Origin of the sequence: Lederbergia graminis (assembly GCF_042655485.1) — a bacterium.
Taxonomy (GTDB): Bacteria; Bacillota; Bacilli; order Bacillales; family Bacillaceae_C; genus Lederbergia; species Lederbergia graminis.
In genome coordinates this window covers 230,687-461,372 of sequence record NZ_JBHSMC010000001.1, presented here as the reverse complement: position 1 = coordinate 461,372, position 230,686 = coordinate 230,687, and the positions used below count along the sequence as shown (strand labels likewise).

Here is a 230,686-nt window from a genome sequence, read left to right as displayed (position 1 = left end):
ACTCCATTATTAATTCGAATACATTATTGCTACCTTGCTCTGTAATTAATTCGTCTAAAGACATAATTCCATTTGTATTATTTGAAACTGTAACACTTAGGCGATTTAATACTTCCACTTGTTCATTAGTCAAATTATGCACCAGAATTACTCCTTAACGAAGGAACTACACAACGACCTCGTCCGAAAGGAATACAATGTGGAGTTCCAAATAGTGGATCCTTTGCAACTTGACATTCCATACCAAAAACGGAATGGACTAGTTCACATGTAATTATATCTTCGGGTTTTCCTTGCGCAAATACTTTTCCATCTTTAATTGCAACGATATTATGTGCATATCGGGAAGCTAAATTTAAATCATGAAGAACCATAACAATTGTCCGGTTTTTTTGTTCATTTAAATCAAATAATAAGTCTAAAATATCTATTTGATATGTCATATCTAAATAAGTTGTTGGTTCATCGAGCAAAATAATATCAGTATCTTGGGCTAATGTCATAGCAATCCATGCGCGTTGTCTCTGACCACCAGATAAAGTATCGACAGCTTGATGTCGTAAATCTGAGATACCAGTCGCTTCCATTGCTTCTTCGACTTTTAAGGTATCTTCCTCAGACCAACGTTTTACCCATGATTGGTGAGGATAACGACCTTGTTTCACTAAATCTAACACCGTAATACCTTCTGGAGATATCGGGGATTGAGGTAGTATTCCAAGTTTTTTTGCAACTTCTTTAGATGATAATCGGTGAACATCTTTACCATCTATTAGAACGTTACCTGAAGAAGGTTTCAATAGACGGGCGATTGATCGTAATAAAGTTGATTTTCCGCAACCATTGCTACCTACAAAAACTGTAATTTCTCCTTTAGGGATAGAAAGGTTCAGATCCTCAAATAGTAGTTTATTTGTATATCCAATGGATAAGCCATTTGTGTTAATTGCCGATTGCATATAATTGGCCTCCTTCGTGTTATTACAAGATAGGCGTTTTCAATAACCCTATCATACCATAATTATTTATTCATTGAGAATAATTTTCAATAAAGTTTAAAAAAGTTCTTTACAAACAAGTAGTATGCCCATAAACTAAAAGATGTAATTGAGAACGGTTATCAAAGAGAGAAATGGAGGTTTTGTAAGGATGAAAAGATCAATAAAAATATTACTTTTTGCTTTACTTAGCGTTATCTTAGCTGCATGTACAGCAGAGAATGATGATAAAAATGGAAGTTCAAGTAAAGAAGATCAAATTACAATACAAGGTACTAATGGTAAAGTAACATTAGATGGTCCAGCAAAAAAGGTTGTTGTACTTGAATGGACATATGCTGAAGATTTACTAGCTCTAGGTGTTCAGCCTGCAGGTATGGCAGATATTGAGGAATATCATAACTGGGTAAATATTGATGCGGAACTTAGTCCAGATGTAGTAAATGTCGGTGGACGTCAAGAACCAAGTTTAGAAGCAATTGCATCTATAGAGCCAGATTTAATTATTGGGGTAAGTTTTCGTCATGATGCAATGTTAAAAGACTTAGAATCAATAGCACCGACAGTTATTTTTAATCCTTATCCAGAAGACGAAAGTATTGATTTATATCAGGAAATGGTGACAACCTTTAATGAAATAGCAAAAGCTGTTGGTAAAACAGAAGAAGCTGAGACGGTTTTAGCCAATTTAGATAAAGTATATGAAGATGCTCAAGAAAAAATAGATAATGCGAACTTAAAAACAAAAGATGTATTACTAACATTAGCCTACACTGGTCCACAAGCACCAGAAATTCGTGTATTTACACCAAACTCTATGGCATCCATCATCCTAGAAAGAATTGGTCTACATAATGTCCATAAACCGGAGCAATTTGAAGTATTTGGTTCGAGTACTTATAATGTAGAAGGTATTACAAAATATGAGGATGCAAATTATTTATATATTGTCCAAGATAATGACAATATTTATGAGAAGCAATTAAAGGAAAACCCAGTGTGGAAGAACTTGAATTTTGTTAAAGAGAACCGCCTCTATGCACTTGGTGGTGACACATGGTTATATGGTGGACCTTTATCAGCTGAAACATTTGTAAACCGAATTCTACAAACGTTGGTGACTAATTAATGGTTAAGATTAGCAAGTTAAATAAGTCCTTTGTCACATTGACGGGGGGCTTTTTCCTTCTTTTTGTACTTTCCATCATCCATTTAACACAAGGGCAAGCAGAATTCACCGCTTCCCAGTTGTTAAAGGATGTGTGGGTAGAAGGGAGAATACAAGATATTGTAGTGTCTTTACGACTTCCACGGCTTGTCATTGGTATATTCGCGGGTGGAGCCTTGGCAGTATCAGGGGCAATTTTGCAAACGTTAACGAAAAATCCTCTAGCATCTCCAGGCACTTTGGGGATTAATGCAGGAGCATTTTTCTTCGTTGTTTTATCCATGATTTTCTTTCCGTCGTTATTAGGTAATTTTCCATTTCTAACAGCACTATTTGGAGCGGTACTTTCTGCAGTAATGGTCATTATTCTTTCAGGGAAGCAAATGGATCCTATTCGGGTAGCATTGACAGGGATGATTATCTCCTTATTATTTTCGTCAATTACTGGTACCCTACAATTATTATTTGAAAATCAAACAAACGGATTATTTTTATGGGGATCTGGCACACTCGTACAATTGAATTGGGATGGTGTTCGTTTTGCTGCACCTATTGTAGGTATTACATTTGTCTTTGCTTTAGTAATGGCAAAATCAATGGATATTTTATTGCTTGGTGATGATGTTGCTACTTCCTTAGGTCAAAATGTTATTGTTGTAAAGTTAGTCACTTGGGTAATCGCCATTGTTTTAGCCGCTTCAACTGTTAGTGTAGTTGGTCCAATTGGATTTATTGGATTAATGGCACCACATATCATTCGTATGATGGGGGTACGTGGTCATTTCCAAATTATACTACAATCATTCTTATGGGGCGGTGTCTTGTTAATTGGTGCTGATGTATTAGGTCGTTTAATACAGCCAGGACAAGAAATACCTGTAGGAGCTATGACTGCATTAGTTGGTGGACCTTGGTTACTTTATTTGGCATGGAAAACAGCTAAATCAACTAAGGGTGGAGACAGACAAATGGGTGGAGCTTTAAAACCTATTAAACTTCCTTATGCTATGATTGTTACCGTTATCCTTATTGTTTCCATCGTCCTAGTTGCGATTTCTTATAATGGAATGTCATGGTCCATGGAATGGATGAAACCTGTCATATGGAATTTCCGAATTCCACGTGTGTTAACTGCTTTTATTGTTGGGATAATGCTGGCAATTACAGGAGTATTGTTGCAAGGAGTATTACGAAATCCACTAGCTGATGCCAGTGTACTTGGGGTAACATCTATGGGTGGAGCAGGCGCTATGCTTCTATTAGTAATATTTCCTACAGTACCTGTTGAATTTTTACCGCTTGGAGCAATTGTTGGAGCAGCTTTAGCGTTAAGTATTATTTTAATTACTTCCTGGAATAATAATTTCCAACCAATGTTGGTGGCATTAATGGGTATTGCTATTTCTGCCTTTGGATCTGCCGCAACCCAAGTATTTGTAGTAAAGGCAAAACTCGCTGTGTCCGGTGCTCTCGTATGGTTATCCGGTAGTACATATGCAAAGGGATGGGATGATGTACAATTAGCTATTATATTATTTGTCTTATTCATAATACCGGCAATCTATGTTACGAGAGGTCTCGATACTTTAACATTTGGTGATGATATTGCAGCAGGATTAGGATTGAATGTAAGGTCAGTCAGGTTTGCTGCGCTCATTATAGGTGTTGCTATAAGTACAGCTGCAGTTTCATTGGTCGGAACAATTGGTTTTATTGGGTTAGTTGCACCACATATCGCGCGTCGATTAGTAGGTTTTCGTCACTTACCTTTATTATTATTATCTGGTCTGCTCGGTGGCTTATTATTAGTAGCTGCAGACTTCATTGGACGCGTATTCATTGCACCAAAAGAAATTCCTAGTGGATTGATCGTTGCCTTAATTGGAACACCTTACTTATTATATTTACTGAGAAAGTTGAAATAAACGAAGTGATAATTAGGAGGAATGGATATGAAAAGAATCGTTCCACATCTACGTATTAATAATTGTAAAGAAGCGGTTGAATATTATCAGCAAGTATTTGGAGGAGAAATTAAGAATACACAGCTAGCTGATGGAATTGAAATGTTTAAAGGGCATGAAGGTAAGTATATTCATGCTGAGTTACACATGAATGAAAATTGTATATTATATTTCGCTGATATTTTTGGTCATCAGCCGACTATCGGTAATAATATTATTCTTGGACCAGATTTTGATTCAGAAGAGGAAATTACCAAGGTATACACAGAATTAGCAAAAGAAGGTCAAGTTAAAATGGAATTGCAAGAAACTTTTTGGGCTGTAAAATATGCTACTGTTCAAGATAAGTACGGTGTTACATGGGAGTTAAATTTATCTAAATAAGGAAAAATTAATGAAATTGTGGATTACCTATTGCAGAACCAAGTTTTTCTATGGTATATTAAATAAACTTTGAAGAGGACGGAGGGTTACAAGTGGCTACAGTAATTTCTAATCAATATATGAACATTTTACAATTTAATAATGTGATAGCTCGCCAAACTGGTAGAGTGATTGGGAATAGTCTGTCCACTTTATAATAGTAACCTAAAGGTTTTTATATCGAAAGTTGTGGGAGGGCATTTTGCGCTCTCTTCTTTCGTTCTGTAAAAGATATATGTTTCTTTGAACACAGGCTAGCAACCTGTGTATTTCTTTTTGTGTATTTGGAAAAAAATGAGAGTGAGGGTGAAAAAATGACAGGAGATCAACGTAAAAAATTACTTATTTTAATGATTAATATGTTTATAGCAATTGGAAGTTTTGGGATTATTATTCCTATTTTACCCCAATACTTAGAGTCAATTAATCAAGGGGGAACTGCTGCTGGTCTGATGATTGCCATTTTTGCTGGTGCACAATTAGTCATGTCACCAATTGCTGGTAAATGGACAGATCAATATGGCCGTCGTAAAATGATTATTCTTGGTCTTGCAGGTCTAACTTTATCTAGTTTTATTTTCTATGCTACAGACTCCATTTGGGTACTGTATTTGTCTCGTGTAGTTGGTGGAGTTGGTTCTGCATTATTAGTTCCAGCAATTTTCGCTTATGTAGCGGATATTACAACATTTGAGCAACGAGCAAAAGGGAATAGTTTTATCTCTGCTGCAATGTCACTTGGAATCGTAATAGGTCCTGGAATAGGTGGATTTTTAGCAAAAACAAGCTTAAAAACACCACTATTAGTTTCAGCTATCATTTCATTAGTTGCTGTTCTATTCTCTGTTATTGTTTTAAAGGAAAGTAAACCTGAAACATCTTCTTCTGTTCAAAATGGAGCGGCTGTAGATTCAGAATCGATGATTGCTAAAATGATAAGATCAGTAAAAATGCCATATTTCGTCCCTTTATTGATCACATTAATTATGAGCTTCGGTTTAATGTCATATGAGTCAGTGTTAGGGTTATTTGTAGATAATGAGTTTGGAGCTACACCTCAAGAAATAGCATTTATGATAACTGCAACAGGAATTGTCAGTGTTATCGTTCAATTATTTATTGTTGATCGTATCGTCAATCGATTTGGGGAAGTTACTATTTTAAATATCTTTATCGCAGTTGTTACTGTAGGCTTCATTCTTGCATTATTAGCAAAAAGCTATACGTTGTTCTTCGGAATTACGTTACTAATATTCCTTGCAACATCGATCTTACGTCCAGTATTAAATACGTTAATTTCAAAAATGGCAGGGGAAGAACAAGGGTTCGCGATGGGTATGAATAATGCTTATATGAGTGTAGGTAATATTTTAGGACCAACGTTAGCCGGGATGCTTTATGATGTTAAAATCACATATCCATTTATAATGGGACTATTAATATTAGCAATCGCCATGGTTACAACATTTATGTGGCAAAAAAGACTGACAAAACAAAAACAACAATTAATATTAAGTAAATAAATAGTTGAAAGAACCGTTAATGCAAATTTAACGGTTCTTTTTTTATGTATGATAACTGGTTCTGCAAACATTGTGGTGCTCAATATTTATATAATCCACGTTCGATTTGATGTAATGTACAGTAAGTTTTATAGATGAATACATAAACTTACTGAGTATCGATTACACTAACGATATTTAGTGAGTTTTTTTTTGGGGCAAAACAATTAAGGAGAGATACAGTAATGGGATTTTTCACCAGAGCACAGAAAATGAAGATAACAAAACATCAAGCTAAAAAAATAAAACAAAAGGTATTACTCAAAGGGAATGGTGATATTCATCTTGCCAAGGAAATCATTAAAGAAGTGACAGGACACGAAAAAGTGACAACCGATACAGCAACCTTAATCATTAGTGCGATTCAGCAACCGGAAAAATACTCAAATACAGCAGAAAGATATGGAATCGAATTTGAATGACGTTAAATGCTTGTTTTCTATATAGAAGCAAGCTTTTTTATTCTCTCTTTTATTACGGATGGTGGAAAAAGAGGGAAGGGAGGAGCGGGTACAACAATAAATCAATTAGATGAGATAATCAAGAAAATGTGGGTGTAGTAAATTTATTTGTTGACATTATACCTATAGGGGTATATTATTACTTTAAGTGATACTCAAATTTTCCTTTCAGAAGGTTATGGAAATTTTACTGATTATAAAGATTGTTCATAAAGGATGAGTCTAAATACAACAGAACTAGTGAGGTAATAGTAATGGAATACAACGATCAAATGAAGAATAGAGTTAAGAGAATGGATGGCCAGCTTAGAGGGATTTTAAAAATGATGGAAGAGAATAAAGATTGTAAAGATATTATTACACAGCTATCAGCGGTTCGTACGGCAGTGGATCGAACAATTGGTGTAGTAGTAAGTTCAAATTTAGTTGAATGTGTTCAGAAAGCTGATAACGAAGAAGAAAAAACAAATGAGTTAATTAAAGAAGCTGTCAATTTACTGGTGAAAAGCAGATAAAAAAATTCATCAGTTGACATTCTTTTTTAATCCTGTTAATATACCCCTGTGGGTATTTACTGTTTGAAATCCACTCAACAGAGATAGAATATTTAATATATAGAAGATGAGGTTCTGGTTTTAATTAGATTTTTTTTAGCAATATATATACCCATGCTGGTATGGGTAATTTACTTGTGAGGAGGAATAACTATGGGAGAAAAGAAAACAACTAACATCATTTTATTTAGTGGAGATTATGATAAAGCAATGGCAGCGTATATCATTGCGAATGGAGCAGCGGCTTACGATCATGAGGTGACGATTTTTCACACTTTTTGGGGATTAAATGCTTTGCGTAAAGATGAACATATGCCCGTGAAAAAAGGGTTTTTAGAAAAAATGTTCGGTAAAATGATGCCTAGGGGATCAGATAAAATGGGACTCTCCAACCTAAACTATGCAGGCTTTGGTCCAAAGTTAATCAAAAATGTGATGAAGAAACATAATGTAATGCCTTTGCCAAAACTAATTGAAATGGCACAAGAACAAGACATAAATTTAGTAGCATGTACAATGACGATGGATTTGCTGGGTCTTCAAAAAGAAGAGCTCCTAGATAACATTGAATACGCCGGCGTTGCAGCCTATTTAGCTGAAGCTGAGGATGGCAAGGTCAATTTATTTATCTAATTAAGGGATTGTAATATATTTTTTTATATTTTCAAATACCCCGCACCGTATAATACACAGGAGGTTTCAATATGGAGAATATTAAAGTTAACGTAACATTGGATGCAAAAGGACTATCTTGTCCGATGCCAATTGTCAAAACAAAAAAGACCATGAATACTTTGGAAGCAGGTCAAGTCTTGGAAGTTCAGGCAACGGATAAGGGATCGAAAGCAGATATTCGAGCTTGGGCAAATAGCTCTGGTCATCAATACCTTGGAACAATTGAAGAAGGGGATGTACTAAAGCACTACCTAAGAAAATCATCAAATGATGGATCGATCGAAAAAAAACATCCCAATGCGATTAGCAATGATGAACTTAAAAAGAAGCTCAATGCTAATGAGAATATAGTGGTTCTTGATGTAAGAGAGGCTGCTGAATATGCATTTAATCATATTCCTAATGCTGTTTCGATTCCATTGGGAGAAATTGAAGAACGGCTAGGTGAATTAAACAAAGAGGATGAAATTTTTGTGCTATGCCGTACAGGAAACCGCAGTGATTTGGCTGCCCAGAAACTTGCGGAAAGAGGATTTTCGAATGTGATTAATGTTGTACCGGGCATGGGTGACTGGACAGGAAAAACAAATACTTTAAATAAATAATTAAGGAGAATGATGAAAATGAACACAGTTACAGTGTATACAACAACACGTTGTCCATATTGTGTAATGTTAAAAAACTTTTTAGAGTCTCAAAGTATTCCTTTTAAAGAGGTAAATGTTGAAACGAAACCCGAGCTGATGAAATATCTCGTAAATAAAACAGGTCAATTAGGAGTACCTCAAACAGAGATTAATGGTAAATGGGTTGTTGGGTTTGATCCAAATAATATTATGTTAGCACTAAGAAACTAGGAGGAACTTGCAATGAATAAAAAAGTAGCAATTATCGCAAGTAATGGCGGAATGTTTGATGCCTATAAAGTATTTAATATCGCGAATGCGGCAGCAGCCACAGACCAAGAAGTAGCCATCTTCTTTACTTTTGAAGGGTTAAACTTAATTCATAGAGATGCATACAAACAACTGCCGATGCCAGAAGGAAAAGAACATTTTGCTGAAGGATTTGCTAATGCTAATGTTCCAGCTATCCCGGAATTGGTTGCAATGGCACAAGAAATGGGTGTTAAATTTATTGGTTGTCAAATGACAATGGATGTTATGGGTCTTGGAATAGATTCATTTGTTGAGGGGATTGAAGTTGGTGGAGCAGTGACTTTCTTAGAATTCGCCAATGATGCAGATGTGACACTTACATTCTAAAATTTTTTAATTCGTAATATACCTAAGGGGGTAAAAAGAGTGCCTTTTAAAGCAATGAATCCAAAAGATGTAACCAAAAAAGTCTTTAATAAAGAAGATTTGTTTATTTTGGACGTACGTAATGAAACGGATTTTGAAGATTGGAAAATCGAGGGAGAAAACTTTCACTATTTAAATATCCCTTATTTCGACTTACTTGATGGAGTGGAAGGAATTTTAGATAAAATTCCTTCCTATAAGGAAGTATTGGTAGTTTGTGCGAAAGAAGGGTCATCTGTCATGGTGGCAGAGATGCTTTCGGAACAAGGTTTAACTGTTTCTTATTTACAGGGTGGAATGAAAGCATGGAGTGAACATTTGGAGCCTGTAAAAGTTGGAGATTTAAAGGATGGCGGCGAGATTTATCAGTTTGTACGTATTGGAAAAGGTTGTTTATCCTATATGGTGGTCTCTGATGGAGAGGCTGCCATCATTGATGCAACTAGAATGACGGATATTTATCTAGAGTTTGCATCAAATATCGGTGCTAACATCACTCATGTTTTTGATACACACTTACATGCTGATCACATTTCAGGTGGTAGGAAAATTGCTGAGACCACAAATGCAACCTACTGGTTACCTCCAAAAGATGCGAGGGAAGTTACATTCGAATACTCTCCATTAGAAGGTGGCAATGTGGTGACAATTGGTAATACGAATATTGATATTCATGCTTTATATTCACCAGGTCACACAATTGGTTCGACTTCATTTGTGATTGATAAAAGATATTTACTTTCAGGTGATATTTTGTTCATTGATTCTATTGGTAGACCAGATCTTGCAGGGTTAGCAGAAGATTGGGTTGGGGATTTAAGAGAAACGCTTTATAGCCGCTACAGAGAGCTTTCAGCCGAATTAATTGTACTGCCTGCTCACTTTATGATTATCGAGGAATTGAACGCAGATGGTAGTGTGGGTAAACCGTTAGGTACTTTATTCGCAGAAAATCATGGTTTGAATATTTCAGACGAAGTAAGATTCAGACAAATGGTAACTGAAAACTTACCTCCGCAGCCAAACTCATATCAAGAGATTCGGGAAACTAATATGGGAAAAATGACCCCAGATGATGACAAGCAACGTGAGATGGAAATTGGACCAAACCGTTGTGCAGTACGATAAGAAGAACAGAAAAAGAAACGTGAATAGGAGAGATAACATATGAATGCAGATAAATTATTGGATGCAAAGGGATTAGCTTGTCCCATGCCAATTGTTAAAACAAAGAAATCGATGGATGATTTGGCAACTGGTCAAGTACTAGAAATCCATGCAACAGATAATGGAGCCCAATCAGATCTAGCTGCTTGGTCTAGATCAGGTGGACACGAACTGCTACAATCTACTGAAGAAAATGGAATATTCAAGTTCTGGATTAAGAAGGGTTGATAAAGGAATTGGGAACCGTGATGAAGGTTCCCCTTCTTTAATAGGAGGTAATATATTGGAAATAACGTTTATTATTACCATTTTTTTAATTGGATTTATAGGTTCATACATTTCTGGAATGCTAGGAATTGGTGGCTCAATTATTAAGTATCCAATGCTTTTATTTATACCACCGTTGTTTGGATTAGCAGCATTTAGTGCACATGAGGTATCAGGAATAAGTGCTATACAGGTTCTGTTTGCTTCCATTGGAGGAGTATGGGCATATCGTAAAGGCGGTTACTTGAACAAAAAGCTGATTATATACATGGGAATCAGTGTGTTGATTGGTAGTATGATTGGGAGTTTTGGATCTCAATCAATGTCGGAAAACAGCATTAATATTGTTTATGGTTTTCTAGCATTAACAGCAGCTGTCATGATGTTTATACCGAAGAAGGGGATAGATGATATTCCTTTAAATCAAGTAACATTTAACAAGTGGATTGCTGCAATATTAGCATTCATAGTTGGAATAGGTTCTGGTATTGTTGGCGCAGCTGGTGGATTCCTATTAGTGCCCATTATGCTAGTCGTATTAAAAATTCCAACGAGGGTTACTATTGCATCTTCACTAGCCATAACCTTTATATCATCCATCGGTGCAACAGTGGGGAAAGTATCGACAGGACAAGTAGATTATTTATCCGCACTGATTATGGTAGTTGCAAGTTTAATAGCTGCCCCGCTTGGTGCGATGGCTGGGAAAAAAATAAACACCAAAATCCTTCAAGTAATTTTAGCATTATTAATTTTAGGTACAGCTATAAAAATTTGGATGGATATCTTACTTTAAATTGATAAAAAGATCCGTATGGAGCGATTGATGCAATCATTGCATTTTTACAAGAAAATGGTCCATTTGAAGCTAGGTCTGAAGCAAATATAATTAGTGTATAAGTTTATTGAACAACTACAGTAGAAATATAAAAACTATATAGTAAGGATGATTAAAAGAGATGAACGATTGGAATACCCGCTTTCAAACTGATAACTATGTTTATGGCAAGGAACCTGATGCTTTTTTGAAGGAATATCATAAGAAAGTAAAAATTTCTGGTGATGCTTTGGCTATAGCGGAAGGGGAAGGACGAAATGCCGTTTACTTAGCGGAGCAGGGTATGAATGTCACAGCATGGGATTACGCAGAATCGGGTCTAGCAAAGACAAATAAGCTCGCAGAAGAACGAGGTGTAACAGTCTCAACTGCACTGGTAGATTTAAACGAAGTAAACTGGAGTGAAACGAAGTGGGATGAAATTGTATGTATCTTTGGCCATTTCCCAACAGAACTTCGACAGAAAACACTCCAAGGTGTAAAGGTAGCTGTAAAACCAGGAGGTTATTTTCTGACAGAGGTATATTCACATTACCAAGTTCCATATAAGAGTGGTGGACCAAAAGATCTAAATTTTTTATATAGACCGGAAGAGTTTTTGAATACCTTCGCTGATTGGCACATCATACACTTTTTCATGGGTGAGGTAGTCCGTCGGGAAGGTAACCTCCACAATGGACTATCTCATGTGATTCAATTTGTAGGAAAAAAGCCATAGAAGTGAGGGATTGATTAGACATTTGTGAAGTCCAATAGGGCAAATAAAGAACGACTTTAATAAGAGTCGTTCTTTTTAGCTTAAATAATTTCTAACATTTAAATTAATCAATTATCTATTTTCATCAAATTTTAACAAACCTTTAGTAATATGGACATTAATTAACCTTTGTTAGGAAAGTATAAGTGTTGCAACAGTTAATAATATTGTCCGGCCATAATATATCTACGGAGACGACCATTTTTAAAACGATTTGAGTGAGTAATCAAAGTATATACACCTAGAAAAAAAACACTGGATTCACAGGAAGTATTCAGATCTAGTGAATATAGGGACAGAGGGGCTTATCATTACTACATTATACATATAACCGTTTAGTAGAAAGCATATAAAGAATATTAATTTTATAGAAAGGATGAATATATAAGTGGTAAGTCGAATAATAAAAACAATTTCGCTACTTCTTATGATGGGTGGTTTAATACTTCTTATTTATGTAGGTTACCAATTATATAGTACAAAAGAAAAAGAGAGTAAACGACTAGAGGAAGCTAGGACTATCATTTCAGACGAAGTGATTAAGGAAATTAGTAATGTAGGTGTATTTAATTATGATTCAATCAAAGAGGGTGATACGGTAGGCGTATTTTACATCCCAAGACTTGATCGTGAAATTCCAATTATTGAAGGGACGAGTGAAGAAGAATTATCTCAGGGCGTAGGACATTATATTAGTACCGGATACCCAGGTGAAAATAAACAGATTTTATTATCAGGACATCGTGATACTGTGTTTCGGCAATTCGGTGATTTAGAAGATGGAGATGAGCTTCATGTTAAAATGGAACACGGTACATTTATATATGAAATTCGCGATCATATCATCGTTGATGCAGATGACACAACTGTCATTGACCCTAATCGAGCAGAAGAAGTATTAACGGTATCAACTTGTTATCCATTCTCTTTCATTGGTGATGCCCCAGATCGTTACGTCATATTTGCTTATCCAAAATAAAGAGCGTTGTGTAAACAAACCACACAAAGGCTTGGAATATAAGTAAACAACCAAAAAAGGACGACTCGAAAATTCTACTCGAGTTGTCTTTTTGTATATAGTCATTGAACCATCTTAAAGTAGAATAGAATAATTCTTCCACTTTCATCAAACTTTCATAAACCTTTAGTAATGTAAGCATTGAGCATTTTTATCTGGAGGGTACAGCTATGCATCTATCTAGTATTCATTCGACCATTGCTATTATCATTTTTAGTTGGAGTATGGGATTTCTTACTTACTACATATTAAGTGATAGTACAAAAGCGGAAAAGAAAGCCAGTATGGAGGAAATTGCGGGGCAATTAATTCATTTTGTTATCTTTCTTTGGATTGGGAAAATTATCTTAAACTTAAATATCTTTATCATAGATCCATTAGCTATATTAGCTTACCCGAGTAACTCGTATGCTTTTTATTTTGCTATTTTGCTAAGTGGATTCACAATCGTAATTCAATATAAACGTAGAAAGATTGATGCACTACCATTTTCGATAGCTTTTACCTATATATTTTTGACTGCATCATTCGTATATGAATTCATGCAAGTAATTTGGAATAAAAATATTTATTCGACTGGTTATTTAAGTTTAATAGCATTATTAATTATTACATTTGTAGTTTTGCGCAATTTTGTACACCCGCACTGGTTAAATCTTTTAATCCTCCTTGGGTGGTCGATAGGGAGTTTAAGTTTGGCAATGATAAAGCCAATTCTAATAGTGTTTGGCTATTCAATAGCGCCATGGTTTTTAGTATTTATACTCATAATTTGTTGTGGTCTAATATTGTCTCAGAAAATGAAAGCAGGTGTTGTAAATGGGAGGAATTGAGACAGATACGATGTTAGTGATAGGGATTTTTTGGGCATTAGGTGCAGGGGCATTATCATTTTTATCGCCTTGTGTATTACCTATTTTTCCCGCGTACTTATCCTATATTACTGGAATCAGTGTCAAGGAATTGAAAGAAAATCAAGACGTGAAAATAAGGAAGAAATTATTAAGTCATTCTGTATTTTTCTTGTTAGGTGTGTCCCTTGTTTTTCTTAGCTTAGGGATTGGGGCTTCCTTTTTAGGGCAATTTATTCAAACTTTGTTAATAGGTAATACAGGGCTGTTTATTCAGCGTTTAGCTGGAATATTTATTATTTCTATGGGACTTTTTGTCGGAGGGTGGATTAATGTAACAGCACTTATGAAAGAGAGGCGTTTCCAATTTGCCAAAAAACCAGTAGGTTATTTAGGAACCTTTTTTGTAGGAACAGGTTTTGCAGCTGGTTGGACACCTTGTATTGGACCAATATTTGCTTCTATCTTATTTTTGGCAGCTAGTAACCCGGGTCAAGGATCCATATACACTGTAATGTATGTTGTGGGTTTTGGATTACCATTTCTTCTATTGACGTTTTTCCTTGGATCAACTAAGTGGATTACTCGATATAGCCAAATCATCATGAAAATAGGAGCTGTCATGATGATTATAATGGGACTTATCTTATTTACTGGTCAAATGCCGCGTATCACTGAATTTCTCTTAAAATTAGTAGAAGGTACATGGTTTGAAAAATTAGGATAAAGGAGTAATAAGAAATGAAAAATGCAGTTTTTATTGTAATAGTTATAGTGTTACTTGGTTGGACAACGTATGAGTTAATAGTTACTTCAAAAGAAAAAGAAGCACGGGAATATGGTAGTGCAATGTCAGATGAAATATATAATTCTGGTGATGCTAGTGATTATAGTAATTCAGGAATTCGTAAAGGAGAACTAGCTCCTGACTTTGAATTAACTACAATCGATGGGGAGAATATAAAGTTATCAGATTATAGGGGTACACGTGTGATGTTAAACTTTTGGGCAACATGGTGTCCGCCTTGTCGTGCTGAAATGCCTGATATGCAAAAGTTCCAAGATAATAAAGATGTACAAGTGTTGGCAGTGAATTTATCACAAACAGAATCGAGTCCCAAAAATGTTCCAAACTTTGTCGATGAATTAAATCTGTCATTAACGATTCCTTTAGATGAAGAATCTGCTGTCTCTAGGGAGTATCAAGTTTTAGCTTATCCTACAACATATATGATTGATTCGGAAGGGCGTATTCAATTTATCGTAAGGGGTGCAATGAATTACGATTTCATGGTTCAACAGTATGAAATGATGCAATAATCCTCTTCTATCATATAAAATGAGAATAGAGGTGGTTTATTTGAAGCAAATAATAATGGTTGTCGAAGATGATAAAATGATTCGAAATCTCATCCAATTGTATTTAAAGAAAAATGGATATGAAGTGGTGGAAGCAAGTGATGGAGAGGAAGCAAAAACTGTTTTTCTAGAACATCGACCTTGTTTAATTATCTTGGATTTGATGCTACCAAAGGTGAGTGGTGAAGAGTATTTTAGTTGGATTAGAGAGCAAAAGGATAATGATGTTTCGGTCATCATGCTTACAGCAAAAGTCCGTATTGAAGATAGAATTTCTGGTTTGAAATTAGGTGCAGATGCATATATGACAAAACCATTTGATCCTAATGAACTAGTCGCACAAGTAGAAGCAGTGCTTCGTCGTACGGAACAGTTATGTCAAAAAATTGTCTATGCTGGATTATGTATTATGCCGAGAAAAGGACAAGTTTTACTTTACGGAAAAAATATAAAACTGACAAAATATGAGTTTGATCTATTATATTATTTCATGCAAAATCCAGACATCGTATTATCACGAGAGCAACTAATAAGACAAATTCATCCTAACATGGATCGAAGTGTTTTAGATCGTACAATTGATGCGCATATAAAAAAACTTCGTGAAAAGATTGAAATACAACCATCGAAACCAAAGCGTATCCAAACTGTAAGGGGAATGGGGTATAAGTTTGTCTCGGTTATATAATATAATAGCTCGTATTACTCCAACTGGGTTCTTATGGCGTTTAACATTTTTGAATACTATAGTTGTTGTAATGGTAACTGTTATAAGTGGTGGGGCTATTTATAATACTGCTTGTTTTTTAGCGGAAAAAGTGGGAGATTTGAATATCTCTTAACAGCAGCGATTTAATCAAATCCTCTTAAATTATTTATGGATTTTAATGATTACCGTAGCCTTTACTGGAAGTATTCTTCATTTCTATTTGATTAAACGTTTTATAAAACCAATCCGCAGTTTAATTCAATCTACAGAAGAACTGAAGCTTGGGAATTATCCAAATCCCGTTAAAGTATATAAAAATGACGAAATCGGTCAGTTAACTCAACAATATAATGAATTAATCGCACAGTTAAAAACGAATGAACAACATCGCAATAGACTTGTTACTGACATTTCCCATGAATTAAGGACGCCCTTATCAAATTTAAATGGCTATCTTCTAGCATTAAAGGATGGGGATATAATTGGCGACCAAGCATTATTTGCATCGCTATACCAAGAATCAAAACGATTGTCTCAGTTGATTTATCAACTTGAGCAATTAAAGGAATGGGATTACTTAGCGGTTCAATCAATAGTCGATAAAGAAACTACAGACATTAAACCTGTACTGATTCAATGTGTAGCGATGTTTGAAAGGACCTTAAATCAAAAGAAAATTCCGATACTAATAGAAATAGAATCATGTATTCTAGATATCCATGTTGTTGGCATTCAACAGGTAATCAGTAATTTGTTGGAAAATGCCATTCGCTATTATAAGGGAGAAGGGCCAATTTTATTAGAGGGCGAGAAGCAAGGAGTGGACTACCGTATTATGGTTACAGGACCTAGCGAGCCGATACCAGAAATTGAAAGAGAAAATGTATTTCGACGATTTTACAGACTCGATTCTTCAAGAAGCCGCATGACTGGAGGTTCGGGGTTGGGACTTGCGATTTCAAAGGAAATTATCGAACGCCATCATCAAGGTGAAATTGGAATTAATACTACTACAAGTAATACTTTTTGGATAGTACTACCAGGATAATTGCCTTTCGATTTGAATGCCTAGATACTGATCTCAGCAATAGGTACAATTTATGAATGATAAAACGGTGGGGAGGGAGTCCAACTTATTCTTATATCCACCAGGAATGATTACTTTTATTTCACGTTCCGTATTACTGATACAGAGTGATGTGTTTCATTTTCTTGTAGAGATATTTTATACAGCTTGATAAATGGAGTAATCATAGGGGGAAGGGGAAGGAGAGTCGTTAATTTCTTTCCTTCCCAAAAGATAAAATTGTATCATTATTCAAACCAGTTATTTCCAGATTATAGTCTTTTTTCTCTATCTGTATATTCCTAAAAGTTTAAACAAGGTTTTGTTTTAAAGAGAGAGGACCTTCACATTTTTTATACTATAGATCAGTAAAATTGATGAACTCATGTATTTTTTGTTTTTTTGTGCAAGGATTCCTGTCATAAAAACATTTTATGTCATTTTTCCTATTAAACAAATCTGACAAATCGACTTTTGGATAGAAATTAATCGGTGCATAGTACTTGGGCTATTTGACGATGAATCACTTACGTATCTGCGCAGGATATTTTGGAAAAGTGTTGAATTCCATAGAAACTAACACCAAAATTTTAGATATAAATTATATTAAAATTTAAACGTACTAACTCGTTATGAGATTATAGGATTTACTTATTAAGAGAACTAAATATGGGGAATTAAAATTTCGGAATTTCTAATAATGTTATTGTGAGAAGTTCCGATAAATATGGAAAAATTGATTTTGTCTCACTATTAAAGGTATTCTTCAGTTATGAGACTGAAATAATCGTTTCTAATTAACTTCCGATAATTTATATTATGTCCGGGGCGTAGTTTTGTTAAGAGTAGAGTTTTATTCGTTACTCTACTCTATATCTATAATCACTGTCTTTTACATTATTATAATCTATAAATTGAGTGCTATATTCGATTACATCATTAATGAATAAATCATTTTCCTCAGCAAATTTTTTTATGCTTTCTAGTAGTTCTTTATCATAAGTAGTTTTATATTGTACTCGATCTTTCGGTCTGTTTTTTTTGTTAAAAGTTATGATGCCATGTTTTAATAGGTTTTCTAGACCACTTTCAAGCAAATAATTTACGTGAGTGTTATATTTTTCAGCTATCTCGGTAAGTTGATGTAATAATGATTTACTAATATTAGTTCTGAATTTGATTCTAGAACTATCTGTTACTTGTATTAACCTGCCATTTGACATTTTCCACATAATTATTCCTCCTTAACAAAGTTTTATAATTAATTAATTCTCTGAGACATATATTTTTCCTTATATGACTTATAATCAATATCATTATAATCGTAAATTAATTTAGCGAGTTTTGGTAGTTCATTTTTGCCTTTTACCCAAATCCGATAAATTTTCTTGTTTTGTTTAGTTAATTCAAATGTGATTACTGTATTTAACTTCCAGTCTAACAAAACTGAATGGATCCCGTATGCAAAGTTTTTACTACCAGAAGTTATATTCATTACATATCCTGTTTTTTGTACCCATCCATCCCCATCAATGACTCCTCTAATAAAAGAAGGTAGATATTCATTTGGAACATCAGGAAAAGGTACAGTTAGTGATTTATTTGCTGTTATTCCGATTTTTTCAAGATCTTGTTTTATTTCTTTAGAATTTATTAACAATGTTGGAGTTGTCTTTGTGGGTCCATATGGTGCTAAAACGTAGTCAGCATCCATATATTTTGCGATGATACGAAGTATTCTCTCGTCTTTTTGTGTAAATGAGATGGTATGAGTAGTGCTATGTACATGGCCATCAGTAATAAATAAACCTAACACCCACGCCATTTTATGATTCCAATGTTTAAAAAAATCTTCGTTTACTCTATGTTTGCGAGGTTGACCTGAATATTGTTTTCGATTCATTTCAATGCCATGTTTGTACATCACATTTCGGATTGCACGATCTGAAATACCTATAATAGGAACCATCTCTTTAAAAGTCATACCGCTTTTATACATTTCGATAATAACTTCATCAGTCATCCCTGGATTCCTAGCCAAATTTAATCCTCCTTGCTGTACCATACTTATTACTATTATAAGAACAAATGTTCTATAATGCAAGCGTTATACAAAATAAGACCTAACAATAAAATTGCTAGGTCAACATAGTGATGTGATTAATCAAGGCTCTTCTTTCTTTCGTGTCTCGTAACATAAAGCATTACAGGAAACAATATGATTGCTACGAAAATTAAGACGAAAGCCATGTTCTTCATATTTCCATCATTCATACCGGTCGCAAATGCAACGCCATATATGCTAGAAGCTAAAATGTTACCAAGAAATCTTGAAGTCATGAGTAGCCCAGACGCAATTCCACTTTCTGATTTATCGATGAAGGAATACAGTAAGTTTTGTAATCCGATATTTTGTACACCATTTGCAATACCAGAGACAGCTAACACAATGGCAACCCAATATAATGGAGATGTATGATTGATTGTTGCTAATAATATTACACCTATTAATACCATTGAAACACTACTTAATAATGGTATACGAAATCCAGCTCTTTCCATCCATCTTGTCGCTATTGGTGTTGTAACCATCGCAAAAATTGACAAAGACAGCATCGTGATACCAGTTACTCTTGAACTTGTTTCTAACACACCTTGTAGATACGTTGGCAAACTAAGTAAAATTGCAAAGAAGATAACGGTTGATAAAATATATTGACCGTAGATCAATGTAATATTCATATTTTTCTTAAAAAAATTCACATTGATAAATGGCTCTTCTCTTCTTTTTTCATAAACATAAAACAATATCGTGATTACTGCAGCTACAAATAAAGTTCCGATTTGAAATCCAGCTTCTAAAGAAAGTAAAAATACCATCCATATTGTAATGGTTAAACTAAATAGAAGTATCCCAACTCCATCCCATTTATATGTTGTAGCAGCTGTTTTCTTATCTTTTGGAATAAAAAACATAGTGAAAATAGCACTAATTAAAATAACCGGTAAATTCACATAGAATATTATTGGCCAACCACCAAACTGTATTAATAAACCACTAATTGTCGGTCCGAATGCAGCTGAAGTTGTGGCAAAAACAGATAAAGTACCGATTACACGATTTTGATTATGATGTATGTTATTACGAATGATCCCAATTCCTGCTGGATAAAGAGCTGAAGTACCGATAGCTTGAATACCTCTTGTGATAAGCAATAATGGCATATTTGGTGACAGTGGAGCTAGAATAGAAGAAACAATTACTAATCCTAACCCCATGATAAAAATATTTTTTCTACCATATGTATCACTTAATTTTCCTATCAATGGAGTAAAAATAGCGCTGATAATAAAATATGATGCGATAAGCCAAGAAATCTCAGTGGAATTTAAATGGAAGTCTTCTTGTATTGCAGGTAATGCTACAGTAATCATTGTTGTATTTAATGGGTTTAAAATTACCCCTAATGCAACGGCAATAATGATGAGTTTTTCATGTTGTTTGTTTTTAGCTAACATTCTGTTTTCTCCCTAGAAGCAATATTAATGCGATAAAACTTCATTACCGACTATCATTGATTGTATCAAAAAGTTTGTATGAATGTATGGTAATTAGCTTACAGCCTTTTTCAGTTATCAGATAGGCTTACTTTCCTCTCCAAAATTCGCATAAAGTTATCTCGATAACAATACATCATATATCCTAATGAAATAACAAGTAATATCGCTAGTAGCAGTAAAGAAGGATCAAGAAACAAATGTAGTAGGAAAATATTAGCTACAATTGGTGCTAATATAGCAATTGCTAATGGAATAAATTGATTGGTTAATAAAAGTATTCCACAAATTACTTCGATTGTTTTTTCAACGATTAAAAGATACTTAAACTCAAATAAGGCCATAGCTTCTGGGCTAGTTGCAATAAATGGTTCGAGTTCAAAAATGACAAAATAGCCGTTAATACCTGCGAGTAAAAAAACAATCCCTATAAATATTCTACTAGAGTGCAAAAAGATTTTTGACAAAAACACTCCCCCCTTTTTCTTCTAACAATTTATGAAAACACACAAATTTCTTAAGCAATTTATAATTCCTTGCATACATTCCAACGACATTATAGTATTTATATATGCTATTCATGATTGAAAAAACACTTTCTTTTAACTAGTTAAGTTAATCATCTTTATAAATCATATTTACTTGCAATTTCATTACACTTATTTTTAATTTTGATAGTAGAATTGTTCATAGTTTAAGGATTAATTCGCGAAGGATGTACAATTCTCCTGCAAAATATTGAACTTAGGAGGTTTCCATGAATAATAACGTTAGAACTCAAATATTTGATTTAATAGATGAAGATTATCAGAGGTTTGCTTCTTCTCATATACCGAATATCAATAATTTATTAGGAGTTCGTCTTCCCGAACTTAGGAAGATTGCAAAGCAAATTGCGAAAGATGATTGGGAATCTTATTTAAAGACGGCAGATGATGACTATTTCGAAGAAGTAATGCTTCAAGGAATGGTTATTGGCTATGTAAAGGCAGATATTGAAAAGGTACTGACTTATGTTGCAGCTTTTGTCCCTAAAATAAATAATTGGTCCGTATGTGATAGCTTTTGCAGTGGATTAAAAATAACAAAGCTGTACAAAAAAAGAGTATGGGATTTTCTACAACCCTATTTGTTATCCGATAAGGAATATGAGATTCGTTTTGGTGTTGTTATGTTACTTTGTTTTTACATCGATGAGGATTATATCGATCCAGTTTTAGAGCATTTGGATCGTATCAATCATGAGGCATATTACGTTAAAATGGCAGTTGCATGGGCTATATCTATTTGTTATATAAAAATGCCAGAACGGACGATGATTTATTTAAAAAACAACTCACTAGATAAATTTACGTATAATAAAGCATTACAAAAAATTACCGAATCTTTACGTATTGATAAAGAAACGAAAGAAATGATTCGTAGTATGAAAAGGAAATAGAAGTTGCTCCCTGCTCTGGATGGTAGGGAGCATTTGTTTTATTGCTCAATTTCTCTAATTATTCTCGCAGGATTTCCACCAACAATAACATTATCAGGCACATCTTTTGTTACAACAGAACCAGATGCAACTACAACATTATTACCAATCGTCACTCCTGGATTAATAATAGATCTTCCACCAATCCATACGCTATCACCAATTTTGACTGGTTTTCCATATTCTAAATTCGTATTTCTTTCTGCAGCTTTAATTGGATGTGTTGCAGTATAGATATGAACTCCAGGTGCTAAAAAAACATTACTCCCTATATGAATTTCACATACATCTAAAAAGACACAGTCGAAATTTGCATAAAAGTTTTCTCCGATGTGAATATTGTATCCATAATCACAACGAAACGGAGCTTCCAGATGATAATTTTCACCTGTAGTACCGAATAATTCTTTAATTATTTCTTTCCTTATATCCAATTCTGTTTCTAAGGATTCATTGAATAATCTAGCAAGTCTCCTCGCATTTACTCTGTCATTCATTAATTGAGGATCAGCACCATCATAAAGTTCCCCACTGATCATTTTTTCTTTTTCTGTTTTCATGATGTATCTCCTTTTTGTTGTTGTCTGTCATTATTTAGTGTACATTTCATTTAAGTAAGATACAAATGTAGTGACTGGTGCAAATTCCCTTCAGCATGCCCCGAGATAGAGTGTTAGATTAGTTCTTCTTCATAATCTATAAGATGATCATCATCATTTCCATACTTTTCTCTGAATTCATCATATGATAATAAAAAATCTTGTGGTAGTGTACCAAAAAGACATTTTAATTCGCCGTCTTCATATAAAACTAAGTAACTTTCTTCTTGTATTACATCATCTTTTTCAAATTCATCTCGATACTTTTGAATTTGTTCCTCTGTCGGCTTACTATTTAGCAAATACCTTTTTCCTTCAGGAGCTTTTTTTGTAAGAACAAAAACACCGTATCCTGGATTTTCTTCAATGTCAAAATCTAATTTATTATCTGGGGTAATTTTATTTAGACGAGTGTAATTATATCCGCAATGTGAGCAAAGAACATACTTATCTCCTACTTTATAATAGTAGTCTTCAATTGCAACTTTCTTACATTGGGGACATTCAATTTCAAAAAGAATCGATGCCAATTGGAATGCACTCCTTATCGTAGAGTAGTAATTTATTGATGGAAGTATTTTGTGGTAGTAGTGAAGAAAGAATAAACTCGGGGCAATTGGAGGGAAAAACATAATATTTAGTTTATTCTACATCTCCTTTCATTCTTAGAATATCTATATACTAACCTATTAATCCACAAATGTAAACGCTTTAATATATTTCATATGAAAGAGGATTTCTACATTGAAATCCCCTTTCATTAGTTAATCTATAATCGTCTTTTATTCTTCACCTTGGCATTAGGATCTACATGTATACTATCTGAATACTCTACTTGGTCAATTACACAATTTGGACCTATCGTAACATTACTACCTCTCACTGTCCCTACATGTGAATGTTCTAAATAAATTTCGTCACCTTCAATTATCTCTGCTCTCATTTTGTTATACTTCTTTTTAGAAAAACGTGAAAAAATGTTTTGTAACCATGAAGTTAATTTTGAACTTAGCCTTTGGGATACATGAATCTTTTCTCCACCTATCTCCTTCACAACACAAGTCCCATCCATTTTTATTTTGACTTGCTCTGCATTTAATAAACCTGAGATAGAGAATCCACCATTCGCATCAAATTCTTCCACCTCTACATCTTGTGCGACTTTCATATACCCTCGAAGCGTTAATGTATCACCTTTTATGCTATTTCCACAATGAAAAGAACCACTTATCGAAAGTTTAGATGCTTGAATGGAACCATCTACTTTAGCTGAACCAGCAACACTTATCGCTTCACTACGTAAATCCTTTTCAAAATGGCTAGAGCCATGTATGGAAATGTCATTAATATTAATATTTCCTTTCGCAGTCGCAGATCCTGCAATGGACAATGAGTTTGCTTCTACATCACCATCAATTCTCCCACTTCCCGCAATTTTTACTTGATCAAACCGTCCACCGGGAATAGTGCCACTTCCAGAAACCTTTGCATTACCTGTTAATGGATAATCCAGGTCTTATCCCTCCAATTTTAAATTAATTAACTTTGCTTGTTCAGCTAAGTGAAAAATACATAATTCTTCCGTATCCTTATCCAACAAAACTTTCCCATCGTCGTTTAAGAGGAAATAGAATAATGTTTCGGCTTTCTTGTAAATTAGAACATACTTATCAATGGATTTGCTTGAAGTACACCAAAATAAAACAGTCTGAATCCAATTATCCATTTCATGCTGAAATGAGATCTTCTTGTTGATTGAACATGTGATATGGATAAAGACAGCTTCTAAAAAAGTAAATTGTTTTTTGTTTGCTACTTTAATAAACTGATCTAGTATTGTATCAGGTATATCTAAACTTCTTTTTAATTCTTTATCGCTATAAACTCGATTTGTATTCCCCTCTGAGAAAAACTTTGCTAATTCATCGAGCGAATATTGATCTTTTAACTCAATAATGGTTTCAATCCTCTTTAAGATCTTATCTTTAGGAAAAAAGGTTTCCTGCCCAGTGAATACAGATTGTTTGATAAACCACGAGTCAGGAATAAGCTTTTGACGTTTCCAACGATAAAGTTGACCGTATGAAATACCAGTTAATTTTAATAAATCCTTTTTAGATATCATCTCTTCAGTATCCAATATCAGCCCTCCTAACGTAACAATGTTACGCTCGTTATTAATGTAACATAACATTGTTACACTGTAAAGAAGAATTTTATATAAATAATTATAAAATTCCAAATTAACACTTTTATTTTACGGATAATTTGTTATAATCAATGGTGATCCCCAGCTTGTCCCTCTTATCCCCTTTTAACAAAATCCAAAATGATAAAATGAAAGAAAGGTGAAGTATGAATGAAACGTCGATTTCCATGTGAATGTGGTAGTGGAAAGTATTATGATAGTTGTTGTTCCCCTCCAACTGAAGTGTGGTTTCGGCCAATGGAAGGGCCAGAAGAATATGAAGAAATGCTAAATAAGCTGATTGTAAGTAGAAAGTTTAATATGCGGTTTAGAGGATTACGACAATTTTATGGAGATGAATTAATTGCATATAAACTAAAAAATCCTTCAAGTTCATCTCGAAATATATTTCTAGAGATTATAGCCGAGTATTTTACAACGTATTTAGAGGACAAGTGTCCATCTTCATGGAATGAATGTGATCATGAATTCTGGGAAGAGTTTTTTTACTCCTTTTACCCATCTACTATTAAAATATCCCCAAAACAAAATGAAGTAAAAAGATTCCTTAATGAATGTAAGAAGTTTGTTCATTGGCTTGATAAGCATATTGGCACTTCCTTCTACTCCTATATTGAGGAGCTATGTGCAGAAGCAGCATCTGAATTACTAGAATGTGAAAAGCTAATAAATAAACTTTACCTCCATACTTTTCCAAACATCCATAAAAGAGATTTCGATATAATTGCAGAGTTAGACGCACATGAACAAAACTATAATTTTGTAGATGATAAGGTGGCTATCTTTGAAGTGCAAGATAAGAATGGTCCAATTACGATTGCTAGAGCACATGATGATAAGAGTAATTATCAAATTTTGGGATTGCCAATTGAAATAATTACTCCTGGAATGATTATTTGTGGGTTTATAGGAAAAGAAGAAAGTAGTTGGTTGTGGACTTGGGATCATCCGATATGTGTCTTTCCAAGAAAAGCAAAAAAGTTTTTGGAACATGTTCTTATTTGAGGATTTTGATTAAGATTAAGAAATGAGACGAACAATGAGCGAATAACTCTATATAGAAATATGTTATTCGCTTATAAAGTTATACAATTAAATTTCACCTGAAGGTAATTTGATTTTCGTTTCAGTAGATAGTGGAACTCCAAAATTAGGCGTATCATCGTCATTCCAACTAAAAGGCTGCATTCTTATATTACGATTGTAGCCCGCTCCTTTTTGCATTGCTGCATGATAAATCATCCAATCCTCTTTCCCATCAGGAGATTTCGTAAAGTTTCCATGACCAGGTGAATAAACATTATTCTCCATGTAAGTACCAAATAATGGCGTCGGATGCTTCACCCAATGATTTGGATTGAGTGGATCTGTTCCCGTGAAGGTTAACATACCAAGTTTATAACGATCAGAACCAGCATCATCAGCGGAAAATATAATCATTAGCTTACCATTTTTTCGTAAAATTTGAGGACCTTCAATTGTACTACCTTCCCAAGGTAAAGTAGTTTCTGAAAGTAATATTCTCTCACTAAGCAGTTTCCATGGCTCATTTCTATCTAAAGAAGCAATATATAATTTTTGTGGCCAGTCATTTTCTTTGAATCCAGACCAAATAAAATACAGCTCACCATTATCCATTTCTAGAACGGTTCCATCTATTGCCCATTTATCATTCGACTCTTCCACTACACCACGATCAATATAATGTCCTAAAGCATCATCCGTTTCACTCTCTAATACGAACATTCGATGATTATATACCTCTTCATCGTTTGTAACAGTATAGTAGATAAACCACTTGCCATTGATCCAATGTAATTCGGGAGCCCATATTTGTGTACTATTAGCTTTATTTGGTTGAGGTGTAAAAACTATTTTACGTTCTCCATTGGCAATTCCTGATAATGATTTTGATCTCCATATTGAAATATGTTTTACTTCTGTACAAACTAAGTAATAATATCCATCCTTATATGTAATAAACGGATCAGCGCCATCCATTATTGGATTTTGAAAAAAATTCATCTTTTCTCCACTCCCAAATAATTTTATGAATTTCTCGCAACAAATGTAATAGCATTTGTTTTAAGTATTACCTCTCTGCCATTTCGTGTAATTGTATATTGTAATGGTTTCACTAAAACTTCTAAATGTTCCCATTCGTTATATGCTCTTTTTAATTTATGTAGCATTTCATCTGTTGTTATATTAATTTCAATAAGAGCAGGTAACTTTTCATTTGTTTTCAAATCAATCTCTTCTATTTCCGAGTTTACAATGATGCAGTTAACTCCATTTATTTTCGTACCTAATACCATCTGTTCCAGAACATTTTCTAATTCTATTTCTGATTTCACATGTTCAATACTAGATACTGCAACAATAAAATCATATTCATTTCTTGAAATGTTGTACGAGCCAATGTCTGCCTTTATAGGATGAATAATATCCTGAACATCAAATTTTTCACTATATTTCAGCAAGTTTTGGATTGCTGAATCTAATAAATCCACACAATCTACCCTTCCACCCCTTTTTTTAATTGCTTGTGCAATGGGAATGCTATTTCTACCAACTCCCGATCCAAGATCCAAAACATGTAATGGTGCTACATTACTAAATAATTGCAGGAGATTTACCACTGTTTTTACCGGCCTATAAAGCCATGAACCTTCCACGAAAAGTTGATAATTATCATAGCAATAATCATGATATTCCTTCTCAGCTTTCCTTATTTTTTCAATTGTGTTCATTTCAAGCACCTCTTCTACTTTTAAAGAACTCTCTCATGTATTCGCGATAAACTACTAAAAACCTGCAATAATCTTGTTGAAAATAAAAAAAGCCCATTTTGGGCTTTTTTAACATCTGACATACTCCGTCTATATAAACAACAGAACAACCATTATCCAACTATTACTCTTTCTTTTGGATAATGATAAAAATCATCATTGTTTTCCCCTTTATCAAAAAGGAAAATGAACGTTAGAATACCTATTCTTCCTATGAACATAAGGATCATTAGAATGATTTTTCCAATCATAGTAAAATCAGGTGTAATGCCGGTAGATAATCCGGTTGTTCCGAAAGCAGAGCTTACCTCAAAGACAATCTCCATTAAAGAAAATGTTTCGGTACGTTTTAAAATAATTGTAGCTATAAAACAGAGCAATAAAGCCAAAAAAGTGACTACTACAGATTTCTTAATATCTTCCTCATGGATTTCCCGTTTAAAAACTCGAACGTCTTTTTTTCCTCTAGCGAATGATAATATTAATAATAAAAGAATTGCAAATGTAGTAGTTCTAATACCACCACCAACAGAACTAGGCGATGCACCTATAAACATAAAGAAACATAGGACTAATAAGGTAGAGTCACTAAAATAATTAATATCAATCGTTGCTAAGCCACCATTCCTAGTTGAACTGGAATGGAAAAATGCATAAAAAAATGCTTCATGCCAACTTTTATTTACAAAAAAGTGAGTAGATTCTATAAGTAATATTACAACGGTACCAAACAACATTAGAGAAAAAAATGTAACGGTTGTTAATTTAGTATATAAGGAAAAATGAAAAGGACGAGATTCTTTTCGCAGTTTTATATAATCCTTAACTTCAATCAATACTGGAAATCCGATAGCACCTAAAGTTAATAAAATGATATATATGGACTGAACAAAATAATCATGTGCAAACGGAATAAGTGACATACCTGTTAAATCAAACCCAGCATTCGTTGTTGCACTTATTGATGCAAATGTCCCTTGTAAATATGCTTGCTGCCAAGTTGGATAATATTGTAGAAAATAAGATCCTAAAATTGCTGCTCCAACCATTTCAATTAGGAAAATTATCAATACTATTTGTTTCATCACATTTACTAATCCAGATAATTGCGAGCGGTTATGATCAATACTAATAAGTTGTCGTTCTTTAATACCAATTTTCTTCCCTATCATGAGCCAAAAAAATGTTCCGAGGGTCATGATTCCAATACCGCCAAATTGAAGAATAAACATTAAGAAAAAGATTCCCGTAGTACTAAAAGTATCTACATAAGGAACAACAGCTAAGCCAGTGACACTAACCGCACTTACAGCTGTAAATAAAGCATCTAAAAAGCTCCAGTCAACACCAGGTTTTAATGCTACAGGCAAGCAAAAAAGTCCAGTAGCGATTAATATAGCAAACACATAAAAGATAACAATAATTTGTGCTGATTCGAAGCGATGACTTTTTAATGCTTTTAACATGTAAATAACTCCTTAAAGTTCAAATAAAAAAAGACCATACACTTAGAATGGTCTTTTAAGGCGTAAACTATTAGCGTTATTTGTCCTTACAATATGTAATAACATCTCGATAAGATAAGTCTCCACCAAATATATCAAGTGAACTTCCAATCGTAATATCTAACTTACCATTTGTAATACGATAAAAAGCTTCTAAATCATCTATCGAGCGTGCACCACCTGCATAAGTAGTTGGTATTGAGACCCAATCTGCCAATTGTTTCACTAGGTCTTCTTGGATACCACTTCGTTTTCCTTCTACATCCACAGCATGAATTAAAAATTCATCACAATATTTTTCCATTTCTTTGATCGAAGATTGAGTTATTTCAAAATTACTAAATTGTGTCCATTTATTCGTAACAACAAACCATTTATCGTCCTTTTTCTTACAGCTTAAATCAATTACTAATCTATCTTTTCCAACTTCTTGGACAATTTTTTGTAATCGTTCTTCATCTAACTCACCATTATGAAATATGTAGGATGTCACGATAACGTGTGATGCACCTTGTTCTAAATAAAAAGATGCATTTTCTGCAGTTATCCCTCCACCAATTTGTAATCCTTGTGGATACTCCTTTAAAGCTTGAACTGCTGCTTCTTGATTTCCATCCCCTAGCATAATTACATGTCCACCTGTTAGACGATCCTTTTTGAACATGGAAGCATAATAGGTGGAGTCATAGGTGGATACAAAATTTTCAATAACGTTTTCGTTGCGTTCGTTTAATGTTTCTCCAACAATTTGTTTCACTTTTCCTTGGTGTAAATCGATACATGGTCTAAAGTTCAAATTCTCCCTCTCCATCCTCATCTCTTTTATGGATATTATAATCTAAAATCGAATTATCTGAAAGATAGTTCACTTTTAAGTGTAAAAAGATGATAAAAGGGTAATTTAACATTACAACAAATTCTGGAGGTGTTCGACATGTATAGAACTGGTCATTTTACTGCAAACGATGGCGTAAAACTTTTTTTCCGTGCATGGATACCTCAAGAACCAAAAGGTTTTTTAATATTAATTCATGGAGCGGGAGAACATTCGGGACGTTATGCACATATTGGTGAAACTTGTATGAAAGAGAATATTGGAATAATTGCTCCTGATTTACGTGGGTTTGGAAAATCTGGCGGACCTCGTGGGCATGTAAATCATTTTTCAGACTATATCGATGACCTGGAAATATTAATTAATTTATTTAAAAAGAGATATGAATCTGCACCATTGTTTATTTTTGGACATAGTTTAGGTGGTTTAATAGCAATTCGCTATGGTCAACTATGCCCTCATAAAGCAAATGGATTTATTTTATCATCCCCTGCATTAGGAATTCGGATTCAACTTCCTATGTTACTAAAAAAAGTATTGCAATTCTGTTCCAGAGTAACGCCAAATCTGGCGATTGAACCTTTCAAATGGATGGGCAGATTGAAAAAAATTCGAACGTTCAATCATCTGATCCCAGAACCGGATAAAAACATTATCCAGGATCCATTATTTACATTACAATACACTCCCCGTTGGCTAATGGAATTAATTCAGAATGGCATTAGTGCCTTATTAGAGACACCTAAATTCCGTTTTCCATTTTTGTGTCTTTATGATCAACAAGATCCTATCATTCATCCTGATTCTATATCCTCTTTCTTGAACTCCGTTTCTACTGAAGATAAAAAGTTTGTGATGTTTGAGGAGGGTCTCCATCGACATTGGAATATTAATCAATGTGATAATGCATTGGAAAATGTTCTGACATGGATAAATCCACGCTTATAAAGTTTAGCCAAAATAACGCTCAACATGAAGCAACTATTCCTTTATGTTGAGCCGATTTAAAGATTCTCTTATTTTCCTCGAACTAATTCCTCATTAAATCGTTCAAGAAATCTTTTGGCTGTTTCAGAATTACTAGATGAAAGCTCTTTATACCACTTTATAGCATCTTCGCCAAACTCATCTTCCAAATCAGTTAACACGTTTTGGGTAAATAACATATTCTTATTTATGTCATCTACTATGTCATTCGTTTTTTCATTTTTATTAATTGCTTTTTCAAGATAATATACATCATCAACGATAGCTGGAAAAAGCGTATCCAACATAGGAAGCCCAGGGATATAGCTATACTCTTTTTGGTATGTATGTAGATGCCTTGTGTATTGTGCTAAAGATATTTTACCGTCTACTTGATGTAATGTTTCTTCCCAATCTATTGACGAGTAATGGCCTAATTTAAAAAGAGTATTTATAAAGTTGGAAGTTAACTATCAGAGAAATGATTAAAAGCAAGAGCGATAAATAAATGAATATATTCTTTTTCTTCATTTTCAAGTGATACCTCCTCATAAATTTTCGATAGATTTTAATACAGAGGTGTATCCGTTATTGATTTTATCTTTAATTAAGCTTGCACATTCATTTGGTGTTAATGAAGATGTGTCTACTTGTAAATCATAGATTCCTGGTGAATGGACAAGCTCTTGCCATAGCGCTACTGGTTTTGGAATAGAACCGTCATCATTATAGCCTGCTTTCCAAGTGCTAATTCGTCTTTCCATCACAATGTCAATTGGACAGCAGACACCTACAAAAAGGACAGGAAGACCACTTAATATTCGCGCGCATGTAGGGAGAATATTTCTAGAAACGGAATATCCATCATGATGGCCAACATCCACAACAACATTTAACCCTAACCGACTATGTGCGGCGATGGATTCATACATAGCAATATACATTTGAACAATGTAGGGTTCTAAATCAGGACGCTCACCTCCTGGGCGTAATCCTATACCAGGCTGAAAACGTTGCGGTATCATTTTCATGTAATGGTCTACACCAATATTCATCCACACCCCTTCAAATGATTCTTGAATTACATTTGCTATACTCGATTTCCCTGACCTAGGAGTTCCGTTAAGTATAATGATTTGACCAATATTATTCGTTTGCACCATTTTAAAAACCTCCGTATTAATGATTTACTTTTTCATATTCTCCTTATAGAAAGTTGATACCTTTATCTGTTAAGCAGTTTATTTTCATATATGAATAAGGAAACTTATAATTAATGTGGGTGATCTTAACAAAAAGGAGTGTTTTTGATTCATGGCAAAGTTATCAACTCCCTTTTCCATAAAAGGATTGGAATTAAAAAATAGAATTGTGATGGCACCGATGTGTCAATATTCAGTAGAAGCAAAAGATGGGATCCCGAATGATTGGCATTTTGTGCACTATGTTTCAAGAGCTGTTGGAGGTACAGGTTTAATAATTGTTGAAATGACCGATGTGGAACCAGATGGACGGATTACTGATTATGATCTCGGCTTATGGACAGATGAACAAATCCCAGCTTTTAAGCGAATTGTCGATGAAGTACATAAATATGGGACAAAGATTGGCATTCAAATAGCACATGCGGGTAGAAAAGCACAAGATGCCATACAACCTATTGGTGCATCAAATATACCAATTACTACAGATAGAAGAAAAGGAGATCCTCATCCACCAAGAGCACTAACAACAGCTGAAGTTAAAGAAATGGTAAACAAATTCAAAGATGCTGCTGAACGTGCGGTTAAAGCTGGTTTTGATACGATAGAACTTCATGGTGCTCACGGTTATTTACTGCACCAATTTCATTCTCCGGCAATTAATAACAGAGATGATGAATATGGCAAAGACTTATCTCGCTTTGGTGTGGAAGTAATTCGAGCAGTACGCAGTGTCATGCCGGATGATATGCCGCTTCTTTTCAGAATATCTGCAGTTGAATATATGGATGGCGGGTATGGATTAGAGCATTCGATTAATATAGCGAAAAAGTATCGAGATGCTGGTGTCGATATGTTTCATATTTCAAGTGGTGGAGAAGCTCCAGCTGGAAAAGTAAAACCAGCGAATCATCCAGGATATCAGATTCCATTCGCACGCGCATATAAAGAAGCTCTAAATGTTCCAGTTATTGCTGTTGGTATTTTAGAAGATCCTGCACTTGCTGAAGCGACTATCGCAAATGGTGATGCGGAACTAGTGGCGATTGGTCGCGGAATGCTCGTAAATCCATTTTGGGCACTCCATGCTATACAACAATTATCTGGACAGATTGAACCACCTGAACAGTATGTAAGAGGTTTTAAAAAGTAATGTTTTTTAGACAATAAAGAAGGCCGTTCCAATTAGGGAAAGGTCTTCTTTTTTACATTATATATTCTGCCTTTTACGTTTAATAATAATCTAGTAATTTAGCATCAATTTCATCGATATATCCTATCTTTTCCGTCTTATCCCAAAAGATGATTTCAGCAGCTTCATCGTTTTCCTCGAATGGTTGTAGAGTGGTAATCTCGCAACTAAAAAGTGCTCCAGATTCTAATCGATTATCTGGTTTTAGTTGAAATTTCATTAATCCTTTAAATGCTAGCGTCTCAACCTTTTGATTTGTCTCTTCGTAAAGTTCTCTGATTGCACATTCCCGAGCAGATTCATCTTTCTCCCTTACACCACCAGGAAGTTCCCAATATTTTTTCCATTTATCAAACATTAGTAGATATTTATTATTATATTTTGCAACAACTAGTGAATGAGTCAAAGGAGCGTCAATTGTATATTTATCAATATCGTCCTCGTTTATATAGAGAAAATCTAGAAATATATGTCCATTTTTATTTACTAATATAGCCATAATACTCCCCCCATTTTCCATTTAAAACGAACACAGTAGTATAAATTATCTAATTCACTGTATCAGAGCTCTTCATTAGATTTAAGGATTCCCATTCTTCTCGTAAAATTCCCATTCGAATAGAATCATAGTATTTCCCCTCATAGTATCTCACTTTGCGGATTCGTGCCTCTAATTGCATACCTAATTTCTCAGCAACTCGAATCATACGATAATTGCCGGACCAAGTAGTTAATCCAACTCGTACTTGTGGAAGAGTAGTAAATATATGATTCATCCAAAGTTTCAATGCTCGCGTTCCAATGCCTTTCCCCCAATTATGTGCTTCATGAAGGACGATTCCCATTTCTAACCATTTTGATTGATCAACTTCAAAATAATAGGAGATGATACCACAAACAGTGTCATTAATCGTAATAACCCAAAAGTCTTCCTGATTTATCCAGGAATCTGCTCCCTCTATAAACTCATCGTATGGCTTCGAGCTATGTGGAAAATAAGGTGCATCCCACTTTTTCCATTCAGGAGTATCATCTTTGTAAATCAATTCCCATAGTCGATACAAATCTTGTTCCTCGATGGGACGAATAGTTAAATCATTATCTCTATACATATAATGCCTCTTTTCTCTTACTAAACTAAATCTTTCTATAATTTTGAGTATACCTAATTATTATTGTTTCTTCCATGTGTAAAACCTGCAAAAAATCTTCCCCCATGTGCTGCTAGAACAGAATCAGTTAGGTCGATTACCTTAGTTTTATTATCATCCTTATAATAAGTATCGAATGCTTCGGCAAAAGATGAAGCGAAATGAGCATCAAATTGTTTTAATGCACGCATCATCCATTTGGAGGATCCTATCCATTTGCGATTCGTTCTTAACACAAATTCGTGAAGTAAGTTTGCTAACGTCCCCGCAATACAAATTCCTTCAGCCCGATCTCTATTTCCTATAAAATCTTCCAAAGTATCCGTCAAGAAGTAACGCTTTATTGTAATCGTTTCTTCTGTCCATTCTTCAGGTCCCTGCTCTAATATCTTTTTAGCTTCTAGTTTCAAATTAGCCAACACATTAGTATCTTTTAATACAATTCCTTCTAGAATCATTCGTTGCATCGATGGTCTAGCATTTTTATAGTCTAGGTCAAATATATATTTGTAAGATTTCAGGTTATGGATAAATGCCTCTATTGGCCAACCAAATTCAATAAAAGACTCCCTATAGGAAGTTTGAATACTATTATCAAATATAACAATATCGAGATCAGACGTTTCCGTTGCTTCTGCTCTGACAACACTTCCAGCAAGTAGCGCTGCTTGGCAGTCAGGGAAATATTGATTAACGAACTTTAACGCTGCATCCATAGGTGAAGGTTTCTGAATATCTTTATTCATTCTGAACCTCTTTAGAGTTTATTTTTTTATATCAAATGGTTTATTTTTTTATATCAAATGTTATATTGTCTGATTTAATTTCAGATCAAATTGGGGTTTTGTGGCATATTCCATATAATGTACTCTTCCATTAAAATCTAGATACTTTTGATATCTGCTACGAATTGCTGGTGCAGTAATTAGATCAAGTACTTTACTTTTTTCCACCCAACGAACTTCGGATGTTTCCTCTGAAGTGGTTAACTCGCCACTAATGGGATAACATATAAAATCTAATATTACTTTTGTTGGAACATCTGTCACATTATCGTACCATTTATAAATAGAAGTATTGGAAGAAACATTTAATAAGTTTGAAACTTCTACATCTATTCCGCTTTCTTCTTTAATTTCTTTTTTGAGTGCATCGATTAAATTTTCTCCAACTTCCACTTGTCCACCCGGAAAAACCCAGCCACCATGATGAGTTTTAACTAATAAAATGAATCCTTCATTATTTTCAATAATTCCACCGACAGCTACAATATGTGTTGGCATCTTCATTTTTGAATCCCCCTCTGAAATTAAAAAGACTATACTCTAACTATGGGAATATTGCTCATCACCTCATTGTTATTAACAAAAAATCTCATGTATATTTCCATCTGGATCAGCGAAGAAAGCAGTCGTTTGTCCCCAAGGCATTTGCGCGGGTGCTTTGATGGTTGTAGCACCTTTACCAATCAATCCTTTATATGTCTTCTCCACATCTTCAGGCGAATCACATGGAAAAGCAAGTTCGAATGATTGTCCTTTTTTTTCTTCAAGGAAAGAATAATGATTACCTGTAATTTCTGACATAATTTCTCTACTGCAAATTGCGAATCTAACTCCTTCACTTTCAAATTCAACATTGTTCGGAGATTCTCCTGATACAGTAAATCCAATAACATCACGGTAAAATTGAGTCATCCTTGTGATATCATTCGTTAAAATTGTAATTAAATTAATTTTTGCTTTCATAGACATTTCTCCTTATGGTAAGTAGTAAAAAAACAATACATCTTTTGTCTATTTCTACTAAGTATGAGATATCTCCTGTTAATATCAAAACTTTCACTCGTAAAATGGAGTCATATGTCCTTTTTTATAATTACTTGCAGATGGAAACTCTCGCTCCACTACGTTGTCTATGGAAGCGAGAGCTTATTACATTTAGACATACCACACTTAAAAAAAACTCACCAAAGATGGAACATAAATATACTTACACTAATACTCTACACTTCAACCCTCCCCTATCTTTTTCAGCAATAATAGTAAACTCCCAAGGTATATTTTCACCTTTCCAACCATGGTGCTCTTCAAACTTTTGTAATGTAAACCCTGCTGTAATGACACTATTTATAATTTCGCTTAAAGTATAGGATTTAATCAAAACATCTGGGAAATTATGATGTTCTTCTTCTGAGAAGAAATGTTTATATGCAACATCCCCGTTATGCAATTCATTATCAAAATAGTTAAATTGTACTCTATTAGCAGTTAGACATTTTCTAAGTGGATGAAAATCACTAAGAATCAATCTTCCACCGTTTTTTAGTAAGTTGTAAAGAATGTACAAGAATTTATTAATATCAGCAAAGTAATGAAGGATACCGCCTTCTAAATATAGAATATCAAACGCTTCTCCATACTTTTTTAAGTCGATATCGTATATATCTCCTACGATATAATCAATTGTTGTGTTAGCACATTTTGCTAGTTCAAGTGCATATTTTTTATTTTCTTCTGATATATCAAATACAGTGACATCTGCTCCAAGTAATGCTAATGGAACAGCTTTTCTTCCATTTGAACCACAAAGATTAGCAATCTTTTTATCCTTTATTTCAGTAAAATATTGTTGGTGTTTTTTTAAGAAAGCAAGAGGATTAGCTTTTATTTTTTCGGCTTTTTCTTGAGGTGTACCATCTCTTTTATGCCAAAATTCGTAAGCACGATATTCCCATGCTTTTTTGTTTTGGATACTTTGGAGATTCATAAATATTCACCCTTTCAATTGATAATAAAGCCAATTAATTAAAAAATGTATCTGCAATATCCTCCACATTATTAATTGTTGGGAGTTTTCCGTCTTCATCTCTAATAATCAAATAAGAACCAGTGTCTTGTTTTTTGGAGTTTTCTTTATGTCTAATGATTAACTCTATTCCATCTCCTTCATCTTTCTGTAATTGAAAATAGTAATTTAGTACACCTTCTTCTATATTTCTAGCTTTATTCTTATCATATGGGACATCTAAATCAATGTAGATAGTAAGCCATAAATCATTTTTTACATCTACTATTTCTTTGAAAAGTAGATTTATATCTTTGTTTACTCCATCTCGAAATCCTACATTTACATCGATTTTCTTTATATTATCAATATACTTATGTGCGTATCCCCATTTGTTTAAGACTTGCGTTCTCCATACTTCTTCCATATAAAAGTCAATAACATCGTTTTTGCGCTCCCAGGCATCAAATGTAATTCCATTGTCCGTTGTTAATGTAACACCATAACCCATATCCTTTGAATAATAACCCTCTTTTTTAGTAATCGTAATATCATATTTCTCTTCCATTTTTTCTTGTAAATTATTAGCTACTTCGTTTATTTTATCCTTTCGACTGTCTTGTGAATTTTTAAAACTAATTGCAACAATGATGATAATAACCATAAGCGAAATGATACTGATGATTAATACCCATTTCTTACTCATTACGCATCCTCCTTTTTTATAGATTACATCGCTTACATTAATAAGAAGATTCATTATAAAACACTAAAAAATAACCCACCCAAGTGGGTTATTTTAATTATTGTTGTATTTCTGTCGTTGAGTGAATAAGCCATTTATAATCATTATTGTTATTTTCATCTGCCCTTACAAGATGGTGAATAAATATTGTATGTGCCTCCAACTGATTAGTCCCGTCTGTACATGTAAGGAATTGCTCCAATTTTACATTTGCAGTATTCTCGTTAATTTCTAAAAATTCAATGTTTTGAAGCTCAACTTTTATATTATCATAATTTTGGAAGAAATCTGTAGTAATATCCACTGTTACTTGATAATTAGGTGTTTGAGGGTCAATCGTATTCATATACTCCTCTACACTTTCTATTTCCATTGCATCTGCATTTGCTTCTATTGTTCTAATGATTTCTTCTTCATCACTAACATCTTCTATATCAAGATTGGAATATAGTTCAATAATTTTATCCATATCGGGATGAGTGATATTTAATTCTTTAAAGTAATCAAAATCCTGTAATACGAAATCGGCAAATATTACTTGATCTGTTACTTGGTCATATTTATGTTGAGAGTAGAGCTGGAAAGCTTCCTCATAATTATTGGAGAATAAATATGCATGTGCTAGATTGACAATAAAAAGATTGGAAGTGGAATTAATATCAATGGCTTTTTGAGCAGATTCGACTGCTTCATTTGGCAATTCATTTAATATCTGGAGATAGGATAAATCCCCATATGAATCCCCTAATTCCTTAGGATTCTTTTGGAATATCGAATCTTTTGCTCGTAATTCCTCTAGCTGTACAACACTATTTTGGATATCTAATAAAGCATATGCATGATAACCTAGTGTTCGTTTCATTAGGGAAATGTTTCGATTTAGTACACCTATTGCATACTGTGCATCAAAATTCCCATCAAATTCATATAGAATATTGGCCATATCTCTTGCTTGTATATATAGACGTAAAGCACCTATATAATCCTTATCTTGATTTAGATTATACCCATTGTCCCAATATTCATATACGATATCTAGATGCTGTGATTTAACCGATTCTTCGTCGAATGGCAGTGCAATTCCCTTACTTACTTCAATATCAATAATTTCATTTTCATTTACGTTTTGCTCGGCCTGTAAGGATTGTTTTATGACGATTCCTTTATTTACGTACAAACTTTCAACATACGATATCATCCCTAAAATTAACCCTTTTTGCTCCAATAATGTAGTTGCTTCAGTTTCATTTAAATTAATAAGATTTGGAACCATTACTTCATTTATCACGATATCTTCTTCATCGTCAGGTTCATCATCATCTTTTTGAGGTTGTTGTTGCTTATCTTTTGGAGAATCATTTGTAGTAGTGGAATTGCTGTTATTTAAAATGAAATGATTCACAACAAATATGGCGCTGATACTTATAATGATTATTAATGAAGCACCTGCTCCAATCCCAATCCAAAGCCATTTTGCTGTTTTTTTCTTAGGTTGTGCTACTGCATCTTGCTTATATTCCACATTCATATTAGGAGTAATAACGAGAGATTTTTGATGAATTTGACTATCGTTGCGTTGTTTCTTCCATATCATGATTAGTATTATCCCTACCATCATAATCAGTAACGCAATACCTGCGATCACAATCACCCATATGAATGGAAAAGAATTTTCTTCTGAACTTGGATTTTTCGAGTTAGTTATACTTGAATCCACCTGCTCTTGATCATCTGCTGTCATATATTTTATTTTGAGAGAATCTAACATCGGAATTAGTTCATCCACTCGGACTGCACCATTAATTCCAGTTGCCGTCGTAACGGTAAACGTATTAATTCCTAACACATGACCATTATCATTGATTAGAGGACCACCTGAATTACCAGGATTAATGCTAACATCGATTTGAAAAATCCCTCTACCTTCTTGTGTTGTAATTTTACTAATTATCCCTTTTGTAATTGAAACATCATCTGGATCACCTGAAGGAGAATCATCAATAAGATCTGCATCCCCAGGAAAACCAAGTGCATATACTTCTTGACCAGGCTTAACACTTTCAACATTCCCAATTTCTAGTGGCTCTCTATTCGTTAATTCTTCGGTTAATTCGAGAATGGCTATGTCTTTTTCTTGATCATAGTCAATTACTTTTGCTTTCATTCGATTATTATCAGTAATCAAGATGTGAACATCTTCGAGATTTGGTTCAATTACGTGATAGTTTGTAACAATATGTTTTACAGGCTTATCTAAGCCAATTGCAAAGCCAGTACCTGTGTACATTCGACCAGTAACATCCATACATAAAATTCTTACAACACTGTTACGAAACTCATCAATTGATTTTGCTTCGGCGTTTTTCTGATTAGGAAGTAACAGGATGAAACTCATGAGTAATAACGTAATGAAAAAAAGAAAAAGGTACAGTCCTTTTACAGATCTCAATTTATCAATCATCCATCAATCCTCACTTTCATCACTAAGCAATTTTTAAAAAATTTATATGCTTAAAAAAGTCCTTAATCGTATATGTATGTCAATCGAGAAAGAAATTGCTTATCCATAAAGCTATTACATAAAATGAATTTTTAGGTTCCATATTATGTTAAATAACTTACTTGTAGGTAAAGTGAAATGGATAGATAATGTCGATATATTGAATTTTTTCAGTCTGAAAAATGAAACTTTAGGATCAACAAATAAAAATCCACCAGTCGTTACTTGGTGGATTTTTAGCATTTAACTATCAATTTTCCGCAATGATTTGGTTTAATGCTTTATCGATTGTGTCATACTGAAAGGAAAATCCATACTGTAATAATTTTTCTGGTATGACCCAGCGACTTTTTAAAATTAATTCTGTTTCTGTTCTAATTAAAATTGCCCCTAATTCAAGCATCCATTTTGCTGCAGGTAAACCGAACTTTCGATTAAATGCTACTCTTAGTTCTTTCATTAATGTTTCATTTGTGACTGGATTTGGGGTCGAACAATTAATTACTCCATTCATGTCTTCTCTATCTTTAATAAAGAGAAGAATATTATACAAATCCTCTACATGGATCCAGCTAAACATTTGCTCACCAGAGCCTTGTTTACCTCCAAGGCCAAATTTCACCAAATATTTGTATGGGGTCATGACACCTCCGCTTCCACCTAATACAATGGAAATTCTAAGAGCAACTTGACGAGTTTTTGGTAAAGTAAATGAAAAGAAAGTCTGCTCCCATTGTTTTGCAACATCTACTGAAAACCCACTGCCAATTTCTCCTTCCATTTCTGTCATTGCACGGTCCTCGGCATGTCTGTATATTGTTGCAGTACTTGAATTAATCCAAAGACCAGGTGGATTTTTACATTCAGATAGAGCATTTCCTAATATTTTAGTAGTTTTTATTCTTGAATTAAGAATTTCTGCTTTATTTTTATCATTATATCTGCAATTGACCGACTTTCCTGCTAGATTTATTAACATTTCAGCATTTTCTAATGCATCAACAATTTCATGTTTATTATCCCATGAAATATTTGGAGATTGTCTGGAGATAATTTTCACTTCATATCCTAAGGTTTTGAACTTATTTTCAAAATACTTACCTATAAAACCAGTACCTCCAGCAATCACGATTTTCTTCTTCATAGTTAACAACTCATTTCAAACTTATTTCTCTAATTTTGTAAAAAAATCTCTAAATATGGCATCTCTGTCTACATGATAGGCATAACGGATGAAATGCCTAGAAGCATCAACACTATATGTGCGCTGATCGGTCAAAACTGGACTATGGATAATTTGCGTTGGAATAAAATGATGATTGACTAGATATGCAATCGCCGCAAGATCCCAAATCACTTTGGAATACGCGTAGTGATTGTCATGGTATTCTTCAAAGCGCATTGTTAAGAAATCACCAATTTCTCCTTTTCCTTTTACGAATTGCTTCATTTCTGAAAGAGTTGTATGAAGATGTGAGGTAACACCCATACACGGAATTAATACTAACGGAACACCACAGTTTAATACGGTCTGGGCAGATACCACGTCTTGTTGTAAATTAAATTCACTTGTATTTGGCCAGTGTAAAGCATGACCACCTAACCATACCACTACAATTTTCTCGATAATTTTTGGTTCTATTAATATAGCAGACGCGATATTAGTGATTGCACCTATTGCAACGACATATAACAGTTCATCATCTGGTGTTTCCATTGCTCTTTTTACTAAATCATTAGCTGCTTCACTTTGTAAAGGTTCATTTACATTGTTTAAGAACGTATTTGATCCTTTATAAACAAAATTATCGTGAGACATATTAATTCTTTTTAAAATCCTTAAAATTTCTTCATAGCTTTTTTCCATTCCATCCAATGGACTTGTAGAACGATTATTAAGGAATGGAGCGGCATAGATTGCTTCTACTTGTAATTTTTCTTGAGAAAATAATGCATAAACAATTGCAAATTGATCATCAATCTCATTGAAGGTATCCGTATCCAGAATCATTCTAACCTTGGATGTTGGCGGAGTTAATTTTCTTAGTAACGTAACATCGTCCATCTTTTGAAACATATAGTCCTAGCCTCCATATTAAAGAGTCGTATACTAGATAGTTCTCCTAACAAGAGAAAAAATCCTTTAAAAGATTACTTCAATAAAATTGCAATTAGGGAAAGACTACAACCGATCGCAAAAAATATGATACCGAATTTAATACTTTTAGTTGAATCATCTACAAATTCATTGGAGATAACATTTCCGACATTTATATTTTTAAAGTTTCTCCAGAACTTAACATACTGAAATATGCTAATAGTCCAAAATATTATCGCCATTAGTACAAGAGTTAGGATTATCAACACTACCTCTCCCCTTTATTAACGGTTCACCTTTTTACGAATCAATGGAAGTAAAGGCTTCAATAATAACAAAAAAATCAACTCTTTTTTAGAGTTGATCATGTAGTGTTTTTTCTTCTGCCAATTAAATACATAATTAAACCAAATAAAAAACCTGCTATAAGCCATATCCAAACAGGTAAGGCTGTCTTTTCTGTTACCTTCACATTAGGATTAATTGCACCATTTTTCTCTATATATTCTTGGACATCTTTTTGTTTGATGGAAAATGTTTTACTATCCAATACTTCTATTCCGTTTATATTTACTTTGATTTCTAGGGTATACATACCATCTTCCATGACAGAATGGTTCCATGATATTGGAAAATTGATTTTTGATTTTGGAGCCATTTTAATGGATTGAAATTCTCCGCTAAATAATGTATTTTCTCTTTCATCACTCACAATATATGTCCCATTAATATCCTTTTGAATGTAATGGGCATTATTGATCATCTCCAAAAGAATTTCACCTTTATTTTCTGGCGAGAAGCTAGCACTTCCAAATGTGAAATCTGGCTTTGTCTCATTCGGGAGGGATAGTTGAATTGCAATCGCATGAACAGATTCAGTTTTTAAGATAAAATTAGCTGTTTCATTATTCTGTACCTTATCTTTTTTTGCATCTTCATTAATTGTTTTAAAACGTACCCCTCCTAAAATCGTAGCCGCATTCGTTTCAGGTACTTGAAGAGTGAGTGGTACGACTGTTTGAGAATAAGGTGGAATGATGACACTGTCTGTAACTGTAATATAATCCTTCAGTTGAATTGCATCTGAGAGTAAAGAGGTATGAGGTGAAGACATTTCCGCTTCATACATGATTCCACCTTTAGGATTCGTATACGCATTAGCCGCTTCAATATAAACTATTAACGTTTTATTTTGATTGTTTTTAATGCGTACGTTTAACGATTGGCTTGATTTTTCATCAACAATTAGATCAAAATATCCTTTCGTACTTTTAATCTGATTATCGGGATAAATCGGTTCCACAATGATTGGCGCTATATTCTCATCTGCATTGACTAGCAAAGAGGGGATAAGGAAAAATACTGTAACCAATGTTACGAACAAAGAATAAAAAAACTTCATTAACTAGACCTCCAATCTTTTCGTATTTTACCCAAGATGGAAAAATTTATAAAAAAAAGACCAAGTCTTTATGACTTAATCTCTAGAAATTATAGTTATTATGGGCCAGCATTAAAGTTAACTGTAATAGTGGAAGTATAAGTTCCAGCTTTTACATCTTTCGGGTTTAGGGTTAATACAAGCGCCTTTTCAGGGAATGAAATATCGAATTTACCCATTCCGCCATTTTGATTTGCTGATAAGATTTTATAACCACCAGTACCGTTGTCGATAGTACTTGAATCTGAAATTGTAAAAGTACTTATATCAGAAGATCCTGCTAGTGGAGTAACTTCCGCTTTCTTTAGAGTTAAGGAATTTAATGGAAGTGTTTTTGCTCCTTCTAATTCACCTGTAGTGAATTGAGTTGCTTCTACATAAATGTCCCAACCTTCACCACTTCCGCGTGCATCTGTTACGGTAAAGGTACCAAAATCTGCATCTGCTGTTTGGATAGTACCATCTAATGTAACAGCTGAAAAATTTCCAATAGTTGGCTCCGTTTTTTGTAATGTTCCACCTGTAATTGCTGTTGAACTAGCAAAGGATGAAGTTGCAAATGCACCTACGACAAACCCCATTGCGACTATCCGTAAAGCAAGTTCTTTAAATTTATTCATTAAAAATATCCCTCCAAAACAAATTTGTGTTTTTGCATCGGAAGAATTTCGAATTCCACAAAAAAAAGTCTGTTTCATTCTCCATTCTTCAGCAGCCCAGCCACCATAGCAAATCGCGTTAGGTCTGTTGGCTTTGCGTCATCGTTTTTCAAGCAACTTTGCCTTTATTAAGAATGAGATTAGAACAAAACTATGACTCTATTTATCTATGTCCTATTTTGTTGTTCTCTCTGAAACTAATAATATTAAAAACAACGAGAGTTGAATAGATATTGATTTTTACCAAAGTTGCTTATAATTTCCTGTGATATTTTGGACTCAGCTCACTCCAAACATCAAATTTATTACCATTTACATCATGAAAAACAAAATTTCTTCCAGCGTGTCCTCTGTCCTCTATATCTCCTACAATAACATCCTTCTTTATTAATTCTTTATGTATTTTTTCTAAAGCATCTATACCATTTACTTCGAATGTAAGCGAAAATTGTTCTTTTCCTTTATAATCAATAAAATTTGCAGTTTGTTTTTCATTCGCTTTCACAAGAAAAAAGCTTTGATCAGCAAGGTTAATTATTGCTTTATCATTGTCTTTATAACTTAATTCTGCATCTAATCTTGTAACATACCATTCAGTTGCAATATCTACATCTGTTACAGGAATATATGTTGTCCCTACTCTTATTAACTTTTGTCCCATCGAACTTTCCTCCAACCATTTTTTTCACCAAAAAAAAGTGATTACTAATATGCAGAAATCACTCTAATATTGGTTTTTCTATTAATTCAATTTTTTTCACCTTTGCAATACTTGGCTTTCCTTCTGTTATTTCACCGCCAATTGTCGCTTGAATTTTATCGCCTGCTTTGAATTTCTTCGTATTAATATCTTGTAACTCTAAAAAGTCATATAAATAAGCATCTAATGTACCATCTTGAATACCTTGTTGAATTTGCTTATATTCTAGTATGTTCAAATTTTCACCGATAACGAGTGAGTCTTCATTTACTTGGATAATATAACCTTGAACGATTAATTCAGAATGGTTATCATGCTTCTGTTTTGCTTGCTGGATGATATATTCAGCTATATTTGTTAATTCAATCGCAGCTCTACTGTGATCACAATTATTCCAATAGAATTCTCTTTCTCCCATTATAAATTTATAAGAATTAATATTATCTGCACTGCATGTAGTATAGAATTCACCTTCTGCTTCCAAGAGATTTTGAAAGATGAGCCTTTTCAATACTTCTTGTTTCACTTCAGTTGGCAGTGTTAAAGCTTGTATTTCATTATTTTCCGTAATGGTATTCGTCCATGTATTTATTTCATTAACAAGCTTTTCACCATACATTAATTGAAAATCAAATTGATACCGTTTCAAGTCAAAGTTTATTTCTAAAAGATCGGTTGTACCATTAGGATAATCTGGACAGCCAGTAGCGAAGAAGTTAATTCTTGTCTTATTTGTCTCTTTAATAATATTTTCACATGTAATGGTTGTAATACCTTCCGCTCCTATGTCACTTGCAATGTTATCTATAACTATCTCAATATCTTCTCCGTTGTAATTTAAATCAACTACATCCGTCCCAAAAACATTAAAAGTTAAAAGTCTTATTTTTGATGGCACCTCATTATTAGTATCCTCATAAAACGTTTCCATTTCATCGTAGCCATCAATGCCGAATGGTAGACTATAAACTTCAATATCCTCAATCCCTTTAACATACGGTTTCGGACTGTGTTTATAAGTTGTGGGAGGTTGTATTTCCGTATCAAATGTATTGATGATCGTCATCTTTGTATTACATGCGGTCAGAATAACTGCTAACATCAAAAATACAAAAAAATATCGACCTCTTTTCAATTATTTGCACTTCCCTTTGTAAAATAGTTGATTATAGAGATGATCTGCTGTCTGGGATTGTATTTGCAAGAATAATATAAAAAAGGAATGAAACGGGTACAATGATAAATAATAACCTTACGCCAAATGAAGACACCCCTAAATATTCAGCAATCCCACCGCAAACACCTGTTAATGATCGATCTGTCGCTGATCTACGTAATCTTTTTTTCATGAAATTCCTCCATTATTTAAGTTATTTATAATTGGGATTCCTTACATATACCTAAGAAAAAAGTGTTAATTGCCCAAATGTAATTCATCTATTAATACATACGTATTAAAATTCAATATGCTTCAAAATTACTTAAACTTATTGTTTATATTGTTACATCAATAATACCATTATCATAATTAACTAAAAAGTTTCGGATTTATTCACCCAAATCGCCTTAGTATAAGCTAATTTCATACCGGCTCTTTCCATATTATTTTGACTCACTGACCCATACTTTGCTTGACCTGTTATAAGTTCACAATTTTTCATTAATGCTTTATACATACGTTGCTTAATTAAAGCCGATTGAACTCCATTATTACGAAAGCTTGGAATTGTTGTAGCGGCAGAGAGTGTTGCGATTTGATTATTTATATGTAAGACTCCTAATCCTATCGGGGTACCTTGCAAAAACGCGAGATAAAAAGTCCATCCAGGGTGATCAAATAGTACAGCATTATTTTGGGCTACGGCCCCTTGTAGAAATGAGGGCATTCCAAAACCCTTAGTATATATTTCTGAAAAAATACTAAATTCCTCTTTCTTAATTTCTCGAATAGAAATATCATGGACCATTAATTGTTTATCCAATTCTAATTTTAAAGGCATGTAGAGGGATGAATGAAAGTCGATTTGATAAAATCCTTTTTTATTTAAATATGTAAGTAATTCTGATGAAGTATGAGCAGGAGTTAATTCAAAGCGTACAGGGATATTCTTATTATTGTAAAATTGGATTATTTCGTCTATGTAAGGTTGGTCTCCTTCTTTTAAACCTTTTACAGTATTAAATGCAGGACCAGGTATATTTTTTGCTGAAAATGCAGTTGCATTCCCAAACCTTTGAATGTCCACTTGCATTGGATTTCCATCGATTTCTTTAATAGCTGAAAGACGTGAGAATAAAGTGATTACTTCCGCATCCTCTAATCTTTCTCCTAACTCTTTCGTTAAAAATACCGACACGTTATCACTTCCCGAAAATAGTTTTCCTGAATTGTTCTACAACTGAAACTAATGTGAAAGCTGTTAGCAAACTAGTTTATGAAAAATGAATCAACTTTTTAATATAGTATCTGCAAAGGCAACTGTTTGGATAAGATTTGGAGCACTTTCTAATGTGGCACCATCTTCTACACACCAGCAAATACCCATTGCAGTTTCCACAAACAGACATTTCCTTATGATATCGTTTGGAATATGTAATCTTTTTTCTAGAAAGGTAATTACATTGTTTATCTTCATATATAAATCAGGAGTAATTTCATCTTCAAATTCATTTAGAATAAACCTTGGAATATCGAAAATAGGATCTCCGATTACCCCTTTAGGATCAATGATTTTATACACTCCGTCATGACCCAATAATATATTATCATGATGAAAATCACCATGAAGAAGCAACATTTTACTAAATTTAGTAGTTAGTGATAAGCAAATGTCCTCTGCCTTTTTCATATATAAGTACAATTCCTGAAAATCTTGTCTACGACTCATATATTCAGTAATTCTACTTACCCAATCCATATAGGTCGGATATATTGCTGCATTTTCTGGTTCAACATGTAATCCTTCATAAAGTGAACAGAATATAGAAAGTCGCTTTTCGAGGGACTCTTCGTTCCTTAAAGGAGTTCCCGGTTTAACATACTCTTCTAATATAACTCCGTTTTCAATATCTTCCTCAAAAACATGGATGAATCTTTGACCCCTGTACTCTTTTAAAGTATTGAATTCTGTCCGTATCTCTTTTGATGAGGGATTCCCTATTTTTAATACTACATTACCGAAGGTATCAGAATAACACTTGAAAACTATATTTGCTGAATAAGAAGGGATAAATTTTAGTTTAATTAAATTCCACCTGTTGGAATAGACTGCTACATCTCTTAAAACCTTTTGATAAAAACTCTTTCCAAAACGATTTTGAATACGATCAATCTCACTTTGTTTGAAGAGATTTGGCTCATTCATAAAATCTATCCACTCCTTTTTACTTATTAGCTCTGTTAAACTCTGTTATTGATTTTCGCTCCTGTACACTCGCTTTCCGCGGGCACGGCCTCAGCTAACTTGGCAAAGAAAACCGCTTTGCCAAGTGGATCTTCGGCTCGTGCTGTTCCCGCAGGAGTCTCGTGTACATCCGCTACAATCAACTAAGTTGTTAACAACAATGAACGTTAACAGACCCTACTTTTTAGCAACTATTAAAAAACGCTGTGAATTTGTTTGTATTCCTTTTTTTGTTTGATTATCTTTAATAAAATGTTTTAGCGTTTCAAAGTCCTGCTTATTTGCGCCGAAGTTTGGAATAATTGGTGTGTGTTTCAGTAAAAATATTAAATCCTCAGGACTTTGGTAATATTCAATAGCATTGTAATCATAACTTTGAATATTCATAAAGCCCGCTTCCATCAATTCCTTCATATACTTTTCTTTTAATGTCCCATCATTACTTTTAAGCGGGACATTAAATGCATTCTTTAAATTAAACTTGTCCCCTTCTCCTACCTGCTGTGTCAGAAAAAAACCACCAGCTTTTAAAACCTTGGCAACTTCTCTTGCAGAAAATGGAGCATGTCGGCACGTGATTACATCAAAAAACTCCTTTGGGAACTGTATATCTTCAGAAGACATTTGAAAAAGCCTAACGTTTGACTCTCTAGTTTTATTTAGATTTGATTGTGCTCTTTCCACCATTTCATGAGACAAATCAATTCCAATTAAAAGAAGGAAATAAGGAGCGATTTTTAATAAATTCTCTCCTCCACCTGTACCTATATCTAAAAGTACATCAGAAGTTTGAGATTTGCTTCTTACTTCTTCGTAAAAATCCCATTGAACTCCTTCTGCAAAGACCTTCAACTTACTAAAATCCCAACCATTTTCTTTGCCAACTTTATTATAAAAATTCTCATAATTTATTAGATTCATTTCGTCCACCTAATACATATTTAATTAGTTCGTACTTTTTTCATTTTAACGAATGATACAGCAATAACAGTTAACATTACGGCAGAAAAAGAAGCTATTATGATCGATACGATTACAAAACTATCAACAAAAATGCGAATACCATACCATGGGGTTATTAGTAAAATTACGTAAGGAATTGCCCAATCTGCATGAACTTCAGTAACATTAACATATCCCATATGGATAGAGAAAAATAATGTTAAAATCCAAAAAATAGTATATACAATTAGCGCCTTACCATTTTTTATTTTTACCGAGTTTATTAACACAAAGATCCAAATTGTGATATAAGCAAGTGTAGCAATTAAATTTAAAATAGTTGCAGGACTCCCCATCAAGAAATGATTAAAGTTCAAAATCAAGCAGCCGATACCTGTAAGAGTAATAATGATTGTCCCTTTATTTATCACTATGTGATCCTCCTAAGGATTCATTCAAAGTCAATTAATCTTCAACTTTCTCTATACTCTTTCGATGAAAATATCTAATTAGGATTACCGTAACAATCCATAGTATGAGTCCAAAGAAACTAATACTGAAACTGTCTACACGGAAAATAAAAACCTTTAATGGATCTATATCGAATACATAACCAATTAACAAGTAGATAAATAAAACTGCTAAAATTAATAACAAATCTTTCCTGTTCATATTAAACATGGAAAAATAACCTCCTTTCTCTCCTATACAAATAATTGTCATTCAAATTGAAAAACAAACTGGGCCTCACAAAATTTTGCCGGATTAATAATTGTAAAATCTAGAGCAAAAAAGTACTCTTTTTCGCCAAAATGATTCAAGTAATTAAGTTTCTTTATGTTTAAATTAAGCTTGTTTTTATCATAGTTAATTTTCAAAGTTCGTTTCCCGAGTAATGTAATTCCATATTCATGTTTAGATATTTCAAATATCGGAGTGATGAACCTTTCCACAATCGATTCTGGTTGATGATGAAAACTATATGTATCTTCTAACTTAAGAGTAGGCTTTACAGATTTTTCCCAAGTAAATGTACGCGTGAATTTGTTTAACTCTGTCAGTTTATAGGCTTTTGACATATCGAGTGAAAACTGGTCTACATCTTGTTCAATCTGAACATCCAAAATAGTTGCTGAAAACTTCTCCCCTGCTTTTTGATACTGACCATTAATAATTGGTACGGAATGACCTTGTGATCCATTTGTTACATATGAATAACGTCTTGCACCAAAATAATCTTTTGTGTACATACCTGATCCTAAGTCTTGTAAAAATACTTCATCGTCAGCTAGTAACATAAAGTGACCAACATCATTATGATTGTGTGGCTCCTCATTATTTCCACCTTTCGTAGCAAATGCATGACCATTTTTCCTCGATAGTATCCAAGCAGATTTTTCCATAAAAAAAGTGGTATCCTTCCATGGACTTCCTTTAGCCTCTTTACGATACCAAAGTAAATTACGGATTACTGGAGCCCAGCGACTACAATGATCTTCTGTATAATGTGCACGTAGTTCATTTTCAGGGATTTCGACATCATCATAAATAGTGTTTAAATAATGACTAAGGCCGATAAAAATATTTTTACTTGGAACTGCATCAGAAAAATTTGCTAGTTTATTTTTATGTAGGAACGTCTTTTGTTGGAAAAGAGCAATTTGGTGAACCTTTTCAGATGTAAAAAGGTTGATTGTATCATTCGTTTTCTTTTTTAGTAGATCAGCAAAATATACAAAAAAACCGAACCCATATTCCCAATATCCATAACCCTCTAAACATGTCCCGTCCTCTTGGAATCCTTCTAAGTAATAATCCATTGTTACAAGCACTCGTTCTAATATACTGGAAAGCTCTTCGTGGTCCTGTAATAAATGAATTGCAGCTGCACCAATTGAACTAGCACAAACAGCTGCCCAATTATGAGTTGCGGTTTCCCAACCAAATGTTTGCTGCTGAAATGGCCAAAAAATACGTTTATATAGCTCTTGATACACCCGTTTCTTAATAAGCGGATCCAAATGTTCACCTATTAACTGTAATATTTCTGCTAAAGCAAAACCAGTTTCGGCAGCAAATAAATCAATTACTACTTCCTCATTCTGTTGGGAGTATAATGAATATGAAGTTTTTTTATCATAACTAAAATGCGCAGGTAGACACCAAGTATACTCATTACAGATAGACCAAATAATATTATGAAGTTGTTCACGGTACTCCTTATTTTCTGAATCTATCCATACCATTATGGCAAATGTATTTAAACGACGTCTTTTCTCAAAATAGGCACGTTCATATTGTAATCGTTCTCCAGTTTGCTCGAATATATTAAATAATGAATAACTTAATTCTGGAATTGGCTCCGATAAAAGTCTGATAGACTCTTCTTTTATTTCCTCTACCATAGCTTGAAGTATTGATGAGCTACTAAGATTCTTCTTCCATGTTACTAACCTACCTGTAGGAAACAGGCATTCCTTATTGATAAGAAGACGTTTAATATCAGTTTTATTCATTTTTACCTCCCACCTATTTTTCGCACTTATTTACTCTACTTTATCTTCGACTCATGCTGCGGAAAGCCCTTCCATTTCACCATCTTTTCTTTCTTAATTGTACAGTTTTCTATATTCTTGAATTGCTCTTTGATGAATTTCCCTTGCTCGTTTTTGCGTCTGTTGCTTTACTTCAGGGAATTCCTCCGCTTCAATATAATCTGCTAATACATCAATTACTTCATCCAGCAATTTTGCTCGAAAATACAATGCCATTCTTTCCATCATATTTTTACCGACTATTTGTTCGATGTAATCACGAATGTATGAGAAATTAGTAGTCTTATATAAAGGCCAAAGAAATACAGAATAATCCATTGCAGCATCTCCGGCTAAGGTAAGGTTGTCCCAATCAATAATGCAATAATTATGTTGCTGAATTAATACATTTTGCCAGCCGATATCGTTATGTACAACATCTGTTGCCTCTTCTTGAAAGTTCGGATGACTCAACACCATTTCTTGTATGTTATCTACTTCCTTTTGCATCCAATCAATCGTATTATCTTTTACAAAGTATAAAAGTTGTTTCCCTTGCGTAATAATGTCCAAGTCTTCCTTAAACCTTGTGATGTACTCTTCTTTAAACGTGTCTGCATACGTAACTGCCCTATTCAAACTAATTAGCTCTTTAAGATAATGATCTTGATGTAACTTGTTCAGTAATGGAATTATCTTTTGAACAAATGGTAAAGGATTTGATATTGTATATAGTGCTTTCCCATCAAAATATTCGAAAACTAGTCCATAAGGATATCCTTGTAAAACTTCCTCTTTTATCTCAAATACAAGTTTTGGAGCAAAATAGTTCTTAGTTAACTGCTTATTTACTAGTTTCCATTGCAAGAGACTTGATACCATTTCTTCTTTGACAAACTTAACGTGTAGTTTTGTTTCTCCATCTGTTATCTGATAGGATTGATTGACAAAGCCACCAGGGTTCCAAATATATGTTGCTTTTATATTCTTTGCACATAAGCCTAAAGGAACGGAATTCCTCTTTGCCCAAGATGAAACTATCTTTTCAGATATGGAAAGATTCATAAAACCACCACCATTATATAAAGTATTTTCATTTAATTATCATTTATTATAAAATTAAGTTTATTATTATTTATTTTACATGAAGTGGTGATAGAGTGAAAATTAGATTATTACATGAATGTGATGCGGAAGTTTACAGAGTGATCCGGCTAGAAGCACTAAAAAATCATCCCGAAGCATTTTCTTCTAGCTATGAACAAGAACATGTACGCCCAATTGAGCAATTTAGAGAAAGATTTAGAAATGAAGGTGCTTATACGTTTGGTGCCTTTGATCATGAAGCACTTGTTGGAATTGTAACTTTAGTTAGAGAGTCCCATGATAAGTTAAGGCACCGCGCAAATATTGTGGGTATGTATGTTAAATCTGAAAAAAGAGGGCAAGGCATTGGTAAGTTACTAGTAAATACTGCACTTCATAGAGCACGGCAAATCGAAGGATTGGAACAAGTGTACTTGTCAGTAATTTCGTCTAATGTATCTGCAAAGAAACTGTATTTAACATGTGGTTTTCAAGTATTTGGAACAGAAAAAAATGCATTGAAACTTGGTGAAAATAACTATTTTGATGAAGATCATATGGTGATATTTCTTTAGAATAGAAAACCACCCAAAGGTGAATCAATGATTCTATCTTTTTGGGTGGTTAATTTTATGTTGCTGGTATTCTCTATACAGTACAATTAATTGTTCTCTTACTTTAAATTTCATGATGAATAATGGGCAAAACATTAGAATGGAAATAAACCACATTGTAATCCTCATAATGCCTAGTTTTTCATACCAAAAAGCTTCACTGACGAATAATATTAGATAACCAAGTAAGAAATTGAAACAAACCGATATGTTGGTCTTAAAAGCATCAGGAAAGGCTCTTTTCCCTAATTCGAAGTGTATCTTAATAAAGAAGTAGAGAACGATAACTGTTAATAAAACACTTATTAAGATGAAAGTAGGAATATGTTTATTAATTAGTTGTGTGATGAAGATTCCAGCTAATAGTATAATTATTACGATATTCCCTTTTCCAGAGAGTTCAAGATAACTAGTAACTTTTTGTAATTTATTTTTGAAGTTTACACCTAAGAAATCTAACTTGCCATCGTACGTATTTTGTATAAAGTTTTTTATTTCGGCACTCGTTACTTCTTCAATTTTTCTGTTAGCAATATCATTTTTACTTTTTTTCATTACAAATAACTGAATAGAAAAATTCACAGCAAATAGTACACCCGCAATAATGTTTGCCAATAACATGTTAATATGTACAAATAAAAAAATAAAATGTAATACTAGGACGATAACTCTTACTGAAAAGTCTATGAGTAAAATATTTTTTAATTTGTTTTTTTGTCTTCGAATTGCTTCTTCTAGACCTACTACGGAAAAGCTGAATGCCATATAAAATAAAGCTTGGAGGATGTAATCATCTCCATGTTCAAAGTAGTTATATCGGTGCATCATGATGAAAAAGTAAAAGGCGATAGTTGCAATAAAAGTAATTTTTAATCTCTCTTTCATGTTTATTCCTCTCGTTGTTCTAGAGTTTATCTATTATGTTCATGTACTTTGTAATCCAAGCTTTGAATGAGATATCTTCTTCCCAATCCACCATGTTCATTGCTTTTGCACATCCCCAATCTAACACTCGCTGTTGCAACATATGTAATTTTAAGCGCTGCTTAAATGCATATGGGTCCTCTCTATCATCGTAAAAGGATTGAATAAAATGTTTTGCTACACCGAGCTCATTACTATCTATAAAAATAGTTAAAAACTTTATCAAGTCAGCAACCGGATCTCCAAAATAACTATTCGTAAAATCGAAAACCCCAGAAACATACCACCCATCGTCATTCTTATCTATTAAACAATTACCGGGCTTGAAATCCCCCATTACAAAGGTAGGTCTTGTTAAACTAGATAAATAAGGTAACGTTTCATTAAGGAAGTTAGAAGTCCAATCCCAGTCTTCATTCGTAATTGTTGAATATTTTTCTGCATCTTTAAGCCAATATGTAACACGATTATGTAGCCACTGATCAAAAGACTGCTCAAATGGCTGTAAACTTTTCGTAATTGGGTTCCATTCACCATATGTTGAGACTTTCCAGCTATGCATTTCCTTCAATGCATTTACTAGTGCAGTTGTTATCTCTTTTTTTTCCTCTATTGTATAGTTGTCTATATGTAAAAAATGAAAACCTGGTAATAAGGGCATTATGGCATATGGGTAAGGAAATATTTCAAGGGATGAATCAATTTTATATGGCAAAGGAAGTGATAGATTTGTACGTTTTCCCAGTTCTGAAATAAAAAATCCTTCCTCCTCAAGCTGCCCTTTATATACTGGATTGCCTTTGATAACAAATACCCCTTCAGTTGAAGTAACGAACATTGTTTGTTTCATTGCCCCATTTTTTGTTTTATTTGCTTTTATCAATGCTCCTAAATGATATTTTTGGAGAATATTTTGTATTTCATCATTTGCAATATCCCCTAACCCGTGTGAGCTAAATAGTATTTTTGTTGTCATGTGAATGCTCTTATTCCTCCTATTTCTATTAATTCCATACTAAGTTTCCGGTAACTACTTTTCAAGCTTTCCTCTAATAATTAATCCTTTTCTACTAATTATGCATATTACTAGATTCAAGTGGGTATACATTTACTATAACAAACTATTCACTATTATCTTTGTAACACTTTTGTAACAAAAGCAATCTTTTTGTTAAATAGGTGAAACTTTTTTCCAAGTCAAACGTCTATATATATGTAGCAACAATTGAGGGGTGATGTAATAATGAATAAAAAAATTAGTGTAATTGTATTTATAACGTTATTTTTAATCGCAGCGACTGTGTTCCCTTATAACGGAAAGCCTAGTAATGTGAATGCGTCTGATAACCCGGTAATGGAATTGGAAAGCCCTCTTGAAATGAATAATGATGATACGATTAATATTGAGAATAATGATAATAATGTTCTTCCTGTAAGTAATAAAGATGAAGTAGAAGAAATCGCTGAAAAATATCCAGATGAATTAACAATCGACAATGAAGTTTTTGTAAAAATAATGGATGATGAAAAGTTTAAAGAAATCAGTGATATTGCTCTTTCATACGGTGCAGCATTATATGCAATACCATATAGTGACGTATTCGTCATCATAAAAGATGAACAACCAATTTTCCATATGAGTGCAGGTGTTAAAGGTGCACTTCCAGAATATAGCACAATCCTTAAAGAAGCTTTTAATAATGATGAGTATAGTGAGTTCACAGGTTTGTTAGACAACATTGATTATGTTGTAAATACAGGTAAATCTGTTGACGTTGAGCTGGAAGATTATATCGGTTATTCTATTTTCCAATCAGATGGATGGATCATTGTTTCTTATTAATAGAAAAAACGCCAAGTGCAAAATAAGCACTGGCGTTTTTTAGGTTTAAACTACTTCACTTCTCCTCGTTCGATCGCTTTTATGAGATTTTTAGCCGCTTTTTTCACTACACCTTTTGGATTATCTACCATCTCTTGTGCAGTTCCTAATATCTCTAAAGTATATTCTGAAGTAGATTGACATACAATTAGCAATCCTTTTAAGACTCTTGCCCGATGCTTCCCTTCCCACAAATACAATGTATCTTTTAATATAGGGTAAGTGAGTTTTGCTTCTGCAGGGCCGACACTAGCATAGTTACATAGTGTTTCAATCGCATAATCTCGAACAATCGTACTCTTATCAGACTTAATCTTCTCTTTTAACGTTGGTATTATTATCGTTATTTTTTCAGGTATAAATGTGGTAATCAAGGCAATCGCATGCATCGATTCCCAGCGTACACGAGTTTTTTTATGATCTAGGAGGTTCATTAACCTATCTGCATATGGGACAATTTTTTCTGGTTCCTGCTCTGCTACCATGGTACAAACCTCTGCACAATCCCCTAGTAGTGCAGTGTCATTTGATAATAGACCTTCGCCAATTTCTTCAATTAATTCTTCATTTTGTATGCAAGCATGAGCAACTTTACGATTTCCAGCTTCTGTTTTTTCTCCGATTTGTGATGAAAGTTCAGTTAAAATAGTCAATCCTCCACACTCCTTTTTCTTTACGTATGAACTGTTGTATACATCTTACTATATTAGTGAGTATGAGCATAAGCCATATTATATTTTCATATTATGTTCAAAAAGGAGGGGATACATTGAGGAAAGTGACAACGAAGTATTCTTCTCTCGAATATCCAAACGATATGTTAACACTCATTCGAAATGGGTTAGTACCAACTAATTCACCCAAAAAAGTTCTTATTGTTGGAGCGGGTATGGCTGGTCTCGTGGCAGCTTCTTTGTTAAAAAGAGCAGGACATCATGTAACAATTCTAGAAGGGAATAATCGGATTGGTGGTAGGATTTACACAGCTAGACAGCCCTTTACACCTAATAATTATTTAGATTTAGGTGCGATGCGAATTCCTGACACACATGTTCTTGTCTTTGAATATATTCGTCATTTTAACTTAGGTATCAATAAAATGATAAATGCTACACCAAAAGACTTAATTTACGTTAATAACATCCTAACTACTCGTGAACAATATGATAAAAATCCAGATATATTGGAGTTTCCAGTTCAAGGTTGGGAGAAAGGAAAAACCGCAACGGAATTGTTTTTAGAAGCAGTCCAACCATTTCTAGATATATATGAAAACAGTACTCCTGAGCAACAAGAGGAATTAAAAAAACAATATGCGGATTACTCGATGGAGGAATTTTTAAAAGAAAATCCGTACGGTGAATCGATGTCAGTGAGTGCGATTCGAAAAATTAGTGTGATGCTCGGTATTGAGGGATTCAGGGAGTTATCGTTTATCGGTATTCTAACAGATATTATTTTTCCTATTTTCAATGAGGAAACACAATTTTATGAAATTAACGGTGGGAATGATCACCTCCCCTATGCATTTATGCAGGAACTTGGGAATGATATTTATCTAAATCAGAAAGTAGAAAGAATTATCCAGAATAACAATGGAGTATTGGTACAAACAAGAAATCCGATTACTGGGCAATATGCGTCGTTCACTGGTGATTATGCAATTATTTCAATTCCATTTACCACCTTACAATTTGTTGATATTCTTCCCTACCATTCTATCTCTTTTAAAAAATGGCAAGCAATTCGAGAATTACTTACTCTTCCTTCTGTAAAGATTGGGATCGAATTTAAATTTGCTTTCTGGGAAAAGCTTCAGGTTGGGAATGCAATTACAGACCTTCCTACTCGATTTAGTTATATCCCTAGTCATAGTATTGGGACTGGTGGTCCAGCAGTATTACTTGCAAGTTACACATGGGGACATGATGCATTGCTATGGAATAGCATGACGAATAAGGAAATCATATATTATGCATTAAAAGATTTATCTAAGATTTATGGAAGTGTCGTGTATGATCAATTTTTGCAAGGGATTTCATTTAATTGGAGTAAAAATCCCTATTCAGCAGGATGTTTCACGTTATTTGCACCAGGTCAAAAAACAGATTTTGGTGATGCTATATCTCAACCTGAAGGAAGATTACATTTTGCTGGAGAACATACTTCATCCTTTCACGGCTGGATTGAAGGAGCGGTGGAATCTGGAGTACGAGCTGCCTATGAAGTAAATGTGAGAGATAATAATATACTATAAAGGGGATGGGACAATGTAATTTAGGTGAACTTTAAAATCGAACTTTTAACCAGTTAATTTAAAAGAAAGTTCGATTTTAACCCACCCTTTTTAATTTTTTTACGTCACTCTCAACATCCACTCAGTCTGATAATGATGTATATTTATCTTGTTTATAATTAGCGATTTTTTCCATATATGACTCCAAAGTATTAGCCTCTTCTCTTAGTTCATCAATGTAAACATTCCCCTTTATTCGACCACCTTGGAGGACAATGGCACGATCAATTACATTTTCGATTTCATCAATTAAATGAGTCGATATAAGAATTGTCTCGTCTGCTTGAAGACTAGAAACCATCATTTTCAAGAAATCCCTTCTTGTAAATATGTCTTTACCAAGAAATGGTTCATCCATCACAATATACTTAGCACCTTTAGAAAAGCCTGCACAAATTTCTACCTTTGACTTCATCCCTCTAGAAAAGGTCTTAATTTTTCGATGTCTAGGTATCTCAAAGTATTCTAGTAACTGTATAAACTTATCCATTTTAAAATATGGAAAGAAGTCTCCTAAAAACGTTGCATATTGAATAGGTGTCATATCTGGAATATAGCTACCTTCTTCCGTTATGAACGAGATTTTATCATACTGTTTCATAACTGGTTCACCTTCCATTATTATTTCACCTTCAAATAGCGATTTTAGACCCATAATTGATTTTAACAACGTAGTCTTACCACTACCATTTTCTCCTAAAATTCCGACTATTTCACCTGTAGGAATTGTGAGATTTATCATGTCACCTCCTAAAAAGCGTTTACTATATTTTAAAGTAACGTCTTTGAGTTCGATCAAAACTATCACCCTCTCACTCTAAAATCAGTAGATACTGACATTCATAAAATTCCGAAACTCATCATTATTAATACCTATCGAACCTTTTTCATTCGTAAACCTGAGATAATCATCATGTATATCTGTTTCAAGCCTACCTTCATATATCAAACCATTCTCATCGTAAACATAAACTTTAATATATTTAGGCAAAAGCACAGCCCTATTGACATCATTTTCTTTTGCCCGATCTACCGCAGTATTAACAATGTATAGTTTGTTATTTTTATAATACATTTCTTCAATATTGTCAGAATCTCTGCTAGTAGAGTTCGTAAACCTTCCTTTATTAATCCCAATTATCTTCACTTCATCCGTAAAGTCGATACTTATAATCGTTTTTTTACTGTCATTTTCAGTGGAACCTAAACTAGGAAAGCTTAATATTAGTAAGTCGTTATAACTAAATGAATCATAATTGCTTCGATGAACTTCTTTTGCTTCAGGATTTTCTTGATCTCCAATAAAGAAATCATCTTTTAAATTTGTTTCACCGAGTTGGGTACCTGTCTCACTATCAAAAACTCTAATAGTTAATTTGTGATTTTTAATTAAAATTAGTGCTAATTTGTTACCTACTGCTTCCAAACCTAGTACTTGTATCCCTGTTTGGTCATTCACTTTATTTAATTCAAAAGTAGTTAAAGTGCGAGGATTATATTTTTCTTGTATGGTATTGATATAATACTCGGTAAACTTCAGTTCGTATATTCCATTTACTCCTCCTGCGTTAGAGGAAGTTGGAGCAGTGTAAAATACTTTATCACTAATTGTGGTTAAACCGTAATGGTGTGTATTTACAAAGGATACTCCGTACAGACTTTTTGATAGATTATATTCAATATCTGTTATGATACGCGCATAACTTGAACTCGGTGTTTTACTATAATCCTTGAGCTCTACCTCGAAATTATTCGTTATTTGTCCAGCACGATGAAAAGTAAATTCCTTCTCTGATTGTTGTTGATACATTGTTTGGGGAATATCTAATACATCTGTTTTATAGTTCACTTTTCCATTTTCTACTATAAATTTTGTTCGATGGTATGCATCGGCTAACTCCCCAGATATTGAAATTCCATTTAGTACAGATCGTTCTCCTTTTACATCCTTCCAAATGAAATTAGCATTACTCTTTGCAGCATGTACTTTTGATAAAAGTACAGTGAGCAAAATAATGGAAGCAATTAAAGTAAGAATCGGCAAATGTCTCTTAATTTTTTTCAATTAGACTCCTCCACTTAAGTAATATTAGCCTTTTAAAATAGTAATGAGATATGTTCTTTCATTCTACTAAATGACATAACTCCCCTCCCATTTATGAAATTGCCGATTTTTTAATTAATCTAATACTTCGCCAAACGAAAAATACACTAACTAAAAATGAGATTGTGCAAGTAACGACTACCGAGCTGGTTTCTACGCCAATATATATGATTTCATTCAAATACTTCTGAATTACGTTGAAAATAAAAAGAAAAACTACTAATATTAACGCAAGTCCCCAGTACCTTTTACTACGCTCACATAATGCTGCGTAAAAGAACCCCGTAAGCACGGTTATTACTAAACTAATGGATGATAAAATACCAAGCCATGTTATTGGAAACAATAAACGGAGATGATGAGAACGTATGAATGCAAGAAATAGGCCATTATTCATTATTGCTTTTCCGTTGCTGATTTCTGCTACTTTTGCTGAGACCAAATCATAACCAATAAAAATACTTATTAAATGGGATGTTAAAAGCATAAGTAAACAAATAATTAAAACAATTAATTTCGCAAAATAAAGCGCTTCCCGTTTAATCGGCAAAGTGAGATACGTAAAAATACTCTTACTGCCCCAATAGGCTTTATAAAAATTGACTAAGAATAATGTGATAATAGCGATAAATGAGATGAAAAATAATATAAAACTTCCAGATTCAGCATAAATATGTTCAAACCGCTTGTAGAGTGATGGATCATATTCGCTGTCTGTAATACTGTTCAATAGTAAAATATTAGTGAATACAATTGAAATACTACAAATTATTAAACTTGGTACGAACATTCTACTAAATTCATAGTTTATTAACCGATAAAATGAACGCAAGAAAACTCCTCCTCTGTATTATAGGTGTAATACACGATTGTCAAAATTATGCCTCTTCCCATAATTCACTAAGTAAGTCGATGACCTTTTTAAATGACAAATTAACATCCTTTGCAGAGTGTATGAAATTTAGAACGAGTTCTTCGGTCAGTTCTTCTTCGATTCGTTTAAAGATTTCTTCGTTAAAATAAATAATACTTCCCTGGTTCCCACTTGTATGTACATAGCCCTCTTCTTCCATAAGTCGAAACGCTTTTTGTACCGTGTTGGGATTGATATTAAGTTGTGCTGCTATTTCTCGTCTTGATGGGAGTTTATCACCGCTTATGACTTTTTTCAGGAGGATCTGCCTTTTTACATACAATGCGATTTGTAAATACACGGGGTCTTTATTATTCAAGGATAAGTTATAGAATTTTAGCACAAAAGCTTCACCTACCTCATTTCTTATGTGTATTATATGTGTAGTACACGAAAGGTGTCAATCTATATTATGCAGGTGCTCTCACATATATTTCATTTTAATAATAAGCTCTGTTAAACTCTGTTGTTGATTTCCGCTCCTGTACACTCGCTTTCCGCGGGCACGGCCTCAGCTAACTTGGCAAAGAAGAATGCTTTGCCAAGTGGATCTTCGGCTCGTGCTGTTCCCGCAGGAGTCTCGTGTACATCCGCTACAATCAACTAAGTTGTTAACAACAATAAACTTTAATAGAGTCTGACAATAATATGAAATATACGTGAGATAATTTGGTGCCGTACTTTTTCTCTGTAATACACTTTTTTAAAAAACAATGTCATTTTTTAAACAATAGCAGTTGGAGAAATTCCCCTTTGCTCTTTCGAAGACGCACTTGTTGCGAAAAGTGCTGCTAGTGTTTTCAAATTATCTACTCCAGATGTTATAGGTTGGAAATCTTCTCTTATAGCTTTTGCAAAGTGAGCTAAAGAGCCGTGTATTCCATCCGGTGATTCAAATTCTACATTAACTTTTGTTTTGTGTTGGTTAGCATCTACAACGTAAACACCATAACCATCACCTAGGTCATCTAAATGAATAGATCCTTGTTCACACTGCACGCGCCAAACGCCTTCCCAAGGAGTGATTTTCCCCTTAGATATTAAACTTCCTAAATAAAATATTGGAAGTCCGGATTCTAACTCATAAGTTGCCTGTACATTAGGATCACCAATATACCCACTTTCCGGTTCATTCCATGTTTTACCGTTTACTGATGAAATATTGGAATCGAATAGAAAACGCATCATATCAATATGGTGTACTGCCATCTCCAGTAGCATATAATCTTCCATTTCTCGCTGATATGGTCTTCCGTTATGATCAAAGAAAAATTCTGTCTGAACAAAAGTTGGATCTCCAACAACTTTATCTGTAATCGTTTTCTTTAATGTGAGCACTGAATGGAAGAAGCGGTAATTTTGATTTACCATTAGTTTAAGCTTCCTACTAGAAGCAAGTTCAACTAATTCTTTAGCTTCCTCTATTTTTAATACAAATGGTTTTTCTACTAATACATGTAAATTGTTTTCTAATGCTGCTTTACAAATTTCGTAATGTGCTGGTGAAAAAGCTGAAACGAAAACTGCATCCGCTTCTAATTGTTGAAATGCTTCCTCATAATCTGTATAACAATTTGTCTGTGCTACCTTTAACACGTTAGATACATATTCTAAACGCTCCGAATTCATTTCCACAAGTCCTGCATATTCATAATCTGGAGATGGAATGATAAAATCTTGTGCGATAAAAGTTCCCATTCCACCAAGTCCTACTTGGATTAGTTTTAATTTCAATGAAAATACCTCCTCTCGTCATATATTAAACTTCTGTTGTTTTATCACGATATAAGTAACCTATGGAACCTCCTGGTGGTAATACACCATAAATATAAACCGCTGTCATTTTTTCTGTAACAATTAGTGAATGTTCATCACCTTCTTTTGTTAATACTAAATCACCTGGTCCAATTTCATAAGTATCTCCTTCTGTTGTGCAAATTCCACGTCCACTAATGATAATCCAATATTCATTACAAGAATGGTAATGTAATGGCACCTCTTGCCCTACTTCTAAATGATTAATTCCATAATGGTTAATCTCTGACCAATTTGGGAACTTTTCTAATTCTTGATCATTGACACGAATTACTGGCATGTGAACTCCTCCAAATAAAGTGAATTGTCTTAATATAGACAATTATACTTCATATATTCTTAAAAAAGAATGAATAAATAGAAAGAAAAAGGGAATGTCTAGTAAAGGACACTCCCTCTATTTGTTTATGAAACTTTGATTTTTGAATTTAAATAAGAAATGCCGATTAGACAATCTTACGTAATTCTTCTAATATATCAAATAATCCTTCCAAATGATTAATTTCATATGTTGGTACTACTTCTGTTCTTTCTTTTTGGTGTCGGTTGATCCAGACGGATTTAATACCTGTTTGATTTGCTCCAAGGATATCAGTCATTAAATTATCTCCAACCATGAGAACTTCGTCTTTATCTACTTCCATTAGTTGTAATGCATGTTCGAAAATGGAAGGATCTGGTTTCCCTTTTCCAAATCCACCGGAAATAACGATTTGATCAAAGTATGGAGCAATTTCTGGTGTGATCGTTAGCTTAGTGTTTTGTAAATCTGGGGAGCCATTTGTTAATAATAATAGCTTGTAATTATCTTTCAATCTATCTAATACGGAAAAAGATTCATCATAAACAAATGGTAGATTTCTACGTTCTTGCGGGAATCGTTCCGCTAACTCGTGTCCAAATGCTTCATCATCGATTCCTAATGCTTTTAGCCCTTCTGTCCATGCATCTTTACGATATTGTGGCACAATGTCTTTCATTTTTCTAAATTCATCATGATCATCTAAGAAGTTGCCCCATAATCCCTCAAACGGATTAATTCCAATCATTTGTGTAAATGCATAAGTTTCATAGCTAGAATAAAGTTTTCTTGCTGCTTCGCGAACTGCTTCCTCTAATTCATCTAGATCTAGACCATAGCGTTCCTGTGCTACTTTACATGTAGCAACGAATGCTTCTTTTACACTTTTCTGGTCCCAAAGAATTGTATCATCCAAATCGAAAAAAATTGCTTTAATCATGTTGGCCCTCACTTTTATATGTATTTACATGTATTTTACCATGAGTAGAATAAAAATCATCTACTAAAGTCAGATAAATAGAAAATTAAGTTTTTTGACATGAATAGTGGAAATTAATATCACAAATACTAAAAAGAAAAAGAAGGTTATCTAAATGCAAATTATCCTCCCTTTTACACTAGCAAGTTTTATTTTCGCATCCAGTCTTCTACCAGTAATTACTACCACTAATCAAGATGCAGTATTGAATGAAGTACCTTCATATGCAAAATGGGGTCGACTAGCAATGGCGAATGTGAAAGCAAAGTATCCCAATGCGCAAATCATTGATTATTTACACATTGGGAGAGATACTGGTGCAAGTTCTTCTACAGAAAAATTCAAATTATGGTTAAGAGAAAATAACCGTGAATTTGGTGTTTTCGTTGATATTGAATTTGAAAATGAAACAGAACAAGTAATACAAATAAATTATCGAGAAACGACACGTTAATTATGAGCCTGTTGAGCAGTAATGTCTTACACCGATTTTCCAGACGAATATACAAGGAATAATGAACATAAAACCTGCAATTGGTGCTAACATGTATGGAAGTGCATTTCCTTCATGTTTATCTAGTAAATACATGAGCGGTAAATAGTTAACAGTGCCAAAAGGAATGACGAAAGTGAAGAATTTTGACACCCATTTATGATATATATTGAGTGGGTATTGTGCCATTTCTCTTCCTCCGTCTGTAAAAATATTCACTACCTCTAGTCCTTGTATCGTCCAGAAACATAGGGTTGCTGCTAAAATAAATATTCCTGTAAATATGGCGCATCCACTAGCAACCATTAGGAATAGTACACTTATTTTCGTAACGTTCCAATCAATAGGAAGATTTACAACAGCCCAGGTAAGTACGATGACACTTTGTATTAATCGTCCGAATCTAGTAAATTCAAATTTTGATCCTATTACTTGAATCATCGTCCCTCTTGGTCTGACAAGTATACGATCGAAATTCCCTTCTCTAACAAGACTTGAAAAGGAATCGAATCCACGAGCAAAACATTCACTAAGTGCAAATGCCATATGAATAATCCCAAAGGAAAGTGCCACTTCATAAAATGTCCAACCTTTAATTTGTCCAAATCGATCAAATAATAAATAGAGACCCGCGAAAATTGTAAAGGGAATGAAAAATTGACCGATTGATAATAAAATAAAGGAAGTACGATATTGCATTTGCGACTTAAATAATATCTTTAAGTATTTGAAGAAAAGAACCATTTCTATCATCCACCTTGTATAACAACTTTTCGTAATACACTTTTAAACGCAAAATTTCCTAAAAGAATAAGGGCCACTAACCATATTAATTGTGCAAGAATACCAATAATTGCTTCAGATGTAGGTATATGTCCTGAATACACACGGAATGGAAAGTCAGCAGTATAGTGAAAAGGTAATAAATATACAATGTTTTGGAGCCATGTAGGCATTAAAGGAACTGGAATTACTGCACCTGCAAAAAATTCACCTAACACACTGAACATTAATAATGATCCCACAGGAGACATCGTAATAAATACAGAAATATAAATGAACATGGAAATGGATACAAGAATTAATAAACCAAGTGTAAGTGTAATTACAAATAATAGAAATGTTGTAACAGACGGCGGGACTGTCATTTTATATGGTTTTGGTAATAAAAAAATAATAATGAAAATTGGAAAGCACCTTAGTATTGCGCTCGATAAACGTTGAGCAAGTAGCTTTGCATACCAGAATCCGTATAACCCAGTTGGTCTACAAAGTTCATAGGCAATATTTCCTGTTGTAATTAAATCAAAAAGTTCACTATCACGAAACCACAACATGATAAATGATAGAAAAGCTTGTTGTAGCCATATATAAGTGATTAATTGTGTTAACGACATTGGTGGCGCTTGTGTTGTATGTGCGTAGAATGCCTCGAAAATCATAATAAACATAAAACCAAAGAAAAATTGTGTAGCTACACCTGCAATTGCAGCTGTCCTATACTGTAAGCCATTCATTAGTCGAAGTTTTAATACGGATACATAAGCATTCATATTTGAAACTCCTTATATAATTCAACAATTATTTCTTCAATAGGCTGTGCATCAATCGATATATCCACTAATTCTACTAAACTAGAAATCTCCGTAATGACGTCTGATATCATCGTTTTCTCCGTATCTATACTAAGAATTGCTCTTTCGGATGATTGTGATATCACTTCCGTTCCATATATATTACGAAATTGTCCTGTCCCTCGAAAATCAACTGTCATCATCTTGTTAGATCCATACTTTTTCCGTAACTCATTTAATTTGCCGTCATAAAGCAGATTACCTTTCCCAATTAAAATAACTCGATCTGCTAATGCTTCAATATCATTCATATCATGGGTTGTCAGGATAACAGTAACACCCTTCTCTTTATTAATCGTTTTAATAAATTTCCGCACGGCGATTTTGGAAAGGGCGTCTAATCCAATCGTCGGTTCATCCAGAAATAAGACACTAGGACTATGTAATAGTGATGCAGCAATTTCACAACGCATTCTTTGTCCAAGACTTAATTGGCGAACAGGTGTGTTAATAATATTTTTCAAATCTAGTGTTTCAGTTAAAAGCTTTACATTAGCTTCATATTCAGAGAGTGGAATTTTGTAAATATCTCGGAGTAGCTCAAATGAATCAATTACTGGTACATCCCACCATAATTGCGATCGCTGACCAAATACGACACCTATATTTTTCACATACTCTACTCTTTCTTTCCATGGTGTAAATCCTAATATGCTACATGTACCAGAATTAGGTACTAAAATCCCACTCATAATCTTAATGGTTGTCGATTTTCCTGCTCCATTTGGTCCTATATAGCCTACAATTTCACCAGGTTGAATTGAAAAAGAAATGTCACTAAGCGCATGAACGGTTGTATGCTCACGATAAAAAAGCGCTTTCAATGAATTTCTTAATCCACTAGAACGCTTAGCCACTTTAAAAGACTTACTTAATCCATTTACTGTAATCAAGCAGTTTCTCCTCCTTTTATTTGCAATGAGAATGAAAATAATATCATCCGCTAAAAGGAATGTCAACTATATTTTAGAAAATAATGAAATGAGTTAAATATCTGACTGATAGCAAAAAAAGACATGAGCTATATCCATTCGGAATCACTCATATCTTTTAAAATAGCTTTATTAAACTCTGTTGTTGATTTTCGCTCCTGTACACTCGCTTTCCGCGGGCACGGCCTTTGCTAACTTGGCAAAGAAAACCGCTTTGCCAAGTGGATCTTCGGCTCGTGCTTTTCCCGCAGGAGTCTCGTGTACATCCGCTACAATCAACTAAGTTGTTAACAACAATGAACTTTAACAGAGCCTTTAAAATAAAAAATAGCCACCTGCAGCAAATAAAAGTCCTAATATGATGGAAGTAACTATATATGAGACAGCTAATCGTAGATTTTTAGCTTGTAAAAGTGTAATAACTTCCATCCCAAATGTAGAAAAAGTTGTATATGCACCACAAAAGCCAATACCAAAAAAGTACCAAATCCAATCATTAATTTCTTTCTCTACATACATATTTGCTAGTAGTCCAAGAAGCAAAGAACCAGAAAGATTAATGATCCATGTGTTAAATGGAAAAGTTAATTTATTTGAAAACCGATTTGTCATCCATTGCCCGAATAGATATCGCACAACAGCTCCAATCGAACCACCTATCCCTACTAGCCAAATCATCGGTTCTCCCCCACTTTGAATCCTACCAATTTATATCCTATATATGCTGCCAAAATTCCTAACAAAATACTAGCACATACATAGACAATAGCAAATATATATAACTGATTTTCTAGTAGTTGTATTGTTTCGATGGTGAAAGTAGAAAAAGTAGTAAACGAACTAATAAAACCAGTACCAAATAGTAATGAAATAAATAGATGTTTGTTTTTATTTAACTTCAGCGTAGTTAATAACCATCCTAGCAAGAAACAGCCTACTATGTTAATCAACATTGTTGCTATCGGAAATCCGCTATGTGATGGGAACCATCCGCTAACCATATACCTACAAATGGATCCAAGGAATCCTCCGATAAATACGATAAATATTTTCATTCAAATCACCAAATTAAACTATAAAGCAAAAAAATAACCACCACAAGATACAATCTTAACTAACTACAAGTTCAACTCTCTAGTTTGTAGTTTTTTAAACGATTTATTAAATTCTTTTTGTATTTCATCTGCTGATTGTGGATGCCCTATATAATAACCTTGGGCTAAATTACAAGATGTACTAAGTAAATATTGAAACTCGGATTCGGTTTCTACTCCTTCAGCAATAACATCTAAATTTAAGTGCTGAGCCATCGATAAAATAGTAACTACAATCGCCGTATTTTCCTTATTAGTTAAAATACCCTTTAAGAAAGATTGATCAATTTTTATTAAATCAATCGGATATTTTTGCAAATAACTTAAAGATGAATAACCTGTTCCGAAGTCATCTATTGAAATAGTCACGCCTAATTCTTTTAATTGATGAAGTTTGTTAATTGCAATCTGAGGGTCACTAATTGCGATTCCCTCTGTAATTTCTAGTTCAAGATATGTTGCTTCAAGATTTGTAGCAGCTAGTACTTTCGCGACAGTATCTACAAAATCAGCCTCATTAAACTGTTTTATCGATATATTGACAGCCACTTTTATTTTATTAAATCCAGCATTTTGCCATTGTTTATTTTGTCTACAGGCCTCTGTTAACACCCATTCTCCAAGTGTTTTTATTAAGTTTGTTTCCTCCGCAATTGGAATAAATTCAGCTGGTGAAACAGTTCCAAGTTCTTTGTTATCCCACCTAATTAACGCTTCTACACCTGCTACTTTCATTGTTTGTAAGTCTAACTGAGGTTGGTAATATAATGTAAGTTCATCATTTTCAATCGCAGATCTCAACTGTTTTTCTACAGCAAGTTTTCGTTGTAAGTAATGGTCTATACCAGCATTAAAAAATTGATAATTATTCTTACCAGTCTCTTTAATATGGTACATTGCTGCGTCAGCATTTTTTATGATTGTTTTTGTATCTAATCCATCATCTGGATAAACGCTAATTCCAATGCTCGGGGTGATGTATAAGCTGTTATTATCAACTTGTATTTGTTGGTTGAATATGTCTAAAATTGTTTTAGCTAAAACCTCTACTGATCGATAGTCGCAATCAGCATAAATAATTGTAAATTCATCTCCCCCGATTCGATACACTTTTACTTTGTTATCTACTACTAACTTTTGAAGTCTACTCCCCAATTGTATTAGCAATTGATCTCCAATATCATGTCCAAGTGTATCATTCACAAATTTAAAACGATCAAAGTCAATAAAGAATACACCTATCTTTGATTGATTATGTTCGTTGTTAATTAACAATTCCAAGTCATTATTAAATAAACGTCGATTAGGTAACTTTGTTAAATCATCTAGATAAGCCATTTTTCTAATTTTAGTTTCTTGCTCTTTTAAAGCTGTAATATCTGTTGCAACTCCCAATAATAATATGTCTTCAGATTTTTTTATCGGAATTTTATATGAATTTACCCATTTTTTCTGACCGTCTACTTGGATAAACTTTTCCTCAAACAGATGAAGTGTGTCAACATCATATATATCTTCATTACTAATTAATGATTGATTTGGTTGAATTGTATTAATTGTTTTTCCTATTATTGCTTGAGGATTGGATCCGTACAATTCAGCGAAAGACTTATTTACAAGTGTAAATACCCCTTCTTGATTAACGGCATAAATAAAGTTTGGGTTATGATCTATGACTGTTTGTAAAAAGTTTTTGTGTGTATCTAATTGTTGATTAACTTTTTTAATCATATTCATATTGAAACGCAACGAAAGTATGAAAACAGTTGTAGCAAAAAATAGAATTGCTACACCACTATAATAAAGTCTTGATTCAGGATAGAAGTTTAATCTACCGATACCATAGCCTAATAATGCTAAAACCATAAAAGCTACTAGAAACGATTTATATTCACTATTATTTAACTTCCATGCAATTACCACACAGGATAATGCTCCAACTAAAAACAAAGAAACATTCGCGATAAATACCCATGAAAGGGATCCATACACTGGAAAATAAAAATTAGAAAATTTTTCGGAATGAATGATTGTATATTCAGCAATTCCATGTTTGGTCCATCCAACTACATACGTAATTAAACCTAGCAAGTAAAAAGCAATTACAACATATTTATTTATAATTATTGTCCAACGAATATTATCTTTATCTTTAAGACTTAATGAAGCAATTGTATAGGCAATGTACATTAAGGTAGGGGTTAACATGATTGGTCCAATTCTAAATAAGCGAAATAAAATATCCATTATTTCAATTGGTAATATTTGATAAGTAAATAAGAGGGATACATCGAATTGCCATAAACTAACAAAAAGAAATAATTGAAATAATGCAAATGTTAACCTTTTATTGTCAATCATTTTTAAAATGATAATTCCCATGAAAAGAGGTAACGTTGCGATTAATGAATATATTGGTAACTCCATTTTTTCACTCCCAAATTATTTGAGCACTAGTATTTATTGACTAGTATGCACGTGTTATTACCACCATTTCCGTGTGAAGTAATTGCAACCTTCTCAACATCAACATATTTTGTTTCATAGACAATCGGTAATTGTTCATAACCATCACCTCTTGTGAACATAGTTTTAGGGATAAAGTTATGCTCTATTGTAATCAGTGCTGAGATTACTTGAATTGCTCCCATGGCACCAAATGTATGTCCAAACAATCCCTTAATAGATGTGATAGGTACTTTATTTCCAAATAGCTGCTGATGAACAGTTGCTTCGATTGAGTCATTGACTCTTAGTCCAAGCGCCTGACTATTAATATATGTTGGAACTTCATCCAGAATTGTATTTTGTAATGCATCTAGCATTTGACTACCTGTCATATCTGATTGAAACATTTCTAACCCATCATTGTTGGAATATGTTCTTGCAATTACTCCATAAATTTGTGCTTGACGCTGTAGAGCATCTTCTTCTCTTTCAAGTACCAAAACACCAGCACCTTCTGACATTACAAATCCACTACTTTGATTTGAAAACGGTACACCAGTTTCACCGATTCTTTTATTGAGTTCAATCTGTTTTAATTTATGAAACCCGAATATACTCCACATATCTACAAATGCATCTGCTCCACCGACAATACACACATCTGTTTGTTTACTTTCTAATAGTAGTTTGCCCAGCGCAATAGCGTCTGAGCTTGCTGTACATCCAGTAGTAATGGTATGAACAGGTCCTTTAACTCCGAAATGTGAAGCAATAGCGGATGAAACTACATGTGGATCTCCAAAATTAATACCATGAATAGGGTATTTTCGATACTCGTCTCCAAGTGGAGCGATTTCTCTCTGGATTTGTTGTAAACCACCAACTGAAGTTCCCATTACAATGGATATTCTTTTACGATCAATCTTCGAAATTTTGGCCATAGTTACTGCATCATCAGCCGTTTTGATTGCAAGTCTACTTACTCGAGGGTAACGTTTATAGTTCTTCTCATTTATAATTAAGTAATCATGTGGTATTTTTCCTGCAACGATAGAAGAATCGTTTAGTCCAAAGTCTTTTATCTCTTCAAGTGTACAAATCCCTTGCTCCAAATTATTCTTAAGTTCTTCTATATTATTAATACCTGGTGCATTAACACCGAAGCCTGTTATCACGATGTTCAATATTTCACACACTCCAATCTAAAAATAGATGAAAATGAAAATCGAGATAATAATAGAATCGACAATAATACTATTTTACAATAATTATAATCGAGAGTAATATGTTACTTTTTGGTAATTACCTCATTAAAAATGCAAAAAAAAGTTAGAAATTCTCGTAAAGAATTTCTAACTTTTGGATAAAAATTATTGGTATTTCTTAAATAATAAAGTAGCGTTATGTCCTCCGAATCCAAATGAATTGGATATTACAACTTGTATATCTGCTTTTCTTGCTTTGTTTGCAACATAATCAAGAGTTAATTCCTCATCTGGTGTCTCATAATTAATAGTTGGAGGCATAATTCCATCCTTTATTGCAAGCAATGAGAATATTGCCTCAATTGCTCCAGATGCACCTAATAAATGACCTGTCATTGATTTCGTTGAACTTACAGCTAGCTTATTAGCATGATTTCCAAACACTTCCATGATTGCCTTTGACTCATTTAAATCATTATAATATGTGCTCGTTCCATGCGCATTAATATAATCGATTTGTTCTGGAGTAACGTCAGCATCTTCCAATGCCAATTTCATTGCACGTTGCCCACCTTCTGCGTTTGGTGCAGGAGTCGTAATATGATAAGCATCTCCTGTTGCACCATAACCAGCAAGTTCTCCATATATTTTAGCACCTCTAGCTAGCGCATGTTCTAACTCTTCTAATATTAACATCCCTGCTCCTTCAGCGATGACAAACCCGTCACGATTTTTATCAAAAGGACGACTTGCTTTATTTGGATCAGGATTAGTAGATAAAGCTCTCATATTGGAAAAACCAGCAATTGTCATTTCCGTAATGGTAGCTTCTGCTCCACCTGCAATCATCATATCTGCATGGCCATTTTGAATAACCCGAAATGCATCACCGATTGAATTCGCACCAGATGCACATGCAGTTACAGAGCAGTTATTAATTGCTTTTGCACCAAATTCGATGGAAACCCTTCCTGCAGCCATATCTGGAATGAACATTGGAATAAGAAATGGACTTACTCGTTTTGGTCCTTTTTCAATAAACTTTTTATGTTGTTCTTCAAATGCATCTAATCCACCAATTCCAGATCCAATCCAAACGCCAATTCTCTCAGGGTCTACATTTTTTCCTATTTCTACATTTCCATCTTCTAACGCCATTTTACTTGTTGCTACCGCAAATTGAGTAAAGCGAGCCATTCTTCTTGCTTCTTTTGCATCCATAAATGCATCGGGATTAAAATCCTTTACATTGGCAGCGACTTTTACATTGAACTTTTCTTTATCTATTGTTGTTAATGGCTTAATTCCGGAAACACCATTTTTAATATTTTCCCATGCAGTCGAGGCATCATTCCCAACTGGAGTAATAGCCCCTATCCCTGTAACGACTACTCTTTTCTTCATAATTCCTCCCAATACACTGTAATTGTATTTTTCCATACCCAACAAATGATGTTCCAATCATTAAACCATTATTTTACATATATCATTTGTGAAATCGACAGGATCATTAATTGGTAATCCCTCGATTAATAGGGCCTGATTGTAAAGTAAATTTGTGTATAAAGCTAACTTATCTTTATCTGTTGCTAGTGCTGTTTTTAAGGATTGGAAGACGGAATGGTTTGTGTTAATTTCCAATACTTTATCTGCTTTAACATTTTGACTATCTGGAATGCTGTTTAGTACTTTTTCCATTTCAATCGATATATCCCCTGCGGAAGAAAAACATACAGGGTGTGACTTTAAACGTTTAGATGCTTTAACATCTTGCACCTTGTCTGCCAATATTTCTTTCATGGCAGTAAATAATTCTTTGTTTTCTGCACTTTCTTCCTTATTATCATTATTTGTATCTTCATTATCTAGTCCTAAGTCACTGCTTGATACAGACTTAAATTCTTTTTCTTTATAGGTCATTAACATCTTAATCGCAAATTCGTCTATATCTTCCGTAAAATAAAGTATTTCAAATCCTTTATCTGCGACTAATTCAGTTTGTGGTAATTTTTCGATACGTTCGTTTGTTTCCCCAGTAGCGTAATAGATGTATTTTTGATCTTCAGGCATTCTCGAGATATACTCGTCTAATGTCACTAGTTTTTTCTCTTTGGAGGAGTAGAACATTAGTAAATCTTGTAACATGTCTTTATTGCTACCGTAATCACTGTAGACACCGTATTTCAATTGACGACCAAATGCTTGGTAAAATTTCTCGTATTTTTCACGATCATTTTTCAGTAAATTTAGTAGTTCACTTTTAATTTTCTTCTTAATATTTTTTGCAATTAATTGAAGCTGACGATCATGTTGCAAAATTTCTCTGGAGATATTGAGGGATAAGTCTTCAGAGTCTACCATCCCTTTAACGAAGCTAAAATAATCTGGTAGTAACTCTGCGCATTTATTCATGATTAAAACTCCGCTTGAATACAGTTCCAATCCTTTTTCATGTTCTTTTGAATAATAATCAAACGGAATATTTTCAGGAATAAACAATATAGCATTGTAACGAATAGTTCCATCAACACTTATATGACTATACGTAAGAGGCTTATCAAATCCGTAATGCTTTTCATTGTAAAATTTCTCGTAGTCCTCTTCTGTAAGCTCGTTTTTATTTTTCCTCCAAATAGGTACCATACTGTTTATAACTTGTTCTTCTTGGACTGACTCAAATTCATCCTCTTTTCCTTCTTTTGGACGGCTAACCGTTACATCCATTTTGATTGGGTAACGGATGAAGTCTGAGTATTTTTTAATAATTGCTTTTAAGCGATACTCGTCCAGGAATTCGTCAAACTTATCTTCGTCTGTATTCTCTTTCAAGGATAAGATAATTTCAGTACCAACAAGCTCTTTTGTAGCTGGCTCAATTGTGTATCCTTCTGAACCTTCTGATTCCCATTTATACGCTTGATCGGAATGTAAAGATTTACTAATAACAGTGACCTTATCTGCCACCATGAATGCAGAATAAAATCCTACACCAAATTGTCCAATAATTTCATGCCCATCTTTCACTTCATTTTCGCGTTTAAATGCTAAAGATCCACTTTTTGCAATAATACCTAGATTATTTTCTAATTCTTCTTGGGTCATACCAATTCCGGTATCTATAATTGTTAATGTACGTTTTTCTTTGTTTGGAATAACTTTTATGTAGTAGTCTTCTTGATTAAAGGTTAACGATTCATCTGTAAGTGCTTTGTAATAAATCTTATCGATTGCATCACTTGCATTAGATAGCAATTCTCTCAAAAAGATTTCCCTTTGTGAATAAATAGAATTTACCATCATGTCTAATAATCTTTTTGATTCAGCTTGGAATTGTTTTTTTGCCATTATATCCTCTCCTTTTAGTACAATCATACTAGCACTATTAGTTAAGTAGCAAATGTTTAGCACTCCCTTCTATCGAGTGCTAACCCTAATGAAATAATTAACACATATTACAACAGCTGTCAATACAATTCCAATCATGAGAACGTTACTGTAATAAAATAAGATTGGGACATAGGAATATAGATTATATTAAAAAACCGAACTATCATTTTATATAAAATCAAGATAGTTCGGTTTGATATTTTGTCTTCAAAGTGCTGTTTACACTGGATGAGACTATCATTTATACAATATTAAAGGAATCAGCATTGTGTTTACTCTAGAGGTATAAGTACATTTACATTGTTCGGATGTACATTCTGTTATGACATATCCCCTAAAAAAGATTAATTGGACGCTTTTGTTTTCTTGTTAATTTTGCTAAGTTCTGTTCTAACGTATGTTAAAAACTCATTTGCTTTTTCTGTTGGAGCTTTTGTTAGAAGACTCACGATAATAAATAAGACTGTTGAGATAAATAGTCCCCATAAGCCCGACGCCAGGTCCAATGGTTTAACCTTTGCAAGTTCTAAATATATAACAACTAGACCACTAACAATCACACTAACAATTGATCCTGCAGCAGTCCCTCTTTTCCAGAAAAAGGCGCCTATAATAGAAGGAACAATTACAAGTAACCCAGCAGAAGCTGCCACAGACAATACAGCGATTAAGCTAATATTTGATTGTGCAAAAAGAAATGCTAATAATGCTATAACAGGTATAAAGATTTTTCCTACGAGTAGTTGTTTACTATCATTCCTTGTATTTGAAATGTTTCCATACACATCTCTAGCAAATAAAGAAGATAAAGTTAATAAAATGGAATCAATCGTAGAAACAGCTGCTGCTAAAATTCCAACCATTACTATTACTCCAAGAATAGGAGGTACTAATTCACTAGATAGAATTTTAGGTGTAGCTAAGTCTGCAGTTTCTAAATCTGGGAACATGACAACAGCAGAGAATCCCCAAACTACAGAAACGATTGTATATATAAAACCAAATATCAAGAAACCCATAAGCATTCTTCTTAAGCTTTTCAAAGAAGATGGCATAAATAACCTTTGACTAACTTGCGGATTCGAGATGCTAAAGAAAAACCATGGAATCGTTAATCCTAAAAATGTTAAGAAGTTAAAATATCCATTCCCTGGAACAGTTAACCATTTAGGATGTTCCGTTTGTAAAGTATCGAAAAACCCTGTAAATCCGCCTAATCCTTTAACAATCATTATCACAACTAGTGTAGAAGTAATAATCATAAACATTGCTTGTAAGGAATCAGTCCATGCAACAGAACGTATACCGGCAATATAAGAAAATACTATTGCTAAGATAGTTGCAATAATTACCCCAGTAGAGAAAGAAATTGCATTATTTGTCATCCCGGATAATAAATAGCCTACTCCCGCTAGCTGTACGGCACTGTAAGGAATAAGAAAAATACAAGAAGCAATCGATGCAACCATCGCAACTTTTTTATTATTATAACGATCGCCAAGCATTTCTGATGGTGTTACATAACCGTATTTTTTTCCTACTAGCCAAAATCTTGGCCCAAAGAAAGCAACTAACGAAACTCCCATGAAATAAATGATTTCAAAACCAAATGCACCAACACCACCTGCATAGGTTAAACCTGCTAATCCAACTAACATAAAGGCACTATATGTTGTAGCGCTGTAACTAAGTGCAGATACAAAACCGCCAAGTTTACGGTCCCCTAAGAAATAACTTTCCATGTTATTTTGCTTTCCACGTCTAGATAAAAATGCAATAAATAATGAAAGAATAATATAAATAGCAATAGTCCACCATACCATATTAGTACTCAATGTTACTCACCCCAGTTCCTTGTGAAAAGATAATTAATGAAGATGATGATGATTGCAAGTAAGGTCCATATTAAAAAACTACCATACCATGCTTCCACATTAGTTAGAACGGTATATGGCAGAATATATCCTAACAAAATAACTACTAGGATCAAAAGTGCCCACTTAAGTTCTCTATTCATCGTTTTACCCACATCCTTTGTGAAAAAGTTAACTTTCTAAAATTAACTTTAATTATACATGATAATTAACAGCTGTAAAGACACTAGTTTAATATATTTTTTCCTGAAAAAAACTTCAATGTTATATAAACATTGAAGCTTTCATATGATTACCAGGCACCGAAGTATTGAATTGTCTTACTAGCATTTTTTGCACCAGCTTTCAGCGCTTCATCTATATAGTCTCCCCTAGAAATTGCAACCATAAACCCAGCAATAAAAGAATCTCCTGCACCTAATGTGTCTACTACTTCGGCTTCACAGATGCCACATTTATAAAATTTCCTTCCATCAAAGGCAATACTACCGTTCTCCCCTAAAGTTGCTACTGCTGCTTTAACTCCGTGTGCACACATTTTTTGAAGTATGTTTCGTATCTCATCATCCTCTTGAGAGTAAGAGATGAACCCATAATCGATATTTTGTGCGATTTCTAAAATTCTGTTTACATTCTTCTCTGTTGAAAAATCATAGGATATTATCGATGATTTTTTGATTTCCTGAAAGTAGCTTTCACATTTACCACCAACTGCTGAATGGACGTATGGAAATTTTTTAATGTTAGAGATTTCTTGCTCTGACAAAGAAAATGTAGCAAATACACCTTCTACAAAACCAACAAATTTTCGCTCTCCATTGTCTAATATAATTTCCGTAATAGACGTTTCTCCTTGCTCCTCTTTTATCAAAGAAGTATCTAACTTTTCTTTTTTTAAAGCATCAATAATTATCTTTCCATTTTCATCATTTCCAATAACACCTAAATAGGCAGATTCTACTTCTAATTGCTTTGCATATACAGCAAAATTCAAAGCATTCCCACCTACATATTTTTGCTTCGTTTCTATGTAATAATCGATACAATTGTCTCCGATTGCGATAAAGTGCATTTTCTCTCCCCCAATAAGAAAAAACCCATTACCTTCATGAAAGAGTAATGGGTTTCATAAAGCCTAATTTTTAATTGTTACTTCTTCTTCAATTGCTGCTCTCTGGCTGTTAATAGCTCGAATAATAGCTGGATCAAATTTTGCTTTACGTTCATACGTATAAAGACCATTTACTTCTTGTTCCACATCATACAGTTGAGTGTAACAAAAAGCACATATCGCTTTATTTTTCAGTAGTGTCTCTGTTAAGCCCTTATATCTCTCTAAAAACTCTTCTTCAGATTTTGGGCGATTTCCATAACCCCATCCTTCATCGTTTCCTGGCTGCCACCATATCCCACCGTACTCACTAACAAAATATGGTTGCCCTTCATAACGTTGGCGATGAGGGAATGTTACATACGCTTCTCCCCCCTCACCCATTGCGCGAAATTTCTCTGCGAATTTTTCTACATCTTGTTCATAATCATGAATATCAAATATGTCTGTTACAACATGGAAATTTCCACTAGTGTCAATCACTGGACGAGTTTTATCTAAGGCTTTTGTTACCTCGTACGTAATACGTAAAACCTCATCATCTTGCTTTGTTCCATTTAGATCCCATGTTTCATTAAAAGGGCACCATCCAACTAAAGCAGGACTGTTAAAATCACGATCAACTGCTTCTATCCATTCCGGTAAAAATCTTGATAGACCTTCTGCATTCGTTATATTTAGGCCCCAGTTTGCATGTTCTCCCCATACAAGATAGCCCATTTGATCTGCCCAGTATAAAAATCTCGGTTCAAAAACTTTTTCATGTAACCTTGCACCATTGAATCCTAATTCCATCGATAATTCAATATCTCTTTTTAATGCTTCATCCGATGGTGCAGTATAAATTCCATCAGGGTAGAAACCTTGATCAAGAACAAGTCTTTGGAAAACAGGCTTTTCATTAATGTATATTGCTTTATCACGAAGAGAAACGGTCCTCATTCCAAAATAACTGGAGACATGATCAATTGGCTGACCATTGTATAATAATGTAATCTCTAAATCATATAATTCCGGCTTCCCTGGCTCCCATAAATGTACCTCTGAAACTATTAAATCTCCTTGTGCTAGATTACCATTTACAGATAAAGTACGATTACCAACTTCGGTTCCTTTATACAATGCAGTGAGTTCTACCTGTAGATTTTCTGATTTTCTATCAACTTCTAGTTCAATATTAACAGAACTATCTTTTGGATTTGAAATATACTTTGCTTTCTTTATATAGCTTTTAGGAACAGCTTCCAACCACACAGTTTGCCATATTCCAGTCGTCCTCGTATAGTCACATCCTGCAGAATAGTAGCCTGCACTTTGTTTCCCACGAGGTTGTAAACCTGAACGATTATCATCTACTGCATTTACAGTTAGTACATTGTTTCCATTTTTTAATAGATCCGTAATTTCAAATGAGAATGGTGTATAACCACCACGGTGTTTTCCAACCTCTTTTCCATTTATCCAAACAGTAGTTTCGTAATCAACTGCACCAAAATGTAGTAAGATTCTTTTATCTTTCCAATTTTCCGGTATATCGAATTCTCTCCTATACCAAACTGCAGCCATAAAATCTTTATAGCCAATACCAGAAAGTTCACTTTCAGGACAAAACGGAACATTTATCTGATCTGCTAGACTTGAAGCCTCGTATAGTTTTCGGTCTTTACCACTATTGCCATGATCAATTTCAAATTCCCATTTCCCATTTAAATTTTTCCAATCATCTCTTACAAACTGTGGTCTTGGATACTCTTGCCTATACATTGTAGTGCCTCCTTTTCATTAGTAACTTACAAGTCTAGGAAGTTTCATTCAAGGTCATATGTAAGCGCTATACTCATATGATATGGTTAATTCAATATACATTCAATAGTAAATTTGGTATGAATATAATAATAAAAAAAGAAGTTGCCATGGTGGCAACTTCTTTTATGCTTTTGCTTTCGCTATTAATTCTTTTAGTTCAGGATTAAAGCCTTTTACGGCTTGATCACCAAAGACAGTAACAGGTACTCCCATAAATCCAAATTTCTCAACTTCTTGCTGGTATTGTTCACTCTTCATTACATCTCTTACTTCAAAAGGTATTCCTTCTTCAGTTAACATTTGTTTAACAATATTGCATTCTACACAACCATCTGTTGAATATACGATTACTTGCTTACTCACCTACAACAGCCTCCTTAATAGAAGATCTTGTAATTTTCCAGTGAGATGTATTCCATATTACTTTACCATCTTCTATTAGAAAGATTTGTGGTGATTCGTGTTTAATGTCAAACTTTTCTGCAATATGATTAGAAACTGGGCGGTCCTCAATTACAAATACTTGCGCTGCATCAACATTCGTTTCTTCTACAAATGATTGAAATTCTTCATGTGCTTTTGCGCTAATTGGGCAAGTTGTACTATGTTTGAACAGTATATGTTTCCCTGGTTGCTCTACAAAATTATTTAATTCCTCTATGCTTTTTAATTGTTTAACAGGCATTGATGACACCATCCTTATAAAATATAAATTCATATAATCAACAATACTGTAGCATAGTTAGAGGTAGAATTCTAATGATTGGTTTATTATGTATGAATAATATGAAGTTAGTGAAATGTTAAATAGTGGTTAAGGGAAGATTTAATACTTGGATAAATTGTTAAAAAAGGAACAAATTAATGATAATCCGGATAGACCAATATTACCAATAATGTTACACAATTTATTTTACAAATCGTTCCAATGTTTTCTTAATAATGTACCCAACTAATAAACCTGGAATGACAGAAAGAATTGGTAACCATACAGGTCCCAATTTAATACTAAATACTTTAAAAATCGGTGAGTAAATACATCCTACAGTTACAAAATATGCTGTAACGACAAATGGAATAGAAGAAAATCGCCCCTTTCCACCACCTGCATCTCTCCAAGCATCCCACATAGCGTAAAAATATAAACACGGATAGAACATTAGCCATTGATAATCAGTAATGTTTATCGCTTCTTCAATCTTTCCATGAAAGCTTAATAAAATTATTTGATTAAAATTGGATTTAACATTGATAAGAAATTCAAGAAATACAAATAAGAACCCCTTAATGATTTTTCCATTCAAAATTTGTCCAAACCCTGGTAAGGCTATGCTCCAAAATATTTTATCTACGTGGTGATGTTTCTTACTTAGTTCCATTTAACACTATCCTTATCTTTTATTTATTCAATAATTCCTGATCCTATAATCGTAACTTCAGGTTTAATTGTAACTTGTAAGTTTGGGTATAATTCATACCATTTGTCCTTATCCCACTTACGAGTTCTTGACCTTATTTGTTCACCCATTCCAAGAGGATCGATGTGATGTTCTTGGAATTTGCGAATCATTTCTTCACTAGTTTCTTTTAAGTACTTTTCAACATCTTTCTCTAATTTGTGTATTTTATTGCCTGTAAGGTGTTTATCGCTATATTCACGAATGATTGCTTTCATTTTTAATGTGATAATGATTTCGGAAGGTTTCATTGGTTGTGAAATATTATATTTTCTTTTAGAACTGATATTGAATATGGACAGTTCTTCATTCTCTGGTAATCGTATGGAGAATGTTTCGTGATTACTTTTATGTTCAAGCAATGCTTTAAACAGAAAAAAGTCGTCTTCTCGTAAAGTATCAACCAATTTATCATCTTTAAATAAGCCGATTCCTGAAATATTAACAGTATCCTCTTTTTGTTTTATAATCGGAAGCCAAGCATCCATCCCATCTGAATATAAAGCATAGTTAAAAAGGTGAAAGTTAGTTTTTGGAAGTAAACCTGTTTCAATATTTTGTTCAATCAAATTAGATAGAAAAAGACCATTATCAATTTTTCCATACTGCTTACTTAAAATTTCCTTTGGATTGCCTTCCAAAATACCTAAGTATATTTTTGATCCAATTGATGGATTACGTATAAATTGATCTAGTAGCTTTGAAATCCCTCTTTCCGATAAATTCTTATCATATAAAATAACCTCTATCTTTCCAGCAACATATGGCTTCTCTGATTGTAGATTTATATCATTTTGAATTTCTTTTGCCATTGTATCCTGTACTGTGAAAATTTTACTCTTCACACTTTTATCAGGTTGAAAATCTGGATAAACTGCAGTAATTTCTATTATATCTTCATCTAATTCCGCATAACCAAGCGCAGTTATTAACTGCACATCATCTAATACTCTTTGTTGTAGATTAATACAACCTGTTAGGAGAAAAGTGCTCATTAATATTAAAAGAAAGGCATGGACTCTCAAGATTTCTTCCTCCTAAACTTCATGATTACGAAGGATAAAATGCACAAAAGAGGAACATAAATATATAACAGGGCTTGTCCTAGGTATGACATATATTTATTGACCATATCTATATGTTCTCTACTATTAATCAACATGGTTGAAATAAGTAGAATAAATAAAATAATGAGAAGCCCGAGCTTTTGTCGGATATGATACACTTCGTGAAGTGCTTTTGTACTGGCCCAAATGCTTAAACATATATTTGGAAGGATAATTAAAAGCCATGAAGTAATTCCAATGTATTCAAATCTTTCCACGATTGGCATCTCAATAATTTGCCATAAAGATAGTGTTGCCCAAATATGATGACTAATTTGTTTTTCATTGAAATAGCATATGGAAATGATAATAATAAATAGATAGATACATGTCGTTAGTAAGTTTCCAAAATGTGCCCATTTTTGAGATTTTTTTGGATTCTTAATATATGGGTATGCCATGAAAATAACGGAAAATCCTAAATAGGAGAGACTTACATCTCTTGATGCTATTATAATTTCCCCTCCTGAATGATTAAAGACTGGTAGTAAATTACGAAAATTAGCATATTCAATTGGATATAAAAAAGTTAAGTAAATATAAAATGGGATGATTACTCCAAGAAAACAAATTCCAACTACTATCCGAAATCCACCAGAAACACAATAATATACAAGTATGATAAAAATGAATGTAATAACAAATATGTTTATTAATGGGAAGACCCAAACCTGAACAATTTCTAAGTAACTTCGCAATACAATAATCGCTACTAATAGCCAATATATTATCCAAATGGTGTTAAAAAAACCTCCAATCCATTTGCCAAATAATTCATTTTGTATCCTCACCAAATCTTGCTTATGGCGGTTCATAATCGCATACATAAGCCAAATCGTTATATGAATTGCAATCCCAGCCAAAATCACCGCTATCCATGCATCATTTCCAGCTGATTTCATCACAACCCGTTGAAAACCTAGTACTCCTACCCCTACTTGAACAGAATGAACTAAAAAGAATATGAGAAAGGGAGAAATTTGTAGTTGTTTCGGTTCCAATATACTCACCAACTTCCGCAATCAATTCTTTTTAGGATCGTTTGTCTTAATTGCTTTTTTCTTGCTGAATCGACGTGTATTTTCTGATTGTAATGCAATTGGTCTTTTATCCTGAAATGAAATAGGTAAACGGATAATTGCGTCTTTCAGGTCTTGTACACGTGGGGGAAATATTGGTTCTAGAAATGGTCTCCCTATAGATGACAGTCTTAATAAATGGATTAAAAGAAAACAAAAACTTATTGCGACACCAATTAAACCAATATAATGGGCCATTAATAAATAAGGAAAACGAATAAGTCTAATCGTATTACCCATTTGATACACAGGTGTTGTAAATGATGCAAGGGCTGCTAAAGCTACAAATATTAACAAAACATTACTTGTTAATCCAGCCTCTACAGACGCTGTTCCTATTACAATACCACCCACAATACCAATTGTCTGACCAACCTTCGTAGGTAACCGTGCTCCGGCTTCACGCAGTAATTCTATTGTTAATTCTAATATTAATGCTTCTAATATTGGTGGTAATGGGATTGCACTCCGAGAAATAACAAGTGTGCTAATAAGATCTTTAGGAATTAGTTCATAATGGTACGTTATTACCGCAACATATAAGGGTGTAATCATAATAGAGAATAAAACCGCAAAAAAACGAATTATTCGGAAGAACGAAGCTACTGCCCAATTCAAATAATAATCTTCAAAAGCAGAAAAAAATTCAAAAATCGTTGTTGGTGCTATTAAACCATGTGGTGCTCCATCTACTAATATTGCTACTTTCCCTTCTCCTAACACAGCAGCTATTCTATCAGGCCGTTCTGTATCAATTATTTGTGGGAAAGGAGAATGTTGATTATCTTGAATTAATTGCGTTACTGTAGAGGAATCATGGATTTGATCTATCTTAAGATCTGAAATACGTTGGACAATTGTATTAACATTTTCTTGATTTGCAATACCTTCTATAAAGAGAACAGATATCCTAGTTTGCGATAAACTACCGACTATAATTTCTTTAGTCTTTAACAATGAGGTTGGTAATCGCTTTCGGATTAAATTTATATTCATATCTAAAGACTCTACGAAAGATTCTTTAGGTCCAATAACACTAAATTCAACTTCCGGAAGTGATACTTCTCTACCTTTTTCAAGTTTTACATTTACAAGTGCTACTACATCTATGTTATTTGTATCAAAAATAATTAAATATCCTCTGGATACATTTATTTGAATGATAGCTGGATCAGATGTAATAATTATATCTTCAATTGGTATCTCGGAGGATAATGATGAAATTACTTTATATGTTTTTAAAAATGGCAATACATCTCGATGAACCATTTCTGAATCTACTAGTGATTCATAATAGCCTATGCAGAGAACAGCCTTATTTTTTTTTACTGTAAATTGAGTGAAATCATCCGAGTTCACGAAGTTTTGTAACAATGCGTCAAATGAAAGTTCTTGCTGATTTTTGTTATTGTTTAGCTGTTGATTTTGTTTTGACTTCCTCTGCATTTTCCATCTACGCATTATTTTCACCAACTCAACTACTTTACAGGAATATTTACCTATGATGTATCATTTGCAGATTATACGTATATTATGCGATTATTCAACCGTTGAAATTCCAAGATCATGAAATGGAATGATTAAATCACTTTGATTTCGATTATCGTGTCTGTAATCATCATAATGATTTATAGACGGAGAGTATGTTCGAGAAATAATCTTCTTTCCCTTTATATCCACATGCATAAGTCTAATAAAACCAAGTCCACCTTCTTTTAGCTTTTGGTAATCAAATAATAACTGCCATACCTTTCTATCCGGCTTACCATCCCCATTGTCATCAATCGCATCTACACGATGGTTCGCATCATGATAATGACCTGATAATACCATCGATACATTCGAGTTTGGTTTCACAACTTCTTTAAATATTCTCTCTCCATTTTCATTTCGTTTCCCATTAGGAGTAAGAAAATCATGAAAACAAAGAATAGCTCTTTTATCCGGATATTTTTCTAATATTTTGTTCATCCATTGAATGCTTTTAGGTGTAATATCCCACCCCATATATATAAATAATAGATCAATACCTTTTATGGATAGTAAGTCATAATGGCCACGGTTATTCTGAAAACTTTCACCATACCAATCATTTTCTTGAAAACGATTTTTCCCAAAGTAAGTATAATAGGTTTCATAATGTACTTTATCTAATAACATTACATCGTGATTTCCTGCTAATATGCCGTATGGAAGATTTGCTTTATCTAATAATTGATAAGCTTTATTTGCCCTCTTCCACTGCTCTTCATCATACGCAACATTCACGATATCACCCGTATGGATTAAGTATTGAATATTCATTCTTTCACGATTAGCAATTAACCATTTATGAATATTAAGCTGGTGTTCATAGTAGGTTTGATTATAATATTGTGTGTCCGTTTCCCAGGCAAGAGTAAAATCATAGTCTTCCCTGGGAATATCATCAGGATGCCCATAAGGGATACTAGTTTTTTTTGAAAGCTGAGTATAATTTTCCAAAAAGTTAATGTGTGTTTGAGCAGGAATTGTTTGGGGTAAAGTTGTTAGGGCCATTATTATTACTAGCAAATTTGCAAGATTTTTTCGTATCATATATGCCCTCCTATCTTAGAATAACAGTGGTTATAAGTATTATTTTCTATTCAGTTTTTTTTAATCATTTATTGAATTAGTATTTTTTTAGTTCAGTTTAACCCTTTACATTCCAAAATAAATAAGGTACATTACTAAAGGGCGAACAATTATCGCTCATCAATTCATCAACATTCGTGTTTAGGAGTGTATACTATTATGGAAAATGTATTTGATTACGAAGATATTCAATTGATACCTGCAAAGTGTATTGTAAATAGTCGTTCAGAGTGTGACACCTCTGTAACTCTAGGAGGACATACTTTTAAACTTCCTGTAGTCCCAGCAAATATGCAAACAATTATTGATGAAAAAATTGCACTTTATTTAGCCGAAAATGGTTATTTTTATATTATGCATCGCTTTCAACCAGAGAAAAGAATTGACTTCATTAAGGATATGCAATCTCGTGGTTTAATTGCTTCTATCAGTGTAGGGGTTAAGCCTGAGGAATATGATTTTGTGAAGCATTTAGCTGAAGAAGGATTAGTACCGGAGTTTATTACTATTGATATTGCTCATGGTCACTCTAATGCTGTAATTTCAATGATTCAACATCTTAAACAGCACTTACCTCAAAGCTTTGTCATCGCTGGTAATGTTGGAACACCTGAAGCGGTAAGAGAATTAGAAAACGCTGGTGCAGATGCAACAAAAGTCGGAATCGGACCTGGTAAGGTCTGTATTACTAAAATTAAAACAGGATTTGGTACAGGTGGTTGGCAGTTAGCTGCCCTTCGTTGGTGTGCTAAAGCTGCTAGCAAACCAATTATCGCAGATGGTGGAATTCGGACTCATGGTGATATCGCAAAGTCAATCCGTTTTGGAGCATCGATGGTAATGATCGGATCATTATTTGCTGGTCATGAAGAATCACCTGGGAAAACAATCGAAAAAGATGGTAAGTTATTTAAAGAGTATTTTGGATCAGCTTCTGAATTCCAAAAAGGTGAAAAGAAAAATGTTGAGGGCAAAAAAATGTATGTAGAACATAAAGGGGCACTCATCGATACTTTAATTGAAATGGAGCAAGACCTGCAATCTTCTATTTCATATGCTGGTGGTACTAAACTTGATGCCATTCGCAATGTGGACTATGTAGTAGTGAAAAACTCCATCTTTAATGGTGATAAAGTTTATTAATAGGTTCAAAAAGAGTTTTAACAAAGGAATATAGATAAAATTTAAAATCGAACTATCATTTGATAAATAATCAAGATAGTTCGTTTTTTTATTCTGTCTTCGCAATGCTAATTTCACAAGATTAGATTGCCTGCAATACGAATAAAGTTATTAGCGGAGGAAATACACGTAGATTCCTATGTGGAACGAAGTGTATTTCCTTAGCACTATTGATACACATTAACATCCAGTTCATGGTTAAGTCCCCGGCGTTCGAAGATTCTTTTCTTTACAACTCTTCCAAATCAAATGATATAACACGATTTGTTTTTGCATTGTAAATAACATTAGCTCTAACTTTAATATTTTCAGTTGGGGATTGGAGGATAAATTCATACGTTTCTTTTACTTTATCGCCTGATAATTGATTTTTACTAATAAAGTTATAATCTCTAACTACATATTTTGGATAAGCTGTTTCCGTAAGTTCTAATAAATATTTACCCCATTGTTCTTCCTCTAATTCTGGTGATGGAGTTATCTCGATATTAATAACACCAAGATTCAAGTTTGCTCCTAAAGCTTCAAATGCACGTCGATGTAGATTAATTTTATTTGGTGGATAGCCTCGTACTTTATCGACGATCGTTACAACAACTTCCCTTTGACCAGGTGTAGAAATATTTCGGATTTTAAGTGTTTGACCACATTTATATGGGCTATTCTCCCCTACTGCAGCAGTCATAAATAAATTATCTGACCAAGGAATTCCACATTCTGTTACTTGTCCTCCTTCGGTCCATGTTGCCTGCCCTCTTATAGGCTGTTGTCGAGCCCAATGGTCAGGTTGTGAGTAATAAGAAAAATATGGATTATGTCGATAAGGATAATAATATCCTTGCTGGTTGATAAAATGATAATACATATGCCTACCTCCTACAGAAATATAAAATCTTTTTGCTAGCATATGCGATGAAATGGTCTGTGTGTGCCAATTCCATGATTGTTTACCCCTTTCCCTCAAATTCTAAAACGAATAACCTTATTTATTTTGTCAAAACTAACATAATTGTAACGATTCGTTAGGAGAGAAGAATATGATTTCATATCAAGATATTGTAAAAGCAGCTGAATTGATGAGTGGTATCGTACATAAAACACCATTAGATTATTCAAGAACATTTAGTGAGTTTTCTCAAAATGAAGTATATTTAAAACTAGAAAATTTACAGAAGACAGGTTCCTTTAAAGTTCGTGGTTCCTACAATAAAATGATGTCCTTAAAAAAGGAAGATTTAATAAAAGGTGTAGTAGCAGCGTCTGCAGGAAATCACGCACAAGGTGTGGCATACGCAAGTTCGAAGCTTAATATTTCCTCCACAATTATCATGCCGAACGGTGCTCCTTTAAGTAAGATTCAGGCTACAAAAGATTATGGTGCAAAAGTTTTATTACAGGGTAATGGCTTTAATGAGGCTTTAGATTATGCTTTGGAATTAAGAGAACAAACAGGAGCTGCTTTCGTACACGCCTTTGATGATGAAGCTATTATTACTGGTCAGGGAACGGTCGGAATAGAGATAATGGATCAATTATCTGATGTAGATGCGATTGTATGTCCTATTGGTGGTGGTGGTTTAATAGCTGGGATTGCCATTGCTGTGAAAGAGAAAAATCCCTCCATTAAGATCTATGGCGTGGAGGCAAAGGCATGCCCAAGTATGGCGCAGTCGCTTCAGGAAGGGAAAATAACTACTGTAGTTGCAGATCCAACAATGGCAGATGGGATTGCAGTGCAAAGACCAGGGCAACATACATTTGAAATAGTTTCTAAATATGTAGACGATATAATAACAGTCGATGAAATGGAAATAGCACAAACAATGTTAATGCTACTGGAAAGAAATAAGTTGTTAGTAGAAGGTTCTGGAGCTGTTTCCTTGGCCGCTCTAGTACAAAAAAGAATCCCGCTGAAAAACAAGAAAGTTGTGCCGATCATTAGCGGTGGGAATGTAGATGTGAGCTTTATTTCCAGAATTATTGAACGTGGCATGGTAGAATCTGGACGATTTATGCGTTTCCGCACCATCTTAAAAGACAAACCTGGAAATTTAGAAAAGATATTAGAAGTGATTTCAGAACTAAATGGTAATATATTAGATATATCTTTAAGTCACATCGGTGATAAAATATATCCAAACTACGCCCAATTATCAATTTCCATCGAAACAAAAAATCAAGAACATAAAGATGAAATTTATGCTGTATTAAAAACAAAAGGATATGAAACGGAAATGGAGTAACAGCTGCTAAAAAAGCAGCTGTTTCTTTATTTTTCGATTAACTCTTTTAATATGAAGGCAAATTCATCATTTACTTTATGTCGTGATATAAATTGAATATTAGGGTAATAGATTGTTTCCATAAACACACCATTTTGATTATAGATACGAATCAACACAGAGTTGCTTAGCTTGTTGCCTGCAGAACCATTATAAGCTGGTGAGGATTGCCCTCCCCCTTCATCTGAGGTAATACTCTCTTCCTTCTCTACTACTTCATTGTCGCTCGGTTCAAATAAAGTCTCAAAATATTCATTACTAGCATTTTCTAATACGGAATAATATTGATAAAATTCGGAGATAGAGCCTCGACTCGTAATTTCATTTTGTACAGCAAGTTTTCCATCTTCCAAGTACGCGAGAAACTCAATTTTTGCAACATCATCTGCTGAATGTATCCCGTATAGTTCAAGATACGTTCTGACATCTTCATCCTGATTATTCAAATAGCTATCATAATTTAAAAATGCAAAAAGCTTATATTGGTCATTTATTTTTACTGCAACAACTGCCTCACTTCCTGCGGGTAAATATTGATATACATCTTTACCTACTAAATTGGAATCAACGGAAGTGCTAATTGTAGTTATCTTATTACCGATATCTTTTTCATGAATATCATTGGGCAAAGTAAAATTATCCTTTTCCGAATCATGCAACATAGAATAATGTTTATCTCCTATTTGGAATTGATTTGTAATATGTGCGATATGATCTTCCGTATTTCCATGATTAGTATCAAGTGCTAATTGACTGGAATCATTATTATATAGTAGTTTGAATAGTGAAAAGCCACCAGCTATTATAATTAACATCGATGTAATCAAAAGTAGCTTCCTCATAAAGATTGGTTGTTTTTTTAGTTGAGAATGATTGATTATGTTACCCAACATTTTTTGTTTCGCCAATTCATCAGGCTGTATATTTTCAAAAGCATTTTTAATTTCATCTTTTCTCACTCGAAATCACCTTCCATTTGGATTTTAAGGAGCTTTCTCGCGGTAGATAAATAACCTCTAATAGTAGATTCGTTTTTCTTTAGTATTTCTGCTATTTCTACAGAAGAATACCCTTCATAATAGTACATATATACAACAGTTTTATATTTATTAGGTAGATCCATTACCAGCTTTAGTGTTTCGTCTATGATTGGACCATCCTTTTCTGTCACATCAGCTACCTTTTCTAGACTTAAGACCTTTCTCCATCTATTTCGAAAAAAATCTTTACACACATTGGTAGCTGTTCTAATTAACCATGCTTTTTCATGTTCTTCGCTTTGAAATAAGGTGTTATCTCGCATCAGTCTAATGAATGTATTTTGAACCATATCCTCTGTATCATGCTGATTTCTCATATACATTAAGCAAACACGATATACGGTATTTACATGGCGAAAATAAATTTGTGACAGTTCTTCATCCGTACGCAATAAAGAACTTTTCACAATCCCTCCCCCTTTCCTTCACTAATAATACGAATGATAAGACTAAAACGTTGAAAGTATGTTAAAAAGAACCGAATTAAATTTAAATTCGGTTCTTTTTAATATAGTTACTATAGTACTAACAAACAAGCAGCTGCTATAGGAGTAGCAATCATACCTGTTTTTAAGAGTTTTTGAGGTGCACGTTTAGTAAATTTTGCTCCTATATACGACCCTGTCATCGTTCCAATTAATACGGTAAATAATAATTGAAAATCTAAGCTGCCAGCCCAAAAGTACCCTGCTCCTCCAGCAGCTGCTATTGGCAAGATAATAAGCATCGATGTTCCTGCTGCCATTCGCATTGGAAGTCCAAGCAACAACATTAATCCTACTTGAATGAATGGTGTTGAACCAATCCCAAATGTTCCGGATAGGAATCCTGTTACAATTCCGATTAATACAGAAAGTATCCAATAACGCGTTGTTTTATTGTCTAGTTGTACATATTGATCGGAAGCTAAAACTAACCGCAAAAATAAAGCGACACTAGATAAGACGAGCATTCCAGCTGTGAACCATCCAATAATTGATTCTGGAATTGCAAATGCAACTCTAGTCCCAAAATAAGCTGCTATTGCTCCTGTAAGTCCAATAATAATTCCACTTTTTATATCGGTATTTCTTTCACGGATTTGGCTTACTGTACCAGATAATGTAGTAAACATCATTGCTGCTAGTGCTGTCCCCATTGCAATATGGATCGGATAATCAAATATGACTGTTAAAATAGCAATCATAAAACCGGAACCACCTGCTCCGATAAAACCAAGTAGCATTCCGGTAATAAACATCATTAAAATTAATTCCATTATTTCCAATCTATCCATCTCCTCAAAAACAGCTTCTATATATCTATTTTTATATTAATTTGAATTTATCATATTGTCTAATGTATTATTTATATAGGATTAATGCATTTTATGCATGAAAGGGAGCTGGTTAGAAAATGGAATGGCAGCAATTGGAATATTTTCATACAGTTGCAAAGGTTCAACATTTCACAAAAGCAGCTGAAATACTGTCTATATCACAACCTGCATTAAGTCGATCTATTGCAAATTTAGAAGCTGAACTCGGGGTCCCATTGTTTGACCGTGAAGGACGAACAGTTCGCTTAAATCGCTATGGCGAACGATTTAAAACACGTGTCAGCCGTGCATTGAAGGAAATTTCCGATGGTAAAGAAGAACTCAGTAACTTACTACATCCCGATTATGGAGTTGTGGCATTTTCTTTTCTTAAATCTTTAGGTATTTTTGCTGTCCCTACTTTATTGAATCAATTTTTACAAGAAGCACCACATATTCGTTTTCAATTATACCAACAGGCAACTAATGTTATGCTAGATCAATTAGAACAAGGAGAAGTTGATTTTGTACTGTCATCCATGACAGAAACGAGGAAATCGGTAGAATGGAAATATTTATGGGAAGAAGAAATTTTCGCATACGCCCCGATGCATCACCCTTTAGCAAATAAAGGAGAAATACATATTCATGAATTGGAGAATGAGGCTTTCATAGCAATTAAACAAGGATATGGGTTGCGGACAATTGCAGATGAGTTATTTAACCAAGCACAAATTACACCAAATATATTATTCGAAGCAGATGAAGTTGTAACAGTACTTGGTTTCGTTACTGCCGGTTTAGGAATTTCGCTGTTACCAGATATCACTAAACTTGATTATAGTAATGTAGTCCGGCTCCGAATTAAAGACTCGGGGAGCCGGAGAAAAATTGGATTAGCATGGAAATCAAATGGATATTTATCACCAGCAGCAGAACGTTTTCGTGATTTCCTTTATAAACGCTACGCGGACAATATGGAATAAATGGATTTAGCTTTTCTTCCCTTTAACTTGCTGAAATACCCAATCAATTAGCTCTGGATTGTTATAAGCAGGTACCCAGGATCCATGATTATACCCTTTATCTACCGAATACTCGGTATAAATTGGATTTCCACCTGCTTCCCTAATGCTATTAATAATATTGCGAGAATAAGAAACAGGAATTATTCCATCATCTTCTGCATGGAAATTCCAGAGCGGTTTATCAACTAGTAATTCAGCTTTTTCAGGATCGCCACCACCAGCTATAGGAACCATAGCAGCAAACAAGTCAGGATATGCCATATTTAAATTATATGTCCCAAATCCACCTTGAGATAATCCTGTTACATATAAACGATTATTATCAATATTGTACTCTTCCACTACATTCATTAGTATCTCATGTGCCATTTTCAAGTCATCGCTTATCTCAAATGCTCGGCGCAGATTAATTTCTGTTGGTTTTTCCGGATCACGAGTTAATCCAAAGCCACCATCCGCTTCGTCACGTGATTGTGGAGCTAAAACAAACGCTGGATTTTTCTTTTGGTTCTCAGAGGTTGTCCATACTAATGCACCATCATTTATAAGAATGTGCCTTTCATTATCGGTTCCTCGTTCCCCTCCACCATGCAAAAACAATACGAGTGGGTAAGATTCTTGATCGTTATAATTTTCTGGTATAAAAAGCCGATAAGGCATCGTTTTATATGTAAGACGTAAAAATTTTGAAGCGAGTAATTCTCTATTATATTCCATTGCATTCATCACCCTTTTTCATTTTTCAGAATTCAAATCTAAGTTTATCATAATTTATTAAAATCATTGCGTCCAATGCATAAATGGAATAAAAATAATGCATATAAGGTATTAATACAATAAAAAATTACCTGTTCCAATTAAATGAAACAGGTAATGTACTTATTTTATTATTTTCAAAGGTATTATTAATTCATTTATTCTCGAACCATCTTTCGCACTTTCTTCATATAATACAACTAATCCTGTTTCATAAGCTACACCATTGACATCTATCGTAATTTCAAATTCTCCCCATTCTGGGGCACCCTTAGTTGCAGTCGTGAATCCTTCATCTAATATAAAGTGACCATCTTCAAATTCGTACATGATAACCCCTTCAAAAACTCGTGCTAACCCCCTTATTACAATCTTATCTTTTACTTCTGTGTGTGGTGCAGGTTCAAAAATACGGAATGCAATATTTTGCACCACTATCGTCCGCGGGTCTTTATCTTTTATCCACTGATAATTATCTGGATCACCTGCTACCAATGGCTCCGCTGTAAATAAATGTCCAATAATAGATTCTACTATTTGCCCTTCAACTAGAATTTGTGTCTGCTCAAATCCAAATTGTTCCATGATCATCACAATCTGTTCAGCAAACATTAATTCCCCTGTAGAGCCTAGGTTGCTTTTAGTGATCTCTTCTGAAAAGCTAACATATGCAACACCGTCTTTATTTTCAACATATTCTATCATAACATCAGGATGAATTAATCCGTGCAATTCATCATGACTTGGCCCTTTAATCCAAGCTTCTAGTGCTGATTTAGCTATGTTAAGTGGATTATTATCTTCCACAGTTATATTTGCTTTGACGCGATACGTATCCATTAAGTCATTGTCAGAAAAGTAAAGAATAACTTCTTTTTCAATAATGGGATTTGTTTTTCCAGGTGTTGGTGATAAGTTTGATTCATCTAATTCATCTTCTGTTTTGTTATCACTGTTCTTATCTATTTGCTCAGGTGGATTTGTATTTACACTTTTTTGTGCACATGCTACTAATGTGAAGAAAAATACAAGTACGATAAGAATCCATTTGCAAATCGTCTTCATTTTCTTACACCCCCTATATGATGATTTAGTTCTCACCATAATGTATAACTTGTTTGTATCACTACAGTTGATGAATTGTAACAATTTTGTTACCTCATAATATTATTCTTATACATGTTCCTTGTTCCAGCTCAGATTCAATTTCTATCCTGCCTTGATGACTGTCAACCATTTGTTTAACTATGGACAAGCCAAGTCCACTACCTTCTTGATTCCACTCAGTTGCATCATTCACGCGAAAAAATGGTTCAAAAATATGGTTTATATCTGCATCGGATATTCCTATCCCTTGATCACATATGGAAATTATGCAGTTTTCACTCCACTTTTTTACACTGATTGATACAATGCTGCCGTTCGGTGAATATTGGATGCCATTTGCAACAAGATTATCTAGAGCGTGCAAAAATAACGATCTATCAACATATATTGAGATATCTTCCATCTCAAATTGGAGGTAAATTTGTTTTGATTGAGACAAATATTGAAATGTTGTATGAAGATGACTTTTAATATCATGGGTGGTTATTTTTTCTTTCTGTATAAATTGGTCCTCTATCTTGGTTATTTGTAATAGTTGCTCGACCATGCGTTTCATTTTCTTTACCTGTATCATTAGATCATGTATGAATTCATGAAAAGATTCATCATTGTCTCGAACATAAGGTAAATTTTCTAATATTAAATACATTGTTGTTAATGGTGTTTTTAATTCATGAGAAGAAGTACTTAAAAAGCGCCGCTGTCTAGCATCATAAATATTAAGTTGCTCAACCATGCTTTGCATTGCTTTAATAAGTTCTTTTATTTCATCATTGTGAGGATAATTTAAGTAAAAGTTCCGCCTATATGGTGTGATGGTTTTTAATCGAAGTATTATTTGACGAATGGGCAATGTAAACCATCTTGAGACAAAATAAGCGATGACAAAAAACACTAAAATGACACTAAGTAATGTGATAATTAACCATTTTTGAAAGGATTTTATCTCTTCGTATAATTCGTTTGCATCATGTATTATTAATAAATAACCATCCTTATTTTCTGACAGTGGAATCATCGTATATTGCACATATCCGTAAGGCGCTGTTTTGATAAAAATAGATGCAGGAAAACTATTCTTATCTAAAATAGCCAAGTTTAGTTTTGCGTCTTCCTGTAATTGCTGAAAACTATCTGCAAAAATTTTTTTAGTCTCATCCAGAATAATTAATCTACTATTTAATTGTTTGCTATATGATTTTAAGTAACCCATCGTACGTAGAGGTGAATCTGGATAAGTGTCTGCTAATCTTTCATTAATTGATAAGGCTTTTGCAATTGCTACCTCCGTGTACCCCGTCTGAAGTTGTTTCTCATAAGTAATTGTAACGATAAAGTACAAGATAATTTCTACAGATAAAAATATAGAGGTACATATAATCCACAGACGAAGGTGGATCCTCATACTGTTTCTCCAAAACGGTACCCCATGCCTCTGACTGCATAAAAATATTTCATTCCAGATAAATTTAATATCTTTTTTCGTAAACGACTTATTGTAACATCAACCGTTCGTTCACTAAACTCCAACGATCCACCCCACACTTTTTCATATATGAACTCTCGTGAATACACATTATTGGGTCTTTGTAAAAATATCTCGATTAACTTATATTCATTTGCAGTGAGATGGATCATACGTTCACCAAATAAAAGCAATAGTTTCTCTCTATCTAATATCAAACCTTCATAATATATTTGTGATGATAATTTGTTCTCATCTTTAAATTGATTTCTTCTTGATACTGCATGAATTCTGGCTAACAATTCTCGTTGATCAAATGGCTTCACAATATAGTCATCCGCACCAAACTCTAATCCGAGAATTTTATCAATAATTTCACCTTTTGCAGTTATCATAATAATTGGCACATTTGAGACTGCTCGTATTTGCTTACATAATTGTAATCCATCTTTTTTAGGCAAAGTCCAATCTATTAAAATTAAATCATATGATTTTTTTTGGAAGGAGTTCCACCCTGCCTCTCCATCATACTCAATGTCAACTAAATATCCTTCTCGCTCTAAGAAGAATGCTATATTTTTAGCTAATATTTTTTCATCTTCAATTAATAATACATGCATCCCTAGCCACTTCCTTCTAGCAAGATTAATACAGTTTATGGGTAGATGCATTTGTGTATACATGAAAAAAAGTAGCCTTCACATATCGTGAAGGCTACTTTTCTAGTTTCTCACAATGCATCATCCATTCTGCTTCATCCCACTTCACACTATAACCAGCACCTTTTGCACAAAAGATGGAGGACGATGTATATTCTTGATCGGCATCTTTGTCATAGCCAATTGTAGTAATTACTGTAAGTTCATTATGACAACGTTCATACCCATCAAAGGATAATGATATTTGACCTTTTCCTTTCGTGAAGGTAGCTAATGTTGTTGGGTAATCCATAAAGGTTGCGACTGGGGCTTTACCCGTAATAATTGCTTTTTCCCCCTCTGTTACAGGAGCTTCAAAATTGCCAGAAGCTGTTTGTATATCCGCTATTACCCGCCCCATATGTTCTAAATCCACTTTTATTTTAAACTCATAATATGGTTCAAGGAGTATATTTCCCGCTTTCTCTAACCCCTGACGCAAAGCACGAAAAGTAGCTTCACGGAAATCGCCTCCATGTGTATGCTTATTATGTGCTCTCCCAGTTAAAAGTGTAATTTTTACATCTGTTAATGGAGAACCTGTTAAAATACCATGATGGTCTCTTTCAAACACATGCTGCTTAATAACATTTTGTAAACTGGTGGATAAGTGATCTGTGTGGCAAATACTTTCAAATGTAATGCCCTTATTTCGCTCATTTGGTTCTATTTTCAAATGCACTTCTGCATAATGGCGAAGTGGTTCAAAATGGCCATATCCATATACAATAGAATCAATCGTTTCCTTATAAATAATTTCAGGTTTATCAAATGAAACAGTTAACCCAAACCTAGCTTGTATTACTTGCTGTAATACTTCAAGTTGAATAGTACCCATCACATGTAAATGAATTTGTTGAAGAGATTCATCCCATACAACATGAAGGGATGGATCTTCTGCATCTAATATGTAGAAATATTTTAACGCCTCTCTCATGTTCATACCTTGTTCAAAAACTACCTTTGATTTCAAAGTAGGAACAATATTATAACTTGTATTTTCCTGTAAAGTACCAAGACCGTCCCCAATAGCTGCACTTGAAAGACCTGTTACTGCAAATATTTCACCAGCTTGAACTTCATCTACTTGCACAAAATTAGTTCCATTATACTTTCGAATTTGAGTTATTTTTTCAACTTCTCCATTAGAATAGTTTATTTCATCTCGCACCTTCAATTTTCCACTTATTGCTTTAATGAACGTAATCCTTGTACCTGCTTCATCATGACGAATCTTATAAACACGTCCTGAAAATGTAGTATTAGGATCATAATTTGTCATCGTTAATAAGTCCAATTGGTCGAGAAATTCTTTAATCCCAATATCTTGGAGAGCGGAACCATAAGCACAAGGATAAATGTTAGTTGTCTGTATCATTTGCTTCATTTTTTCTAACCATAGGATTTCTTCGTATCCCTTCTCCATGTAATGATCTAATAAATCTTCATCACGTTCAGCGATACATTCTATTAATTCCTCGGTTATCCTTCCATTTTGCATACCAGTAGTTATATCACAAATATCTTTAGTTAAATGAATCTCAATATCACCCATTACTTTACCAATATTTGCACCTGTACGGTCTGTTTTATTAATGAATATAAAAGTCGGTACTTGATGTCTTTTTAATAAATTCCATACTGTTTCAGTATGTGCTTGAATTCCTTCGACAGCACTAATGACAAGGATGGCAATATCCATTACTTGAACTGCTCGCTCCATTTCAGGAGAAAAATCCACATGCCCCGGAGTGTCAATAAGAAAATAAACGGAGTTATTGTATTCAAATGTCGCTTGTTCGGCAAACACGGTAATTCCGCGTTGTTTTTCAATCTCATGATTATCTAGGAATGTACTTTGGTGATCGACTCGGCCTCTCTCCTTTATACTATTTGTATGATAAAGTAACTGTTCGGAAAAAGTTGTCTTCCCCGCATCTACATGTGCTAAAATGCCGACCGTCTTATACATAAATTATTTTTACTCCTCTTCCTTATAAGATATTTTTCATTATAGCATGATTAGAAAAAGCCCCTATGGTAGGGGCAATATTTTATTCTATAACAATACTTTCTTCCCTTTTTTTGCACTTTCAACTGCCCCAAAAACCATCTCCATACTCTTAATATTGTCTGTACAGTCTGTCTCAGCCAACCTATTTTCTTCTAGTGCTGAAAACATTTCATCTAGACAACCCCAATGTCCTTCTTGCCCATTCCAGTTATCTTCTATCTCTACACTTTTAATATGATCTACAAATTCAATGGGTTTTGATGAATCACGAATCTCACAAACTGGAAAATGGTGTCCATCCCACTTTGCGCTTCCTATACTGCCTGTTACACGCCAATCCGATTCCCAAGAAGTTTGCATACCGATTGCTGACCAAGATCCTCTATATGTAAATACAGAACCATCACTCATTTCAAAGATACATACAGCAGAAGAGTTTCCTTCATACCATGAACCTGCAGGATTATATTCATGACAATAGACAGAAACAGCGTCTGCTCCTGTAATAAAACGTGCTTGATCAAAAGTATGTATAGCCATATCCACGATTAATGGATTATCCATTACATCACGAAATCCTCCAAAATGAGGTCCTAGGAAAAAATCAGCATGAATGGAACCAACTTTTCCTATGACATTATTTGCGACTACTTGTTGCAAAGCTCGTATTTGGCGGTTATATCTCCGGTTTTGCATGACAGAATATTTTTTACCAGTTTGCTGTGCTACTTGTAAAACAGCTTTTGCATCCTCTAACGTTTCTGCCATAGGCTTCTCACCAAAAACATTACAGCCAGCTTCCATCGCGGTTGTAGCTATTTCTTTATGGCTAGCCGGAATCGTTATATCTAACACTAAATTTGGTCCAGTTTCTTTAATGGCTTTAGACAAATCAACAAAACATGGTACTTGTAAATTTCTACGGTCTGCCATCTTTTTAGCCGATTCAATATATAAATCTACTAATCCAACAATTTCAGCATTTTCACGTTTTTCAACATAATCTAACCATACATTAGACATTGCACCACAACCAGCAACAACAATTTTGTGTTTCATTTTTTCATCCTCCAAGAATACTAGAATTGATAATGAATGTAAGTGCTTTCCGTTTTGTTTTTTATAAGAGCAAGGTCTAAAACCTTGCTCTTAGCAGTATTATTCGTTCGTATTTTCCGATTCCCATTTTGCTACTTCTTCGCGAACAATTGGTGCTACTTCTTTTCCTAATAATTCAATTGCTTTCATCACGTCATCATGTGGCATACTACCAACAGGTACATGGAGCATGAAGCGTGTAATCCCTACATTTTTTCTAAGATGAATGATTTTATTTGCTACAGTTTCTGAATCTCCAACGTATAGTGCACCTTCAAAACTACGTGCAGCATCAAACGTATCTCGCGTATATGGACCCCAGCCACGTTCGCGACCAAGTTTATTCATCGCTTGTTGTGTTGAAGGGAAAAACTTTTCTGCAGCTAATTCTGTATCCTCTGCAACAAAACCATGTGAATGAGAAGCAACAGTTAGTTTAGTTACATCATGACCAGCTTGTGCTGCTGCTCTTTTATACAATTTAACTAGTGGGGCAAATTGTATTGGTCGACCTCCTATAATCGCTAAGACGAGCGGCAATCCTAAAGCGCCTGCTCTTGCGACAGATTCGGGAGTTCCACCACTACCAATCCAAACTGGTAACGGATCCTGAACTGGTCGTGGATAAACCCCACGATTCTGAATAGCAGGACGATGTCCACCTCTCCATGTAACTTTTTCTGATTCACGGATTTTTAAAAGTAACTCCAGTTTTTCTTCAAATAATTCATTATAATCATTTAGATCATAACCAAATAGCGGAAATGACTCTATAAAAGAACCGCGACCAGCCATTATCTCAGCTCGACCATTTGAAATAGCGTCAACAGTAGCAAAATCCTGGAATACTCGGACAGGATCTGCTGAGGAAAGAACTGTTACCGCACTAGTTAAGCGTATGTTTTTTGTTTTTGCTGCAGCTGCTGCCAAAATAATAGCTGGAGCAGATGCAGCATAATCTTCACGATGATGTTCTCCTACACCAAAGACATCTAATCCAACCTCATCTGCAAGGACAATTTCGTCGACAACTTCTCTAATTCTCTGAGCATGGCTAACTACTTTACCTGTTTTCACATCCGGTGTTGTTTCTACAAATGTACTGATACCAATTTCCACGTTTGCGCCTCCTATATGTATCTTAAAAGGATAAATTTATTATTATGTTTGTATTGTACCATTTAACACCATCTATATATTACTCTTTTGTATTAATGGTGCTACTGATACTTACCAGATGCATTCAACAGTATACTTTCCATCGTTCCAGCGGATGTGATAGACATCTGGATTGCGCAAAGCCATCCAATTATTAAAGCCATACTCAGGAATATAATTTTTCAGTAGTAATGCCATCAAGTTTCCATGTGTTACGATTATCGTATTCGAAAATGAGCTTGTAATAATATCATCGATTACATCTTTTATTCGCGCTTGTGCTTCTCGACTCGACTCCCCACCATCATATTTTAAGTCCATATCTGTAAATGTCTTTTTCAATTTCTCCATCCAATCATGATACGATTGATTGCTTAATGTTCTTTCTGCTAATCTATTATCTATTTCAATGTTAATATTTCGTTTCTTAGCATAGGGATTAATCGATTGTATTGCTCTAGTAAATGGGCTAGATATTATTCTATCAATATTGTATTTTGAAAAAAACCTGACTAATGATAGAGATTGATTAATCCCCTCTTCCGTTAACTGAGCTTCCGGTTGTTGCCCAACTGCTTTACAGTGGCGCACAACAAAGATACTTTTGTTCATTGATCATCACCATCATAATATTGTTCTTTATAGTTAATTAAACTCCATTAGATTTATTTCTTCAACTACTTTAGAGTTAATAACTTTTTGTTCCTATAACTAAGTAAAAAAAGAAGGATACGGTATTTTTCACCGTATCCACATTATTATCCTCTAAGTGTTTCATATTGATCAATAATAACTTTCGAAATATCATCCGATTGGTCTAATTGGCAAATTTCCTTTAATACATATGTTATACCTTGATCTTGGATCATTTTTTGTAATTCCACTGATTCGGGGTCATCTTGAACGTCAAATAAGAGACAAGCCGCTACAGCACTTGCTAGGTGGTGGAATGATAAACCTAACTTTTGAGCCTCTACCATCGGCTTTATTAATCTGTCATTTGGTCCTAGTTTACGGATTGGTGAGCGGCCAACACGATTGACATCATCGTGTAAATGTTTATTTTGAAAACGGACAATTATTTTATCTATATACTTTTGATGCTCATCATCATCTAGATGATAACGTTTCGTTAAGTATGCTCCTGTTTCTCCTAAGGTTGCTTTAACTTTTTGATAGATATTAGAATCATTTAGTGATTGGTCAATCGTTTCCTTACCATCTAAAAAGCCAAAATATGCGGTTACTGCATGGCCAGTATTAACAGTAAATAATTTTCTTTCGATATAAGGTGCTAAATCCGCAACTTTTATCATTCCTTCTACTTCTGGAATATCCATCGTTGTTTCCACAATCCATTCATAATAAGGTTCAACTAAAACATCAAGAGAATTTTTATTATCTTGTATCGGGACGATTCGATCTACTGCTGAGTTAAAATAATGGACTTTATCCTCCATTTTTTCAATTTCGACGTCTGTAAGCTCTTTTTGAATATAGCCTTTTAATAGGTTTGTTGCAGATATTTGATTTTCGCAAGCAATTACATATACCTTTTCATCTGTTACTTTCCCTCTAGATTTCAAGCCTTTTGCAATTAATGGAGCAATATGGGGTAATATATTGGGACCAATTGCAGTTGTGATGTAAGTTGCTTCTTCAATTTCTTTTATTACACTTTCTTCTTGTTTCATATTGTTTAGTCCAGAAACATGATTAATTTCTGATACTTGAGGAGTATCTTCTGCTGTTATTACTTTGTAAGCTTTGTCTTTATTTAATTGATCAATAATCGCATCCGCTATGTCAACAAATGTTACGTGATAACCTGCTAGTGAAAACAAAGCCCCTATAAAGCCTCTACCGATATTTCCAGCTCCAAAATGTACTACTTTTTTCACATTAACTCAATTCCTTCCATATTTACGTTGTAAAAAGTTTAAAAATGCTGCTTCTAACTTTTCTCGTATTAACTTTTCATTCGCAGAAGAAAAGACCATAATATTCCCCTTATTTTCCACAATAACCATACTTACTATGCTGATAATTTCCAATTCAAGCTCATGTAAATTTTGTGGAGCAATGAGCAAAAGAATATTATTGACTTCCATTTCTTTCCCATCCATGCCTAACACCCTGTAAGGAGACTCAATATTTACGATTTGAAAGCTAATTTCCTTCACACTTTCGTGACGGCAATGGAATAGCGCCATGTTGGTTTGGGGAATGCCCAATCCTCCTTTTGCTTCACGAAGCTTTAGTTGATGAAAGACATCTTCTTCATTTGTTATACTTCCTTTTTCTCTTTCATATCGTAGCATCTTCTTAATGAGTAGGTCATAGGAGTTTTCATTTTTCATATTGTTCAAAGTAAAATTACGTAAGAGAGTACGAATACTGTTCTGACACATATCAACTTCTTCCATAAATGTATAAAGAGATGTCCTATTCCTTTTTCTCTCCTTTTGATTGTCCTCGTATGCTTCCGAAGAATAACTAACATTTCTAGTAATGTTTTGAACATGGGATTGTATATAAGATTGAATTGCCTGTACATCTTTATCATGTAGTAACGGATTTACATGTACATATTCAAAATTTTCCTGTAACGGCAATAAGACAGTAGAAACAATGATTTGGTATTGACTCCAATCCATCGTATGCATTTCTTTTAACGAGATAATATCGGTTGAAGTAATCTCAGGAATTTCATTTTTAATTCGACTAGCTAACATCTTTGAAGTGCCAATTCCCGTAGGACAAATGATTAAAGCTTGAATCTGTACGTCTTCTTTTTTCAATTCCAATGCTGATCCAAAGTGCAACACAATATAAGCAATTTCATTATCTGAAAAAGACAGATTAGCAAATACCCTATTAACACTTGTGTATACTGCCATAAATAAAAGAGGATACTTTTGTTTAATTTCTTCTGTTAACGGATTAAAATGTGTCAAACCTTTACTCATACGATAAATTGTCGGTTCCATATGAGCCATAAGACCTTGAAACAAAGGGAAATCTGCTGACAAATCAACATTTAATTGCTCAGAGACATCCTGAATTAATTTCTTAACGGAGCGGCTAATAAGAATTTGATCGTAGTACTTACTCTCGGGCTCCACAATTTTTGAACCTCTTAAAACGGAGACTAAATACACGATTTCATTATTGTTAATCTCGATAGAAAAATAATCCGCTAATTCATTACAAATTCTGAGCAGAAGTGAATATTCATCAGAACTCTTTTGGTGCTCTAAATCGTGTTTTTGTACAGTAAGAGTACATCCTTTTTTGATCCTTTGTAACGATATGCAAATATGAATGATGAATGCAATATAATCACTATCTGCTAATTTTATGTGGGATTGATTTATGTAGGAATAAACAATTTTATCGATTTTCTTTACATAATCCCTTTTAAGGAAATATAAGATTTTTTTATTTTGTAACCTGTCATTCGAAATCATGAATAAGCTCTCAATCAATTCTTCATTAAAATGAATGAACAAATAACTTACTAAGGCATTTCTTTTATCTTCTTCTAGTCCGACGATTTCAACCCCGACGCCTTTTTTTCGATAAAGAATAATATTATAGTTTTTCAACCACTCCATCAAATCATCTAAGTCTGTACCCAAGGTTGTAATGGAGATGCCTAGATCGTTTGCTAAGGATGGTAGTTTTATAGGTCCATCTGCATCTAATAATTTTATGTAAGCAAGTAATCTTCTTGCTTCTAATGACAAATCAATCGGATTAATTTTATTCAACTCTTGAATAAGTCTATAAAAGTTATGATTGGTTCCCACAATCGTTAATCCATTATTATTCTCTACAGATAGTTCGAACTGTTTTAAAATCTTTTCTACACCTTTTAAATCTCTTTGAATTGTTCTTGTACTAACATGCAGAAAATCAGCAATCGAAGAGATTGAATGCTTTCCACCTTTTTTCACCATTAGGTCAATTATTGCCTTCTCCCTTGATGTCATTATCATTTCCATCAACTCTTTTCAATCAAATTCATTATATAAATGATTGATATTATTCATAAAAATGGAAGAAGAAAGATGCATGGTTTGCATCTTTCTACTTAATTATTTCTCAAAGGAAGCTCCGATAATGCTTAGGATCTCATCTGCTGTCTTTGCAGTTGCCATTTTTTCAACGTTCTCCATTTCTGAACATGTAATAGCAATTGCAGATAGTATTTCTAAATGTCCTCCATCTTTACCAGCAATTCCAAATATTAAACGAACTTTTTGTCCATCATAATCAATACCTTCTGGAACCTGTATAATGGTAACTCCTGAATTTTTCACACTTTTCTTTGCTTCATCCGTACCATGAGGGATCGCTACATCATTTCCCATATAGGTAGTTGTTATGTTGTCCCTTTCTATCATTGCCTCGATATAAGATTCATCTACATAACCGCCATCTGCCAAAGCTCTTCCTGCAAATCGAATTGCTTCCTCTTTGGAAGAAAATTGTTTATTTAAGAAGATGTTTTCTTTTCTTAAAACATCTTGATTCGTCGATGGGGAATGATCTACTTCCTCATCTTTTGATTCTTCTTTAACAACATCCTCCGTTATTAGACGATGAATCAATTCATCATATTTTGGACTTGATAAAAAGTTGTCAACTGAAATATGATATGCATTTGGTACTTTTTGTCTTGCACGTGGTGTTAGTTCCTCTTGTGTTATAACTAATTTTGCATCATTTGGGAGGTTGCTTATTGCAGTATTTGTAACCTTCATATTCAATCCAGCTTCTTTTACCTTTTTCCTTAATAAAGAAGCACCCATAGCACTTGAACCCATACCAGCATCACAAGCGAATATGATATGGTTGATATCTTTCGGGTTGAATTCCCCGTTTGCTTCTTTAGCAGAACTTAATGCACTTGCTACACTACTCTTCTTACCTTTCATTTCCTGCATTTTTTGTGATGCCTCTTCAATATTTCCTTCATTTGCTTTACTTGTTTTTAAGATAATGGAAGAAATGACAAGTGAAACGATGGCAGCCACTAATACACCTGCTATATTAGCAAAATAGTTGCCTGAAGGTGTCACAGCAAGAATGGCTAGGAAACTTCCTGGAGAAGATGGTGCTACTAAACCACCACCAAGAACAGATAAGGTGAATACTCCACTTATTCCTCCTAAAATAACTGCTATTAATAACAGTGGATTCATTAACACATATGGGAAGTAAATTTCATGGATTCCACCAAAGAAATGAATGATACTAGCTCCAGGTGCTGTTTGCTTAGCTGTTCCTCTTCCAAAGAAGCAATAAGCCAAAAGAACTCCGATACCCGGTCCAGGGTTAGCTTCTAGTAGGAATAAGATAGATTCTCCAGTTTGTTTTACTTGTTCTATCCCTATTGGTGATAAAACACCATGATTAATTGCATTATTTAAAAACAATATTTTAGCTGGTTCAATTAGAATGCTAGTTAATGGAAGAACTCCTATTCCTAACATCCATTCAACACCAGTTACTAACCATCCGGTAAGCACGCTTACTCCAGGTCCAACTAACAAGTAAGAAAGAACAGCTAGTATTCCACCTAATATCCCAGAAGAAAAGTTATTTACTAACATTTCAAAGCCAGTCTTAATTTTGCCTTCTATTAGCGAGTCAAACTTTTTGATGACCCATCCGCCAATCGGCCCCATGACCATAGCTCCAAGGAACATTGGAATTTCGGCACCAACAATGACTCCCATTGTCGCTATCGCACCAACGACACCTCCGCGAGTGTCATATACGAGTTTACCTCCAGTGTAACCTATTAATAATGGTAATAAATATTTTACCATTGGGTCCACTAATGAGGCCAATTCCTCATTTGGGAACCACCCTGCTTCTATAAATAGAGCTGTAATTAGCCCCCATGCTATAAACGCTCCAATATTCGGCATTACCATAGAGCTTAAAAAGTTACCGAATTTCTGAACGCGTACTTTTATTCCTCGACCTTGATGAGACATATAATTCACTCCAAAAAAATAGTAATCATATATTAATCTTAGGTAATCAACCGTTTACACTCAATAGGAAGTAGAACTAACTTTGTCCTGAATGACGATGCCAAAACTTTTTTTGACAAAACCCATTCTTTTTCTATCTTTTAAATATGCTCTGCATAGCGATTTCTATGCAATACTTTGAAGAAAATCATCCCCGCATCCTTAGTCTAATAATGATTTTTCTTGTAAACACGATAGTAATGGAAAGAAAAAATGGCAATAAAAAAATCCGGAAATCGGAAATATTTATTTTCACGAAAACCGGATCTGATTAGAAATTGTTTAATTGTTTTCCTCTTCTAGTACTAACTCAGCAACAAGTTCTACATGAACTGTGTGTGGAAAGAGGTCCACTGGTTGAACAGTAGTTAATCTGTATCCAAATGGTACTAGTTGCTTGATATCAATTGCAAATGTTTCTGGATTACATGAAACATACACAATCCGCTCTGGTTTAGAACGCCCAATTTTACGCATTACTTTACCACCAGCACCTGAACGAGGTGGATCCAGTAATAACAATTCTGGATTTCCGAAGGTCTCAAGCACTTCATCAATGCCTGTTCTAGCATCTTTTGCTAAAAAGTATGTGTTCTTAATACCGTTATCTTCTGCATTTCTTTTAGCTGATGCAATAGATGTTTCAACGATTTCAATTCCAGCAAGCTTTTGTACACGAGCTGCAAATGGCAATGAAAAAGTACCAACTCCACAAAATAAATCAATCATTTTCTCTGTGTCTTTTGGCTTGCCCATTTGTAGTGCTAGATCAACTAATTTTTGTGCTTGTGTTGGATTCGTTTGGAAGAATGTATCGAACCAAAGACGATATCGATACCCTGCCATTTCATCATAAATATAATCACGTCCAGCTAATGTATGGCTTTTTTCTGATTGAGTACGATCTGCCCAATCTGTATTTTCAAGCCACATTAAACTTTTAACTTGTGGGTATTTTTCAGTAATCCGTTCGATCAAGTTATTTGTAGCTGTTGACAAATCACCAGTCGGAGATTCTGTTGCAAAAACAGCTAACATCATTTCACCAGTTGCAAAGGATTGGCGAACCATCAAGTGGCGAAGCAAACCTTCATGCTTATCTTTATCATAACCAATCAATTGATGTTCTTTCACCCAATCTGCTACTTCAATTGCTGCTTCCACCATTTCTTTTCCAGCAATCAGGCATGTTTCAAGTGAGATAATTTTTCTGAAATTACCTTGTTCGTGCAGTCCTAACGAACCGTCTGGCGCAAAGGTAAATTCCATTTTATTACGATAGTGCCACGGGTTGTCCATGCCAATAGTATCTTGTACTAAATTTGAGTCAAATCCTTGTGATTCAACAGCTTGCTTTACACTTTGTGTCTTGTGTTTTAGCTGACCTTTATAATCCCAGTGCTGCCAAACACAGCCTCCACAAAGATCAAAGTGTGGACAAGGTGGTGCGATTCTTTCTGGGTGTGCTTCCAATATTTCATCCGCTAATGCTTTTCTTCTTCTCTTTTCAGGTTGATCAACAGTAACCTTAACTTTTTCACCAGGGAGTGTTTGCGGAATTGTTAGTTTTAATTTTTTGGGGTTACCTAATTCATTTTTACGCCATACTGCAGCTTGTCCTGAACCTTTCGCATCTAATTGACGGATTTCTGCTTCAAAAACTTCTCCTACTTTAACAGACAATAATACTTCCTCCATTCAACATAAAACAATATATAGTAAATGCATGCAGATGCATTAAAGGTCACTCATACATACCTAGCTAATTATAACGAAAGTTAGAACGAATGGAAATAGCAAAAAGGATAATGAAGTTGAATGATGAGAAAGTTCACTTACTAGACGCTGAGAATATATGAAAAAAAGTCAGCCTTTCACCATTCTAGTGAAGGACTGACTCTCTTTGCATCTTATTTACCAGGAAGAAATCGTATTTTCATTGCTTCTGCCATAAGCACTGGAAGACTAGTATTTTCATGTAAACCTGCGAAAAGATGAGAACCTGGTCCAAAGGCGTATAATGGAACATCTGTGCCGGTATGACCTGTACTTGACCAACCAACAACTGCTCGCTCTGAAACTATTTGATTAATTATTGTAGAAGCTGAAGTAGCAAGTTTAATTCTAGTTTCTTCCTCATCGGTAATATCTAAATTGGTGTACTGTTTCATTACTTCTTTGATGTTGCTACGCTCACTATTTAGTTTGCTATCCATGAAATCGCCAGTTGCAGTTACATTTCGTAATATTTCAAGATTAGTATCTCCTTTTCCGTATCCACCTACTGACATACCACCAGTATCATGATCACCAGCAACAACCACCAATGTTTTTCCATCTCTTTTTGCAAAGTCAACAGCGACTGCAACTGCAGACTCAAATGCTTCGCTATCTTTCATTGCCCAAGCTGCATCATTATCATGACCCGCCCAATCTATTTGACTTCCTTCTACCATCAGAAAAAAACCATCTTTATCCTTACGCAACACTTCAATTGCTGTCTCTGTCATTTCTGCAAGGCTTGGCTGGTCCGTTTCATCTCTATCCAACTCAGGAGCCATTGCTTCCTCAGCGAAAAGACCGATCAGTTTCTTTGCATTCTTTACATTGTTAAGTTGTATCTTATTGGATACAACTTGATATTGGTTTCCCTTCGCTTCTAGTAAGAGTGATTCTGGAAAGTACTTTTTCCCTCCACCAAGGATTACGTCTACATCATTTTCAATTAATTGAGGAGCGATATCGGATTCACTTGCACGAGACGCAACATGTGAAGCAAATACTGCAGGAGTTGCATGTGTAATTGTAGAAGTAGCTACTAAACCTGAAGATTTTTTATTTTTTTCAGCAGCTTCTAAAATTGTTTCTAATTCAACACCATCAGGTGTCATACTTATAATTCCATTATTAGTCTTTACTCCAGTAGCCATTGCTGTACCTGCAGCAGCGGAATCAGTAATCTCTGAATCTGCTGAATAAGTACGATGCATCCCAACTAACATAGAATCTAGAATTGTTTCTTCTCCCTTGTACCAACGATAATTTGTAGCATAGGATGCAGAATAGCCATCAGGTACCATAAAAATAACATTTTTAGCAATCCCATTATTAGAATGCCTATCCTTCGGCTTAGCGTCTGCTACAGGAACGGAAAAACTACCTACTAGACTACCAATTGCAAGTGAAGTTACTACAGCTAATGGGAGAACCTTCTTTTTTAAAGACATCTTATCCATGCTATTACCTCCTCAAAATTGATTACGAGTTTAGTATAGTTGTGGAGTGTGAATACAAGGATAAAATATGGTTAATAATGCGTAAAACGAGAGAAATGGGAAATTCCTCCGTTATTTCATTTAAATAAGTCGTTTAAAATCATCTCTTATACCTACATACTTTTTCTTAAAACTTGTAATACTTAATAAAACTATCACCCTGAATTAGCTTTACATAACTTTAGCCCTATCAAAATTATGTAGAAATCGTTAAATTATGTAAATCTTTATTCAATACGAAAAGCCAAACTAATACTTGAATTAATTTCAAGTTAGTTTGACTTTTCGTATTCTAATTCCTCTATTTTATAACGTGACTTCTTCCATATGACTGGAAGGTGAGATTTTTTCAATAAAAAAACATTAATTCTTCACTACACTAACATCGTCTACTTGGATCCATGTATCACCATTTGCCCACATTCCTGCAAATAATTCTACACTATGGTTGTTTCCGGAATTAAAAGTAACATTTAATTTAGTATATTCTCCTAAGCTACTAAACTGTGTTTCTTTTAATATTGGTCCATTATTCAATAAACGAGCACCGAAATAACCATCAGTGTTATTAGCGGAAGTTTTTATCCAAGCTGATAAAGTATAATTTTGATTAGGCTCTACAAATACTTCTTGTTTAATCGCATTCCAGCCGCTATCATATCGAGCAAAGCCATTATTTTCTCCAGTATATGCGTATCCAAGGTTACGATCAACACCAGCATAACCATTTGAATACCATGGTGCCGTTAAGGTTAATGTATCTTGCTCCTCGAAGCTACTGTGACCGACTAAATTGCTTTCTCTTACTAAACTTACATCATCTAGTTGTGACCATGTTTCTCCATCAGCCCAAACCCCATTGTAAATTTCGACTATCGCATTTGGTCCCGAATTGAAGGTTACTACTTGTTCTGTATAATCGGATAAAGTTCCATATTTATTTTCTTTAATGACTGGTCCTCCATCGGGTACCCTAACCCCGAAATAGCCTTCAGTATTATTATCTGATGAGCGTACCCATCCTTTAAGTGTATAATTCGTGTATGGTTGAACAGCTACTTTTTGTTTAATAGCATTCCACCCGGTATCATTATAAACAAACCCATTATTGTTACCAGTCCTAGCATTTCCTAAATCACGATCAATTCCTCCCGATCCTTGTATATACCATGGCGCCATAATTGGGGTGTCTCCTTGTGTTTCAAATCCTGGTGCAGAAATGATATTATCTGATATTTGATCATCATTTAAATCTACTTTTAATAAGCGAGTATTATAATCCGGATGCCAAGTCGACATAATAAAATACAGAGTAGAACTATTATTAGAAAGTGGATGCATGAAGGCATTGTATTGCCCTAATCCTGTTAAATTTCCAGGAACTAAAATTTTCTCTCCACTCCATGGACCAACAGGTGTTGGAGCATCACGCATCACAATTGATCGACGGTCTTCATTCAAATACGTCATAATAAAACGATTAAAATGTGTATTGTAAGCAACTGACATTTCCCCAGCAACACCAATTGCTACAGGTTGTGCTGCTGTTTGATCTGCTACCCAACCATTTCCGTTCCAATACCGGTATGCTCCAATATTAAGTAGCTGCTGCTCTGGAACACGAGCTAAATGAATATTACCAAATCGACCATTTGGTGTACCATACATATACACAAAACCATCTTTCTTCACAAATGCCGCCATTTGAAATTTATTGTCCCATGCCGTTTTATTATTGTGCCACCTTGCAGTAGGGTGTTTTATCCAGTTTTGGCCATTATCATCAGAATAAGCAATACCAGAATAGTTTGTATACCATCTACCTGCCGCTCCCCAATGATTAACTGACATATAGTGAATATAATGTCTATTGCCTACAGTAACTCCTGCTGTAGGAATAACCGTCATTTCGTCATTATTAATTTTCTTAGAATATAGTATTTCTTTAGCAAATCCGGGATGACTTTCAATCATTCGAGAGAAAGTAAGCCCATCCTCTAAATTTGTATCAGAAGAAACTGCTAATACATTACTTCTGTTCCATTGTCCTGCTGCATTATTTGTATCACCAAATGCAATAAAATATTCCCCTCCACCTTTATCCCAAATTATTCCTAAGTCTGTCCCACCAATGTCCCATCTAGTATGCGTTTGATTTGGATTAGGTAAAGTCTCACCAGGAGATGCAGGTCCAGTTACGCGAGCAATCATTTGTATGTTAGATGGACTAACAGCTTGTGTACTCCCTACAAATACAGTACTAACAAGTAAAAACACGAAAGCAATTTTGGCGATTAATTTTCGCTTCATTTCTATTCCCCTCTTTCTATAATCATTTAGACACATACAAATCTTTTAAATATCCCTCCTTTTATTTTGATGGTAAACGTTTACTTAGCAAGGAAACGTTTACATTGTATGTAGGATGAAATAGCCAGTTACTCTTTTATAAAGCACTGTGTATCTTTCCTACCTTCAACATATATATTGAATAATTGTAATTATATTCATAATATTAAGTGATTCGAAATTCCTATATTCATAAAAGAACGTCAGAGCACGAAGCATTTATGCTCCATATTCTGACGCAAAATCAACTACTATATTTTATGTTCCACAATAAGTCCGATACGGGGTATCTGTTGGTTCAGGTGGTAAAGTAAACTCCTTAATCACGTCTGTGTAATTATAAGGATTCTTTAATACTGATAACAAGCGAGTCATATCGCTATAATCACCTTGATTCACAGCATTTTCTAGTACTTCTTCCACTCGATGGTTACGAGGAATGATGGCAGGATTCGCATTTTTCATTAATTCAATACTATCTTTTCCTCTCTGAGATTCCCGCTCTTTCCGTTGTTCCCAACGTTGATACCATTGTTGGAAATCTGGACTTTGAAACATCCCACAACCTTTTAGTTCATTCAAGGTTAATGCACGGAAAGTGTTCGTATAATCAGCTTCATGTTTTTGCATTATACCTAAGAGCTGATCCACCAGCATATCATCTTCATATTCATTAGTAGCTAAGCCTAACTTCGCTCTCATACCATGTAACCAATATTTTTCATAAATACTGGTGAATTTCGAGATTTCTTCTTGGGCTATTTTCAGTGCTTTTTCATCTTCTTCGTGTAAAAAAGGAATTAAAGTTTCAGCAAATCTTGCGAGATTCCAAGCAGCTATATATGGCTGGTTCGCATATGCATAACGACCTTGTGTATCAATGGAACTAAAAACTGTATCTAGATGATAAGTATCCATGAACGCACAAGGTCCATAATCAATTGTTTCACCACTTATGGTCATGTTATCTGTATTCATCACACCATGAATAAATCCAACAAGCTGCCACTTTGAAATTAGTTCCGCTTGGCGAGTAATAACGCTTTGTAAAAAAGCGAGGTATGGATTGTCACTCTCTTTTACTTCAGGATAGTGTCTATTAATTGTATAATCAGTAAGTGATTTAAGTTCTGTTAATGAACCCCAATTTGCAATAAATTGAAATGTACCAACACGTATATGACTAGAAGCAACTCGAGTTAAAATCGCGCCTGGCAGCTCCGTTTCACGGATAACTTCTTCACCAGTAGTTACTACTGCTAAACTTCTAGAAGTTGGAATTCCTAGTCCGTGCATCGCTTCACTAATAATATATTCACGTAACATTGGACCAAGTGCAGCTCTTCCATCGCCCCCACGAGAAAATGGTGTCTTACCAGCACCTTTTAGTTGTATATCAAAACGTTTTCCAGTAGGAGTAATTTGTTCGCCTAAAAGGACTGCTCTTCCATCCCCAAGCATTGTAAAATTTCCAAATTGATGCCCTGCATATGCTTGTGCGATGGGGAATCCACCCGGAGGAATTTCGTTTCCAGCAAATATTTCAATACTTTCCTTCCTTTTCAATCCTCCCTCATGTAAGCCAAGTTCTTCAGCAAGGGTACTATTAAGTATGACTAACTCTGGTTTTTTGACAGGAGTAGGGTTGCTTCTGGCAAAGAAAGACTCGGATAAACGAGCGTAGCTATTATCAAAATTCCAGCCTATTTCATTGGTTTTGGTCATGATATCTCCTCTTGTATTTGACTTAAATTCAATAATAATAGTTTCTAACTACTATTACTGTATTATACCTATATTCCTTCTGTTATGCCCACTCCACAGCTGAACAAATACCTCCTCTTTCGCATAGACATATATGAAAAACGGAGAGTGGGTTTCTTATGCACACTTATTATTATCGTCAATGCCCTAACGACCATTATCCATATGTCATTCAACCTGGCGATACACTGAATTACATTGCTTTACGTTTAGAGAAAACAGTGTTCAGTATTTTAGCAGCTAACCCTGGACTAGATCCACATAATTTAAGAATTGGTCAATCTATTTGTATACCAGCATGCCCCCCAAATCATACTTCGAAGATAATTGAGCAAGGCGATACACTTTATCAAATTGCCCAAAACTATCAAGTCACTATTGAAAGTATTTTAGAAGCTAATCCAAGTGTAGATCCTAACTCACTTAGAGTTGGACAACGATTATGTATTCCTTCTGCCTGTGGAACAGGATTTACAGATGAACGTGCGATTATTCAAGCAATGCAACATGATATAAATATGCTAAAAAAAGAAAGTCACATACAACAAACAAAACAAGCTAATTATGGAAAATCTACAAGAACAACAGCAGTTTTAAAAGCAACTAAGAGAGAGTTACAATTCGAGGACGCACCTGTAGTGTTTTCGGGAAATTATGAACATCACTTTACAACAGGCCAAAAATACGCATTCTATAAAGATGCTTCCATGGGAGGTCAAAGAGGTATTTCGGTAATAGATAACTTCGGAGTTTGGCATACTTTTAACTATCGAGTATAAAATGAAGAATTGGGAAAAATCCATTAAAGAAATTTATGTAATTCAGAACAATGTTTGTGTAAAAAGAGGCTGGCACAGAGGAATATGGTTGCAAATAAAAACCGAACTATCACTTTATTTCAAAAAAGATAGTTCGGTCACCTTATCAATTATTAAAATTTTATAGTTACATTCAGGTCAAATCGTTTTGTCTCAACCTCTTTTAAGTTCGTCTACATTCTTTTGTCCCAATCTTTATCTTACTGCAACACTAATTTTTTATTGACAATTTTATATACTAGATCAGCCGTATTTTGAATAAATGTTTGATCATGGGAAACAAAAATGATGGTTCCCTTATAGCCATGAATAAACTTCTCCAGAGCTACTGTTGCATGAATATCTAAAAAGTTTGTTGGCTCATCAAGCAAAAGTATATTATATTCACCAAGAAAAAGCTGACACAGTTGGAGACGAATAGCCTCTCCTCCACTTAATGTTGTTACTTTTTTTTGTATATCTGTTCCAATGAATTGCATCGAATGTAAAACGCTACGTAAGAATCCCTCCTCATAATCAGAGCGTATTTTCAAAAAATCAATAACCGTTTCCTCGGATGTGAATTGATAACTCATTTGTCTAAAGTAACCGATCTTAGCTTTCGGTGATATCGTTAAGTTTAAGCCCTGTTCTGCAATATAATGCAACAACGTGCTCTTTCCACTACCATTGTCTCCTGTAATGGCTATCTTCTTGCTTAGTGGGAATTGAAAATTCACATCATCGAGTAATATTTTATTTTCCACTTGCAATGTAAGTCTATCTGCCATTATAGGAAATTTATTATGCAGCTGTAGTGCTTTCGATTGGTGAAACACGATGGGTCTTTCTTCTTTGACAGCTTCTACTTCTGCAAGTTTTTCAATTCGCTGTTCAATTGCTTTTGCTGCACGCTGTACTGCCTTCTGACTAGTTCCTTTTGATTTTGTCTCAAACATCCTGTTAGCTTTTGCTTTAGATTCTTTTTTCGACATACTTCCAGCTTGAGCAATTTTTTCAGCCTTTTTCATTTTTTCTTGTGCCGCTTTTTCCAAGCGTGCTTTCTCTTTTAAGAATTGTTCATGTGCTTGATTTTGTTGTTCTCTTTCTAATACTTTTTGTTCTCGATAATCGCTATAATTACCTGTATAAACCTTAACTTGACCGTTCTCTATTTCCCAAATGGTCGTTACTAGCTCATCCAAAACAGCACGGTCATGACTAATTATTACGAGTGCGCCATAATAATATCTTAATTCATCGAGTAAAAATTCAATTCCACTACGATCTAAGTGTGTAGTTGGCTCATCTATTAATAAAGCTTCATAATAATTGGTAAACAATTGAGCGAGCTTTAATCGCGTTTGTTCTCCTCCACTCATACCATTTGAATGATTTGGTACAGCTAGTTTCCCTAATAAAGCTGGATCTGCCGCTTCAAACGACGGAGCCTCTAATTGCTGAAAATATCCACTTTCTACAAAGCGATGAACTTCTCCTTTATCAGGTTTTATTGTACCAGCAAGTAACTTTAATAACGTACTTTTTCCAACACCATTTTTACCAACTATCCCAATACGATCAAATTGGTGTATAGCTAATCGGTCTATATTTAAAATTTCCTGGTCTAAAAATGATACTTCTATATTTTTCAATTCAAAACAAATTTGTTCCATATCGCTACCTCCGAAATTTTAAGATTTCGTATCGATAGCTTGGATCGATACGAGCTTATACGTGATTACACATAAGCTCGTATTAAAAGAATAATAACATTACTGAACCCATACATCTTCCCTCCAAATTTAAAAAATCATAGACTGTCTACCTATGAATTGGAGTAAATAGATATGCCTTCCTAATTTACAAAAGTATAAAAATGGAGAAACAAAAAGAAAGACAGAATAATCCGTCTTTCTTCATTGCTAATATTGAAAATGAAGTTTATTAAAAAAGGACAGACTTATCCCATTTACTCTACTTAATAAGTAGAGCTAATGACCATATTCAATTACTGGGTCAACGTGGGAAATCGTAGTCTCATTTTTTAATAACCTCCAATTATATACAATCTAAAAATATAATATGATTTACTAAGGAAAATGTCAAAAGCCTCCAGCTAGAATGCCAGAGGCTTTGTAATTACGTTGTTAAATTGCAGTTGGCGCCATCCAACCAAATGTTTCTGTATTTCGTAAAATGAAAAATAATACTGCCATGACAAGCATAGATGTCATAAGGACTTTGCTTGGTTTTAGCATTTTTTTCTTTTCTAAAACGAAATAAGTGGCTAATAAGGGCGCAATTATAAAAGCGAGCATATTCCATCTAAATGCTTGATACACATCTCCATCTAATAATGCTAATGCGGCTCTAGTCATTCCACATCCTGGACAATTAAGACCTGTTATCTTTTTAAAGATGCACGGAATATGTATATTGAACATTGGAGATATCACTGTTAAGTACAATATTCCTATGGACAATACAGAAATTGCTATTACAATTTTCTTCTTCATGAAGCATCACACCAATTTGTTCACATTAGATTGTGCAATTGCCATAGAAACAATACCAAGTCCAAAGATACCGAGTACTAAGTAGATGATGCTCTCATCACTTGCACGTACTCCCTTATTTTCTTGTGCTTGTTGAATGTGTTTTCCTAGTTGATAGTACCAGAATAATGAATAAATTCCACAAGTAATAATGCTTAATAGAATTACTTTTCCACCACTGAATGATGAATCACCACTTAAATGGCCAATTTCATTCGTTAGTACATACATCCAATAGATTGCGTAAAGACCACAAGTAATAAAATAAAGAAAAATAGCTAAACCAATACTTCTTTGCTGTACAGCCATCATGTCCCCTCCTTCTACAATTTTCCACATTATTCTATCATACTTTTACTATTGATTCTATTAAATTTTTATTTTTCAAGTAACTATAAGAATAATAGTAACTTACTATATTCAAATATAATAACAAATCAATAGTAACCTTATCAAAGAACATCATATGAAATACGGGATTATTCTATGACAAAAAAGTGTTAATCACTAGTGACTAACACTTAAAGTTAACTATTCAATATTAAATATAATTTCTGTCACTAATTTGGATTCATCTTCATGCCAATGACCATAGACCTCTAAACTTGGCGGTATATGCCTGCTTCCCGAAGAATCTAGAATGGTATTGATTTTCTGATAGCTGCTATCCAACTTATAATATGGGCCAATATGTTTACAATAAGCAAATTTCTGTAATTCTATTTCTTTATGTTTCAATAAAGTTTCCTCACTAGGTCTAGCTGTTAATTCAATTCCTGCAAATACAATTCCGTCTGAGTCATATACTACATGATTCTTACCCTTATGGCTTAACCCATGCTTCTTTACTTCTGACCAAACCGTGTCCAACAGTTGAGATATTGTTTCACTATATGGGGTGTTTTTATCATGGACTTTTGAAACGCCATATAACGAAAAAACTTTTTTCTCCTTCATAATCGTTGCTTCCATCCTCACACATCCCTATTAGCTTTTTTCACTTATTGTCTTCAACATATATAAGCTAAAATCCTTTAAGTAAGCCAGTAAATATAAATAATATTCATACACTACTAATTTCTTCGATTATTTCTTTTAATTCTTTTGCAGAACTTTCTGTTAATGTATATAACGAGTGATTATCATTTAGATTCATAATGGATGCAGAATTTTCATCTACCCATAAAAAGTAGGTCTCATTGTCTATTTTGATTTTATATTCTGGTTTTTCCATATTGACAATCCCTGGATGTTTTTTTGCTTGTTTAATTGCATGCAGTATTGTGTTGACCTTCCTCACTTCATCGGAAACATTTAACTCTGCCTGTTGATCGAATCGAACAATAGTTACATTAACAACTTTTTCACTGTTAGAAGAGTTCATTTTACTGGACTGCTGTTGACAACCAATTATTCCAATAATAAAAACAAGCACGGTGGAAAAGAACAAGACACTTTTCATAAAAATCCCCGCCTTAATTTTATAAATTAGACGGGGTTTTTAAGGGAAAGTTACAATGATTCATTTCATTTTCTTATAACAAAGCTGTCTTCACTATCTTGTAGAGGTAAATCAATTGAAGTTATATTTTGTACAGATGCTCTCTTTAATGATTTCATACAATTAACTAGAAAGTTTATTTTTGATTCATTTCCTTGGAGTTCGGCTTCTACACTACCATCAGCTAAATTTTTTACCCAGCCGATCAATTGTAACCTTTGCGCTAAGCAGTATACTTCTAAACGGAACCCTACGTTTTGAACCCTACCTGAAAAGGTAATATTCCTTCTGATAATATTTCTAGCTTCAAAGGATGGAATCTTAATACGATTCGCATGCCAGATGACATAATCTTCTCTCCATTTATTAATTAAACTCATCATTCTGTACTAACTCCTTTACACTTTAAATAGTAAAAACAATTCTATTTTTTTTGAATTATTTTTCGTGTGTTATTTTCATATAGAATGTCATATAGGAAATATATGGTATATGAAATAGCTTACATGAATAAAGAACTCGGAGCAATAGTAGAATCAATATTAGAAGAGGTTACGATTTGAACGAGAAGTAAATCCGAACAATGCAAATATAACTATACCGATTTGGATATACACTACGCTGACCAACTTTAAATTCGTATAGAACATAGAAAAAGACCGAACTATCTTGATTATATTCAAGTATTAGTTCAGTCTTTGGCTTTATCATTATGTCTTGGTGCCAACCTTTTTAAAAATAATGATTATTACACCCGCCAAAATGTTTTACAATCTTTTTTGTCCCAAATATTAAATTCAATCAATTTCTCAAGTAAAGTAAAATCAAATGGTTTATTCCAAGGGAAACGAATAATTTCTTTCGTATGTTTCAGACCACTTTCCTTTATTTCATTGTCAAAGTGCATCATCGCTGCTTGTTCAGGAGCAACCGCTAAATGTTGTTTAGAAACACTAAAACCGATAATATATGTATCATGGTCAGTAAACATAGGCTGGTTCCACTTGGTTACTGGTACTAAACTTGGATATTTATTTGCTACCCATCCCAACACTTCTTCCGTACGTAAACGATGATCAGGATGGTCAATCTTTGCAAGAAAATCTGCAAAAACCTCCATTTCGCATCCTCCTTTCCATCATAAATTATATACTATTAATAAAATTGTCCAGTTACAACATCAATTAGCTGTGGAGAGAATATGGAAAACTCATAAACAAATTTATTTTATTAAGCAATTACATTTGTAATTTCCTATAACTCCATAGGCGAAATTATTTAGTCATTGCACTATCAATTAAAAAAGGGGCCTAAGCAATTATGCTTTATAACCCCCTTTTCACTTTATTCTTGATAGCTAAATTGCCATTCAATATTAAATTTATCTTTTATACTACCATAACATTTTGTCCATGGAGTCTCTTGAAGTTCCATAATGACGGAACCTCCGTCTTTCAATTTCTCAAACGCTTCTCTTATTTCCGTTTCATTATTGGAAATATAGCCTAACGAGAAATTGTTTCCTTGTTGTAATGGCATCCCTGGAAAATTATCAGAAATCATTAGGTTACCACCAGCAATTCTTAATTCTGTATGCATAACTAAATCTTTTGCACCTGGAGGTAATTCCTCTTCACTATGAATAGAACCAAATGTCATAATTTGCGGTTCCTCTAGTTTAAATACATTTACATAGAACATAATAGCATCTCGTGCATTTCCATCAAATCGGATGTATGGATTCAAAGCCATATAAACCACTCCTTTTAATATATTCACACCTATTTTAACACATATTACCAAATAACACAAACAAACGTTCTATTAAATTAAACTCTATTTATAAACCTTATGTAAGTCTTTGCACTTACTTGTTATAATAAAGTCGTCTTTATTATTACAAGTTGAAAGGATTACATACATTGCGGGCAATGCGAAAAATATATCAGTTATTCAAAGATAAGCCTCTTCATAAAGGTCTAATACTAAACTCTAAGTACGAAATACTTAACATCATTGGAACTGGTAGCTATGGAATAGTTTATCTTTGTAAAGAGTTACATACGAACGAGCGTCGAATCATTAAACAACTTCGCCCTAGTAAACGCCGGAAGGACACAAATCTATTTGGAAGAGAAATGGCTATACTAGAGACGTTACATCACACAAATATTCCAAAGTTCATCGAATCATTTTTTTATAAAGAACATTTTATGTATGTAATGGAGTTTATTAATGGAGAAAATCTGGAGGAACTTATTTTTCATCGCAAGAAAGTGTTTAATGAACTAGAATCATTACTTCTTCTTAATCAATTACTAGAACTAGTAGCCTACCTTCACGAAAATCATATATATCATTTTGATTTAAGGATTCCAAATTTGTTACTAAAAAACAATGAAGTATACATAATTGATTTTGGTCTTTCAAGGCTAGTCACCAACGAGGATGATCCTATAGAGGTAAGCAAGATGAAATATCAAGATTATTATGATTTAGGAGAAATATTATTGTTTTTACTTTATACTACATATCCATCTAACCGTAAAAAAGCTCTCCCATGGACAGAAGAGCTTTCATTAAAATTAGAAACTGTTAATTTAATTAAAAGCTTATTTGGTTTGCAGAAACCATATGAAACAATAGCTGATATCTCCATAGATATAAAAAAAGCAATCAATGCGCAAGTAAGGAGTAATTAGCTGCTGCCCCACCCTTTTCGCTTATAATACTTGCTTCCTTTCATTGGTGACCTTTTATACATTCGATCACTACTACTACTTCCTTTGTAGTAATATTTGTGTCTACGATCGCTGCTACTACCGTGACGGTAGTGTGAATATCTTCTATCGCTGCTACTTCCACGCCGATAGTGTTTATGACGGCGCTCACTACTGCCAAGAGATAGCTGTTTCATTTGCTTCATTATTTTCTTAAACATCATTTACCTCGTTTCTTTTTGAGCATTTCGTCATTTTTAGTCTAACATAGTATAAGAATAAACTACAAAAACCTTCAATCAAAAGATTGAAGGTTTTTTATTAGCTGACAACAAGTTGTTTTTCAACAAGTTCAAGCGTTTGCGCTGTAGATTGATGAACTTCACGAAGCAGTTCAGGGTTCTCCATTAAAGATTCTCCATATGACGGAATCATTTCTTTAAGTTTTGACTCCCATTCTATCATATGGTCAGGGAAACATCTTGTAATTACATCCAACATTACATTTACAGCAGTAGAGGCACCTGGAGAAGCACCTAATAATGCAGCAATTGATCCGTCTTCTGAAGTAATTACCTCTGTACCAAATTGGAGAGTTCCCTTACCGCCTTCTTCTGTGTCTTTTATGACTTGTACACGTTGTCCTGCAACAATTAATTCCCAATCTTCACTCTTAGCATTAGGAATAAATTCTCTTAGTTCTTCCATCCGTTGTTCTTTTGAAAGCATCACTTGCTGAATTAAGTATTTTGTAAGTGATAAATTTTTGGCACCAGCCGCTAACATCGTGAACAAATTATTTGGTTTTACAGACGTAATTAAATCAAAGATAGATCCTGTTTTTAAAAACTTTGGTGAAAAACCAGCAAAAGGACCAAACAATAATGACTTTTTATTATCAATGAATCGAGTATCTAGATGTGGAACAGACATCGGTGGTGCACCAACTTTTGCTTTTCCATAGACTTTAGCATGATGCTGTTCTACTATTTTCGGGTTTTTACAAACCATAAATATCCCACTAACAGGGAATCCACCTATCTGTTTACTTTCCTTGATACCTGATTTTTGTAACAAATGGAGACTTCCTCCTCCCCCACCGATAAATACAAACTTAGCACGATGAAGTTCTACAGTACCATTATTAAGATTCTTTACTTTCAATTCCCATGAATTATCATCTGAACGTTTCATATTTTTCACTTGGTGATAATAATTCACTTCCACATCTCTATTCTGTAAATGTTCAAATAACATTCTCGTTAATGCACCGAAGTTAACATCTGTACCTGTATCAATCTTTGTTGCTGCAATTGGTTCATTATTTTCACGGTCTTGCATAATAAGTGGAATCCATTCTTTCAGCTTTTCTGGATCATCAGAAAATTCCATACCAGCAAAAAGCGGATTCATTGATAGCGCTTCAAAACGCTTCCTTAAAAAAGATACATTTTCTTCCCCTTGGACTAAGCTCATATGTGGTAATTGAGTAATAAAATCATGGGGATTTTGTATCAAATTATTTTTGACTAGATATGACCAAAATTGCATCGACACTTGAAATTGTTCATTAATCTTAATTGCTTTACTAACATCAATAGTGCCATCTGCTTTCTCTACTGTATAATTCAATTCACATAATGCAGCATGTCCTGTTCCTGCATTATTCCACTCATTAGAGCTTTCTTCACCAGGTTTTCCTAATTTCTCAAACACTTTAATATTCGCATCAGGCATTAATTCTTTTAGTATCGTCCCTAATGTAGCACTCATAATTCCGGCGCCAATTAAAATGACGTCTGTTTTATTTTCTATGTTGCTCATTTTAACCAACCTTTTCAACAAAATTTTCATAAAATGCAAATGTGTTTCTCAAGACTAGTTTTCTGTTAAATTAAATATATTAGAATATATTTTCTACTACTCTATGATAACATATACTTTAAAAAATGGATGCGCAATCAAGGAAAAAATGTAAAATTTCTTTAAAAAGAAAAATCGCACCAATAGATGCGACTAATCCTTAGTTTGATTTAATAAAATCAATAAATGTATTAATTTTGCTATCGAGGAAATTTAGCGTTGTTTCATCAACAATCTCACCTTTTGCTTCATCGACTTTTTGGTTAACCATATTGATTAATACTTCATTTCCACCAGGAGGTAGAACTCTAGCTTGAATACCAGGTGCTACTAAAATTTCGCGTAAATGAAGTTGGGCACGAATAGTCCCCATTTGTCCAGGTGTTGCCCCAAGTGTCATAACTGGCTTGTTTAAGAAGACTCTTTCTACGCGGGAAGTCCAATCTAGTGCATTCTTTAATACACCTGGAACTGACCAATTATATTCTGGTGTAATAATAATTACTCCATCTGCATTTGCGATTGAATCTTTAAACTCTTTTACGGATTGAGGTGGATTTAACTCCTCATCCTGATCAAAATAAGGAAGTGAACGAATATCAGCAATCTCAATATTCAGTTTTTCCTTATAGCGTTCTACCATCGTTTTAGCAATTTGCATATTATATGAATCTTTTCTTATGCTACCTACAATTGCAACTATTTTCATTATGTATCCCCCCAAAATGTGTAAATGTATTATGTATAGGGAATTTATTCAGTCAAAAAATAAAACCCATATTACTTTATTAATTAATAATTCTACAATTTTTTAGCTTACTATCCAAACTTTGTGCTCAATTATTTATTTTTTTCTGAAATATGCCAACAAACACCAGCAGGATCAATTAAATGGATTTCTCGTTTCCCCCATGGATAATGTGCAGGCTCCTTTACTTTAATAGGATAGTTTTTTGGTATAATATTTTGCTGAATATGTTGCCACCAATAATCTAGATCTGTAACTATTAATTCAACCATGAAATTATTCTGTAGTTCTTGATGATGAAAGTTTTGCAGATAAAATTCTTGTTCCCCCATCTGATAAATTGTTAATCCTGTGTCAGCATAAATTGTCTTAAAGCCTAAATCTGAAAAAAATCGTTGTGCAAGATCATAATCTGAACCTGAAGGTATAAATGGACGTAATTTGACTGACTCCATATTGAATCCTCCTTTATATATATATTTTTGTAAACCGCTTAGGAATTTACTTGGACGAAAAGGCCATCACCATGTAACCACTCAGCAATAAAAACATCCTTATAATTTATTACATTATGTTTCGATAACTCTGCTTTCAACCATGATTCATCATAACCTAATTCCATAATTTCATCCCACAGGACTTCTCCATCGCGAATGATTGTAACTGGTACATAGACGGATTGAGAAGGTAAATTTAGATCCTCCTGTGTAGTTTTTTGATACTTTGTTTTTTTGAGAATACTAAGGGATCCATTTGCTTCCAAATAACAATAGGCTACTTCACGAATAGAAAAAGTTTCACTTTGGCGTAGCAAGCTTTGTAACAAGTTAATATTTATCCTATTCTTCTTTAATGCTTCACGATCAATCACACCATTTTTTATGAGTGCGACTGGTTTCCCTATCACTATACCACGGAATTTTAAAGATTTCTGACTTAATATTTCCACAATGAATAACAATACAGCCCAAAGGACTAATGAATAGATGATATAAAATACCCCGATTTTGTTATCATACAAGGCGTTTCCTAATATTTCACCTAGCACAATAGCAGCTATAAATGTAAAAGGTGAAATTTGGCTAATAATCTTCTTACCAACAAACTTTACAATAAGAAATAAAAATAAAAATCCTACTATCAGTTCAAGAGTTAAATGACCAATTTGCATGAACAATAAACCCCATTCTAACTAGTAATAAAATCAATTTCTATTTTTAGTAAGAATGGGTATTGTTATACACATATGTGTTTTTCGGAAATAGTATTAATATTGGGTACTAAATTATCAGTCACCTACCTATTAGGTCGATTATTAGTATTGTTCTTGGATGCTGCATTAATTTTAGGAACTCGATGTGGAATCTCCATTTTAATTGCTATTTTATGTAATAATTCTATTATTTCAGCCAATCCAATTAATACAATACCAGAAATAAGTCCACTACCTCCCCAGTGTAGGAAAATAATCCAACCACCTTCATAACCATCAATTCCAAGCAGAAAACCAATGATGAAACTTAGAATAATTATTACTTTTCCAAGTGCATTCAAAATACTAGCAATCTTATTAACCAATAGATACTCCCCCTTATGTATTACTATTGATTTCTAGGTGAATGCAATCATCTCCTGTAAAATTATAGACAAAAAAGTTTTTATGAAAATATCTCTACTCCAATAAACCAGATAACTGGTACTAACAATGCTGGTAGCATATTTAGCGATTTACTATCTTTAATGCCTAAAATAGATAAACCGGAGCTCAATATTAAGATTCCACCAACAATAGAAACTTCTGTCATAAGTGCATTGGTTAAAAATGGCTCTACATATTGTGCACATAAATAAATGGCTGTTTGCCATGCAAATAACACAACGGCTGCAAACGCAATTCCGATACCATATGTTGCTGCTAGTGCCATCGATGTTACTAAATCAAGAGTTGCATTTGTAAATAAGTATGTATGATTATGGTGTAAGGCACTTTCAACTGGTCCAAGAATGGATAACGTACCAATACAAAAAAGTAAAATTGCTGTAGAAAGACCTTTACTTAAATCTGATTGGGAAAATCGATTCACAAGCTGATTAAAACGTGCGTCTACATTAATAACTGTACCTACTAATCCACCAATAGCTAAACTAACAATAAATAATACCGGATATGAACTGTTGGGCATATTTTGAACAACTGCATTTATTCCAATTGCCACTGCTGCAAACCCCATTGCTGTAAATAATGCCGACTGGTATTCTTCTTTAATGCCCTTCTTTAAAAAACTCCCTGCAAAACTGCCAACAATTATGGCGATTGTATTTACGATAGTTCCGATCATTTCGACAGACCCCTTCTTATGTATACAAACAATTTTCTAGTTAATATAATTTTATTTCTTTACCATGGTTAATTTATCAGCTTAATAGGAACTGAACTAAAAATTTCCCTTCAATATAAACAATAAAGCTATGTTCTATTTATCTTTCTCCTAGCTTTTATCTGTATTGGAGTAAGTGTTCCTATTAACGCAAAAATACTACTAGCTAATAATATTCCCGTTAACCCATTAAAGGCTACAAATGATAAGATACCAAAAACAACTAAATCAAATGCAGAATCTAGAACTGATAATAAAGATAATGTTGTAGCTCGAATATCGGATGGAATCAGGTCATTTTTTAATTGAGAATAAATAGGTCTCCTAAGTGCCTGTCCTATTCTCAACACAAAAAATGCCCCTAAAACAAGCCAAAGCGAATCACCAAATAATGCAGATAGAAAAAGACCAAACGCCGCAAGAACTCCTGTTACACTCATTAATAGCATTCTTGGAAACTTTGTTGTAAACCAACCAATAGACTGAGAAGTTATAAAACCACAAACTGCAGCGAGTGCATACAACACACCAATCATTACAACAGGTAGTCCAGCATCAGTAAATAGCGGTTGATTAAAAGCTTCATAGACAGAATCAGCTGCAATAAATACAAGTGTGAAGTTAATAAACATTAGTAATAGCGTTGGTGCTCTTCGAATTGCTCTCATTCCAGAAACAACTTGTTTAAACGGATTTTCACGATATGAACCGATGCTACTTGGATTTTTCACAAAGAAAATAAGAAAAAATTCTATTAAATGAAATCCTATTCCAGCAATTAATAAAAATACAAACTGATTTTCTTGTAAATCCTGAGCAAAATATGATCCAAATAATACAGCTAATATCATTGATACAAAGCTTGCAGATTGTATCTTTCCCATCGCACGGTCCATTCTATGTTGGTCATCATCTTCTTTTAATGATTCATAAATTAAAGCTTCATCAGCCCCAGAGAAAAAAGTGACCGACAACCCATTTAAAGCACTATATAAGAAAAACATCCATGGATGATTAGAATAAATCAACAAAACGATACTAGCAATTTTCATAAGAACACCTATGAGGAAAGATGTTTTTGCACCAAACCTATCTGCAACAACTCCTCCAGGGACTTCACCGATTAGTACAGCTCCACTCCAAAATATTTGAAGCAGAAGAATATGGGAAGCTTCTAAACCCCTAGCAAAATAAAAAAGGGTCAGTACAGGCGCAATAAAATTAATGGTACCGAAAAAACGAATCCAAAACATTATTCTAATATTATGTATTGATATTGATTTTGTTTTCATCATTGCTCCTGTTTTATATTATGAGATTGTTAATCTGTTAACTAGTGTACTACAAAATTAGTTGGAATAAAGCGATTATTATTGAAAGCTTACAGGACAGTAAGTGGATTGCATTTTTAATTCTTCATCTAATAGTTCAAACTTGGTGAATATTTATCATAATTTAAAAAAACTAACACGATAAGCTCTCACCTATCATGTTAGTATCTTCTATTATCCCGCTCAATCCCACAAGTAAAAATCGTTTGTATTTGCATATATTTGTACATCGTTGCTGCTTTTCTTCCTTTATCCGTTTGCCGATTAATCTTCGGGTATAAGCAGCTTAAGAATGCTCTGTCACAATAGCAACGCGATCTTCCTGAACTAAGGCATTTATCATGCTTATAACAGCATGCATCGACATCATTTATGGGAGCGCCCGGCCCACTGCATCCCGGTCCACACCATTTATAGCCCGGAAACACACACAATCCTCGTTTTCTTCGTCTTGCGTACATCCGTTCACCACCTTATCTGAATTATTTATATATATGAAATTAAAAGGTATGACGTATGTATTAATATCTAGAAATAAGATTACACATAAAAAGATTTTACAAAAAAGGAAGGTCAGAATCCTCTCCAAATATAGAGTGTCTGACCAAAACTAATTTATATTTTTATTATTGAAATAGTCGATTCATTTACTTGTCTTTCCGCAAGCTTCCAGGTGTCCTGCCTGTATGTTTTTTAAACATTTTTGAAAAGTGTTGTGCATTCGTAAAGCCACAATTTTCCGCGATTTCATCCAGCTTAAGATTACTATGTAGGAGTAATTCCTCCGCATGTTGGATTCGTAATTTTACTAAATATTGATGTGGAGATATTCCAAAGTGTTTACGAAATAGTGTTGAAAAGTTTGATATTGACATTCTCATTCGCTTTGCCATGTCCTCGACTGAAATATCTTCCGATAAATAAAATGTTAAATAAGAAGTTATCCAATTAAAATCCTCAGGCGCTTTGGTGCTTTTTGTAATGAATTCCCCATATTGCTTTAACATCGAAAATATTAATTCACTTACAATAATCTGAGCCTCAATGAATCCTAAAGTATCACCTGCTTGCCATAATTTTATTACCTTTATCAATGAGTCACGGAACCACAGGGGATTTTCTGGTTTAAATTGAATTGGTATTGCTACATCTTCAAAATCATTTAATCTCGGCTGCATTATTCGCTTTCTCAGAGATGTATCCATCTGTCCAACATTTTTTTCCTCCGTAACTTCTACTAACCTATCAGAATGATAAAAAATATCCATATGTACAAAAGGAGTAATTGTTTTTGTAGTTCCCTGCAATGATACTAAGCTATTTGGTTGAACTAAATAAAAGTCCCCCTCCCTTAGAAAATAATCCTTTCCATTAACCGTAAAAATACATTTCCCTTCTTGTATATACACTAGCAAATAATCAAATAATCTTCTTTCATGCATAGACCAAGGATTTCTGATTGCATAATCAGCTTCCCTTATAAAGGGTACAATAGGCGACCGTTTCAGAAATTCATGTAAATCTATATTCATATATATCCCTCAAAAAATCATTTTTGACAATAATTATAACATGAATTGATAATGAAAATGCTTACATTTTCATGTAGGATTATGGAAAAGCAAACACTTCAGGGGTGATATTTATTATGTTAAAAGTGAAAATTGACAATAAAGGGATTCCTCCTTTAGCTGGAATTTGCAATTATGAAAAAGCATTAAATACTGGATTTAGTGTGGATGAAAGTGTTGATTTACTAAAACGTTATAACTATGTAAAAAAGTTCTTGAATCAAATTTTCGCGGCACATTTAGCTAGAACACCAGAGTGGGAAGTTAAATGTGCTTTCAGCTATCATATGTGGCTGGATGCCGAGCATTGTGCAGCTATTCGTAAAAGAGTTTCAGAAATGAGAGAACCACCCCTCCATCTAGATAAAGTAGCTGATCCTAAATTAAAATCATTGCTAGATGAAGCTATCCGATCAGAAGATACGTTAGAATTATTAGTAGCCATTTATCAAGTCATCAAACCTGAGATTATCCGTTCTATAAAAAAGCAACTTGACAAGGCAAATCCTATTGCCGAACAACCCACATGTAGATTGTTAAAGATAATTTTAATGGAAGAAGAGGAAATGGTTGCTTGGGGAAAATCAGCTATATCTGCACTAATACAGAATGAAAAACAAGAGCAAAAAGCTATTACATGGGATAAACACTTAACAGCTTATCTTCAGTTAGCAGGTGGGATATTTGGTGATTTAGAAGAAGAGATACCTTCAATCCCAGAACCTAGAGCAGATGGTAATGACTTTGAAATGGATCCAGTTCCGAGACGAGATGATCGATTCAAGGATAATTTTAATAGTGCAGGCTTAATAGATGAATATTACCAAGATGAAAATAGAAGTTTAGAAGAAAGAACATATGCATTATTATATAAACGCTTGAGAGAAATGGACGTTCCTGAATGGATGGCCCCTATTATTTATAAGACGAAAGATAAACCTTGGGAATATTACGTTGATATGAGCAGGCAGTTATGGGATGAAGCAAGACATGCGATGCTAGGAGAAATTGGCTTATATCAAGGAGGCGTTCCCTTCTATAAATACCCAGTTGACCTTAAGTCTTCCATGTCACTTAATACGAAACTGGAACCTTTGGAAGCACATTTAATACTTTGGGCAATCGAACAAGGATTAATGCCGAGAAAAACAGGAAAACATTGGGAATGGGAAATTGCTACTCAATCTGAGAATAAACTTGCAGTAACATTCCAGGATTATGATTGGGCGGATGAAGTATTACATGCACAAATTGGTAGGAAATGGATTGTTCCAGAATTCGGTGGTTTATCACAAGCTAGAGAAGCTTCAGGTCCTGCATTCAAAAAATGGGGAAATGCAATGGAAGAATATCTTGACTGGTCTAAACAGGAAAATTGGTGGCCGAAATTTATGCAAGATATAGAAAAGAATAAATCTTTAAGACAAAATCTATAAAGGTCTCGAGACAAGTATAAATCGTAGTCAACTGAAATGTTATAAAGAGACGATACCGAATTAGGATATATCGTCTCTTTATTAATTGAACTATTATATTAAACTATGTTATTTACTTGTCTAAGGCCCAAATATCATACTTTTTTATAATGCAGCCGAACTAGTATTAAACCCTTGATTTTGTTTTCGCTTTTTAATAATGACATTTAATTTTTCTGACCCAAATAGCATTGCTGCTACAAACATGACGATAAAGATTGGAAAGATACCTAAAGTAGTATTGGATGCAAGGAATCCAAGTATAGGCGGAATAAAAGTGCTTCCTGTATAAGCAGTAGCCATTTGATAGCCCATTATTGTTTGCGAATGAGTCTTACCGAAACGGGTTGGTGTTTCATGTAACATACAAGGAAAAATTGGTGCTAATCCTAACCCTATTATGATGAATCCAGTAAGTGAGAAAATAGAAGGTAAAGGTAAAACTAAAATAACTGCTCCCAATAATGCGATTAGTTGCCCACCACGAATTAATGTACGATTACTCAACTTAAAGGTAATAAAACCAGTTATAAATCTACCAACAGTTATTCCACCATAGTAATAGGAAACCCAGCCAGCAGCTGTAGCCGCACTTAACCCTTTAACTTCAACCAAGAAACTACTACCCCAAAGTCCCATTGTGGATTCAATACCACAATAAAAAAGGAAGGCTGCTAAAGCTAGTTTTACTCCTTTTATTTTTAATGGCTTTGTATTTTCATTATTTTCTTCATTTGCAATTTCATTTGAATTATCCACAACTTCATTATTTTTTATATTGTTGAGCTTTGTTACTTTATTCCACAATGGTAATGTTAAGAGCAAGACGATTACTAGAGCAAATTGTAGTCCAGCAATCGTTAAATAACCGTCTCTCCATGCATTATCCCCTGCAATAAACTGCGCCATTATAATGGGGCCGAGTGTGGCACCAACACCCCAAAAACAATGCAACCAACTCATATGATGAGCTTTGTAATGAATAGCAACATAATCGTTTAAACCTGCATCCACTGCTCCTGCACCTAATCCTAGTGGAATTGCAAATACCATTAGCCAAATGACAGAAGGTGAAAAATGAAATCCTAATAATGCTACTGCTGTCATTAACACACTTACAAATGTAACTCTTCCAGTTCCAAAGCGTTTGAGAAGCCTTCCACTAGCTAAACTTGAAATAATGGTACCACTGGCAACAACCATAAAAAGTAATCCCGCTGTTTCCAGTTTCGCACCTAAATCTATTTGCATAGCTGGCCAAGCTGCACCTAACATCGGATCAGGTAAACCTAAGCTAATAAATGCTAAATAAATGATAAGTAATAGTAATGTTGTCATTAGTAATCCTCACTAGTTCTAGATTTTCTATGTTAATCAATTGCTTGACTCCTCAAAAGATGAAGTGCTAGATTTTGTAATCCGTATAAATAGTCATTTTTCCAGTTACTTGTTGTTAGTTCTGGAAGGTGTTCTACCGGGATATAAATTGCACTCTGATTCGCAATTTTGTATAGTATTTCTTTTTCCACTTCATCAGTGGAAAATATAATTGTATGTGGATTAATGATTGCAGTAAATGTAGCTATTAATCTACTTATTGCATCTATTTCATGATCCTCTTGGATAGTAATTTTTTTACTACCTAACGCCTGCTCAAAGTTTTTATGATTGTATTGGGGTATAAATGAAACTTCACCTGAGAAGAATGTACTTCCTCGAATTACTTCTCCATTAATTAAGATTCCTGCTCCTGGGCCGTTTTGTCCTGAATACAAGTATACAAGAGATTTACCTGCATTTAATTCACTATTAGCGTGATATCCAATTACGGCAGCATTCATATCATTTTCAATTACCACTGGGATAGAAAAATGATTTTCATAATACTTTTTTAGATCTAAATGTTGAAATTCATCATATCCAGGTATATAAAAGACTTTTCCATTTTCTACTGATCCTGGAACACCTATAGCAATCGTTTTTATTTTAGGATATTTTTTTATCATATTTTCAATATTCATTGTTAATACTTTTAATCCATTATGAGTTAATACACTACATATCTCCCCTGTTTCTCTTACCTCACCAATCGAATTAAATATTGAATAATTAGTTTCAGTTTTTTCCAAGAATATAGCTAAACCCAATGAATATTCGGGATTATAACGATAGCGTTTTGCTCTTCTTCCTCCACTAGACTCATCTAATCCGAGTGAAATAATTTCTCCTTTTTTCTCCATTAGGGTTAGGAATTTACTAATGGTAGGGAAGCTAATATCTAATGATTCATTTAACTCTACCTTCGTCGCGCTTCCGAGCTCGATTAAAGTGGTACGAATTTGTTCAAGAATGACGTTTTTTCTATTATGAAGATTCGTTTGCATATTCAATCACCTATAGTAAAGCATGATAAAAGTTGATAAAAAAGTTGTAATCCAAAACTTATTTAACTACTTTAATAAGTAGCTACTAAATCATAACATATTTCATGAAATAAATTGATGTAAGAAATTAATCTGTTTTTTATAAGTTGAATTAATTCACTTATCATTCTATTAATATATTTATATTATCTAGGGAGGCTCTAGCATAAATAACATCTTAGAAAAAATCAATGAACAAGGTAAATTTATAAAAACAAGTATTTACATTATTGTCGGTTTTTCCAATGTATTAGTCGGCTATGTAATTGGCCACCTTGTTGGAAAATTCATATTCTAAATATAAAAAGCATTTGATGGATATGAATTCACCAAATGCCATTTTCGTTTTAAGTAGCTCCCTTTTGCTCCTGCATATGATTTGTCCATACAATTGCAGTCATGAAAATAAGTTCTAGCCCATTCATCCAAACAGGATTCTTACTTATAAAATTCATCATGCTCCCAATCCCTAATAGAATTGTTGCTATAAATAACCACGGCCACTTTTGTTTCACCCAAATGATTAAACCAGTAAGTAATATGATAACAGAAACGGTTATCACCATAATTGGAGTGGAATGCCCAGTGTGTTCATATGTTAATATTCCATATTGCAAATGAACATTTAACGCTAAATTACTTGTTACAGTAACAACCTCAATAAGAATTAAGGCAATAACCAACAAATAACAAACTACACTCACCCACCTTGCTTTTGCCCACTGCAAATTTGCATATCTTAAAGTAAATAATCCAAAGAAGACCAGTAGTGGTGTCACTAATGCATGGAGCCAATAACGTACCTTAGTTAATGCCTCTAGGACATTCCCCTCACCTATCCATATACCTGAAGCAATGACAGCATTTTCATAAATTAGTGAGATTATGACAAGAATGATTACATTACTTAAGTTAATTCTTCTAAATTTAAAAGCGATACGTATACTCCAAAAAAGTAGAAATATATAAATTAAAACATAGGAAAAGTATAGAATTCCAGTCATTTATGCATGCTCCTTCCTTCTATAATTTTTTCCTATGTTTATTTTTTCATACTATAATGTAATGTTAATACAAGCGACTTCTTATCCACTTTATAATAATTTACACCGTTTTCTTAATTCCTCCATAAACTCCTGCTTGTTTTCTGGCGAGATAATAATGCTTCCCATTAATCCTGTTTTATATTGGATTTCCAGTGCATCTTTTGATGATAAAACGCGATATCCTATAAGCATGTTATTTGACTCAAACATACGTGTAATCTGATCATATGGAATCTTGCTGCGAAATGGACCACCACGGACGTATAGATAATCTTCCAATAGTACGTATTCAATATCCATCCAAATCCAAATCATAAAACCTGTACATAAAATAAATAATCCTACCAAAATAATAACTGCTAACCACTCAGGCTCTGCTTCATAATAGATTGCAAAATAAGAAGGCACTAAACAAGCTAAAGCAATGACAGAAATTGATACTATCATCATTGCAGCAAAGGCCATATCCCTTTTTGCTTTAAATCTCATTATTATTTCACTTCCTATTTTCTATCCTATTTATCGTACGTATATCTAATTAAATAGTTTCAATAACAATTGTTTAATATGAATGTAACATAACTGTAATACTATTCTATTTTTTCAGTTCATAGAAATAGTCTTAAATAAGAGCTTCGTATTTAGAACTCTATCTACTAGGAGGACTATTTTTCATGAAAAAACTATTATTCGTACTAACGTTTATAGCAACTTTTTTCTTTGCTGCCCCTGCTTTTGCTTATACAGTACAAAAAGGTGATACAATGACGAGCATTGCTGATAAACACGGAATGACTCTTGATGAAATAGCGGCAGCCAATCCGCAAATTGATAATCTTGATCTTATCCTTGTTGGACAAGAAGTTCATATAAATGAAAAAGAAGTAAAAGAAAAAGCTGATAATAAAATAGTAAAAAAAGAGAAGCCTAGAGCTAGTCTTAAACAATATAGGTTGCTTAGTCTATTTAATAGTACCAGTAAACCATTAAAAATAAATCTAACTACACAGGTTAGTAGTGCGACTAGTGATGTAAATGATAATGCTACTAGTAGTAATAACGAGGAAGTAATGGTTGCAAATAATATAAATACAAATGAAGTAGATCCTGCCAGTGAGAACGTGGTCGAATCATCAACGGAAGATGATTCATTAACAATCGCTGATTTTACTGATGCTGAAATTGATTTATTAGCAAGAATCGTAAGAGCTGAAGCACAAGGTGAACCGTTTGAAGGCAAAGTTGCTGTTGCTGCTGTTGTATTAAATCGCTTAGAAAGTCCTCAGTATCCTGATACATTGAGAGAAGTAATTTATCAGAAAAATCAATTCCAGCCTGTTCGAAATGGACAAGTTAATAAACCAGCTGATGAAGCATCATTTGAAGCTGTATATGCTGCTCTTTCAGATATGAGAGATATCGCTAAAGACTCGTTATTCTTTTACAATCCCAAAATAGCAAAAAGTCGCTGGTTAGATACAAGACAAACTACACTTGTAATTGGTCAACACGTGTTTAAAAAATAATATTAAATACTTTAGGGCTGTGAAATCATCAAGTTGATTTTACAGCCCTTTTTTTATAATAGCTCTGTTAAACTCTGTTGTTGATCTTCGCTCCTGTACACTCGCTTTCCGCGGGCACGGCCTCAGCTAACTTGGCAAAGAAAACCGCTTTGCCAAGTGGATCTTCGGCTCGTGCTGTTCCCGCAGGAGTCTCGTGTACATCCGCTACAATCAACTAAGTTGTTAACAACAATGAACTTTAACAGAGCCTTTATAATAAATGATTCAAGTGAAAAAGGGTGATCATGATGAATTACTTTCTAAGTTATGCACTATCTATTATTCTTACTTCTCTCTCTTACTTTATAGGTACTCACATATTAAAAAAAGGCATTGAATCGTGGCAAGCTTTAATCATCGGATTTACAGTTGTATCATTGGGGGCACTTACCGAGTATTTAGGAGCACCAATTTGGTTAATTGTCCTAATCCCATTCCCCGTTGGAATGCTATTATTATTTCTATTCTTGCAACAACCATTACAAATTTGGTTTATTGCCTACATAACTGTATTAGCACTATACACAATTATTCATATTCCCATGAGTTATTTTTTTCATTTTCATTCTTTAATACCTGCTTGGAAATTATCGTGAATTTAATCTATCACTTTCCATTCTTGTGTGTTGCTTGATGTAAGCATTCATCGTTAAAAACACTCTCATTTACCGTTGGGCTCTTCCCTTCACATCCATGAAGAGGAAGACCTCATTCGGATGTATGGTAAATTGTTAATAGTATTAGCCAATTTTTAGCTTAAGACCACTACTATCTTCCCAATACTCCAAGTCATTAATAAAAGTGATGTCGTCTCCCAAATGTATTATCAACTTAATGAACCAAGCACTTCCAAATTGTACCCAACGTATACTAAATAAACACCACTTAACTGGTCATATTGAGTAGAGTAATACCAAAGACTACTAAAAAGAACGAACCAAAAATACATAATACTTTCTTCCTCTCACTATATTCCTATAAAAATGCAAATCAAAACCAGATGTTAACTAATCAATTAATCTTGTAATAAATGAAAAGTTTTTGTAAAATAACTTTGGTCTATTAAAAATTACATTATTGAAAGGAATGTACATACTTTGAAAAATTGCTACTCATGTGGGAATGCTATTGGCGATTCCAAATTTTGTAGCCATTGTGGGGCATCACAAGAATGTTCTTCATGTGGCACAGAGATTACCTCTCCATCCAAATTTTGCTCTAAATGTGGAGCAAGTATGGGTCAAACAGTTAACACACAAGCAACAACTATAACTCCGTCTACATCTCCCAAAAAATCATTTGATTTCAAAAAAATCCCGTGGTTTGTTTGGGCAATTGCAGCTGCAGTCATTCTTTTACTAATTTTCAATCCTTTTAAAGGTCCAAACACACCTAAAGAAGTAGTAACAGAATTTATGGAAGCTTTCGAAGATTTAGATGAAAAGAGAATTAAAAAACTAATTCATCCTGATGAAAGAGATATCGTTGACTTTTCTGGTGTTCCTAAAGATGTAAAGGTGAAAATCATTGAATTTGAAGAAGTGACAATTGAAGGCGATGAAGCGTATGTCGTTGTAATTGCTGAAATGTCATCTAAAAAACTTGGCTTATCTGAAGAAGATGACTTTGAATTTGAACTTGAAAAGGTTAAAGGAAAATGGCTTATCGTTGACGGTCTATAATAGATCCAAACTAGGGAAGTACTCAGAGTACTTCCCTGTTTTTTATTTTCTTTAAGTTTTACTTCTTCCTCTTACCTTTAACATTTACAAACCATTAGTTGATTTCCATCCGGATCTTCAAAGTTAAAGTAATGATCATGCTGGATTTCAGTAAGCAGTTTTACCTGTTTGTTTTTCAAATAATCATATGATTCTCTAATATTATTGGTATTAAAATGAAATGCTGGAGTCCTGAAAATATTTTCTTCTGAGTAAATTTTACTATCTAATACAACATCAGTACCTATTGTCTGTAATATATATAAATGATTGAATAATATTTCCCCCTCTGCTGGAACACCTAAAATATCACAATACCAATCTCTTGCCTTCTCAATATTACGTACAGGAATAAAAATGGCGCCTACTTCATTTATCAACGGACTTTTCATCCTACACTTCCTTTCATCTTAATATATATTAAAAATTATGTAAAATCTCCTATTTCATTTGGAGCATTTTAATTGTCCAATATTCAAAATTATTATAGCATTATAACCGGAAAGAATATTGTCGAAAAATGGGGGTATAGTTTTGAAAAAGTTTTTTAGTATTTTAGTATTATTTGCACTGATGTTATTCGGATGCTCTAGTGATGCGTCGAATGACTCTAAAGGTAAAGATAATACCGAGGTACAAGAAAAAGAAAATGAAGTAGCACAAGAGAAAAACACGTTTATTGATGGACAAGAAGGTCAACAAACACAAGAAATTAAAATAGGTGAATCTGCATACTTTTTATATCCTGAGTCTAAGGTAACAAAAGAAAGAAAAGTAGAATTCATCATTCATGGCATTGATTATATTAAAGAACATGGTGCTATGAGGATAGAAGATAATGAAAAATATGATTATTTGATAGTGGATTTAGAAGTAAAAAATGCTGGAGAAAATAATGTTGGTACAATAATATATCCAAATATCCATTATTATAACGTATCCGGCCAAGAACGTAATATAAAAACAATAGATTATCCAAGAAGTAAATATTATTTTAAACAAGTTGATTTAATACCGGGTGGAAATACAAGGGGCTTAGCTGTCTTTAGGCTTCCTGAAGGGGAAGAAATCGCAGGTATCGTCATTGATACATGGATGGGTACAAGCTATTATTCCGATCGCCCATTTAGTTTGGATATGTCGAATGTAGATAAAGTTGCAACAGAATCTGCAACTCACTCACCTGAAGAATTAGAGTTAGTTAGAGAAGAATTTATTAAAGACAGATTTGGAGATTACGATGGAACAGAAGTTAAAGGTAATAGATTGCCTTTATCTAGACATGATTTAGTAAATTATAACCTAACTTTTGAACCAGAAGATACTGATTATGATGCTATATACTATTCTGAATTCAAACGCGATGAAAACAATCGAATAATCGGTGTACAACTAACAAAACAATAAAAAATATGTCCTTGTTCTCAACATTGAGAATAAGGACATTTTACTGTATTAACATAGGAAAATTTACCTATTATTTAATTGTCAAAATTTCAAAACTATTATACTATTATAAAGAATGGTATATATTGTCGAATATTGGAGGTATAGAATTGAAAAAGGTTTTTGGTATTTTAGTATTATTTAGCATGGTATTATTTGGTTGTTCTGATGAAGCATCTAATAGTAAAAAAGATGGAGAAAAAGAGCAAGAACTAGAAAAAGAAGTAGTACAAGAAAAAAATACATTTATTAGTGGAAAAGAAGGTCAATCAACTCAAGAAATTAAAGTTGGAGAATCTGCTTTCTTTATCTTCCCTAAAACAGACTTTACTGAAGAAAGAAAAGTAGAGTTTATTGTTCACGGTATTGATTATGTTGATGGTGAAAAAAATGTTGATTATTCACTTTTATCTACACATGATTATTTAATTTTAGACTTCGAAGTTAAAAATATTGGAGAAGATAAGATTACATCAAATGATTACCCAAGATTAGTCTTACATAATAGTTCTGGTCAAGAAGTCAATACAGATATAAGAAGAAATAAAAATAGTGATTACTACTTTACAATGCCCGATTTAATTCCTGGTGGACATAGTCGAGGATTAGCTATTTACGAATTAAAAGACGGAGAAGAAATTGCTGAAATACTTTTTAGAACTACAGGAAGGTTTGTTGATTTTGATTTGAATATTCCATTTAAGTTAGATATATCCAACCTAAATGCTTTAGCTAGTGAAGAAATTACAAATTTATATGAACAACTAGAATTATTAAGAGAAGAACATTTAACAAGTCGATTTAGTAACTTGGATGGAGAAGAAATTTCAGGTAGTGTTATTTCCATTCAGAAATCATCATTAGAAAATTACAATCTTATTATGGAACCGGCTGATATCAAAGTTGGAAGTTTGAACCGGGATAAATACTTCGCTGAATTCATCCGTGATGAAAATAACCGCATTATCGGTGTGCGATTTACAAAACAATAATTAAAAAGGTGCTTCCTCAGTTTTAGAGGAAGCACCTTTTTTAGTTCGGGACATTGTTGCTGACCCCATGTCCCTATTTCTGAAGTAATTTATATACTTGTTCTACGTCTTTGTCGCCTCTTCCAGATAGGTTAACAATAATCGAGTCTTCTGGACCATATTCTTTTGCTAGTTTCATCGCATGTGCAACAGCATGGGAACTTTCTAGTGCTGGGATAATCCCTTCTACTTTGGATAATGTTTGGAAGGCTTCGAGGGCCTCTTCTCCAGTTACTGTGACATATTCAGCACGGTTAGTTGTTTTCAAATAACTATGTTCTGGTCCGATGCCTGGATAGTCAAGTCCTGCAGCTATTGAATAAGTAGGTTGTGGATCTCCATTTTCATCTAAAAGTGTTAAACATTTAAAACCATGAATAACAGCTGGAACTCCCTTTGTTAACGTAGGTGCTTCAGCAGGTTCTGCTCCTACTAATCTCACAGATGGCTCATCGATATAGTGTGCGAATGCTCCAATTGCATTACTTCCCCCACCTGCACAAGCTACAACTGCCTTCGGTAATTTCCCTTCTTTTTCAAGGATTTGTCTCTTCGATTCTTCACTTATAATCGATTGAAAATGTTTTACCATTGTTGGGAATGGATGTGGTCCAACTGCTGATCCAAGTAAATAAAAAGTATTCTTGTAATTTTCTACTAAATCATTTAATGCTGCATCAACAGCATCCTTTAATCTTCCTTGACCTTTATCCACTGCTACAACTTTAGCACCAAGTAATTCCATACGGAACACATTCAATGCTTGTCTTTCTGTATCTAATTTCCCCATATAAATAATACATTCCATACCACCAACAATTGCACAAGCGGTAGCTGTCGCAACTCCATGTTGACCCGCTCCGGTTTCAGCAATGATACGAGTTGCTCCCATACGTTTTGCCAATAAAATTTGTCCAATTGCATTATTAATTTTATGAGCACCAGTATGGTTTAAATCCTCTCGCTTTAAATAAATCTTCGCGCCTCCTACTAATTTTGTTAAGTTTTCTGCAAAAGTTAGTGGGTTTTCTCTTCCAATATGATCTTTCATATAATAATCTAATTCCGCTTTAAAATCGGGATCATCTTTATACTTTTCAAAATTCTCATCTAAATACTCTAAAACTGTTTGTAAGTCAGGAGGAACAAAACTTCCACCAAATTCTCCAAAATAGCCTTTTTTAATAGCCTCAACCATATGAAACTCTCCTCTACTTTAAAGATATTAAATTTTTTGTATATTTAATTGATTCCTATTATAGCATTAGTTCTAACAATTAGAGAAGAAGTTTTATAAAAAACGCGGCTAAAGATAATTCACTTTACTTTTTCTTAATACTTTTTAATTTATCGATTATTAACGTGATAAAAGGTATGAATATCCCCATTACTAAGGCATATGCATCCCAGTAAGTATCGTCCCAATAATTCATATATGATACATTTGGATATACGACTGTTGAATATAGCACTATTAAAATGCCTAATGGGATAACGAGGAATCGATAATCTCGAACCTTTAATAGTTGCGCTACTCCAACGACAAAAGCGTAAAAGTAAAGTGCAGTTTTGAAGAAAATGGAAACCACCCATATACCTGCCATTACAGATTCCAAACGTTCAATTATTTCATAAAGGCTTACTGTTTTCGCAAGTATATAGCTCGGGAACATTTGACGCGCTGTCGTCGGTGCTCCCAATACTAATAAACATAACAACACGATAACAGATACGATACCTGCACCAATTAACGCACCAATGATAAAGTTCCATTTCCCTTTCGTCGGCCGATTAATATTTTTAGGAATAAACATTAAAAAAATAACTAACGGGAATGCAGATGTAGCAACAAAATCGATTACTGACGATATGTGATCACTAACTTTAGCTTCATATAATGGACTAAGTCTTTCAAATTGTAATTCAGGTAACAAAAAAATGGTTAAAGTCAAAAACAGGAGGAGAAACCAAGGAAATAGCAGTTCCCCTGTACGTGCTAATACTTCTATCCCCGCTCGGACAACCATAATAACCATGATAGCTAACATCAAATTTAGTATTTCAATAGGTGTATTAGTAAGTATTTGTGTTGTCGTAAAATTACCAAAATAAAAAAGTAGTGTTGTGGAACCTATAAAAGAAAAAAACACATACGTAAAAGCAATAATCTTACCAAGGATTTTCCCATATACTCGCTGTAAATATTCTATGTATGTCTCTCTACCCATTGCTTTCCCGCAAACATAGAAAAAATATGCACATACACAACAAACCAAAACAGCAATTAAGGCACTTAACCAGGCATCTTGATTTGACTTGCCAGTCATGGATGCAGGGATAACGAGTAACGTAGAGCCTGATGTAAAGAAGGCTGCAAGAATGGTGATTTGTAACGGACTGATCCTTACTTTCTCCTCCATTGGATGGCCTCCTTTTTAAATCAATATTTTACTGATTGGTTTCATCAAGAATGCGATGAGCTCTAACGGATTGGGGAGTGCTCCACCATTCAATTTGTATGCCGATAATGCAGTAATCACTAGCATACATATCGAAAAAATAACAATTTCACGAAGCCTCCTTTCATGAACCAAAGGACGAAGATGAAAGAATGATATAACAGCAAAAGCAAAAATCAAACCTACCGTTTTTAACATTCATTCACTCCTCTCCTAATTCATTATGGAATGGATTATTGATCGTTCCTTCCCGACGTATATGAATATCTACATCAATGTTTACAGTTATTTCGGGAAAAGTATCTGACCATTTATCTTTTAATTTTGCCCATGCTTTCGGATCATTCTTATGAATCGCTTTTCCAAAACCAAATATATCGGACTTAAAGTCTTTTTGCGCTTTATGGACCGTTTTTGTAATGATATCTTTCACATCTTTATTGGACTGTTTCTCTAATTGAGCAATAACTGATGGACTTGATAAATCTATCTTTGTATTCACTTCTGCAACATTCGCTTCACCACTAATCTTTACGGTAATACTCGGGACTCCATGATTCATGTTAGGTATGATTTCAGCTTTACTTTTTATTAATTCAATTCCAATAAAATCATCATTTTGTTTGAATACAATTGCTGTACTCTCCACATTATCTTTCACATAATTAAGTCCTTTACTTTCTTCCTCTGTTAACCAACCTACTAATTTATTTTTTTTAAATACTCCCGTTCCATTAAAACTAATAATTGAATTTGGAATGACATTTGGTATATCTTCCTTTCCTTTTACTGCCTTTGGGTCCCCTTCTACTTTTATACCAGTTAAAGTTGGCTGAATCCCATCACTTACAATCTCATCCATTAAATCGTGTAATTGTTTTTTTCCAGTAGCAGCCCATGAGTCTGCAGATGCTTCTAAAGCATTAAACATTTTATTAGCTGGTATTTTACTAATACTCGTCAACATACCAAGTATATCTTTGGCTGTATGCTCTCTTGCGATTACAACGTAAAAATCCGTTCTAACCTCGGGATCTCTGGACAACACATCCAAAACGTCATAGATCCCCTCTTTAGCAACTTTTTCACCTACCACAATAATCCGTAAGTGTGACATATAAATTTTGGATGGGGTTTTTGTTGTTAATTTCCTTAATGCTTCAAAAAGTATATCCCCTGTTGCACTGTATGTCGTAACTGGAGTATCGTAGCCTGATCCACCTCCAGTGTTAGCTGCATTTTCGGAAGGATTTAATACTTGGACGGAAATTTCAAACTCTCCTTTTTCATTTTTATCAATTCCGAGTGCAACTGCAATCGAAAGATCCGTGACTTCTAATCTGTCCCAACACCCTGATAAAAGTGGAAGTAAAATGGAAAATAATAAAATATACGTTACTTTTTTTCGCATACATCAACTTCCTATTTGTGTGATTTCGGTTTATTATTTTGTTTGTTATTCTCTCTAACTGTATTTTTCTGACTAATCAATCGCGGGCGAGAAAACATTCCCCACCATGGAACCCGAAACATTACATCCTTTTGATCATCTAAATTAAAAGGAGCCACTGTTGAAGTATAGGGAACACCAAAAGATCTCAGTGTGCATAAATGAATACACATTAAAATAATCCCGAACATAATGCCAATTAAGCCAAAAACAGCTGCCAATGACATCATGCCAAATCGTAACATTCGAACTGTTGTGGCTAAATTAATTGCTGGAAAACAAAAGTTTGCAATTGCTGTAAGTGATACAACTATCACCATTGCCGGAGAGACCAACCCTGCCTGTACGGCGGCTTGTCCTAAAACTAATGCTCCAACAATACTCATTGCCTGACCGACCGCTCTAGGCATTCGAACTCCTGCTTCTCGTAAAATTTCAAATGCTAATTCCATCAATAAAGCTTCTAGGAATGCTGGGAATGGAACTCCTTCACGTTGAGCGGCTATTCCAACCAACAAGGTAGTTGGCAACATTTCTTGGTGAAACGTTAAAACTGCAATATATAAGGACGGTGCGATAAGCGCGATGAAAAAACATAAAAAACGCAGCATGCGTAATAAAGTGGCTATATCAGCACGTTGGTAGTAATCTTCACTTGCTTGAAAAAACTCTACAATGAGACTCGGAACTACTAGTACAAATGGAGAACCATCCACAAGAATTGCAACACGACCTTCTAATAGTTTTCCAGCAACAGCATCGGGACGTTCCGTACTAAAAATTGTTGGAAATGGTGTTTTCGCTTCATCTTGAATAAGTTCTTCAATGTAGCCACTCTCTAAAATTGCATCTATGTCAATTCTGTTTAACCTGTCATGAACTTCCTTAATAACACCGTCATTCGCAAGTCCATTAATATAAGCAACTACTACTTTTGTTTTCGTAATCTTGCCAATCTCTTTCGATTCCATCCATAGATCAGAACTTCTAATTCTTTTTCTCAATAATGATGTATTTATACTTAACGTTTCTGTAAAACCATCACGCGGTCCTTTAATAAGAGTTGCAGATTGCGGTTCTTCAATACTACGTTTTTCTTGTCCAGGAATATTAACTGTAATGGCTTTCGTTAAGTTATTTACTAACAAGGCGGCTTGACCAGATAATATATTAGTTAATAGTGATGGAATATTATCGATTTCTTCTATGCTACCAACAGTAATTGCTTTATGCTTTAAAGTATTTATGAGTGAGGTATTTTCTTTGGAAGATACTGCTTTCAGATCATCGACATCCAGTTTATGAAGTAAAGAATCTATCATATCTTGTAAAGATGATGATTCAACTAGACCTTCCGTATATGCTATTGCAACATCCACTTTATTTTTTGTACCTATTTGGAGATTGCGAATAACTAAGTCAGAACTATTTCCTAACATGGAACGGATCGTATCAATCGTTTCATTTAAAGAAGATGGTAACTTTTTTTGATTTTCAGTTAAATTTACTTCTTCTATGTATGGTTGATGTTTCTTTCGAAAAAAAGTCTTTCTTCTTAAAGACATGAAACAAATCACCTCCCTCCTATTGTTAACAACCGTTAGCATAATATGTAAAATAATATAAAATGAGGGTGACGAGTAAACCTTGATTCTTTAGCTTCATATTCGTTCCTATTCCGAAATTTGTGTAAGATGTCTAGTGCTTTGTTTCATTCATTGATATGAGAAAAACCCCCCGTGAATCTTCCATCACGGGAGGTATACCTTACAAGGAATTTATAGGAGTTATTTATTGGGGCAGAACACTATTGTCGAAGCCCAACATGGTACTCCATAGAATTAACTATTATTATTAAAACAATGGAAATGGATTAAAGAACAGAAAAAAATTCCGCGAAGGAAGTTCACAGAATTTAATTAATCAATCCTATTTAAGATTCTCAGTGAAAATATGGTGATCACTCTTTTCTCCGCCGTCTTCTCCTACACAATTAGTCACCATGAACCTGCGAAACTGTCCATGAATATCATATTGATAGTCTACGTCTTTTCCGCAATAATATACGTATATACTCCGGTCTACCTCTGTACTCAAATGATCCCTCGTATTATCGTATACGTACGTTATTTCATCTTCCCCGTCATAAAAAAGACTTCTTATAGCTGGACCACTATCGATGCCAGGACTAATCGCGATAATTGAATCTTTTATCCCTTCGGACACATGGTGGAAAAACATGTTTATTGCTTTTGTGCCAATTTTTGTCTCGTCTCTTACGACCATCTCATTGAGCCATAATAATTCATCCTCAGCTACTTTTAAGCTCTCTTTTACTTTTTTAAGTTCAACTGACTCTCTGCCGACCAATACATCTAGTAGATCTTTTGACTCTTTCTTGTTTAAAGAAACGTAGCTATTATCCCTATCTAATACAAGTTCTACTGTATCTTGTTCAAGGTTTAACCATAGAGAATAGTATGGAGCTTTAGTTTCAATATTAGCCTCATGATATTGGAAGGAAAACCGATAATCTGCGGGTCGTTCCATGTTCTCCACTACTACGTCCCAGTTCAATTCTGAAACTATCTCATTTATTTTCCGTACTTGCTCCAGGTCCTTTATTTCTCGAAACTCTTCATATTCTTCTTCCAGTCCTGTAAGCTGTTGAACAGCAATATACTGTTCTTCATTTGAGCATCCCCATAAAAAAAGAATTAGAATTCCAATCATTGCAACTACGAATGAAACACGTTCCAACAAATCTCCCCCTTTGTCACTACACGTCTATTACAAGCTCTTTAAAATATATGTTTCTTTTTGTTTCATAGCATCCCCATTCACACCTCGATCTTCTTTTTATTCATTGTACCGCGAAAAACATTAATATACAGTAAAAGGTATATAAAAAAACAAAATTTTCAAAAAAATAGTGTAAAAACAAAAAAAGAGGTCAGTATAGACCTCTCAATAAAAGAATGTACAACGTTATCCTATAGCGCCTATATATTATGCTATTATCCTGTCTTCACATTAGTTAAGGTTTACCAAACCATTTCTTTTCTATTTCTGTTACCTTTTCAGGTTTACCATAATAATATCCTTGTCCAATAACATTGAAATCTCGTAACAACTTAATTTGCTCACTTGTTTCAATACCTTCCATAATTACTTTAGTATTATCCAGACAAGTGCCAACATTTATTATCGCTGTGAGTATCGACATGTTTCGATTACTTTTTAATGCATCATCGATAATCGATTTGTCTATTTTTAATGTATCAATTTCTATTCTCTTCAAAATATTTAAAGAAGAATAACCTGCACCAAAATCGTCTATCGCAATACGGACTCCTAGTTTTTTTAATTGTTCAATAATGCCCATTGCAGATTTAATATCTAGCATCATTGTTTCCGTTATTTCTATTTCAAGATTACAAGTATTTATTTGTAAGCTACTCAATACATTTTTCACTTTTTCAAAAAAGTATGGATCTGTAAATTGACGTGCTGATACATTAAAAGCGAGTTTTATATTCGTAATCCCTGCTTCTTCCCAATCCTTTAGTTGTTTGCAAGCTTTTTTTAATACCCATTCCCCAATTCCAATAATGGCGCCACTTTCTTCTGCAATTGGGATAAATTCGCTTGGTGAAATATTTCCAAAGGATGGAAACCATCGTAATAATGCTTCTACTCCAACCAACTTTCCACTTTTAATCTCTATTTGTGGCTGATAGTAAAGCTGTAATTCCTGTCTTTCAATTGCCTTCCATAATCCATTTTCAATTTGTTGTTTTCGTTTTAAAATACAATCTAAGTCTTCCGTGAAAAATTGATATGTGTTCTTTCCCTTCTTTTTAGCTTCATACATCGCAATATCAGAATGGCGAATTAACGTTTCTCCATCCGGTGTAAACTTAGAAAGTATACTAATACCGATACTTAGCGTAATAATTAAATCATTTGTTCCTATATGAACAGGCTTAACCATTACATTAAGTAACTTCTTCGCAACAGAGGCAACTTCTTTTTTGGATTGATTTTCTAAAACAATAAAAAACTCGTCTCCACCTATTCTGACAAGGATATCTTTTGGGGTTAAGCATGACTTCATTCGGTTAGCGACGATTTTCAAAAATTCATCCCCAGCCTTATGCCCCAAAGTATCATTTACTGTCTTAAAATTATCAAAATCTATCATTAAAACTGCTACGGAAGATTGATCTGCGTACGCTCGTTCTACTACTTTCGTTAAATGTTCATGAAACCAGTGCCGATTGGGAAGTCCGGTAAGTTGATCCGTATATGCTAAGATTTTCATTTGCTCTTGAAGTCGCTTCGTCTCTGTAATATCTCTTAAAATAATTTGAAAAGCAATCTTATTATCATATACTACTTTTATGACATTTCCTTCTACCTCGACTATATCTCCAACCGAACTAATCATCCTAAGCTCTAAAGGTTTTAAGTTCATTCCAGCTCGAACTTTTACTAAATAGCTGGATGCCTTCTCCCAATCTTGATGATGAATAAAATCCAAAATAGGTTTCCCAATAATCTCTTCTTTCTTGCTCACTTTTACTAGATCTAAACAAACTTCATTAATGAATATAATCGCTTTCCCATCATACACGATAATAGGAGCAGGAGATTGTTCTACTAATAATCGATAACGGATTTCACTCAGTCTTATTTTCTCTAATAGTTGTCTCTCTGCATATATCTTGCGGTTATCAAGTATGGCTAAACATAAAGCAAAACACATAATCAAAATGGTGATAATAGAAATAATGATTGCAAGTGTATATGTATTTATACTATCCGTAATGGAAACATGTCTATGAGGCAAATACTTTACCGCTTTCATTCCGGCATAGTGCATGAGGCAGATTGTGATTCCCATTACAACAGAACTATATATATTTTGAATTCTAACAGGGGTTAATTCATTCCTAATTTTAGTAAAGGTTTGTACTCCAACCAAAGTAAAAAATACTGCTAAAATAATCGATAGTATAAACGGAATTGAAAAAAACTGTATTTGCAAAGGTGCACGAATCGCAAGTAAACCACTATAGTGCGTAATAGTCATCCCTAGGCAAATATTAAATCCGCATATATATTTATTGCGGTTATGGAGGGAATGACAATATAACAAGAAAAACATGGAATAGGTTGATATACACGCAAAAATAATCATTAAAATTAAAAGATACGGATTGTAAACAATATTATAGGATGAATAACGAGCAACTACTCCAACAAAATGTGTAGAAAATATCCCTAACCCCATAATAATCGAAGCATATATAATCCAGGTTTTCTTCCGCTTATTATTATCAGCAATTCGTTCTGCCATTGTTAAGGAAGTATAAGTTGAAAAAACTGCTATAATAACAGACAGCATAATTAATAATGGACTTTGTTGCACAATGGTCACCCTCATATTAAGGATTAGATGAACAATTCCTTACAAGACATTATTGTTCAATCATCCTAATGTTTAGTTACTTTAAGTATCTTCCACAATAGTATCTTGTACTAGGTTTCTTCACGTATAGTTTCTATCAAAAAAGTTGTTTCATACTTCATCAATAAATACAAAAAAGCACAGCATCATAAAGCTGTGCTGTGCTTTTATTATTCGATCTGTAATTGTTGCATCCTTCGAAAATTCACAATGAAACTAAGCGCCTTTTTTCACCAAAACTGGTGCTGATTTACGTTTTGGAATCATATTAAATACGATATTTAGGATAATTGCAGTGACACTACCAGCTACAATTCCATTACTAGTTAAGATTTGCACACTGTTTGGTAATTGTGCGAAGATTTCTGGTACTACTGTTACTCCGAGTCCCATACCAACTGAACATGCAATAATCATGGAATTCTCCGGCGAATTTGCAATGACACTACTTAACATTTTGATACCTTGTGAAATAACCATTCCAAACATCGCAATCATTGCTCCACCTAATACGGATGTTGGAATAATAGTCGTTAACGCAGCGATTTTTGGTATAAAGCCAAGTGCAATTAGCATGATTGCCATCACAAGTACAACTTTACGTTTTTTCACACCAGTCATTTGAATGAGACCAACATTTTGTGAAAATGCCGTATATGGGAACGCATTGAAGATTCCACCTAATACTATCGCAATTCCTTCTGCACGATATCCTTTCGAAATATCTTTTTCAGCAATTTTCTTTTCGGTAATATCACTTAAAGCGAAATATACTCCAGTTGATTCTACGAGCGAAACAATCGCTACAAGCGTCATTGTTAAAATTGCAGACCATTCAAACGTTGGTGTTCCAAAGTAAAATGGCTCTACCATATGAAAATAACTTGCTTCTGATACAGCATCAAAATGAACTTTTCCCATGAAGGAAGCAACGATTGTTCCTCCAATTAAGCCGATAAGGATTGAGATGGATCGAATAAATCCCTTTGTAAAACGATACATAAGAATGATAAATAAGAGCGTACCAAATGCTAGGGAGATATTTGAAATGGATCCAAAATCAGCTGCTCCTTGTCCACCACCCATATTGTTAATTGCTACAGGTATAAGTGTGATCCCAATAATTGTTACAACCGTTCCAGTTACAACTGGTGGGAAAAAGCGAACTAATTTTCCAAAAACTCCACTAATCAGTATTACGATTAAACCTGAAACAAGAATCGATCCGTAGATGGCAGAAACTCCATATTCTCCACCAATTGTAATCATTGGTGCTACTGCAGTAAACGTACAACCTAGAACTACTGGAAGTCCAATTCCGAAGAATCGGTTACTTACTACTTGTAATATTGTAGCAACCCCACACATTAATATATCAATGGCAACTAAATATGTAAGTTGCTCAGAAGTAAGGCCTAACGCATCCCCTACTATTAGCGGAACTAAAATTGCACCTGCATACATGGCAAGTAAATGTTGTAGTCCTAATGCTGCTGTTTTCATACGTGCGTCGCCTCCCTTTTAAATGTCACTTCTCCATTTGTTAAAGAATCGATAATTGCAAGTGACTCAACCCTTATTCCTTTTTCTCTTAAAAGTTGGCCACCTTGTTGGAAACCTTTTTCTATGACAATTCCGACTCCTACAAGTTTTGCTCCTGCTTGATTTACGATATCCATCAATCCTAGCACTGCTTGTCCATTTGCTAGAAAATCGTCCAAAATTAATACGACATCATCACTAGTAAGATAATCTTTTGATACGGAAATCTCGTTCGTTTCTCTTTTTGTAAAGGAGTGAACTTCTGCTGAATATAAACCATCTACAAGCGTTAGTGATTTACGTTTTCTAGCAAACACAACAGGTACATTTAGACGCAACCCTGTCATTACTGCTGGCGCTATTCCTGATGACTCGAGTGTCACTATTTTTGTAATCCCTGCATCTGAAAAAAGCTTTGCAAATTCTTCACCAATTTTTTGCATAAGTTGTGGGTCTACTTGGTGATTTAAGAAAGAATCAACTTTTAATACGGATTCTGATAATACTTTTCCTTCTGCTGCAATTTTTTGCTCTAAAAAATTCATGGTGAGCCCCTTTCAAAATTAGAATAAAAAAGCCCGAAAAACATGTTTCTCCATTACTATGAAAGAAACAACGTTTTTCGAGCTGAAATGATCGAAAAGTGTTTAGAAACACCAAATAATTGGGGTAATCTAAACAAGCCGTTTTCATAGTCGGTTTATTTACGGTAAACCGGTAGAGACTTGCGAGCCATATTCTCGCGGATATATGAAAATACTTATATATGAAAATGTATTTTTAGTATAGCATGTGATGTCATAAAAACAAGAAAAAATCCAAAATTGAATTGTCGAACTTTTGGAAACGCTTAACATAATAGTCTTTTCTATTTCTTATGGTATACTTTTTTAAAAATGGCTCTGTTAAATTTCATTGTTGTTAACAACTTAGTTGATTGTATCGGATGTACACGAGACTCCAGCGGGAACAGCACGAGCCGAAGATCCACTTGGCAAAGCGGTTTTTCTTTGCCAAGTTAGCTGAGGCCGTGCCCGCGGAAAGCGAGTGTACAGGAGCGAAAATCAACAACAGAGTTTAACAGAGCTTTAAAATTAAATATTTTAGGAGAATTTAATGTATAAGAAAGTGAAGAAAAAATTATTTAATTTGTTTTGCGGAGAGTTAGTGGCGACGATTCTCTTTGCCTTTTTGTGGTTCTTCTATTTACCCCAATCTGACTGGTTTTCCCTATATGTAAAAACAATTCCATCTCTTTTGGCATTTATTTTATTAGAATTGATTTTATTACAAGGTACTCTTTATTGGTATTTGAAATGGAAACAAGTTAAAAATAATGACTTTTCGAACTTACCTGGTGCCTATTTGCAATTGTTTAACCTTTTCAAGAAATTAAATGCATTATTCATTTTCATTGGAATTATTATTTTAGGATATTTAATTATTAACGGTGCTGAAGAAATATATTGGTATATTTTTATCTTCGGCTTTGCAGTTTTAGAACATATTAATTACTATCACATTCGCCTCTCTTACCAAACGAGCGTTGAAATAAAAGAGTTTTTGCAACGAAAAAAACTTGTTCGCTCCAAATTAGCAAAGGAATTAACTAGTATAAAAACCGATAAGACAGCTTTATAAGCTGGTTTTATCGGTTTTTGTAATTTGATTATGAATGATGGAATACACACCCTTCCCATCCGTTTCTACTGGCATGCCATTTAGACAATATAAACAAGATTGTTCATCAATACCATAATGTTGATAATAAGGAAATGCACTTGCAATATTCCTTAAATGCTCCTCATCATTCCACTCGCTAAAATGTACTGCAATGACCATATTTTCTACTAGCCCTAAACCTGGTCTATGCTGGAATTTTTGAAGAATATTATCTTGTGGGGAAATAACACATTCCTTAGGACTAATTAATGCCCCTGCTGAAAACCCAGCTATTGGTGTACCTGTTTTATACTTTTCTTTAATTGCATGTGAAATTTCCGTATCTACAATATAATCAGCATACATATTTGTATTACCACCACCGATAATAATCCCGGAACTCTCCCTAATATTATGTATTACCTCATCCATTGGTGTTGATGGAAGTGGTATGTATCGGAAATCGTTCGCACCTTCATTTTGCAAAGCTTCTGTATACCTTGGCATATACTCCTCCCACCCATCCCGTTCTACAAATATTATGGAAACTGGTTTAACTTTCATGGAGGCTAGTTGCACAAACTTCTTTGCCATTGTCTTTGTAAAAGGAGGGCCTCCTCCAAATAAAAATAAATGTGAACTCATAAGTACACCTACATTTTTTATAGATTACTATAATGAATCATTGGATGAAATGCAATTTATCTTATTCAGCTTTCATTCTTCTCATCTAAACTTTTATTTGTTAATAATTGATATACAATCGTAGAGTCCTCTTCGGATAATGAACCAAAATTTGATTGCCCAAATATCATTAACTCTAAGTTCGTTTTATTTATCCAAACACCATGTTCATAGGAATTCCAAGCAAAAGTTAAATCAGGTGGCCTTATGTCGATTTGAACATTTTCTTGCCAATTTGCCTGTTTTAATAAATGGATAAGTTTTTCAATGTCTTCCCTTTCGCTTATTTCATTTATGATTTTGTCATTCGATTGTGTAACAATGATGGGATTCCCATCCCATTTACTACTATAAATGAGTTCTGTAGTTGACTTATTATTATGTACTATTTCGTTAGTGTTATTTTTATTATCTCCACTACTTTCAGTTTGCTTTTGACATCCAACTATTATTAACACAGAAAGAAGTATGAATATAGCACTTTTTTTCATTTTATCCCTCCAAAACATTGTCTGCTTTTGAATATAAAAATATATAACCTTCCCATCTATATGACGGATCATGGATGGGAAGGGTTACATGTAATCACCACATCATCTGCAATACTCTCTCATCTGCCAAGTTTGTATCGATTGGGCATTCTTTTACATCTCTTCCATATTGCCACAACCAAACATTACCTTCACAATCTGGTTTTTGGGGATTAAACGCTGGAGCATTCGTTGCTTTTGTAGCACCTGTTTCAGGTTCAGCACTCCAGAGAATCGTTTGCACCTTTACACGATTACTTTCGCGAGCTGCTTGACAGTATGCTTGATTGAATCCACCAGTAACTGGATCATGGTATATTCCGGTTTTATAACCACTTGTGTAAAGAGCATCAACCCAACCTTTAATCCAATGGTGATCCACTTCAAAAAAACGCTCTACGTTCGCAAATATTGCTGTTCCTTTTGGAAAACCTAAATTATTGGCATGATGAACAGCATTATATGCGGCTTCTTTTCCCTTTTGATAGCCTGTGGCACTCGTAAAGACATTATAAATCGGCATAATCTTAATTCCTTTGTCACGAAGAAAGTTAATCTCTTGTGGAGAAAGACCTTCTGATGCTCCCTCTACTCTTGTTAAATATCTACCCCAAAAAACAGGACGTCCAAAATTTGTTGTTACACAATCTAATAACTCAGCTGTCACATTAGAAGCTGAATCCACACCCCAAACATAATTAGGCACCTTACCCACTCCTTTATCCATACATACAGTTATTTGTATGTTTTTTGCCTAAAAACGGTACATATGGATAAAAAAATCTCCTTCTATAAATTTAGAAGGAGAATATTTTTATAGGAATGATAATAACGCACCACCTGCAGCACCAGTTACAACGATAATCCAAGGTGGTAGCTTCCAATATACGAGCATACTGAAAAGTACAGCTGCAAAAGCAAAGTCTCGTGGTGCTAAAATTGAGCTAGTCCAAATAGGTTGATAGAATGCTGCTATTAAAATCCCAACTACTGCTGCATTCACACCCATTAGGGCAGCTTTTACTTTTGGGTTACGTCGTAATTGATCCCAGAATGGAAGTGTTCCGAGAATTAATAGAAATGCTGGTAAGAAAATCGCCAAAGTAGCCAATAATCCACCTGCCCAGCCATTCATCACTGCACCGAGGTAGGCAGCAAATGTAAATAGCGGTCCTGGAACTGCTTGTGCCGCACCATAACCAGCTAGAAATGCCTCTTCACTTAACCATCCTGTTGGGACAAATTCACGTTCTAATAATGGTAAAACAACATGTCCACCACCGAAAACGAGTGAACCGGAACGATAAAAACTATCAAACATCGCAATCCAATCTAAAGTAGTTACTTCTCTTAAAATAGGCAATACAATTAAAAGACCGAAGAATAATGTTAAACAAATAATACCGAACTTACGTGAAACAGGAAATTTTATTTTATTAGAATCTTCACTGTTTTGATTTTTATAGATTAGATATCCGATCAATGCTGCAATTAATATGACTCCAATTTGAGTGTAAGCTGTTTGCCAAATGAGTGTAACGACTAATGCAAGTAATGCAATTGCTTTCCTCTTAAGATCAGGGGCTAATTTTGTAGCCATTCCCATAATCGCATGGGCAACAACCGCAACAGCCACTATTTTTAACCCATGTATCCAGCCAGCATCTCCAATGTCAAAGCCTTGCAATATTAATGCAAACGCAATAAGTGCAACGACAGAAGGAATCGTGAAACCAAGAAAAGATACAATTCCACCTAAAACTCCTGCACGCATGACACCAATCCCTATCCCTACTTGACTACTAGCTGGTCCCGGTAGGAACTGACATAATGCAACTAAGTCAGCATAACTTTTTTCATCCATCCACTTACGACGACGAATATATTCTTCATGAAAATATCCTAAATGAGCAACTGGGCCACCAAAGGAAGTAAAGCCAAGTCGTGTAGATATCGCCAAGATTTCAAATAACGCTTGGAACCTTGACATTTTTTTCTCTTTTCCAACCATGCAGTAATATATCCTCCTTGAAAATTGTATACATCCGAGTGTAGCATGAATCTTCCTATGTTCATACTAAATTTACATAATCTTAATATTTCTCGTCTACAATTCGAAACATTTTTTACAGTTAAAACGTTATAGTTAATAGAGGTGAATTTTATGAACCAATTTGTTTGTAAATCTTGCGGCAGTAATTCTTTTGGTAAAGGTATTATGGATGGATATACAAACGTTCGTCCAGAAGGGAAATTTTTTAGTGGTGGAACCTCACTTGAACTAATAATTTGTACGGAATGCGGAGACGTTGCCTCCATGAGAGTAAAAAAACCACATAAATTTAAACAAGAAATGTAGATGAGGAGTTGGCACGATGAAGGAGCAAATTCGGACGAATAATGTGGAGCGGTTTACTGGTTTCGGTGCACTTTATGATCAAAATCGACCACAAGCACCAGAGGAAGTAACAAGAATTCTAACAACTTATTTAGGAAAGAAGCCAAAGACTGTATTGGATGTTGGTTGTGGGACTGGTCTATCCACTTTTTTATGGCAACAAAAAGCAGAAAATATTATTGGTATAGAGCCTAGTAATGATATGCGTGAAGTTGCATTACAAAATTGGAAGGCACAACAAAAGCCTAAGAATATACAGTTTATTGAGGGATTTTCTCATGACCTAGGTGTAGCAAATGATTCTGTTGATATCATTACATGTTCACAATCATTCCATTGGATGGAGCCACAATCTACATTGCGTGAGTTTGCTCGTGTTTTAAGAACAGGTGGTATATTTGCTGCCTATGATTGTGATTGGCCACCTGCTTTTAATTGGGAGATTGAGGAAAGATATAAACAATTAATTAAACTGTCTGACAACCGTGTTGCACAACTATCTTCAAGCGAACAGCAAGCACATAAATGGGATAAAGAAAAACATTTAGCTGAGATTCAGAATTCTGGATTATTCCGTTTTTCTAAAGAAATTGTTTTCCACCATTGGGATCCATGTGATGCAACTCGCTATACAAATATTGCGTTAAGCCAAGGTGCATTACAAACTGCTATTAAGTTAGGTGCCGATGATTTATTGGAAGCCGTAGAAAAGTTCCGGGAACAAGTCGAGGATACTTTTGCAGGACAAACACTAGATATTTTATTCAGTTACCGTTTGAGATTAGCAATAAAATAAAGTTACGTGCATAAAAGACTCGCTCCGCGAAAAGCTATCTATAGTTTATAGGAAAACAGAGGTGACTTTTCGATGGATAAAGAGATGTCCTATGGTAAAGATTATAAATTTATACCTGCTACGTCTTTAAGTAGTGGAGTTGGGCTAGATGTATTATCTGATTTATATTTTCATACCATTCAAATTGTGAATATAGTACTCATTGGAAAGCCAAATTCCGATCATTTTGTTTTAGTGGATGCAGGAATGCCATTGTCTGCAGACGAAATAATTAGTACGATTGAAAAACGCTTTGGTGCCAACAAAAAACCACAAGCAATTTTGTTAACACATGGGCACTTTGACCATGTTGGAGCAATTATAGAGTTATTAGAGACTTGGGGCGATATTCCTGTCTACGCTCATGAATTGGAAATCCCTTTTCTTACAGGAAAAATGAATTATCCAGACCCTGATCCGACTGTGGAAGGCGGAATGGTTTCCAAAATGTCTGCCTATTTTCCAAATGAAGCGATTAACTTAGGTAATAAAGTGGAAGTTTTACCTGCAGATGGATCAGTCCCCTTCTTACCTGAATTCCATTGGATACATACACCTGGGCATACACCAGGGCATGTCTCCTTTTTCCGCGAAAGAGATCGTGCATTAATAGCTGGAGACGCATTTATTACTGTCAAACAGGAATACCTTGCGAAAGTAATCATGCAAGAACAAGAAATAAGTGGACCGCCTAGATACTTAACACCAGATTGGAACGCAGCTTGGGAATCTGTCAAAAAACTTGAAGCACTGAAGCCAATTGTCGCAGTTACTGGACATGGTCTTCCTATGAAAGGCGATTTATTATCGGAGAGCCTAGCTAGATTAGCGAGTGAATTTGATAAAATTGCAATTCCGGAACATGGGAAGTATGTGGATGGGAATTTACATTAAGGTGTGAGCTTGGAGACGAGGTTTCCAAGCTCTTTATGTTGTAAAGACATCCTACTTCGTGATTAACCTTAGAAAAATAGTTCTTCAAATGTTTTAGTTCATAAGCAGATATCGAATTTTGCATTCTAATTACCTTTGCTCGAAAATACAAGCTACATTGGAATCAGATTCCCCTCTGATTCCTAATTTCTTATACAACCACTATGTCAGCATTCACAATAATCGAATGAAACTATATTTCTACTCACTCTTCCCCTATTATCTTCACTTCTGTCTCCAAATCAACACCGAACTTTTCTTTTACAGTTGCTTGGACGTGGCGGATTAGTTGGATATAGTCGCTAGAGGTTGCGTTGTCGACATTGACAATGAAGCCAGCGTGTTTTTTGGATACTTCCGCTCCCCCGATTCTTGTACCTTGCAAGTTGCTATCTTGAATTAGTTTGCCAGCGAAGTAACCAGGAGGGCGTTTAAACACACTTCCACAAGAAGGATATTCTAATGGTTGTTTCGATTCTCTTAAAAATGTATTTTCGTCCATTTTTGCCTTAATTACTTCATAGTCACCATTCTTCAATGTAAAAACAGCTTCCACAATAATTAAATTTTCTTTTGCAAAAATACTGTTGCGATAACTAAAATCGAATTCACCTTCCACAAACGTTTTAAATTCTCCGCTCTGTGTAATCACCTTTGCACTTGTTAGTACTTCTGATATTTCTCCTCCATAGGCACCTGCATTCATGATTAACGCACCACCTACTGTACCTGGTATTCCACATGCAAATTCTAGTCCCGATAAATGATTATCTAAAGCCACACGTGATACATCTATGATATTAGCTCCACTTCCTACAGTTATTATATTCCCCTCGACTGTTAACTCATTTAAGAGCTCTAGGCTAACAACTATTCCTCGAATCCCAGAGTCACGGATAATTACGTTTGTTCCTTTTCCTAAAACTGTAAGCGGAATTTTATTTTCATGGGCATATGTCACAATTATTTGGAGATTCTCCATTTTTGTAGGTTTTATAAAGAGATCACATATTCCACCTGTTTTAATAAATGTGTGTTTTGATAATGGCTCATTTGCCAATATTTCTACATTTGGAATTAATTTTTGTAAGTCATTAAAAATCTTTATGTTGTCAATCATTATATTCTTCCTCATATTCATTAATTTAGTTAAGTATATATTGATAGTAAAATAACTATCATTGAAAAGCAATGCTGATACTATCTAGTGAATTCTCCATAACGTTGTCAGCATTAGATCTATTCAATATTATTACATTTTAATTGCATTTAGTAGTTAACATATTCAAACACTGCTAGTTCGTTGCCCATTTTTGTAGTTTTGTGTTCTTTATGTTTCCATTTGCAGATTTTGTGGTATAATAGCACTAAATAAATCATACATTAAAAAAAGCTGCTCCGATGCTCGAACATCGAAACAGCAATACAATAGCAGATTCCCTTAAAGGGGTCGGCACATCAAAACGGACTAAAACCGCCTGAGTCGTCCAAACTCCAAATAAGCGGCTTTAGTCTTTTTTATTGAATGACAGTATCGCAACAACAAGTCCAGCAAACCCAATCATGACTGTTAGTCCTTCATACACTGTCATACGGCATCACCTCCCTCCGAAGAGAAATGGGGTGAGTACCGACCGCCTATTCAGAAATCTTCACTATTGTCTTATCATTATAACATCCCCCGAACAAGAACACACGTTCCTTTTGTTCTTTTATCCGCATTTTCTTTAGACAAATATCGACAAGCCCTCACTTAAACCAGCCCTTTTTACGTGACTGAGTTATTGCTTCAATACGATTCGAAACTTCCAATTTATCGAGAATCTGTGAAATATAATTGCGAACAGTTCCTGTTTTAATACTTAATTTATCAGCAATTTCTTTCGTGTTTTTCCCATCTGCAACTAGCTCTAATACAGCTTTTTCCCTAACGGTAAGCGGGTTTTCTTCACTATATATATCATCCATTAACTCAGGTGCATAAATTTTTCTTCCTGCCATCACACTGCGAATGGAATCTGCAAGTTCTTCACTTGGACTGTCCTTCAGTAAATAGCCCTTTACACCAGCTTTAATTGCTTGTTGAAAATATCCTGACCTGGCGAATGTCGTTAAGATAATAACCTTACATCCTAGATCACGAATTTCTTCGGCAGCTTCAAGTCCAGTTTTTTCTGGCATTTCGATATCCATTACACAAATATCTGGTTTAAATTGCTTTACCAACTTTATTGCATCCACTCCGTTGTTTGCCATTCCAACTACTTCCATATCTTCTTCTAAATTAAGTAATGAACCTAATGCCCCTAGCATCATACGTTGATCTTCTGCTATGACAATTCGTATCATTTTCTCTTCCCCTCACTTTTTACGTTACGATGGTTGGAATCTTCATCGTAATCGTAGTTCCTACGTGTGAATCAATTTCTAATGTCCCATTCACAAATTCTAGTCTCTCTCTAATACCAACTAATCCATTCCCTTTACCTAGAGCATGTTTTGCATCGATGCCAATGCCGTCATCCTTCACAATAATCGTAATATCTTTTGGAGTTTGTTCAATTTTAATCCAACATGTTTTTGCCTGACTGTGTTTGACCACATTATTTACAGCTTCTTTCATACACATGCTCATAATGTTTTCAAGAAACAAAGAAACATTTTCTAACTTTTTATCGTAAACAATGATTAACTCCACTTGCGCTACCTGTAAAATTTCTTGCACACTTACGAGCTCCTCTTTAAGCCTAATCCCTCTCATTTGTGACACAAGCGTTCTAACTTCATTTAACGCAGTACGAGCTGTTTGCTGCACATCTTTTAATTCATTACGTGCTTGCTCTGGGTTTTTGTACATGACTCGCCTAGCTAAGTCACTCTTCAACCCAATTAGGGATAATTTTTGCCCTAATGTATCGTGCAAATCACGTGCGATACGTTGACGTTCCTCTTGTTTTACTAATTCTGCAATTTTATTATTGGCAGTCTCCAATTGCTGTTCTAATTTTTCTTGTTTTTTTCGATTATAAATATTAACTGGCATTAGTACTACACTTATGCAAGTAATAATAATAAATGGCAAATGTTGAAAAAATATTTCATAATCGAAAATGACAATTACACTTACCGCTGCTGCAGTTACGGATAAATGAATGATATATAATGTGAAAAATGCAATACGATTTCTTATATTCCCATTATAATACGCAATGAAAAATGCTAAATAAATATATTGGAATAAAAGTGACATTGTCATTGAAATACATATTAATATAATCGTCCACAAGTAAACTGGCCATCTTTTCGAAATAAACGCCATTTGTAATGTAATGAAAAAGACTACTGTTAACAATATTCCTACGAACACTTCGAGCGTAGAAGAAGATTGAAATATAAAATAAAAAGGTAAAATTGCTAAGATTGCCCAAATATACGGTGTTATTCCAGAACTTTTAAGTTTAGATAATATTTTCTTCATACATAACCCCTATAAAAAAAGTTGCTCCCTTGTATCATAACACAAAGGAGCATCGCAATTGTTATGGATTTTTCACAGTAGATACATTTGTACTCAATTTCCGTTCATTATCCTTGCTAACCTTTTCCATTACATTTTTTATATCCTTAAAGCCTATAAACTTTTTATTCTCTTCATCCCAAAGTCGGAAATGAAGGGATTTAAGACTAGTTTTTAATGTAATTGTTGTTGCTTCCTGTAATGCTTCATTTTTGTTATGGACTTCTTCTAAATAATAATTAGGTATTCTTGGACTCAAATGATGGATATGGTGGAAACCAATATTGCCTGTTAACCATTGTAACACTTTTGGCAGTTTATAATATGAGCTTCCATCAATTGCGGCTTTTACAAAATCCCAGTTTTCTTGATTTTCAAAATAAGAATCCTCGAATTGATGTTGTACATAAAATAACCAAATTCCTAACGATCCCGCCAAAAAGAATATTGGGCCTTGAACGAGGAGAAAATCTTGCCAGCCTAAAGTTACACAAAAAATGATGATTAATACTACTATAGAAATATTAGTGATATACGTATTAATTTTTTCCCTACGTCTTGCGTTTTTTACATTAAACCGATATGAGACTAAGAAAATATAAATTGGACCGAGAACAAACATCACAAACGGATTTCGGTATAAACGATATCCGATTTTCTGCAATTTGGATGCGGCCAAATATTCCTTTACGGTCATTACCCAAACGTCTCCTGTACCTCGTTTATTCAGATTACTACTCGTTGCATGGTGAATTGCATGACTGCGTTTCCATTGTTCGAAAGGACAAAACGTTAAGATTCCGGCAATAGTACCGAGAATCATATTCGATTTCCTCTTTTTAAAGAATGATCCATGGCAGCAATCATGAAAAATAATAAAAATCCTTACTAAAAACCCTGCAGCTACTATACAGATAGCCAGAGTTAAAAAATATGAAATCGAAAGGCTTTTATAAGCTAAGAACCACAAAACGATGAATGGGATGAATGTATTTAACATTTGCATAACACTACTTTTCGTATTTGAATGTTCATAATGGGAAATTTCTTTTTTTAGATTTCTCAATTTAGACATGAAGGTAGTCCCCTTTCACTGTATAACATTATTGTTCTCATTGTAAGTAAAGGAGGTTGTTAGTAAAAGACATAGATGTCATGTATAAAACATGATAAATGTCATGATTACACTTGTTTTCTAAGTAATGGTAAAGTACAGCAACGGAAGGATCCTCCAGATTTAATAATTTCCGAAAAGTCTACTTCTATTACTTTATATCCTCTTTCCCGAAGTTGCTCATTCACTCTACTGTTAATTGGCATACTAAATACTTGTTTACATCCAATTGAAAAAACATTTGTCGCGAGTGCAAACTGTTCTTCTTCTGTAACTTCAATAAGCTCATATTTGCTTGCAAGGTATGTGACAGTTTCATTATGTAATGCCTCAGGATAAATAAGAGCTTCCTTAGGAGAGAGTATATTGAAAACACAATCAAGGTGTAAGTATTTTTCATCAATAGGGATTGTGACAATATCATAATCTGGAATATTTTGCTGTAGTTGCTTAACAGCATGTTCATTTGTACGGTTGGATAATCCTACATAAATCGTTTTATGATCAACGAGTACATCTCCTCCTTCAATTCTGCCATTAACTAAATCAACAAATGAGATTCCTTTGTTATCTAATTTTTTCTTTAAAACATTTTCTTCCCCTTTCCTAATTTCCTTCGCCATTTCTGCAATAAAAAGCTTGTTACCTACAGTGAAACCAATATCTCTAGTAAATACTTGTTCAGGATATGTTTCACTTGCTGGTAATAATATAACCTCGACTCCGTGTTCCGTAAGCTTTTTTGTAAATTCCCTATGTTGTGTCATTGCTAATTCTTGATCAATATTTTCTTTTAAATATTTTCTTTGTGTTGCATTAATTACATCACGAATTTCCATATATGTTGGTTCGCAAAGAACTACTTTTTGTAACAAATCATATTCACTGTCAATATAGATCGGAAATTGTATTCCCATACAAGCACCTCCTTTTTTATTTCTACATATTATTACCCACTTAATTCAAATAATTAACATAAAAAAAGTAACTAGCATCTATGAGTATCACAGACTACTAGTTACCAAATTCATTTATTCTGTTTCTACAACTACTCGCCATCCAAATGGATCTTCTGCAACACCTGTTTGAATTCCCGTTAATGAGTCGTAGATTTTTTTCGCTAATGGACCTGTCTCTAGATTGTTTACTGTTATCTTTTCCCCATTCCACGATAATTCTCCAATTGGGGAGATTACTGCTGCTGTTCCAGTTCCGAATGCTTCTTCTAATTTGCCTTCATGGTGAGCTGCAAATAATTCTTCAATCGATATTTTCCGCTCTACTACCGGAATATTCCAATATTGCAATAATTCAATCACTGATTTTCTCGTAATACCTTCTAAAATACTACCATTTAATTCTGGTGTAACTACTTCACCATCAATTTTGAAGAAAACATTCATACTGCCTACTTCTTCAATATATTTATTTTCACGACCGTCTAACCAAAGTACTTGTGAGTACCCTTGTTTTTCAGCATCATGTTGTGCTTTTAAAGATGCAGCATAGTTTCCTGCTGTTTTTGCATTTCCTGTACCACCTTTAACAGCACGAACAAAATCACCTTCAACCGCAATCTTTACTGGGTTGATACCTTCTTTGTAATAAGCACCTACTGGAGACAAAATTATTACAAATGAATATTGAGCAGAAGGTCTTACACCTAAATATGGCTCTGTCGCAAAAATAAATGGACGAACATATAAGGATGTTCCTTCTACGCTTGGAACCCAATCTTTATCAACGGCAATCAGTTTTTTCAATGCGTACAAAGCAAAATCTTCATCAATTTCTGGAATAACTAATCGTTTATTGGAACGATTTAGACGTTTCATGTTCTCATCTGGTCTAAAAAGTAATATTTCATTGTCCTTTGTATTATAGGCTTTTAAACCTTCAAATACTGTCTGTCCATAATGGAATATGATCGCAGAAGGATCTAAAGAAATTGGTTGATACGGAACTATTCTCGCGTCATGCCACCCCATTCCCTCTGTATAATCCATGATGAACATATGATCCGTAAATACAGTTCCAAAGGATAATTGATCAAATGCAGGCTTTTCTTTTAAATTACTACTTAATTGTACGTCTATTTGGTATTCTTTCACCGATGCCATCTCCTTTTACGTCTTCTTTCTTATTATAAACGTATTTGTCCATTTCCCGAAATAAAAAATTTACTAGATGTTAGTGCATGAAGACCCATTGGCCCACGTGCATGTAATTTTTGCGTACTAATACCGATTTCTGCTCCATATCCAAATTCAAACCCGTCCGTAAATCTAGTCGACGCATTATGATATACCGCTGCTGCATCTACGCGATTTAGGAATATAGCAGCATTTTTATCATCATCTGTAATAATTGCTTCGGAATGCTTCGTGCCGTATTTATTGATGTGGTTAATAGCTTCTTCTACATCACTCACTAATTTAACACTTACTGTTAATGCAAGGTATTCAGTTCCCCAATCTTCTTCAGAAGCAATAGTTGCAGCTGAAAAAGCTTTTACTACGTCATCATCACCAATGATCTCTACACCTTGTTCATGTAATTTGCTTAGTAGTTCTCTGCCATTTTCTGCAAACCATTTGTCATGAACAAGTAGCGATTCAATTGCGTTACACACGGATGGACGCTGTAATTTTGCGTTTAACGTTACCTTTTCAGCCATTTCTTTATTAGCAAACTCATCAATATAAACGTGACAATTTCCTGCACCAGTCTCAATTACTGGAACTGTCGCCTCACGAATAACTGTTTCAATTAAATTTTTTCCACCACGTGGGATTAGTACATCTAAATATTGATTTAAGTGGAAAAATTCTCTTGCTGTTTCTCTACTCGTATCCTCAATTAATTGGATAGACTGTACAGGGACTGCGCTTTTTTGAAGAGCGCGATGAATCGTATGAATTAGTGCGATGTTAGAATATCTCGCAGATGAACTACCTCTTAAAATTACTGCATTTCCTGTTTTAAGAGCAAGAGTAGCTGCATCTACTGTCACATTTGGTCTTGCTTCATAAATCATCCCTATCACACCAATTGGCACACGTTTCCTTTGAATTAATAGCCCATTTTCTTTTTCAATCGTTTCTAATGATTCACCTATCGGATCTTGTAATTCAATTAAAAGTGATATCGCATGTGCCATATCTTGAATTCTTTTTTCGTTAAGCATAATTCGATCAAGTATTGCTTCTGAAATTCCTTTTTCTCGACCTTGTTCCAAATCCTTTGCATTTTCCGAAAGAATTGTCTCTTGATTCACTATTAACTGCTCTGCAATCAATGCTAATGCGTTATTTTTTTCTTCAGTAGAAATACCAACTAATTCGTAGCTGGCTTCTTTTGCTAATGCTCCTTTTTTCAACACTTCACTCATTTTCTTCCCCTCCTAGATTTTCACTTGTACCCATTTATCACGATGAATCACTTCTATTGCTGGTACGAAAGCCTCTGTTTTTCTTTCATCCGCACGTTTCGCTATTTCCTGTTTTAATTGTTCAGATGAATAACGCACTTCACCTTTACCAAGTAAACCACTTACTCCAATTACCTCTACTACATCGCCTTTATCAAATGTTCCTTGGATTTTAAACACACCTGCGGGTAATAAACTTTTTCCGTTATAAAGGATTGCTTCTTCCGCTCCTTTATCTACATAAATTTTACCTGTTGCTTCAGAATGAAGAGCAATCCATTGTCTAGTTGTGTTAATTGAACTTAGTCTCGAATTAGATATGTATGTCCCATCTCCACGACCCTTTAAGATTTCTTGTAACTTATCAGGTCCTTTTCCATAGCCAATAAAGACAGGTACACCTAATTCATTTGCTGTTTTAGCTGCTAGTAACTTGGACTTCATTCCTCCAGTACCAACTTTTGAACCACCGCTATCAGTCCCCGCAAGCATCTCGTCTGTTATTTGTTCTAGATAATCTAGTTTTCTTGCATCAGGGTTGATACGAGGATTAGAATCATACAAACCATTTACATCTGTCAAAATGATTAATTGATCAGCATGTATGAATCCACTTACTAATGCCGAGAGCATGTCATTATCCCCAAATGTTAATTCCTCGACTGAGACAGTATCGTTTTCATTGATAATTGGCAAAATTCCGCGGTCAAGTAATTCTGATATGGTAGCAAACGCATTTCGATAGCGTTCACGATTAGAAAAATCTGTTCTTGTCAGTAATATTTGAGCAGGTATAATATTAAATTCACTAAACTTCTCAATATAGGATTCAATTAAAAGACTTTGTCCCACAGCTGCAGCAGCTTGACGACCTTTGATTGTAACTGGTCGAGACGGATAACCTAGTCGAGAAAAACCAGCTGCAACTGCACCAGATGAAACTAAAATAACTTCATGCCGATCTTTCCGCAACGCAGCAACCGCATGAACGTGATCATTTAGTTTTTCTTGATCAATCTCACCCTTATCATTCGTTAATGAACTGCTACCAATTTTCACGACAATTCGTTGTTTTTTCATCTGACTATCTCCTACAATATTGTTAGTAATACTTAATTCATGATATCTTACACGTGGATTAAAGTGATAGAAATGCAAAAAAAGCCCAATCATCCTACAAATCAGGACGAAAGAGCTTATCTCCCGCGGTACCACCTTAATTGAATGTAATAAATACATCCCACTTATCCTATAACGCTAGGTTATGCGCCTATGTTTTGCATAGGACTCAAAAGGCAGGTTCTGCGCTTCATATGACGGAATCTCACAGCTAATAAATTCCGCTCTCTTACATATAAAGGGGTCGCATACTAGTCCTTTTTCACCGTTCCATCTTTTCTCATATTATGCCGAAAAATGCAAGAAAAGTCAAGCAATTAACAAGTTTTAAATACAAATGAATTCTCCAGCATAAACGGAAAATTTCCTTTAATCACAGCTTTCCTATCTACTCTGCTTCAACATAATATTGATTGCAATATGTAGTTACGAGTTCTTCCTCATCCTCTTCTAGCGCAAAATCCAATACCTTGTTTGTTCCTTGCTCAACAAAATTATAATGAGTTATTTTCTTCTCATCACCAATAACAGAGAAGATAACTCTGAGTGAAAGTCCTTTTTCTGAAAATAATTCATCATCTTCCGGAACTGTAATCGAAAGAAAAAATTCGTAACGATCACCTTCCAATATTCCAGTTGGATCATGAAGTAATTCTACTGTATGTCCTGTAATTTCCATTCTTTATGCCTGCTTTCGTCCAGTTCTTTTTTTGATATAAATGATGATAAATGCAACAAATAATACTACTAATATCACATATATAATGTTTGAATATATGTCCATAAAACCAACGATTTCTTCCCATGAGTCTCCAACAGCAGCACCTACATTGACAAGTACGACATTCCATATGAAGGTTCCTAATGCAGTTAGTAAAAAAAACAGCCCAAAATTCATTTTTGCCATTCCAGCTGGGATAGAAATTAGACTTCTGATTAAAGGGACAAAACGACAAAAAAACACGGTCCACACACCATATTTTTGGAACCATGCATCTGCCTTATAAAGATCCTCTCTTTTAAGACGGATAATATGCCCCCATTTATCAACTATTTTCTCCAAGCGTTCTAGCTTAAGAATATACCCAATCCCATATAAAATTACTGCCCCAATCAGTGAGCCTAATGTTGAGAACCAAACAACACCCGTGATTGTTAATTTTGTATGTGTGGTCATAAAACCACCAAAGGTTAAAATTACTTCCGAAGGTATTGGGGGAAAGACATTCTCTAAAGCAATTAAAAATAATATCCCTGTATATCCATACTGTTCCATTATTTCTGTAATCCAATTCTCCATACTCCATACACTCCCTAGCTACTATGTGACATGCCTTTACCCCAATCTATTATATATAAGTAGTAATTATACTTGCCACCTTTTTTTATCATCATCTTCAATAATTCCGAGCGTTACGTCAGCAACATCCGGTTCTCTTAATAATGTATCTCTCACTGCAAATTTAATGTCATCAGCATCTGCTAGCGTCATTCCTTTTGTTAATTCAATAATACCATCAATATGGAACATCCGCCCTTCTTGCATGATTCGTAAGTTATAGATATCTACAACTGAAGGGTGTTGTAATATTTTCTCAGATACTCGCTTTTCTACATCAGCAGGTGCAGCTACTCCTATCAAACCTATCATATTATCATACCCTACACGAAAAGCAACAAAAAACATTAATAATCCAATTAACATAGAAACCGCACCATCTGCTCTCAATATCCCAAAAAACTGTGATAAAACTACTCCAATAATGGCTAATAATGCACCTGAGGTCGCGACTAGATCTTCATAGAAAACGAGTCGTGTAGCTGGTGCAGCCTTCCCCACATATTTAAATGCATTCACTATAAAATTGCCACCTTGCGTCACTCTTGTTTCTTTTACAATTTCTTTCATTGCCTTCACTAATATAAACCCATCTACTAAAAAACCAATTAATAGTACAACTAAATTTAATAGTAAATTGCTTGATTCACCAGGATGGTGCCATAAATGCCATCCTTCTTTTAATGTTTCATATGCCATAATAGATACTACAATTACTGCAACCATACAAAAAATGTTAATAACTCTCCCGAATCCAAGTGGGAATTTCTTCGAAGGCTGCATCTCTGATAATGCACTACCTACAAATACAAAACCTTGATTCACTGCATCTGCTAACGAGTGCATAGCAGATGCAAACATTGTTCCGCTACCGCTAAATGCTGCAGCTACCCATTTAATTATTGCAAGTGCGGTATTACCTAGTGCTGCAACTCCTGATGATGTATTCCCTTTTTTAAATAATTTTATAATCCCCATATTAAACCTCCTATTACTTTACTTTTCCCATAAATAAATAAACGAATTCTAAAAAAGTTATCGTTTTAGCCAATAGAGATTTGTGTCTTTACTAAAATTGGGGAGATTATAAAGTATCAACAATTGATGGATATTATGGTCTTCCAAGTACTGATAAATATCTTCCATATAATATCGCAAATCAAACATATGAATTTCTTCATAATGATTTGTTAGGAAAGGAATGAAAGCATGTGCATATGAATCTTTTATTACTGCTAACTTTCTTCCGTTACCTATACTCGATTTAATAGTTACAAGGGGGTGATTACCATTTAGATAAAAAGAGTATTTATCTTTCTTATTTAAAAATTCCCATTCATATAATGAATCTGTAACCTTTTGTTGATCATAAGCTATTTCGTAATGATTGGATTCCTTTGGCTCAAATATTTCGATTTTATCCATTTCATGGTCATGACCGATTGTTTTCGTAGCATAAGTCCCAAGAAAATTGGAAGCAACTGTTTGAATATGAAAGTCTTCACTTTTTAAAGGAGTTATCCCCATATATTCAGCAAGTTCTCTATATGCGTAATAAGCACCCCGCGTTGTCCAATGATGGTCAGTTTTATAATAAATGGACTCTTTTTTGTTTTTAAGCATTTGCGGTAATACATCCACAGTATGTATAGAAGGATGTATTTTCTTTTGTATATAATTCCATAATTTTAATTGATCATAAGTTTGGGCAAATGGTGGAAGTTTTTCTGGATATACATATATTGAAGTTGGTGCTAATAGTAGGTACTTTCCAAGATTCACTGTTTTATTAGCAAAATAATTAATTAGTTCTATATTTTTATCTAATTGTGGGCTAGGATTTGCGACCTGCTCAAATAAAAAGCCATTCTTACCTAGATATATTCCGTTCATGTCTGGCTTCAGCATCAATTTTTCCGCATTACCTTTCCAACTAACCCAACCTTCTTTAAAGGGAAATTGATCAGAAATATATACCTCTACTTTCTCCATAAATTCACCTGAGAACACACTTTCCCAAGAAAATGAAGGAAACTGAGCTAGAGACCGGTTTTCCTGTTCAGAAAAATCTTCATCAGCCACAATCAGATGAAAGACACCAAACCCAGAGATAAAAAGAATAAATATACTAGATAAGATTTTGTTAACAATTGACATAAAAGGAATCCCCTCTTTAAAACCTAAAATATAAAAATGGATTGAAAGATGCATCAACTAAAAATGCAGTGGACAAAAATAACAATAAAAAATATATGATTAATTCACTACTTATTTGTACAATGCCACCACATTTTTTTATTATTTTTTGGTGGATTGTTCGAACAAATGGCGTCACACCAATGAAGAGGATGATGAATAATAAAATATTTGTATATAAGTCATATATAAATTGACCATTCCAAATTGGATTGTCCGAAACTCCAAACATAATTAGATAGTATTGAAACCCGTCGCTTACATCTTCAAATAAAAATAATACCCAACTTATTAATATAAAAAACACAAAATACAAGCGCTGAAAAAATGGGTGAAGTTTATTAAGAACTATTAAAAATCCCCCTTTTTCAATCGTGATAATGATTCCGAAATAAATGCCCCAAAGCATAAAATTCCAACTTGCACCATGCCAAAATCCTGTTAATGCCCAAACGATCAATGTATTCATATATAATCTTATCTTCCCTCTTCGGCTCCCACCTAAAGGGATGTAAACATAATCGCGGAACCAGCCTCCTAATGTCATGTGCCATCTCCGCCAAAACTCACTTATATTTTTGGACATGTATGGATAATCAAAGTTTTTCGGAAAGTCAAAACCAAACATTTTTCCTAATCCAATCGCCATATCAGAATAACCACTAAAATCAAAATAAATTTGAAATGCAAATGCGAGAATACCAAGCCAAGAGGCGAGAACTGTTACTTCAGAAAGTTCTTGTGATTGGATGTTATTCCATAGTAAACCAATATTATTTGCTAACAACACCTTCTTCGCTAAACCAATAATGAAGATTTTCACTCCAGTTGAAAACTGATGTAGATTAATTGTTCTGTTATGTAATTGATTCATTATTGCTTCATAGCGAACTATTGGTCCTGCAATTAGTTGTGGAAATAGACAAACATACATCGCCAAAGCAATTGGATTTTTTTGTGGTTGTACTCTTCCTCGATAAACATCAATCGTATAAGACATCGTTTGGAATGTGTAGAAGGATATCCCAATTGGCAAAGGTAATTGTAATGGATCCATACTAGTACCAAAAAGTTGATTAATATTATGAATGAGAAAATCTGCGTATTTAAAAAATGACAGCAATCCAATGTTGATCACAATGGAAGAAATAAGTATGTATTTGGCTTTTCTTTTATAATGTTGACGAAATTTCGCGATATATAAACCATGAAAATAATCAATACATGCAGAAAAAACCATCAAAAATATATAAATAGGTTCGCCCCATGCATAAAATATTAAACTAACTACAAGTAGGACCAAATTCTTTATTTTCATTGGGCTACAAAAATATAAGAGTAGTGTTACAGGTAAAAAGAAAAATAAAAACAACAAACTACTAAAAACCATATCACCACATCCATTTATGGTAATTAACGCGATAAGTGCCTCACCCAATTGGTAGGTGTGAGGCACTTTATTTACCTATTTTAATTTTTCATCAAAAACTGCTTCCAGAGCTTCTGGGTTTTCATACGTAATATAAATTAAATAGTTGCCTTTAGTTTTAATAATATTATTTTTCACCTTTTCATACTGATCAGGTAAATACTGCTCCCATGTTGATGTTTGAGCTTCTAATTCCTTCTTTAAAGCTGCTTCTAGCTCTTCGACTTTTGAATCGTCTTTTGCTTGTAATAAAATGATTTCATCCGAATTTATGTTCATCATTGCAGCAATGACAAAACCTGCTTCTAGGTCATCTGATTTAATACCAAGCCTTTCCAAAAACATGGCACTCTGTGGATCATCCTCACTCGGATGAACAAGGTCAGACTGTATGTATCCATCTAAACTTCCATCCTCTTTCAATGCATCAGGCATTCCAACATCCTCTAAATGAGTTGCCATTTCCTCTTTAAGAGCAGTAAGCACATCATCTAGAGCAACAGCATTACTCTCCTTATTTTTTCCATTATCCTCTTCCTTGTTACATGCTACGAGTGTTAGAAGTAACACAAGCATGAATGAAAAACTAATTAATCTCTTCATCATTTACACCCCTATGTCTATTTTTTCTGTACGCATAGTTAGACGAGCATTTTGTATGAAGGTTACAATTTTTTTCAAAAATCCCTCCTTTATGACCTGATACTAGCACCTGTAAGGGCAGTTAGTACCAGGTCATAACCTCGTGTATAGCAGTATAATATTTCGATATAACATTTAATCTTGTTTTGTTCTTTATATAGAACGAGGACTTCGGGAAATAAAAAAACAAGCATCATCTCGATGCTTGCTTGTTATTTATCAGAAAGTGCTATAAATAGCTTCGCATTCTTCTCCTGTTGGTTCATAAAAACAATGCAACTTGAAGCGGCCAACAAATGGTTGATCATACCATGTTGGAGGGCAATCACCTGGTGGTCGGAAATACCACAAACTAAACTTAGCTGGCCACAATCGCTCCCCTTTTACTGCACGCCTTGCTAGGGATTTTTCTGCCTCTCTCGCTCTTTGATAAAAATAACCATGTGTGACAGCCTCAAATGCATGTGGTTGATATACCATTTGGGGAATCGTTCTAACTGCTTCAAAATCTGAACAATTTACCCGAATCCGATTGATTCCAACATTTCCCACCATTAACATTCCTTGTTTGCCTTCCCCTTCTGCTTCCGCTCTTAGCAGTCGAGCTAATAAATCAATATCTGATTCTCTCGCCTTTACGACCATACCTCCACCTCCAAAGATTGGTTCATTTTTTATCTTATTTTTAGGAGGTAATTTTTGTGCTAGGTGTATAGACTATAAGATTTTATTTGTTTACATAATAATATTATGTTTCACCTATGCATTTCAAGCATAATCGGGCAATGGTCACTTCCCATAATATTATAATGAATCTGTGAATCTATTAATTTATTAGTCAAGCTTTCGGATACAAAAAAATAATCAATACGCCACCCAATATTTCTTTCACGTACTTTATTCATATAGGACCACCATGTATATGCCCCCTCTTTATCTGGGTAAAAATAACGGAATGAGTCAATAAATCCATAATCTAGAAGGCGTCCGAACTTTACACGTTCTTCGATTGTAAATCCAGAGTTACCTAAATTGGATTTTGGATTCCGTAAGTCGATTTCAGAAAATGCGACATTCAAGTCCCCACAAAGGATAACTGGTTTCATCGTATTCAATTTTGTGATATATGTTAGCATCTCATCTTCCCAAGTTAATCGGTAAGAGAGTCTTGCTAAATCACGCTGGGAATTAGGCGTATAAACATTAATTAAATAAAACTGTTCGTATTCGAGCGTAATGATCCTGCCTTCATCTTCTGATTCATTATCCCCCACTCCATATGAAACAGTTAAAGGTTTATTTTTGGTGAAAATTGCTGTCCCAGAGTAGCCTTTTTTAATAGCTGAATTCCAATATTGATGGTAACCAGGGAGATCTAGTTCTATTTGATCTTCTTGACATTTTGTTTCCTGAATGCAAAAAATATCTGCATCGACTTCATTAAAATAATCCAGGAATCCTTTTTTCACACATGCTCTAATTCCATTTACATTCCATGATACAATTTTCATTTATGTTGTCCCCTTTTTGATTAAAATTTTTCGCGCTTTCATACAATAGAACATTTTTAGATTTTCCTTTATAATAAATAGGCTCTGTTAAACTCTGTTGTTGATTTTCGCTCCTGTACACTCGCTTTCCGCGGGCACGGCCTCAGCTAACTTGGCAAAGGAAACCGCTTTGCCAAGTGGATCTTCGGCTCGTGCTGTTCCCGCAGGAGTCTCGTGTACATCTGCTACAATCAACTAAGTTGTTAACAACAATGAACTTTAACAGGGCCAATAAATAAAATGAATCATTAGGAGTGATACAATTGGCAACTAGTAAAGCAAAAAAACAAAGACAAAAATTAGTTCGTGAAGGTCGGAGGAATCCTGCAGAAAATAGAAGTCCATATGCTTTCTCTGATTTAAGAACTCGTACAACAAAAACGAAAAAAGATCGTCTGTATAAGGAAAAACATAAAAACCATGCTCTTCACGGAGGAAAAGATGGTTTTTATGTTTTTTTATTTTATATTAGTTAAATTACACAGCTTTTGTATTTTTTTTGATTTGTTTACTTCTTAATTGACCACAAGCTGCATCTATATCCGTTCCATTTTCATGACGTATACCACATTGAATCCCTTGTTTTTTCAACGTATCGTAAAAAGCTAAAATATCCTTCTTATCGCTTCTTTCATATTGAATATGTTCATTCACTGGATTATATGGTATTAAGTTTACGTATGTGAGATGACGCTTGTCATGAAGCAATTTTGCCAATTGTAATGCTTCTTCCTGATGATCATTCACATCTTTTAGTAAAATATATTCAATTGTAACTCTTCGATTATTCTTCTCCAAATAGTAATCGAGTGCATCCATTAATTTCTCTATGGAGAATGCTTTATTAATTTTCATGATTTGGGTTCTTAGCTCATCGTTTGGAGCATGAAGTGATAACGCTAGATTGACTTGTAATTCCTCATCTGCAAATTGACGCATTTTATGTGCTAATCCACTTGTAGAAACAGTAATGTGTCGAGCGCCAATCGCTAGACCTTTCGCATCATTTACAACGTGAAGGAAGTCCATTAAGTTCGTGTAATTGTCAAACGGTTCACCAATTCCCATGACAACGATATGACTAACTCTCTCATCCTTACCCTTCTCATCTAAATGTTGTTGTACTTTCATTATCTGTTCTACGATTTCTCCACTGTCAAGATCTCGATTTTTACGCAGTAATCCACTCGCACAGAAGCTACATCCGATGTTACAACCTACTTGTGTTGTCACACATACAGACAAACCATACGGAAAGCTCATTAAAACTGTTTCGATTAAATTACCATCTTGCATTTCAAACAAGAATTTGATCGTTCCGTCCGCAGATTCTTGTTTTACCGCTTGTTTCAAAGTTTGGATAACAAAGTTTTCTTCCAACAATTGCAAGCATTCTTTATTAACATTTTTCATATGTGAAAATTCAGTAACACGTTTGCGGTAAAGCCAGTCCCAAACTTGTTCTGCCCTAAATCTTTTTTGACCATGTTCGATTAACCATTCTGTTAACTGCTCTTGAGTTAATCCATAGATTGATTTTTTCATGTACGAACCTCACTTCCAAAATTGCAATGTACCTATTATAACCCTTGCATCTTAAAAAGAAAACAGCCTAATTTTTGCTTTTTCCGGCAAATGATTCTAATAACTTTAATGGGAGCATTTTCATTTCCATTAATGGTTTGCTCTCGCTACTATCCTTATCTTTATATACCTTTACTTCTTTATTTAATCTTTCCATTTTCAAATCAAGTTCATTTGCAGTAGTTGCAGCTTCTTTTAACTCCTCGATTAAATGTTTCGGAATCTCTTTATTGTATTTATAGAATATCTTATGTTCTAAGCTAGCCCAGAAATCCATTGCTATTGTTCTTACTTGAATTTCGACAGGCACGTGGATTTCTCTGTCTGACATGAAGATTGGAATTTCTACAATCATATGCAGACTCCTATAACCGTTTGGTTTTGGATTTTTAATATAATCCTTCATTTCTAATACAGTGACATCCTTCTGTCTAACCAACATATCACTAACCTTATAAATATCAGAAACAAATGAACACGTTATTCTTACACCAGCTATATCTTTAATATTTTCTCTAATGGACTCTAATGTATAATCCAGGTTTTTCCTCTCTATTTTAGAAATAATACTTTCGGGTGTTTTCACACGTGAGCTAACATGCTCAATCGGGTTATACTCATGAATATAATTAAACTCTTCTTTTAGAATATTAATTTTCGTATTAATTTCATCCAAGGCAAATTTATACGCCATTCTAAATCTAGTTAATTCTTTTCTTAGCATTTGTGCATCGCTTACAGTTAAGTCATGTAACAAATTACATACCTCATCTCTTACTTTTATCTACCATATTTCTATTGTACATTTTTTCACACATGATACGCAAACCACAATATATGTAAATAGACAAACACACATTTAGGACATTTGAACATAATGTACTAAAACGATGTGGAGGTTTTGTCATGAGTAAAGATCAATTGCCACGTAACGATTCAACCACACCAAGATCCAAATGGCTCCCTTATGAAATACTGGGACTAATTCTAGTTATCGGGTCTTTAATCGTATTACTTTTTTCACCAAACTCACTATCAAATTTATTAAATATCATTATTGATGAAGTTACACCGATTGTAGTTGGAATCTTCTTAACTAGTGATGTTGGTATTGCGATTATCATTAGCGTTATCTTTGGTCGCTTGTTAGAACGGTTAGGTTTTACAGATGGTTTAATTCGTATTTTTGTCCCAATTATGAAGTGGTTTCGAATCAACCCATCCGTTATTATTCCAAGTGTTTACAATATCCTAGGTGACATTAACGCTGCAGGGAAAATTTCAGGTCCTATACTTGTAAAAGCAAATGCAACGAAAGCAGAACAAAAAATTGCTATCGCAACAATGATACAATCACCACAATCTTTCGCCACATTTGTACTAGGATTAATTGCATTATCTGCATTCAATATTAATGCTTTTCCGTTAATCATATTAGCTATTTTTATACCTATTATTATTATCCCCTTACTATTATCTCGAACAATTTATCGTGATACGAAAAAAGTGGAATTAACTGAACTACCGAGATTCACACCAAAAACAAATATCTTACAAACCATTTTTTCTTCTGCTAAAGAAGGTACTGAATTATTATTACTCATAATCATTCCTGCGGTAACTGCTGTCTTCTTTTTTATTGGCGTCCTCAAATTTATTGGTGTCTGGAGTGCCATCGAAACTGGATTATCATCACTATTAACATTTATGAGCATTGAACCTTCTACCGGAATTGTATCTATTCTTGCCGCTCCAACTCTTGCGGTTGCTCAACTGGCAGAAGTCGCCAGCAACATTGATCCACGACTAATAGTTGGCTCCTTTGTACTTGCTAATTCTGGTTTACCATTATCAGTTATTTTCGGTCAAGTTCCTGTAACATGGGCAGAGTCATCGAACTTAAATGAAAAAGAAGTATTATATGCAGCAGTCATTGGTATGGTTATTCGTCTAATTACTGCATTCCTATTAGGCTATTTCTTAACTCCTTTATTGGTGTGATATTAAATGGATAATAAATATATTATAAAAGCAAAAAAAATAGTCACTGTTAGTGAACTAGGTAGCGTGAAAGATGGAGCACTACTTATTAATAATGGAATTATTGCTGAAATTTCAAAGTGGGAAGATATAAGGGTTAAATATCCAGAAATTGACGTAATAGACTACTCCAATTTTATCATTACACCTGGCCTTGTTGAATGCCATACACACTTATTAGAATTCGCACCGACAAGTTTATATCCTGTTACTCAAGATACACATTTCCTAGCAGGTCAAATGATTATATTTAAAGCATTATCATCTGGAATTACAGCACTGGGAGAACAAGTATGCGGACATCCACTCTGTGATTTTTCCATAGAAGATTATCGTAATGCAGTGGAAGCTCTACCAATAGATGTTTCATTTGCAACAACTAGTATTTCCATTGGGTTTGAACAATTAGCTCATTTCACTTCTGTCACAAAATCACGAGCTGTCACAAAAGCAGACTTAATCGATTCTTCGATTGTACGGGAAATTGCTAGAAACAGTGATTATCCAGGAGAAAATATATTTATAAATGCAACTCCTGCAAATTTCACAGCTACAGAAGTTCCCAGAGCTGGAGAAGTAATCTATTCCCTTGAAGAATTAAAACACATTTCTAATATTTATCACCAATTAGGAAAACGAATTGGTGCTCATGTTGCAGGTGAAAGTGGAATTGAAGGTGCATTAGAGGCAGGGATCGATGTTCTTCATCATGCCCATGGAATTACTGACGAACAAATAAAAAAAGCTGCTAATAATAAAGTAGAAATTGTAGCAACACCGATTGGCGGAACACACCTACAACCGAACTCACCAGAAAACATACTACAATTTGTTAAACACAATATTCCTGTTTCCATCTCAACAGATGCATATTTACCACCTTTTGAGGAAATCCCTTGGGCAACTTTTCCAAAAGGAACTATTGTTGGACCGGATGCTTTAATGTTGATTTCACATCCATCCATGCAGCTGTTGAAGCAAAATGGATATGACGAAAATACGATTCTGGCATTGATTACATTGAATCCAGCAAGATTAATGGGAAAAGAAAAACAGTTTGGAAGTTTAAAAGCGGGACTCGAAGCAAATTTCGTAGTTGCAGAAGGAATCCCTGGACTAGAAATTAAGGAAGTAGATCAAATAAAAGCAGTTTACTATAAAGGAAAGCAAGTTATTAAAAGATAGGAACGACTACACAATAATAAGAAACAAAGAGGTTGGACAATACGGTATGAACTAGTGGTAAATCCGAATAATGGAAGTAAAACTATTCCGCTCCGGAAATACACTTTGCTTTCGGCGGGCTTAGAAAAGTGAAAGGCGCTTGGAGCTTTAAGGAAGGCTAATTTCGCAACATCCTGTTGGCAGGCTCAAACAGCGACGTCCTGTCGCTTCGCCTGCATTAGTACATCCTGTACGTCACAACGTCGACGTGACCCACATCCTGTGGGACCTCGCCGTGTTTCCTTTTCTAAAGCGGGGACTGTCTCCCGTTCGTACGCCGCTAAACAGTCGCCTTCGCTTTTCTATCTGTGGGGTCTCATTGAGGCCTTTGTTCCCGCAGTCAACCATGTATCACAAAACTAGCTATACACCACAGAGGGTGAAAATTGATTAAGCAGTCTATACTGAAACTATCCTTGCCACATGGTATTTATAGCTCTTTTTTTACGAATTAGAAGGGTTTTATTTATTGTTGTCTTTTCCGTAATTAGAGGTTTTTTTTCATGGTAGGAGTCTTCGTGTAACCTTCGCTGATACCTTTATATTCGTACAGATAATATAAAATTACCGAACTATATTGTTTGATACTCATGTATAGTTCGGCTTTTTGTTTTGTTATTATTTCTATGTCCCAGCCTCTTTGTTCTTCGCTGAGAATAGCTGTAAGATTCCTGCTCAACACTTATACATCCTGATAATTTCAGAGGAAATCAACATGCAAATGAAAAAATTTTAAAAAAGAAAAAGGCTTCCAACAAGTCTACTATAATGACTTATTGGACAGCCCCTTTACTGCCATTCATACGGAGTTGCTTGGTATACGTAGTAATTCAACCAGTTCGAGAACAACAAATGACTGTGTGAGCGCCATGTATTAAGCGGTTGTTGCTTGTGATCATCATTTGGAAAATAATTTTCAGGTGGTTCAATATCTATCCCTTTGTTTATATCACGAGCATATTCTTCTGCTAATGTTGTAGCGTCGTACTCCAAATGCCCCGTGATCATAATATTCTTCTCATCTTCAGACATAATTATGAATGGACCTGCTTCCCCATTCGAAAGTAATATTAATTCTGGATGATCTTCAATTTCTTGTTCCTGAACACTTGTGTTGCGAGAATGTGGTGCATAATACACATCATCAAAACCACGTACAAGTTTTATTCTTGGATCAGAAATTGTGTGTTTGTAAATACCAGAACATTTTGCAGGTAAGTCAAATTTATCAATACCATAATGATGATAAAGTGCAGCTTGTGCTCCCCAACAAATATGGATAGTAGAAGTAACTCTTTCCTTCGACCAATCCATGATGGTTTTCAATTCTTCCCAATAGTTAACTTCTTCAAATTTCAGATGTTCCACTGGTGCACCTGTAATAATCATGCCATCATAAGCCCTATCTTTAATATCAGAGAATGTAGTGTAAAACTGTTCGAGATGTGATTTGCTGACATTTTTTGACTCATGTGTCTCCATATGCAAAAACGATACATTTACTTGTAGTGGAGAATTTCCTAGTAGTCTAAGTAGTTGCACTTCCGTTCTTTGTTTTTCGGGCATCAAGTTTACAATTAATATATTTAATGGACGGATATCTTGAGTAATTGCACGTTCTTCATCCATTACAAATATTTTTTCTTGCTCCAGTATTTCTTTTGCCGGCATTTTTTTAGGTATTTTTATCGGCACTTTTGACCCTCCTTGCTGTAAAAATGCTAATAAAATCTATTATAGAGATGTTTGACAATTTCGGCAATGGAGATTTATCGAAAAGATATATTTTAAAATGCAATTCAAAAACTTATTAGATTACCAATACTATTAGGTCCACGATTTTTATCCGATTTCTTGTTTAATCTGACTATGGAATAGTCCATAATAAAATCCTTTTTGTTGCAATAAGGATTGATGTGTCCCTTGTTCAATCAATTGTCCATTATCTAAAACAAGAATTTGATCAGCATTTTGTATAGTGTTTAGTCTGTGAGCGATAACGATACTTGTTCTATTTTTCATGAGTTTATATAATGCATCCTGTATTTTCATTTCTGTAATCGTATCAATATTACTTGTTGCCTCATCTAGAATTAATACTGTAGGATCGGATAGCATGGCTCTGGCGATAGATATGAGTTGCTTCTGTCCTTGACTTATGCCACTTCCTCCTTGTTTTAACACAGTATTATATTGATTAGGTAATTTGCTGATAAAGGAATGTGCATTCGCCATTTTAGCTGCCTCCATTACTTCCTCATCCGATGCACTTAAGTCTCCATAACGAATATTTTCCATAATAGTACCTTGGAATAAATAGGAATCTTGCAAAACAAAGCCCATTTTACTACGTAATTCTGCTCTCGTAATTCTACTAATTTCTTTACCATCAAGGTAAATCTTTCCGTAATCCGGCTCATAAAATCGTGCTAATAAATTGATTATGGTCGTTTTACCAGCACCTGTTGGACCGACTAATGCAACTGTTTCACCAGGTAATGCTCGGAAACTTACATTATTAATCGTTGGCTTATCATCATCATAAGTAAATACTACATTTTTAAATTCCACTTCTCCTTCAACATCACCTAGAGGAATAGTAGATGAATGTTCACGGACTTCCTCTTCATCTAATATTTCAAATACTCGCTCTGCTCCAGCAATAGCGGATAATAAAGTGTTAAATTGGTTTGCTAAATCATTTAACGGCCGGGTAAACTGGCGCGAGTATTCCGTAAATACAAGAATCGTACCTATTGTGACAATCCCAGTATTGACTGCTAATAAACCTCCTGCCCCTGCAATTATGGCAAAGCTTAAGTTATTTAACATATTCATTAATTTAGGGATAAACCCTGAATATGTTTGAGCCCAATAGCCAGCTTTTTTCAATCGTTCATTCTTTTCCATGAACTCTTCAATCATTTTATCTTCTTGGGAAAATGTTTTTACAATTGTTTGGCCAGAAATAGTTTCTTGTATAAAACCATTCATTTCTCCTAAATATTTCTGCTGTTCTTTAAATAACTTTCCTGTTCGGTTTGTAATCCACTTCATTCCAAAGAACATTAATGGGACTACACTCATTGTAATTAATGTTAAGATTGGGCTTAAAATTAACATGACAGTAATTGTACCAATCAATGTTAAAACGCTTGAAAAGACTTGGATTACGGAGCTGTTTAACGTTTGACTGACATTATCAATATCATTTGTAATTCTACTCATTAGTTCTCCATGTTGACGCTTATCAAAAAACTTGATTGGTAATTTGTGCAGATGTTCAAAAAGTTGTTTCCTCATAGAAAAAACGGTAGTTTGCCCAATGCCAATCATAACAAAACTTTGCAAAAAACTAGTTAGAGAGAAACAAAGATACACCGCTCCAATAAAAATGAGAATGACAATTAGTGAATTTCCATCGTTCGTTGCAATATAGTTATCCACTGTTTTACCAATTAAAAATGGTCCTAACAATCCAAGCCCCGAGCTTACCATTACCATGCTTAGGACAAGAATTAATTTACCTCGGTGTACATCTAAGTATTTCCAAATCCGGAATAAAGTCTTTTTCCAATTTTTTGCATAAGTTACTTTCTTGGTAAAACGATCATTACGCATCCTACAAGACCTCCTTTGCATTCTGGGATTGATAAATCGCCTTGTATAGCTCAGAGGTTGCTAGTAAACTATCATGGCTTCCGTTAGCAACTAATCTACCTTCATCTAACAACAGTATTTGATCTGCTGCCTTTGCAGTTGTTATCTTTTGGGTAATAATAAATGTCGTGCAATCAAATTTATCAAGTGCTTGTAGCAACTTTGCCTCTGTTCTCATATCGAGAGCACTCGTACTATCATCTAGAAATAACAGCTTAGGCTTACGAATTAATGCTCTTGCAATCGAAAGTCTTTGCTTTTGTCCCCCGGAAAAGTTTACACCTTTTTGTCCAATCTTCGTTTCATATGTATTTGGTAATCTCATAATTGTCTCATATATTTGGGCATCTTCCATACTTTCGATAATTTCTTCCATAGTTGCGTCATCTTTCCCCCACGAAATATTTTCTTTCACAGAACCTGTAAATAATATCGCTTCTTGAGGAACAAAACCCATTTGCTTTCGTAATGTTTTTAAATCCATTTTTTTAATATCGATTCCATCAATGCGTATGCATCCTTTTGTTGTATCATATAACCTTGGAATTAGTTGGAATAATGTTGACTTACCAGATCCGGTTGCACCCATTACTGCTACCCTATCCCCTGCTTCAACAGTGAAGCTAATATCTTGTAAAACAGGAGTATTTGTTCCTGGATATGTAAAACTTACATTTTCAAAATCAACCTTTCCATATCTAATTTTGCTAGTTGTGGAAGGAATATTATTATTTTCAAAGTCTTCTTCGGTATTTAACACTTCACTAATTCTTTGTGCAGAAGCTCTTCCACGTGCGAAGGCCATCGTGATCCAAGTTAACATTCCTAGTGCAGCAGTAATTCTAAAACCATAATTGATTAAAGTTACGAGTTCCCCAACGAGTAATCCATTTTGATTCACTTCAAAAGACCCGAACCATATAATAAGTAAAATTCCGATATTCATAACAAATAATAACGTTGGTCCTACTAATTCTACTAATCGTAGCGCTTTCATCGTTTCATTTCTTAAGTTTGTATTCGCGGTGTTAAAACGATTTTCTTCAAATTCCTTCCTTCTAAAAGCTTTCACTAAACGCATCCCAATTAAATTTTCCTGCATGACATTATTCACTTTATCCAACTTATTTTGAACTCGTTTAAATAACTTACCACTTCTACTCATCATCCATACAAGCAATACAATTAATAATGGAATTGGAACAACAAGAATAAGAGCTAGTTTCCAATTTACTATCAGTGCCATTGCGACCGCACCTATCACTAATAATGGTGCCCGGAAAGCAATTCTTAAACTCATATGGATTGTATTTTGTACTTGGGTAATATCATTTGTTAATCTTGTAATTAAAGATGAAGTTTCATATTGTGCTAGATTGTGAAAAGAAAAGGATTGAACTTTCTTAAAAAGTCCAGCTCTAACATCAAAACCAAAACTTTGACTTACATGAGATGATACAAATGAATTAATAATTCCTGCGATAAATCCTAATAATGACATACCAATCATGATAAGACCCCAATAACTAACAGCACCCATATCTTCTTTCATGATACCTTGATCAATAATCTTCCCCATGAAAATCGGATGTGTTAATTCTACAACAAGTTCTAATAACATAAGTACCCACGCTATCACCATCGCTAATGGATAAGGTTTTAAAAACGATAGTATTTTCCGCATACACTATTCCTCCAATAAAAGCACCGCTACTTTTTAGAATCTTTAGTTTATATCTTATACGACAATCAACAACTTGTCATGCAAAGCAAACTGATTTTTCATAACTTTACTTCTTATTTTAATATGAGATTTTCCACCTTTTTTCATTTGGATTCTTTCTTACATATGGTATTCTATACTTCTGAGGAGTGAACAAATGAAACAACAACGTGAACAATGGACATCAAAACTTGGATTTATATTAGCTGCTGCAGGCTCTGCTATTGGCCTTGGGGCTATATGGAAATTCCCTTATATCGCTGGGACTAACGGCGGTGGCGCTTTTCTCTTCGTATTTATTTTATTTACGCTACTTGTGGGTATGCCCATTCTCCTTGCTGAATTTGCAATTGGACGATCAGCACAGAAGGATGCTATCTCTGCATATAAATTCTTAACACCCGGTACTGCATGGCCATGGTTAGGTAGGATCGGAATCGTGTCTAGCTTTATTATTTTGTCTTTCTATAGTGTTGTCGGTGGATGGATCTTCATCTATTTACTGCATATCTTTTTAGGAAATCTTCAGATAGAATCCGCTGAACAATTTAATCAGTTATTTTCTGAATCGATCATGAATCCCTACCTCGCAGTTGGTGGTCAGTTAATTTTTATGATTTTAACCATATGGGTAGTCGGTAGAGGGGTACAAAAAGGGATAGAACGTGCTTCTCAAATCATGATGCCAGCATTATTTATTTGTTTTATCATTTTAATCATACGTTCCTTAACACTCCCTAATGTCGGTGAAGGTATTTCATTCTTTTTATTACCTGATTTTGGAGCGCTAAATTCAAAAACGATTATATATGCACTTGGGCATTCATTCTTTGCGTTAAGTGTCGGAAACTCTGTTATGGTTACGTATAGCTCTTATTTAGAAAAGAACACGAGTTTATCAAAATCAGCAACTGTAATCGTGATAATGAATATCGTCATTTCATTGTTAGCAGGTCTTGCCATCTTCCCTGCTGTGTTTTCACTTGGAATGGAGCCTACTGAAGGACCAGGGTTGTTATTTGTTGTATTACCTGCAGTCTTTAATGAAATGCATTTCGGAATGGTCTTTTTATTTATTTTCTTGATACTTTTTTTATTTGCAACATTAACATCCGCTTTCTCTCTATTAGAGATCATTGTTGCAGTATTTTCGAAGGACAAGCCTAAGCGCAGGAAAAAAGTAACATGGATTACTGGAATTCTAATCTTCTTAGCTGGAGTACCATCAGCATTATCATTTGGTGTATTAAAAGATACAACCATAATTAACAAATCCATATTTGATACAGCTGATTTTCTCGCATCCAATATACTTCTACCAATTGGTGCATTATTTATCGCATTGTATGCAGCCTTTAAATTACCAAAATCACTACTACTTAATGAATTAACAATTAACACAAAACATGGTAAGATTGTCTTTACGATTTGGTACTTTTTAATCCGTTATATTGCACCTACAGCGATTATCATTGTTTTTTTAGATTCAATTGGTATGTTTGATTGGATGAGATGATTTTAAATATGGAGATGAATGAAAGATGAATAATACGATACAAACAGCTATGTTTGCTGGTGGTTGCTTCTGGTGTATGGTTAAACCTTTTGATCAATGGGATGGCATAGAGAGTGTTATCTCAGGTTATTCTGGTGGACATGTAGAAAATCCAACATATGAAGATGTTAAATCAGGTACTTCAGGGCATTATGAAGTTGTTCAAATTACTTTTGATCCTAACATTTTTTCCTATGATCAGTTGTTAGAAATATATTGGCAGCAAATTGACCCAACTGATGCAGGTGGTCAATTCCACGACCGTGGCGACTCCTATAGAACTGCGATTTTTTATCATAATGAAGAACAAAAACAAGCTGCTGAAAAATCAAAAGCTGCTTTAGCTGCAAGTGGTAAATTCAAAAAACCAATCGTTACCGAAATACTTCCAGCAAAAAAATTCTATCCTGCAGAAGAATACCATCAAGACTTTTATAAAAAGAGTAAAGATGAGTATGAAGAAGATAGAAAGAAATCCGGTCGTGATGAGTTTATTAAAGAATACTGGAGATAAAAACGATCTTCCTGTTGGAATCATTTAGAGAAAAATATGGAGCTACTGAAAAGCCAAACTATTACTCGAATTATATTCAAGATAGTTTGGCTTTTTCTATAAAATATATTGGTAAAAAGTGTAACCCTAATATAATATTATGTGCAGTTTTCAATGGAGCAACTATTTGTTTGTATTATGAATCGAACGTTACCGCGAAGTGTATTTCCGTAGCGGTATAGTTGTTCATATATTAAAGGAACCCAACAGTTATTCAACTTCAATTTTCTTCAAAGGCTTTTCTGCAGGACCTTCAACTACTTCACCAGTATAAGAGAATCTTGAGCCATGACAAGGACAATCCCATGTATTGTCACCACTATTCCAGTTAACCTCACAGCCCATATGTGTGCATGTCGTATCAACAACAAATAACTCCCCTGCTTCATTTTTATAGGCCCCTGCTCTTTTTCCTTTATATGTGATAGCCGCTCCTTCACCATTAGCGACATCTTTTATTTCTTTATCAGGACGATCCAATTTGCCACCAATTAAATTTGCTGCAACGTTCACATTTTCTTTAATTAATTTCTTTAAGCTTGGGTCTGCTTGAAAGCGTGCCGGTGAAAAAAGTTCTGCAAACCGATTCGGTTTATCCATAATTAAGTCCTTAATGATATGTGCTGCTACAACGCTAGTGGTCATTCCCCATTTTCGAAATCCTGTTGCTACATATATATTTGGATTATCTTTATGTTGTCGACCAATATAAGGTAGTTTATCAAGTGATATTAAATCCTGAGCTGACCAACGATATTTAAATTCTTTTACACCAAAATGTTTGGAAGCCCAATGTTCTAATGCTTCATAATGTTCAATTTCTGGCTTTCCTTGTCCCGTTTTATGACCATCACCACTGAATAATAGTAATTCTTCTCCATCAATTGTAACAGCACGTACAGAACGTGTCGGTTTTTCTGCATTTAAATACAATCCACCAGTGAATTCTTTTTCAGGTTTACCAGCAACAACGTAAGAACGTTCTGGATGTAATCGAGCAAAAAATCCTCTATCATCATGAAAAGGAAAATGCGATGCAGAAATAACATAGTTCGCTGAAACTTTATTACCATTACGAAAATGAACAACAGATGGATTCCCTTCCTCCATCTTCGTAGCAACAGAGTTCTCGTAAATTTCTCCACCCATTTCTTTTATTTCCTGCAGGAGATGGGTCAAAAATTGTACTGGATGAAAACGAGCTTGATTTTTCATTACTATTGCACCTTGATTCGCAATATCCATTGGTATATCTTCTACAAACCCGCCTTCAATCCCTATGCTTTTATACGCTTCTGCTTCTTTCTTTAAATTATCGATATAATTACTATCATTGGTATAAATATAAGCATCTTCTTGTTGAAAATCACATTCTATTCCAAGTGTAGTGATCCATTTTTCCATTTGATTGCGTGCTAATCGATTTGCTTCATAATACAATTTGGCATTTTCGACTCCAAAATGTTGGATAAATTCATCATAAATTAATCCATGTTGAGCAGTTATTTTTGCGGTCGTATGCCCTGTTGTACCATTCATTACAGTAGTAGCTTCGAAAATTGCAACGGTTAGTCCTTTCTTCGCTAGCACATAGGCAGTCGTAATTCCTGTTATTCCTCCACCAATAATCGCTATATCGACATGCATATCTTTTGTAATTTCTGGATATCTAGAAATCTTTGATGAATTTAACCAGTATGAAGCATATTCATTATTATCATTTATCATTGTCATCACATAGCCTCCATCTTAATACTCTCATAGTTGATATCCCCCAATTACTCCAAAAAAATGTATAAACATAAAAAAAACAGTCAAATTAATGACTGTTCGATTGTTTAGGATGAATTTCTCCTGTCTCTGTAATTCGAATATTAAATGAAATACTTTCTAAATACATTAACATGTTATTATACGCTTTTTCTGATAATGGCTTTATTTTTCCATTATCAATAATATGAGGGTCAAAACTCAAAGTAATATTATTACCATGGAATTTGGCAGTTAACAATCCTGTTTGTGCGGTTTCATCTTTTACATAAGGAGGAAACAAGAAATTGCCTAACGAGTATGCGACAGGCATACCGTCAAATATTTCAAATCCTTGTAACCAATGTGGATGTGAACCAACAATTAGATCGACACCTATCTGTTGTAATTCTTGTGCATATTGTCGTTGATAATCCACCGGTTTATTTTGTTTTTCTACTCCCCAGTGAAAATATACAATTGTATAATCTGCATCTCCTTGTTGCTCCTGAATTGTTTTCTTTACAAGTGGTAAATCATATCCATTAGGAACACCTGATTTACCTTCTACTGCTAACCAATCAGTACTAGGGATAAACCTTATAAATGAGAAAAATTTAAACTTCTTTCCTTTTATAATTACTTCTTTTGCTGCATATGCATCCTTCGCATTTCGACCTGCACCAATATAATCAAAATCATAACTTTCAACATGTTGTAACGTATCCAATAAACCTGGACGCAAATAATCTAACGTATGATTATTTCCTATATTTAACATATCAAAGCCAGCATTTTTGAGTGCATCTAATCCTTGAACTTCTGACTTAATCCAGAATAATTGATTTGGATCTTTTTCAGCTCTTTTTGTGAATACAGTTTCGGCATTAATAAAAGCATAATCAGCAGCTTGAACTTTCTTTTTTACATGTGTGAAAGGATAATCATACCCATGTTTGTCGAGAATTGGTCTTAATCCCCAATCAAACATCGTGTCTCCAGCAAATATAATATTGATTTCAGGCTCTGACTCCTCCACTATATCGGGTTCTTCCTCCACTTTTTCCAACTCTATATTATTTGGTTTTACAGATGCAATAATATGTTTATGACCATGTTTGTATAATATTTTTTGTGCATTAAAACTAGTAGTTTGAAAAAATAGTATCATACTAAATAAAAACACAATAATACTACAAATATAGACTATTTTTATTCGTGCTTTTCTTCGTCTTTCTCGATAAAAAGTCTTTCTATCCAAACAGCACTCCTCCTAGAATCTCTATCTTATCATGGCTCCTGGATTTGTTGCTGTTTTATTTTTCGTTTTTAATTGACAAATTTTGCCACGCGCAAAAAAAGAAAAGACTGTGTTTGATTTTACTCAACACAGTCGTTAAAAGAATTTAACTTATTACAGGCAAAACTCTTGTTTCTTGTACCATTTCCGATTTGCAAATAGGACAAACCGTCTTTTCTTCATTAGAAAAGGCATCCCTCATCCAACATGAACATTCTTCACTTGTACATGACCAAACTACTGTTTCCACTTCAGGAATCGGTTCCTGTGGACCTCTTCGATAAGCCAATGGCAAGATCCCCTTTCATCGTTATAATACCATTATACGATATATCCAATCATAAACCAAATTACGTTTAAGGATTATAGAAAACACATAAAGACTATAGGCTCGAAACATGCTATAATATTTGGGATTATGATTTATGGAGGAATCGATAAACGTTGATTACTGTAAATAATGTAAGTCTCCGCTATGGAGATCGTAAATTGTTTGAAGATATTAATATTAAGTTTACCCCCGGTAATTGCTATGGTCTAATTGGAGCTAACGGTGCAGGTAAATCTACATTTTTAAAAATTCTATCAGGGGAAATTGAATCGCAAACTGGTTCTGTAACAATAACTCCTGGAGAAAGATTGGCAGTATTAAAACAGGATCACTTCCAATATGAAGAAGAAGAAGTGTTGAAAGTAGTCATTATGGGGCATGCTCGTCTTTATGAAGTGATGCAAGAGAAAGATGCAATTTATATGAAAGCTGATTTTTCCGAAGAAGATGGGATGCGTGCTGCTGAACTTGAAGGAGAATTTGCTGAACTAAATGGTTGGGAAGCAGAATCAGAAGCAGCTATATTACTAAAAGGACTTGGAATTGATGAAGGTCTTCATACAAAAAAAATGGCAGAATTATCAGGGGCTGACAAAGTCAAGGTTTTGCTTGCACAAGCTTTATTTGGTAAGCCAGATATCCTTCTTTTGGATGAGCCGACAAACCACTTAGATATTAAAGCTATTCAATGGTTAGAAGAGTTCCTGATTAATTTTGAGAATACCGTTATTGTTGTATCCCATGACCGTCACTTCTTAAATAAAGTTTGTACTCATATTGCAGACCTTGATTTCAGTAAAATTCAAATCTATGTTGGAAACTATGACTTCTGGTATGAATCAAGTCAGCTTGCTCAAAGAATGGCACAGGATGCAAATAAAAAGAAAGAAGAAAAAATTAAAGAATTACAAGCCTTTATTGCGCGCTTTAGTGCCAATGCATCAAAATCAAGACAGGCTACTTCACGTAAGAAATTACTCGATAAAATCACACTAGATGATATTCAACCTTCTTCAAGAAGATATCCTTTTGTTGGATTCTCTCCTGAGCGAGAAATTGGTAATGACTTACTTCGTGTAGATCAATTATCAAAAACAATTGATGGAGTGAAGGTTTTAGATAATATTAGTTTTACCATGAATAAAGATGATAAAATCGCATTAGTTGGTACAAATGAAATTGCGAAAACGACTCTATTTAAAATTCTTGCAGGGGAAATGGAGCCTGATGAGGGTTCATATAAATGGGGTGTAACTACATCACAAGCATACTTCCCTAAAGACAACTCGGAGTACTTTGAAGGCAGTGATGTCAATCTAGTAGAATGGCTACGTCAATTCTCACCAAAAGATGACAGTGAAAGCTTCTTACGTGGATTCTTAGGAAGAATGTTATTCTCTGGTGAAGAAGTATTGAAAAAAGCTTCTGTACTTTCCGGAGGAGAAAAAGTTCGCTGTATGCTATCTAAAATGATGCTATCTGGTGCAAATGTATTATTGCTAGATGAACCTACAAACCATCTTGATTTAGAATCCATTACTGCACTAAATAATGGCCTGATTAGCTTTAAAGGATCTATTATTTTTGCATCTCATGACCATCAATTTGTGCAAACAATTGCCAATCGTATCATTGATTTAACACCAAAAGGTATGATTGATAAACAGATGACTTATAATGAGTATTTAGAAGATGATAATCTTCAAAAACAAGTAGAACAAATGTATATGTAATAAAGTTTGTACACCCCTGAAACAATGACAATTTCAGGGGTTTCATTCATTTAATAAATGCTTTGTTTTATTGATAATTTTCATCAATTTTTCTGCATTTTCTTTATACATTTGTTTTGCGCTTTCTACATCTGTCTCTAATGCATAAGATTCTAATTCTGCCTGACTCTTCTTCATAGCAGTTAAGAGATTTTGTCTTGGTTTTGCATCTTGTATTTGAATTTTGTCATCGTAAATATCAACTGTCAGTTTCCCATAGGAATCAATTTGTCCTATATATACATTATCAAGTGCTACATTTAATTTTTCTAACTCTGCTTCCAACCATGCCCGAGTGTAGCCACTAGCAGCTAAAGCCGAATCCATGATTTCTCCTTCTAAAATAACATTTTGCGGTACTCTCTCAGGCGCTACATCCATTTGTAAATCTGCCGGTGTTAAAGGTCTTTTTTCCTTCTTTAGTAGAACATTTAATTCACCATTTGTTTCTAACATCGCAAATTCCACATCAGCTATAGAGAAAGCATTCTTCTTACGCAACAATTCTAATAACTCATTAACAGTGTATTTTTCTTTTGCTAAATTATCTTCAAGTATTTTTCCGTCACGAATAACAACAGTTGATTTACCTTCAATAAAATTCCTTGCCTTTTTACTTTTCAAAGATAATAGTCCAGCTAATAAGGGAATTATTGCCCAAATAAGCATACTGTATAAACCATGTAAGAAATCCCGATCAAGTCCAGTCGATATTTCAGCAGCAACACTTCCGATTGTTATACCTGCAACATACTCAAAAAATGACAGTTGAGATAATTGTTTTTTTCCAAGCATTTTAGTTAATAAAAATAGTACAATCACAAGACTTGCTGACCTTATTATAATGTTTAACCAATCAGGCATTCTTCTTCCTCCTAAGAGTTCCGATATTGTAATTCTTCTGCCTTCATTACTTCTATTCGTTTGTTAACATCATGGATTATATTGTCCATTTCTTGCATGGATTCATGAAAAATACGACTAGTCTCTCCATCAGTTGTAACTTGTGCTAGATGACTTAATTCTGATTGGATTACTTTCAAATTTGCTAATGTTCCTTTTACATTAGAAATAACTGTCATTATTATTTCACCCTTTACTTATTAAAAATGGAGGAAAGAGATGTATTAACCTCTCTCCTCCATCTTTTACGGTCTATTCGTTATATTGTGGTTCCTCTTGCATGATCTCTTGGAGGCGAGGATTTAACATATCAATTATTGTTTGTGTTTGTTGGGCAGCTTGCTTATAAAGTTGCTTTGCTTGTTCGTTATCTGTATCAAGAGCAAATCCTTCCAAACTTGCTTGTGCACTTTTTAACCCTGTAACAGTTTGCTTAACATTTGTAATAACTGTCATCGTAATCCCCCTCATGTAGTTAATTGCCAAAGAAGAACAAGTTTATTTTTAATCAAACTCGACATAATATGAGTTGAAAATAATAACAAAAAAAGCAGATATACTCAGAAGAGTCATCTGCTTTAACATTAATCTAACTTTATAAAACGATAAATATGACTGACAATAACTTTTAATAACGCATACGCAGGGACTGCCAGAATCAACCCAATAATACCTCCGAATTGTCCTGCAACTAATAATACAAAGATAATTGTTAAAGGATGAACCTTTAACGCTTTTCCCATTACAATTGGTGAAATAAAGTTACTTTCAATTTGTTGGACAACTACAGCTATTATAATAACTAGTAATGCCTTTACTGGTGAAGTAAATAAACCGACGATAACTGCAGGAATTGTCCCTATCCACGGACCAATAAATGGAATTACGTTTGTTACCATTGATGTTAGTCCTAATACTAAGGAATAATCTAGCCCAATAATTAAGTAACCTATGTATGCAAATACCCCAACGAAGAGACTAACGGTTAATTGCCCTTGTATATAGGAGCTCAATGCTGTATCCATATCTGACAATACATTATAAGCTTCTTTTCTTTGTTTTTTTGGAAGGATTTTTTCAATTATTTTTGGTGCTTTCTCCCCGTCTTTTAGCATGAAAAAAAGGACAAAAGGAACAAGGACAAGGACCATTACGGTATTGGCAATAAATCCTACGGTTGTTGCAATTCCTGAAAGGAGATCTTGAATAAGTTGCTGAGCATTTTCTTCAAATTTCGATAAATATTTTTCAACAGAAAAATAATCACTATCTTGGAATTGTGCAAACCATTCTTTTTCCGTTAACGACATAACCCATTTTTGAATGTTATTGATAATGGCAGGCATATTATCAACTAAGTTTCTGAACTGCTTTTGTAATTCAGGACCAATGAGAAAAACAGCACCCGTGATAACTCCTGCAATTCCAATAAAGACAATAATAATTGCTAATGTTCTATGTATTTTCCGTGAAAGAAGATTAACTAAAGGCCTTAATAAATAATACAAAACCCCTGCTAAAATAATTGGTGGGAATAGTGTTTTTACAATAATAACTAATGGTGTGAAGATAAACCTAACCTGTGTACCTAATAAGATGATTAAAAATATCATGATTGTCGCTATTCCGACTTGAAACCATTTCTCTCTATACATTGTTCTCCTCTTTTCTAATCATTTCCATTATAGTTATTATCGCAGAATTAGACAAATTTTCAAACAGAAAAACCCGTAAGCCTTAAAAAGGTTTACGGGTTATGATTTAGTTTACAGAAACTGTTTCTTCTTCTAAAGCTTTTAATCTTTGTTCTACTTCTTCTGGAGATAAATTGTGCTCTTTAATATAAAGATTTCTTGGATGAACTCGACACTCATCAGAACAACTTCTCATATATTTATGTTCATTTTCTTCAGAAGCTAAAATTTGTTTATTACATTCAGGGTTTGCACAATTTATATAACGTTCACAAGGAGTTCCATCAAAGTAATCGCGCCCAACAATTACATGTTCTTTGCGATTTACTGGAACCGCAATACGCTCATCAAATACATAGCATTGACCATCCCAAAGCTCTCCTTGTACTTCTGGGTCTTTCCCATAAGTGACAATACCGCCATGAAGCTGGCCGACATCTTCAAAACCTTCTTTTACTAACCATCCAGAAAACTTTTCACAACGGATACCGCCAGTGCAATATGTTAAGATTTTTTTTCCTTCGAGCTTTTCTTTATTTGCACGCACCCAAGCCGGTAATTCACGGAACGTTTCAATATCAGGACGAATAGCTCCTCTGAAGTGTCCTAAATCATATTCATAGTCATTACGTGCATCAAGAACAACTGTATTCTCATCTTGCATCGCTTCATAGAATTCTCTAGGACTTAAATACTTACCTGTAATTTCATGAGGATTAATATCATCTTCTAGTCGCAATGTAACTAATTCTTTGCGAGGACGCACATGCATTTTCTTAAAAGCATGTTGATCTGCTTCATCAATTTTGAATACCATTGTCGCAAAACGAGGATCCTTTTTCATTTCCGTCATGTATGTTTCTGTATCTTCCCAAGTTCCAGAAACAGTACCGTTAATCCCTTCCTTTGCAACAAGGATTCTACCTTTTAAATTAATGTCCTTACAAAATTTCAAATGTTGTGCTGCAAATTCTTCCGGATTTTCAATTGTTACATACTGATAATACAATAATACACGATATGCTGCTTTTTCAGACATACTAAATACCACCTATTCAACTTATATTTGCAAGATATAAACGTGTTTAGGAGGATATGAGGTCGAATTTTCGCAAAATCCGACAATATACACTTTATTCTTACCAAAGTATTTTAACGTTTTTATACAAAGAAATCAAGTTGGGAGTACTTTCCAGAAGACAGGTAGCAAGGAAACCTTAAATTCTTCTAGTAGATTTTTTGAATTGGCCAATAATATGGATGTGATTATATATTATTGGAGGACGTAAATTTCTTATGAAGGTTAAACCAAACACTACAAAAATAACACATCAAAAATTATCAAAAAAAGAAATTGTAGGACGAATTTTCATCGTAACAATTGGTGCCCTCATAATGGCTATTTCTCTTGAGGTTTTCCTCATACCCAATAATATTTTGGATGGTGGAATTACTGGTATTGCCATTATCATTTCACATTTAACTGGTCTCAAAGTGGGAATACTATTATTTGCTTTAAATTTGCCCTTTATTTTCGTAGGTTACAAACAAATCGGAAAGACTTTTGCACTCACAACATTATATGGAATCATTGTCCTTTCTAGTTCATCCCTCTTTCTTCATCATCATTATATTGTTACTCATGATTTATTACTTGCTACTGTTTTTGGAGGAATTATATTAGGAATTGGTGTAGGCTTAGTAATACGATATGGAGGTTCCCTCGATGGTACAGAAATAATCTCCATTCTAATAAATAATAAACTCCCCCTTTCGGTTGGAGAGGTTATCTTATTTTTTAATTTTTTCATCTTTAGTACTGCAGGATTTGTATTTAGTTGGGAAAGAGCTATGTATTCGATTCTCACCTATTTCATTGCATCTAAGTTCATTGATATCATCGTAAGTGGACTAAACGAGTCCAAATCTGCATGGATTATAAGTGATAATCCAGAAAAAATCGCAGACGCTATCCTAGCAAGATTAGGACGTAGTGTTACAGTATTAAACGGACTTAATCCTTATTCAGGTGAAGATAAACAAGTGGTTTTCTGTGTGATCACAAGACTAGAGGAGAAAAAGTTAAAATCAATATTAAATGAACTAGATGCAAATGCTTTTTTAGCAGTTGGAAGTATATCCGAAGCACAAGGAGGACGTTTTAAGAAAAAAGGTATTCATTAACGACGAGCTACATCATCCAAGGAAGTAGTGGAATTACTACACTTGGATGATGATATGACAATTAACAATTAGTAGTTTTTATGATGGAAGTAATATGATGAGAATTGTTAATAACATGAGTATAAACAAACTTCGGGTATCTTTTTTTCTCCAACTTAATTTTCTGAAAGTGGTTCTACTTTTCCCAGATTGATAGCCTTTTACTTCCATCGCATTTGCTAATTGTTCTGCTCTTTCAAGGGAACTGGAGAATAGAGGGATAAAAATAGGAACTAAAGTTTTCATTTGTCGTACGATAGAACCCTTACCAAATACTGTTCCTCTTGACCTTTGTGCATCCATTACTTTTTGAGTTTCGTCTAATAGTGCAGGCACAAACCGTAATGCAATTGTAAGCATTAAGGAGATTTCATCGACCGGAACTTTCAACTTACTTAAAGGACGTATTAAGTAGTTAAGAGCATCTGTTAAATCTATTGGTCTTGTAGTCAAAGTTACGATAGTAGATACAAAAACTATCATAACAAATCTACAAAATATATATACTCCATTCACGAGACCATAAGAAGAGATAGTAATAATACCCCACTTAACATAAATAGTCCCACCTGCAGTAAACAGGACTTGTAGGAAAACAGTAAATGTAATTAGCCAAATTAGTGGTTTTACCCCTCGATAATAAACAGAAAACTTGACTCCGGATAGCCGCATGACTGTTAAAGTAAATATCCATAGTAATACATAGGCTTGCCAATTGGATGCCAAAAGCAATAAAAATATAAAATAACAACCTCCAATTAGCTTTGCTCGCGGGTCTAAACGATGGAGAATTGATTCACCAGGATAATAACGGCCTAATAAAAGAGTATTCATATTATATCAGCTGCTATTATAGCTTCTGATAATTCTTCCACAGTGAGACATTTCATTGAAAGTTTTCTGCCAATTTCCTTTTCAATCTTCATTTGCAAAGACAAAACATCTGGTAAATATAAACTCCATTTGTTTATTAGTTCCAGATTGGAAAAGGCATTTCGTACATTGCAATGCATAACTACTTTGCCATTTTCCATGATAACGACATTATCGGCATAGTCTATAACATCCTTCATGTCATGTGTAACCATCACAATTGTTAGGTGATGATGTAGATTCAAGTCTGTTAGGAGTGTAAATAATTCTTTTTTCCCGTTTCGATCCAGCCCCGCTCCTGGTTCATCGAGAACTAATACCTCTGGTTCCATTGCTAATATCCCTGCTATGGCAACTCTTCTCTTCTGCCCGCCAGATAAAGAGAACGGAGAGTTTCCTAATATGTTCTCACTCAACCCAACTTGTTGAATAACTTTTTTGGCAATTGTCTTTGCCTCTTGTAATGCCACACCAAAGTTTAAGGGTCCAAAGCATATATCTTTTTCTACTGTTTCAGCAAATAATTGTGATTCTGGAAATTGAAAGACCATACCAACTTTTTTACAAATTAATCGTCTTGTATCCTCTTCTACCGTAATTCCATCAATTTTAACCTTGCCAGTATGTGGCATAAGAAGTCCGTTCATTGCTTTAATTAGACTGGTTTTCCCCGCTCCTGCATGCCCTATAACTGCTGTGAAACTCCCTTTCTGTATATGGAGATTTACTGTATCAAGTATAGATTTTCGACGAATTGGACCTATTTGATAATCTGCACTAACACCTTCAAATTGAATTTCCAAACCACTTCACCAACTCTGCTTCTGTCATAAAGTTTCGAGGGAGTTCCTTCCCTTTTGTTATTAATAACCTTCTAAGTTGATCGGCAACCGGTACTTCCCAATCACAAACATTGTCAAAATAATCCTTAGGAGCACCATCAAAATTTACTTTACCAGTTCTTAACTGAATAATCCTGTCTGCGGAAGCTGCTTCCGCCATGTCATGTGTGATGGAAATAATCGTTAGCTTTTCTTTCATCTTTAATTCTTGTAAAATTCGAATAATAGAGTTTCTACTTTTAGGATCGAGCATTACAAAGGCCTCATCCAAAATAATTAACTGTGGATGTAGAGCTAAAACACCTGCTAGTGCCACCTTCTGCTTTTGACCACCTGATAAAAGGGAGGGATCCATTCTACTCAATTCTGATATGCCAACAAGCTGTAATGAATGATTTACTCGATCTTTCATCTCAGCATATGACATATTCAAATTTTCTAAACTAAATGCAACGTCATCCTCTACCGTTGTTCCGATAAATTGATTATCTGGATTTTGCCATACCATACCAATGTGCTGACGAATACTCCAAATTGTATGTTCGTCCATTTTTATTTGGTTTATATAAATTTGTCCCCTAGTATGTTGTACTAGTCCAACTAATAATTTCGCAATCGTTGATTTACCTGATCCATTATCACCTATGACGGACACCCATTCCCCCTTTTGTACCTGGAATGAGACATCATGGATCACTTCATTTCCACGTTTATCATATTGAAAACATATATTCTCTACTTTTACTACGACTTCACTCATATTGGCTTTTCCTTTCATACAATAAGAAGTGCTAAGATCATCATTGTTACAAATGAACCATTCACAAGAACAAGATTTTTTACAGCTAAAACAAAAGTTTCCGCTTTTACTTGCTTTCCTTTAAACTTTCGACAATGTTGGTATACTGGTAAAATGACTAACAATGAAAATAGCATCATAACTGGTAAAACTTTAAACAAAACAGCTGTGATAATTGCGATAAATGAAGCGATATAGAGAATATCAAATAGTATTATGGCATTCCGCTTCCCAATATAATAAGGTAATGTGTAACGCTTATTTATGACATCTTCTTCAAGATCACATATATTATTGGCTAGCATTACATTTGCAATTGTAAATACGCATGGCAATGAAATCCATATAATTTCCATTAAGGACATATAATTAACTTGTACTGTAGATATAGCCCCATTGAAAAAGACATTCACAATTCCTTTATCAAAGGCATTAATATATACGGTTAAGAAAGTAATACCTAATCCCATCGTCACACCTGAAAATAGTTCTCCAAGTGGCATACGTGATAGCGGTATTGGGCCATACGTATAAAAAATACCTATTGCAAAACATAGTATTCCTATAAAGAGTACAGTGATATCTGTGCGCCAAACTAACCAAATCCCTAGCATTGTCGCAATCGCCAACAATGTAATGATCGTATTGCGAACTAGTCTTTCTGATATATCTTTTACTCCAATAATATTTTTCTCGTTGCGATATTCTTTACTAGAAGCTTTCTTATAATCCATATAGTTATTTATAGCTGTCGTAGTAAGATCGAAAATAAACATAGAACAAAAGAAAATAATTGTATTTAATGGTTTTAACTCACCGAACTTATATATGACAAATAATAAGCCCACCGCAAAAGGAAACAAACTAGCTAGCTTTGTTTGGATTTCAACTAGTTTAAAAAAAGTACGAATTGACATTACAGATTCGCCTCCTATTTCAATTCCATTTCTCCCATCCTGTATGCATTACTCGTTAATTCGAAGTTGGCTATGCCAGTAGTTAGAAATACCTGTTTATCAGTACTAACAAAAATGGCTTCGACCCCTGCAACGCTCTCAATATAATCCATCCCAGCTTCTAAACCCATTGCAAAAACAGATGTAGAAAGAGCATCTCCATCAATTGATTCCTCTGAAATGATTGTGACACCTGCTATTTCGTTATTAAATGGATAACCATCAGTTGGATTTAATAGATGATGATATTTCACACCTTCTACTTCCAAAAAACGTTCATATATACCAGATGTCACGACTGACTTATTCGTTGTTTGAATATTTCCGATTGTAGTCCCTCTTGGAGAGTAAGGGTCTTGAATACCTACAGTCCATTGCTTTCCTGATGGAGCCAAGCCTTTAACGTATATATTTCCACCTAAATCTATAATTGCAGTCGTCACATGTTCTTCTTCCAGCAATTTATTCACTTCATCTGTAATAAATCCTTTTGCAATTGCACCTAAGTCTAGACGCATCCCCTTATCCTGCAAATATATTTTATGTTCCATTTCATTTATCTCTATTTTCTTATAATCAATCAGGGACAAAGCTTTCTCAATTTCCTCTTCACCTGGTTTACGAGCATCAGGAAATCCGATACTCCATAAAGAAGTTAACGGCCCAATCGTTATATCAAATAAACCGTTTACAGACTCGCTAAAATCTTTACCGGACACTATTAGTTTCAATGTTGAATCTGAAACTTCCACAGGTTGCTCACCTGCATAATGATTAATGTTGGCAATCTCTGAATCTATATCATTACTAGTCAATTGATTCGCAAGTGTTTCAATTGTTTGGAATATACGATCTAAAACTGTTTCTTTGTCTGCATCATATATTTTCACGGTTACTACTGTACCCATTAAAAACTCTGTTCTTTTGTAAGGTGAAGAGTTTATTTGTAGTTCATCGCTATTTGTCTTGCCGCAACCATACATGGTTAAGGAGATCGTTAAAATACAAATGCCTATAAATAGTTTCCTATACATTCGCTACCTCCTTAAGTTGGGAAAAGACTATTAGAATATGCACTCAAACAGTCTTTTCTCCACACTAATAAAATCTGTTATTTTTCAAAAACAAAATTATCGATTAAAATTGGTGTTGTATCACCTTTTTGTGCTGCATTTATCAATTGTGCTGCATACATTTTGAACGTATGACTAGAGTGGGTTGCACCAGCCACAACATCAATGTCCTCGGCATTTTGTTTTTCCATTAATGCATTACTTAATTCCGGTACAAACTCTTGCGGCCCTACTCCAGTCTTATCTTTCATATTTTGTTGATACTCATTATCCTTTGTTTTTAAATCTGCTGCTTCATTCACATAATCATATTCTGTTGCGACTATTTTTCCTTCGTTTACAGTCATCTTGAGGAAAGTTCTCCACCCTGTTGCACCTATATTTTTTTCTTCTAATGAATAATTCCCATCTTGCAATGGTTTGTTATTCGCAATTTCAATTGTCGCAGAATCACCCGCTTGTGCAGCTTGTATTAGTTGCTGAGCATAGTTTTTAAACGTTTCTGCAGAATGGGTTGCCCCTGAAACTATGTCAACGGAATCGGCATTTTGCGTTGAAACCAATGAATTATTCAATTTTGGTATATACTGCTGAGGTCCGATGCCCACTTTTTCTTCCATTAACTTTTGATAGCCTTCATCTTCTGTTTTTAATATCCCATCTGCATTTTCATAATTGTAATCAGATTCAATTATTTTTCCGTTTTCTACAACAATCTCCATAGAAGCTTTCCAGCCTTTATCATCAAAATCAACTTCTTGTAGTTTGTAGACTCCATCTTGAATAGGTGAACCTGCAATAACAGTTCCTACTGTTTGATCACTACCACCTTTGTTATTGCTCTCTTCTGTTTTTACATTTCCTACTGAATCACTTCCACATGCCGCTAATAAAAGTGACAGACTTGCTACAGCTGTAAGTACTTTCTTCATCTTCTTACCTTCCTTTTCATATTATTTTTGTGAAACATTTCACAATTTTAGTTAAAAAAAAGAGAGGGGTTTTTATTATGTGAAATATTTCACATTAATTCATCCACATTTTAACATCAAGATTTAATTCTGTCTATTCTTTTTATAAAAAAGCTCTGTTAAACTCTGTTGTTGATTTTCGCTCCTGTACACTCGCTTTCCGCGGGCACGACCTCAGCTAACTTGGCAAAGAAAACCACTTTGCCAAGTGGATCTTCGGCTCGTGCTGTTCCCGCAGGAGTCTCGTGTACATCCGCTACAATCAACTAAGTTGTTAACAACAATGAACTTTAACAGAGCCTATAAAAAAAGTAATTTAAATTTTTATAGACAGATTTTGTGAAAGAATGTACAATGTAGTCGAATGTTCAGAGTTTCACAAACGAAATTCGTTACATTATGCTCAACGTTTCACAAACCACTATTATGAAGGAGTGATTTCTTAATGACAACTCATAATATTGTCATTATTGGGGCCGGCTATGCTGGAGTCCATGCTGCAAAGAAATTAGCAAAACAGTATAAACGTGATGAATCAGTTTCCATCACGTTAATCGATCGCCATTCTTATCACACGATGATGACTGAATTACATGAAGTTGCTGCAAATCGAGTGGAAGCTGATGCAATCAAGTTTGATTTACGACGCCTATTTAAACGAACCAAAGTTAAATTAGTTACGGATAATGTTACAAATGTCAATTATGATAATAAGTTAGTTACGACTGAACACGGAGCATACCCGTTTGATTTTTTAATCTTAGGGATGGGTGGAGAACCAAATGACTTTGGTACACCTGGTGTATCTGAACATGCTTTTACATTATGGTCTTTTGAAGATGCTGTTAGGTTACGAGATCATATAGAATCGACAGTTCGCCAAGCTGCGACCATACATGATGAAAAGACTAGAAGAGCAATGTTAACGTTTGTTGTATGTGGTTCTGGTTTTACCGGAATTGAAATGGTTGGTGAATTAGTAGAATGGAAATATCGACTTGCTAAAGAGAACAAGTTGGATGAAGATGAAATAATGCTTTATGTGATTGAAGCAGCACCTACTATCTTGAATACCCTTGATAGAAAAGGTGCAGGAAAAGCAGAAACTTACTTACAAAAACATGGTGTAATAATTTTAAAGAATTCACCAATTGTAGAGGTTACAGAAGATAGCATTCTCCTAAAATCAAACGAAGAAATAGCTACCCATACACTCATATGGACTGCTGGTGTTCAAGCAAACCAAGATACAAAGGATTATGGAATGTCAACTGGTCGAGCAGGTCGCTTAAAAGTTAATGAGTTTATGGAAGCTGAAGGCTTAGAAAGAGTATATGTCGTTGGTGATCTAGCTTATTTTGAAGAAGAACCAGCAAAACCTACTCCACAAATTGTAGAAGCTGCTGAACAAACTGCCATGACAGCTGCTAAAAACGTTATTGCTGAAATAAGTAACGGTAAAAAGGTTCCATATAAAGGGAAATATCATGGAAATATGGTTTCTATCGGTGCTCGCTATGGGGTTGCCAATTTAAGTGGAATTAGACTAAGTGGATGGTTTGCAAACTTTATGAAACACATGGTTAATCTGTATTACTTCTTTGGAATTCGAAGTGGTTATTATATGGTTCAATATATCAAACACGAATTCTTCCAAACGAAAGATAAGCGCAATATCTTTCGAGATACACTCACTAGATATGGAAATGTACTTTGGAGTTTTCCGTTAAGACTTATGGTTGGTGGGTTTTGGCTAAGTGAAGCTGGTGCAAAACTTTGGGGAGAAGAAACATGGAAAGAAGCTACTAGCAGCTTTGCTACCTTATCAAAACTCTTCAACGGAATTGGGGATGATTCTTGGTTAAAAAGCACTACTGTTAATATGCCATTCGAATGGTTACAAACAACAACAAGTGGCGCTAGTGAAACAGCGACTAGTGGTGATTGGGCAACTCCAATTTTAAGTAAGATGCCAGGATGGTTTGAATGGATTATGCAGATAATGCTCCCTACTCCAGAAGTAGCGCTGTTTATGCAAAAAATGATGGTATTTATTGAACTAGGGATTGGTATAGCTATCATATTTGGTCTTTTCACTTGGTTAGCAAGCTTTGCAAGTACAGGGTTTCTAATCATGTTTACATTATGTGCTATGTTAGGCTGGGATAAACTATGGGCCCTACCTGCTTCTATTGCATTAATGAATGGATCAGGCCGTTTCATTGGTTTAGATTATTGGGTTATTCCTTATCTTCAAAAGAAACTAAGTACTAGCTGGTATGGAAAAGAACGATCTATTTATCATGATAAGTAATGAAAAAACATATGAGAAAGCGTCAGGGTAACCTTTCGCTTTTTCATATTAGGATATGTATGTTATTGGAGGGGTTTAATTGTTAGAGTCTCTCAAGTTGTTTAAACGTTGGGATTTTATTATCATATTTGTTCTTATACTCATGGCTTTTTTACCATTGGCTATCTTTTCTAAAATTCAAAGTGAAAAAACGGGAAATAATGCAATGCAAATTGCTGTTATCTCAGTAGATAATAAAATATTGAAGGAAGTCACTTTAACGGGTCATACTGGAGTCCAAACATTTGATATCTATGCATCTGATAATGATCGTAATACGATAGAAGTTCGTGATGAACATATACTTATTAAAAGTGCCACTTGTAATGACCAAGTTTGCGTTAGGACACCCGCTATCTCCAAACCAGGTCAAACCATCATTTGTTTACCTCATAAATTAGTAATTGAAGTGATTTCTATGGATGAAGTACCTAGTGACAATTCCATCATTAGTTCTTAATCACGGTAGATTGGATGACGAAAAAATGAGTAAAAACCAACGCATTGTCTTAATAGCTTTACTAGCAGCACAGGCTGTCATTATTAGTTTGATAGAAAGAGCTATCCCCTTCCCTTTTGCAATTGCACCAGGGGCTAAATTAGGTTTAGCAAATATTATTACATGTATCGCTTTATATACACTTACTACAAAGGATGCATGTAAAGTAGTCATCATTCGTTTAATCTTAGCAACTTTGCTTGGGGGAACTATTTCGACTTTTATGTATAGTGGTGCAGGTGCGATTGTTAGTTTTTTCGGGATGTGGATGGTAAAAAAACTAGGTCCGTCACGAATAAGCCTTATTGGTGTTAGTGTTACAGGAGCAATCTTACACAATTTTGGTCAATTAGTTGTAGCTAGTTGGATTGCCAAAACTTGGACAGTTCTGCTATATCTTCCTGTGCTTTCATTTATCGGTTTATTATCAGGTATCGCAATAGGAATTCTAGCTAATTATTTACTTACGCATGTAGAGAAATTACATTATTATTATATACAAAAACAAGGGAATGACATTGTTTAAAGTATCCTTGTAAAAAAAACCTCGACAAATAAATCAGAATCCTGAATCATATATACATCAAACTTGGCTTCGAGTTCTAGCGGAATCCATGATATAACTGCTTTAATATTTTCAAGTTCTTCTAGTAATACAACATCATCTTGGTGACGGATTAAAACCACTTTAGGATATACAGCATGTTTATAGCCTTCAATAAACACAAGGTCTAAGGGAAAACGTTCATAGACTTTTAAAATTTCAGACAGACCCCAATTATTAATACTTACTTCCACATGTATATGGCCATTCCCCTCAACCGCAGAAATATGTGCTCCTGCTCGGTGATGTATGTCGGAATCTTTTTCTGAATTCATTTTTTCAGGACTACCACCATGACCGTGATGTTTCACGGTACCAACTTTATACCCTAATTTAGTGCCCTTTTTAATTAATTTCTCCATTAATGTCGTTTTTCCACTATTAGAAAAACCTACTACTTGAAATATTTGATATGTTTCCATCACGTCTTCTCATCCTATCTGTTTCCACTATCATCTTGGAAAATTGCATATTAATATTCGATATTGTACCATAATCAGATGGAGGAACGAATTAACTCGTACAGTTTTCCATTTAATACTTGAAACTTTTTTGTTATTAAAACAGTATTAATAATTAAAGTGAGGAGTGAATGATATGAAAAAAGGACTAGGAGCTATTATTGGTATCGTTGTCGTGTTAGCAATTATTTTAATCCCGACAATCGGTAGTTATAATGGATTTGTGAATGCTGAAGAAAACGTAGAAAAACAATATGCACAAATTGAGAATCAACTACAGCGAAGAATGGATTTAATTCCAAATCTCGTAAATACAGTTAAAGGCTATGCTAGTCACGAAGAGGAAATAATGACTGATATAGCTGAAGCTAGATCACGGTTAATTGGAGCTACTACTCCGGAAGAGCAGGCAAATGCAGACGCAGAACTATCAAGTGCGCTAAGTAGACTACTTGTAGTATCTGAAAATTATCCTGACTTAAAAGCAGATCAACAGTTTACTCGACTCATGGATGAGCTTGCTGGTACGGAAAATCGTCTTGCAGTAGCACGTATGGATTATAACGAAGAAGTAACTACATTTAATAAGAAAGTAAAGCAATTCCCTGGAAGGTTAGTTGCTGGTATTTTTGGCTTTGAAGAGAAAGAATATTTTAAAGCAGATGCCGCTGCACAGGAGGCTCCATCGGTAGATTTTGAAGGGGTTGAAGATGAATGAGGAAGTCTCCCCTTCTTCTCCTTTTTTCGCTTTTCTGCCTTTTATTTATTCCGATTCAATTCGTAAGCGCTGCATCCATTCCCACTCCGGTCGGTGATATTTATGTTCAAGATTTTGCGAATGTCCTCTCTACCGCAGAGGAGCAAGAATTAATTGAACTTGGCATATATTTAGATGATCACACAGGAGCACAAATTGCAGTGTTAACTGTAGATTCGCTCGATGGTATTCCAGTTGAACAATATGCCGTTCAAGCCTTACGCGAATATGGATTAGGTGATGCAAATAAAAATAACGGTATCTTATTACTACTTTCGATACAAGATAGAAAAATATTTATCGAGGTGGGTTATGGTCTTGAAGGTCGATTACCTGATGGTAAGGTCGGTTCAATTATCGATTCATATGCACTTCCTTCATTAGATGAAGGGAATATCCCACATGCTCTTACCAATACTTATAAAAAACTTTTCAATGAGGTTGCAGAAGAATATCAACTTGACAAGCAAGCTAATGCAGAAGGATATGTATATGGAGCAAATCCCGAAAATGAAGGTCCCTCCCTATTTACAACAATTATTATTGCAGTCATTATTATTGGTCTGATAATTCTCGATTTTAAATTTCTTGGTGGAGTCCTCACCCTCTCATTATTTAGAATGCTTGCCATCATCTTAAGCCGTGGTGGCGGAGGTGGAGGCGGTGGTCCTCGTACAGGTGGAGGTGGATCTGCCGGAGGTGGTGGAGCTGGCCGTAGTTGGTGAAAAACAATAAAACGTTTCTCTCATAGGATATCCCTTAGAGAGAAACGTTTTTTACTGTATTGATCTAAATAATAGTCTTTTCAATAGTGGAAATAATAAATCAGGTAGTGCTTCAACAGATGGGACAATCAAACTATAGGCACCATATATATTTTGAAAAACTTTTCGCTGTTCTTCAGGAACTTCCTCATTTGATAGGAATACATTAAAGACCTCTACCCCATTTTTTCTCGCCTCTACAACTGCCTCATGGGTATCCACAATTCCATTTTGATCATAGCCATATGCTGCAGGTTCTCCATCTGAAAAAACGATAAGAAATTTCTGTTTTTCATGTCGCTCTAATAATCGTTTACTTGTAACACGGATAGCAAAACCATCACGGTTATCTTCCTCTGCATCAAGCGACATAATCTCTGGTCCGGTTTTATAATGTAAGGAACTGGAAAAGTCAATGACACGTTTAAAGTAATTTGGTTGGTATTTTTCCGTAACGTCGTTAGCATCTTCCCAAAATCCAGTGATTTCATGTGGTACCTTTACTGATTTTAATGCTTCATGAAAAAGTACTATTCCACGCTTTGTTTCCTCCATCTTATCCACCATAGATGCAGAACAATCCACTAATAGGCTAAATACAGCATCAATTTCATTCGAATTTTCATTTTTTTTATAAAAGATTCGTGGATTTTCATCAGTAAATATGCGAATAAGTTTTCTATCTAACTTTCCAAATTGCAAATGTGTTCTTGGTAAGATCTTTTTATGTTCTAATGTAAGGTCGATTGCCTTTTTTAATTTCTTTTGATACAAGTTTACTTTATTCTTGTACTTAAGATATTCAGATTTCTTATCTGGACTAGTAATAATATTTGATATAAAAATTGCTTCCGCATATTTGTTTTCTTTTCCAAATGGTGCACCTTTATTTTCTTTCTCATTATGTTGATGTTCTAATGCCTCTAAATGACTAAAATCTTTATTCGAAGTTTTTTGAGCAGATCCTTGTATAACTGCCAGTGCTTGATCACCAGCTTCTCCCTCACGTGCTTCGTCTCCTAAAATATCTGTCTGAGTACCTTGATCGAGATCAAATTGTAAGAATGACTTCCCAGGTGAGCTAGTCTCACGATGCCATGTTTTCATTTCCTCACCGTGAACTTCCTCATCTCCAGCAGCCTTCTCATCAGCGATATCTTGATTGATGAGCTCATCTTTTCTCATTAAATCGCGATAATCTCCACTAATTTTATCTGGATCTTCTATAAATAAGTGAAAATACTCATTTACCATATCACGATTAATTACTTCTTCTAAGAATTCCACGATTTCCTTACTAATTTGAGTAATTACTTGTGTAGAATTTGCTTCCATTAGTTGTTCAATTTTAGTTCTATAGTATGGTAATAACGGATTTATTTCGTCATGTATTTCTGGTAGTTGAAATATAGGTTTTTGAGAATTCATAAGTAAATAAGTCAGATTAAATAATGCATCTAAAAAAAAGTTCTTATCTGCATTTACTTTTAACTGATTTTCAAAATGATTCTCATATATATCGCGCCTTACCTGGAAATCTTTCTTCATACCTGGTCGAGTTCGTTTACATAATTCTTCAATTCGTACATCTTCTGCTAACATACATAATTGTTTTGCAAATCGAGGTATTTTGGTTTGTTCACACCAATTCCCATAATTATATAGTTCTCTTGCATTGGAATAATATAAATTTCCATATGCTCGTAAATAAACATCCGATTTCATGCCAGAACGCATAATATGTTCTTCACGATGAGTCCAAAAATGACTAACATACACCTTTTTATTGCGATGGTCGATATAAGAATTGACCCGAAAATCAGTATCAAACTCAGGATCTCTCGAAAGTGTTTTCGTTAAATCAGCTAGTTCCATTAATAAAAGTGAATCAATTTTTTCATCATTAAAATTAATGAATCGATACAACATATTTTTCACCTACTCAAACAAAGTTGAAGCAATATTCATAATTGCTGCCTTCTCCCGTTCTTCTTCCAATTTATCAATTATGCCACGCTGAATCGCTCGTAATGGTGGTAGATAGGTAGCTAGATCACAAGTATCGATTAGTGCTCGAATGGATGCAGCTTCTTCGGGAATTTGTGCATTTTTCACTTGTGTTATTAAATCCTCAGAAAGCATCACAAATTTGTCAATTAAGCGATGATCATGTAATTTACTCTCATTTAAGAGAACATGTTTCAGTACATCACCTTGAACATAAGGAACCTCCATCACGACAAAGCGGTTTTTCAAAGCTTCGTTCAGTGGCACAGTTCCTACATAGCCTTCATTAATTGCCGCAATAACACCGAAGCTTTTTTTCGCTTTCACAACTTCACCCGTAAAAGGGTTAAACACCATACGTCTATAATCTAACACACTATTTAATATTGGCAGTGTTTCTGGTTTTGCCATATTTATTTCATCAATATATAGTAAATGTCCCATGTCCATTGCCTTCACAACTGGTCCAGGGATAAATTCTATTGTATTTTGTCCATTTTCTTGAGCAATTGTTTTAAAACCAAGCAATGCTTCTACATCCAAATCAACCGAGCAATTTATACTATGCATCGGTTGTTTGAAATAAGTTGCAAGAGTTTCTGCAAGCTTAGTTTTTCCAGATCCTGTTGGTCCTTTAAGAAGAACGTTTTTCCCTAAAGCTATTGCAATGACAGCATCTGATAATAAAAAATCATCTGCTGCAATAAAGCCACCTTTTTGATCTAGAGTTTCTTCAAGTCTAGAAAATTCTTGTTGTCTTGCAGCTATTATTTTCTGGATTTCTATTGGTAATTGTTGCGTATTCATGATTGTTGTTCCCTTTCTATTTATGAAAATTATACTTGTTGACCTATTTATTCTATCAGAGAAAGATGTTTTATCAAAAAAATATAAGCTTGCATTAAGCAAGCTTATTATTTTTCCTGTACGTATATAAACCTCTACCAAGTTTTTCAATATTCGTATCAATTTTCATTATCGTATTCATAAATGTTGTCATATTTGCTATTGTAAAACCTGTTCTTTCTTCGATTATTTTCTGTAATTCCGAACTTCTCATTGGAACTCGTTCTGCAGTTAATATTTCCACAGCAGTTTCTCTCATCTTCGTTGTTTTACTGCGTCTTGAAGGTCTTGCTCTTCTTTTTTTCATAGGTGTCAATAATTCTTGCTTATGTTCTAAGTGAGAATTCATTTCTACAGTTGAAGTGACCGATTGATGATTAAGATCTTCATGTTCCTGCAATTCGTCTAATTCTCGAAGCCTGTTAAAAATGAATGCCCGTTCTTTTCTTAATTCTGAAAGCAAACGTTCTTCCGCCTCGTTCATTTGCTCCAATCTCATTCTTAAGGCAATTCTCTCATCAAACATTATCGCTCCCCCATTATATCGCTCATTATATATATTAATAATTATAGATATTATAAGTGAAATAGTAAAGCGTTTACATTCATAAAATTCAACAAATTAACTAATAAATAGATAAAATATTTTTTATATAGAAAACGCTTTATTTTTTTATTAATTCCATGTAAAATTAATACATACAAAAGAATAATTTAATTTCACGAGGAGGTTTTACTTGCATGAAAATTATGAGCAATGAATTATTAGTTGCTGCTTATCGTGACGCAAAGAAGAATAACCACGGACGTGAATGGATTAAATTATTGAAACTTGAATTGAAAAAACGAGGTTTAAAAGTAGTATAATGCTTCTATGAAAATTTGAATATTGTAAAAAAGCATGCAGCTAAAATTGCATGCTTTTTTATTTCTGAAAATGTGGCTAGTAAAAACAAAATATAGTATGTAAATCGGAACATTGTTAGTGTACCTACAGCGCTTCGGAAATACACTTGTCTTTAAACTTTAAATTTATATAGTTAAAGTCAATTATTTATAAACTACATCTTTTAGGACAATAAAAACCGAACTAAAAATAGTTCGGTTTTTATTGAATACTTATACACTTTTATATTTATTATCCCTCTAACAGTAAATCTTCAGGGTTTTCTAAAAGTTGCTTAATTGTAACAAGGAAGCCTACCGCTTCTTTTCCATCAATAACACGGTGGTCGTATGATAATGCTACATACATCATTGGTCTATTTTCCATTCTTTCTGCATCAATCGCTACAGGTCTTGTTTGAATTGTATGCATTCCTAAAATACCAACTTGTGTTCCGTTTAAGATTGGTGTAGATAATAGTGAACCAAATACCCCACCATTTGTAATCGTAAATGTTCCGCCTTGCAGATCACTTAGTGCCAATTTATTATCGCGAGCTTTTTTCGCTACCGCTAATATATCAGCTTCAATTTCCGCGAAATTCTTTCGATCACAATCACGAATTACTGGTACAACTAATCCTTCATCTGTTGAAACAGCAACACCAATGTCGTAGTATTTTTTCAATAACAATTCATCGCCTTGTAATTCTGCGTTTACAGCAGGATATTTCTTTAAAGCAGCTACAACAGCTTTCGTAAAGAATGACATGAAACCAAGACGAACATCATGTTGTTCATAGAATTTATCCTTCTTACGTTTACGCAAATCCATTACTGCGGACATATCAATTTCATTGAATGTTGTTAACATTGCTGTATTTTGTTTCACTTCTACTAATCGCTTAGCAATAGTTTGGCGACGTCTTGAAATTCGAACACGTTCAACAGGTTTACCAATTTCATGCTCAGGCATTGGTTTTGTACTTTGGACTGACTTTGTTTCTTGCTTTGGTTGGTCGGAATAAGAAGAAACATCTTGTTTTCTCACGCGTCCAAGAGGATCAGTAGTCGGCACGTTACTTAGATCAATACCTTTTTCTCTAGCTAACTTACGTGCTGCAGGAGAAGCGATAAAGCGTTCCTTTTTATCCTGAACAGGTTCTTCTACTTTTGGTTCTGCATTTGTTTCTACTTTCACATCTTGTTCAGCTTTCGGTTCTTCTACTTTTTCAGGTTCGGTAGTTGGAGCTTCTTCTTTCACTTCACCTGTAGCTGAAGCATCAACAATGGCAATAACATCTCCTACCTGAACCGTATCACCTTCTGCTGCCTTTAATTCTGTAAGTACTCCAGACTCTTCGGATATTACCTCGAGGTTAACCTTATCGGTTTCAAGTTCTACAATATATTCCCCTTTTTCAACATGTTCTCCAACTTTCTTTAACCATTGTGCAATTGTACCTTCCGTAATGGATTCTGCTAATTCAGGTACTTTAATTTCAGCCACTTTAAATCCTCCTCTAAGTATAAACCATCTAGTAGTCTCTAGTTATACGCTGCTTATTTTTAAAAACATATGGATATATTCAGTTTCTAATATTGCTTGTCCAGCTTCAGGCAACAGGGGCTCGGGGTCAAATAACCTGCCGGCACGAAGTTATAATGCAACTTCTTGACGGCAGAACATTTGCCTGTCGCCCCTGGGCGTTGCCTTCCGCTTTTCTTTGTCCAGCTTCAGGCAACAGGGGCTCGGGGTCAAATAACCTGCCGGCACGAAGTTATAATGCAACTTCTTGACGGCAGAACATTTGCCTGTCGCCCCTGGGCGTTGCCTTCCGCTTTTTTATCTTTTCATTGCTTCTTGAATGATTAGATTTTGTGTTTTACGATGAATCGTTGGGTCACCCTCAGAAGGACTAGAGCGTCTACGGCGTCCTATATATCTCACCTCTACTCCTTGAGGAGCTAGTTTTCTTAAATAAGGATCAACATGCATCCATCCACCCATATTTTTTGGTTCTTCTTGTACCCAAACTAGTTCTTTTACATTTGGATAACGCGATAAAATGTTTTCGATTTGTGCTTTAGGGAACGGATACAATTCTTCAACTCGTAAAATATGGAGCCATTCTAGATTATCTTTTTCAGTCACATATTCTTCTAAATCAATAGCAATCTTCCCGCTGCAAAGAATAATTCGCTCAACTGCGTTATGGTCTTCACCCAATCCTTTTTGTTCTAAAACGGATTGGAATTTCCCTTCCGTTAGATCTGTAACATCCACAGATGCTAATGGATGACGTAGAAGTGATTTTGGTGTCATCAGAACCAAAGGTTTCACTTCTTCTTTTTGCAATGTTGCTGCTTGTCTTCTTAATAAATGGAAATATTGACCTGCAGTCGAAACATTTGCAACTGTCCAGTTATTTTCTGCAGCACTTTGTAAGAATCTTTCCACTCTTCCACTGGAGTGCTCTGGTCCTTGACCTTCATAACCATGAGGTAACATCATTACAAGTCCTGACTTTTGTCCCCACTTAGCTCGACTAGAAGATATAAACTGATCAAAATATACTTGTGCCATATTTGCAAAATCACCAAATTGAGCTTCCCATATCACGAGTGTTTCTGGTGCAAATACATTATAGCCATATTCAAAACCAACTACTCCAGCTTCTGTTAATGGGCTATTGTACACTACAAATGAAGCTTTCGATCCAGATATATGGTGCATCGGTATATACTCTTCACCAGTAGTTTCATCATGTAATACTAGGTTTCGATGAGCAAATGTACCTCTTTGTGAATCTTGACCTGTTAAGCGAATTGGAGTACCTTCTTTTAATATTGAACCAAAAGCAAGTGATTCAGCATGCGCCCAATCTATTTTTCCATCTCCGTTAAAGGCAGATTCTCTTCTTTTTAATATTCGACTCAACTTTTGAAACACATTAAAGTTTTCTGGCCACTTTAAAAGTTCAGAATTAAGTTGCTGTAATTCCTCCATCGGTACACTAGTTTTCGGTTCTTGAAAACCTTTCATGATGTATTCTGGTGGGTTCATCTCAGTATCTTGATCTTCACTATGTTTAGCTGCTAATTCATATTCTCTTTGCAGCTTATTTTTTATCTCTTCATCGATTTTTTCGGCTTCCTCTTTAGATAATAAACCCTTTTCAATTAAGCGTTCAGCATATAACTCTTTTACAGTCTTATGATTTTTTATCTTTTTGTATAGAAGAGGATTTGTTACCATAGGCTCATCTGTTTCATTGTGACCAAATCTTCTATACCCAATTAAATCAATTACAAAATCTTTATGGAATTTTTGTCTATATTTATAAGCTAAGATTGCCGCTGCTAGTACAGCTTCAGGATCGTCTGCATTAACATGTACAATAGGAATTTCAAATCCTTTCGCAATATCTGAAGCATACTTAGTTGAACGTGAATCTGTGCTCTCTGTTGTAAAACCAATCATATTATTGGCTATAATATGGATAGTTCCTCCCGTATTATATCCCTTTAGACGACCCATATTTAACGTTTCTTGAACAATTCCCTCACCTGGGAAAGCAGCATCTCCATGTACTGAGATTGCTAAACAACTATCAAGATTTTGGATTGGATATCCAGATTGATTACGTGTTTCCTGTGCTGCACGTGTATATCCATCAACAACAGGTCCTACTACCTCTAAATGACTTGGGTTGTTAGCAAGTGTTATTCTTGCCCTTACAGTATCGCCTTGTTTCAATTGACGGTCTGCACCTAAATGGTATTTTACATCACCAGTCCAACCATAAGTAATTCCAATTGATCCTTCTGATGGAATCAAATCCTTATTTGGAGCATGTTGGAACTCAGAGAATATTAGTTTATATGGTTTTTCTAAAACATGAGCAAGGACATTTAAGCGTCCACGGTGCGCCATACCAATATTAATTGTTCTTGTACCAGATCCTACTGAAGCACTTACAATCTTATCCATTAATGGCACGAGAGTATCAAGTCCTTCAATAGAGAAACGCTTTTGTCCAACAAACGTTCTATGTATAAAGGATTCAAACCCCTCTACTTCTGCAAGTCTATATAATAAATTTAACCTTTGTTCCTTCGTTAAGGAAGGATAAAATTTCTCAGATTCAATTTGATGTTGAAGCCAGTTTCTTTCTTCCAGCTCATGTACTTGATGGTATTCAAAAGAAATCCGTTGCGTATATACTTTTTTCAGATGGTTGATGGCATCAAGTCCATCCTTTAAATCTGAAGGAGCATTAGGTGATATAAATGAAGCAGGAACTTTCTTCAAATCAGCTTCTGCTAGATTATACTCTGATAATTCTAATCTTCTAATCTGCTCTTTTTCAAATAAAGGATTGGTCTCTGCTGCTAAATGACCATAAGTACGGATATTATCGGCTAGTTTTACTGCTGCGACGATTTTGCTATATACATCTGGATTTGCCGGTAATTGAAAGGAAATATCAGCTTGCCCTTTTGTTGTCATTACATCGACACCAGGTGTAGGTGCACCCCACTCGTCAAATAATTCTCTTAATTCGGGGTCTACTTTTTCTGGATCTTCTAAATACTCCTCATACACTTCAATTACATATCCGAGGTTGGGGCCAGTGAAATTTTGCCACGGTGCACTCTGATATAAAGCCTCTTTACTCATCTACGATACGCCTCCACCATTTCAACCATATTATTCTTATCTATAAGAATTTTACCAAATAATTATGGATGAGAACTAATTTTGTAAAACGCTCTCATGCCATATTCTATCACTGTTTCAAAGCAATATAAAGACCTAAAAGAATTTCTTTGCAATTATTCGCAAAAAATGTCGGATAATGCTTATTAATAGTATAATCACCTTCATCTTACTATGGTTTCTGGAAAAATCAAACTGTTTTGCTTATTCCGTTTATTCTTAGCAAAAATAGTCCACTGTTAAAATAAAATTGGTTTTCAGCAAAATTAAATACCCACTTTATTTGTTTCACATAGTATATAGGAGAAAGTCCTGATCGATGGGGTGAAATCATGTTTCCATGGGGAAAATATCCTTTTAATAATGACATACAAAAGTTAATGCAACAGTTAAATCCTGAGGACGTTCATTCATTTGTAAATGAAACGATGAAAAATGTGATGAAGGGTCAACAACAAGTTAAAGAAACAGAGAAGCCTCCAGCTAATAGTGATGTCACTATTTTCGAAAGTTTTGATGATGTTTTTATTCAAATAAAGTTACCTGCACAGAGGATTGATAAAGAAATAAAAGTGTACCACACATCGAATATTGTATATATAGAAAACTTAGATCAAAGTGGCAAAAAAAAGATAACATTACCTTGTCTCGTCAAAAAAAAGGGAGCTGTTGCACAAATAAGGGACAATATATTGCAATTACAAATTCCTAAAAGTAACGACTTCCAATTTACTGAAATAGCTGTAACAGATGAAAAGTGATAAATCCATTTTTCCTTTTAGATTTAATTACCACCTATCATGCAGTCGGATAAAAAAAGTTATTTGGTGGATATTAAATATATAAAGTCTGAAAGGAATTTGTTATGGACCTATTCGAACATAGTATTGGGAAAACCGTAAATAAAAAACCAAAAGTTTCTAAAATGGCATTAGTTTCAATTGCAACAATTCCATTAATTATGACTTTAGGTAATTCCATGTTAATACCTATTCTTCCATTACTGGAAATACAGTTAGAAATAACAAAACTTCAGTCAAGTTATATTATTATGGTGTATTCAATTGTAGCGATCTTTCTAATACCAGTCGCAGGATTCCTTTCAGATAAATATGGCAGAAAAGTTGTCATAGTCCCTTCCCTTATCCTCGCTGGACTAGGAGGATTAATTTGTGCATGGGCGGCATGGAAGCTAGATCCCAGCCCTGCCTTTATCTGGATAATTATTGGTCGCATTCTTCAAGGCGTTGGTGCGGCTGGAGCTTTTCCAATCGTCATACCTTTAGTTGGCGACCTTTACAAAGATGAACATGAAGTTAGTACTTCACTAGGAATTATTGAAACATCTAACACATTTGGTAAAGTGTTAAGTCCAATAGTTGGTTCTTTTTTTGCAGGGATTATATGGTTTTTCCCATTTTGGTCAATTCCAATGTTTTGCCTAATATCACTAATCCTGATCATAATATTTGTAAGAAAACCAAAAGGTGACGAAGAGCCACTTTCATTCCGTAAGTTCACTAAAAATACAAAAGAAATTTTTAAGGAACATAAAAAATGGTTGTTTGCTGTTTTTATCATCGGAGCCATCGTTATGTTTATTTTATTTGGTTTACTCTTTTATTTATCTTCGATTCTAGAGGATAAATATGGTTATGACGGGTTAAAAAAGGGATTTCTCTTAGCTATTCCACTGGCTGCACTATGTGTTGCATCTTTTACAACTGGAAAGATGATTAAGGACAACTTATCGAGAATGAAGTGGATTACTTTTTTCAGTATTCTCCTTACAGGAGCAATGGTTGGATTAACATTAATTTCCGATAAGTTTGTATTTCTTATTGTGATTTTTTTAATTAGTGGAATAGGAATTGGTGCTGCACTACCTTGTTTAGATGCTATTATTACTCAAAGTATTGATAAGGAAATGCGAGGAACAATAACCTCTATTTTTAGTGCGATGCGATTTGCCGGTGTTGCTGCTGGGCCACCAATTGTTGCTATTTTAATGCAAGATAAAATAATCGACATGGTATTAGTTTTAGGTGTTCTTAGTATTATCGCTGCCCTACTGGCACTTAAGGCAATAAAACCAAATGATAAAAAAGAGAATGACAAAACTAAGGTAGAACTTAAACTACAGATAGAATAAAAAAAGCTGCATATTACTATGCGGCTTTTTTTTATTTATCCCATGGCGGCCTCCAAAGTGGGAACACTTCTTCCTCAAATTTTTTCTTTTTGCTTGAGATATTCCCTTTATTAATTTCTTCCCTCATTTCAATAATAATCTCGATTAATTCATCTTTTGTTAATTGTTGCAGATAATCATTATCAAATGCATTATGTTCCATATCTTCCCACCTCCTACAGATAATCCATATATATGCTTTGCTTTGATATTTCATTTCCAAAAGTATGTAAGGAAACTATTTATTACTACATAAATATGCGATTACATTACGATTCAAAACATTTGAGTTTTACTAGTATTATTCCATATAAATTAGAGAGGATGAAAAAAAGGAATTTTGATGTAAATAAAATACGAACTATCATCTATAATAGAAAAATCTAGATAGTTCGTTTCAAAATGTTGTTCTCTATACGAAAATTTAAAGTTATCAGCTGAGGAAATATTTAATTTCTAAACTATTGGTTAATCTTCTCTTCATTAACATAATCCGGATATCCAGTAAACTTAATATCCGGGCCAATCATCTCAATAGTCATATTACTAATATTTATGGCATCAGCCATTTTCATTACACCATTTCCACTTAAGAAAGAAGGTGCGTTTTGACCTCCTACAAGTTTTGGTGCCATATATAAGATTATCTTATCAATTAACCTGGCTTCTAAAAAAGAGGCATGGATGTTGCCTCCCCCTTCAATAATTAAGGAAGAGACTAAATTCTCTCCTAAAATTTCAACTACTTCGCTTGTATCAACAGACTCCGTTCCTTTTGTTACAAAAACTAAAATTCCTTGATCTTCTAATTTCTTCTTCTTATCCTTATTATAAGCCTGGCTTGTAAATATCCACGTAGGTGCTTGCTTATCCGTTACTAATTTACTTTCTAATGGAATCCTTAGTGTAGAATCCATTACAATACGTATCGGGCTCCTACCATTTGGAATTCTAGTTGTTAATTCAGGATTGTCCTCCAACACTGTGTTGACCCCTACTAAAATCGCCATGTTTTCATTACGGAGCTTGTGAACATCATATCTAGCTTCTTCAGATGTTATCCATTTACTATCCATCGTATGTGTAGCAATCTTTCCATCTAAAGTAGATGCAGCCTTTAAAGTTATAAATGGTTTTTTCTGAACAATAAACTTGTTAAAAACTTCATTCATTTTCTTTGATTCCTGTTCACAAATCCCTACAATAACTTCAATACCTGCAGATTCTAATATTTTCACACCATTTCCGGCAACAATTGGATTTGGATCTAATGTTGCAATAACGACTCTTTGTACTCCAGCTTCTACAAGAGCTTCTGCACATGGTCCAGTCCGTCCATGATGAGAACAGGGTTCTAATGTTACATATATTGTGCTCCCTTCTGCTTCATTACCAGCCATACGTAGTGCATGTATTTCTGCATGCGGTTCACCAGCTTTTAAATGAGTACCAATACCAACTATACGATTATTGTTTACAATTACTGCACCTACTAAAGGGTTCGGATCTGTTTGACCTTTCATTGCTCTCGCATTTTGTATCGCTAAATCCATATAAAATTCATGATTAGTCATTGGAACATGTTCCTTCTTCTTTTAAATGACCTGATTTATTGATCTTCGTTTGTAAATAGTTTTCATTGTACTCAGAAATGTCTCCCCATAATGGTGTTCTACCAGATACGTGCATACCGGACTCTTTTAATGCAGCAAGTTTCTTCGGGTTGTTTGTTATTAAAGTAACTGGCTTCGTTCTTAATGCCTTAAGTACATGAATTGCATCACTATAATTTCTTGCATCATCTACAAAACCTAATCCATTATTTGCCTCTACAGTATCATAGCCATTTTCTTGTAGTAGATAGGCCATTGCTTTACTAAATAAACCAATACCACGACCTTCATGATTTGCTAAATAGAATAATGCGCCTGTTCCATGTTCCTTTATCATTTTCATGGATTGTTTTAGCTGAAAACCACAATCACAACGTTTACTACCAAAAATATCTCCAGTATGACAAATCGAATGCATTCTAATCATAGCATCGTCTGCAAAACCGAAATCACCATACACTAATACGCTCGATTGCTGATACTCCGCTAAGTTTGCCGAAGATAACCGATCAATAATCATTTGGAAATCCTCTGTAACTTCACATTGGTTTAACCAGCAATACCATTGAAAAACAACGGTTTCGCCATATAGATTTACGGGTAATTTAATTGGACCAACTAAATAAATTGCACCTTCATTTGTTTTTATCAATTGTATTTTATCTTCCAAAATGGATAGAACTTTTGAATTTAGTTTTGATTGTACCAAAGTGTTATCTCCTTTTTAGTTACTTAAATTTATTATTTCTCAATTATATGGTTTTCATCGCAGTTTGTTAAATAAGAAGCATTTTGAAGTTTAATTCTAAGAAAAATGAATCTATTTTGTTTTTCATTGACGAACTTCGTCTACAATTGATAAAATTTCCTTTGTTGTTGTGATAGCAAACCTGTATAAGTCCAATAATATGGATTGGACGTGTCTACCAGCTACCATAAATAGCTTGTCTACAGGAATAAGAGAAAATAGTATTTTTTCCTATTCTTGCTGACGAAGAACGTTGACACAAATTGGTCAACGTTTTTAATGTATTTCCTTTATAGAATAGGAGTTAATCTTGATGCGCAATTTTTTTCAATTTCATGAACGTAATACAACTTATAAGAAAGAGACACTTGCTGGAATCACCACGTTTCTTTCCATGGCCTATATCCTAATCGTAAATCCTATTATTTTAAGTCAATCAGGAATGGATAAAGGAGCTGTTTTTACAGCGACTGCATTATCTGCTATCGTTGGTTCATTATTAATTGGTATACTAGCGAACTACCCGATAGGTATTGCTCCTAGTATGGGCCTAAACTCATTCTTTACGTTTTCTGTCTGTATTGGAATGGGGATTGAATGGCAAATAGCATTAACAGGTGTATTTGTTGCTGGTATTATCTTCATGATTTTAAGCTTTATGAAAATTCGAGAAAAAATAATTAATGTAATTCCAAAAGATCTGAAACATGCGATTGCAACAGGAATTGGTTTTTTTATTGCTTTTATCGGTTTTAAGAATGCTGGTATTGTTGTTTCAAACAATGATACATTTGTTGCGATCGGAGACTTGACCTCTCCTGCAACAGCTTTAGCCTGCTTTGGTTTCATGATTACAATCATTATGTTAGTAAGAGGAATTAATGGTGGGATTTTTTACGGTATGGTCATCACAACCATTATCGGGATGTTCTTTAAATTAATCGAAATTCCTACTTCGATTGTCGGTGATATTCCTAGTTTAAAACCAACTTTCGGTGTTGTTTTCATTCATCTAGATGATATTTTCTCACCCGAAATCATAGCTGTAATTTTCACATTTTTAATCGTAGCCTTTTTTGATACGGCGGGTGCATTAATTGCAGTAGCTAGTAAGACCGGCTTAATGAAAGATAATAAAATACCTAATGCTGGGAAAGCCCTTGTTGCTGATTCTACATCAGGTGTACTTGGGGCGATCTTTGGGACATCTACTACTGCTTCATTTGTTGAATCAACTGCAGGAATTGCGGTCGGTGGACGTACTGGTTTTACTTCTATTATTATTTCCATTTGTTTCTTTATTACACTATTTTTCTCCCCTTTACTTTCCGTCATAACGGAAGAAGTAACTGCGCCAGCTTTAATTATTGTTGGCTCATTAATGGCAATGGAAATTAGTAAAATTAACTGGAGTAAATTAGAGATTGTTATTCCAGCATTCATCATTATTATTATGATGCCTTTAACGTCTAGTGTTGCTACAGGGATCGGCTTAGGTTTTATCCTATATCCATTAACTCTTATTGCTCAAAAACGCTTTAAGGAAATACATCCAATTATGTATGTTTTAGGGGTATTATTTATATTATATTTTGCATTTGTTGCTTAATAAAAAAGCTCTGTTAAACTCTGTTGTTGATTTTCGCTCCTGTACACTCGCTACAATCAACTAAGTTGTTAACAACAATGAACTTTAACAGAGCCAATAAAAAAAGGAGCTGTTCAAACAAGTCAAATTCAATGACTTTATTTGGACAGCTCATTCTTCTTATTATTCTCCTAAGTCCACGTTGTGGTAGACTTGTTGAACATCTTCTAGGTCTTCTAATGCGTCAATAAGCTTCTCGAATTGAGCTTGTGACTGTTCGTCTAGCGTAACCTCATTTTGAGCTAGCATGGTAATTTCAGCTACTGTAAAGTCTGTGATACCTATCTCTTTAAAACTTTCTTGTATAGCATGGAATTGATCAGGTTCTGCATAAATAATAACTGCATCATCTTCTTCAATGATATCGCGAGCATCAATATCAGCTTCCATAAGAATTTCTAGTACCTCATCTGCAGTTTTACCTTCGATTCCGAACACAGCTGTAGAATCAAACATATATGCAACTGATCCACTAACACCCATATTACCGCCATTTTTCCCAAATGCTGCTCGAACATCAGACGCTGTACGATTTACATTATTCGTTAAAGCATCAACGATTATCATCGATCCATTTGGTCCAAAACCTTCATAGCGTAGTTCATCAAAGTTTTCTTCTGAACCACCTTTTGCTTTCTCAATCGCACGATCAATAATTGCCTTTGGCACACTATACGTTTTTGCACGCTCTAGTACAACTTTCAATGCACGATTAGATTCAGGATCTGGTTCTCCTTGTTTCGCAGCGACATATATTTCTCGACCAAACTTGGCATAAATACGACTAGTATTCGCATCTTTTGAAGCTTTTTTCTCTTTAATATTGTTCCATTTACGTCCCATAAAGAACACTCACTTTCAAATTTGAATCAGCCCCCTAATTTTAATATAAAAATAGGTGATTCATCAACTTTTCTTTTGAAAGTGAGTGATTTTAGAGAATTTTACTAGCTTCGAATTTCTTTACGCATAAATGAAGCATATGAAATGCCAAAACATATTAATGTTGCAGCTATGAGTGCAATTAGCTGTGGAGTAATTATTAATAAGCTTTGACTTAGTGGTAAAGCACTTGGTAAAGCACCAACTAATTGTTCCATCGATAATGGACCTAATGTTCTAATTGATGGTGAAAGTAACACCATCGTTGCCTCACTAAATAAATAACTTGGTGAGAATCGGGATAAATTTGCAATTAATTCTTGATTTGCCGTTACCTGTTCAATTGCTTCCCCATTATAAATAGAATCTCCAATCAATTTAACAATCATCGAATAGAACACAGTGAAAAACAACCATATCGCGATACTGCTTAGCGCAGATGTTGCAGCCTGTTTAAACCTAATCGAGAACAATATCGATAAGTTAACCCAAAATGCAATATAACAAATACTAAGAATGATGAAGCTGAATATACGTAAAAATTCCTCTGGAGTTGGTGGTATGCCAATCATAATAATGCCGAGACCTATTACTAAAAATCCAAGTGAAAATAACAACGCACTAATTATTAAAATGGATGAAACAAACTTTGCGTTAATAATGTAATCTCTCGGTATTGGTTGCGACACCACTCTGCTTAAAGTGCCTTTATTATATTCAGAATTAACCGCATCGAAGCCGAGTGCAATTCCCAATAATGGTCCAATAAAACTAACAAACTCATAAAACGCAGGTAATGTTCCATTAGGATCACGTATAGTAAATAGTTTTAAAAATAAGAAAGCATCATCTGTTGTTATTTCTGCTGCAACTTCGCGTATGCCACTTAATGCAGTATATAATGACCCAAAACATGTAAGAGCTAATAAAATCACTAATATAATAACTCGCCAACTTGACACGTGATCTGAAGCTTCCTTCTGTACTAAAACCCAGAAAGGATGAATAGAAGAGTTAGTCCTCTTTAACTTAGGCTCATCTTTCTTTGATTGAAATAAATTTATTTTTTGAATGATTTTCACCTTTCTCCAGCTCCCTCAAAATAGCGCTGATAAATTTCATCCAATCCGACTTTTTCTTGTGATAGTGCTGTCAAATTGCTTCCTGATGAAATAATAACATCAATAATTTGTTGTAGAGTTGAATCCTCTTTACTTAATAGAGTTATCTCTTCTTTATCAAACGCTAACTTTTCTACTCCAGGCAACGTTTGTATCCGCTCTATAATATCTTCAGTAATCGGAGTTGCACTTACTTTTATTTGTTGCCCCTCTTCCCCAAACAGTTGCTTTGCAAGTGATTCAACTGTACCTTTTGCTAGCAACTGTCCGTTTACAAATAATCCAACACGATCACAAATTTGCTGAACTTGGTGAAGGTGATGCGAGGAGAGCATTACTGTAAGCCCATTCTCCTTACTTAAATTTCGAATAAGCTGAAGTAGTTCCTTCACCCCTTTTGGGTCAATCCCCAGAGTAGGTTCATCCAGAATAATCACTTCTGGGTCTTTAATAAGAACATCAGCTAGTCCCAGACGCTGTTTCATACCTCGTGAATAAGTACCTGTTTTTTGATTTGCTGCATAAGTAAGTCCAACTTGTTCTAGTAATTGTAATGCTTTCTCCTTACCAGCAGCTCGACTTTGCCCATTTAGGGTAGCTGTTATTAATAAGTTTTCTAATCCAGTACGATTTTCATAAAAACCAACCTGGTCTGGTAAATATCCAACTTTTCTTTTAACCTCAATTGGTTCTTTCGTTGAATTGTATCCACAAACGGTTACACTACCATCTGTTGGTTCGGATAAACCTAAGAGCATTAGAATAGTCGTTGACTTTCCAGCACCATTAGGTCCTAACAAACCAAATATTTCCCCTTTTGTTATGGATAAGTTTAGACGGTCTACCGCAACTTTTTCACCATACTTTTTTGTTAAACCTTCTATAGTAATAATCTCATCCATTCTTATCTCCTCCCATATTTACGGATAAGATAAAAAATGCCTCCGATTACAGCTAGAATAACTAATACTCCAACCCAGCCCCAGACTAGGGATGTTTTTACTGACATACGGAATTGAGCATCAGCAGTAGCTTCTGGCGCACTAGCTGTCATTTCAACAACGTAATCACCTGCAACAGCCTTACTATTCGCAGTGATTTTTGCATGAACAGTAGCAGTCTTACCAGGTTCTAGAGCGTTAATTTTTGCTGGTTCAAACTCCACATCCCAGCCCTCTGGTTTATTTGCATTTAAATTGACATCATTAATTGGTGTTGTACCTGTATTCTTTACAACAAGTTCAACTTTTGTATCTTTTCCAGCTGTAATATTCTCACTTAGTTTTCCGGAAGGAGTCGTTAACTCTAATCCAAAAGATCCTGTAATAGCAGCCTCTAATACTATATCACCTGATGTGGAATCATTTGTTGCTCTAATCGGTATTTGGTACGTATCAGCTTCAGCTTGTGCTGGAGGTGTAACAACAATTGTTACATCTTGGTTCTTATTGGAATCAACCGTTACAGACGTAACACTTTTACCACTTACCTTGAAATCTACACCCCAACCTCTAGGAGCACCTGCAATAAGTGCGTATGTTTGTTCACTACCTGTTCTATTTGTTAATTTCGCTGAGTATTCAAATGATGAGTCTGCATGTCCTGTTAGATTTGTTTGTTCAGATGTCCACTCAGTTTTAAACGTTCCTTTTTCTGTAACTACAACTTCCATTGGCAATTCACGTTTAATACCACTTGTAGATTCTGCAACCGCTTTAAATTTATATGTTCCTTTTTCGATTTGAAGTGGAACTCTTAAGTTTACTGAAATTGTATCCGTATCTCCTGGTTTTACTGATAATTCATGGAGATTCCAACCACCTGCAGTTAAAGAATAATCCCATCCTTCTTTAATACCTTGTAATTCAATATTGATATGTTGAATAGATGATGAATTATTAATTACATCAAATGTATAGGTAATTGATTCTCCTGGTGTTACGGATATTCCCGTATAAGGAGTATGCAACTCAATTGGCTCAGCTGCATAAGCACTTTGCAACGGGAATATTAGCGATGTAAATAATGCTAATAGAATGATAGATTGTAAAACTTTTTTCAACATAACATGTTCCCCCTAAATATATTCTTTATACTCTGTACGCACGAAAACTATTTTTGGATTTATATTTTGACAAATTTTTTAATAAGGGTTTTAAATTTTTATAATCTTTGATAAAAATAGAGTATAAATAGAATTGTATGGGCGGTGAAAAAATGGTGAGGTTTTCAGAGGATGGCCATTATTTATTGGAACAAATAGAAAATGGATCACAGGAAGCATTTGAAATGTTCTACGATCGTTATCATAGCTTCGTTTTTTCTATTGCCTATAAAGTATTACAAAAGGAACAAGAAGCAGAAGATATTTGCCACGATATTTTTATTGAAATCAGCAAGAAAGCGTCTACATACGAAAAGTCAAGGGGAAGTATTGAAGCATGGCTTGCGATTAGGACGAGAAGTAGATGTCTAGATTTAATAAGGAGAAGAAGAGAATTACTTACAGGCGATATTAATGAAGAAAGAGAAACATCCCTTCCTTCCCATCAGTTATCTGTGGAAGATAAGGTAATAACCAGATTTGAACAACAATTAATATATAAAGCTCTAAAAAAACTACCTCTTCCTCAACAAAAAGCTATTTACGGAAGTTACTTTAACAATTTCTCACATCGTGAACTTGCAGAAAAACTAAAAGTTCCACTAGGTACTGTTAAATCTCTTGTACGATATGGAATAAAGAATCTACGTAAAGAACTGCAGCAATCTAAAAGCTTTAATTCATTGGGAGGAGATGATGATAAACATGATATGTAATCATTGTACTGATGAAGAAATGCTTGATTTTATACTTGGCAAACTAGGTAACGATAAAAAAATATATGTAAATAAATGCATACATGAATGTGATTACTGTTACTCTCAATATGTTGGATGGAAATCAGACGTTCTAGTAGAGCCAATTAGGCAACCTTCTTCCAAACTAAAGGAGCGAGTATTAAACACATATAAGAAACAAGATCGAATCAAATTCGAGAAGAAAAGAAATCCATTAGTACTAACACCAACAATTGGAGCAATGATAGTTGCAGCACTATTATTTCTCTTTTTCCAATATGAATCACCTGCTAATAAGAACCATTTAACAAATACAGCTGATGCTGCAGTATATGAATTAGAGACAGAACGAACAGGTATGAAAAATGGATATGTAATGATTGGCAAACAAACTGATGCGTTTTATTTCTCTGTAGATGGGCTTCAACCTATTGCGAATAAAGATTACCAAATATGGGTAAATGGACAACATGATGCTGGGATTATTCGTGTCATGAACGGAAATGGCCAAGTATACGTAAAAAAACGACCACAAGAAGTAATGGAATACCTTCTAATAAGCATCGAACCTAAAGGTGGTAGTCCATACCCTAACGCAGAAAATTCCACCTTAATAAAACTAAAAACTAAATATTAACAAAGAGGACACCTATGAAACTTTGGTGTCCTCTCCTTTTTCAACCAAAACAGTATGGTCATTATTAATACTCTTAAATACAAAATAAAAATAAGTTGACGCAATAAAATATAGAATACAAGTAATAGAGAACACAAATGCATACCCATGATATGCACCATATGTAGCAACAAGCCCCATCGATATCGGTCCCATAAACGCCCATCCTAATTGAAATACCATTTGATTGACCGAATTCGCAAATCCTTTAACTGAATTATCGACTTTCCCCATCATCAGGGACATTTGAATCGGATTACCTGCATTCATTAACGCCTGTCGAAATAGAAACCCTATTGTTGCAAGTATCAAATTATTCGTAAATGCTGTTAAAAGTAAAAAAGGCAAAGAAGCCATTTGAAGAAAGACTACAGCTTTAACTTCCCCAATTTTCCTTACTACCGCTGGTCCAATAAACATAGCAATAGCTGTTGCTGCTTGCCCTAAAGCAATAATGAAACCAATCGACGAATTGGTGGCTTGAAAACGATCAGCAAAATACAAGTTAAGATAAGGAATCACTAGGCCTGACCCTAGTCCTATAACCAATTGAGCAATGGCAAATAATGTGATGATTTTAACGCTTGCCTTCTGATTCTTTAATTTT

At 34.3% G+C, this 230,686-nt stretch carries 235 protein-coding genes, 2 pseudogenes, 3 riboswitches and 1 other annotated feature (2 of these 241 cut by a window edge); of the genes and pseudogenes, 63 read left to right on the top strand and 174 right to left on the bottom strand.

What is annotated here, in order from left to right; all coding sequences use genetic code 11:
• Both ACFPM4_RS02435 and ACFPM4_RS02430 read right to left on the bottom strand, forming a co-directional pair.
• Positions 1-142: the beginning of a hypothetical protein gene (locus ACFPM4_RS02435; protein WP_382347320.1), read on the bottom strand. Its footprint begins 563 nt before the window's first position; the window shows 142 of its 705 coding nt (coding positions 1-142); it begins with the start codon at positions 140-142; its stop codon lies beyond the left edge, outside the window.
• Positions 135-959 carry an ABC transporter ATP-binding protein gene (locus tag ACFPM4_RS02430; RefSeq protein WP_382347317.1) on the bottom strand — a complete coding sequence of 275 codons (825 nt, stop codon included), beginning with the start codon at positions 957-959 and terminating at the stop codon, positions 135-137. Before ACFPM4_RS02430 ends, ACFPM4_RS02435 begins: the two co-directional genes overlap by 8 nt.
• Positions 960-1,149: 190 nt before the next feature.
• On the opposite strand from ACFPM4_RS02430, the gene ACFPM4_RS02425 reads away from it, so the two are divergent.
• From ACFPM4_RS02425 to ACFPM4_RS02325, 21 genes are all read left to right on the top strand, one after another.
• A complete protein-coding gene (locus ACFPM4_RS02425) occupies positions 1,150-2,127 on the top strand; it encodes an ABC transporter substrate-binding protein (protein WP_382347314.1) in 978 nt (325 codons plus the stop codon).
• Positions 2,127-4,091, top strand: coding sequence for an iron ABC transporter permease (locus ACFPM4_RS02420; protein WP_382347310.1), 1,965 nt, complete (start codon positions 2,127-2,129; stop codon positions 4,089-4,091). Before ACFPM4_RS02425 ends, ACFPM4_RS02420 begins: the two co-directional genes overlap by 1 nt.
• 27 nt (positions 4,092-4,118) lie before the next feature.
• Positions 4,119-4,514, top strand: a complete 396-nt coding sequence (locus ACFPM4_RS02415) for a VOC family protein (RefSeq protein ID WP_144920840.1) — start codon at positions 4,119-4,121, stop codon at positions 4,512-4,514.
• Between the two features lie 353 nt (positions 4,515-4,867).
• A complete protein-coding gene (locus tag ACFPM4_RS02410) occupies positions 4,868-6,076 on the top strand; it encodes an MFS transporter (protein WP_144920838.1) in 1,209 nt (402 codons plus the stop codon).
• A gap of 251 nt (positions 6,077-6,327) precedes the next feature.
• Complete coding sequence (locus ACFPM4_RS02405; RefSeq protein ID WP_186324642.1) at positions 6,328-6,537, top strand: hypothetical protein; 210 nt, start codon at positions 6,328-6,330, stop codon at positions 6,535-6,537.
• Between the two features lie 6 nt (positions 6,538-6,543).
• Positions 6,544-6,675, top strand: a complete 132-nt coding sequence (locus tag ACFPM4_RS02400) for a hypothetical protein (protein WP_382347305.1) — start codon at positions 6,544-6,546, stop codon at positions 6,673-6,675.
• Positions 6,676-6,830: 155 nt separating this feature from the next.
• Entirely contained in the window at positions 6,831-7,091 is a 261-nt protein-coding gene (locus tag ACFPM4_RS02395; RefSeq protein ID WP_382347302.1) for a metal-sensitive transcriptional regulator, read from the top strand.
• A 192-nt stretch (positions 7,092-7,283) separates the two neighbouring features.
• A complete protein-coding gene (locus ACFPM4_RS02390; RefSeq protein WP_382347299.1) occupies positions 7,284-7,763 on the top strand; it encodes a DsrE/DsrF/DrsH-like family protein in 480 nt (159 codons plus the stop codon).
• Between the two features lie 71 nt (positions 7,764-7,834).
• Positions 7,835-8,410 (top strand): sulfurtransferase TusA family protein, encoded by a 576-nt coding sequence (locus ACFPM4_RS02385; RefSeq protein ID WP_382347296.1) that lies wholly within the window; start codon positions 7,835-7,837, stop codon positions 8,408-8,410.
• An 18-nt stretch (positions 8,411-8,428) separates the two neighbouring features.
• A complete protein-coding gene (locus ACFPM4_RS02380; protein ID WP_382347294.1) occupies positions 8,429-8,662 on the top strand; it encodes a glutaredoxin family protein in 234 nt (77 codons plus the stop codon).
• Between the two features lie 12 nt (positions 8,663-8,674).
• Positions 8,675-9,070: a DsrE/DsrF/DrsH-like family protein gene (locus tag ACFPM4_RS02375; RefSeq protein ID WP_144920820.1), complete on the top strand. Its 396-nt coding sequence runs from the start codon at positions 8,675-8,677 to the stop codon at positions 9,068-9,070.
• A gap of 54 nt (positions 9,071-9,124) precedes the next feature.
• Positions 9,125-10,237, top strand: a complete 1,113-nt coding sequence (locus tag ACFPM4_RS02370; RefSeq protein ID WP_382348144.1) for an MBL fold metallo-hydrolase — start codon at positions 9,125-9,127, stop codon at positions 10,235-10,237.
• A gap of 39 nt (positions 10,238-10,276) precedes the next feature.
• Positions 10,277-10,504, top strand: a complete 228-nt coding sequence (locus tag ACFPM4_RS02365; protein ID WP_382347291.1) for a sulfurtransferase TusA family protein — start codon at positions 10,277-10,279, stop codon at positions 10,502-10,504.
• 55 nt (positions 10,505-10,559) lie between these two features.
• Positions 10,560-11,339, top strand: a complete 780-nt coding sequence (locus tag ACFPM4_RS02360; protein WP_382347288.1) for a sulfite exporter TauE/SafE family protein — start codon at positions 10,560-10,562, stop codon at positions 11,337-11,339.
• A gap of 163 nt (positions 11,340-11,502) precedes the next feature.
• A complete protein-coding gene (locus ACFPM4_RS02355) occupies positions 11,503-12,099 on the top strand; it encodes an SAM-dependent methyltransferase (RefSeq protein ID WP_382347285.1) in 597 nt (198 codons plus the stop codon).
• A 427-nt stretch (positions 12,100-12,526) separates the two neighbouring features.
• Positions 12,527-13,117 carry a class D sortase gene (locus ACFPM4_RS02350; protein WP_382347281.1) on the top strand — a complete coding sequence of 197 codons (591 nt, stop codon included), beginning with the start codon at positions 12,527-12,529 and terminating at the stop codon, positions 13,115-13,117.
• 209 nt (positions 13,118-13,326) lie between these two features.
• Entirely contained in the window at positions 13,327-13,989 is a 663-nt protein-coding gene (locus ACFPM4_RS02345) for a hypothetical protein (protein ID WP_382347278.1), read from the top strand.
• Positions 13,976-14,734, top strand: coding sequence for a cytochrome c biogenesis CcdA family protein (locus ACFPM4_RS02340; RefSeq protein ID WP_382347275.1), 759 nt, complete (start codon positions 13,976-13,978; stop codon positions 14,732-14,734). Before ACFPM4_RS02345 ends, ACFPM4_RS02340 begins: the two co-directional genes overlap by 14 nt.
• 14 nt (positions 14,735-14,748) lie before the next feature.
• Positions 14,749-15,327, top strand: coding sequence for a TlpA disulfide reductase family protein (locus ACFPM4_RS02335; protein WP_382347272.1), 579 nt, complete (start codon positions 14,749-14,751; stop codon positions 15,325-15,327).
• Between the two features lie 40 nt (positions 15,328-15,367).
• Positions 15,368-16,054 (top strand): response regulator transcription factor, encoded by a 687-nt coding sequence (locus ACFPM4_RS02330; protein WP_144920806.1) that lies wholly within the window; start codon positions 15,368-15,370, stop codon positions 16,052-16,054.
• A gap of 241 nt (positions 16,055-16,295) precedes the next feature.
• Positions 16,296-17,123 carry a sensor histidine kinase gene (locus tag ACFPM4_RS02325; RefSeq protein ID WP_382347268.1) on the top strand — a complete coding sequence of 276 codons (828 nt, stop codon included), beginning with the start codon at positions 16,296-16,298 and terminating at the stop codon, positions 17,121-17,123.
• A gap of 878 nt (positions 17,124-18,001) precedes the next feature.
• On the opposite strand, the gene ACFPM4_RS02320 is transcribed toward ACFPM4_RS02325, so the two are convergent.
• From ACFPM4_RS02320 to ACFPM4_RS02305, 4 genes are all read right to left on the bottom strand, one after another.
• The gene (locus ACFPM4_RS02320) at positions 18,002-18,373 is read right to left on the bottom strand and encodes an rRNA methyltransferase (RefSeq protein WP_144920804.1); all 372 of its coding nucleotides are present in this window, start codon (positions 18,371-18,373) and stop codon (positions 18,002-18,004) included.
• A 29-nt stretch (positions 18,374-18,402) separates the two neighbouring features.
• Positions 18,403-19,182, bottom strand: a complete 780-nt coding sequence (locus ACFPM4_RS02315) for an LAGLIDADG family homing endonuclease (RefSeq protein ID WP_382347264.1) — start codon at positions 19,180-19,182, stop codon at positions 18,403-18,405.
• Positions 19,183-19,301: 119 nt separating this feature from the next.
• A complete protein-coding gene (locus ACFPM4_RS02310) occupies positions 19,302-20,660 on the bottom strand; it encodes an MFS transporter (RefSeq protein WP_144920800.1) in 1,359 nt (452 codons plus the stop codon).
• Between the two features lie 110 nt (positions 20,661-20,770).
• A complete protein-coding gene (locus ACFPM4_RS02305) occupies positions 20,771-21,166 on the bottom strand; it encodes a hypothetical protein (RefSeq protein ID WP_382347260.1) in 396 nt (131 codons plus the stop codon).
• Between the two features lie 290 nt (positions 21,167-21,456).
• Here ACFPM4_RS02305 and ACFPM4_RS02300 point away from each other — a divergent pair, with 290 nt between their 5' ends.
• A complete protein-coding gene (locus ACFPM4_RS02300) occupies positions 21,457-22,140 on the top strand; it encodes a DNA alkylation repair protein (RefSeq protein WP_382347257.1) in 684 nt (227 codons plus the stop codon).
• 38 nt (positions 22,141-22,178) lie between these two features.
• Here ACFPM4_RS02300 and ACFPM4_RS02295 read toward each other — a convergent pair whose 3' ends face one another.
• The 4 genes from ACFPM4_RS02295 to ACFPM4_RS02280 all read right to left on the bottom strand — a co-directional run bounded on the left by ACFPM4_RS02295 (position 22,179) and on the right by ACFPM4_RS02280 (position 24,918).
• Positions 22,179-22,739: a maltose acetyltransferase domain-containing protein gene (locus ACFPM4_RS02295; protein WP_144928894.1), complete on the bottom strand. Its 561-nt coding sequence runs from the start codon at positions 22,737-22,739 to the stop codon at positions 22,179-22,181.
• A gap of 113 nt (positions 22,740-22,852) precedes the next feature.
• Positions 22,853-23,308, bottom strand: coding sequence for a hypothetical protein (locus tag ACFPM4_RS02290; protein ID WP_382347253.1), 456 nt, complete (start codon positions 23,306-23,308; stop codon positions 22,853-22,855).
• Between the two features lie 239 nt (positions 23,309-23,547).
• Positions 23,548-24,243 carry a polymer-forming cytoskeletal protein gene (locus tag ACFPM4_RS02285; protein ID WP_382348141.1) on the bottom strand — a complete coding sequence of 232 codons (696 nt, stop codon included), beginning with the start codon at positions 24,241-24,243 and terminating at the stop codon, positions 23,548-23,550.
• Between the two features lie 51 nt (positions 24,244-24,294).
• A complete protein-coding gene (locus tag ACFPM4_RS02280) occupies positions 24,295-24,918 on the bottom strand; it encodes a DUF4004 family protein (protein WP_382347250.1) in 624 nt (207 codons plus the stop codon).
• 219 nt (positions 24,919-25,137) lie between these two features.
• Here ACFPM4_RS02280 and ACFPM4_RS02275 point away from each other — a divergent pair, with 219 nt between their 5' ends.
• Positions 25,138-25,992, top strand: coding sequence for a hypothetical protein (locus tag ACFPM4_RS02275; protein WP_382347247.1), 855 nt, complete (start codon positions 25,138-25,140; stop codon positions 25,990-25,992).
• Positions 25,993-26,079: 87 nt separating this feature from the next.
• Here the strand turns inward: ACFPM4_RS02275 and ACFPM4_RS02270 are convergent, their stop codons facing one another.
• From ACFPM4_RS02270 to hisA, 4 genes are all read right to left on the bottom strand, one after another.
• Complete coding sequence (locus ACFPM4_RS02270) at positions 26,080-27,012, bottom strand: glycoside hydrolase family 43 protein (protein WP_382347244.1); 933 nt, start codon at positions 27,010-27,012, stop codon at positions 26,080-26,082.
• A 23-nt stretch (positions 27,013-27,035) separates the two neighbouring features.
• The gene (locus ACFPM4_RS02265) at positions 27,036-27,740 is read right to left on the bottom strand and encodes a class I SAM-dependent methyltransferase (RefSeq protein WP_382347241.1); all 705 of its coding nucleotides are present in this window, start codon (positions 27,738-27,740) and stop codon (positions 27,036-27,038) included.
• Positions 27,741-27,892: 152 nt separating this feature from the next.
• Positions 27,893-29,245, bottom strand: a complete 1,353-nt coding sequence (locus ACFPM4_RS02260; protein WP_382347238.1) for a TrkH family potassium uptake protein — start codon at positions 29,243-29,245, stop codon at positions 27,893-27,895.
• Between the two features lie 76 nt (positions 29,246-29,321).
• Positions 29,322-30,080 carry a phosphoribosylformimino-5-aminoimidazole carboxamide ribotide isomerase gene (gene hisA, locus ACFPM4_RS02255; RefSeq protein ID WP_382347235.1) on the bottom strand — a complete coding sequence of 253 codons (759 nt, stop codon included), beginning with the start codon at positions 30,078-30,080 and terminating at the stop codon, positions 29,322-29,324.
• A gap of 138 nt (positions 30,081-30,218) precedes the next feature.
• On the opposite strand from hisA, the gene ACFPM4_RS02250 reads away from it, so the two are divergent.
• Complete coding sequence (locus tag ACFPM4_RS02250) at positions 30,219-31,067, top strand: alpha/beta hydrolase (RefSeq protein ID WP_382347231.1); 849 nt, start codon at positions 30,219-30,221, stop codon at positions 31,065-31,067.
• A gap of 68 nt (positions 31,068-31,135) precedes the next feature.
• Here ACFPM4_RS02250 and ACFPM4_RS02245 read toward each other — a convergent pair whose 3' ends face one another.
• A complete protein-coding gene (locus tag ACFPM4_RS02245; RefSeq protein WP_382347228.1) occupies positions 31,136-31,390 on the bottom strand; it encodes a hypothetical protein in 255 nt (84 codons plus the stop codon).
• A gap of 243 nt (positions 31,391-31,633) precedes the next feature.
• Positions 31,634-32,248: a chloramphenicol phosphotransferase CPT family protein gene (locus tag ACFPM4_RS02240; RefSeq protein ID WP_382347225.1), complete on the bottom strand. Its 615-nt coding sequence runs from the start codon at positions 32,246-32,248 to the stop codon at positions 31,634-31,636.
• A gap of 151 nt (positions 32,249-32,399) precedes the next feature.
• Here ACFPM4_RS02240 and ACFPM4_RS02235 point away from each other — a divergent pair, with 151 nt between their 5' ends.
• Positions 32,400-33,440 carry an NADH:flavin oxidoreductase/NADH oxidase gene (locus tag ACFPM4_RS02235; RefSeq protein ID WP_382347222.1) on the top strand — a complete coding sequence of 347 codons (1,041 nt, stop codon included), beginning with the start codon at positions 32,400-32,402 and terminating at the stop codon, positions 33,438-33,440.
• A gap of 79 nt (positions 33,441-33,519) precedes the next feature.
• Here the strand turns inward: ACFPM4_RS02235 and ACFPM4_RS02230 are convergent, their stop codons facing one another.
• The 23 genes from ACFPM4_RS02230 to ACFPM4_RS02120 form a co-directional block, all read right to left on the bottom strand.
• Entirely contained in the window at positions 33,520-33,978 is a 459-nt protein-coding gene (locus ACFPM4_RS02230; RefSeq protein WP_382347219.1) for an NUDIX domain-containing protein, read from the bottom strand.
• A gap of 49 nt (positions 33,979-34,027) precedes the next feature.
• Positions 34,028-34,591, bottom strand: a complete 564-nt coding sequence (locus tag ACFPM4_RS02225; RefSeq protein WP_382347216.1) for a GNAT family N-acetyltransferase — start codon at positions 34,589-34,591, stop codon at positions 34,028-34,030.
• 53 nt (positions 34,592-34,644) lie between these two features.
• Positions 34,645-35,376, bottom strand: a complete 732-nt coding sequence (locus ACFPM4_RS02220) for a nucleotidyltransferase domain-containing protein (RefSeq protein ID WP_382347213.1) — start codon at positions 35,374-35,376, stop codon at positions 34,645-34,647.
• Positions 35,377-35,436: 60 nt separating this feature from the next.
• Positions 35,437-35,919, bottom strand: a complete 483-nt coding sequence (locus tag ACFPM4_RS02215) for an NUDIX hydrolase (protein WP_382347210.1) — start codon at positions 35,917-35,919, stop codon at positions 35,437-35,439.
• Positions 35,920-35,991: 72 nt separating this feature from the next.
• A complete protein-coding gene (locus ACFPM4_RS02210) occupies positions 35,992-36,378 on the bottom strand; it encodes a VOC family protein (RefSeq protein ID WP_382347207.1) in 387 nt (128 codons plus the stop codon).
• Between the two features lie 244 nt (positions 36,379-36,622).
• On the bottom strand, positions 36,623-37,399 hold the full coding sequence (locus tag ACFPM4_RS02205) for a class I SAM-dependent methyltransferase (RefSeq protein WP_382347205.1): 777 nt from the start codon (positions 37,397-37,399) through the stop codon (positions 36,623-36,625).
• Positions 37,400-37,433: 34 nt separating this feature from the next.
• On the bottom strand, positions 37,434-38,123 hold the full coding sequence (locus tag ACFPM4_RS02200) for a hypothetical protein (RefSeq protein WP_382347203.1): 690 nt from the start codon (positions 38,121-38,123) through the stop codon (positions 37,434-37,436).
• Positions 38,124-38,220: 97 nt separating this feature from the next.
• A complete protein-coding gene (locus tag ACFPM4_RS02195) occupies positions 38,221-40,623 on the bottom strand; it encodes a trypsin-like peptidase domain-containing protein (RefSeq protein WP_382347200.1) in 2,403 nt (800 codons plus the stop codon).
• A gap of 289 nt (positions 40,624-40,912) precedes the next feature.
• A complete protein-coding gene (locus tag ACFPM4_RS02190) occupies positions 40,913-41,806 on the bottom strand; it encodes a TIGR01777 family oxidoreductase (RefSeq protein ID WP_382347197.1) in 894 nt (297 codons plus the stop codon).
• Between the two features lie 21 nt (positions 41,807-41,827).
• On the bottom strand, positions 41,828-42,739 hold the full coding sequence (locus ACFPM4_RS02185; protein WP_382347194.1) for a nucleoside hydrolase: 912 nt from the start codon (positions 42,737-42,739) through the stop codon (positions 41,828-41,830).
• A 74-nt stretch (positions 42,740-42,813) separates the two neighbouring features.
• Positions 42,814-43,002, bottom strand: coding sequence for a hypothetical protein (locus ACFPM4_RS02180; protein WP_382347191.1), 189 nt, complete (start codon positions 43,000-43,002; stop codon positions 42,814-42,816).
• Between the two features lie 122 nt (positions 43,003-43,124).
• Positions 43,125-44,162, bottom strand: coding sequence for a DUF916 domain-containing protein (locus ACFPM4_RS02175; protein WP_382347188.1), 1,038 nt, complete (start codon positions 44,160-44,162; stop codon positions 43,125-43,127).
• 98 nt (positions 44,163-44,260) lie between these two features.
• Positions 44,261-44,821, bottom strand: coding sequence for a WxL domain-containing protein (locus ACFPM4_RS02170; protein WP_382347185.1), 561 nt, complete (start codon positions 44,819-44,821; stop codon positions 44,261-44,263).
• Positions 44,822-44,908: 87 nt separating this feature from the next.
• A riboswitch (cyclic di-GMP riboswitch) is annotated at positions 44,909-44,994 on the bottom strand.
• A gap of 119 nt (positions 44,995-45,113) precedes the next feature.
• Entirely contained in the window at positions 45,114-45,521 is a 408-nt protein-coding gene (locus ACFPM4_RS02165; protein ID WP_382347182.1) for a VOC family protein, read from the bottom strand.
• 58 nt (positions 45,522-45,579) lie between these two features.
• Positions 45,580-46,662, bottom strand: a complete 1,083-nt coding sequence (locus ACFPM4_RS02160) for a DUF3221 domain-containing protein (RefSeq protein WP_382347179.1) — start codon at positions 46,660-46,662, stop codon at positions 45,580-45,582.
• A 64-nt stretch (positions 46,663-46,726) separates the two neighbouring features.
• Entirely contained in the window at positions 46,727-46,909 is a 183-nt protein-coding gene (locus ACFPM4_RS02155; RefSeq protein ID WP_382347176.1) for a PspC domain-containing protein, read from the bottom strand.
• 183 nt (positions 46,910-47,092) lie between these two features.
• A complete protein-coding gene (locus tag ACFPM4_RS02150; protein ID WP_382347173.1) occupies positions 47,093-47,917 on the bottom strand; it encodes a GNAT family N-acetyltransferase in 825 nt (274 codons plus the stop codon).
• 90 nt (positions 47,918-48,007) lie between these two features.
• Positions 48,008-48,925, bottom strand: a complete 918-nt coding sequence (locus ACFPM4_RS02145; protein WP_382347170.1) for an aminoglycoside phosphotransferase family protein — start codon at positions 48,923-48,925, stop codon at positions 48,008-48,010.
• A 216-nt stretch (positions 48,926-49,141) separates the two neighbouring features.
• Entirely contained in the window at positions 49,142-49,885 is a 744-nt protein-coding gene (locus ACFPM4_RS02140; RefSeq protein WP_382347167.1) for a class I SAM-dependent methyltransferase, read from the bottom strand.
• Between the two features lie 20 nt (positions 49,886-49,905).
• On the bottom strand, positions 49,906-50,337 hold the full coding sequence (locus ACFPM4_RS02135) for a hypothetical protein (RefSeq protein WP_144929007.1): 432 nt from the start codon (positions 50,335-50,337) through the stop codon (positions 49,906-49,908).
• Between the two features lie 34 nt (positions 50,338-50,371).
• On the bottom strand, positions 50,372-50,587 hold the full coding sequence (locus ACFPM4_RS02130) for a hypothetical protein (RefSeq protein ID WP_382347164.1): 216 nt from the start codon (positions 50,585-50,587) through the stop codon (positions 50,372-50,374).
• A gap of 38 nt (positions 50,588-50,625) precedes the next feature.
• Positions 50,626-52,422, bottom strand: coding sequence for a heparinase II/III family protein (locus tag ACFPM4_RS02125; protein WP_382347162.1), 1,797 nt, complete (start codon positions 52,420-52,422; stop codon positions 50,626-50,628).
• A 93-nt stretch (positions 52,423-52,515) separates the two neighbouring features.
• Complete coding sequence (locus ACFPM4_RS02120) at positions 52,516-53,505, bottom strand: phosphotransferase (RefSeq protein ID WP_382347160.1); 990 nt, start codon at positions 53,503-53,505, stop codon at positions 52,516-52,518.
• A gap of 95 nt (positions 53,506-53,600) precedes the next feature.
• Between ACFPM4_RS02120 and ACFPM4_RS02115 the strand changes: the two genes are divergently transcribed.
• Entirely contained in the window at positions 53,601-54,101 is a 501-nt protein-coding gene (locus ACFPM4_RS02115; protein ID WP_382347157.1) for a GNAT family N-acetyltransferase, read from the top strand.
• 33 nt (positions 54,102-54,134) lie between these two features.
• Here ACFPM4_RS02115 and ACFPM4_RS02110 read toward each other — a convergent pair whose 3' ends face one another.
• Positions 54,135-55,025 (bottom strand): hypothetical protein, encoded by an 891-nt coding sequence (locus tag ACFPM4_RS02110; RefSeq protein ID WP_382347153.1) that lies wholly within the window; start codon positions 55,023-55,025, stop codon positions 54,135-54,137.
• A 19-nt stretch (positions 55,026-55,044) separates the two neighbouring features.
• Positions 55,045-56,040, bottom strand: coding sequence for a phosphotransferase family protein (locus ACFPM4_RS02105; RefSeq protein ID WP_382347150.1), 996 nt, complete (start codon positions 56,038-56,040; stop codon positions 55,045-55,047).
• Between the two features lie 267 nt (positions 56,041-56,307).
• Between ACFPM4_RS02105 and ACFPM4_RS02100 the strand changes: the two genes are divergently transcribed.
• The gene (locus ACFPM4_RS02100) at positions 56,308-56,907 is read left to right on the top strand and encodes a hypothetical protein (protein ID WP_382347147.1); all 600 of its coding nucleotides are present in this window, start codon (positions 56,308-56,310) and stop codon (positions 56,905-56,907) included.
• Between the two features lie 50 nt (positions 56,908-56,957).
• Here the strand turns inward: ACFPM4_RS02100 and ACFPM4_RS02095 are convergent, their stop codons facing one another.
• Positions 56,958-57,599 carry a HEAT repeat domain-containing protein gene (locus tag ACFPM4_RS02095; RefSeq protein WP_382347144.1) on the bottom strand — a complete coding sequence of 214 codons (642 nt, stop codon included), beginning with the start codon at positions 57,597-57,599 and terminating at the stop codon, positions 56,958-56,960.
• 125 nt (positions 57,600-57,724) lie between these two features.
• On the opposite strand from ACFPM4_RS02095, the gene ACFPM4_RS02090 reads away from it, so the two are divergent.
• Positions 57,725-59,203, top strand: a complete 1,479-nt coding sequence (locus ACFPM4_RS02090) for a flavin monoamine oxidase family protein (protein WP_382348138.1) — start codon at positions 57,725-57,727, stop codon at positions 59,201-59,203.
• 121 nt (positions 59,204-59,324) lie between these two features.
• On the opposite strand, the gene ACFPM4_RS02085 is transcribed toward ACFPM4_RS02090, so the two are convergent.
• The 7 genes from ACFPM4_RS02085 to ACFPM4_RS02055 form a co-directional block, all read right to left on the bottom strand.
• Positions 59,325-59,984: an ATP-binding cassette domain-containing protein gene (locus ACFPM4_RS02085; RefSeq protein ID WP_382347141.1), complete on the bottom strand. Its 660-nt coding sequence runs from the start codon at positions 59,982-59,984 to the stop codon at positions 59,325-59,327.
• A gap of 81 nt (positions 59,985-60,065) precedes the next feature.
• Positions 60,066-61,307, bottom strand: coding sequence for a hypothetical protein (locus ACFPM4_RS02080; RefSeq protein ID WP_382347138.1), 1,242 nt, complete (start codon positions 61,305-61,307; stop codon positions 60,066-60,068).
• Between the two features lie 91 nt (positions 61,308-61,398).
• Positions 61,399-62,178, bottom strand: coding sequence for a hypothetical protein (locus tag ACFPM4_RS02075; protein ID WP_382347135.1), 780 nt, complete (start codon positions 62,176-62,178; stop codon positions 61,399-61,401).
• Positions 62,179-62,224: 46 nt separating this feature from the next.
• On the bottom strand, positions 62,225-62,602 hold the full coding sequence (locus ACFPM4_RS02070) for a GntR family transcriptional regulator (protein ID WP_382347133.1): 378 nt from the start codon (positions 62,600-62,602) through the stop codon (positions 62,225-62,227).
• Positions 62,603-62,982: 380 nt separating this feature from the next.
• Positions 62,983-63,993: a Gfo/Idh/MocA family protein gene (locus ACFPM4_RS02065; protein ID WP_382347130.1), complete on the bottom strand. Its 1,011-nt coding sequence runs from the start codon at positions 63,991-63,993 to the stop codon at positions 62,983-62,985.
• A gap of 25 nt (positions 63,994-64,018) precedes the next feature.
• On the bottom strand, positions 64,019-64,354 hold the full coding sequence (locus tag ACFPM4_RS02060) for a cupin domain-containing protein (RefSeq protein WP_144927913.1): 336 nt from the start codon (positions 64,352-64,354) through the stop codon (positions 64,019-64,021).
• A gap of 166 nt (positions 64,355-64,520) precedes the next feature.
• Entirely contained in the window at positions 64,521-65,315 is a 795-nt protein-coding gene (locus tag ACFPM4_RS02055) for an HAD family hydrolase (RefSeq protein WP_382347126.1), read from the bottom strand.
• A gap of 154 nt (positions 65,316-65,469) precedes the next feature.
• Between ACFPM4_RS02055 and ACFPM4_RS02050 the strand changes: the two genes are divergently transcribed.
• On the top strand, positions 65,470-65,808 hold the full coding sequence (locus ACFPM4_RS02050; RefSeq protein ID WP_382347123.1) for a YqzG/YhdC family protein: 339 nt from the start codon (positions 65,470-65,472) through the stop codon (positions 65,806-65,808).
• On the opposite strand, the gene ACFPM4_RS02045 is transcribed toward ACFPM4_RS02050, so the two are convergent.
• The 20 genes from ACFPM4_RS02045 to ACFPM4_RS01950 form a co-directional block, all read right to left on the bottom strand.
• On the bottom strand, positions 65,809-66,591 hold the full coding sequence (locus tag ACFPM4_RS02045) for an ABC transporter permease (RefSeq protein ID WP_144927922.1): 783 nt from the start codon (positions 66,589-66,591) through the stop codon (positions 65,809-65,811).
• 5 nt (positions 66,592-66,596) lie between these two features.
• Positions 66,597-67,400 (bottom strand): ABC transporter permease, encoded by an 804-nt coding sequence (locus ACFPM4_RS02040; protein WP_144927925.1) that lies wholly within the window; start codon positions 67,398-67,400, stop codon positions 66,597-66,599.
• On the bottom strand, positions 67,397-68,374 hold the full coding sequence (locus ACFPM4_RS02035; RefSeq protein ID WP_382347118.1) for an ABC transporter ATP-binding protein: 978 nt from the start codon (positions 68,372-68,374) through the stop codon (positions 67,397-67,399). Before ACFPM4_RS02035 ends, ACFPM4_RS02040 begins: the two co-directional genes overlap by 4 nt.
• A 354-nt stretch (positions 68,375-68,728) precedes the next feature.
• Positions 68,729-69,091 (bottom strand): fluoride efflux transporter CrcB, encoded by a 363-nt coding sequence (gene crcB, locus ACFPM4_RS02030; RefSeq protein ID WP_382347115.1) that lies wholly within the window; start codon positions 69,089-69,091, stop codon positions 68,729-68,731.
• A complete protein-coding gene (gene crcB / locus ACFPM4_RS02025; protein WP_144927934.1) occupies positions 69,088-69,468 on the bottom strand; it encodes a fluoride efflux transporter CrcB in 381 nt (126 codons plus the stop codon). The genes crcB (ACFPM4_RS02030) and crcB (ACFPM4_RS02025) overlap by 4 nt, the downstream gene beginning before the upstream one ends.
• A gap of 63 nt (positions 69,469-69,531) precedes the next feature.
• The gene (locus ACFPM4_RS02020; RefSeq protein ID WP_382347111.1) at positions 69,532-71,934 is read right to left on the bottom strand and encodes an EAL domain-containing protein; all 2,403 of its coding nucleotides are present in this window, start codon (positions 71,932-71,934) and stop codon (positions 69,532-69,534) included.
• A 26-nt stretch (positions 71,935-71,960) separates the two neighbouring features.
• Positions 71,961-73,130, bottom strand: a complete 1,170-nt coding sequence (locus ACFPM4_RS02015; RefSeq protein WP_382348135.1) for a beta-ketoacyl synthase N-terminal-like domain-containing protein — start codon at positions 73,128-73,130, stop codon at positions 71,961-71,963.
• A 195-nt stretch (positions 73,131-73,325) separates the two neighbouring features.
• Positions 73,326-74,567 (bottom strand): beta-ketoacyl-ACP synthase II, encoded by a 1,242-nt coding sequence (fabF, locus tag ACFPM4_RS02010; RefSeq protein WP_318281133.1) that lies wholly within the window; start codon positions 74,565-74,567, stop codon positions 73,326-73,328.
• Between the two features lie 57 nt (positions 74,568-74,624).
• Positions 74,625-76,505, bottom strand: a complete 1,881-nt coding sequence (gene htpG / locus ACFPM4_RS02005) for a molecular chaperone HtpG (RefSeq protein ID WP_382347108.1) — start codon at positions 76,503-76,505, stop codon at positions 74,625-74,627.
• A gap of 386 nt (positions 76,506-76,891) precedes the next feature.
• Entirely contained in the window at positions 76,892-78,382 is a 1,491-nt protein-coding gene (locus tag ACFPM4_RS02000) for a sodium:solute symporter family protein (RefSeq protein ID WP_144927956.1), read from the bottom strand.
• Positions 78,383-78,384: 2 nt separating this feature from the next.
• A complete protein-coding gene (locus ACFPM4_RS01995) occupies positions 78,385-78,564 on the bottom strand; it encodes a hypothetical protein (RefSeq protein WP_144927959.1) in 180 nt (59 codons plus the stop codon).
• Between the two features lie 149 nt (positions 78,565-78,713).
• Positions 78,714-79,493 (bottom strand): fructoselysine 6-kinase, encoded by a 780-nt coding sequence (gene frlD / locus ACFPM4_RS01990; RefSeq protein WP_144927962.1) that lies wholly within the window; start codon positions 79,491-79,493, stop codon positions 78,714-78,716.
• 63 nt (positions 79,494-79,556) lie between these two features.
• On the bottom strand, positions 79,557-81,296 hold the full coding sequence (locus ACFPM4_RS01985; protein ID WP_144927965.1) for a glycoside hydrolase family 2 protein: 1,740 nt from the start codon (positions 81,294-81,296) through the stop codon (positions 79,557-79,559).
• Positions 81,297-81,461: 165 nt separating this feature from the next.
• Positions 81,462-81,701 carry a glutaredoxin family protein gene (locus ACFPM4_RS01980; protein ID WP_144925702.1) on the bottom strand — a complete coding sequence of 80 codons (240 nt, stop codon included), beginning with the start codon at positions 81,699-81,701 and terminating at the stop codon, positions 81,462-81,464.
• Complete coding sequence (gene ytxJ / locus ACFPM4_RS01975; protein WP_144925705.1) at positions 81,694-82,023, bottom strand: bacillithiol system redox-active protein YtxJ; 330 nt, start codon at positions 82,021-82,023, stop codon at positions 81,694-81,696. Before ytxJ ends, ACFPM4_RS01980 begins: the two co-directional genes overlap by 8 nt.
• Positions 82,024-82,246: 223 nt before the next feature.
• Entirely contained in the window at positions 82,247-82,717 is a 471-nt protein-coding gene (locus tag ACFPM4_RS01970; RefSeq protein ID WP_382347100.1) for a hypothetical protein, read from the bottom strand.
• Positions 82,718-82,740: 23 nt separating this feature from the next.
• A complete protein-coding gene (locus ACFPM4_RS01965; RefSeq protein WP_382347097.1) occupies positions 82,741-83,820 on the bottom strand; it encodes a Ger(x)C family spore germination protein in 1,080 nt (359 codons plus the stop codon).
• On the bottom strand, positions 83,817-84,923 hold the full coding sequence (locus ACFPM4_RS01960) for a GerAB/ArcD/ProY family transporter (RefSeq protein ID WP_382347094.1): 1,107 nt from the start codon (positions 84,921-84,923) through the stop codon (positions 83,817-83,819). The genes ACFPM4_RS01965 and ACFPM4_RS01960 overlap by 4 nt, the downstream gene beginning before the upstream one ends.
• The gene (locus tag ACFPM4_RS01955; protein WP_382347091.1) at positions 84,924-86,426 is read right to left on the bottom strand and encodes a spore germination protein; all 1,503 of its coding nucleotides are present in this window, start codon (positions 86,424-86,426) and stop codon (positions 84,924-84,926) included.
• A 93-nt stretch (positions 86,427-86,519) separates the two neighbouring features.
• Complete coding sequence (locus tag ACFPM4_RS01950; RefSeq protein ID WP_144925717.1) at positions 86,520-87,557, bottom strand: metallophosphoesterase family protein; 1,038 nt, start codon at positions 87,555-87,557, stop codon at positions 86,520-86,522.
• 198 nt (positions 87,558-87,755) lie between these two features.
• Between ACFPM4_RS01950 and guaC the strand changes: the two genes are divergently transcribed.
• Positions 87,756-88,739, top strand: coding sequence for a GMP reductase (gene guaC / locus ACFPM4_RS01945; RefSeq protein WP_144925720.1), 984 nt, complete (start codon positions 87,756-87,758; stop codon positions 88,737-88,739).
• Between the two features lie 268 nt (positions 88,740-89,007).
• Here guaC and ACFPM4_RS01940 read toward each other — a convergent pair whose 3' ends face one another.
• On the bottom strand, positions 89,008-89,643 hold the full coding sequence (locus ACFPM4_RS01940) for a DUF3889 domain-containing protein (RefSeq protein ID WP_382347086.1): 636 nt from the start codon (positions 89,641-89,643) through the stop codon (positions 89,008-89,010).
• Between the two features lie 172 nt (positions 89,644-89,815).
• Here ACFPM4_RS01940 and ilvA point away from each other — a divergent pair, with 172 nt between their 5' ends.
• Positions 89,816-91,021, top strand: a complete 1,206-nt coding sequence (gene ilvA, locus ACFPM4_RS01935) for a threonine ammonia-lyase (protein WP_144925726.1) — start codon at positions 89,816-89,818, stop codon at positions 91,019-91,021.
• Positions 91,022-91,047: 26 nt separating this feature from the next.
• Here ilvA and ACFPM4_RS01930 read toward each other — a convergent pair whose 3' ends face one another.
• From ACFPM4_RS01930 to ACFPM4_RS01920, 3 genes are all read right to left on the bottom strand, one after another.
• Positions 91,048-92,019 (bottom strand): hypothetical protein, encoded by a 972-nt coding sequence (locus ACFPM4_RS01930; protein WP_382347082.1) that lies wholly within the window; start codon positions 92,017-92,019, stop codon positions 91,048-91,050.
• A complete protein-coding gene (locus tag ACFPM4_RS01925; RefSeq protein WP_144925731.1) occupies positions 92,016-92,507 on the bottom strand; it encodes an RNA polymerase sigma factor in 492 nt (163 codons plus the stop codon). Before ACFPM4_RS01925 ends, ACFPM4_RS01930 begins: the two co-directional genes overlap by 4 nt.
• 110 nt (positions 92,508-92,617) lie before the next feature.
• Positions 92,618-93,358: a sulfite exporter TauE/SafE family protein gene (locus ACFPM4_RS01920; RefSeq protein ID WP_186324808.1), complete on the bottom strand. Its 741-nt coding sequence runs from the start codon at positions 93,356-93,358 to the stop codon at positions 92,618-92,620.
• Between the two features lie 137 nt (positions 93,359-93,495).
• On the opposite strand from ACFPM4_RS01920, the gene ACFPM4_RS01915 reads away from it, so the two are divergent.
• A complete protein-coding gene (locus tag ACFPM4_RS01915; protein ID WP_382347078.1) occupies positions 93,496-94,383 on the top strand; it encodes a LysR family transcriptional regulator in 888 nt (295 codons plus the stop codon).
• Positions 94,384-94,389: 6 nt separating this feature from the next.
• On the opposite strand, the gene ACFPM4_RS01910 is transcribed toward ACFPM4_RS01915, so the two are convergent.
• The 15 genes from ACFPM4_RS01910 to ACFPM4_RS01840 form a co-directional block, all read right to left on the bottom strand.
• A complete protein-coding gene (locus tag ACFPM4_RS01910; RefSeq protein ID WP_382347075.1) occupies positions 94,390-95,142 on the bottom strand; it encodes a carboxylesterase family protein in 753 nt (250 codons plus the stop codon).
• Between the two features lie 162 nt (positions 95,143-95,304).
• Positions 95,305-96,246, bottom strand: a complete 942-nt coding sequence (locus tag ACFPM4_RS01905) for a Gmad2 immunoglobulin-like domain-containing protein (RefSeq protein WP_382347072.1) — start codon at positions 96,244-96,246, stop codon at positions 95,305-95,307.
• A 94-nt stretch (positions 96,247-96,340) separates the two neighbouring features.
• Positions 96,341-97,693 (bottom strand): sensor histidine kinase, encoded by a 1,353-nt coding sequence (locus tag ACFPM4_RS01900; RefSeq protein WP_382347069.1) that lies wholly within the window; start codon positions 97,691-97,693, stop codon positions 96,341-96,343.
• On the bottom strand, positions 97,690-98,373 hold the full coding sequence (locus ACFPM4_RS01895; protein ID WP_382347066.1) for a response regulator transcription factor: 684 nt from the start codon (positions 98,371-98,373) through the stop codon (positions 97,690-97,692). The genes ACFPM4_RS01900 and ACFPM4_RS01895 overlap by 4 nt, the downstream gene beginning before the upstream one ends.
• A gap of 94 nt (positions 98,374-98,467) precedes the next feature.
• Positions 98,468-100,423, bottom strand: coding sequence for a GTP-binding protein (locus tag ACFPM4_RS01890; protein WP_382347063.1), 1,956 nt, complete (start codon positions 100,421-100,423; stop codon positions 98,468-98,470).
• 87 nt (positions 100,424-100,510) lie between these two features.
• Entirely contained in the window at positions 100,511-101,524 is a 1,014-nt protein-coding gene (locus tag ACFPM4_RS01885) for a Gfo/Idh/MocA family protein (protein ID WP_144925755.1), read from the bottom strand.
• Positions 101,525-101,623: 99 nt separating this feature from the next.
• Complete coding sequence (locus ACFPM4_RS01880; RefSeq protein ID WP_382347059.1) at positions 101,624-102,682, bottom strand: LLM class flavin-dependent oxidoreductase; 1,059 nt, start codon at positions 102,680-102,682, stop codon at positions 101,624-101,626.
• Between the two features lie 111 nt (positions 102,683-102,793).
• Positions 102,794-103,333, bottom strand: a complete 540-nt coding sequence (locus ACFPM4_RS01875) for a histidine phosphatase family protein (protein WP_382347056.1) — start codon at positions 103,331-103,333, stop codon at positions 102,794-102,796.
• Between the two features lie 146 nt (positions 103,334-103,479).
• On the bottom strand, positions 103,480-104,622 hold the full coding sequence (locus tag ACFPM4_RS01870) for a mannitol-1-phosphate 5-dehydrogenase (protein ID WP_382347053.1): 1,143 nt from the start codon (positions 104,620-104,622) through the stop codon (positions 103,480-103,482).
• Positions 104,623-104,628: 6 nt separating this feature from the next.
• Complete coding sequence (locus ACFPM4_RS01865; RefSeq protein ID WP_382347050.1) at positions 104,629-106,716, bottom strand: BglG family transcription antiterminator; 2,088 nt, start codon at positions 106,714-106,716, stop codon at positions 104,629-104,631.
• A gap of 105 nt (positions 106,717-106,821) precedes the next feature.
• Entirely contained in the window at positions 106,822-108,732 is a 1,911-nt protein-coding gene (locus ACFPM4_RS01860) for a PTS mannitol transporter subunit IICBA (RefSeq protein ID WP_382347047.1), read from the bottom strand.
• Between the two features lie 321 nt (positions 108,733-109,053).
• The gene (gene rlmD, locus ACFPM4_RS01855) at positions 109,054-110,454 is read right to left on the bottom strand and encodes a 23S rRNA (uracil(1939)-C(5))-methyltransferase RlmD (protein WP_382347044.1); all 1,401 of its coding nucleotides are present in this window, start codon (positions 110,452-110,454) and stop codon (positions 109,054-109,056) included.
• Positions 110,455-110,681: 227 nt separating this feature from the next.
• On the bottom strand, positions 110,682-112,007 hold the full coding sequence (locus ACFPM4_RS01850; RefSeq protein ID WP_382347041.1) for an alkaline phosphatase: 1,326 nt from the start codon (positions 112,005-112,007) through the stop codon (positions 110,682-110,684).
• 402 nt (positions 112,008-112,409) lie between these two features.
• Entirely contained in the window at positions 112,410-114,356 is a 1,947-nt protein-coding gene (locus ACFPM4_RS01845; RefSeq protein ID WP_382347038.1) for a DUF4185 domain-containing protein, read from the bottom strand.
• A gap of 297 nt (positions 114,357-114,653) precedes the next feature.
• On the bottom strand, positions 114,654-116,120 hold the full coding sequence (locus ACFPM4_RS01840) for a protein adenylyltransferase SelO (RefSeq protein WP_382347035.1): 1,467 nt from the start codon (positions 116,118-116,120) through the stop codon (positions 114,654-114,656).
• Positions 116,121-116,278: 158 nt separating this feature from the next.
• Between ACFPM4_RS01840 and ACFPM4_RS01835 the strand changes: the two genes are divergently transcribed.
• Positions 116,279-116,938, top strand: coding sequence for a LysM peptidoglycan-binding domain-containing protein (locus tag ACFPM4_RS01835; protein ID WP_144925772.1), 660 nt, complete (start codon positions 116,279-116,281; stop codon positions 116,936-116,938).
• A gap of 239 nt (positions 116,939-117,177) precedes the next feature.
• On the opposite strand, the gene ACFPM4_RS01830 is transcribed toward ACFPM4_RS01835, so the two are convergent.
• From ACFPM4_RS01830 to ACFPM4_RS01795, 8 genes are all read right to left on the bottom strand, one after another.
• Positions 117,178-118,632, bottom strand: coding sequence for an Msr family ABC-F type ribosomal protection protein (locus tag ACFPM4_RS01830; RefSeq protein WP_382347032.1), 1,455 nt, complete (start codon positions 118,630-118,632; stop codon positions 117,178-117,180).
• Between the two features lie 474 nt (positions 118,633-119,106).
• Positions 119,107-119,475, bottom strand: a complete 369-nt coding sequence (locus ACFPM4_RS01825) for a DUF2752 domain-containing protein (RefSeq protein WP_382347029.1) — start codon at positions 119,473-119,475, stop codon at positions 119,107-119,109.
• A 6-nt stretch (positions 119,476-119,481) separates the two neighbouring features.
• Positions 119,482-119,823 carry a DUF4234 domain-containing protein gene (locus ACFPM4_RS01820; protein WP_144925782.1) on the bottom strand — a complete coding sequence of 114 codons (342 nt, stop codon included), beginning with the start codon at positions 119,821-119,823 and terminating at the stop codon, positions 119,482-119,484.
• 222 nt (positions 119,824-120,045) lie between these two features.
• Positions 120,046-120,486, bottom strand: a complete 441-nt coding sequence (locus ACFPM4_RS01815; RefSeq protein ID WP_382347026.1) for a GyrI-like domain-containing protein — start codon at positions 120,484-120,486, stop codon at positions 120,046-120,048.
• Between the two features lie 91 nt (positions 120,487-120,577).
• A complete protein-coding gene (locus ACFPM4_RS01810) occupies positions 120,578-120,976 on the bottom strand; it encodes a YhfM domain-containing protein (protein ID WP_382347023.1) in 399 nt (132 codons plus the stop codon).
• 65 nt (positions 120,977-121,041) lie between these two features.
• On the bottom strand, positions 121,042-121,398 hold the full coding sequence (locus tag ACFPM4_RS01805; protein WP_382347020.1) for an acylphosphatase: 357 nt from the start codon (positions 121,396-121,398) through the stop codon (positions 121,042-121,044).
• A gap of 365 nt (positions 121,399-121,763) precedes the next feature.
• Positions 121,764-122,135, bottom strand: a complete 372-nt coding sequence (locus tag ACFPM4_RS01800; protein WP_382347017.1) for an iron chaperone — start codon at positions 122,133-122,135, stop codon at positions 121,764-121,766.
• Positions 122,136-122,359: 224 nt separating this feature from the next.
• Positions 122,360-122,767 carry a VOC family protein gene (locus tag ACFPM4_RS01795; protein WP_382347014.1) on the bottom strand — a complete coding sequence of 136 codons (408 nt, stop codon included), beginning with the start codon at positions 122,765-122,767 and terminating at the stop codon, positions 122,360-122,362.
• A 179-nt stretch (positions 122,768-122,946) separates the two neighbouring features.
• Here ACFPM4_RS01795 and ACFPM4_RS01790 point away from each other — a divergent pair, with 179 nt between their 5' ends.
• A complete protein-coding gene (locus ACFPM4_RS01790) occupies positions 122,947-123,717 on the top strand; it encodes a protein kinase domain-containing protein (protein WP_382347011.1) in 771 nt (256 codons plus the stop codon).
• 40 nt (positions 123,718-123,757) lie between these two features.
• Here ACFPM4_RS01790 and ACFPM4_RS01785 read toward each other — a convergent pair whose 3' ends face one another.
• From ACFPM4_RS01785 to ACFPM4_RS01740, 10 genes are all read right to left on the bottom strand, one after another.
• A complete protein-coding gene (locus ACFPM4_RS01785; protein ID WP_382347008.1) occupies positions 123,758-123,916 on the bottom strand; it encodes a hypothetical protein in 159 nt (52 codons plus the stop codon).
• 140 nt (positions 123,917-124,056) lie between these two features.
• A complete protein-coding gene (locus ACFPM4_RS01780) occupies positions 124,057-125,589 on the bottom strand; it encodes a malate:quinone oxidoreductase (protein WP_382347005.1) in 1,533 nt (510 codons plus the stop codon).
• Between the two features lie 169 nt (positions 125,590-125,758).
• Positions 125,759-126,307 (bottom strand): NADPH-dependent FMN reductase, encoded by a 549-nt coding sequence (locus tag ACFPM4_RS01775; RefSeq protein WP_382347002.1) that lies wholly within the window; start codon positions 126,305-126,307, stop codon positions 125,759-125,761.
• A 131-nt stretch (positions 126,308-126,438) separates the two neighbouring features.
• The gene (locus ACFPM4_RS01770; RefSeq protein ID WP_382346999.1) at positions 126,439-126,801 is read right to left on the bottom strand and encodes a VOC family protein; all 363 of its coding nucleotides are present in this window, start codon (positions 126,799-126,801) and stop codon (positions 126,439-126,441) included.
• 38 nt (positions 126,802-126,839) lie between these two features.
• Positions 126,840-127,517 (bottom strand): DUF421 domain-containing protein, encoded by a 678-nt coding sequence (locus ACFPM4_RS01765; protein ID WP_144925799.1) that lies wholly within the window; start codon positions 127,515-127,517, stop codon positions 126,840-126,842.
• A 125-nt stretch (positions 127,518-127,642) separates the two neighbouring features.
• Positions 127,643-127,924: a hypothetical protein gene (locus ACFPM4_RS01760; RefSeq protein WP_144925802.1), complete on the bottom strand. Its 282-nt coding sequence runs from the start codon at positions 127,922-127,924 to the stop codon at positions 127,643-127,645.
• 80 nt (positions 127,925-128,004) lie between these two features.
• Complete coding sequence (locus ACFPM4_RS01755) at positions 128,005-128,685, bottom strand: DUF554 domain-containing protein (protein ID WP_382346994.1); 681 nt, start codon at positions 128,683-128,685, stop codon at positions 128,005-128,007.
• Between the two features lie 128 nt (positions 128,686-128,813).
• The gene (locus tag ACFPM4_RS01750; protein WP_382346991.1) at positions 128,814-129,977 is read right to left on the bottom strand and encodes an MFS transporter; all 1,164 of its coding nucleotides are present in this window, start codon (positions 129,975-129,977) and stop codon (positions 128,814-128,816) included.
• 239 nt (positions 129,978-130,216) lie between these two features.
• Positions 130,217-130,516 carry a phospholipase gene (locus ACFPM4_RS01745; RefSeq protein ID WP_382346988.1) on the bottom strand — a complete coding sequence of 100 codons (300 nt, stop codon included), beginning with the start codon at positions 130,514-130,516 and terminating at the stop codon, positions 130,217-130,219.
• 186 nt (positions 130,517-130,702) lie between these two features.
• Entirely contained in the window at positions 130,703-131,587 is an 885-nt protein-coding gene (locus tag ACFPM4_RS01740; RefSeq protein ID WP_382346985.1) for a helix-turn-helix domain-containing protein, read from the bottom strand.
• A 116-nt stretch (positions 131,588-131,703) separates the two neighbouring features.
• Here ACFPM4_RS01740 and ACFPM4_RS01735 point away from each other — a divergent pair, with 116 nt between their 5' ends.
• Complete coding sequence (locus ACFPM4_RS01735; protein WP_382346982.1) at positions 131,704-133,062, top strand: hypothetical protein; 1,359 nt, start codon at positions 131,704-131,706, stop codon at positions 133,060-133,062.
• A 144-nt stretch (positions 133,063-133,206) separates the two neighbouring features.
• On the opposite strand, the gene ACFPM4_RS01730 is transcribed toward ACFPM4_RS01735, so the two are convergent.
• The 4 genes from ACFPM4_RS01730 to ACFPM4_RS01715 all read right to left on the bottom strand — a co-directional run bounded on the left by ACFPM4_RS01730 (position 133,207) and on the right by ACFPM4_RS01715 (position 137,059).
• A complete protein-coding gene (locus ACFPM4_RS01730) occupies positions 133,207-134,439 on the bottom strand; it encodes an MFS transporter (protein ID WP_382346979.1) in 1,233 nt (410 codons plus the stop codon).
• A gap of 32 nt (positions 134,440-134,471) precedes the next feature.
• Positions 134,472-135,485 carry an ROK family protein gene (locus ACFPM4_RS01725; RefSeq protein ID WP_382346976.1) on the bottom strand — a complete coding sequence of 338 codons (1,014 nt, stop codon included), beginning with the start codon at positions 135,483-135,485 and terminating at the stop codon, positions 134,472-134,474.
• A 386-nt stretch (positions 135,486-135,871) separates the two neighbouring features.
• Complete coding sequence (locus tag ACFPM4_RS01720; protein ID WP_382346973.1) at positions 135,872-136,528, bottom strand: hypothetical protein; 657 nt, start codon at positions 136,526-136,528, stop codon at positions 135,872-135,874.
• 90 nt (positions 136,529-136,618) lie between these two features.
• The gene (locus ACFPM4_RS01715; protein ID WP_144929250.1) at positions 136,619-137,059 is read right to left on the bottom strand and encodes a PH domain-containing protein; all 441 of its coding nucleotides are present in this window, start codon (positions 137,057-137,059) and stop codon (positions 136,619-136,621) included.
• 185 nt (positions 137,060-137,244) lie between these two features.
• Between ACFPM4_RS01715 and ACFPM4_RS01710 the strand changes: the two genes are divergently transcribed.
• The 4 genes and pseudogenes from ACFPM4_RS01710 to ACFPM4_RS01695 all read left to right on the top strand — a co-directional run bounded on the left by ACFPM4_RS01710 (position 137,245) and on the right by ACFPM4_RS01695 (position 139,817).
• Positions 137,245-138,096, top strand: a complete 852-nt coding sequence (locus ACFPM4_RS01710) for a cell wall hydrolase (RefSeq protein WP_382346969.1) — start codon at positions 137,245-137,247, stop codon at positions 138,094-138,096.
• Between the two features lie 287 nt (positions 138,097-138,383).
• Positions 138,384-138,731, top strand: coding sequence for a hypothetical protein (locus tag ACFPM4_RS01705; RefSeq protein ID WP_144929272.1), 348 nt, complete (start codon positions 138,384-138,386; stop codon positions 138,729-138,731).
• Between the two features lie 501 nt (positions 138,732-139,232).
• Positions 139,233-139,367, top strand: a pseudogene (locus ACFPM4_RS01700) (zinc-ribbon domain-containing protein); the annotation flags it as partial.
• A gap of 3 nt (positions 139,368-139,370) precedes the next feature.
• Complete coding sequence (locus ACFPM4_RS01695) at positions 139,371-139,817, top strand: nuclear transport factor 2 family protein (RefSeq protein WP_382348198.1); 447 nt, start codon at positions 139,371-139,373, stop codon at positions 139,815-139,817.
• A 77-nt stretch (positions 139,818-139,894) separates the two neighbouring features.
• On the opposite strand, the gene ACFPM4_RS01690 is transcribed toward ACFPM4_RS01695, so the two are convergent.
• On the bottom strand, positions 139,895-140,248 hold the full coding sequence (locus ACFPM4_RS01690; RefSeq protein WP_382346965.1) for a VOC family protein: 354 nt from the start codon (positions 140,246-140,248) through the stop codon (positions 139,895-139,897).
• Between the two features lie 142 nt (positions 140,249-140,390).
• Here ACFPM4_RS01690 and ACFPM4_RS01685 point away from each other — a divergent pair, with 142 nt between their 5' ends.
• Positions 140,391-141,263 carry a hypothetical protein gene (locus tag ACFPM4_RS01685; protein ID WP_382346962.1) on the top strand — a complete coding sequence of 291 codons (873 nt, stop codon included), beginning with the start codon at positions 140,391-140,393 and terminating at the stop codon, positions 141,261-141,263.
• Positions 141,264-141,388: 125 nt separating this feature from the next.
• A complete protein-coding gene (locus tag ACFPM4_RS01680) occupies positions 141,389-142,294 on the top strand; it encodes a DUF4352 domain-containing protein (protein ID WP_382346959.1) in 906 nt (301 codons plus the stop codon).
• Positions 142,295-142,367: 73 nt separating this feature from the next.
• Here ACFPM4_RS01680 and trpB read toward each other — a convergent pair whose 3' ends face one another.
• From trpB to ACFPM4_RS01635, 9 genes are all read right to left on the bottom strand, one after another.
• Positions 142,368-143,531 carry a tryptophan synthase subunit beta gene (trpB, locus tag ACFPM4_RS01675; RefSeq protein ID WP_382346956.1) on the bottom strand — a complete coding sequence of 388 codons (1,164 nt, stop codon included), beginning with the start codon at positions 143,529-143,531 and terminating at the stop codon, positions 142,368-142,370.
• A gap of 124 nt (positions 143,532-143,655) precedes the next feature.
• Positions 143,656-144,753, bottom strand: coding sequence for a GerAB/ArcD/ProY family transporter (locus tag ACFPM4_RS01670; RefSeq protein WP_382346953.1), 1,098 nt, complete (start codon positions 144,751-144,753; stop codon positions 143,656-143,658).
• A gap of 15 nt (positions 144,754-144,768) precedes the next feature.
• Positions 144,769-144,990 (bottom strand): hypothetical protein, encoded by a 222-nt coding sequence (locus tag ACFPM4_RS01665; protein WP_382346950.1) that lies wholly within the window; start codon positions 144,988-144,990, stop codon positions 144,769-144,771.
• A gap of 4 nt (positions 144,991-144,994) precedes the next feature.
• Positions 144,995-146,203, bottom strand: a complete 1,209-nt coding sequence (locus ACFPM4_RS01660; RefSeq protein ID WP_382346947.1) for a Ger(x)C family spore germination protein — start codon at positions 146,201-146,203, stop codon at positions 144,995-144,997.
• Positions 146,204-146,214: 11 nt separating this feature from the next.
• Positions 146,215-147,807, bottom strand: a complete 1,593-nt coding sequence (locus tag ACFPM4_RS01655) for a spore germination protein (protein ID WP_382346944.1) — start codon at positions 147,805-147,807, stop codon at positions 146,215-146,217.
• Between the two features lie 364 nt (positions 147,808-148,171).
• A complete protein-coding gene (locus tag ACFPM4_RS01650) occupies positions 148,172-149,002 on the bottom strand; it encodes a hypothetical protein (RefSeq protein ID WP_382346941.1) in 831 nt (276 codons plus the stop codon).
• Positions 149,003-149,279: 277 nt separating this feature from the next.
• The gene (locus tag ACFPM4_RS01645) at positions 149,280-151,676 is read right to left on the bottom strand and encodes a bifunctional diguanylate cyclase/phosphodiesterase (protein ID WP_382346938.1); all 2,397 of its coding nucleotides are present in this window, start codon (positions 151,674-151,676) and stop codon (positions 149,280-149,282) included.
• 255 nt (positions 151,677-151,931) lie between these two features.
• Positions 151,932-153,218 (bottom strand): nucleobase:cation symporter-2 family protein, encoded by a 1,287-nt coding sequence (locus ACFPM4_RS01640; protein ID WP_382346936.1) that lies wholly within the window; start codon positions 153,216-153,218, stop codon positions 151,932-151,934.
• Complete coding sequence (locus tag ACFPM4_RS01635; RefSeq protein ID WP_382346933.1) at positions 153,215-153,802, bottom strand: xanthine phosphoribosyltransferase; 588 nt, start codon at positions 153,800-153,802, stop codon at positions 153,215-153,217. Before ACFPM4_RS01635 ends, ACFPM4_RS01640 begins: the two co-directional genes overlap by 4 nt.
• A 127-nt stretch (positions 153,803-153,929) precedes the next feature.
• Positions 153,930-154,031: riboswitch (purine riboswitch) on the bottom strand.
• 342 nt (positions 154,032-154,373) lie between these two features.
• Between ACFPM4_RS01635 and ACFPM4_RS01630 the strand changes: the two genes are divergently transcribed.
• Positions 154,374-154,898, top strand: a complete 525-nt coding sequence (locus ACFPM4_RS01630) for a hypothetical protein (RefSeq protein ID WP_382346930.1) — start codon at positions 154,374-154,376, stop codon at positions 154,896-154,898.
• Here ACFPM4_RS01630 and ACFPM4_RS01625 read toward each other — a convergent pair.
• From ACFPM4_RS01625 to ACFPM4_RS01610, 4 genes are all read right to left on the bottom strand, one after another.
• Positions 154,893-155,513 carry a Type 1 glutamine amidotransferase-like domain-containing protein gene (locus ACFPM4_RS01625; protein ID WP_382346927.1) on the bottom strand — a complete coding sequence of 207 codons (621 nt, stop codon included), beginning with the start codon at positions 155,511-155,513 and terminating at the stop codon, positions 154,893-154,895. The genes ACFPM4_RS01630 and ACFPM4_RS01625 overlap by 6 nt on opposite strands.
• A 116-nt stretch (positions 155,514-155,629) precedes the next feature.
• The gene (locus tag ACFPM4_RS01620) at positions 155,630-156,094 is read right to left on the bottom strand and encodes a hypothetical protein (RefSeq protein WP_382346924.1); all 465 of its coding nucleotides are present in this window, start codon (positions 156,092-156,094) and stop codon (positions 155,630-155,632) included.
• Between the two features lie 94 nt (positions 156,095-156,188).
• Complete coding sequence (locus ACFPM4_RS01615) at positions 156,189-156,839, bottom strand: glycoside hydrolase domain-containing protein (protein ID WP_382346921.1); 651 nt, start codon at positions 156,837-156,839, stop codon at positions 156,189-156,191.
• A gap of 108 nt (positions 156,840-156,947) precedes the next feature.
• Positions 156,948-158,144 (bottom strand): chromate transporter, encoded by a 1,197-nt coding sequence (locus tag ACFPM4_RS01610; RefSeq protein WP_382346918.1) that lies wholly within the window; start codon positions 158,142-158,144, stop codon positions 156,948-156,950.
• Between the two features lie 153 nt (positions 158,145-158,297).
• Between ACFPM4_RS01610 and ACFPM4_RS01605 the strand changes: the two genes are divergently transcribed.
• The 3 genes from ACFPM4_RS01605 to ACFPM4_RS01595 all read left to right on the top strand — a co-directional run bounded on the left by ACFPM4_RS01605 (position 158,298) and on the right by ACFPM4_RS01595 (position 160,260).
• Entirely contained in the window at positions 158,298-158,492 is a 195-nt protein-coding gene (locus tag ACFPM4_RS01605; protein WP_382346915.1) for a hypothetical protein, read from the top strand.
• A gap of 16 nt (positions 158,493-158,508) precedes the next feature.
• Positions 158,509-159,327, top strand: a complete 819-nt coding sequence (locus tag ACFPM4_RS01600) for a class I SAM-dependent methyltransferase (protein ID WP_382346912.1) — start codon at positions 158,509-158,511, stop codon at positions 159,325-159,327.
• A 72-nt stretch (positions 159,328-159,399) separates the two neighbouring features.
• Positions 159,400-160,260 (top strand): MBL fold metallo-hydrolase, encoded by an 861-nt coding sequence (locus ACFPM4_RS01595; RefSeq protein WP_382346909.1) that lies wholly within the window; start codon positions 159,400-159,402, stop codon positions 160,258-160,260.
• A gap of 244 nt (positions 160,261-160,504) precedes the next feature.
• On the opposite strand, the gene murB is transcribed toward ACFPM4_RS01595, so the two are convergent.
• The 17 genes from murB to ACFPM4_RS01510 form a co-directional block, all read right to left on the bottom strand.
• On the bottom strand, positions 160,505-161,419 hold the full coding sequence (murB, locus tag ACFPM4_RS01590; RefSeq protein ID WP_382346906.1) for a UDP-N-acetylmuramate dehydrogenase: 915 nt from the start codon (positions 161,417-161,419) through the stop codon (positions 160,505-160,507).
• A 388-nt stretch (positions 161,420-161,807) separates the two neighbouring features.
• Positions 161,808-161,891 (bottom strand): putative holin-like toxin, encoded by an 84-nt coding sequence (locus tag ACFPM4_RS01585; RefSeq protein WP_222125535.1) that lies wholly within the window; start codon positions 161,889-161,891, stop codon positions 161,808-161,810.
• A 157-nt stretch (positions 161,892-162,048) separates the two neighbouring features.
• A complete protein-coding gene (locus ACFPM4_RS01580) occupies positions 162,049-162,648 on the bottom strand; it encodes a response regulator (protein WP_144926962.1) in 600 nt (199 codons plus the stop codon).
• Between the two features lie 19 nt (positions 162,649-162,667).
• Positions 162,668-163,777 carry a sensor histidine kinase gene (locus ACFPM4_RS01575; protein WP_382346901.1) on the bottom strand — a complete coding sequence of 370 codons (1,110 nt, stop codon included), beginning with the start codon at positions 163,775-163,777 and terminating at the stop codon, positions 162,668-162,670.
• 61 nt (positions 163,778-163,838) lie between these two features.
• The gene (desA, locus tag ACFPM4_RS01570) at positions 163,839-164,891 is read right to left on the bottom strand and encodes a Delta(5) desaturase DesA (protein WP_382346898.1); all 1,053 of its coding nucleotides are present in this window, start codon (positions 164,889-164,891) and stop codon (positions 163,839-163,841) included.
• Positions 164,892-164,998: 107 nt separating this feature from the next.
• Complete coding sequence (locus tag ACFPM4_RS01565) at positions 164,999-165,847, bottom strand: dimethylarginine dimethylaminohydrolase family protein (protein WP_382346895.1); 849 nt, start codon at positions 165,845-165,847, stop codon at positions 164,999-165,001.
• Between the two features lie 114 nt (positions 165,848-165,961).
• Positions 165,962-167,041 carry a branched-chain amino acid aminotransferase gene (locus tag ACFPM4_RS01560; protein ID WP_382346892.1) on the bottom strand — a complete coding sequence of 360 codons (1,080 nt, stop codon included), beginning with the start codon at positions 167,039-167,041 and terminating at the stop codon, positions 165,962-165,964.
• Between the two features lie 32 nt (positions 167,042-167,073).
• Complete coding sequence (locus tag ACFPM4_RS01555) at positions 167,074-168,321, bottom strand: glutamate-5-semialdehyde dehydrogenase (RefSeq protein ID WP_382346889.1); 1,248 nt, start codon at positions 168,319-168,321, stop codon at positions 167,074-167,076.
• A 12-nt stretch (positions 168,322-168,333) separates the two neighbouring features.
• Positions 168,334-169,440: a glutamate 5-kinase gene (gene proB / locus ACFPM4_RS01550; protein ID WP_382346885.1), complete on the bottom strand. Its 1,107-nt coding sequence runs from the start codon at positions 169,438-169,440 to the stop codon at positions 168,334-168,336.
• 99 nt (positions 169,441-169,539) lie between these two features.
• Positions 169,540-169,754: a binding site (T-box leader), on the bottom strand.
• A gap of 113 nt (positions 169,755-169,867) precedes the next feature.
• A complete protein-coding gene (locus tag ACFPM4_RS01545) occupies positions 169,868-170,158 on the bottom strand; it encodes a DUF6509 family protein (RefSeq protein ID WP_382346883.1) in 291 nt (96 codons plus the stop codon).
• Between the two features lie 3 nt (positions 170,159-170,161).
• Positions 170,162-170,779, bottom strand: coding sequence for a DedA family protein (locus ACFPM4_RS01540; RefSeq protein ID WP_144926983.1), 618 nt, complete (start codon positions 170,777-170,779; stop codon positions 170,162-170,164).
• A 66-nt stretch (positions 170,780-170,845) separates the two neighbouring features.
• Positions 170,846-171,796 carry a cation diffusion facilitator family transporter gene (locus ACFPM4_RS01535; protein WP_382346878.1) on the bottom strand — a complete coding sequence of 317 codons (951 nt, stop codon included), beginning with the start codon at positions 171,794-171,796 and terminating at the stop codon, positions 170,846-170,848.
• Positions 171,797-171,853: 57 nt separating this feature from the next.
• Entirely contained in the window at positions 171,854-172,975 is a 1,122-nt protein-coding gene (locus tag ACFPM4_RS01530; protein WP_382346875.1) for a DHHW family protein, read from the bottom strand.
• Between the two features lie 16 nt (positions 172,976-172,991).
• Positions 172,992-174,404, bottom strand: coding sequence for an MBOAT family O-acyltransferase (locus ACFPM4_RS01525; protein WP_382346872.1), 1,413 nt, complete (start codon positions 174,402-174,404; stop codon positions 172,992-172,994).
• Between the two features lie 75 nt (positions 174,405-174,479).
• The gene (locus tag ACFPM4_RS01520) at positions 174,480-175,046 is read right to left on the bottom strand and encodes a DUF4358 domain-containing protein (protein WP_382346869.1); all 567 of its coding nucleotides are present in this window, start codon (positions 175,044-175,046) and stop codon (positions 174,480-174,482) included.
• Positions 175,047-175,304: 258 nt separating this feature from the next.
• Positions 175,305-175,730 carry a cell wall hydrolase gene (locus ACFPM4_RS01515; RefSeq protein WP_382346866.1) on the bottom strand — a complete coding sequence of 142 codons (426 nt, stop codon included), beginning with the start codon at positions 175,728-175,730 and terminating at the stop codon, positions 175,305-175,307.
• A gap of 110 nt (positions 175,731-175,840) precedes the next feature.
• Positions 175,841-176,596, bottom strand: coding sequence for an exodeoxyribonuclease III (locus ACFPM4_RS01510; protein ID WP_382346863.1), 756 nt, complete (start codon positions 176,594-176,596; stop codon positions 175,841-175,843).
• A 302-nt stretch (positions 176,597-176,898) separates the two neighbouring features.
• On the opposite strand from ACFPM4_RS01510, the gene ACFPM4_RS01505 reads away from it, so the two are divergent.
• Positions 176,899-177,111, top strand: a complete 213-nt coding sequence (locus ACFPM4_RS01505) for a hypothetical protein (protein WP_382346860.1) — start codon at positions 176,899-176,901, stop codon at positions 177,109-177,111.
• A gap of 1 nt (position 177,112) precedes the next feature.
• Here the strand turns inward: ACFPM4_RS01505 and rlmN are convergent, their stop codons facing one another.
• Together rlmN and ACFPM4_RS01495 are read right to left on the bottom strand one after the other, a co-directional pair.
• Complete coding sequence (gene rlmN, locus ACFPM4_RS01500; protein WP_382346857.1) at positions 177,113-178,180, bottom strand: dual-specificity RNA methyltransferase RlmN; 1,068 nt, start codon at positions 178,178-178,180, stop codon at positions 177,113-177,115.
• A gap of 67 nt (positions 178,181-178,247) precedes the next feature.
• Positions 178,248-178,943: a GTP pyrophosphokinase gene (locus ACFPM4_RS01495; RefSeq protein WP_382348130.1), complete on the bottom strand. Its 696-nt coding sequence runs from the start codon at positions 178,941-178,943 to the stop codon at positions 178,248-178,250.
• 182 nt (positions 178,944-179,125) lie between these two features.
• On the opposite strand from ACFPM4_RS01495, the gene ACFPM4_RS01490 reads away from it, so the two are divergent.
• Both ACFPM4_RS01490 and ACFPM4_RS01485 read left to right on the top strand, forming a co-directional pair.
• Complete coding sequence (locus tag ACFPM4_RS01490) at positions 179,126-180,220, top strand: hypothetical protein (RefSeq protein WP_382346854.1); 1,095 nt, start codon at positions 179,126-179,128, stop codon at positions 180,218-180,220.
• Between the two features lie 6 nt (positions 180,221-180,226).
• Positions 180,227-181,444, top strand: a complete 1,218-nt coding sequence (locus ACFPM4_RS01485; protein ID WP_382346851.1) for an amidohydrolase family protein — start codon at positions 180,227-180,229, stop codon at positions 181,442-181,444.
• A gap of 828 nt (positions 181,445-182,272) precedes the next feature.
• Here the strand turns inward: ACFPM4_RS01485 and metA are convergent.
• From metA to ACFPM4_RS01470, 3 genes are all read right to left on the bottom strand, one after another.
• Positions 182,273-183,178, bottom strand: coding sequence for a homoserine O-acetyltransferase MetA (gene metA, locus ACFPM4_RS01480; RefSeq protein WP_382346848.1), 906 nt, complete (start codon positions 183,176-183,178; stop codon positions 182,273-182,275).
• A gap of 147 nt (positions 183,179-183,325) precedes the next feature.
• Positions 183,326-185,104: an ABC transporter ATP-binding protein gene (locus ACFPM4_RS01475; protein WP_382346845.1), complete on the bottom strand. Its 1,779-nt coding sequence runs from the start codon at positions 185,102-185,104 to the stop codon at positions 183,326-183,328.
• 1 nt (position 185,105) lies between these two features.
• Positions 185,106-186,827 (bottom strand): ABC transporter ATP-binding protein, encoded by a 1,722-nt coding sequence (locus tag ACFPM4_RS01470; RefSeq protein WP_382346841.1) that lies wholly within the window; start codon positions 186,825-186,827, stop codon positions 185,106-185,108.
• A 196-nt stretch (positions 186,828-187,023) separates the two neighbouring features.
• Here ACFPM4_RS01470 and ACFPM4_RS01465 point away from each other — a divergent pair, with 196 nt between their 5' ends.
• Positions 187,024-188,382, top strand: coding sequence for a sodium-dependent transporter (locus ACFPM4_RS01465; protein ID WP_382346838.1), 1,359 nt, complete (start codon positions 187,024-187,026; stop codon positions 188,380-188,382).
• A gap of 25 nt (positions 188,383-188,407) precedes the next feature.
• A complete protein-coding gene (gene msrA, locus ACFPM4_RS01460; RefSeq protein WP_382346835.1) occupies positions 188,408-188,935 on the top strand; it encodes a peptide-methionine (S)-S-oxide reductase MsrA in 528 nt (175 codons plus the stop codon).
• 249 nt (positions 188,936-189,184) lie between these two features.
• On the opposite strand, the gene ACFPM4_RS01455 is transcribed toward msrA, so the two are convergent.
• The 3 genes from ACFPM4_RS01455 to ACFPM4_RS01445 form a co-directional block, all read right to left on the bottom strand.
• Positions 189,185-190,708, bottom strand: a complete 1,524-nt coding sequence (locus ACFPM4_RS01455) for an FAD-dependent oxidoreductase (protein WP_382346832.1) — start codon at positions 190,706-190,708, stop codon at positions 189,185-189,187.
• 85 nt (positions 190,709-190,793) lie between these two features.
• A complete protein-coding gene (locus ACFPM4_RS01450; protein ID WP_382346829.1) occupies positions 190,794-191,984 on the bottom strand; it encodes a CapA family protein in 1,191 nt (396 codons plus the stop codon).
• A gap of 145 nt (positions 191,985-192,129) precedes the next feature.
• Complete coding sequence (locus ACFPM4_RS01445) at positions 192,130-192,312, bottom strand: cold-shock protein (protein ID WP_144928398.1); 183 nt, start codon at positions 192,310-192,312, stop codon at positions 192,130-192,132.
• A gap of 155 nt (positions 192,313-192,467) precedes the next feature.
• On the opposite strand from ACFPM4_RS01445, the gene ACFPM4_RS01440 reads away from it, so the two are divergent.
• Positions 192,468-194,087 carry an ABC-F family ATP-binding cassette domain-containing protein gene (locus ACFPM4_RS01440; RefSeq protein WP_382346825.1) on the top strand — a complete coding sequence of 540 codons (1,620 nt, stop codon included), beginning with the start codon at positions 192,468-192,470 and terminating at the stop codon, positions 194,085-194,087.
• 42 nt (positions 194,088-194,129) lie between these two features.
• Here the strand turns inward: ACFPM4_RS01440 and ACFPM4_RS01435 are convergent, their stop codons facing one another.
• The 5 genes from ACFPM4_RS01435 to trhO form a co-directional block, all read right to left on the bottom strand.
• Positions 194,130-194,990 carry a DUF421 domain-containing protein gene (locus ACFPM4_RS01435; RefSeq protein ID WP_382346822.1) on the bottom strand — a complete coding sequence of 287 codons (861 nt, stop codon included), beginning with the start codon at positions 194,988-194,990 and terminating at the stop codon, positions 194,130-194,132.
• Positions 194,991-195,001: 11 nt separating this feature from the next.
• Positions 195,002-195,208 carry a DUF1657 domain-containing protein gene (locus tag ACFPM4_RS01430; protein ID WP_382346819.1) on the bottom strand — a complete coding sequence of 69 codons (207 nt, stop codon included), beginning with the start codon at positions 195,206-195,208 and terminating at the stop codon, positions 195,002-195,004.
• Between the two features lie 73 nt (positions 195,209-195,281).
• On the bottom strand, positions 195,282-195,485 hold the full coding sequence (locus ACFPM4_RS01425; RefSeq protein WP_382346816.1) for a DUF1657 domain-containing protein: 204 nt from the start codon (positions 195,483-195,485) through the stop codon (positions 195,282-195,284).
• A gap of 128 nt (positions 195,486-195,613) precedes the next feature.
• Entirely contained in the window at positions 195,614-196,684 is a 1,071-nt protein-coding gene (locus ACFPM4_RS01420; protein ID WP_144928408.1) for an AI-2E family transporter, read from the bottom strand.
• 106 nt (positions 196,685-196,790) lie between these two features.
• On the bottom strand, positions 196,791-197,762 hold the full coding sequence (gene trhO, locus ACFPM4_RS01415; protein ID WP_382346813.1) for an oxygen-dependent tRNA uridine(34) hydroxylase TrhO: 972 nt from the start codon (positions 197,760-197,762) through the stop codon (positions 196,791-196,793).
• Between the two features lie 257 nt (positions 197,763-198,019).
• Here trhO and ACFPM4_RS01410 point away from each other — a divergent pair, with 257 nt between their 5' ends.
• The gene (locus tag ACFPM4_RS01410) at positions 198,020-198,907 is read left to right on the top strand and encodes a YitT family protein (protein ID WP_382346810.1); all 888 of its coding nucleotides are present in this window, start codon (positions 198,020-198,022) and stop codon (positions 198,905-198,907) included.
• 78 nt (positions 198,908-198,985) lie between these two features.
• On the opposite strand, the gene ACFPM4_RS01405 is transcribed toward ACFPM4_RS01410, so the two are convergent.
• The 6 genes from ACFPM4_RS01405 to pplA form a co-directional block, all read right to left on the bottom strand.
• On the bottom strand, positions 198,986-199,780 hold the full coding sequence (locus ACFPM4_RS01405) for an energy-coupling factor transporter transmembrane component T family protein (RefSeq protein ID WP_382346807.1): 795 nt from the start codon (positions 199,778-199,780) through the stop codon (positions 198,986-198,988).
• Entirely contained in the window at positions 199,777-200,622 is an 846-nt protein-coding gene (locus tag ACFPM4_RS01400; protein WP_382346804.1) for an energy-coupling factor transporter ATPase, read from the bottom strand. Before ACFPM4_RS01400 ends, ACFPM4_RS01405 begins: the two co-directional genes overlap by 4 nt.
• A complete protein-coding gene (locus ACFPM4_RS01395; RefSeq protein WP_382346801.1) occupies positions 200,606-201,421 on the bottom strand; it encodes an energy-coupling factor transporter ATPase in 816 nt (271 codons plus the stop codon). Before ACFPM4_RS01395 ends, ACFPM4_RS01400 begins: the two co-directional genes overlap by 17 nt.
• A gap of 14 nt (positions 201,422-201,435) precedes the next feature.
• Positions 201,436-202,377, bottom strand: a complete 942-nt coding sequence (menA, locus tag ACFPM4_RS01390; RefSeq protein ID WP_382346798.1) for a 1,4-dihydroxy-2-naphthoate polyprenyltransferase — start codon at positions 202,375-202,377, stop codon at positions 201,436-201,438.
• A gap of 14 nt (positions 202,378-202,391) precedes the next feature.
• Positions 202,392-203,450, bottom strand: a complete 1,059-nt coding sequence (locus ACFPM4_RS01385; protein WP_382346795.1) for an FAD:protein FMN transferase — start codon at positions 203,448-203,450, stop codon at positions 202,392-202,394.
• A gap of 77 nt (positions 203,451-203,527) precedes the next feature.
• The gene (pplA, locus tag ACFPM4_RS01380; protein WP_382346792.1) at positions 203,528-204,421 is read right to left on the bottom strand and encodes an extracellular electron transfer flavoprotein PplA; all 894 of its coding nucleotides are present in this window, start codon (positions 204,419-204,421) and stop codon (positions 203,528-203,530) included.
• Positions 204,422-204,905: 484 nt separating this feature from the next.
• Between pplA and ACFPM4_RS01375 the strand changes: the two genes are divergently transcribed.
• The 3 genes from ACFPM4_RS01375 (at position 204,906) to ACFPM4_RS01365 (ending at position 207,838) form a co-directional block, all read left to right on the top strand.
• Entirely contained in the window at positions 204,906-206,774 is a 1,869-nt protein-coding gene (locus ACFPM4_RS01375; RefSeq protein ID WP_382346789.1) for an FAD-dependent oxidoreductase, read from the top strand.
• Between the two features lie 79 nt (positions 206,775-206,853).
• Positions 206,854-207,273 (top strand): NusG domain II-containing protein, encoded by a 420-nt coding sequence (locus ACFPM4_RS01370; RefSeq protein ID WP_382346786.1) that lies wholly within the window; start codon positions 206,854-206,856, stop codon positions 207,271-207,273.
• A 25-nt stretch (positions 207,274-207,298) separates the two neighbouring features.
• A complete protein-coding gene (locus ACFPM4_RS01365; protein ID WP_382346783.1) occupies positions 207,299-207,838 on the top strand; it encodes a Gx transporter family protein in 540 nt (179 codons plus the stop codon).
• Between the two features lie 134 nt (positions 207,839-207,972).
• On the opposite strand, the pseudogene ACFPM4_RS01360 reads toward ACFPM4_RS01365, so the two are convergent.
• Positions 207,973-208,278: pseudogene (locus ACFPM4_RS01360) on the bottom strand (molybdopterin-guanine dinucleotide biosynthesis protein B); the annotation flags it as partial.
• 235 nt (positions 208,279-208,513) lie between these two features.
• On the opposite strand from ACFPM4_RS01360, the gene ACFPM4_RS01355 reads away from it, so the two are divergent.
• Positions 208,514-209,095, top strand: coding sequence for a LemA family protein (locus ACFPM4_RS01355; RefSeq protein WP_144928416.1), 582 nt, complete (start codon positions 208,514-208,516; stop codon positions 209,093-209,095).
• Entirely contained in the window at positions 209,092-209,859 is a 768-nt protein-coding gene (locus tag ACFPM4_RS01350; RefSeq protein ID WP_382346779.1) for a TPM domain-containing protein, read from the top strand. The genes ACFPM4_RS01355 and ACFPM4_RS01350 overlap by 4 nt, the downstream gene beginning before the upstream one ends.
• A gap of 51 nt (positions 209,860-209,910) precedes the next feature.
• On the opposite strand, the gene ACFPM4_RS01345 is transcribed toward ACFPM4_RS01350, so the two are convergent.
• The 3 genes from ACFPM4_RS01345 to ACFPM4_RS01335 form a co-directional block, all read right to left on the bottom strand.
• A complete protein-coding gene (locus ACFPM4_RS01345) occupies positions 209,911-211,827 on the bottom strand; it encodes a vWA domain-containing protein (RefSeq protein ID WP_382348127.1) in 1,917 nt (638 codons plus the stop codon).
• Between the two features lie 9 nt (positions 211,828-211,836).
• Positions 211,837-212,712, bottom strand: coding sequence for an ATP-binding protein (locus ACFPM4_RS01340; protein WP_382346776.1), 876 nt, complete (start codon positions 212,710-212,712; stop codon positions 211,837-211,839).
• A gap of 94 nt (positions 212,713-212,806) precedes the next feature.
• Positions 212,807-213,277: a Rok-like winged helix domain-containing protein gene (locus ACFPM4_RS01335; protein WP_382346773.1), complete on the bottom strand. Its 471-nt coding sequence runs from the start codon at positions 213,275-213,277 to the stop codon at positions 212,807-212,809.
• A 215-nt stretch (positions 213,278-213,492) separates the two neighbouring features.
• On the opposite strand from ACFPM4_RS01335, the gene sda reads away from it, so the two are divergent.
• The gene (gene sda, locus ACFPM4_RS01330; protein WP_144928424.1) at positions 213,493-213,618 is read left to right on the top strand and encodes a sporulation histidine kinase inhibitor Sda; all 126 of its coding nucleotides are present in this window, start codon (positions 213,493-213,495) and stop codon (positions 213,616-213,618) included.
• A gap of 271 nt (positions 213,619-213,889) precedes the next feature.
• Here the strand turns inward: sda and odhB are convergent, their stop codons facing one another.
• Together odhB and ACFPM4_RS01320 are read right to left on the bottom strand one after the other, a co-directional pair.
• A complete protein-coding gene (gene odhB / locus ACFPM4_RS01325) occupies positions 213,890-215,146 on the bottom strand; it encodes a 2-oxoglutarate dehydrogenase complex dihydrolipoyllysine-residue succinyltransferase (RefSeq protein WP_382346769.1) in 1,257 nt (418 codons plus the stop codon).
• A gap of 336 nt (positions 215,147-215,482) precedes the next feature.
• Positions 215,483-218,320: a 2-oxoglutarate dehydrogenase E1 component gene (locus ACFPM4_RS01320; protein WP_382346766.1), complete on the bottom strand. Its 2,838-nt coding sequence runs from the start codon at positions 218,318-218,320 to the stop codon at positions 215,483-215,485.
• Positions 218,321-218,691: 371 nt separating this feature from the next.
• Here ACFPM4_RS01320 and ACFPM4_RS01315 point away from each other — a divergent pair, with 371 nt between their 5' ends.
• Both ACFPM4_RS01315 and ACFPM4_RS01310 read left to right on the top strand, forming a co-directional pair.
• Positions 218,692-219,120: a hypothetical protein gene (locus tag ACFPM4_RS01315; protein WP_382346763.1), complete on the top strand. Its 429-nt coding sequence runs from the start codon at positions 218,692-218,694 to the stop codon at positions 219,118-219,120.
• A 104-nt stretch (positions 219,121-219,224) separates the two neighbouring features.
• Complete coding sequence (locus ACFPM4_RS01310) at positions 219,225-220,511, top strand: MFS transporter (protein ID WP_382346760.1); 1,287 nt, start codon at positions 219,225-219,227, stop codon at positions 220,509-220,511.
• Between the two features lie 31 nt (positions 220,512-220,542).
• Here ACFPM4_RS01310 and ACFPM4_RS01305 read toward each other — a convergent pair whose 3' ends face one another.
• The 3 genes from ACFPM4_RS01305 to ACFPM4_RS01295 form a co-directional block, all read right to left on the bottom strand.
• Positions 220,543-220,713 carry a hypothetical protein gene (locus ACFPM4_RS01305; protein WP_382346757.1) on the bottom strand — a complete coding sequence of 57 codons (171 nt, stop codon included), beginning with the start codon at positions 220,711-220,713 and terminating at the stop codon, positions 220,543-220,545.
• A gap of 298 nt (positions 220,714-221,011) precedes the next feature.
• Positions 221,012-222,124: a bifunctional diaminohydroxyphosphoribosylaminopyrimidine deaminase/5-amino-6-(5-phosphoribosylamino)uracil reductase RibD gene (ribD, locus tag ACFPM4_RS01300; RefSeq protein WP_382346754.1), complete on the bottom strand. Its 1,113-nt coding sequence runs from the start codon at positions 222,122-222,124 to the stop codon at positions 221,012-221,014.
• Entirely contained in the window at positions 222,117-222,872 is a 756-nt protein-coding gene (locus tag ACFPM4_RS01295; RefSeq protein ID WP_382346752.1) for a GTP cyclohydrolase II, read from the bottom strand. The genes ribD and ACFPM4_RS01295 overlap by 8 nt, the downstream gene beginning before the upstream one ends.
• Positions 222,873-223,033: 161 nt before the next feature.
• Positions 223,034-223,134: riboswitch (purine riboswitch) on the top strand.
• 90 nt (positions 223,135-223,224) lie between these two features.
• Between ACFPM4_RS01295 and ACFPM4_RS01290 the strand changes: the two genes are divergently transcribed.
• Positions 223,225-224,520: an NCS2 family permease gene (locus ACFPM4_RS01290; protein ID WP_382346749.1), complete on the top strand. Its 1,296-nt coding sequence runs from the start codon at positions 223,225-223,227 to the stop codon at positions 224,518-224,520.
• Between the two features lie 162 nt (positions 224,521-224,682).
• Here the strand turns inward: ACFPM4_RS01290 and ACFPM4_RS01285 are convergent, their stop codons facing one another.
• The 4 genes from ACFPM4_RS01285 to ACFPM4_RS01270 all read right to left on the bottom strand — a co-directional run bounded on the left by ACFPM4_RS01285 (position 224,683) and on the right by ACFPM4_RS01270 (position 228,627).
• Positions 224,683-225,402: a YebC/PmpR family DNA-binding transcriptional regulator gene (locus ACFPM4_RS01285; RefSeq protein ID WP_382346746.1), complete on the bottom strand. Its 720-nt coding sequence runs from the start codon at positions 225,400-225,402 to the stop codon at positions 224,683-224,685.
• 104 nt (positions 225,403-225,506) lie between these two features.
• The gene (locus ACFPM4_RS01280; RefSeq protein ID WP_382346743.1) at positions 225,507-226,523 is read right to left on the bottom strand and encodes an ABC transporter permease; all 1,017 of its coding nucleotides are present in this window, start codon (positions 226,521-226,523) and stop codon (positions 225,507-225,509) included.
• Complete coding sequence (locus ACFPM4_RS01275; protein ID WP_382346740.1) at positions 226,520-227,464, bottom strand: ABC transporter ATP-binding protein; 945 nt, start codon at positions 227,462-227,464, stop codon at positions 226,520-226,522. Before ACFPM4_RS01275 ends, ACFPM4_RS01280 begins: the two co-directional genes overlap by 4 nt.
• Before the next feature lie 2 nt (positions 227,465-227,466).
• Positions 227,467-228,627 carry a COG1470 family protein gene (locus tag ACFPM4_RS01270; protein ID WP_382346737.1) on the bottom strand — a complete coding sequence of 387 codons (1,161 nt, stop codon included), beginning with the start codon at positions 228,625-228,627 and terminating at the stop codon, positions 227,467-227,469.
• Positions 228,628-228,779: 152 nt separating this feature from the next.
• On the opposite strand from ACFPM4_RS01270, the gene ACFPM4_RS01265 reads away from it, so the two are divergent.
• Complete coding sequence (locus ACFPM4_RS01265; RefSeq protein ID WP_382346734.1) at positions 228,780-229,382, top strand: RNA polymerase sigma factor; 603 nt, start codon at positions 228,780-228,782, stop codon at positions 229,380-229,382.
• Positions 229,363-230,040, top strand: a complete 678-nt coding sequence (locus ACFPM4_RS01260; protein WP_382346731.1) for an anti-sigma factor domain-containing protein — start codon at positions 229,363-229,365, stop codon at positions 230,038-230,040. The genes ACFPM4_RS01265 and ACFPM4_RS01260 overlap by 20 nt, the downstream gene beginning before the upstream one ends.
• A gap of 12 nt (positions 230,041-230,052) precedes the next feature.
• On the opposite strand, the gene ACFPM4_RS01255 is transcribed toward ACFPM4_RS01260, so the two are convergent.
• Positions 230,053-230,686: the 3' end of an MFS transporter gene (locus tag ACFPM4_RS01255; protein ID WP_382346728.1), read on the bottom strand. 653 nt of this gene lie beyond the right edge of the window; only the last 634 of its 1,287 coding nucleotides appear in the window; the start codon falls outside the window, past its right edge; the stop codon is at positions 230,053-230,055.

Bases quoted from the DNA above. Each gene is read 5' to 3' on its own strand.
- ACFPM4_RS01875 (WP_382347056.1), bottom strand. From the start codon at position 103,333: ATGAACAAAAGTATCTTTGTTGTGCGCCACTGTAAAGCAGTTGGGCAA.
- sda (WP_144928424.1), top strand. From the start codon at position 213,493: ATGAAAATTATGAGCAATGAATTATTAGTTGCTGCTTATCGTGACGCA.
- ACFPM4_RS02215 (WP_382347210.1), bottom strand. From the start codon at position 35,919: ATGAAGATGCCAACACATATTGTAGCTGTCGGTGGAATTATTGAAAAT.
- ACFPM4_RS01275 (WP_382346740.1), bottom strand. From the start codon at position 227,464: ATGGATGAGATTATTACTATAGAAGGTTTAACAAAAAAGTATGGTGAA.
- ACFPM4_RS02225 (WP_382347216.1), bottom strand. From the start codon at position 34,591: ATGTATAGAGATAATGATTTAACTATTCGTCCCATCGAGGAACAAGAT.
- ACFPM4_RS01910 (WP_382347075.1), bottom strand. From the start codon at position 95,142: ATGGAATATAATAGAGAATTACTCGCTTCAAAATTTTTACGTCTTACA.
- ACFPM4_RS01485 (WP_382346851.1), top strand. From the start codon at position 180,227: ATGGATAATAAATATATTATAAAAGCAAAAAAAATAGTCACTGTTAGT.
- ACFPM4_RS01545 (WP_382346883.1), bottom strand. From the start codon at position 170,158: ATGGAAATTACAGGACATACAGTAGAATTACTTCATGATCCAACTGGA.
- ACFPM4_RS02130 (WP_382347164.1), bottom strand. From the start codon at position 50,587: ATGTTTAATATGAACAGGAAAGATTTGTTATTAATTTTAGCAGTTTTA.
- ACFPM4_RS01780 (WP_382347005.1), bottom strand. From the start codon at position 125,589: ATGAAAATTTTGTTGAAAAGGTTGGTTAAAATGAGCAACATAGAAAAT.
- ACFPM4_RS01815 (WP_382347026.1), bottom strand. From the start codon at position 120,486: ATGGAAGCAACGATTATGAAGGAGAAAAAAGTTTTTTCGTTATATGGC.
- ACFPM4_RS02055 (WP_382347126.1), bottom strand. From the start codon at position 65,315: ATGATTAAAGCAATTTTTTTCGATTTGGATGATACAATTCTTTGGGAC.
- ACFPM4_RS01515 (WP_382346866.1), bottom strand. From the start codon at position 175,730: ATGGTCGTAAAGGCGAGAGAATCAGATATTGATTTATTAGCTCGACTG.
- ACFPM4_RS02415 (WP_144920840.1), top strand. From the start codon at position 4,119: ATGAAAAGAATCGTTCCACATCTACGTATTAATAATTGTAAAGAAGCG.
- ACFPM4_RS01420 (WP_144928408.1), bottom strand. From the start codon at position 196,684: ATGTATAGAGAGAAATGGTTTCAAGTCGGAATAGCGACAATCATGATA.
- ACFPM4_RS01260 (WP_382346731.1), top strand. From the start codon at position 229,363: ATGATAAACATGATATGTAATCATTGTACTGATGAAGAAATGCTTGAT.
- ACFPM4_RS01490 (WP_382346854.1), top strand. From the start codon at position 179,126: ATGAGTAAAGATCAATTGCCACGTAACGATTCAACCACACCAAGATCC.
- ACFPM4_RS01860 (WP_382347047.1), bottom strand. From the start codon at position 108,732: ATGTCTCATCAAGGTCGAGGAATAAAAGTACGCGTTCAGAAATTCGGT.
- ACFPM4_RS01290 (WP_382346749.1), top strand. From the start codon at position 223,225: ATGCGCAATTTTTTTCAATTTCATGAACGTAATACAACTTATAAGAAA.
- ACFPM4_RS02085 (WP_382347141.1), bottom strand. From the start codon at position 59,984: ATGATAAATCTCACAATTCCTACAGGTGAAATAGTCGGAATTTTAGGA.
- ACFPM4_RS01770 (WP_382346999.1), bottom strand. From the start codon at position 126,801: ATGGAGTCAGTCAAATTACGTCCATTTATACCTTCAGGTTCAGATTAT.
- ACFPM4_RS01475 (WP_382346845.1), bottom strand. From the start codon at position 185,104: ATGCGTAATGATCGTTTTACCAAGAAAGTAACTTATGCAAAAAATTGG.
- ACFPM4_RS02155 (WP_382347176.1), bottom strand. From the start codon at position 46,909: ATGAAAAAAAGATTACGTAGATCAGCGACAGATCGATCATTAACAGGT.
- ACFPM4_RS01995 (WP_144927959.1), bottom strand. From the start codon at position 78,564: ATGAATAGAGAACTTAAGTGGGCACTTTTGATCCTAGTAGTTATTTTG.
- ytxJ (WP_144925705.1), bottom strand. From the start codon at position 82,023: ATGCCTGTTAAACAATTAAAAAGCATAGAGGAATTAAATAATTTTGTA.
- ACFPM4_RS01950 (WP_144925717.1), bottom strand. From the start codon at position 87,557: ATGATACGAAAAAATCTTGCAAATTTGCTAGTAATAATAATGGCCCTA.
- ACFPM4_RS01690 (WP_382346965.1), bottom strand. From the start codon at position 140,248: ATGAAAAGTCCGTTGATAAATGAAGTAGGCGCCATTTTTATTCCTGTA.
- ACFPM4_RS02165 (WP_382347182.1), bottom strand. From the start codon at position 45,521: ATGGGACAAAAGTTAATAAGAGTAGGGACAACATATATTCCTGTAACA.
- ACFPM4_RS01310 (WP_382346760.1), top strand. From the start codon at position 219,225: ATGGACCTATTCGAACATAGTATTGGGAAAACCGTAAATAAAAAACCA.
- ACFPM4_RS02180 (WP_382347191.1), bottom strand. From the start codon at position 43,002: ATGGCGATAATATTTTGGACTATTAGCATATTTCAGTATGTTAAGTTC.
- ACFPM4_RS01270 (WP_382346737.1), bottom strand. From the start codon at position 228,627: ATGTTGAAAAAAGTTTTACAATCTATCATTCTATTAGCATTATTTACA.
- ACFPM4_RS01805 (WP_382347020.1), bottom strand. From the start codon at position 121,398: ATGATGAGTTTAATTAATAAATGGAGAGAAGATTATGTCATCTGGCAT.
- ACFPM4_RS02420 (WP_382347310.1), top strand. From the start codon at position 2,127: ATGGTTAAGATTAGCAAGTTAAATAAGTCCTTTGTCACATTGACGGGG.
- ACFPM4_RS01795 (WP_382347014.1), bottom strand. From the start codon at position 122,767: ATGGCTTTGAATCCATACATCCGATTTGATGGAAATGCACGAGATGCT.
- ACFPM4_RS01775 (WP_382347002.1), bottom strand. From the start codon at position 126,307: ATGAAAATAGTTGCAATTGTAGGTAGCATAAGAAAAGATTCATATAAT.
- ACFPM4_RS02235 (WP_382347222.1), top strand. From the start codon at position 32,400: ATGGCAAAGTTATCAACTCCCTTTTCCATAAAAGGATTGGAATTAAAA.
- ACFPM4_RS01410 (WP_382346810.1), top strand. From the start codon at position 198,020: ATGAAGGTTAAACCAAACACTACAAAAATAACACATCAAAAATTATCA.
- trhO (WP_382346813.1), bottom strand. From the start codon at position 197,762: ATGTCTGAAAAAGCAGCATATCGTGTATTATTGTATTATCAGTATGTA.
- ACFPM4_RS01620 (WP_382346924.1), bottom strand. From the start codon at position 156,094: ATGAAAAAAAGTGCTATATTCATACTTCTTTCTGTGTTAATAATAGTT.
- ACFPM4_RS01315 (WP_382346763.1), top strand. From the start codon at position 218,692: ATGTTTCCATGGGGAAAATATCCTTTTAATAATGACATACAAAAGTTA.
- ACFPM4_RS01575 (WP_382346901.1), bottom strand. From the start codon at position 163,777: ATGAAGAAAATATTATCTAAACTTAAAAGTTCTGGAATAACACCGTAT.
- ACFPM4_RS02320 (WP_144920804.1), bottom strand. From the start codon at position 18,373: ATGTGGAAAATGTCAAATGGCAGGTTAATACAAGTAACAGATAGTTCT.
- ACFPM4_RS01385 (WP_382346795.1), bottom strand. From the start codon at position 203,450: ATGTATAGGAAACTATTTATAGGCATTTGTATTTTAACGATCTCCTTA.
- ACFPM4_RS01710 (WP_382346969.1), top strand. From the start codon at position 137,245: ATGAAAAAACTATTATTCGTACTAACGTTTATAGCAACTTTTTTCTTT.
- ACFPM4_RS01750 (WP_382346991.1), bottom strand. From the start codon at position 129,977: ATGTTTTGGATTCGTTTTTTCGGTACCATTAATTTTATTGCGCCTGTA.
- ACFPM4_RS01395 (WP_382346801.1), bottom strand. From the start codon at position 201,421: ATGAGTGAAGTCGTAGTAAAAGTAGAGAATATATGTTTTCAATATGAT.
- ACFPM4_RS02425 (WP_382347314.1), top strand. From the start codon at position 1,150: ATGAAAAGATCAATAAAAATATTACTTTTTGCTTTACTTAGCGTTATC.
- ACFPM4_RS01985 (WP_144927965.1), bottom strand. From the start codon at position 81,296: ATGTATAGGCAAGAGTATCCAAGACCACAGTTTGTAAGAGATGATTGG.
- ACFPM4_RS01655 (WP_382346944.1), bottom strand. From the start codon at position 147,807: ATGTCTTTAAGAAGAAAGACTTTTTTTCGAAAGAAACATCAACCATAC.
- proB (WP_382346885.1), bottom strand. From the start codon at position 169,440: ATGAAAAAACAACGAATTGTCGTGAAAATTGGTAGCAGTTCATTAACG.
- ACFPM4_RS02300 (WP_382347257.1), top strand. From the start codon at position 21,457: ATGAATAATAACGTTAGAACTCAAATATTTGATTTAATAGATGAAGAT.
- ACFPM4_RS01970 (WP_382347100.1), bottom strand. From the start codon at position 82,717: ATGGAACTAAGTAAGAAACATCACCACGTAGATAAAATATTTTGGAGC.
- ACFPM4_RS02045 (WP_144927922.1), bottom strand. From the start codon at position 66,591: ATGGTTCTTTTCTTCAAATACTTAAAGATATTATTTAAGTCGCAAATG.
- ACFPM4_RS01905 (WP_382347072.1), bottom strand. From the start codon at position 96,246: ATGAAGACGATTTGCAAATGGATTCTTATCGTACTTGTATTTTTCTTC.
- ACFPM4_RS02105 (WP_382347150.1), bottom strand. From the start codon at position 56,040: ATGACAACAAAAATACTATTTAGCTCACACGGGTTAGGGGATATTGCA.
- ACFPM4_RS01725 (WP_382346976.1), bottom strand. From the start codon at position 135,485: ATGCAAACGAATCTTCATAATAGAAAAAACGTCATTCTTGAACAAATT.
- ACFPM4_RS02190 (WP_382347197.1), bottom strand. From the start codon at position 41,806: ATGAAGAAGAAAATCGTGATTGCTGGAGGTACTGGTTTTATAGGTAAG.
- ACFPM4_RS01720 (WP_382346973.1), bottom strand. From the start codon at position 136,528: ATGACTGGAATTCTATACTTTTCCTATGTTTTAATTTATATATTTCTA.
- ACFPM4_RS01695 (WP_382348198.1), top strand. From the start codon at position 139,371: ATGGGTCAAACAGTTAACACACAAGCAACAACTATAACTCCGTCTACA.
- ACFPM4_RS01375 (WP_382346789.1), top strand. From the start codon at position 204,906: ATGACAACTCATAATATTGTCATTATTGGGGCCGGCTATGCTGGAGTC.
- ACFPM4_RS01405 (WP_382346807.1), bottom strand. From the start codon at position 199,780: ATGAATACTCTTTTATTAGGCCGTTATTATCCTGGTGAATCAATTCTC.
- ACFPM4_RS01625 (WP_382346927.1), bottom strand. From the start codon at position 155,513: ATGGCAAAGAAGTTTGTGCAACTAGCCTCCATGAAAGTTAAACCAGTT.
- ACFPM4_RS01425 (WP_382346816.1), bottom strand. From the start codon at position 195,485: ATGACAGTTATTACAAATGTTAAGCAAACTGTTACAGGGTTAAAAAGT.
- ACFPM4_RS01635 (WP_382346933.1), bottom strand. From the start codon at position 153,802: ATGAATTTTTTAGAGCAAAAAATTGCAGCAGAAGGAAAAGTATTATCA.
- ACFPM4_RS01745 (WP_382346988.1), bottom strand. From the start codon at position 130,516: ATGTACGCAAGACGAAGAAAACGAGGATTGTGTGTGTTTCCGGGCTAT.
- ACFPM4_RS02375 (WP_144920820.1), top strand. From the start codon at position 8,675: ATGAATAAAAAAGTAGCAATTATCGCAAGTAATGGCGGAATGTTTGAT.
- ACFPM4_RS01265 (WP_382346734.1), top strand. From the start codon at position 228,780: ATGGTGAGGTTTTCAGAGGATGGCCATTATTTATTGGAACAAATAGAA.
- ACFPM4_RS02340 (WP_382347275.1), top strand. From the start codon at position 13,976: ATGGGAGGAATTGAGACAGATACGATGTTAGTGATAGGGATTTTTTGG.
- ACFPM4_RS01705 (WP_144929272.1), top strand. From the start codon at position 138,384: ATGAATTACTTTCTAAGTTATGCACTATCTATTATTCTTACTTCTCTC.
- ACFPM4_RS02175 (WP_382347188.1), bottom strand. From the start codon at position 44,162: ATGAAGTTTTTTTATTCTTTGTTCGTAACATTGGTTACAGTATTTTTC.
- ACFPM4_RS01850 (WP_382347041.1), bottom strand. From the start codon at position 112,007: ATGGATAAGATGTCTTTAAAAAAGAAGGTTCTCCCATTAGCTGTAGTA.
- ACFPM4_RS01790 (WP_382347011.1), top strand. From the start codon at position 122,947: ATGCGAAAAATATATCAGTTATTCAAAGATAAGCCTCTTCATAAAGGT.
- crcB (WP_144927934.1), bottom strand. From the start codon at position 69,468: ATGAAAATATTTATCGTATTTATCGGAGGATTCCTTGGATCCATTTGT.
- ACFPM4_RS02110 (WP_382347153.1), bottom strand. From the start codon at position 55,025: ATGAAAGAGAGATTAAAAATTACTTTTATTGCAACTATCGCCTTTTAC.
- ACFPM4_RS01830 (WP_382347032.1), bottom strand. From the start codon at position 118,632: ATGGAACAAATTTGTTTTGAATTGAAAAATATAGAAGTATCATTTTTA.
- ACFPM4_RS01540 (WP_144926983.1), bottom strand. From the start codon at position 170,779: ATGGAGAATTGGATTACAGAAATAATGGAACAGTATGGATATACAGGG.
- ACFPM4_RS01435 (WP_382346822.1), bottom strand. From the start codon at position 194,990: ATGCCTGATTGGTTAAACATTATAATAAGGTCAGCAAGTCTTGTGATT.
- ACFPM4_RS02260 (WP_382347238.1), bottom strand. From the start codon at position 29,245: ATGTTAAAAGCATTAAAAAGTCATCGCTTCGAATCAGCACAAATTATT.
- ACFPM4_RS02195 (WP_382347200.1), bottom strand. From the start codon at position 40,623: ATGATTGATAAATTGAGATCTGTAAAAGGACTGTACCTTTTTCTTTTT.
- ACFPM4_RS02395 (WP_382347302.1), top strand. From the start codon at position 6,831: ATGGAATACAACGATCAAATGAAGAATAGAGTTAAGAGAATGGATGGC.
- ACFPM4_RS01955 (WP_382347091.1), bottom strand. From the start codon at position 86,426: ATGCAGAGGAAGTCAAAACAAAATCAACAGCTAAACAATAACAAAAAT.
- ACFPM4_RS02385 (WP_382347296.1), top strand. From the start codon at position 7,835: ATGGAGAATATTAAAGTTAACGTAACATTGGATGCAAAAGGACTATCT.
- ACFPM4_RS01840 (WP_382347035.1), bottom strand. From the start codon at position 116,120: ATGACCAAAACCAATGAAATAGGCTGGAATTTTGATAATAGCTACGCT.
- ACFPM4_RS01715 (WP_144929250.1), bottom strand. From the start codon at position 137,059: ATGAGATTTAAAGCAAAAAGGGATATGGCCTTTGCTGCAATGATGATA.
- ACFPM4_RS02220 (WP_382347213.1), bottom strand. From the start codon at position 35,376: ATGAATAAAGATATTCAGAAACCTTCACCTATGGATGCAGCGTTAAAG.
- ACFPM4_RS02145 (WP_382347170.1), bottom strand. From the start codon at position 48,925: ATGAATGAGCCAAATCTCTTCAAACAAAGTGAGATTGATCGTATTCAA.
- ACFPM4_RS01595 (WP_382346909.1), top strand. From the start codon at position 159,400: ATGGATAAAGAGATGTCCTATGGTAAAGATTATAAATTTATACCTGCT.
- pplA (WP_382346792.1), bottom strand. From the start codon at position 204,421: ATGAAGAAAGTACTTACAGCTGTAGCAAGTCTGTCACTTTTATTAGCG.
- ACFPM4_RS02405 (WP_186324642.1), top strand. From the start codon at position 6,328: ATGAAGATAACAAAACATCAAGCTAAAAAAATAAAACAAAAGGTATTA.
- ACFPM4_RS02060 (WP_144927913.1), bottom strand. From the start codon at position 64,354: ATGCCAGTAATTCGTGTCAATGATCAAGAATTAGAAAAGTTCCCAAAT.
- frlD (WP_144927962.1), bottom strand. From the start codon at position 79,493: ATGCACTTTATCGCAATCGGAGACAATTGTATCGATTATTACATAGAA.
- ACFPM4_RS01345 (WP_382348127.1), bottom strand. From the start codon at position 211,827: ATGTTGTATCGATTCATTAATTTTAATGATGAAAAAATTGATTCACTT.
- ACFPM4_RS01340 (WP_382346776.1), bottom strand. From the start codon at position 212,712: ATGAATACGCAACAATTACCAATAGAAATCCAGAAAATAATAGCTGCA.
- ACFPM4_RS01660 (WP_382346947.1), bottom strand. From the start codon at position 146,203: ATGCGAAAAAAAGTAACGTATATTTTATTATTTTCCATTTTACTTCCA.
- ACFPM4_RS01610 (WP_382346918.1), bottom strand. From the start codon at position 158,144: ATGGTTGGAAAAGAGAAAAAAATGTCAAGGTTCCAAGCGTTATTTGAA.
- ACFPM4_RS02335 (WP_382347272.1), top strand. From the start codon at position 14,749: ATGAAAAATGCAGTTTTTATTGTAATAGTTATAGTGTTACTTGGTTGG.
- ACFPM4_RS01730 (WP_382346979.1), bottom strand. From the start codon at position 134,439: ATGACAACATTACTATTACTTATCATTTATTTAGCATTTATTAGCTTA.
- ACFPM4_RS01920 (WP_186324808.1), bottom strand. From the start codon at position 93,358: ATGGAATTAATTTTAATGATGTTTATTACCGGAATGCTACTTGGTTTT.
- ACFPM4_RS01630 (WP_382346930.1), top strand. From the start codon at position 154,374: ATGTATAAGAAAGTGAAGAAAAAATTATTTAATTTGTTTTGCGGAGAG.
- ACFPM4_RS01895 (WP_382347066.1), bottom strand. From the start codon at position 98,373: ATGCATGTATTATTAATTGAAGATGAAAAAATATTAGCTAAAAATATA.
- ACFPM4_RS01465 (WP_382346838.1), top strand. From the start codon at position 187,024: ATGAAACAACAACGTGAACAATGGACATCAAAACTTGGATTTATATTA.
- ACFPM4_RS02410 (WP_144920838.1), top strand. From the start codon at position 4,868: ATGACAGGAGATCAACGTAAAAAATTACTTATTTTAATGATTAATATG.
- ACFPM4_RS01740 (WP_382346985.1), bottom strand. From the start codon at position 131,587: ATGAATATAGATTTACATGAATTTCTGAAACGGTCGCCTATTGTACCC.
- ACFPM4_RS02370 (WP_382348144.1), top strand. From the start codon at position 9,125: ATGAATCCAAAAGATGTAACCAAAAAAGTCTTTAATAAAGAAGATTTG.
- ACFPM4_RS01885 (WP_144925755.1), bottom strand. From the start codon at position 101,524: ATGAAACACAAAATTGTTGTTGCTGGTTGTGGTGCAATGTCTAATGTA.
- ACFPM4_RS02210 (WP_382347207.1), bottom strand. From the start codon at position 36,378: ATGAAAGCAAAAATTAATTTAATTACAATTTTAACGAATGATATCACA.
- ACFPM4_RS02355 (WP_382347285.1), top strand. From the start codon at position 11,503: ATGAACGATTGGAATACCCGCTTTCAAACTGATAACTATGTTTATGGC.
- ACFPM4_RS02170 (WP_382347185.1), bottom strand. From the start codon at position 44,821: ATGAATAAATTTAAAGAACTTGCTTTACGGATAGTCGCAATGGGGTTT.
- ACFPM4_RS02380 (WP_382347294.1), top strand. From the start codon at position 8,429: ATGAACACAGTTACAGTGTATACAACAACACGTTGTCCATATTGTGTA.
- ACFPM4_RS01810 (WP_382347023.1), bottom strand. From the start codon at position 120,976: ATGAAAAGTGTCTTGTTCTTTTCCACCGTGCTTGTTTTTATTATTGGA.
- ACFPM4_RS02275 (WP_382347247.1), top strand. From the start codon at position 25,138: ATGAAACGTCGATTTCCATGTGAATGTGGTAGTGGAAAGTATTATGAT.
- ACFPM4_RS02185 (WP_382347194.1), bottom strand. From the start codon at position 42,739: ATGTTTCAAAAGATGGACGATGTTACGTTACTAAGAAAATTAACTCCG.
- ACFPM4_RS01865 (WP_382347050.1), bottom strand. From the start codon at position 106,716: ATGACATCAAGGGAGAAGGCAATAATTGACCTAATGGTGAAAAAAGGT.
- guaC (WP_144925720.1), top strand. From the start codon at position 87,756: ATGGAAAATGTATTTGATTACGAAGATATTCAATTGATACCTGCAAAG.
- ACFPM4_RS02430 (WP_382347317.1), bottom strand. From the start codon at position 959: ATGCAATCGGCAATTAACACAAATGGCTTATCCATTGGATATACAAAT.
- ACFPM4_RS02120 (WP_382347160.1), bottom strand. From the start codon at position 53,505: ATGAATCTTTCCATATCTGAAAAGATAGTTTCATCTTGGGCAAAGAGG.
- ACFPM4_RS01900 (WP_382347069.1), bottom strand. From the start codon at position 97,693: ATGAGGATCCACCTTCGTCTGTGGATTATATGTACCTCTATATTTTTA.
- ilvA (WP_144925726.1), top strand. From the start codon at position 89,816: ATGATTTCATATCAAGATATTGTAAAAGCAGCTGAATTGATGAGTGGT.
- htpG (WP_382347108.1), bottom strand. From the start codon at position 76,505: ATGGCAAAAAAACAATTCCAAGCTGAATCAAAAAGATTATTAGACATG.
- menA (WP_382346798.1), bottom strand. From the start codon at position 202,377: ATGTCAATTCGTACTTTTTTTAAACTAGTTGAAATCCAAACAAAGCTA.
- ACFPM4_RS02295 (WP_144928894.1), bottom strand. From the start codon at position 22,739: ATGAAAACAGAAAAAGAAAAAATGATCAGTGGGGAACTTTATGATGGT.
- ACFPM4_RS01565 (WP_382346895.1), bottom strand. From the start codon at position 165,847: ATGGGAATACAATTTCCGATCTATATTGACAGTGAATATGATTTGTTA.
- ACFPM4_RS01525 (WP_382346872.1), bottom strand. From the start codon at position 174,404: ATGGTTTTTAGTAGTTTGTTGTTTTTATTTTTCTTTTTACCTGTAACA.
- ACFPM4_RS01495 (WP_382348130.1), bottom strand. From the start codon at position 178,943: ATGCTAAGAAAAGAATTAACTAGATTTAGAATGGCGTATAAATTTGCC.
- ACFPM4_RS02365 (WP_382347291.1), top strand. From the start codon at position 10,277: ATGAATGCAGATAAATTATTGGATGCAAAGGGATTAGCTTGTCCCATG.
- murB (WP_382346906.1), bottom strand. From the start codon at position 161,419: ATGATTGACAACATAAAGATTTTTAATGACTTACAAAAATTAATTCCA.
- ACFPM4_RS02250 (WP_382347231.1), top strand. From the start codon at position 30,219: ATGTATAGAACTGGTCATTTTACTGCAAACGATGGCGTAAAACTTTTT.
- ACFPM4_RS01735 (WP_382346982.1), top strand. From the start codon at position 131,704: ATGTTAAAAGTGAAAATTGACAATAAAGGGATTCCTCCTTTAGCTGGA.
- desA (WP_382346898.1), bottom strand. From the start codon at position 164,891: ATGTCTAAATTGAGAAATCTAAAAAAAGAAATTTCCCATTATGAACAT.
- ACFPM4_RS01520 (WP_382346869.1), bottom strand. From the start codon at position 175,046: ATGAAGAGATTAATTAGTTTTTCATTCATGCTTGTGTTACTTCTAACA.
- msrA (WP_382346835.1), top strand. From the start codon at position 188,408: ATGAATAATACGATACAAACAGCTATGTTTGCTGGTGGTTGCTTCTGG.
- ACFPM4_RS02265 (WP_382347241.1), bottom strand. From the start codon at position 27,740: ATGAACACAATTGAAAAAATAAGGAAAGCTGAGAAGGAATATCATGAT.
- ACFPM4_RS02400 (WP_382347305.1), top strand. From the start codon at position 6,544: ATGCTTGTTTTCTATATAGAAGCAAGCTTTTTTATTCTCTCTTTTATT.
- ribD (WP_382346754.1), bottom strand. From the start codon at position 222,124: ATGACTAATCATGAATTTTATATGGATTTAGCGATACAAAATGCGAGA.
- rlmN (WP_382346857.1), bottom strand. From the start codon at position 178,180: ATGAAAAAATCAATCTATGGATTAACTCAAGAGCAGTTAACAGAATGG.
- ACFPM4_RS02205 (WP_382347205.1), bottom strand. From the start codon at position 37,399: ATGAATCTCCAAAGTATCCAAAACAAAAAAGCATGGGAATATCGTGCT.
- ACFPM4_RS01825 (WP_382347029.1), bottom strand. From the start codon at position 119,475: ATGAAGAAGAAAATTGTAATAGCAATTTCTGTATTGTCCATAGGAATA.
- ACFPM4_RS02270 (WP_382347244.1), bottom strand. From the start codon at position 27,012: ATGAATTTTTTTCAAAATCCAATAATGGATGGCGCTGATCCGTTTATT.
- ACFPM4_RS01305 (WP_382346757.1), bottom strand. From the start codon at position 220,713: ATGGAACATAATGCATTTGATAATGATTATCTGCAACAATTAACAAAA.
- ACFPM4_RS01605 (WP_382346915.1), top strand. From the start codon at position 158,298: ATGAACCAATTTGTTTGTAAATCTTGCGGCAGTAATTCTTTTGGTAAA.
- ACFPM4_RS02140 (WP_382347167.1), bottom strand. From the start codon at position 49,885: ATGAATCTAATAAATTATGAGAATTTTTATAATAAAGTTGGCAAAGAA.
- ACFPM4_RS02040 (WP_144927925.1), bottom strand. From the start codon at position 67,400: ATGAATGCTTATGTATCCGTATTAAAACTTCGACTAATGAATGGCTTA.
- crcB (WP_382347115.1), bottom strand. From the start codon at position 69,091: ATGATTTGGCTAGTAGGGATAGGTGGTTCGATTGGAGCTGTTGTGCGA.
- ACFPM4_RS01355 (WP_144928416.1), top strand. From the start codon at position 208,514: ATGAAAAAAGGACTAGGAGCTATTATTGGTATCGTTGTCGTGTTAGCA.
- ACFPM4_RS01600 (WP_382346912.1), top strand. From the start codon at position 158,509: ATGAAGGAGCAAATTCGGACGAATAATGTGGAGCGGTTTACTGGTTTC.
- ACFPM4_RS02240 (WP_382347225.1), bottom strand. From the start codon at position 32,248: ATGGTGCAAACGAATAATATTGGTCAAATCATTATACTTAACGGAACT.
- ACFPM4_RS01665 (WP_382346950.1), bottom strand. From the start codon at position 144,990: ATGTTAAAAACGGTAGGTTTGATTTTTGCTTTTGCTGTTATATCATTC.
- ACFPM4_RS01350 (WP_382346779.1), top strand. From the start codon at position 209,092: ATGAGGAAGTCTCCCCTTCTTCTCCTTTTTTCGCTTTTCTGCCTTTTA.
- ACFPM4_RS01940 (WP_382347086.1), bottom strand. From the start codon at position 89,643: ATGTATTATCATTTTATCAACCAGCAAGGATATTATTATCCTTATCGA.
- ACFPM4_RS01670 (WP_382346953.1), bottom strand. From the start codon at position 144,753: ATGGAGGAGAAAGTAAGGATCAGTCCGTTACAAATCACCATTCTTGCA.
- ACFPM4_RS02020 (WP_382347111.1), bottom strand. From the start codon at position 71,934: ATGGAGTTACCAATATATTCATTAATCGCAACGTTACCTCTTTTCATG.
- ACFPM4_RS01455 (WP_382346832.1), bottom strand. From the start codon at position 190,708: ATGACAATGATAAATGATAATAATGAATATGCTTCATACTGGTTAAAT.
- ACFPM4_RS02200 (WP_382347203.1), bottom strand. From the start codon at position 38,123: ATGAGTAAGAAATGGGTATTAATCATCAGTATCATTTCGCTTATGGTT.
- ACFPM4_RS01365 (WP_382346783.1), top strand. From the start codon at position 207,299: ATGAGTAAAAACCAACGCATTGTCTTAATAGCTTTACTAGCAGCACAG.
- ACFPM4_RS01530 (WP_382346875.1), bottom strand. From the start codon at position 172,975: ATGTCAATTGTTAACAAAATCTTATCTAGTATATTTATTCTTTTTATC.
- ACFPM4_RS01585 (WP_222125535.1), bottom strand. From the start codon at position 161,891: ATGACAGTGTATGAAGGACTAACAGTCATGATTGGGTTTGCTGGACTT.
- ACFPM4_RS02050 (WP_382347123.1), top strand. From the start codon at position 65,470: ATGCAAATTATCCTCCCTTTTACACTAGCAAGTTTTATTTTCGCATCC.
- ACFPM4_RS02100 (WP_382347147.1), top strand. From the start codon at position 56,308: ATGAATAAAAAAATTAGTGTAATTGTATTTATAACGTTATTTTTAATC.
- ACFPM4_RS02230 (WP_382347219.1), bottom strand. From the start codon at position 33,978: ATGGCTATATTAGTAAATAAAAATGGACATATATTTCTAGATTTTCTC.
- ACFPM4_RS02160 (WP_382347179.1), bottom strand. From the start codon at position 46,662: ATGTTAGCAGTTATTCTGACCGCATGTAATACAAAGATGACGATCATC.
- ACFPM4_RS01835 (WP_144925772.1), top strand. From the start codon at position 116,279: ATGCACACTTATTATTATCGTCAATGCCCTAACGACCATTATCCATAT.
- ACFPM4_RS02390 (WP_382347299.1), top strand. From the start codon at position 7,284: ATGGGAGAAAAGAAAACAACTAACATCATTTTATTTAGTGGAGATTAT.
- ACFPM4_RS01765 (WP_144925799.1), bottom strand. From the start codon at position 127,517: ATGCAAATTGGTCATTTAACTCTTGAACTGATAGTAGGATTTTTATTT.
- ACFPM4_RS01755 (WP_382346994.1), bottom strand. From the start codon at position 128,685: ATGATCGGAACTATCGTAAATACAATCGCCATAATTGTTGGCAGTTTT.
- ACFPM4_RS01915 (WP_382347078.1), top strand. From the start codon at position 93,496: ATGGAATGGCAGCAATTGGAATATTTTCATACAGTTGCAAAGGTTCAA.
- ACFPM4_RS01800 (WP_382347017.1), bottom strand. From the start codon at position 122,135: ATGGAGGTTTTTGCAGATTTTCTTGCAAAGATTGACCATCCTGATCAT.
- ACFPM4_RS01320 (WP_382346766.1), bottom strand. From the start codon at position 218,320: ATGAGTAAAGAGGCTTTATATCAGAGTGCACCGTGGCAAAATTTCACT.
- ACFPM4_RS01890 (WP_382347063.1), bottom strand. From the start codon at position 100,423: ATGTATAAGACGGTCGGCATTTTAGCACATGTAGATGCGGGGAAGACA.
- ACFPM4_RS01555 (WP_382346889.1), bottom strand. From the start codon at position 168,321: ATGAGTGAAGTGTTGAAAAAAGGAGCATTAGCAAAAGAAGCCAGCTAC.
- ACFPM4_RS01285 (WP_382346746.1), bottom strand. From the start codon at position 225,402: ATGGGACGTAAATGGAACAATATTAAAGAGAAAAAAGCTTCAAAAGAT.
- ACFPM4_RS02310 (WP_144920800.1), bottom strand. From the start codon at position 20,660: ATGTTAGCTAAAAACAAACAACATGAAAAACTCATCATTATTGCCGTT.
- ACFPM4_RS01470 (WP_382346841.1), bottom strand. From the start codon at position 186,827: ATGCGGAAAATACTATCGTTTTTAAAACCTTATCCATTAGCGATGGTG.
- ACFPM4_RS01335 (WP_382346773.1), bottom strand. From the start codon at position 213,277: ATGTTTGATGAGAGAATTGCCTTAAGAATGAGATTGGAGCAAATGAAC.
- ACFPM4_RS01430 (WP_382346819.1), bottom strand. From the start codon at position 195,208: ATGACAGTTATTTCTAATGTAAAAGGAACATTAGCAAATTTGAAAGTA.
- ACFPM4_RS02345 (WP_382347278.1), top strand. From the start codon at position 13,327: ATGCATCTATCTAGTATTCATTCGACCATTGCTATTATCATTTTTAGT.
- ACFPM4_RS01510 (WP_382346863.1), bottom strand. From the start codon at position 176,596: ATGAAAATTGTATCATGGAATGTAAATGGAATTAGAGCATGTGTGAAA.
- ACFPM4_RS01535 (WP_382346878.1), bottom strand. From the start codon at position 171,796: ATGGGGATTATAAAATTATTTAAAAAAGGGAATACATCATCAGGAGTT.
- ACFPM4_RS02125 (WP_382347162.1), bottom strand. From the start codon at position 52,422: ATGAATAAAACTGATATTAAACGTCTTCTTATCAATAAGGAATGCCTG.
- ACFPM4_RS01820 (WP_144925782.1), bottom strand. From the start codon at position 119,823: ATGGCTGTACAGCAAAGAAGTATTGGTTTAGCTATTTTTCTTTATTTT.
- ACFPM4_RS01640 (WP_382346936.1), bottom strand. From the start codon at position 153,218: ATGAAAACAGCAGCATTAGGACTACAACATTTACTTGCCATGTATGCA.
- trpB (WP_382346956.1), bottom strand. From the start codon at position 143,531: ATGGTTGAGGCTATTAAAAAAGGCTATTTTGGAGAATTTGGTGGAAGT.
- ACFPM4_RS01580 (WP_144926962.1), bottom strand. From the start codon at position 162,648: ATGATACGAATTGTCATAGCAGAAGATCAACGTATGATGCTAGGGGCA.
- ACFPM4_RS01845 (WP_382347038.1), bottom strand. From the start codon at position 114,356: ATGAAGCGAAAATTAATCGCCAAAATTGCTTTCGTGTTTTTACTTGTT.